Here is a 228,835-nt window from a genome sequence, read left to right on the forward strand (position 1 = left end):
TTTTTACGGTGATGTCAGCGGGAATCCCGGTTTTTTCGTAGAAGCTTCCATCTGTGAGTTCGTTGATTTTCATACACAAGGTGACCTCTAACTGACTGTTCGGAAGTCTTAAGGTGCCTGAGTTTCCGAAGTGAATCATACCATAGGTATTTTCACCCACCAGTACAGTGTTTGGATGTCTTTTCAAGTAAAGGGCTGTCCATTCGCCGCTTGAGGACGTTTCTGAATCAATTAAAACAACTATTTTCCCAGAGTATTTTGGTTGGCTGATTTTTTCCTGCGCAGGGCTACTTTCGAAAATTTCTTTTTCAGGTGGTTTGCCTTTAAGAGCTACGGCCTTATCTTTGAATGAAGCTAGTTCATTTGCCAACGCATCTGGGGGAGTCAAATTCTTCGATGTATAGCCATTCCAAATGATTTTTGAATATGTGTTGGCTTGAAGAGTGTAGGCCTCGGTTGATACGCAAACTATGTCCCTGAGCCAATCAAACTCAAGGGGTTTTCCCAGCAGTAAGGACATCATTTCAATGGACTTGGAATCGTCGCCTCCGAAATTTCCACGAAGATCAAATACGATAGTTGGAAATGAAATTAACCTTTCAATTTCTTCCAGAAATCCATTCCAATGTGCTTCGCTTGATTGAGGAAACCAGGAAATGCCCACAACGGGGATCGTTTGGGAATCGGCTTTGTGATTTTCGATTTTCCAAACCTGACCTTCAGAAATGTTTCTTCCAGTTGAAGGTTTGCGCAGATGTGTTCGGAGTTTCTCTCCAAGTGTTTCAGTGGTCAGTCTGACTTTCAAGTGACCATCGGGAATTTCCCAAAGTACATCGGCCAGAATAGTGCCAAGATCTCTACTGCTTATATTCTGCGATGGTCGCAGGTTTTCAAGTTTGGAAATAATCTGAGACCATTCCCTCGCGGGTATTTTCCAAACAGCAGGATAAGCATTTTCCAAAGCATAGATAAGCACTTTGATATCTTGCAGGACCTCTTCGCCGGAAAGCACACGATCTGAGTTGGCTGATGTTTTTGGGTCTAAAGAAAGATCGTATGACATGTATTTCCTTTTATAATCCCACGGCTTTGAGTCCAAGGGACTTTGCGGGAGCACCAACTTCTCTAGGAAAGCTGTTTCAGAATATCTTCGATACGTTCTTTGACTTCGATTTTATCGTGGGGCTCAAGGCTGAAACGGATGGTTGTCACCCAGGCTCTGCCTTCGTCGGTGTTTTTCTCGGCTTCAGACATGAAGTGAATATGGTCTACGTTCAGATGTATAACTTCGTAGCCGCGTGTGACTTTAACAAACTTCATAAATTCTCCAAAAGGTGCTCTGCATTGTGAGCCCTTCTCTTCGATATTAGGGGTGCTTTGGGTTTACTTCAACAATTACTGTTTGATGGCAGCACTCCATCTAGTATGCTTAGAACATTCATACAGTGGTCGGTATAAATGCCGAGCGAAAGGAATCCCATGAGCGCACTCAATCAAATCGAATTCAACAAAGCAGACGGCAAGAAAGCAACTTTGGCTGATTACAGCGGCAAGGTTCTATTGGTAGTTAATGTGGCTTCAGAATGCGGACTGACTCCGCAGTACGAGGGACTTGAAAAGGTTCATCAAAAATACGAATCCAAAGGCTTTCATGTGTTGGGGTTCCCAGCGAATGAATTCGGCGCTCAAGAGCCTGGCACGAATGAGCAGATTCAGGAATTCTGCCGCACGCAATTTGGCGTTAAGTTCCCGGTCTTTGCAAAAATGGTGGTGAAGGGCGAAGGGCAGCATCCACTTTACAAGCAACTGACTTCTTTGCAGCCAACAGCGCAGCAGGTCCCGGATGGAAAACTAAAAGGCGTTCTGGAGGAGCACGGTCTTCTTTCGGGCGGTCCTTCTGAGATCATGTGGAACTTCGAAAAGTTTTTGATCGGTAAAAATGGCAAAGTGGTTGCGCGTTTTGCTCCAGACATGACTCCGGAAGATGCAACAATCATCAAAGCCATCGAAGCAGAGTTGGCTCGCTAAGCATGTCCAGGGTTCTGCTTCACAATCCCAGCTGCAGCAAAAGCCGCGAGGCCGTTGAAGCTCTTCGATCCGAGAAAGATCTAGAGGTGCGCAAGTATCTGGAGAAACCATTAGATGAAGCAGAACTTCGTGAATTAATCAAAAAACTCGACACTCCGGTGTCGAGTTTGGTTCGCATCAAAGAGTCCCTATTCACCGAAGCGCCCTTCGACGTAAACAACCCTGAAGAAGTCATTGCAAACCTGGCGGAAAAACCAAAACTAATGGAACGCCCAATTCTGGTTTCCGACAGCAAAGCCACCATCGGCCGGCCCCTCGAAAAAATCCTGCCAGCTAAATAGTTCTCCTGTATCCCGTCGATTTTCTATTCTCGATTCTCGTCCCAAGCGGTACGCTTGGGATAGGGGGTTTCAGTGAAAAACATCTTTGTCGCAATACTTGTAGGCTTTCTTCCTCTTTGTTCATTTGCCCAGCCGCAGGCTGAAATTGAAATGATGCAGCCATTGTCTTTGATGGGGCAGGATCAATACTACCGCTTTGATTTCGGAGCGACGTTTGTGAACTCCCGCAAGTATGTTGATTTTACGGTGACTTCAGCCGGGGATGAGCCCTTGGAATTGAAAAAGCTTTTGATTGCGGGTTCCTGGTTCAACGCTTCCACGAACTGTCCGGATTCTCTTCCTGTGGGACAGAAGTGCACAGTTCGCACGTTCTTCTGGCCCCGTGAAAAGAAAATGTATTCCGGGCGCCTGTATATGGTTTTTGCTCACGGCCGCTCGATCGTTAACTTATACGGCCGAGGAATCTAATTCTTCCTCTGTAGGCTTCCCTGTTAGTTCCGCCCGGAATACCGGCGTGTAAACGGGGAATGCTCCTGCCAGTTTGGATTCATACAGCACAATTTCATTCACCTGCAGTTTGCCGAAGCTTTTGCGTTTAAACGGAGAAAGCATGTCTTTAACACTGCGAGGGTTGCGCAGGCGACCAATCGTTAAGTGTGGTTTAAATTCCCTTTGATCAATAAAAGTCAGAAGTCCGCGTTCTTTTAGGATTCCATCCAGCAGATCCTTGAACTCACCCAGGCATTTTTTGTTTTGAACGCCCAACCACAAAGTTCGGGCATCGTGTTCGTTTGAAAAGGCTCCCATGTCTTCGATCTTCAGTTGAAAGGGTTGCGTCTGTGCGCAAGCCTCCTGCAAAGCCAGACCTAAGGCTGGGATGTTCTCTTCTGGGCAATCGCCAAGGAAGCTGATGGTGACGTGAAAGTTGTCCAAGGGGACCCACTTGATCACCATTTCCTTTTGATCCGCATTGATTCGCAATTTTTTGTAAGTCGGCAAGAAGGTTGTCGAAAGGGGATCCGTCGCGTTCAAGGCAAAGAACAGGCGTTTATTCATAAATTCATTTTAGCAGAAAATCCCGGTTCACCAAGACGAATTCTTGTGAAGACTGATAAACTAACAAAACGGGGAGGAAATTTATGATTGTGATGACTTCCAAAATCCAAGTGAAAGCGGACCGTGAAGCCGAGTTCGTTGGTTTAGCAGCAATAATGGTCAATCCCGCCCGTGCCGACAAGGGTTGCATCAGCTATGAATTTTATGAAGATCCACTAGAGCCAGGTGTATTTATGTTTATTGAAACCTGGAAAAGCTGGGAGGATTTGAATTCTCATCTGGAAAAGCCCTACACGAAAGAATTCTTCGGGCTTCTGCCAAAATATGCGGTCATTCCGCCCACCATCACGACTTACGAATCGCGTGGCGGGCAACCAATGACCCTTTAGGATTTGGTCGAATCGTTCTCTTTTTTCTGTGGGAATAGAAGTGACAAAGCCACCGATCCACCGATGAAAAGAGCGATAATTGCCAATGAAATACCGATTGGGAAGTGACCACCGAACAACTTGTTCAACCAAGTCATTTTCAATCCCACGAAAATCAACGTGAATGCCAGGCCGTACTTCAACAAGTGGAACTTGTCGACCACTCCAGCCAACAGGAAGTACAACGAACGCAATCCCAGGATCGCAAAGATATTGGAGGTGAACACTATCAAAGGCTCTTTAGTGACGGCAAAAATCGCAGGGACGCTATCCACTGCGAAGATAACATCCGTGAACTCAAGGAAGATTAAAGCCACAAATAACGGAGTCGCATATTTAAGACCGTTCTGAGTTACGAAGAAGTGATCTTCATGCATGCGGTCTGTGATGCGGATGTGCTTGCGCATGAACTTTAGCAGCCAGTTATTTGACGGATCCACTGAACCTTCGCTTTGGAACATCATCTTGATACCAGTGATTATCAAGAAGACACCAAAAATCAGAACCACAGCTTGGTACTGCATCAGGATTGAACCCAAGGCAATAAAGATCGCGCGGAAGATCAGGGCACCGATGATACCAAAGAACAAGACACGGTGCTGGTACTTGGCTGGAATTCCAAAGAATCCGAACACAACCACAAACACGAAGATATTATCGACCGACAGGGCCTTTTCAATCACATAGCCGGTCAGGAACTCCAATCCGACTTGATTGGCTATCGCTTGGTCGCCAAACTTGAATAACGTGTAGGCATACAGAATTCCGTTAAATACCAATGCCAGCGAGATCCAAGCAATGGACCACGCTGTGGCTTCTTTAAAGCCAACCGCATGGGAATGCTTATGGAAAACTCCCAAGTCCAAGGCTAACATGCCGATAACGAAAACGAGGAATCCTAGGTAAAACCACCAATAATCTGCAAATGGAAATAATAAAGTCTGATCCAAAGTAAAATCTCTCCTTAACTAATCCTGTCAATGTACACGATATACTACCTTCTTAAAAATAGATAAACTATAACAAGTTATTCGTTTTTAACGAAGGAGTCACTTTGGCGGCCGATCTTAAAACTCAGAGTTCACAATGGCTTAACTATCACCACCTGCTGTATTTCTATACGATTGCTCAGGAAGGCAGCATTGCCAAGGCGGCAGAGAAGCTCAACGTCGGTCAGCCCACGCTTAGTACACAATTGAAGCAGCTGGAAGAGTCATTAGGGAAGCGTCTTTTTGAAAGATCCAAACAAAGACTGCATATGACAGAGGCCGGTCGGATTGCTTTTGAGTACGCGCAGCAGGTTTTCAATCTGGGCGCAGAAATGGTGGAGGTCCTTCAGGATCGTTTGCAGAATAATCGTGTGCACGTTCAGATCGGCGCGCTGGACAGCGTGCCAAAGGACATTACTCACAAGGTGATCATGCAAGCGTATAAAGCCGGAAACTGCAACGTATCGGTTGTCGAAGGCGCCGGGGATCAGCTATTGCGGGAGCTAGAGAATCATCATGTTGATCTATTGTTGTCGAACTATATTCCCAGTGTGGATTTTCAATCAGTGTATTCGAAATCCATCGCGAAGCTTCCCGTTGTCGTTTGCGCATCAGAGAAATTCAAACATCTTAAGAAAAACTTTCCACAAAGCCTTGAGGGGCAGCCCTTCGTGGTTCCAACCGTACACAGTCGATTGCGTCGGGAGATCGATCACTATTTCAAGGTGAATCGAATCAAGGTGGATCAGGTGGCGGAAATCCAGGACACGAGCCTGCAGACATTGTTAGGGGCAGAAGGAGTTGGGTTGATTCCGGTGGCAGATGCTGTTGCCAAAAAACTGACGAAGGATGGAAAGCTGATTGTACTTGGAACCTTGAAAGGTGTTTATGAGGAAATCTGGTTGATGGCCGCGAATCGAAAAATTGAAAATCCGATTGCGGCCCAGGTAATGAAAGAGTTCTCGTTGGACTAGCTACTCGCAGATGGCTTTCAAAATTCGGAAAGCCGTAAATTCAAATTCTGAAACTTTGCCGGGCAGTGAAAATTGCAGTTGATTCCAGGATTGTGTTTCTGTTTCTTCGACATTTTCAATTCCGGCATCAGTCAGAAGTCCATTCAAAGCCTTGGCGCATTCGGCTTTGGTGGCTTTTTTTATAGTGGCGCGATCCAATGCCACGATCAAATCAACCAGCTCAGATGATTCTGCATCATAAGATTTATTGTTCAGTGACGCCTCACCAATCTGATCCGCTCTTTGAATTACAAGCTGTTTGAACTCCCGGGCCAAATTCATCTGTTGGCGTTTATCTGTGGAGGCCTCAATGGAAGCCACTGACTTTTCAATCAGATTCTTGCTGTAGGAATCATTCAATGCCCAGGACAATGATGGCGCAAGCAATACGACGGATAAAAATGAAGTGATTAGTTTAAGCATGAGCCCCCCGCTGCACCATCCTCAACCAGGTCAAGCTTGGTTTGGATTTTTGCATAGTAGTTGGCAGTTTCTTTGATTCGCGCGCTGGAGCCCGCATTTCCTTTATTAGGGTAGGAACGTGCGTATTCCCGAAGTTCTGCCAAAAATGTATCAGCATTTGTGACTTTCTTTTTCGCATATTTGGTCGTCAGCAGCTTGGTTAGCGGCGTTTTCAATCCTGCGTAACCCGTGTTGTGGGACCAAACCATAGTCGCACGTTTGATTTTGGCAAGTTCATCCGCTGAAAGTGCAAACTTGGCTTTCATTTTTGAGTCGTTGAAAACGTTATTGTCGAAGTAGTCAGTGGCTTCTTTAAGAGCCGCATAAGTGTAGATCATGTTGGTAACAGGATTGCCTTCAGTGATTGAGATACGATCACAGGAGTTTTTTGCACCCATGCGTTTATCTTCAGCCAGGAACTCATTGGCAAGCTTGTGGCAGCGGGCATCTGGATGAGACTTTAGATACTCTTCTGTTTCTGAGATCATTTTATTAACGGCAGTGATTGCCGGCTGAGTAAATTGACCGATACCACCGGCACCTGTTTTGGACATGATATTAACGTGAAAGCCGGACTCAACCGTGATCATACCAAACACTGTACGGATATTTTGTTTTTGAGCCGCAACGGATTCGCCTTCACCAATGTAGTTTTTCATACATTGAGAGACGACTTCAAAGCTGTTGTTAACCAAAGTAAAGTAGTTTTCACTCACGCAAGGACGGGCTGGGGCGTTCTTGGATTTGCCACCAGAGCAGGTTTTATAGTCCACCACCGGACCCGAAGCAGCACTTTGCAGATACATGGCCGTTTCGATACAAACCGGACGGATGATGGGTTTCTTATTAATTGGAGTTCTGATCAGGGCTCCCAGGTAAGAGGCGCTTGTTTTCTTTCTTTCAAGGGCTTCTTCCATATAGTTGTTTTTTGGGGAGCATTGATTAAAGCGCATCTCTGCAAAGTCACTCGCCTTTGAACAGTTTTTACAAGAAACTGCATCTGCGGTGTCGCCTCTGCTGAATGCAAGCAGATCATTCACTTTATTCATTCTGTCAACTTTTTGAACTGCGGCTTTTGATAGAGACTCTTCGGCTGCTTTTGAAACCTTGGCTTTTTTCGCTACCGGAGTCGAAGGAGTGGATTTGGGCGCAGTTTTCTTTGGCTTTGGGGCGCTCTTATCCACAGTTTGGAGAGGATATATTTTTTCAACATACTTAGAAGACGCCAAGTCTATAAGTTCAAAAGTACCGCTATTTGAGGACGTCATTACAGTGACTCCACATGTGGCAATCAAGCTGAATTTCAATATAGTGTTAGTCCATTTCATAGGCATGATTCTCCTCACCTTTTTGGAGGAGCAAGATCATTGCCAATAAGTCATATGTGATTTCGGTATCTTAGAGCTGAATTCGCTGTCTCAAACTGAGACAGACGGAGTTGGTGACGTAAAGTGTCCTGTCCCTGACAGAATCAGAACACTTAACGTTAAGAGTGCGAATGATATTTACTTTTGAATAACGATGAAAAGATTCACGCCCAGAGGCTCTTTTTCCACCCACATTTTCGAACCGAGGCCATCGAAGACGCGAAGCAAGTCAGTCTCTGTACGGTAAATCAAATGCCAATCAAGAAACAGCTCCAGGAAGGGACCGTATTTGTAGTTTTCCGCGCAGAAGTTTCCGATGATGATTTTTCCGCCAGGTTTTACAGCATCCAGCATGCGCTCAGCAGTTCGGCGCGCAATAGGTTCTGTAAAGTAGTCAAACAAACCTGCAGTGTATATCAGATCATAGTCTTTCTGCGGGAACCCCTGGGAAATGATGTTCTTGATCGCCAGATTGGAAAACTTGAAGCCGAATCCCGACTGAACTTTGCGATCAATGGTATTAAGTTGGCGGTGAGCATGCTTCAAGGATTCTTCATCCTGATCGACACATGTAAATTCAGCATGGCGGTCCAAAAATTCAGGACAGTTTTGTAAAAAGATCTGCTGCTCTTTTGCAGGACCGCTGGCGATGGACATGATTTTCAAATTCTGTTCTGCCGAAGTGTCCTGGAAAAGTTCACGAATCTTTTTTGCCAGATATTGACTGCGGTTACGGACAGCGGTTCCGGATGCGTCTTCCACGAAGTACTTGTGAATGCATTGATCGTACAACGTTTTGCCTACGACCTCGTCGCGGTAAAGCTGATTCATCATTTCGTAGTCACCGGCATAACCACGCGGCTTGTGGTAGGCACGATGAGCGAACGGAGCGCCCCACAGTAGCGGTCCCATTTGCTCACGGGCAAAGTTCATGGCCCATTTCAGCTGGAATTTGCTCATGCCTTTCAAAAGACCGGGAATAAGCGGGTAGCTGGGGCTCAGTGCCGAGTTCATATACTTGGCAAAGGCCTCAGCCACGGCTTTACGGAATTCCATTTCCTTGTGGAAGTCGTGAAGGGGTTTGCTTTCTTCAATCCGGTCGATGCGAGGTTTTAAGTTGGCCAGGAAATCACGCAGCTCATAGATGAAAACTTTGAACTCCACCGGCAGTTGGGCCACCGCATGGGAGTAATTGTTTTGTTCTTCCATGGCCAGATGGGCCGCTTCGTGAGCTTTGATCAGCTCGACGTTCAAAGGTTCGTTCATGATGTCCAGACCGATAATGATCTCGCCGTTTTTTGAGTCAGCCAGGCGCTCTGACTGGGTCCAACGAACCTGCAGGGATTGCAGGTGAGAGTCCTTGAAGTGAACGGCTCCGGATGTGGAGAGGTTCGCTTTGATGAGCTCTTGCACCATGGGAAGTTCTTCGGGTGTCACGACAATGGAGCAGCCAAAGATGCTTACGTCGTGAAGGGGGGCTCTGAATTTTTCAAAGTTAAGGAAAAAGGATTGTGGTGTCAGAAGGCTGCGGTCCTGTCTGATGGATCGCAGTTGTGCGTTCTTATCGACGCTGAAGTTCTCTTGTTGTAATGCCGACTCGCCCATGAAAGTTCCTCTCGGTAAGACATTGATAGCTTCAATTATCTTTGAGGAATAAACGGAAAACCAATTAGTCCCGTTGTTGGGCAGCAAACTCTGGACGTAAATCTATTATTGATTTGTATGAGGGAATAAAAAAAAGCCCGCTGGATGCGGGCTTTGAGATTCTTTTTAGACTTTTTGTAGGTGGAGCTTCCACATTTTCATGCCCATTTGGAACTCGATGTGGGCAACTTCAATTTCGTGGCGCAATTCTGCAAGTTTTAGATCGTACGCCTCTTTCAGCTCTTCACGTTTACGAGCAGCATCTGCTTTGAACTGTTCGTAATCTTCACGAAGCTTTTTGATCTTGGCCTGTGCTTCGATGATTTTCTCTCTCATCATAGTCAGGTGTTCATCTGCAATACCCACTTTTTTAAGCTCTGCAGATTCAGCCTGCAAGCGGGCTTTCAGGATTTCCACATTTGAAATCTGACGAAGTTTGTAAGCCAAACCCATCACATTCAAAGTTTTGATCACCCATTTTGTCGGATCCCAGTGGTACCACTTGATACCATTGCGATAGTCGATCTGAAACTTGTGATGGAAGTTATGGTAACCTTCACCGTGAGTCAGAACCGCGACAAACCACGAGTCACGAGCAGAGATCTCTTTGGAGTAGGTTTGCTTGCCTAGTGTATGGCACAAAGAGTTCACAAAGAACGTGCTTTGTTGTGTAAGGAATATTCTTAGCCCGCCAGCGATTACCAGACCACCCAACCAAGAGCCCATAGCAGCACCAATCAAAGTTGGAACCACGAAGCCCGTAGCGATAGCCACCCAGCCGTAATATTTGTGCTGAAATTGAACCATCCAGTCTTTTTCAAGATCTGGGGCTTGGATTTTTTGATCAACAGAGTCCTTAAAGAACATCCAACCCATGTGTGCATACCAGAAGCCTTCGTTGATGTTGTAAGGATCTTTTTCGCCATCAATATGAGTGTGGTGACGGCGGTGATCAGAAGACCATTTCAAAGCCGAACCTTGGAATGCGGAAGCACCGATCAAAAGAAAGATCGCTTTCGCAATAGGATGGGCGTCATAGCTTTTATGAGAAAACAGGCGGTGATAACCAGCAGTGATGCTTAGATTTGTAGCTGCTGCGAAAATCAAAGCAAACAGAGCAATTCCCCACTCAAAACCTTGAGTGTAGAAATATACTGGCAATAGAATGAATGTAACCAGTGGATTCAGAGTCAAAAAGAGGGCTACCGGCCATTCAATTTTTTTCTTTTTCATTTATACCTCTGCCTTAAAATCTAACAGACCAGCAATATTTTCGATACATAATTCCCTTGCTGCTTGTGGTTGTAGGCGTGGGATGCCGTTATAAGATAGTTGAAAGGCTTGCTGGAAGCACCTTGTTATTTCTGAGCGTGGCTAGGAGTGATTTGAGGTGAGTATCAAAGTTTATTTTTTTTCGTAAACTAAGGGGTAAATAAGACCTTTGTCCCAAAGTCATTTCGCAAAATAGATGGTAGCGTCAATACATGTACATCGATGTGGTGCGACCAGAATCTTGGGATGAACTGAATGACTCTTTAAAAACGCAAATGGGATTGCCTGATCCATTGCGAGCTCGTGCCTATAAAGGTATCGCTCATGCGGTATTTGAAATTACCCAAGGCAGCGCCCAGTTCATGGCTCACAAAAAAGCCATTGGATATATCAAAGGACAAACGCCGGTCTTCGATCATCTTCTGCCATACTACTACAAAGAAACTTACGAAGTTAATTTGCTTTCGCACTTGCAGTTGCAGGACGTAAGATCGTGGGCGGATGGCTTGAAAAAAGACACGAATTTTGTCGTCTTTGCCGAAGATCATCCGGTGACGGGCGAGTTGTATCCCTTCGTTGATGAGCTCGATAAGATACTGAATGAAAAACGTATTTATTCATTTAGAATTTCACATGCCAATCACTTTCACGAGCAACCACAAATCCGGCCCTACTCAGTAAGACTGTGTTCTGTTTCCAAGGAGCTTGCAGTTGCCGTTCTGGGGGAGCGTTTTCGCTGTCCCCCGATGATGGTGCAAAGTATGGAGTGGAATCATGCTGAAGCTTTGCAGGAAGCACTCCTGGCTGGCGAAGGTCGAAAGTTGAATCCACCACTCATTGGCACCTTTGAGTCTGCATTGAGTGACGTGGCCCAGCCGTACTTCAATTCTGAACAATCCCGGTTGTATGATCGTGCGGTTATGGTTTTTAAAGATACCAGTGCCGAGGCGTTGGCGGAAAAGACATTTGCCAAGCTGGGAATCAGTAACGAAGAAGGCTGGTGTGAAGTTGACAGCACGAATATGTGCCACTGGTCCGGAGTTAAAATGTTTTCCACGTGGTGGGAGCCCCAGCCCTCCAGCGAAATATTGCGGGGCTTGCTGATCGCAGGCCCTGAAATCCTGCAGAATCCTCAATTTGTGAAGGCTTTGCGCGAAAGTTACCAAGAACTCCTTGAAGAGCAGACTTGGACCGTTTAGATATGGGGAATGTCCCAGCAAAAGGATAAATTCATTATTTTACGCAAAATGAAGTACGGTGAGTCCGACTTGATTTTGCACGCCATTTCTCCGCAAGGGGAAAAGCGTTCCTTTATTGCCCGTGGGGCTTTAAAAAGCAAAAAACGCTTTGGCGGCGGAATTCTGGAGCCCACTCACTTCGTGACGTTCACGTACAAAGAAAGCACCGAAGAAGGAAAACTGAATACCCTGCAGGAAGCATCATTGATCAATGACTTCGCGGGGATTCGTCAGGACTATGACCATCTGGAATTCGCGTTGCACGTTTTGGATTGCGTAGCCAAAGTTTCCCAGGAGGGTGATAAACACTCCGACTTTTTGTTTAATCTTCTGGGACACACTTTAAAATCGATTGAAAATGCCAAAGATGTTTTGGTTTTGAAAATGCATTTCTATTTGCGTTTCCTGCTTCAGCAAGGCGTGATTCAACCGGAACCCTGGATGGCGCCATTCCTTAGAACAAACCTGGCCGACACAAACTCGTTGCTGGAATATCGTCAGGTTGTCGACGAGGAATTGAACAACGTCGAAAACATGGTTCGCCATTATATCGCTCACGCCGTGATTTAGAGATAACAGAATTATAGCTCCGGTTCTGCGCCTCCTGATTTGTATTCACTTGGTGGAGTCTTTTCCGTAGATGTTGTTTTCTTTTGCGTGGCAGCTTCAGGTTTCAGTTCAATGGTTACCTTTTCTATTTTACCGGTGAATTTAAAAGGCAATTCGTAAGTGAAATCAATCGGTGAGCCAGAGTCCATTCCAACATCAAGTCCTTCAATGATGGACATCTTAAGGGGAATCGTCTTCTCAAGACGGCCTTCAACAAGTGATTCGCCGTTACAGCTCATTTTAAGTTTGCCGCCCTTTCCAAGTCCTCCGCCATCATAAGTGAATTCAACGGTTAGAACTGACTTGCCTTTTGGAAGACTCTTTTTGGAAGTGAAAGTAGGTCTCTCCAGGGACAGGAAGTTATAAACGAACGAAGGCTTCCCATTTCGGAGATAGAGTCCGTAACCACCACCGTTACCACCGTGAGTGATGATCATTCCGTTGGCGTTCTCGTCTGGTAAATCCACGGCAGCGGAAATCACCCATGATTTATTCAGAATGGATGGAGCTGAACTGTCTGGTAGGCCAACCATGCCTTCAAAATATTCAATTTTAGTGCGACCTTGAGTTAAGCTCGGGCGTCCCATAAGTTCATCGCTTAAACGTACAGTGCCTCGCCAATCCAGAGGCAAGACTTGATATTTAGCGGCCTCAACCCACCACAAATCCTGTAGTTCCCGCAGCTTTTCCGGATGCTTTTGGCTAAGATCATTCGCCTGGGAAAAATCCTCGGTAATGTTATAGAGCTCCCATTTCGCTTTGTCTGGATTGAAATCTTTCTCGTTGCGGTTTGCTTCCCAAGGTACGAAAGACGGGGAGGAAGCCATCCAACCATTGTGATACAAGCCGCGATTGACGGCCAATTCAAAGTACTGGGTTTTTCTTTTTGATTCAGCTTTTGCATCTTCGAAGGTGAATGCGAAGCTGATACCCTCGATGGGTTTTTGCTGAATTCCGTTTAGCAAGGCTGGCGGTGTGATACCGCAAGCTTCATAGATGGTTGGCGCAATATCAATGACATGCAGGAACTGATTTCTTAATCCGCCTTTATCTTTGATTTTCTCCGGCCACGAAATGACCATCGGATTTCTGGTTCCACCGAAATGACTTGCAACTTGCTTGGTCCATTGAAATGGAGTGTTCATCGCATGTGCCCAGGATGATGGGAAGTGATTGAAGTGTTTCGGACCACCTAACTCATCGATGGCTTTTAAATTGTCCTCCCACTTTTCGGAAAGGCCATTGAAAAAGACATTTTCATTGAGGGAGCCTTCAAGTCCGCCTTCGGCGCTGGAGCCATTGTCCCCCAGTATATAGATAATCATCGTGTTGTCAGCGTCTGGAAGCTGTTTTACGGCGTCGATAATTTTACCCATCTCGTGATCGCAGTGCGCTCCGTAAGCTGCGAAAACCTCCATCATGCGACTGTACAGTCGCTGTTGATCTGCATTCAGTGAATCCCAGGCCGGCAGCCCACGAGAGCGTTCAGTCAGCTTCGTATCCGCAGGAACAACACCCAGTTTTTTTTGCCGATCCAGTGTCTGCTCGCGATATTTGTCCCAACCCATATCAAATTTGCCTTTGAATTTTTCAATCCAATCTTTGGGGGTGTGATGGGGAGCATGAGTGGCTCCAGGTGCCACATACAAAAAATAGGGACGATCAGGTGCAATGGATTTAGCCTTATGCACCCATGTGATGGCCTTCTCTGCGAGATCAGAAGTCAGATGATAATCTGGATCTGGAGAGCGAGGTACCAGCTTGTGGTCTTCATAGAGAACGGGATTCCAATGGTCCATGTCTCCGCCATTAAATCCGTAAAAGTAGTCAAAGCCCAATCCATTCGCCCATCGATCAAAGGGTCCCACGGCGCTTGTTTCCCACGTGGGCGTATTGTGGTTTTTACCAATCCAGGCAGTCATGTAGCCATTTTGACGAAGGACCTCTCCGACGGTGCCGCAGCTCTTTGGAAGTATGCAGGTATACCCGTCGTATCCAGTTGCTGCTTCAGTAATACCTGCAAAAGTTGCGGAGTGATGATTGCGGCCCGTGATCAAAGCGGCACGGGTGGGACTGCAAAGGGCTGTGGTGTGAAAGGTGTTGTAGCGAAGTCCTTCGGCCGCAAGTTTATCGACTGTGGGTGAAGGTACACCGCCGCCAAAGGTGCTGAATTGACCAAACCCCGTATCATCCAAAAGAATCAAAACGATGTTGGGGGCGCCTGCCGGTGCGGCTACCGGTTGGGGGAACTCTGCAGGATCGGAATCAAATACGGTACGTCCCACACTTCCAGAAAAGTGAAAATCATCACGGGGTAAAATCTTGGGAGTTGGGGAAGATGGCTCATTATTTGACTTTGAATCTTTAGGCTTCACAAAGACCTCCAGTACGAAGCAAAGCATCTCGCAATCAAAATAAATTTAAATAGGAGGCAGATATAGCAGCAACGCAATATTCAAAGATTTGTGAGGACTCAAGCGAGGACTGACTTTCACCCAGTGAGAGGTGACAGAGACTCTAGGGCTTTCCTTTGCCGAGGGGATGAAGCGACTCCATCGTTCGTGCTAATTGATCGATGCCCAGATGGGTGTACTTTTCCGTCGCTTGCAGGCTTTCGTGACCAAGCATTTCCTGTAGTGTTCTTAAGTTTGCACCACTCGATAATAGGTGAGTGGCAAAGCTGTGTCTTAGGGCGTGGGGATGCAGCGGTTTTAAAAGACCAGCGCGTTGCCCACTCTTTCGAACCATTTCGTAAGCAGTTCTTTGCACCAGCGGTTTTTCACCGAAAATAAAATCATCAAAGCCACATTCTTTTTTCCAGCGCTGCAAAACCTGCACAGTCATCTGGGGAAGCGCGACCACACGTTCTTTGTTTCCCTTACCCAGCACGCGCAAAGTTTTTTGCGGTAGTTGCACGGAAGACCAACGCAGATTGCAGGCTTCGCTGATACGCAGACCACCACCGTAAAGAAGTAAGAACAAAACTTTCTCATTCAAGGGCACTTGATGTTCACGATCAAAGGTGTGAAGCACAGCAAGTGCTTCATCAACACTCAAAAAATGTGGCAGCTTGCGAGGCACCTTCGGGCACACCACCTGTATCGCGAGATTCCGCTCCAGCAGATTCTCTTCCGTGTAGGCCCAGTTAAAAAAACTCTTCAAAGTGGCGGCTTTTCGGTTCCGGGAAGCCAGAGAAAGGGAGGCCCAACGGTTGAAAGCAGCCCGCACCGAACCCATCAATTCGGCCTCAGACCATGAGGTTTTCTCGGATTGTGAGTTTTTGTCCAACTCGAAGGCCTGCTGCAAATCGAGGGTGTAGTGCTTGATTGTAAGGGGCGAGGCCGATTTGACAAAGGCCATGTATTTCAAATACTTATCTATATTTTTAGAGAGCTGAAAAGCCTTGCTCATAAGCACCCTGAAGTGTCGGCTCCGGGCATGACGGATAAAAAAAATATAACGCCATGCATTTTTTTTATTGAAAAAGGTACAGGACTAAGGTTATAACTCAATGCGTCGGAAGCGTATCACACTGAGTCATTCAAAGTGAGACAGCTACCAAAACTCTTTAGAAGAACGTTACCGAAAGGTGGAGCCATGAACGATAACAATTCTACGATCCTGCCCTCTTCTCAGAATGCTAACCAAATCATGTGGAATACAAACACAACTTCCAAAGTGATGGAAAACAAGACCATCGTCTACACTTCTGAAGTTATGGGCAACCTGATGAAAATGATCGATCGCGTAGCTCCATCTGGCGCGAATATCCTGGTACTTGGTGAGTCAGGTACAGGTAAAGAGTTGATCGCTCGCTCCATCCATGAGCGTTCAAACCGTAAAAACAAACCATTTATCGCTATCAACTGCGGAGCTCTTCGCGAAACATTGCTAGAGTCTGAGTTGTTCGGTCACGAAAAAGGTTCTTTCACTGGCGCTTACAACCGTAAAATCGGTTTGGCTGAAGCTGCTAACGGCGGGACATTGTTCCTGGACGAAATCGGTGAACTTGATCCAGCTATCCAGGCTAAACTTTTGCGCTTCATCCAAGAAGGCGAAATGTTCCGCGTAGGCGGCAAAGAGCCAATCAAAGTTGATATCCGTCTGATCTGTGCGACGAACCGTGAGTTGGATCAAGAAGTTGTTCGCGGTAACTTCCGTGAAGACCTTTTCTATCGTATCAACACGATCGTAGTAAGTGCTCCGCCACTTCGTCGTCGTAAGGAAGACATTCCTTCTTTGATCAACCATTTCTTGAATAACTCTCAGCATGCATACTTGAACCGTGGTCGTTCAGTTTCTGAAGACGCGATGAAAGTTTTGATGAAATACGAGTGGCCAGGAAACATCCGTGAACTTCAAAACGTATGTGAGCGCCTTCAGATCCTGTCTGACGGTCACATGATCATGTTGAACGATCTTCCAGAGAACATCAGAAACCCTGAGACTCAAAAAGACGTGATCGAGTATGATCCAAACATGACTTTGCATGATCTTGAGAAGCGTTACATCTTGAAGGCTCTTCAGCACTTCGGTGGTAACAAAACTCAAGCGGCAAACAACTTGGGTATCACGATCAAGACTCTTTATAACAAACTTCATGAGTACGGCGAGTTCGAAAAATTCGCAGTTCACACGAAGCCAGCTAAGTAGGTCTACACTCCGACTTCGTCGGAGTAGGTCTTCACTTCCCAAAATTAAATAACGTTCTATGGCTCAGTGGGGTTCCTCTCTCTTCCCTCACTGGGCCTTTTTTATTTGGATGGGCTGGGAAGTGCTTTTTAGGGCGGCGGGGATTGTCTCTGTATAAGACGTTTACAGCTGGGTGTGTGTTTATTTCAATCTGGGGCTGGTCTGGATCCTGCTTTGTAAGTTGGTGTTGAAAAACTAACTTTTAGCCCTTGATGGGCGTAACGAGGCGGAATTATGAAATCATTTAAAGTTTTTATCGCAACAGCTGTAGTCACTTTGAGTGCTTCCATCAGTGTTGCAAGCATGTCGCAAAACTCCCAACAATATTCAGCGTGTGTGAATGAACTTGCCCGTATCGGTTTTACGGATATTGCCCAGGTTCAGCGCTCTTGCTTTTCCGGTCTTCGTGAGGACGGTCTTGGGTATGCGGCTTGTATGGCAAATATGACCATTATCGGTCTTCCGTTGGGTACCAGTCAGTTGGCGCCAAAACAAAAAGGCATCACGGCTGCTGAGGTTTGCACGGCAGGTACAGATTCTCAATTCCTGAATTGTGCATTTAACCAGGTTCAACAACAGGGTAGAACTGCTGAGGAAGCGGTTCGCTCTTGCCCAAATCAATTCTACCGTCCACAGAATACGGTGACGAATGGTGCTGAGTTCTCCCGCAAGTCAGACGAAGTGATTGTTCAGGAATCTATTGACGACCTGGTCAATAACTACGGTGGCAGCAGACATTCCACTTACACTGCTCCAAGAGCACAACAGCCTTCCCAAGAGTCTCAGCCAACGTACGAATCTCAACCAGCTTCCGGCACAGTTTACTCTGACCTTCCAGAAGTTGAGTAATCAGATTTTGGCGACCGCGGCCTTGATGTCAGTTGTGTCGTGATACAGTCCAAAACCAAATCGTAAACGTGAGCCCCGGGAGTCCGTCATAAGACCCCGGGTTTTCATTTCTTTGACCAGCTGTGAAGTCGCTTCAGTCGATGGCAGATTGAAAGTTAAAAAGTGACCGTGATTTTTCAAGTTATCCTGGATTAGGTTCTGACGGTTCACCAGGGGATGATTCACTTTTGCAAGTTCCTCAAGAAACAGCTGTTGATTGTTCTGAATCAAAGTGTGAATCCTGGTGATGTCCAACCCCTGATCCTTGAAAGTTTCAAGAGTGGCAATCAATCGATACATTCCGGAAAAATCCATGGTGCTGCCGGCATACTGATAAGCATCGGTCGGATAGCCGACTTCGTTGCCGATCGCTGACAGTTTCGAGAGCTCTGCAAACCAACCGGTATACATCGGACGGTGACGGGTGCTTGGTGGGACATAAAGGAAGCAACAGCCTTCTCCACCCTGTGCATATTTATAGGATCCGGCGACATAAAATACCTTCTCCTGAATGGGCTTCAGGTTCAGGGGCGCCGCCATGAACGAATGATAGCCATCGATCACAAAAGGAACATCGGAAGGGGCATCCTTCACAAGTCTTTCAACATCGCAGACCAATCCCGAATTGAAGAATACATGGCTAAGGAAAATCATATTCCAATCTGAGGATTCCATGGCTTGTTCGAAGCGTTCGTGAAATGTGTCGAAGGGGAGAGTGGGGATTTTCACAACTTCAAAATGAGGAAGTTCTGCAAGGCGGCTGACCTGGCGGTCGAACGAGTAGAATTCAGAATCTGTGGTTAGAATCCGGACTTTCTGATTCCAATCCAGGGAACTCAATAGTCGGAAAACAAACTCGTGGGTATTCGGAGCAAATACTATTTGCTGGGAATGTGTCAGATTCAAAACGTCAGAAATAAGTCTTTGAGCTTGAGGAACCTTGACTGAAAAGATGTGGGACCATTTGTCGTCGACATATTTGGCGCAATCGTCCCAGTATTGAAGCTGGGCTTCGCGAGTCACGTCAGGCCAATAGTGATGGCTGTGGCTGGCAAAATGGAGCAGGGTGGGATTCGCTTCTGTAAATCGACGATAAAGATGTTTGTACATGCAGCGATGATAATAAAAAAGGGAGTCGTTGACTCCCTTTTTTTGATTGCGATGTGCAATTAATGACTAGAAGTAACCTTCGCCGTCTTCATCTTCATCTTCGTCGTCTTCATCGTCGTCATCAGAAGATTCTTGCATGTCGTCTTCAGACTCTTCATCTTCCATGTCTTCGAAAGATTCATCAGATTTTTCTTCAGATTCGTCATCAGACCACTCGTCGTCAGAAGAAACAGTTTCCTCTTCGATATCAACCATAGCATCCATTTCAGTTTCATCGTCGAAATCAGAAGCGATTTCAACCGGTGCTACTGCTGCTACTGGTTTAACTGCTTTTTCAGCTTTTGCTTTTGGAGCGGCAGCTTTTTTAGGAGCAGCTTTTTTCGCTGCAGGCTTTTTAGCGGCTTTCTTAGGAGCAGCTTTTTTTGCAGCAGCTTTTTTAGGAGCGGCCTTTTTAGCTGGTTTAGCAGCTTTCTTAGCTACTTTTTTCGCAGGCTTCTTGGCAGCTTTTTTCGCAGCCTTTTTCGCCGGTTTAGCAGCTTTTTTCGCTACTTTTTTAGCTGGTTTAGCAGCCTTTTTAGTTACTTTTTTAGCAGGTTTTGCTTTTGCTTTTTTCTTTGCCATGGCGTTGCTCCCTCGAGGTAGTCGTATGTATAAAACGAATGCCCTCATAGACTAACGAGGTTTATTAGGTGAGGCAATTCAAATTGAATTCTCAACATTTGGTCTGGTTTTTCAGAGGAGAAACTCATTTCAAACAGGAAATAAAAGTAGCGAACAAAAGTTTTTACTCCACAGGACACACCGGAGTTGGGGATCAGGCAGGAGGGGACGGTATGGACGCTTTGGTCGCCTAAGTATCTGATTTCATTGCTGGAATAAAAAAACCCGGCAAGTTTCCTTGCCGGGTTTAAGTTCTTTAAGTAACTTCGTTCAGTCCGTTGAGCCGAAATTAACCGATTAGTTTCAAAGCCAATTGGTTAGTTTGGTTCGCTTGAGCCAAAGTTGAAGTACCAGCTTGCAACAAGATGTTGTTACGAGTCATCTCAGAAGAAGCCTGAGCTACGTCAGTATCACGGATACGTGAGTTAGCAGCAGACATGTTCTCTTGAGCTACACCCAAGTTATCAACAGTTGAAGTCAAACGATTTTGAAGGGCACCCAAGTTAGCGCGTGTACCATTCACAGAAGTTTGAGCTTCATCAAGCATGGATAGAGCTGATTGTGCACCGTCTTTAGAAGAAAAGTCGATACCAGCTAGACCCAAAGAGTCCAAAGTAGCTACGTTTTCGCTTGCTTTGAAGGAGATACGATCTTCTTCAGCATTGTTACGGATACCTACTTGGAAATCGAAGCTTGGTGAAGAACCATCCAACAATTTCGTTGTACCCCAAGTTGTAACGTTAGCGATACGTTGCATCTCGTCTTTAAGTTGAACAACCTCTTTATTCAACATACCGCGCTCTTTGTCACCGATAGTGTCAGAAGAAGCCTGGATACCAAGCTCACGTAGACGTACGATGATGTTACCGATTTCATTCAAGCCACCCTCAGCAGTTTGAACCATGGAGATACCATCGTTCGCATTACGTTGAGCTTGTGCAGCAGAGCGGATCTGAGCTTTGAAGCTTTCAGAGATCGCCAAACCTGCAGCGTCGTCAGCAGCTTTATTGATACGGCTACCAGAAGCCAATTTTGCCATTGAATCGTTGATAGTTCTTTGTGAACCAACCAAGTTTCTTTGAGCGTTAATTGCAGCGATATTTGTTGTTACTCTCATTCCCATTTTAAAATCCTCCGTTAAAATTTATTTTTCATATTCATTACCTTCCTTGATTTGTTTTTTGGGAGAGCAGAACCTACTTCTGCTTGCCCGGCACTGACATCCGAGTCTGTGCTTTGGCCTTTAGCCTTTTAGTGGACCATGCTGTGCTAGATGTCTTCGGGTCTCTCAACCTCTTGTTCCAGCGCACAGCTTGAACAATCTGTTGTTCATTATTATTTCATCCTTGAAGGCCCTCCTTTCGGTATTAGCAAGAGAGTGACCTTCTCTCTTGACTCCTTCTGAGTGAATCTTTGATGTGATTAAGATCGGGATCTGAATGCGAGTCTTGACAGGACGAGAGGCGGGTTTTGTATTTTTTAAACAATACTGGTCAAAGGCCGGATCTGGATTTCAGGACTAAGATTTGTCCTGAATCACTAAGATACAGTACTTTCAGAGGGAAAAACGGCGTTCCCCACGACTTTGAGAGAGTCAATTTTTCGAATGGGACGTCGGTTGTGGCAATACAGGCAGGTGTTTCGACAAAGGCACTGTGCTCATTGGTAAAAAAATCTGACAATTTGTGAATGGAAATTGAAAAATACACTGAGCCACATCAGCGGTCACTTGAGGATGTGTTGAAATCGTCGCCCTCTGTAAATCAGGGCCTCACTTCGTTGGAAGCGGAGCTGCGTTTGCAGGCGAATGGTCCCAATGTTTTTCCAACCAAGAAGCCGCGGCCATTGTGGAAGATATTTCTGGGGCAATTCGCCAGTCCATTGATCTATATACTTCTCGCTGCTGGAGGTGTGGCACTTGCAATTGGTGACACACGCGATGCTCTTTTTATCGCAATCATACTTCTGATTAACTCAGTCATAGGCACCACCCAGGAAAAGGGGGCGCAGAACAGCGCCCTGGCGTTGAAACGAATGGCTGAAACCAGATCCATGGTTATGAGGGATGGGCGACAGATGGAGATCCCATCCGAAGAAATAGTACTGGGTGATGTTGTTTATCTGGAGTCGGGAAATAAAGTTCCCGCGGATTTGCGCCTTATCAATACACACTCTCTGGAAGTCGACGAGTCCCTGCTGACCGGCGAGTCCCTTACTGTGGTCAAGGACGCGTCTGGCCAGTTTGCGGAGCATGCATCTCTGGGGGATCGCAAGAACATGGCTTTCACCGGATCTTTGGTGGTTCGCGGGCGGGCCACCGGTCTGGTCACTGCTGTAGGATTGCAGTCGGAGTTGGGTCGAATCGTCAACTCATTGAACTCGGAGGAGTCAGCGGGTACGCCGTTATTGATCCGCATGAAGAAGCTAACACACAAAATCGCCATTGCACTCCTCGTGGTGACGGCTTTGATGGCGGTCTTTCTGTTTTTGAAGGGCTATGGATACTATGAGGTTCTTGTGTTCAGTGTGGCCCTGGCAGTATCCGCGATTCCTGAAGGATTGCCGGTGGCGTTGACAGTGGCATTGTCTGTTGCCAGTCGCCGGATGGCCCAGCGAAATGTCATCGTAAGAAAACTTCCTGCCGTCGAGGCCTTGGGGTCTTGCACATATATCGCCACCGATAAAACGGGAACATTGACCGTAAACCAAATGACTGTGCGAAAAATCGTGGCGCCGGATGGTGAGCAATTCGATATTGAAGGAAGCGGCTTGGATCCGGGCTCCAAGAAATTCGACAATGTACACATGGAATCACTGGTTCGATGTGGTGTGCTTTGCAACGAGGCCAAACTCTTTTTTCAGGAAGGCAAGTGGACAGGGCATGGTGATGCTGTGGATCTGGCATTTTTGGTGCTTGGAGAAAAGGCCGGAGTTAATCCATCCGATTCGGGTGGTTTGGTTTCTGATATTCCTTTCGAGCCTGAGCATCAGTTTGCGGCGACACTGCACGAAGGAAATGATCATAAACGGATTCTTTCAGTAAAGGGTGCTGTCGAGAAACTGTTGCCCATGTGTGACAGTATGCTCGTGCAGGGACATAAGCATCGCATAAATACAGACGCTATTTTAAATCAGGCCGATGAGTTGGCGGAAGCCGGTTATCGGGTTTTGGCTTTGGCCGGACACATGGTATCCCGTTCGGAGAGTGAAATTTCCAAATCCCCGACAGGACTTGTGTTCTATGGACTGGTTGGAATGATAGATCCTTTACGTCCCGAGGCTGCCAAAGCCGTCAAGCAATGCCAGCAAGCCGGAATTCGTGTGGCTATGGTCACGGGGGATCATCCAAAAACTTCTTTGGCGATCGCACGGGAATTGGGGTTGGCGCAGACCATGGATGAGGTTGTTTCCGGACCTGCGTTGAAGCAAGTTGAAAGTGAAGATCAGCTTTCGAAAATGATTCTGGAGGGGCGAGTCTTCGCTCGGGTGGAGCCCCAACAGAAGCTGCAGATTGTGCAGCATTTAACTCAGAAGGGATTTTTCGTGGCGGTCACCGGCGATGGAGCGAACGATGCTCCGGCGTTGAAAGCCGCCAACGTCGGAGTGGCAATGGGTCTTAGTGGAACAGATGTCGCAAAGGAAACAGCGGATCTGATTGTTGCTGATGACCGGTTTTCCTCGATTGTTGCGGGGGTCGAACAGGGCAGAATCGTCTATAACAATCTCCGCAAAGTCGTGTACCTGCTAATTTCAACGGCCGCGGCAGAAATTCTGATTTTTGTTCTAAGCTTTGTCTTCAACGCTCCGATGCCGCTGACCGCGGCTCAGATTCTTTGGCTTAATTTGGTCACAAACGGAATCCAGGATATTGGATTGGCATTTGAGCCGGGCGAAGGCGACGAACTGGCCCATCGTCCAAGAAAGCCCAATGAATCCATATTCGACCGATTGATGATGGAAAGAGTTCTGTTGTCGGCAATCGTAATCGGTGGAATAGGCTACTGGTACTTCCATCAATTGGTTCAAAGTGGGGTGGGTATTGAAGCAGCCCGTAACAACCTGTTGCTGTTCCTGGTGATATTCGAAAACCTGATGCTGGGGAATTGTCGTTCAGAAGAAAAGTCCATCTTCAAGCTCAATCCGTTACGCAATAAGTTCCTTCTCGGCGGGGCGATACTTGCCCAGGGCATTCATATCGTGGCTATGTATACACCGGGGTTGAATATCCTGCTTGAGGTCGGTCCAGTTCCAATCGGTGAATGGGCTCGAATGTTTGCAATGGCGCTGGCAGTTCTGGTGGTCATAGAAGTGCACAAAATGATCAAAGCGCGGGGAATCAAAGCTCAGCTTGCAAGCTCTTAGTCGATCTCGATAAAGCGGCAGAAGGCCATATTTCCAGAAAGCTCGTACTGGTGAGTTTGAGTGGCTTTTAAGTGATGTTTTGTATCATATCCCAAAGTGCATTTTACAGTTTCGCTGGCAAAGTGCGTGCAATCCTCGCAGGAAAAGCGCGTGTCGAATTTCAGAAAGTCCGTTGGATTGACCCGGTCCTTATGAATGGAGGGACGGATGCGAGGCTGGGATTTACCTTTTCCTTTAGGGTTCACTATACCTTTAGGATTAACAATACCTGGCATTTTATAAAGTCCTTGGAGTTGACATTGGCAAAATAGACCTCATTCTTATTTCAGATGGAGGAGCTATGAGCAATGATATTGAAAAAATGACGCGAAAAAGCCAAGAGGCCATGCAGGCCGCTGCAAAGCTGGCTGAACGCAAGTCAAATCCCTCTGTTGAACCCGAGCACCTTTTGCTGGAACTGGTTCAGCAAAGTGAAGGGATCATCCCTCGTCTTTTGGATAAGTTGAATGTCGCTCAGGCGGATTTCCTGGGTGAGTTGCGTAAAAAAATCGATCGTTTTCCTACAGTAAGTGGTGGTGGACAAAAGCAGTTTGCAAGTCCCCGTCTGGAAAAAATATTCCGCGGAGCGGAGGTCGAAGCCGACGAGTGGGGGGATGCCTATATCTCCACAGAGCACTTCTTTTTGGCGATGCTAAAAGGCGGTGATGCGGAAATGTCCGCGTTTTTTAAAAAGTTCAATTTGAATCAGGATAAAGCAAAGGCCGCATTGAAGGAAATGCGTGGCAGCCAAAAAGTGACGGATGATGATCCCGAGAACAAGTACGAGGTATTAGCCAAGTACGCTCGTGATCTGACGGCGTTGGCTGCGGAAGGCAAACTGGATCCTGTCGTCGGTCGTGACGAGGAAATTCGTCGTGTGGTGCAGGTTCTGTCCCGTCGTACGAAAAACAATCCAGTGCTTATCGGTGAGCCGGGTGTGGGTAAAACCGCCATTGCAGAAGGTCTGGCATTGCGAATTTTGAAACACGACGTTCCTGATAATTTGATTGGCAAGAAACTGATGTCCCTGGATATGGGCGCGTTGATTGCCGGTGCAAAATACCGTGGGGAATTTGAAGACCGTCTGAAAGCTGTGATCAAGGAAGTTACTTCCAGCGATGGACAGATTATTCTGTTTATCGATGAACTTCATACTTTGGTTGGCGCAGGTAAAACAGATGGTGCCATGGATGCGGGGCAGTTGTTAAAACCGGCTCTGGCGCGTGGTGAGCTTCGCTGTATTGGGGCAACGACTCTGGACGAGTATCGCAAATATATCGAAAAGGATGCGGCGTTGGAACGTCGTTTCCAGACAGTCATGGTTGAAGAGCCCAGCGAAGAGGACGCCATCACGATTCTGCGTGGCTTAAAGGAAAAGTACGAAGTCCATCATGGAATTCGTATTACTGATTCCGCTCTGGTCTCGGCAGTTAAATTGTCGCGACGTTATATCACCAATCGTTTCCTGCCGGACAAGGCCATCGATTTGATCGATGAAGCCGCAAGTAAATTGGGTATTGAGACCCGCTCAGTTCCTGAAGAGGTCGACAAAATCGAGCGTGAGTTGATGCAGCTGCGTATCGAAAAGGAAGCATTGAAAAAGGAAAAGGAGCAGGAAGCGAAAGATCGCATCGTCGTTATCGACAAGGAGATCGCAGAGCTCAGTGCAAAGAACCAATTGTTGCGTGAACAATGGGAATTCGAAAAAGGCGGCATCAATCAGATCAAAAAACTGAAGGCCGATATCGAGGATATCAAGGTGGCAATCGCCAAGGCTGAACGTGAAGGTGATCTGGGTAAAGCTGCAGAGCTGAAATATGGCAAACTTCCTGAGACTGAGAAAAAAATCAAAGCGATGGAAGAACGCAGTAAAGAGCAGGGCGGAAGTGAAGGCCGCATGCTTAAGGAAGAGGTCACTCCAGAGGATGTCGCTGAAGTGGTTGCGAAATGGACTGGTGTGCCAGTCAGCAAAATGCTTGAAAGCGAAACGCAAAAGCTTTTGCACATGGAAGATCAGCTTAAAAAACGCGTTGTGGGTCAGGACCATGCATTGACCGTGGTTTCCGATGCCATTCGACGGGCTCGTGCCGAGATCTCAGATCCCAACAGGCCTATCGGAACTTTCATGTTCCTGGGACCGACGGGTGTGGGAAAGACTGAAACTGTAAAAGCACTTGCAGAGTTTCTATTTGACGACGAGCAGGCCGTGGTTCGCATCGATATGAGTGAATACATGGAGAAGCACGCGGTATCCCGACTGGTCGGTGCGCCTCCTGGATATGTCGGCTACGAAGAGGGCGGTCAATTGACCGAAGCTGTTCGTCGCAGACCATACAGCGTGGTGCTTTTGGATGAAGTCGAGAAGGCGCATCCGGATGTTTTCAACATTCTGTTGCAAGTATTGGATGATGGTCGATTGACCGATGGTCAGGGCAGAACTGTGGATTTTAAAAACACGGTGCTGATCATGACCTCCAATGTTGGGTCTCATTCAATTCTCGATCCGAAGATGTCAGAGGCTGACAGACAAAAAGCGGTGACCGAAGCTCTTCGTGAGCATTTCCGTCCTGAGTTTTTGAACCGTATTGATGAAGTTGTGATTTATCGCTCACTTGGTGAGGATCAAATTTCCGGAATCGTGCAGGTTCAGTTGGATCTGGTTGCGCAGCGTTTGAAAAGCAAGAAGATTGGAATTTCATTCAGCAAAGACGCCGTCGAATTGTTGGCTCGTAAAGGTTACGATCCAATTTATGGAGCCCGTCCTTTGAAACGTGTTATCCAGAACGAACTGCTTAATCCACTGTCTAAAAAAATTATCAGTGGTGGCGTTAAGGCGGGTGACACAGTTGAAGTCAAAGCGAATGGCAACCAATTGACAATGTAAAACTTGGCATGGGTTTCGCTTACTCCTGGATAGGCAGGCAATGATGCCTGCTTATCTAACAGGAGAACCACAAATGGGTATCGACAAAAACAGACCAAACTCATCATCTACTGACAAATCTGGCAACAGAGCTGAAGACATGCGCAGAGAGTCTTCAAACTCCAGCCGTCGTGATTCCAATTCCAAAGATTCACAAAGACCTTCTCAAGGCAGAGATGAAAGAAATTCTTCTTCAGGCAGAAGATAGTTCGTCTGAAAAAGTTTTTAGAAAGGGTTTCCAGAATGGAAGCCCTTTTTTATTTGCCAAAATGCACCAGTAAACGCGCCTCACGAGGTAAATAGCCCCGGGGAGACTTTCCCTGGTGTCGGGGCATTTTTAACCGCAGAAGTTCTACCTAGGACCCTTCCTGCCAATCATATTCACGAAGAAACTGATAACTGCCAATACCAGGAACACGATCAGCAGGATTCGGCCGATCTCCATGGACATTCCTGCAATACCATTTGCTCCAAGAACAAATGCGACGATGGCTAAGATGAAAAATGCGATTGCAGCCCGTAACATGCAAACCTCCTCAGTGGGTGTTACTGAAATAGAGACAAGCAAATCAGATGCCAACCATCACAAAGACGAGTGTCTTTTGCCAAGTTTTCTGTAAAGGGTTTTTCTGTCTATTCCCAGATCGCGCGCGGTTTTTTCCTTGGCGCCTTTGTTTAATGCCAGAACATATTCGATATAGAGATCGTTCATTTCCTCGATGGACAGAACACGGCAAATATCTTCGCGCAATTGTTCTCTCAGGAACTTCAGCGTGTTTTTCTTTTGGTTTTGGATTTCATTGGCTTCCGGGTGAAGATCTTCAACTTCGATATGGGAGTTTGCTGCAAGGACAACGGCGCGCTCGATGCGATTTTCCAATTCGCGAACGTTCCCGGGCCATTTTTGTGAAACAAGATACTGAATCGCAGCAGGAGTCAGTCCCAGAATTTTTTTGGCATTCACCGTAGAGAACTTTTTCACGAAGTGATGCGCCAGGGGAGGGATGTCTTCACCGCGTTCGCGCAAGGACGGAACATTGATCGAGATAACATTCAGTCGAAAAAAAAGATCCTCACGGAACTTTTTCATTTGAACAGCCCGCTGCAGATTTTGGTGGGTGGCGGCAATCACCCGGATATTGATCTGGCGAAGTGCGTTTTCGCCAAGACGTTTTATTTTTCGTTCCTGCAGAACTCGCAGTAGCTTCGCTTGCAGACCAAAATCCATATCTGCAATTTCGTCCAGAAACAGCGTGCCGCCTTCGGCTTCTTCAAATAGCCCGGTCTTGGTGGCAACCGCGCCGGTGAATGCTCCACGGGCATAACCAAACAGTTCTGACTCCAGAAGGTGATCGGGAATGGATGCGCAATTAATGGCGACGAAGTTGCGGGTGCGGCGGGTGCTGAGTTCATGAATATGTTTTGCGATGATTTCTTTGCCGGTGCCGCTTTCGCCCGTGATAAGGATATTCGAACAGCTGTCGGCCACTCGACGGGCCAGTGTCAAAGCAGACAAGAAGGCGGGACTTTCAGCGATGATGTCTCGACCCTCTTGCATTCATTGACTCCTTATAAGCTGCCACCGCCAGAGATGATGATAAAGTATTGAACTTCTTCTTCGGGCATCTTGAATCCAAATTTGTCTCGGCGGGTGTCATAGTACTTCGTGACTTGAGCGCCGCCACCAATTCGTAGGCCCCCAATGGCAAAAATCAAACCGCCTTTGCCGAAATAACCGCTGGCGTCCTCATTGGCAAAACGCAAACCGGGGCCGATGAAACCTTCGATGCCCAATTTCCCGGCGTCATTGTAAAAGCTTGTTCCGAAGATGGCGGCTGTGTCCAAGCCATAAACATTGTCGATGCTGCTGCCAAACTGGGTGAACAGGGAGTTGCGCCAGTTCAGGTAATTGGTGAGGTACCAATTCAAACCCACATCAATTTCCGTGTAAGTGTTGCCGTTATAAGTTCCGACCCCTCCGCTGACGTCATAAGAGAGCTTTTGCGCCACGGCAGGACAAGAAAACAAACCACCAACTATCGCTAAAATGCTTATTAGTTTTTTCATATCTACATGTTCCAAAGCTCTTGGGGGCAAGGTCAATCAGAATGCGGCTTTCCGGGTATTCAACACTCTGAAAATAGGCGGCTTTTCTTGCCATTTTCCCTGCGAAAGGGTAGGTTTCACCGCATTCAAACAGGGGCCCGTATGTTTTCTGGAATTGTTGAATCTGTCATGCCGATTGAGAGCTCGGAAGAGCTGCAAAACGCCTATCGTGTAAAAATTAAAAAACCTTCTGAATTCAATGATTTAAAGCTTGGGGATAGCATCGCTTGCGATGGTGTTTGCCTGACGGTGGAAGCCTTTGACGAACAGCAAATGACGTTCGCGCTGGCAGCGGAAACAATCAAGATTCTTGATTGGAACCCTTCCAGGTGGATTGGCAAAAAGGTCAATTTAGAGAGATCTTTGCGTTTTGGGGACCGTATTCACGGTCATTTGGTAACGGGCCATGTTGATAGTTTGGGCTCTGTGACAAGAGCTGAACTGGTGGGGGAGTCTTTCTTTTTGGACGTCAAAGTTCAGGATACGATCCTTCCCTATGTTTGGAAAAAAGGCAGTATCACCCTGAATGGCGTCAGCCTTACGGTCAATGAACTTAGCAAGCACACAGTCTCTGTGTGCTTGATCCCGGAAACTCTGAAAAGAACAAATCTGGGTGACTTGAAAATCGGAAGCAAAATCAATGTTGAGCCGGACTATATGGCTCGCGCGATCCAACGTTCTTTGGAAGTTAAGAAGGACCAGTAATGGAATTCAATACAATCCCTGAAATTCTCGATGATGTAAGAGCGGGTAAAATCGTTATCCTGGTGGATGATGAGGATCGTGAAAACGAAGGTGATCTGATTCTGGCGACGGATCACGTAAATGCCCAGTCCATCAACTTCATGATTTCTGAGGCGCGTGGTTTGGTTTGTCTGTGCATGACTCCACAGCAAATGGATCGCCTGCAACTTCCTTTGATGGTGCGTGACGAGTACAACTATGCTCCGAACAAAACAGCCTTCACGGTTTCTATCGAGGCGGCAGAAGGAATCTCTACAGGTATTTCAGCGGCAGACCGCGCACACACGTGCAAAGTTGCGGCAAATCCTCACGCCAAACCTGCTGACGTTCATATGCCAGGTCATATTTTTCCGATTCGTGCTCAGCACGGTGGCGTACTAAAGCGTGCCGGTCACACGGAGGCCAGCGTGGATCTTGCGCGCATGGCGGGCTTGAATCCAGCTGCGGTTATTTGCGAGGTTATGAATGCAGACGGCAGCATGGCGCGCGTTCCTGACTTGAAGGAGTTTGCAAAAAAACACGGACTTAAAATCGGCACCATCGTGGATCTTATTGCATATCGCCTGGCCAATGAAACTCTGGTTGAAGAGCTGGCTAGCATTCCATTGCCGGCTTCTTTCGGCGAAGGCTATCAGGCTCGCGTATTCCGTTCCACAGTGGATGGACTTGAGCATCTGGTAATTCAAAAAGGCGAGATCGTAAAAGACGAGCCGGCGCTGATCCGTGTGCATGTCGACAACTTTACTCGTGACTTCATGTCCGTAGTACAAAGAGGTGCATCCTCTGTAGTTGAAAGTTTAAAAATGATTGAAGAGGCCGGCCGTGGTGCTTTTGTGCTTCTTCGTGGTAACAACCGTGTTCATGGTCTTACTCAGGAGTTGCAAGCTCTGGTTGGAATGGAGGATCTTCGTCCTTCCACTCCGCTGATGGACGAGCGTGATTACGGAATTGGCGCGCAAATTCTGCGCGAGATCGGTGCGAATAAAATCCGCCTGATCACTAACAAACCGGAGAAAAAAGTCGGTTTGAAGGCATTTGATTTGGAAATCGTTGAAATCGTAGCAATTGAAAATCTTAAAGGGGCTCAATAATGGCAAACATCAAAGTTGGTGTGGTAACAGCACGTTGGAATTCAGAAATCACTCAAAAGCTTGAAGAGGGCGCAATCTCTTATCTGGAGTCATGTGAGGGTGTTGAAATCTATGCAGCACTTGTTCCGGGTGCAGTTGAAATTCCATTGGCTTGCCAAGCGTTCCTGGATGCTGGTTGCGACGGTGTTGTGGCGTTGGGTGCTGTTATTCGTGGGGAAACTTCTCACTATGATTATGTCTGCAACTCAGTCACAGATGGTCTGACTCGCTTGATGTTGGACTATAAGAAACCAATCGGTTTCGGTGTGTTGACGACTGAAAATGAAGAGCAGGCAATGGCTCGTACGGGCAGTGCTGAACACATGAACAAGGGCGAGGAATCAGCTCAAGTTGTTATGGAAATGATCGGCCTTGTTGGTGAAATTCCAGCAACATTGAAAACTGCCAAATTGTTGGCGGCTATGCCTGCGCCAAAAGCAAAAGCGGCAAAGGCAGCAAAAGCAGCGAAAGCTCCAAAGAAAGCTCCTGCTAAGGCAAAAAAACCAGCGAAAAAAAGCAAAAAGTAATTTAGCATTGTAGTCTCAATGGCCACGGGTTCAGAGTAAAAATACGTCAGCCGTGGCCTCACAAAAGGAATTGTTGGTGAGCGAAACTTCAGGTGATGATTTTCTTCCACATGGTCCCGGGGAACACAAAAAAAGAAGACGCGAGATCTTCATCGTTCTTGTCGTCTCTTTTTTGTTCGTCCTGCTGACCTGGTTTGAAATCAGACTGTTTGCAACCAGCCAACAACTTCCGTTCGTTCATAGTATATTTTTCTTCGGTCTGGTGAACTTCAACATCATCCTGTTGTTGTTGCTTCTGTTCATGATCTTCAGAAACATTGTGAAGGTCTTCGTCGAACGGCAGGGCAAGCTGTTTGGAAGCAGTTTGAAGGCCAAACTGATCGCTGCGTTCGTGGCATTCAGTTTCGTTCCCACCGTACTAATGTTCATCATTTCGGTGTTTTACATCAATTCCAGTTTCGACAAGTGGTTCAGCGTGAAGATGGCCGGAGTATTGAAAAGCTCCATTGAAGTCACGAATGCCTATTATTTCAACGCCAAGAAAAAGAACTATCACTTTGCGCATCAGATTGCTGACGCTGTTCGTCCGTTGAATAATTCCAATGATGTCAAACGCAAGGTCGAGCAACTCCGCAAGGAGTTCAGTCTGGATGCTGTGGAATATTACCCATCGTTATTCGGCAAAAGAGTCGTCGTTGCCGCAGAGGATGACACCGTTCCAACGGTTCCTGCCGTGTCCTTGGAGTTCCTGCAAAAAGGTATCAAAGTGCAGGCGGAAGCCTCGATTATCCATCAGTTCGGGGATGGAAATCTGGTGCGCGTGATCGTGCCGGTCAAAGAGGGCGCTGATAAGGGCGCCATTGTCGTTTCCAGTTTTCTGCCGCTTTCATTGGTTAGTAAAATGGATGACATTTCCACGGCCTACGATGAGTTTCGTGATATCAATCCCCTGGAGTATCCGCTTAAATCCATTTACCTGATTATTCTGGTTCTGATGACCTTCGTGATCCTGTTGGCGGCCACCTGGTTTGGATTTTATCTGGCCAAACAGCTTTCCATACCGATTGTGCAGTTGGGGCGGGCGACCCGCCGGGTTGCTGGCGGGGACTACACCCCTTTGCAGATCAAATCAGGGTCTGAGGAAATCAACGACCTGATTTCAAGTTTCAATCAGATGACAGTGACCCTGGAAAACACACTTGAAGAGCTGGATCAGCATGCTCGTTATACGGATACGGTCTTGCGTAACGTAAATACGGGTGTGATCTCCGTGGATCAGTCGGGCCGCATTTCAACGATCAATCGCCATGCGGCTCAGCTTTTGAAGGTCGATGCCGAACGCTACATCGGGAAATCCGTGCGTGAACTTCTGACCTTGGAGTACTTCCGTACTTTTGCGGAACTCCTGAAGACCATGCAGGATCATAAAATTGAAAGTATTCAAAAAGAATTCCGCCTGAATGTTCAGGGTGAGGCTGTTCCGTTGCAAATGAGCCTTTCGATCCTTAAAGACGAAAAAGGTGAGGCTGTCGGTAAAGTTCTGGTATTTGATGACATGACACCGATCGTGAATGCGCAACGATCAGCGGCTTGGACCGAAGTGGCCCGCCGTATCGCTCATGAAATTAAAAACCCTCTGACTCCGATCAAGCTTTCCGCAGAACGCCTGCAACGAAAATTTGGTGCCACAATCACAGATCCGGCATTCAGTGAATGTACAACGATGATTGTTAAGCAGGTTGATGGCTTGAAAAATCTGGTAAATGAATTCAGTAACTTTGCACGCTTGCCGCAGGCTCGTCCGGTGGTGGCGAATTTCAACTCGGTCATTGAGGAGTCTTTGGCTTTATATCGTCAGGCCCATCCCCAGGTTCGTTTCGACTTCCTGCCCGATGCGGATCTGCCTGAATTTAAGTTTGATCCGGACCAATTCCGCCGTGTACTGGTGAATCTGGTGGAAAATGCTGTGGCGGCTGTGGCTAAAGAACCACAGCCGATTGTCCAAATAGTCACAAGATATGACAAAGACATTAAAACAATGCGCATGACGGTGGCAGACAATGGAGACGGAGTGTCACCAGAGCAAAGAAACCGAATTTTTGAACCGTACTACTCTACAAAAGAGGGCGGAACTGGTTTAGGCTTACCTATCGTGAAAAGAATCATCGAGGACCACAATGGCTTCATTCGCGCGACTGCAAATGAGCCCAAAGGTCTGAAGTTGGTAATTGAAATCCCTGTAAACGAAGTGGGCGCTTGGAAGCCCGCTGAAGAATAAGAAAGAAGGTCCGTGATGACGGCTCTATCTACAAAAATTCTGATTATTGATGACGAAGCTCCCATTCGTGATGTGCTTTCAGCTTCTTTGAAGGATGAAGGCTATCAGGTATTCCTGGCACATGATGGTGAGTCCGGATTGCAGGCGATCAAAGATGTTCAGCCCGATGTTGTATTCCAGGATATTTGGATGCCCGGAAACATTGACGGTATCGAGGTTCTGACTCGTGCTCGCAAGGAATTCCCGAACGTTGAGTTCGTGATGATTTCTGGTCATGGAACGATCGAAACAGCAGTTAAGGCGACGAAGCTGGGCGCTTGGGATTTCATCGAAAAACCACTGTCCATGGATAAAATCCTGATCGTGATTTCCAATATCCTCAGTTACCAACAGCAAAAAGAGGAAAAAGCTCTTTTGCTTAACAAACTTCGCAAGTCGATTGCCCTGGTGGGCGAGGCTCCGACAATCGTTGAAACCAAGCAGGTTATTGCCCGTGTGGCGCCTACGAACTCTTGGGTTTTGATCCAAGGGGAGGCGGGCACTGGTAAGGAGCTTGTGGCTCAAAACATTCATTATCTTAGCGCTCGTGCAAGCCGTCCATTCGTTGAAATCAACTGTGGCGGTATCCCTGAAGACCTTCTGGAATCCGAAATTTTCGGTATCGAAAAAGGTGCGATGCCGGGCGTGGATCGTACAAAAAAAGGAAAGTTGGATCTGGCTTTTGGCGGTACTTTGTACATCGCGGAAATCAGCGAAATGACCAAGGACGCTCAGGCTAAACTTCTGACGTATCTGGATGAGAAAAAATACCGCCGTGTCGGTGGTTCCGAAGTTATCCAGAACGACGTACGCATTATTGCAGCGTCCTCCAAGGATCTGGATAAAGAAGTTAAAGAAGGTCGTTTCCGCGAGGATCTGTATTACCGTCTGAACGTCATTCCATTCCGTGTGCCGGCACTTCGCGAGCACCCTGAAGATATTCCGGTCCTGGTTTCTTATTTCTCAGATAATGTTTCTCGCGAAAGCGGTTTCCCGAAAAAGGCGATCAGCGAGCAGGCGATGAACAAGATGCTGGCCTACCAATGGACCGGCAACGTTCGTGAGCTTAAGAATTTCATCGAGCGCGTTTACATCCTGACTCCAGGGGAGTTCGTCGATGTCCACGATCTGCGTTTTGCGGGATTGATCGACAAAGGTGATGAACAAGGATTTGAAATGCAGGATCTTTCCACGTTCCGTGAGGCCCGAGCTCAGTTCGAGAAAGAATACCTGCTTCGCAAGATCAACGAGAACGGTGGCAATATTTCCAAAACCGCTGAAGTCATCGGTCTTGAAAGAAGTTACCTTCACAGAAAAATTAAAGCCTACGGCATAGATACAAAAGACAATTAGTGTCCAATATAGACGCTAATATACTTAGTTTTAAGGAAATATAGAAATGTCAGATACAGCAATTAAACCAACCCGTTCCGAAAACTACCCAGAGTGGTATCAACAAGTTATCACAGCAGCTGATATGGCCGAAAACTCTCCGGTCCGTGGTTGCATGGTGATCAAACCCTGGGGCTACGCTGTATGGGAAAACATGCAGGCTGTATTGGATCGCATGTTTAAAGATACAGGTCACGTTAACGCCTACTTCCCATTGCTAATCCCACTCAGCTTCCTGGAAAAAGAAGCTGAGCACGTTGAAGGCTTTGCCAAAGAGTGCGCAGTTGTTACTCACCACCGCTTGAAAGGCGATGGCAACGGCAAACTGGTTCCAGATGGCGAACTGGAAGAGCCTCTTATCATCCGTCCAACGTCTGAAACGATCATTGGTCACCAATTCGCAAAATGGGTGAAGTCCTACCGTGACCTTCCGGTTTTGATTAATCAATGGTGTAACGTGATGAGATGGGAAATGCGCACGCGCATGTTCCTAAGAACGGCGGAGTTCTTGTGGCAAGAAGGCCATACAGTTCACGCAACGGCAAAGGAAGCCCAAGATGAAACTTTGCAGATGTTGGATTGTTATGCTGACTTCGCAGAAAATTATATGGCAATGCCAGTTATCAAAGGCATGAAGACTTCTGACGAGCGTTTCCCGGGTGCGGTTGACACGTACACGATCGAAGCTCTTATGCAGGATAAAAAAGCCCTTCAAGCGGGGACGTCTCATTTCTTGGGTCAAAACTTCGCAAAAGCTTCTGGCATCAAATACCTAAGCGCTGAGGGCAAAGAGGAAACAGCTTGGACGACATCGTGGGGTGTCTCCACTCGCCTTATCGGTGGTCTGATCATGACTCATTCAGACGATAATGGCTTCGTGGTGCCGCCAAGAATTGCTCCGTTGCACGTGGTGATCGTGCCGATTTACCGCAACGACGCTGAAAAAGCGCAAGTATTGGAGTTCGTAAATAGCCTGGCAAAAGACGTGAAAGCTCAAAGCTTCAGCGGTGGCAATATCCGTGTGAAAGTCGACGATCGCGATATCCGTGGTGGCGATAAAGCATGGCAATACATCAAGCAAGGTGTTCCAGTTCGCGTAGAAGTAGGTCCTCGTGACATGGCTAAAGGCGAAGTGTTCGTCGGTCGCCGTGACAAAGGCCCGAAAGAAAAATACGGCCAGGCACGCGATGCTTTCGTTTCAGGAATCAGTGCACTTCTTCAAGAGATGCAAGACGGCCTGTTCGAAAAAGCCAAAGCCTTCCGTGACAGCAACATCAAAAAAATCACAGACCTTAAAGAGTTCGAAACGTACTTCAAAGGCGAAGAAAATTCTGCTCCAGGTTTCGCATTGGTTCCTTGGTGTGAAGAGGGTATCGGTCATGCCTTGCTTGGAGCTTTGAAGGTCACTCCACGTTGTGCTCCTTTAAGCCAGGAGCCAGTTTCCGGGAATTGCATATTCTCCGGAAAACCAGCAACTAAATGGGTTCTTTTCGCGAAATCATACTAAGGCCAGTGAGGGAATTCGTATAATTCCCTCGCAAATCAAGGGGCCAAGGTCCCCAAAAGTTGCGAAGTTCTTATTTCAAATTACTTATAAATTTGGCGAACGGAGGGAATTTACCTCCGTTTTTTTATTCGCTTTGACCACTGCGGTTTCCGAGAGGATTCTGATATCGGAACTAGGGACTTTTCCATAAAGCCAATAACAGGAGGGATTTCTTATGAAAACCTTAGCTTTATCCTTGTTGTTGCTCGTTTCAGGTACTTCCCCAGGTTTGTTCGCATCCGATGAGTTCTCCATCAACCCACCATCGCCGGAATACTCCCAACCCCTTGATGATTTGATGACCACGGACGAAATCGCCAATGAAATAGGAGCGCCTCGCACCGAGATGCGCGCCCCGGTGATTGACCCCGAAATCATCGCCTTTCAGGACGGAATTGATGTCTATAAGGAATATGCAATCGTTCTGCGAATCAATAAGGCAGCGATCGGTCCCGCTGCTCAGCAAATGCAAGTGGTGGAAAATGGCGTGCTGATCGCCAACTGGCTGGTGTCTACGGGTCGTGAAAAATACGAAAAAGCGAAAAGTGGCCGCTGGTATTGGACGGTGACTCCGACGGGAACTTTCACTCCGTACAAATTGGTCCTAAAACACTACTCCTATACATGGAAAGCCAATATGGAGTTTGCAATGTTCTTTAATGGGGGCGTCGCAGTCCATGCCACGACTCCTGATCACTACGCAGAGTTAGGTAAGCGTGCTTCCGGAGGCTGTGTCCGCCTTCACCGGGACAATGCTTTGGTCATCTGGAATAAAGTCACAGCTCAGCCTAAAAAACTTGTGCCGCTGTTTAATGAAAACGGACGGGTGGCTCGTGACGTGAATGGAAATCCAATCCGTGTCATGGGTTGGAACACTCTGATTATTGTTGAAAACAAATGACCTGAATCCGAGTTTATGAGAGGGTGGAGCGCAGGAGTTGTTCATGAATAAAAACCTGCGCTCTCATCCCATGAAAAATCCATTAATTCTTGCGCTTGATGTGGATACCCGCGATCAGGCATTGAAAATCGCGGATCTTGTCGGCGATATCGTCGGCGGAATCAAAGTCGGCCCTCGTCTGTGCCTGCGCTACGGGTTGGATTTTGTCCAGGAGCTTGCTCAAAGAGCTCCCATCTTTATGGATAACAAACATTTTGATATTCCCTCGACGATGGAGGCGGCCGTTCGCGCGAGCTTTGATGCCGGAGCCTCTTTGGTGACAGTGCATGCTCTAAGCGGGGCGGAGGCACTTAAAAGAGTTGCAGCTGTCGAGGCGGAGCTTAATAAACAGCGTCCCTTCCGTGTTCTCGCGGTCACGATTTTGACTTCCTGGGATCAAAGCTCCGTGCCGGAAGTGATGAGATCTCAGCCGATCTCTCAACACGTGACCGAATTGGCGAGTTTGGTTCAGAACTCAGGGGTGAATGGCGTGGTCTGCTCTCCGCATGAACTGGACCTTTTACAAAATCGCGGTCTCTATCTTGTCACGCCGGGAATTCGCTTTAGTATGAACGACTCTGGCGATCAAAAGCGAATTATGGGTCCGCAGGAAGCACTTGAAAAGGGTGCTTCCGCTCTTGTGGTGGGTCGTCCGATTTTAGAGGCAAAAGATATCAAGCAAGCTGCAAATCAATTTGTGATGGCGATGTATGAAAAAGAATAATTTCCGTTCCGGCTCGAAAAACAACTCTCAACGCTCTTCCCAGCCACCTTCCCGTGGGGGATCTCGCCCTCAGGGTGGTGGTCGCCCTCAATCAAGTGGCGGTCGTTCTCCTCAAGGCGGTGGACGCTCTGAAAATCAAATTCCTCGAGAGTGGCGCATCGTTGTCGGCAATCACGCAATCAAAGAAGCTTTGGCAGTTCGTCCTCGTGCTGTGAAGGGTTTGTGGTTGAAAAATGGCTGGGAAACTTCAGGTGATTTGCGCGAGATTGAAGAGCTTGCACGCAAGAACAAAATCACAGCGGACATCAAGCAAGATACAGTGATCGATAAATTCGGTTCTTCTCATCAAGGTGCGGCTTTGTTTCTGGATAAAGCTCCAGAATTTGATATGAACGACCTGGACCAGCATGAAAATTCAATTCTTTTGATGCTGGACGGTATCGAGGATCCTCACAATCTGGGAGCAATCCTAAGAACCAGCTGGTTGGTTGGTGGTCATGGTGTGTTAATTCCAGAGGACCGCGCGGTGGGTCTAACTCCGACTGTGCATAAGGTAGCCTGTGGTGGGGCGGAGCATGTTCCGGTTGAAGCCACGACTAATTTTAGTAAGTACGCGGAAACATTAAAAGAAAAAGGCTATTGGATCTACGGTCTTAGCCCTCGCGGAAAGCGATCAATTTTCGAATTAGATTTGCCTGAGAAGGTAATTTGGGCAATCGGAGCCGAGGACAAAGGTTTGAGAGTGACAACAGAACGCCTTTGTGATGAATTGGTCTTCATTCCGCAAACGAGTGCTTCTGCATCTTATAATGCGTCTGTCGCCACGGCTATGGCCTTGACGGAGACTTTAAGGCAGCACGCGGTGCGCGGAAATCGCAAAAAATCGCCATCCGACAAATAATTATCTTTGACGAATGTAGATTTTTTCCACTATAACTCTTTCGGTTATCTCAGTGATGCTGGTTTAGCTCAATTGGTAGAGCAGCTGATTTGTAATCAGCAGGTTGCGGGTTCGAGTCCCATAACCAGCTCCAAATTTCTCTGAGTAAGTATTTAAAAAAAATGGGTAGGTGCCCGAGTGGCTAAAGGGGACGGACTGTAAATCCGTTAGCTTACGCTTACGAAGGTTCGAATCCTTCCCTGCCCACCATTTTTTTAAATATTTTCTCGGGGAAATTAGGGTTTTCTGTAATGGGCGGGAATAGCTCAATTGGCTAGAGTATCTGCCTTCCAAGCAGAGGGTTGCGGGTTCGAGACCCGTTTCCCGCTCCAATTTTCAGATGCCCATGTAGCTCAGTGGTAGAGCACACCCTTGGTAAGGGTGAGGTCGTCGGTTCGGCTCCGATCATGGGCTCCACTTAGTTTTACTTGAATTTGCAATTAAATGTATTAAGTTAGATAAAAATAAAAAATCTCTGCAGGAGGATATAATGTCTAAAGAGAAATTCACGCGTAATAAGCCGCATGTTAACATCGGTACAATCGGTCACGTTGACCACGGTAAAACAACTTTGACTGCTGCTATCACTACTACTCTTGCAGCGGCTGGTAAAGCTCAAGCGATGTCTTACGATCAAATCGATAAGTCTCCTGAAGAGAGAGAGCGTGGTATCACTATCTCTACTACTCACGTTGAGTACGAAACTGACAACCGTCACTACGCTCACGTTGATTGCCCAGGACATGCTGACTACGTAAAAAACATGATCACTGGTGCTGCTCAAATGGACGGCGCTATCCTAGTTGTTTCTTCTGCTGACGGTCCTATGCCACAAACTCGTGAACACATCCTTTTGGGTCGCCAAGTTGGTATCCCTGCAATGGTTGTTTTCATGAACAAAGTTGACATGGTTGACGATAAAGAACTTCTTGAGCTAGTTGAGCTTGAAATCCGCGAGCTTCTTTCTAAATACGAATACCCAGGTGACGAGATCCCAGTTGTAATGGGTTCTGCTTTGAAAGCATTGGAAGGTGACACTTCTGATATCGGTCGCCCTGCTATCATGAAATTGATGGCTGCTTGTGACGCTTACATCCCACAACCAGCTCGTGCTACTGACAAAACTTTCTTGATGCCAGTAGAGGACGTGTTCTCTATCTCTGGTCGTGGTACAGTTGTTACTGGCCGTGTTGAGCGTGGTATCGTTAAAGTTGGTGACGAGATCGAAATCATCGGTATCCGTCCAACTCAAAAAACTACTGTTACTGGTATCGAGATGTTCCGTAAACTTCTTGATGAAGGTCAAGCGGGCGACAACTGCGGCGTTCTTCTTCGTGGTACTAAAAAAGAAGACGTTGAGCGTGGTCAAGTTCTTGCTAAACCAGGTTCAGTTAAACCTCACAAAAAATTCAAAGCTGAAGCGTACATCCTTACTAAAGAAGAAGGTGGACGTCATACTCCATTCTTCAACGGTTACCGTCCACAGTTCTACTTCCGTACAACTGACGTAACTGGTGTTTGTACTCTTAAAGCTGGCACTGAAATGGTTATGCCAGGTGACCGCGTTGAATTGGCAGTTGAGTTGATCGCTCCAATCGCGATGGAAAAAGAATTGCGTTTCGCGATCCGCGAAGGTGGCCGTACAGTTGGCGCCGGCGTTGTTATCGAAATCCAAGAGTAGGATTTAACGCAGCATAGGCTGAAATAAAAATCACCCGGGGGACTCCTTGACAAAAGGGTCCCCCTCGGTGTTTCTTGCGGTAACGAAAATTTCTAGCAAGAATGTTGTTTTCCTTTTTGGGAAAGAAAAAGCCAAAACTATGTTTTGGGTTTTTATTGACGAGAAGTGGTCAGCACCAAGGCGCAAGGCGGAGGCCCTACGAATAGTAGGCCGACAACGAAGCAACGCAGGGGATGGCCGATTGTCGTCAATAAAAATGCAGGGGTGTAGCTCCAGTGGTAGAGCGAACGACTCCAAATCGTTAGGTCGTGGGTTCGAATCCCTCCGCCCCTGCCAATTTCTACAGAAATATTTCAACAGGAATGAGGTATCGTGGAAAAAACTAACTCTAAGATTATTACTCTTAGTTTCGCAATCGCAGGTGCTTTGGTTGGATTGACCGTGCACATGCTTATCAAGGCATTCTCTGGTGCATTTGGTATCGTTGCAAAATTGGCTGACAACGACTTGTTCAAGCACGGTCTTCCGGTTGCTTCAGGTATCTTGTTGTTCGTGGCACTTCAGTTCAACCCACGCGTACAGGCATGGGCTGAGGAAGTTGTATCTGAGATCCGTAAGGTTGTATGGCCTTCACGTAAAGATACAACGGCTATGACTATCGTTTGTATCGTAATGGTTCTTATCTCAAGCGTGATTATCAGCTCTTTTGACCTGATTTCTGGCTTCTTTATCAACTATCTAATGAAGTAAGGATCGGCCATGGACAAAAAGTGGTACATCGTCAACGTTCAGACAAGTTGTGAAAATACGGCTAAAAAGGCTATCGAAGAGAAGATCAAAACTTCCAAAATGGAAGAGTTCTTCGGCGAGATCCTTATTCCGGCTGAAAACGTAGTTGAGCTTGTAAAAGGCCAAAAACAAACTAGATCGCGTAAATTTTTCCCGGGTTATATCTTCGTTCAAATGTTTTTGAATGATGAGACTTGGCATTTGGTGAGAAATGCGTCAAAAGTAACAGGCTTCGTGGGTGGCACTAAAACGCGTCCTCCAGAAGTACCTGAAGCTGAGGTTTTCCGCGTAACACAGCAAATGGCTGGCGTTGCAGAAAAACCAAAAATGAAGGTGAAGTTCACTATTGGTGAAAATGTGACTGTTGTTGACGGTCCATTTGCTAACTTCCAGGGAACAGTAGAAGAAGTGAACGAGGACAAAGCGAAGCTTAAAGTTCTTGTGAGCATCTTCGGTAGACCAACTCCAGTTGAGTTGGACTACATTCAAGTAGATAAAGCTTAAATCCTAGGCCGCATGGGGCGGACCAAGGACTTTTAATTACACCTCTTGCAGGAGTGGGTCATGGCAAAAAAAGTTACAGGAATGATCAAGCTGCAAATACCGGCAGGGAAAGCTAATCCAGCTCCTCCCGTTGGACCGGCACTTGGACAGCACGGGGTAAACATCATGGAATTCTGTAAGCAGTTCAACGCTCGTACACAAGCGTTGGGTGATAGCATCATCCCTATCATCATCACTGTTTATCAGGACAGATCGTTTACTTTCATCACAAAAACACCACCGGTGTCTTCTTTGATTAAAAAGGCGTTGAAATTGGAATCTGGTTCCAAAATGCCTCAAAAAGACAAAGTTGGAAAAATTAATAACGATCAAATCAAGCAAATCGCTACAACGAAATTGCCTGACTTGAACTGCTTGAAAGTTGAATCTGCAATGTCACAAGTTGCTGGTACAGCTAAGAGCATGGGCATCGACATCGCGTAGGAGTGAACAATGGCAGGTAAAAAGTTCGCAGCTGCTTCTAAAAAAGTAGATTCTGCAAAAAAATACTCTGTTGAAGAAGCATTCAAACTAGTTGTTGAGTCCGCTCCAGCAAAATTTGATGAATCTATCGACGTAGCATTGCGTTTGGGTATCGACCCTAAGCAATCTGATCAACAAGTTCGTGGCGCAATCGCATTGCCTCACGGTTTGGGTAAAGAAGTAAAAGTAGTTGTTTTCGCAAAAGGTCCTAAAGAGACTGAAGCGAAAAACGCTGGCGCAGACTTTGTTGGCGCTGACGACCTTGTGGCTAAAATCCAAGGTGGCTGGTTGGATTTCGATAAATGTATCGCGACTCCAGATATGATGGCGACTGTTTCTAAAGTTGCTAAAATTCTAGGGCCTCGTGGTTTGATGCCGAATCCAAAAATCGGTACTGTAACTATGAACGTTGGCGAAGCCGTAACTGCTGAGAAAAAAGGTAAGTTGGATTTCCGCGTTGATAAAGCAGGTATCGTACATGCTGGTATCGGTAAGAAATCTATGGGCGATGCTAAACTTCGTGATAACTTCATGGTCCTTTTGGGCGCATTGGTTAAAGCGAAACCAGCATCTTCTAAAGGTATCTACCTTCGCTCTATCTCCGTAGCATCAACTATGGGTCCAGGCGTGAAGATCGAGCCAAATGCGGCAGCAGCTGCAACTGGTTCACTAGCGTAGTTTTATAAAGCTCCGGCGTTGTCGGGGCTTTTTGTTTTTTATTTTAAAGCGATCAGAGACAGTAGGTTTTCTTCAGTGAATGTAATCCCATGATTGTGTGGGGCCTGCCGAGATAAGGCTAAAAGGTTATTACCTCCAAACCGACCTGATTCGCACTCACCCCTTCGTAAGAAGGGAGTCTAATGAAAGGAGGCTCACTTATGATCACTCGCGCAGATAAAGAGCAAGAGATTAAGCTTATCACTGAGAAATTCGGTAAAGCTAAAGGAGCTTTCATCGTTGACTTCAAAGGCATCAAGGTTGAGCAAGTAACTAACTTGCGCAAAAAATTGAATGCTGCTGATTCAGAGATGAAAGTTGTCCGTAATACTCTGGCAAAAAGAGCGTTCAAAGATCACCCAGCAATTGAATCTGCATTTTCTACTTCAATGAAGGGTACTAACGCCATCGTATTCTCATACGGTGAAGTGAACGCGACTGCTAAAACATTGGCTGATTTCGCTAAGGACGTAGAAGTTCTTCAAATCAAGTCTGGTGTAATGGACGGCGAAGCTTTGAATGATGCTAAAATTAAGTTTTTGGCAACACTTCCTGGCAAAGACCAACTCCGTGCTATGTTCTTGGCTACACTTCTTGCTCCAGCAACTACACTTGCTAGATGCTTGAATGTTTACGCTGAAAAACTTGGTGGCGGCGCTGACGCTGGTACTGAAGCAGCTCCACAAGCATAATGCTTGAGCTCCGGCTATTCGGAGTTAATGGTGCTAAACAATTGAATTTTAAATAATTTTTTAAATCCCTGGAGGATTAAAATGTCTCTAACTAACGATCAACTTGTTGACGCATTGTCTGCGAAAACAGTTCTTGAAATCGCTGAACTTGTAAAAATGCTTGAAGAAAAATGGGGCGTTTCTGCTGCTGCTCCTGTAGCTGCTGCAGCTGGTCCTGCTGCTGCTGTTGAAGAAAAAACTGCATTCGACGTAATCTTGGTTGATGCTGGCGCGAACAAAATCAACGTAATCAAAGAAGTACGTGGTTTGACTGGTTTGGGTCTTGCTGAAGCTAAAGCACTAGTTGAAGCTGGTGGCAAAGCTGTTAAAGAAGGCGCGACTAAAGAAGACGCTGAAAAAATCAAAAAAGCTCTTGAAGCTGCGGGCGCGAAAGTTACTGTTAAGTAGTTTTTTGCTACCAAAATTTTTGGTTCATGCCGAAAGCCTCGTGGAAACACGGGGCTTTTTGCTTTTTAGGACCTTGAATTTGCGAAGACCGCCGGGCTTTTCGAGAATCCGCTGGCTTCCCTCTGTATTTTTCGACACGCGCATCCGGCGCTCACCCGGCTTGGGTACCGCATCCTGCGGGCCGGGAGGTCGAAAACTTCAGAGGCAATCCATCAGCTTCTCGAAAATCCCGGCTTGTTGCTAAATGTGTGGATAAAAAGCAACAAGATCCGAATTTTTTGAGATGGAGTTACCAGGCGAAGCCTATTTTTACTGCTAGGGCGTCTTGGTTTTTTATGTGGCGGGCTTTTTTCCAGTCGATGATGATTTTATTGTATTCGATGCCGTAGCGGAGACCGCTTCCTGTTGAGGTGATTCCTGTAGCGAAGTATTCGTGGGTGCCGTTGGTGTCGTAGGGGCCGAAACTGCCGTTAGGGTTTGTTACGTTTGTTGAGACATCGTGGGTTTCGCGGATATACGAGAAATAGGGGGCTATTTTTTCGTATTTGTATCCGATGCTTGCACCCAGTTGTCTTGTGCTGACTTTGGATTTTGCTTCGCTGGTGCTGCTGTTGGTTGTATTTTCTGTGGTAACATCTCTGTTGCCGGCGGCTCCGTGGATGCTGGCAACCCAATTGTTCGAGGTTGCTCCGTGATTTAAGATTTGAACTCGGGCACCTAGGAGTGAGTTATCAAAGAAAAGTTCCAGTCCTTTCCATGCGGTGATTCTGCCGTCTAAGCCTACGTTATTAAAAAGGAAAAAGTCTCCAGTGTCCACGTCTGCGTTGATCACCGTTGGGTCGGTGACGGGTGGGTTTGAGGAAGTGTCGTTCACGACAGTCACTTTGGTTACGGATCCGACAACGACCGCGAGCTGGCCGCTGCCGGCATTGTCTTCGACGATCGGGGTGGCGAAATGGGATGATCTGAAGTTAATTGTGTGGGTGCAGCCAGTGAATAAGATAGCAGCTAATAGCGGTAAAAAACTTTTCATAGTTGTCCTCATGTGAAAATCCTACGGACTGCTTTGTGATATGACAACAAATGCGGCAAACGAGGTCCCAATGCGATGCGCTAATCAATCGAGCTGATGGCTGTGGAATAGTGCCAAAAACCATCAGAATCACTTGATTTATTGGAAACTTAGAGTAGCTTGGGATACTTGCGTTTTCTTTATTTAATGTGGTTCTTGATTCTTCCGCCCGAAGTGAAGTTTCGATTTTCTTATCACGGAGAGTACATTGGAAAAAACTCCAGTTACGGCTTCTAACATTCGAGTTAGAAAGTCTTTCGCGAAAAATAAGCAAGTCATTGATATTCCAAATTTGATTGAATTGCAGAAGTCTTCTTACGAAGCTTTCATTCAAAAAGATATGGATCCAGATCGCCGTGGCGAAGCTGGTCTTAATGGCGTTTTCAAATCTGTTTTCCCAATTACAGATTTCAACAATACAGCAAGCCTTGAGTTCGTATCATACACTCTTGAGCCAGCAAAATACGACGTAGACGAGTGCCGTCAACGTGGTATGACTTTCGCTGCTCCGATCAAGGTGACTCTTCGTCTAATCGTTTTCGATGTTGATGAAGAAACTGAAGCACGTTCAATCCGTGACGTAAAAGAACAAGAAGTTTACTTGGGCGAAATCCCATTGATGACTGCTAACGGTTCTTTCATCATCAACGGTACTGAGCGCGTTGTTGTATCTCAGTTGCATCGTTCTCCGGGCGTGTTCTTCGATCACGACGGTGGTAAAAACAATGCTTCTGGTAAATTGATCTACTCTGCACGCGTGATCCCATACCGTGGTTCTTGGTTGGATGCTGAATTTGACCAAAAAGATTTGATCCACGTTCGTATCGATCGTCGTCGTAAATTCCCTGTGACAATTCTTTTGAAAGCATTGGGTTACAACGCAGAACAACTTCTTGAATACTTCTACGACCTTGACGAAGTTTACGTTAAAGGCGGCAAGTTGTTCCGTAAGTTGGATATCGAAAGAATGTCAGGTCAAAGAGCATTGACTGATATCCTTGATCCAAAAGGTGGCGAGGCACTGGTTAAAGCTGGTCGTCGTATCACTCGTGCGATCGTTAAGAAAATCAAAGATCTTAATATCACTGAGCTTGAAGTTGAGCCAAAAGACCTTGATGGTAAAGTTTTGGCGAAACCACTTATCGATGAATCCACTGGTGAGATCATCGCTGATGCAAATGCTGAGTTGAACGCTGCAATCATCAAGCGTTCAATCGAAGCTGGTATCGACAGCTTCTTCATGATCTTCTTCGACGGTTTGACTGTTGGACCTTATCTTCGCAACACATTGTTGGTGGATAAAGTTTCAAACAAAGACGAATCATTGGTTGAGATCTACAAACGCCTTCGTCCTGGTGAGCCTCCAACTTTGGAAGCTGCTACGACGTTCTTCGGTCGTTTGTTCTTTGATCCAGAGACTTATGATCTTTCTGAAGTTGGTCGTATCAAGATCAATCACAGATTCGGTATCTCTATGGAAGAGTGCCCACCGTCTCACAGAACACTGACTCACAAAGATATCTTGAGCACTATCAAAACTCTGATCGATCTTAAAAATGGTCGCGGTGTTATCGACGATATCGATCACTTGGGTAACCGTCGTGTTCGTTCAGTAGGTGAGTTGCTTGAAAACCAATACCGTATCGGTTTGGTTCGTATGGAGCGCGCTATCCGTGAGCGTATGTCTCTTCAAGACGTGGAAACTATGATGCCGCATGACCTGGTAAACGCAAAACCAGTGAATGCAGTTGTTAAAGAATTCTTCGGTTCTTCTCAATTGTCACAGTTCATGGATCAAACAAATCCGTTGTCTGAGATCACGCACAAACGTCGTTTGTCTGCTCTAGGACCCGGCGGTTTGACTCGTGACCGTGCAGGTTTCGAAGTACGTGACGTACATCCTACGCATTACGGTCGTATCTGCCCAATTGAAACTCCAGAGGGACCAAACATCGGTTTGATCGCATCTTTGGCTACTTACGCTCGTATCAACAACTATGGTTTCATCGAGACTCCATACCGTAAAGTTGATCAAGGTTCTGTATCTAAAGACATCAACTACTTGTCCGCTCTGGAAGAAGCTGGTCACTACATCGCTCCTGCGGCTCGTGACGAAGCTGGAAACAAAGCAATCCAAACTGCTACGACAATCACTCGTCGTGACGGTGAGTATGAAATCGTTGATAAAGACAAAGTTGCATTGATGGACGTTTCTCCATCTCAGCTGGTTTCTATCGCGGCATCTTTGATTCCGTTCCTAGAACATGACGATGCCAACCGTGCCCTGATGGGATCGAACATGCAACGTCAAGCGGTTCCATTGTTGCGTTCTCGCGCACCACTTGTTGGTACAGGTGTTGAGCGCTTGGTTGCTCGTGACTCTGGTACATCTGTCGTTGTTCAAAATGATGGTATCGTTGAAGAAGTAGATGCTTCTCGTATCGTTATCCGTCGTTTTGCTAAAGGCGGAGAACTTGGTGCGAACGTAGATATCTACAATCTTACTAAGTACCAACGTACGAATCAAAATACATGCTTCAATCAAAAACCAATCGTAACTGTTGGTGACAAGGTTTCCAAAGGTGACATCGTTGCCGATGGTCCTTCAACTGAGCTTGGTGAGTTGGCTCTGGGTCAAAACATCCTGGTAGCGTTCACTCCTTGGCAAGGTTACAACTTCGAGGACTCCATCCTTATTTCTGAGCGTTTGTTGAAAGACGACGTTTACACTTCTATCCACATCGAAGAGTTCGAGTGCGTAGCTCGTGATACGAAATTGGGTAAAGAAGAGATCACTCGCGATATCGCAAACGTAGGTGAAGAAGCACTTAAAGACCTTGATAGCTCTGGTATCATCCGCATTGGTGCGGAAGTTCGCCCTGGCTTCATCTTGGTTGGTAAAGTTACTCCTAAAGGTGAAACTCAACTTTCTCCTGAAGAAAAACTTTTGAGAGCGATCTTCGGTGAAAAAGCTGGTGACGTACGTGATACATCACTTCGCGCACCATCTGGCGTCTACGGTACAGTTATCGACGCTCAAGTTTACTCTCGTGAAGGCGCAGACCGCGATGAGCGTTTGTCTTCAATCATCGAAGAGAAAAAACGCAAGCTTGAAAAAGACTTGGCTGTTGAGCAAAACGTTATCAAAAATAACTCCATCACGAAACTTCGCGATATCCTGGTAGGCAAAATCACTACTGGCGTATTGTTGAATGAAGATGGATCTCAAAAACTTTTGAACAAAGGTCAAAACATCACGATCGCGGATATCGAGACAATTCCATTCGAATTGTTGAACTATATCCCTCTTGAGCAAGATCTTGAGTTCCAAGTTAACAAAATCATCGACAACGCCCGTAACCAACTTGACGCAGTTAAATTGGTATTCAACGAGAAGATCGATCGCCTTCGTAAAGGTGACGAGCTTCCTCCAGGCGTTATCAAAATGGTTAAAGTTTACGTTGCGATTAAACGTAAAATGCAAGTCGGCGATAAATTTGCCGGCCGTCACGGAAATAAAGGTGTCGTTTCTAAAGTATTGCCTGTTGAAGACATGCCATACCTAGCAGACGGTTCTCCGGTTGACATGGTCTTGAATCCACTGGGCGTACCTTCACGTATGAACATTGGTCAGGTCCTTGAGGTTCATTTGGGTTGGGCAGCGCACAACTTGGGTAAACAAATCGGTTCTCACCTTGATAAGTGGAATGCAGAAAACGCACGTAAAGAAATGAAAGATATCTTCAATGACTCTGATATCAGCGCAAAACTTGATGGCGCTGACGAAGGCTCTTTGAAATCAATGGTAACTCGTATGAAGAACGGTATCCACGTTGGAACACCGGTATTCGACGGTGCTCGTGAATCAGACGTTAAGAACTTGCTTGCGAAAGCAGAAGTTCCACTTTCTGGTAAGTCCATCCTATTCGATGGTCGTACTGGCGAGCCGTTCACGAACCCAGTTACTGTGGGTATCATGTACATGCTTAAACTTCACCATCTGGTTGAAGAGAAGATCCATGCTCGTTCTATCGGACCTTATTCTCTAGTTTCGCAACAGCCATTGGGCGGTAAAGCTCAATTCGGTGGTCAGCGTCTAGGGGAGATGGAAGTTTGGGCGATCGAAGCATACGGTGCCGCATACTCTCTACAAGAGTTCCTAACTGTTAAGTCAGATGACGTAGCTGGTAGAACTCGTATGTACGAAAGTATCGTTAAGGGTGAAAACATCCTTGAGCCGGGTCTTCCTGAATCGTTCAACGTTCTAGTGAAAGAGCTTCAGTCTCTTGCATTGAATGTTGAGTTGATGGAGTCCGACATCCTACGCGACCAAGATGAAGATCTTGATGGCGGTGGCGATGTTATTGAAGCAACTGTTGTGGCTCCTACTGAGCCAGAGCAGCACTAATTAAACTTTAACAACAGGGGTGTTCTTTGAGAGACTTGTTGAATTTTTTCGATAAACCAAAAGATCCACTTTCGTTTGACGCCGTACGAGTATCGTTGGCGTCACCTGAAATGATTCGTGATTGGTCATTTGGTGAAGTTAAGAAGCCAGAAACTATCAACTATCGTACATTCAAACCAGAGCGTGATGGTTTGTTCTGTGCGAAAATCTTCGGTCCTATTAAGGATTATGAGTGCTTGTGCGGTAAGTATAAACGTATGAAGTACCGTGGCGTCGTCTGTGAAAAGTGCGGCGTTGAAGTTACACAAACTAAAGTTCGCCGTGAACGTCTAGGTCACATTGAGCTTGCGACTCCAGTTGCACACATCTGGTTCTTGCGCTCTCTACCTTCTCGTATCGGTAACTTGCTTAACCTTTCTTTGAAAGACGTTGAGAAAGTTTTGTATTGTGAAGCACACGTGGTTATCGATCCAATGGAAACTACATTGGAAGAAGGCCAAGTATTGACTGAAGAAGCTTTGAACGCAGCTTTGAACGAATTCGGTCCTTCATTCAAATACGGCATGGGCGGCGAAGCTGTTCGTGACCTTTTGAGAAAAATCGATCCTGAATACTTGTCTCGCAAGCTTCGTATGGAAGCTAAAGACGTTAAGTCTGAAGCGGGCATGAAAAAGATCACTAAACGTCTTAAGGTTGTTGAGGCTTTCAAAGGCTCTATCAACAAACCTGAATGGATGATGTTGGAAGCACTTCCAGTGTTGCCACCAGATCTACGTCCTCTAGTTCCACTGGATGGTGGTCGTTTCGCGACTTCAGATCTAAATGATCTTTACCGTCGTGTGATCAACCGTAATAACCGTTTGAAACGTCTTCAAGAGCTGAACGCTCCAGACATCATCATCCGCAATGAAAAACGTATGTTGCAAGAAGCAGTAGACGCATTGTTGGATAACGGTCGTCGCGGTAAGACTTTCACTGGTCCAAACAAACGTCCTCTTCGCTCCCTTTCTGATATGTTGAAAGGTAAGCAAGGTCGTTTCCGTCAAAATCTACTTGGTAAACGTGTGGACTACTCTGGTCGTTCCGTTATCGTAGTTGGTCCGACGTTGAAATTGCACCAATGCGGTCTTCCTAAGAAAATGGCTCTAGAGCTATTCAAACCGTTTGTTTACAACAAATTGGAAGAAAAAGGCCTTACTGCAACTATCAAGCAATCCAAAAAAATGGTTGAGCAAGAATCAGTTGAAGTTTGGGATATCCTGGCTGACGTGGTTAAAGAACATCCAGTTCTTCTAAACCGTGCGCCAACTCTTCACAGACTTGGTATCCAAGCCTTCGAACCTGTACTTCACGAAGGTAAAGCTATCCAATTGCATCCACTAGTGTGTGGTGCCTTCAATGCCGACTTCGACGGTGACCAAATGGCGGTTCACGTTCCACTTTCTGTGGAATCCCAAGTTGAAGCTCGTGTTTTGATGATGTCCACGAACAACGTACTTTCTCCAGCGTCTGGTAAGCCGGTTATCAATCCATCACAAGATATCGTGTTGGGCTTGTACTGGTTGACTCGTAACCGTCTTGGGGCAAAAGGAACTGGCAAAATCTTCTCGAATGTTCAGGAAGCGCAATACGCTTACGAAACAGGTTTGGTTGACTTGCAAGCTACTTGTAAAGTTCGTATCAACGGTAAATTGCAAGAGACGACTGTAGGTCGCGCGATTCTTTCTGATAGCGTTCCTAAAGAAGTTCCTTTCAATGAAGTCAACGTAATCATGACTAAGAAACAAATCGCAGCTTTGATCGATAAGACTTTCCGTCTTGCTGGTACAAAAGCGACTTGTATCTTGGCTGATAAAATCATGGAACTTGGTTTCAAATATTCAACAGCTGCAGGTATGTCTATCGGTATCGATGACATGGTTATCCCGGCTGCCAAGGCTCCGATGATCGCTGACGCTGAAAAACAAGTGACTGAGATCCAAACTCAGTACGATGAAGGTTTGATCACAGATGGTGAGCGCTACAATAAGGTAGTGGATATCTGGGCACAAACAGCTGATAAAATTGCCAAAGAAGGTATGAACGCGATTGAAAAACAAACGTTCATCGTTGATGGCAAGGAAGTAGTTGGACCTTCATTCAATCCAATCTACATCATGGCTGAATCCGGAGCCCGTGGTTCCGCGACTCAGATCCGTCAGTTGGGTGGTATGCGTGGTTTGATGGCTAAGCCTTCTGGTGAGATCATCGAAACACCGATCACTGCAAACTTCCGTGAAGGTTTGACAGTTATTCAGTACTTCATTTCCACGCATGGTGCTCGTAAAGGTTTGGCCGATACAGCATTGAAAACTGCGAACTCCGGTTACTTGACTCGTCGTTTGGTTGACGTTGCTCAAGACGTAGTTGTTTCAGAGTTGGATTGCGGTATTGACGACGGTTTGGAAATCACTCCGATTTACGAAGCTGGTGAAATCATCCAAAACATCGGTGATCGTATCCTGGGTCGTACAACATTGAGAGATGTTGTTGATCCTCAAACTAACAACGTGGTTGTTAGAGCGAATCAGGAAATCACTGAAACTGACGTTAAAACTATCGAAGGTATGGGTATCGATAAAGTCGACATCCGTTCCGCTCTAGTGTGCCAATCTAAACGTGGTGTGTGTGTGAAATGTTACGGCCGCGACTTGTCTCGTGGTGCGACTGTGAACCTTGGTGAAACAGTTGGTATCATTGCTGCACAATCTATCGGTGAGCCGGGTACTCAGTTGACGATGCGTACGTTCCACTTGGGTGGTGCGGCTTCTCGTTCCGTTGAGCAATCCGTTCATACGACTCGTTATGACGGTACAATCAAACTTCAAAACGTTCATGCTGTTGCAAACCGTAACGGTAAATTGACTGTAATGAATCGTAACGGTTCTGCACTAGTTATGGACGAAGCAGGTCGTGAGCGCGAGAATTTCAAACTCGTTTACGGTGCTGTTTTGAACTTTAAAGAAGGTGACAAAGTTGCCAAAGGGCAAACAGTTGTCGAGTGGGATCCATATTCGAATCCAATCATCGCAGAGGTTTCTGCGAAGATCCAATATCAGGATATCGAAGAAGGTTCTACGATGCAGGAGCAAGTGGATGCGGTAACTGGTTTTGCGACTAAAGTTATCATGGAATCCAAATCTTCTGACATCAAACCAACTGTGTTCCTGGTTGATGGCAACGGTAAAGTATTGAATCTTCCTGGTCGTGACATCCCTGCGAGATATTTGATCCCAGTGGGTGCACAATTGTCAGTTACTGACGGCCAAGAGATCCATGCCGGTGACGTTATCGCGAAAATGCATCGTGAGACTTCGAAAACGAAGGATATCACGGGCGGTCTTCCGCGCGTTGCTGAATTGTTTGAAGCTCGTAAACCGAAAGAAGCAGCAATCATCTCTGAAATTGATGGTTATGTGACATTCGGTAAAGACGTTAAAGGTAAACAACGTGTGATCGTAACTCCTGAAGTGGGTGAGCAAAAAGAATACCTCATCCCTAAAGGTAAGCACGTTGCTGTAAGAGAGGGCGAGTACGTAAGAGCGGGTGAGGCTTTGATGGATGGTCCAACAAATCCTCATGACATTCTGGCTGTTCTGGGTGCTAAAGCGCTTTCTGCATACCTTGTTGATGAAATCCAAGAAGTTTACCGACTTCAAGGTGTTGCTATCAATGATAAGCATATCGAAGTTATCGTTCGCCAAATGCTACGTAAAGTAGAGATCAAGGACGCTGGTGACAGCCGTTTCTTGGCTGGTGAACAAGCTGAAAGATATGCTTTCGATCAAGAGAACGAACGTATCAACCGTGAGGGTGGACAACCTGCTACATGCAATCCACTTCTTCTTGGTATTACGAAAGTTTCTTTGAGCACTGATAGCTGGATCTCAGCAGCGTCATTCCAAGAAACAACAAAAGTACTTACAGAAGCGGCGATTAATTCTCGCACAGACCATTTGCGTGGTTTGAAAGAGAATATCATCATGGGTCGTTTGATCCCTGCAGGTACTGGCTTAACTTCTTACAAACGTTGGAAAGTTTCAGTTGCAGAAGACGACGATACTTCATTCGTGGCTTTGCCAGGGATGACGGCTTCTTCTCAGCCTCACCAAGGTTAATGAACCGCGGTGCCCCACGACCTCAAAGCCGCCTCACTAGCGGTTTTGAGGGCTAAGGCCCCGGATCTTGTAAGAAAATTGTAAAAAACTCAAAAAGTGGAACTCACGCCAGTTTTTGGGAAATAAAAATAACAACAATGTCTTGACCCGGACACTTGCGACAATGTAAGTTCCAGCGTCTTGAATTAGATCTAAATTGTTTAAGGGGTTATAAAAGTGCCTACAATTAACCAGCTCATCAAAAGTGAGCGTAAAGTTCAAAAAAACCAAACTAAATCACCTGCTTTGGTGTCATGCCCTCAGCGTCGTGGTGTTTGTACTCGTGTTTATACAACAACTCCAAAGAAGCCGAACTCCGCTCTTCGTAAAGTAGCAAAAGTCCGTCTTTCCAATGGTTTTGAAGTTATCTCTTACATCCCAGGTATCGGTCACAATCTTCAAGAGCATAGCGTTGTCTTGATCCGTGGCGGCCGTGTTAAGGACTTGCCGGGTGTTCGTTACCACATCGTTCGCGGTGTTCTAGATCTTCAAGGTGTGAACGGCCGTCTACGCAGCCGCTCAAAATACGGTACTAAGAGACCTAAGAAATAAGGATTAAGAGATGTCACGTCGTAAAAAGACCTTTAAAAGAGAAATCATTCCTGATCCGGTTTTCAAGGATCTAACAATTGCTAAGTTCATCAATAAAATGATGTACCAAGGTAAAAAAGCTACTGCACAGAAGCTTTTCTACGGAGCATTGAAAGAGCTTGAAGGAAAAGTTGCTGGCGAAGAACCAGTTGCAGTTTTCAAAAAAGCTCTAGAGAACGTAAAACCTTCTATCGAAGTTCGTTCTCGCCGTGTTGGTGGTGCTACATACCAAGTTCCTATCGATGTTCGTCCAACTCGTCGTCTAGCTCTAGCTATGCGTTGGTTGGTAGAATACTCTCGTGAACGTGGCGAAAAAGACCATGCTAAGCGTTTGGCTGGCGAATTCATCGATGCTTACAACAATAGAGGTAACTCTATTAAGAAGAAAGATGAAGTTCACCGTATGGCTGAAGCTAATAAGGCTTTCTCTCACTACAATTGGTAATCTGTCTACATGTCAGCTAAAGATCCAAAAGTTGTAGCTGATCTCAAGTATACTCGTAATATCGGCATCATGGCTCACATTGATGCCGGTAAAACGACGACCACCGAGCGCATTCTTTACTACACTGGAAAAAGTCATAAAATTGGTGAAGTTCACGACGGCCAGGCCACTATGGACTGGATGGTTCAGGAACAAGAGCGTGGTATTACCATTACCTCCGCTGCCACTATGGCGTTCTGGAAAGACTACCGCATTAACATTATCGATACTCCGGGACACGTTGACTTCACAATTGAAGTTGAGCGTTCTTTGCGCGTTCTTGATGGTGCAGTTGCGGTTTTTGACGGCGTAAACGGTGTTGAGCCTCAGTCTGAAACTGTTTGGAAACAAGCTGACAAGTACAAGGTACCAAGAATCTGTTTCATCAATAAAATGGATCGCGTGGGTGCTGATTTTGTGATGTCTTACGGGACTATCAAAGAGCGCCTTCAAGCGAACCCAATTCCTGTTCAAGTACCTATCGGTGTTGAAGACACGTTCCGTGGGGTTGTCGATTTGTTGGAAAATCGAGCTTACATTTGGACGACATCCGGTATGGGTGACAATTTCGAAGTTACCGATGTTCCTAACGACATGAAGGAAGAAGTTAATCGCTTCCGTACAGAGGTCGTTGAAAAGATCGTTGAGTTCGACGATGTTCTTCTTGAGAAATATCTCAACGGAGAAGAAGTGACTGTAGCAGAGCTAAAAACAGCTCTTCGCAAAGGCACTCTTGAACTAAAAGCATTCCCGGTATTCTGCGGAGCTGCTTTCAAAAACAAAGGCATTCAACCTTTGCTTGATGGTGTGATTGATTATCTTCCATCTCCTATTGAAGTTCCGGATATCGTGGGTCATGACCCTGAAAAACCGGAAAAAGAAATCATCTGTAAAACTGACTTTGATGCCCATGTGGCGGCTTTGGCTTTCAAAATTGCCAATGACCCGTTCGCAGGGACTTTGACTTATATCCGTGTTTATTCCGGTGAAGTGAAAGTGGGCGATCAGCTGTTGAATCCTCGTACTCAAAAGAAAGAGCGTATTCAAAAGCTGGTAAAAATGCATGCGAACTCCCGTGAGGAAGTGGGCAGTCTGAAAGCAGGGGATATCGGAGCCGTTATTGGTCTGAAATTCACTGGTACGGGCGACACTCTATGCGAAACCTCTCATGCTGTTGTTCTTGAATCTATTACTTTCCCAGAGCCGGTAATCGCAGTGGCGATTGAAGCTAAATCTTCTGCTGATCAGGAGAAGATGTTGGCGGGCCTGGAGAAGCTTCAAAAAGAAGACCCTTCCTGTAAGCTAAGAAATGACCCTGAAACAGGGCAGATTTTGCTATCCGGTATGGGGGAGCTTCATTTGGATATCCTGGTGGATCGTCTTCTTCGTGAGCACAAGGTGCAAGCGAATGTCGGTAAGCCACAGGTTTCCTATCGCGAAACAATCACTTCAGCGGCGTCTGCGTCTCATGTTTATGAGCGCGAAATTGCCGGTGACATGAATTTCGCATCCGTTACCTTGACGATTGAGCCGATCTCTCAAGCAGATCACATCCAATTCGTTAGCAAGGTATCAACGTCTAAAGAGTTTACACCAACGATGCTGAAAGCAGTAGAAATGGGCTTCCGTGAAGCTGCTGAAGTGGGTCCGTTGGCAAGCTATTCTATGCTCGGTATTAAGGGGACTTTAACAGCTGTTGAGGCTCGCCCGGTAATGTCTACGGAAATGGCCTTTAAGGCGGCCACTTCCCTGGCGTTCAGAGATGCCGTAAAAAATGCCCAGGTTGAGCTTATGGAGCCGATCTTTAAGCTTGAGGTGACTTGCCCTGATGATTTCGTGGGCAATATCGTGGGCGACTTGAACTCTCGTCGTGGTAAAATTCTCACGATGAACGTTAAGCCAGGGGGCGGGCAGGTTATCTTTGCCGAGGCTCCATTGGCCACTCTATTTGGTTATGCGACGGATGTGCGCAGTTTGAGCCAAGGTAGAGCAAGTTTCAGTATGGAATTCCTAGAATACGCCGTTGTCCCTCCTAAGGTGAAAACGGAAATTCTACATAAAATGGGAAGATATTAATTATTTAATTTTTTCCCTTTGACAAAGATTTTTTAAATGCGCATACTCGCGCACTCGTGACATCTAAATTTACAAAAAACCCCCCGCGTTTGGTGGACTTTCTAGGCCGCAAGGGCTAATTCGGGGCAAGTTTTCGATGGGATTGGATGTTCAGTTATTAACAAGTTTGCTAGTAATTACGCTACCTTACAAAAGAAGAGAAGTGTCCTTATGCAAAGTCAGAAGATTAGAATCAGATTGAAGGCATTCGATCATAAATTGCTTGATCAGTCGACGAAAGAAATCGTTGAGACTGCTCGTCGCACAGGCGCAAAAGTTGCGGGTCCAATTCCCTTGCCTACTCGCATCAACCGCTACACAGTGCTTCGTTCTCCACACGTAGATAAAAAATCTCGTGAGCAATTCGAAGTTAGAACTCACAAGCGCATGCTTGATATCCTTGAACCTACTCAACAAACAGTAGACCAATTGATGAAATTGGATCTTTCAGCTGGTGTTGACGTCGAAATCAAACTTTCAGCGGTTTAGGAGTAAGACGTGAGCGAAACTACAGAAAACACACAAACGTCTACAGGCCTAAAACTTGATGGCTTGTTCGCATTCAAAGAAGGTATGGCTACCATCTATAATGAGCAAGGTGAAGCTATCCCTGTTACGGTTCTTCGTTATGAGCCTTGGTTTGTTTCTCAAATCAAAACTAACGAAGCAGATGGTTACGAAGCTATTCAAGTAGCTTGCGAACCTAAAAAAGCAAAAAATTCAAACAAAGCTGAACAAGGCCACCTTAAAGGTGCTGGCTTCGAAAATGGCGCGCGTTTCGTAAAAGAAATTCGTCAAGCTATTCCAGAAGGTCTTACAGTAGGCGCCCAAGTATCTATCGACTCTTTGGCTAAAGGTGACACTGTTAAAATGACAGCGAAATCTAAAGGTAAAGGTTTTGCGGGCGTTATGAAGCGTTGGAACTTCGCCGGTGGACCTGGTTCACACGGTTCTAAATTCCACCGTCGTCCGGGTTCTTCTGGTAACAGAACATGGCCAGGTCGCGTAATGCCAGGTAAGAAATTCCCAGGTCATCTTGGTAACGAAACAGTAACTGTAAAGAACGTTGAAATCGTAGAGATCATCCACGCTGAAAACGTTGTTTTGGTTAAGGGCCCAGTTCCAGGTGCGAAAAACACTTTGGTGAAATTGGTGAGAGTGTAATATGGCAACAGTAAATGTACTTAACTGGAAAAAAGAAAAAGTAGGATCTATCGATCTTGCAGCTGATGTTTTCGAAACTCCTATTAAAAAAGAAGTTTTGCACACAGTAGTTCAATGGCAATTGGCTAGCCGTCGCCAAGGTACTCACATGACTAAAACAAAAGGTCTAGTGAGCGGTGGTGGTAAGAAGCCTTTCAAACAAAAAGGTACTGGTGGAGCTCGTCAAGGTTCTAGCCGTTCTATCTTGATGCCTGGTGGTGGTACTGCTTTCGGTCCTCAACCTCGCAGCTACGCGTTCGTACTTCCTAAAAAAGTTCGTCGCTTAGGTTTGAGCATGGCACTTTCTCACCTTCAAAAAGAAGGCAAGTTGTTCGTAGTAGACAGCATGCAATCTGAAGGTAAAACAGCTGAATTGAGCAAACGTCTTAAAGCGTTCGGCTTGAAAAAAGCAGTTTTGATCGATGCAAATGTTAACGACAAGTTCAATCAAGCTTCAAAAAATCTTCCAACATTCAAATACTTCCCAGTTGAAGGTTTGAACGTGTTTGATCTTTTGAAATACGATGCTGCAGTTATCACTAAAGAATCTGTAGCTAAAATCGTAGATCGCTGCTCAATGGAGAAAGCGTAAGATGAAACAAGTAATTAAAACTCCACTAATCACGGAGAAAAACACATACCACAACGCAGCTGGCGTTTACGTGTTCGAAGTAGATATGAAATCTACAAAAACAGAAGTAAAAGCAGCAGTAGAGAAGAACTTCAAAGTTAAAGTAGACAGCGTAAGAACTAGCGTTTGCCGCGGTCACTCTAAAAACACGAAGTTTGGTGCAACTAAGGTCCCTTACTGGAAAAAAGCTTACGTTAAGCTTGTTGAAGGTGAGAAGATCGCTCTTTTTGAGGGAGTATAGAGATGGGTATCAAGACGTTCGCCCCGCGCTCTCATGGTCGTAGAGGAATGACTGGTTTCGATTTCAAAGAAATCACAAAGACAACTCCAGAGAAGTCTTTGCTTGCTCCTCTAAAGAAACAAGCAGCTCGTAACAATCACGGTCAAATTACTATTCGTCACCAAGGTGGCGGTCATAAACGTAAATACCGTTTGGTTGATTTCAAACGTATGAAACTAGAAGTGCCAGCGAAAGTTGCTGCGATCGAGTACGATCCAAACAGAACTTGCCGTATCGCTCTTCTTAACTATGTAGACGGTCAGAAAGCATACATCATCGCGCCAGTTGGCTTGAATGTAGGCGACACTGTACTTTCTTCAGACAAAGCCGATATCAAACCAGGCAACTCTTTGTCTTTGGCAGCTATCCCTGTTGGTACAGTAATTCACAATATCGAATTGCGCCCAGGTAAAGGTGGTCAAATTTGCAGAGGTGCAGGTGCAAGCGCGACTTTGGCTGGTAAAGGTGATATGTACTGCCAAGTACGTATGCCATCTGGTGAGTTGAAGCAGGTTCTTTCAGTATGCCGCGCTTCAATCGGTCAAGTTGGTAACACTGACAACGAAAATATTAATCTTGGTAAAGCTGGTCGCTCTCGTTGGAGAGGTATCCGTCCTTCAGTTCGTGGTATGCACATGAATCCAGTAGACCATCCATTGGGTGGTGGTGAAGGTGTGGGTAAAGGTCATCATCCTGTAACTCCATGGGGTCAACCATGTAAAGGTTACAAGACAAGACATAATAAGAGAACTGACTCTTCAATCATTAAGAGACGTAAGTAGGAGTAGACTGTGGCACGCTCGATTAAAAAAGGTCCATTTGTTGATCTTCACGTACAAAAGAAGATCGACCACGCGATTGCAAAAAACGACAAGAAAGTTATCAAAACTTGGTCTCGTCGTTCAACAATTCTTCCAGAAACTATCGGACTTACGTTCGCGGTTCACAATGGTAGAAAGTTCGTTCCAGTTTACATCACTGAGAACATGATCGGTCACAAACTCGGTGAGTTTGCTCCGACAAGAACTTTCCAAGGCCACGCTGAGAAGAAAGCGGCAGCTCCGGCTGGCGCTAAGAAGTAGGTAGAGGTTTATAATGGAAGTTAAAGCTAGTCTAAAATACGCAAGAGTAGGTGCTCAAAAGGCAAGACTTGTTGCAGACCTTGTTCGCGGTAAAGACGTGAATGAAGCTGTTAAAACTCTTACTTTCTTGAACAAAAAAACTGCAGGTATGGTAAAAAAACTTATCGAATCTGCTGTTGCTAACGCTGAATACAAAAAAGTTATGGACATTGATAACTTGGTTGTTAAAGCCATCTGGGTTGATCAAGGTCCGGTTCTTAAGAGATTCCGTCCACGCGCTCAAGGCCGTGCATTCGGTGTTCGTAAGAAAACAAGCCACATCAACGTAGTACTTGAGGAGAAATAATCGTGGGACAAAAGGTTAATCCAATTGGTTTACGCGTTGGTGTTATTAGAACTTGGGACTCTCGCTGGTATGCGAAGGGTAACCAATATTTCGAAAATCTACATGAAGACATCCGCTTGAGAAAATACCTAAAAGGTAAACTTAAGCATGCTGGTGTAGCTAAAATCGAAATGGAACGTGCAGCGAAGAAGATCAAAATCATCATCTCTACTGCTCGCCCAGGTGTTGTTATTGGTAAAAAAGGTACTGGTATTGACGCTCTTAAAGCGGAAGTTCAAAAACTTACACCCAACGAAGTTTTCTTGAGCATCCAAGAAGTGCGCAAGCCAGACCTCGATGCTCAGCTCGTTGCTGAGAGCATTGCTCAACAACTTGAGAAACGTATCTCTTGGAGAAGAGCTCTTAAAAAATCTATTGCAGCTGCGATCAAAGGCGGCGTGAGAGGTATCAAGATCCGTGTTTCCGGTCGTCTTGATGGTGCAGAGATTGCTCGTTCAGAGTGGTACAATGAGAAGAGTGTTCCTCTTCATACATTGCGTGCAGATATCGACTACGGTACTGCTGAAGCTCTAACTGCATACGGTATCATCGGATTGAAAGTATGGATCTATAAAGGCGATATCTTATCTGCTCGCGAAGTTGAGGAGGCAGGTCGTGTTAAGTCCTAAAAGAGTAAAATGGCGTAAACAATTTGTAGGCCGCGCAACTGGTTTTGCGTACAGAGGTTCTAACCTTGATTTTGGAGATTTCGGTCTTCAAGCAGTTGAGGAAGGACGTCTTACAGCACGTCAGTTGGAAGCAGGTCGTATTGCTATCTCCCGTTCAGTTAAGCGTGGTGGTAAAATTTGGTGCCGTGTATTCCCGAATACACCAGTAACAAAAAAACCAGCTGAAACTCGTATGGGTAGCGGTAAAGGTAACCCGGAGCTTTGGGTAGCCCGTGTTCTTCCTGGAAAAGTTCTTTTCGAAATGAACGGTGTGACTCGTGAGCAAGCTAAAGAAGCTTTCGAACGCGCAGCTCACAAACTTCCTTTCAAAACTCGTTTCTTGGTTAGGGAGTAGTTATGAAGTTCGTAGAGATTAAAGATCTTTCTGTAACTGAATTGAAAAAGAAAAGAGCAGCTCTTTCCGAAGAGTTGTTCCAAGCTCGTATCAAGAATTCAATTGGTCAACTTTCAAATCCAATTGTTATTCGTGATCTTCGCCGCAATATCGCGAAAATCAATACAGCAATCGTAAAGAAAGTAGCGAGGTAGTTAAATGACAACTGAAACAAATACTCGTGGTCGTAAAATCGAAGTAGTTGGTGAGGTTATCAGCGACAAGATGGATAAAACTATCTCTGTCCTAATCTACCGCATGGTTAAACACGCTAAATACGGTAAGTACGTTAAGAAAACTTCTGTGTTCAAAGCTCATGACGAAAACAACCAAGCTAAAATTGGTGACATCGTTAAGATCCGTGAAACACGTCCTCTTAGCAAAACTAAACGTTGGGCTCTTTCTGAAGTCGTAGAGACGGCGAAAGCGTAGGGGTGTTGTCATGATTCAAATGCAAACTAGACTAAATGTAGCTGACAACTCTGGCGCAAAAGAAGTTATGTGCGTAAAGGTTCTTGGTGGTTCTAAACGTCGTGTAGCATCCATCGGTGATGTTATCGTTGTTTCCATCAAAGAAGCTTTGCCAAACGCTAAAGTTAAAAAAGGTGACGTTGCGAAAGCCGTTGTAGTTAGAACTGTTGCTAAGCTTCGTCGTCCAGACGGTTCTTACATCCGTTTCGATGATAACTCTGCAGTTTTGATCAACGCCAATAAAGAACCAATTGGAACACGTATCTTTGGCCCAGTTGCCAGAGAATTGAGAGCTAAGTCGTTCGTTAAGATCGTATCTTTGGCTCCGGAAGTTCTGTAAGGGGTATGAGATGAATCGCTTAAAAGCTAAATACAATAAAGAGATCGCTCCTGCTCTAAAAAAACAATTGGGAGTTGAAAACGTAATGCAAGTTCCTCGCTTGGAGAAAATCACTCTTAGCGTGTGCTTGAGCGAAGCTGTTCAAAATCCAAAAATTTTGAACACTGTTGTTGATGAGATCACTGCTATTGCTGGTCAAAAAGCAGTTATCACTAAAGCAAAAAAAGCTATCTCCAACTTTAAGTTGCGTGCTGGCATCCCATTGGGTGTTCGCGTAACTTTGAGAAAAGAGAAAATGTGGTCTTTCATGGACCGTTTGAACACTTTGGCACTTCCACGCGTACGTGACTTCCGTGGTTTGCCAAACAAAGGTTTCGACGGCCGTGGTAACTACAACATGGGTCTTAAGGAGCAAATCGTGTTCCCTGAGATCAACTTTGATAAAGTTGATAAAACTCGTGGTATGAACATCACTATCTGTACAACAGCTAAAAACGACACTGAGGGCAGAGCGCTTCTTGAAGCACTTGGTATGCCTTTCAGAAAGTAGGATGATCAAATGGCACGCAAATCAGCAATTATTAAAAATAACAAAAGAAAAGCTACTGCTAAGCGCTACACTGAATACAGAACAGAGCTTAGAAATAAAGCCGTTGACATGAAACTTTCTGATGACGAAAGAGCAGAAGCTCGTAAAAAGCTTCAAGCTCTTCCTCAAAAGACAAACATCAACCGTGTTATCACACGTTGTGAAATTTCTGGTCGCCCTCGTGGTAACTACAGAAAATTCGGTTTGTCTCGTATCGCCTTCAGAGCTCTTGCACTTGACGGTAAATTGCCTGGCGTAACGAAAGCTAGCTGGTAAGAGGAAGACTATGGATACAATTTCTCAGTTCCTTACAATCATTAGAAATGCTGGAGCAGCAAAGCACGAAAAAGTGGATTTGCCTGCTTCTAAAGTTCGCGCTGGTATCGCACAAATCCTTGTTAACGAAGGTCTTATCCGCAGCTTCAAAGTTGCGAAAGACTCTAAACAAGGCATTATGCGTGTTTACTTGAAGTACGATGAAGCTGGTCAACATGCGATCAACTCTATCGACCGTGTAAGCCGTCCAGGCAGACGTGTATATGTTAAATCAGATAAAATTCCTCAAGTTCGTTCTGGAATGGGTATGACTATCCTTTCTACGAGCAAAGGGATCATGAGCGGTAAGCAAGCGGCACAAGCAAATCTTGGCGGCGAATTGCTTGCAACACTTTGGTAGGTGAAACATGTCTCGTATTGGTAAAGCACCCGTTATTTTTGATAACACAGTAAAAGTAGATGTTACACCTGCTAACGAAGTAGTAATTAAAGGCGCGAAATCTTCTTTGAAGATTGGTATGCAACCTCAAGTTACTGCTAAAGTTGATGGCAACAAGGTAGTGTTGACTCGTAAAGACGACTCTAAAGAAGCTCGTGCATTGCACGGTCTTTACAGAGCTTTGGTTCAAAACGCAGTAACTGGCGTAACTAAAGGTTTCACTAAAGGTCTTGAGCTTCAAGGTGTAGGTTATCGTGCAAACGTTTCAGGGAAAAAGTTGGAGCTTTCTTTAGGCTTCTCTCACCCTGTAATCTTCGATATCCCTGAAGGCATCGAAATCAAAGTTGAAAAACAAACAGCACTTTCAATCACTGGCGCTAGCAGAGAACTTGTTGGTCAAGTAGCTGCTAAAATCCGTTCGTTCCGTCCACCAGAGCCATACTTGGGCAAAGGTGTTCGTTACGCTGGTGAGCATATCCGTCGTAAAGCCGGTAAGTCTGCTGGTAAATAGAGGTAATGTATGAAATTGAAAATGAGTAAACATACAAGCGATCGTAAAGTTAATCGCCTTAAAAAGAAGATCCGTATCCGTAAAACGGTTAACGGAACTGATGAAAGACCTCGTCTTTGCGTATACAGAAGCGGTAAGCATATGTATGCAAGCGTTATCAACGATGTAACTGGTCACACTCTTGTGTCAGTTTCCTCTCTTGGTAAAGAAGACAAAGCTGGCATCGATATGGCGAAGCTTGTTGGTATGGAAGTAGCGAAAGCTGCTACCGCTAAAAAAATCACGAACGTGGTATTTGACCGTAACGGTTACTTGTACCACGGCCGTGTTAAATCTCTAGCTGATGGCGCTCGTGAGGGCGGCCTCAATTTCTAAGGAGTGAATGTGGAGAAAGTTCAAGCTCAAGCAGCTGAATTAGAAGAGCGTGTAGTAGCGATCAACCGCGTAACAAAAGTTGTTAAGGGTGGTCGTCGCTTCTCTTTCGCAGCTCTAGTAGTTGTTGGTAACAAAGCTGGTGATGTTGGTTTTGGTTCTGGTAAGTCTGTGGAAGTTCCAGAGGCTATCGGCAAAGCTAGCCGCGCTGCTAAGAAATCAGCTAAATCTGTGACTCTTAAAGAAGGTCGCACAATCCCTCACGAAGTAATCGGTAAATTCGGTGCTGCAAAGGTTATTATGAAACCAGCAGCTCCAGGTACTGGTGTGATCGCGGGTGGTGCAGTTCGTGCCGTTCTTGAGTCAGTTGGCGTTAAAGACATTCTTACTAAATGTGTTGGTACTCGTAACCCGCACAATGCAGTAAGAGCAACAATCGATGGTTTGAATCAACTTAAAGAGTTGAGCAAATAATCGGAGGCGATCATGGCTAAAACATTTATCGTAAAATTGAAAAAATCGACTATCGGCTGCACTCAAGAACAAAAAGATGCAGTTCGTTGCCTTGGTTTGAAGAAAGTTAATTCTACTGCAACAGTGAATGATACTCCTGCAAACCGTGGTCAAATCATGAAAGTTCAACATCTAGTAAATGTTGAAGTTAAGGGGTAATCCATGAGCTTGCTTAATCAACTAGCTCCAAAAGCTGGATCTAAACACGCTCCAAAAAGAATCGGTCGTGGTATCGGTTCTGGTATGGGTGGCACATCTACTAAAGGTCACAAGGGTCAATTGGCTCGCACTGGTGGTACTGTGCGTCGTGGTTTCGAGGGTGGTCAAACACCTATGCACCGCCGTTTGCCAAAATTTGGTTTTAGCAACGTCGCGTTTGCTAACAACTTTGAGATTGTCAACGTAGGACAACTTGCTAAATTTTCTGGAGAAGTAACTCCTGAAACTCTTTTCAACGCTGGACTTGTTAACAAGGGCGCGGTTAAGATTTTGGGAATGGGCGAGCTTAAAACAGCTTTGACTGTAAAAGCTCACAAATTTTCAGAAAGCGCTAAGAAAGCTATTGAAGCTGCTGGCGGCAAAGTCGAGGTAATTAAGTAGTGTCTGCAATTGAAAGCATCGCAAAGAATTCGGATCTTCGTAAACGTATATTCTTCACGTTGGCCTTATTGGCCGTCTACAGAATCGGAGTTCACGTTCCAACGCCAGGCGTGGATGGAACTGCGGTGCTTTCTTTCTTCCAGGCTCAAAGCCAGGGGATTTTCGGACTCTTCAACACCTTTACGGGTGGTGCACTTTCCCAGTTCAGTATTTTTGCGCTGGGAATTATGCCTTACATCTCTGCTTCCATCATTTTCCAACTTCTGACTTCAGCGGTTCCTCTTTTGGAATCTTTGAAAAAAGAGGGCGAAGCAGGACGTCGTAAAATCAATCAATACACTCGCTATGCGACTGTGGCTTTGGCAATCGTTCAAGGTTACGGTATCTCAACTTGGTTGATGAACTCTACAAGCCCAGATGGTCGTTCCCTTGTGGTCGCTCCAACTGTGGCATTCCTTCCATTCCAGTTGATGACAATCATCACTTTGACTGCAGGTACTTGCTTTATCATGTGGTTGGGTGAACAGATCACTGAAAGAGGTATCGGTAACGGTACATCTTTGATCATCTTCACTGGTATCGCAGCAGCTATTCCTCAAGGTGCTCATCGTCTTTGGGAGCTAATGGTTTCTGGCGAAATGAAATTCGCAGTTATCTTGCTTCTATTGGTTTTGATGGTCGCTATTATCGCTGCGGTTATCTATATGGAAGTTGCACAACGTAGAATTACTGTTCAGTATTCTCAACGTGCTGGCGGCGGCGGTATGCAGTCTATGCAAACTCCGACAAGCCATCTTCCAATTAAAATCAATTTCTCTGGGGTTATCCCACCGATCTTCGCGAGTTCTTTGCTAATGTTCCCAGCAACAATGGCTCAGTTCGTTCAAACACCATGGTTGAAGGCGCTTCAGGATTCTTTGAATCCATCAGGCACAATCTTCAATATCATGTTCGTGATGTTGATCGTATTCTTCTCGTTCTTCTATACAGAGATCGTTTTCAATCCAAACGACGTTGCTGATAACTTGAAAAAGTACGGCGGTTTCATCCCTGGCGTTCGCGCTGGTAAGAGCACTGCTGATTACATTCAAAAAGTACTTGAGCGCGTTAACGTATTGGGTTGCATCTACTTGTCAGCGATCTGCGTAATGCCAGGTATTTTGGCTTCTCAAATGAGTCTTCCGTTCTACTTCGGTGGTACATCACTTTTGATCTTGGTTGGTGTTGCTTTGGATACTGCTCAGCAGGTTCAATCTCACATGATCACTCAAAAATACGAAGGTTTCATGAAGGGTGCGAAAATCCGCAGCAGAAGGGTTCAATTTTAATGAACTTGATTCTGTTTGGAGCCCCAGGGGCCGGTAAAGGTACGCAATCTGAGTTGTTGATCAAGCGATTGCAAATGACTCAAATTAGCACTGGGGATTTGTTCAGAGCAGCTATCAAAGGTCAAACTGACCTTGGTAAAAAAGCCCAAGAGTACATGGATAAAGGTCAACTTGTGCCAGATAGCATTGTTATCGGCATGGTTGAAGAAGTACTTCAAAAAGGCGTAAATAACTTTATCCTAGATGGTTTCCCAAGAACTGTGGCGCAAGCTGAAGCATTGGATAACCTTTTGAATAAGATGACACTTTCCATTGGAAAAGCCATTTTTTTGGAAGTTCCGATGGAAATCTTGATGGATCGTTTAACAGGTAGACGCGTATGTAAAAATTGCGGGGCTGTCTACCATATCGTCAGTAAGCCTACCAAGACGGAAGGCAAATGTGATAACTGCGGCGGTGAAGTAATTCAGCGCAATGATGATAAGGCAGACGTTATTGAGACGCGCCTTAAAACCTACCAGGAATTCACAAGCCCACTAAAAGAGTTTTATAAAAAATCAGGAAAATACATCGAAGTCGACGGTAATAGGGACACCGAGCAGGTCTATACAGAGATCGAAAAAATAATAGGCTAACCACTTTTATTATTTTTTTGCTCTAGACATTAATACTGCTCAGTGATAGCGTCCGACTCCTCGTGTGTAATTTTGCTGTGTATTTTTGGTCATTTTTCGACCAAAAAAATAGCAAGTATGGGAAGAAATATGAAAGTAAGACCATCAGTAAAAGCAATCTGTAACAAGTGTAAAGTTATTAAAAGAAAAGGCGTTATTCGCGTTATCTGCGAGAACCCTAAACATAAGCAAAGGCAGGGTTAATCATGGCACGTATTCTTGGTGTCGACTTACCTAGAAATAAGCGCGTTGAAATCGCGTTGACATATATCTACGGCATTGGACGTCCTCGTTCGGCTATGATTTGCAAGCAAGTTGGCATTCCTTCCACTCTAAGAACTGAAGGTTTGACAGACGAGCACATCGCTAAAATTCGTGGAATCATCGAGCAAAACTTTAAAGTAGAGGGTGATCTTCGTCGTGAAGTTGGCCAATCTATTAAGCGTTTGATGGATCTAAACTGTTATCGCGGTATCCGCCATCGTAAAGGCTTGCCAGTTCGTGGTCAGAACACTCGTTCTAATGCACGTACTCGCAAAGGTCCTAAGAAGACGGTAGCTAACAAGAAAAAAGCCGTGTAGTTAAAGGGAATTAGCGATGAACACTGAAAATAAAAACAAAACAGTTGCTAAGAAAAAAGTAAAAAGAAACGTTCCTCAAGGGAACTGCTACATCCAAGCTGGTTTCGGTAATGTTATCATTACTATGACTGACCTTACTGGTGCTACAGTTTCTTGGTCATCTGCGGGTCACCTTGGTTTCAAGGGTAGCCGTAAAGGTACACCATTCGCAGCGCAAGTTGCGGCAGAAGACGCTGCTAAGAAAGCTATGGAAGCTGGCATGAAAGCAGTGGACGTATATCTTAAAGGTCCTGGTGCTGGTCGTGAGCCTGCTATCCGTGCATTGGCTGCTACTGGTATGAGAATCTTGACTCTTAAAGATATCACTCCAGTTCCGCACAACGGTTGCCGTCCTCCTAAGCGCAGAAGAATCTAATAAACTCACTAGGCGACACCTAATAAGGTCGCCTTTTGGTTTGAAGATTTCTGGATTTCGATCGACAGCGTGAAGTGATTCACGCTGTTTGATTCAAAAACCGTGCCGCGAAGCAAGACAGCTTGTTAAAATCGTCCATTTCTAGTTGAATGGAGAGTGAATAAGTTCGCTCCTAGCGTTTTTTAACAAAAATTACTCAGTTTATTTAACCTCTCGGGGGATCCATGCAAGAGCATTATTATAAGTTTTGGAGAGAAATGATCAAACCAAAGGGATTTGAGGTTGATCGTGATACTCTTCGTGATGACTACGCAAAATTCATTATCCGTCCGCTTGAAAGAGGTTTCGGCGTTACTCTTGGTAACTCCCTAAGAAGAATTCTTCTTAGCTCTATGATGGGTTCTGCAATCACTGCGGTTAAATTCGAAGGCGTATTGCACGAGTTCACTACGATCCCAGACGTTCTTGAAGATGTTACTGACATCATCTTGAACCTTAAAGAAGTTCGTTTCAAACAATACACTTCTGACTCTTTGACTTTGAAGATCTCTAAAAAAGGTCCAGGCAAAGTTACTGCAGCAGACATCCAAGTTTCTGATAAGATCGAAGTTTTGAACCCAGATCTTCACATCGCTACTTTGGGTGCGAACGGTAACTTCGCAGCGGAAATCGTTGTAAGTTTCGGTCGTGGCTACGTACCTGTTGAAAACAGAGAAACAGATCTTCCAATTGGCTTCATCGGTGTTGACGCTCTTTACAGCCCAATCCGTAAAGTTAATTACAATGTTTCCAATGCGCGTGTTGGTCAAAGAACTGACTACGATGCATTGACTTTGGAAGTTTGGACTGATGGTTCATTGAAACCGGACGAAGCAGTTGCTCTTTCTTCTAAAATCATGAAAGAACAACTTCAAATCTTCCTTACTTTCGATGAAAGCATGGAACCAGTTGAAGAATCTCGCGAGCTAGGTTCGCCTTCATTGAACGAGAACTTGTTCCGTTCTGTTGACGATCTTGAGCTTTCTGTTCGTTCTGCGAACTGCTTGAAAAACGCTAACATCCGTTACATCGGTGAGTTGGTTGTTCGTTCTGAAGCAGAGATGCTTAAAACTAAAAACTTTGGACGCAAGTCTTTGAACGAGATCAAAGAGATCTTGGGCGAGATGGGTCTTGGCCTTGGTATGAAAATCGAAGGTTGGCCGCCTCCAGGTTGGGATCCTTCTCAACCACCAGTAAAAAGAGAAACACAACAATAGTCACAAGCTGTGATGACACCAACTCCCTGAGGGGTTGGTGAGGGCTGGAGCCCGAAAAAGAAACACCGAGCAATTCCGCTTGAGTGTTCTTCGTGAGGATACCTGATACGGTCCCCACGTTTTAACCGGAGAACATATGAGTTCACACAGAAGAAGAGTAAAGCATTTCGATCGTAAATCTGGCCCAAGAAAAGCGTTGTTGCGCGGTTTGGTTGAGTCTCTAGTAGAGCACGGCCGTATCACTACAACTGTTGACCGTGCGAAAGAAACTCGCCGTCACGTTGAGCGCGCTATCACTTTGGGTAAAAAAGGTGACTTGAACACAACTCGTTTGTTGTTGTCTCGCTACCCAAATAAAAACGTTGTAAGCATCATCATGAAGGACTTGTCTCCTCGTTTTGCTTCTCGTCCAGGTGGTTACACTCGCATCATCAAAATCGGTCGTCGCCCAGGTGACACTGCTGAGATGGCGTTCCTTGAGTTCGTAGACTACGATTTCGAAGCTAAAACAGCTGCTAAAGAAGAAAAATCTGCTAAAGCTACTGAAAAGCCAGCTAAAAAAGCAGCTTCTAAAGCGAAAAAAGCGACTACAAAAACTGTAGCTGCTAAAAAGAAAACTGTTAAAAAGACTCAAAAGAAAGCACGCGCTAAATCTCGCGCTTAATTTCGAGGATCAAAACTGATTTTCCAAAAAACCCAGGGCAACCTGGGTTTTTTTTTGGTACTTTACGATCAGGAGGAACTTCAATGAAACAACATCTAAAAGCATTGGCCTTGGTTCTGGTAATTGGCGCGTTGTCTGTTTGGGCATTCGATCGCTATTTCATGACCCGCATGGAACAAAGTCCAACTACGATTTCTTCCGTAGAAAAAATGGAAACAGAAGGGGCTCCGAATTTCACTGCAAAATCTTTGGATGGGCAGTCTTTTGAATTGCATGGTTTAAAAGGGAAAGTAGTCATTCTGAATTTTTGGGCTTCTTGGTGTGGGCCTTGCGTGGAAGAAGTGCCGTCCTTAATTAAGCTGGTGAACGAATTCAAAGGTGACGTGCAGTTGATTGCCGTTTCTGGTGATAGCAATGAACAGGATATCCACGTTTTCCTAAAGTCATTCCCTGAGTTGAAAGGCGCGAATATCAAGATCGTTTACGATCAGGATCGCAGCCTGATGAAGATGTTCGAAGTCACTCGTTTACCAGAATCATTGGTGCTGGATAAGAATTCGAAGCTGGTTAAGAAGCTGGTGGGTTCTATCGACTGGCATACCAAGGATTCTGTTGAGTATGTGAAGACCCTCTTGCAAGCCAAGTAGACGGTCTGTAGAGGCAAGCACAGTCGCCTCTAGAATGTGGAAACGTCAGAGACAAATCCTGTGTCTCTGACGCTCTCAAAATTATCTAATAATTTAAAACTTGGAATCTATTGGCAATCAAATGCCAGGTCGATTTTCGTGCCCTCAACAAGTGGCGAGTTGAATTTCAAAATATTGCCTGAAACTGAGAACTTTGTGAAAGCAGAGCCATTGATTTTGATCTGCACGGTTCCTGCGGCAGGCACACATTGAAGTGTCATGTGAGTCATTGAATTCACGATTTTGTCGCGGAAGGTATTCAAGTTATTCGCGAAGCTCGAATCACAGATGCTACCCACACCACCATCAGTCAGTACTGATAGTTTTTCGTAGTACACACCCTCATGGCTTGGGGAAGCTGAAGCTGCATCTTGCATAGCCTCACAGGATTTATCGCCTGGTTTTACAATGATACTGTTAAATGTGAAGCGGACATCGTTACCGAAGCGGTTTTTCGCCATTGCCAGAACGTTCTCTGGCTGGTCTTCAGCCTCCAGTGGAATAAGGCTCCCGACAGCGTCGTTAGCTTTGACTTTAGCAGGATCGCCACCCACTGAACGCTCGTCTTCATTTGAAATAAGGATCACGGAAAGTGCAGCGCCTGGACGATAGCATCCGTTGGAACCTGAAAGAGCAAAGTGATTGTAAGTGGCCTTCAAGCCACGTTCATCAGCCGAGCCGGATCCACCAATAGTCATTGCCGTGACGGTGTTCTCGAAAATGCTGCCAAGATTTGATGCGCCTTTTTTCAGTAAGTAAGCTGGAACACCGGAAGCCGGGGAGTATCCAACCCAATCTGACGAGTAACCCCAAACTGAATTCATGGCGCGCGTGTTGGTCATACACATTTGCCAGTCGATACCTGAGCTTTCAAGAGATGCGACGAAATCACCCATGCCGGCCGCCAGCTTCTTAAGATCTGGGAGCATGGAGTTTGAGTCGTCGAATACTATAAGGAAGTCGACCTGTTTATTCCCGTAACCTACGACTTGGGAGAAACTTACTGAAGTGCCTGGTACGGATGAAGCTAATTCCTGTGGTACTGGAGAAAACTCCATTTTGGAGCAGGCTGCTGTTGCTGCAGTCACAATACTTAGGAACAGAAGATTTGTTAGATTCATCTTTTTCATAATTTGCTACCTCACAAAAAGGCTAGCACATTGGGTGACCTCAAAAAAAGAGGAAAAGATAAATGCGAGCTAAAATACCTAATGATTTTAATAATTTACAAGTTAGCGTCGAACTCCTGTTCAGGTCCTGCAAATAACCTCTACGAATCTTTTGGAAAGAAAAGAATGAGTGTTTGAACGATGAACAGTTTTTGGAAAATAGAGAAGATGAGTTTTCTCAGATCGAAAATGGAATCTATTTTGGATTGGGTTGGCAGAAGGGGATTTGTGAATCCGATCGACGAGTTTGCGCTCAGTATGTGCAAACTCGCCTGGTGTTTTTTTCGTTATAGGCCGAAGCGTTTTTTTAGTTCATCAACAGCTTTTTGGCCTTCTTTTTCCAGCTGTTTACGACCTTGGTTTTCAGCATCTTTCTTGGCGGTATCAATGCGGGATTCAGCTTGTTTCTTTTGCGAATCCAATTGTTCCTGGGCTTTCTTTACTTCTTTGTCGAATTGCCCTTTGAATTGATTGATCTGTGCTTCGACTTCAGCTTTTTGTTTGCCGATTTCCTGCTCTACGTAAGCTTCAATTTTCTTGCGGGCTTCATCGACTTTGGCTTGGATCTGTTTTTCAAATCCTTTCGAAAGTTCAGGCCCCAGATTGGAATTAATTGATAGCGGAACGTTCGGCAAATCGCCCTGACCTTTTGCAGTCAGTGTAACCACGGGAATGCCAGCGAACACTGCTTTTAGGATTTCGTCAGCGATGTTGTTCGTCGACGAAACGTTGTAGTCAATCTTTGTGAACTTGTTGTCGAAGTCCACCGACAGATTCTTCATGCCCACAAGCTTGCCTTGAATACCCATTTCGCCATTGGCTTTGTTGAAGGCGATTTTAACATCAGGGCTTTGCACAAGATCTTTGCCGGTGATGGCATAAGAGGAAACTTTAAACTGATAGTCGATAACTGAATCATCCTGGCGATTGTCCAAGGAAAGACGAAGCAAGAAACCCAAAATCTCCATGGCTGGGAAGTCTCCAGCGACAGTTGCAATGGTCGGGCGCCCTATCAATCTTTGATTGGAAGTAATGTCCAGGATTTCTCCTTTGATATTGCCAGAGTTCGGTGTCAGGCCCGCTTGCGAGCTGATCGCTGTGCGCTTTGCCCAGAACATTGGGTAGGAATTGGGACGACCGAATTCATAGGAAATGCCTTCCTCGCGCGGATGAGGTTGAATTGCAACTTCCTCCTCTTTGTTGGCACCTTTCTTGGTGAACTTTGGTGGAAGGTACTTTTCTGCCAAAGATTTATAGCGGAAGAACTTGGCCTTGTACGGCTCCAAGTAGCGATTGAAAACGGCCATGGTCAACGCTTTCGCATCCACTTGCGGAATACGGAAGTGCTGCTCAAGGGATTTGATGTCCACCTTGATCTGTTTTTCAATGTCGCCGTACTGTGCTTGCAAAGCTTTCAGATCCTTGTCCAAATCGTTGCTGACAGCTTGCAGTTGTTTGTAGTGTCCATCGGCTTCTTTGTAAATGCCGTCCAATTGCTGAACCGAGGATGCAATTTCCTGAGGGTTCTTAAAGTCCTTGTATTGAACCTTGTTCAGGCGGTCACCCAAAGCTTTGATGTCTTTTTCCTGTGGAAGTGTTTTTAAGCGGGCATCCCAGGCTGTTTGCTTCTCTTTCAGATCCTTGTCGAATTTTTCGATCATGGCTTTGGAAGGCAGCGACTCCTGCAGCTTTTGCAACTGAACATTGGCATCTGTTCCACCCAACATGGCGATAACATCACCCAATACGTTTTCTCCGTATTGTGCATCCAGTTCTTTTTCCGCCTGAGTCTTCAGTTTATCGCCCTCAACGGCCAGGACTCCTGGCTCATTGGAAACCGGTGGGGGAGGTGCCACCTTGCCGGGGCGGGAGCGTTGATTGCCGAACTCAATTTGTTCAACAACAGCTTCGTTGATCACGAACTTCACACGCAGCAGGGCATCCCAAAGCATTCCGAAGCGGATTTCACCGATTTTCAGGGAGTTGTGGGTCGGCTTTTCGGCATCGGTAAATTCGATGCCTTTAATGCTGATATGGGCATTGAAAAAGCTTGTTTTAAGATCGGCAATATTAACTTCGGCACCCAGTGCTTTGTAGCCACTCCACTCCATAGCGCGGCGTAAATGCCCATCAAAGAAGAAATGGAAGTAGAGGCCGACAACAGTACAGAAAATGATGAATGGAATCAGAGCGCCCCAGCGGATGATGCCTTTTTTCTTTTTCATTTTTACTTCAGGAGGTGTTTGAGTGTTTGTCATGGTTCAGTCCTAGTTCCCGTAAAGATCATCATATTTAACGTACCAATTATAAAACTTGGTGGCCGTCAGGGCCTTCCAGAATTTCGTACCTTTGAAGCGAGCCACAACAGCGGCGCGGTAGGCGATGATCATGGCTTTGAAACCGTAGTAGGCAAACGGAAATAATAAAACAGAGACGATCATCGATCCCATGATGATGCTGTTGTTAAAGCGGGTCATAGGAACAAAAGGCATGTTGTACATGCTTACGAAAAGTGGACGAAGGCTTTCCATTTCCAATACGACTTTGCCAAGGTGATGTGCCGGCATGTCGAACAGAAACGCCACGAATTTATAAAAGAAAGCGGAAAGAAAAGCCGCTCCCAATTGAACTCGGAAAACGAAAACGATAAACAGCACAATGGCCGTCTGAATTGAGAAAAACGGTGCGAACCCCAGAAGCAGACCCAACGAAAGACCAAATGCCAAGGGCATCGTGTCTGTGTCGGAATTCAGAAGTTTGATAAAATTAAAAAGCTGTTTTAACAGTAACGTCATAGTTGTCCTCGTTATTAAGGTCTGATTCGAAACTCTATAAAGTTTATGACAAAAATGCGTGGCGGCAAGTGAAAAGCGAGGACAGTCCCAAGCGTTTGTCGTATGTTTTTAGGTATATGAAATCATGGGCACAACTTGTTGCAGACACAGTTCGAATGGGCGGGATGCTGGTATTTATTAATGACCAGGCTCCGCAGGATCTAACAAAGTGGCTAAGTCCACTGAGTCAGCAGTTCTCCGGGCGAATTCCATTCGCAGTTCGTAGTCATAATGACTTTTTGCGTGGCAATCATCGCACAGGCCCCCATGATCTGATTTTCTTTTTTGAGGGTCAGAAAAGTGTGCTGCAAAGTCTGGATGCAAAGCTGCAAGGGCAGCGTGTTTGGGTTTCTCCAGCGGATAGCATGCCTCATGCCGTGGATTATCTATGGCACAATGCTGATCTAAGTTCCTGGGAGATCTTCTGGCAGAGCCTGGCAACGCAATTTGATTCGTTGATGGAGAACTGGCAGGAAGAGGCCGCGGACTTTACTCCCTGCTTGTTTCTGGACCGCGATGATGTCGTGGTTAAAAATGTTCCCTACAACAAGGATCCTGAAAAGGTTGAGTTAATTCCTGAAGTGGTCTCGTTGATACGCAAAGCACATGACCTGGGGTACTGGGTCGCTGTGGTTACCAATCAATCCGGTATCGGGCGTGGGCGTATTTCTTGGTCGGAATACAAGTCCGTGCACCAGCGTATGCTAAGAATGCTGGCTCAGAATGGTGCCTGGATTGATGAGTGTGTGTGGTCTTCGTTTATTGAAAACGAAGCAGTGCCGGAAGGACGAACTTTCGCCAGTTTAAGAAAACCCCGGGCTGGTATGTTTCAAATTGTGAAAGAAAAGCTGAAAGTGGATATGCCAAAATCGTTGATGGTTGGAGACAGCGCAACGGATTTGATCGCGGCCTATTCCGCCGGGGTCGGACAGTGCTTTTTATTGAAGTCAGAGAAATTTGATCAAGAGCGCGAAACTTTGGAAAAGTTCCGCCTCGCAAATGCTGGATTTAAATATCAGGCCATATCTGAAGCTTCGGAGATATCTTTAGGGCGTTTGTAGCGCATATAAAAGAAAGCTCCCAGCAAGCTCACCACGAATGAGCAGACTTGAAATGCCGTGATTGTCGTCGGACCCACGTCTGTGGATTTGCCAGTGTAAACGTTAAACAGGAAATAGAAAGCGGCCTGACCCACGCCAACTCCTGCCGGGGAAATGGGAATAGCCGTCGCCATAAAGCCCAAAGGTGCCACCAGGAAGTATGTTTTTGCTGGGATATCTGTAAAGCCCGAAGCGACTCCTACCATGTACAAAAATAAGATAGCCGTCGTTTGTGCGATCAAACTTAATACGATCACCTGGATGATTCGCGGCATATGATTGCCATAAAGGTGCAGGCTTTCGTAGATCTTCATGAACTTTTCAGAAAGTGGAAGCTTGTTGATGACGCGTTTTAGAAGCTGGCGGTCATAGATTTTCGTTGAGAAAACCAAACCCAGTGCAACTGAAAAAACGACAAACAAAGCCACGATAAAATAAAACAAATTCAAAAGCGTCGAAACATGGCTGACATGAGCGAAGTCATAAATCATCACCACCATCGCCAGTAAGATCATGGAATAGAGGCCCAGTACACGGTCGATCAACACGCTGGTGGCTGCAACCACTTTGGTACCAGGGAATTCACGAGTAAAATAAAATGCCTTGATCACGTCGCCGCCGACACCGCCGGGCATGGCAAAATTAAAGAACTGACCAATCAAAGTAAGCTTAAACGAAGACCAGGCCTTTGCCGGAATACCCTGAGACTTTACCAGAACTCTCCAGCGTTCGCTGGCCAAGAAGAAGTTCACAAGAACGATGCCCGCGGCAAGGGCCATGATGCCTGGATTTAAAAGATTTCTTAGGGCCGAGAAGTTCAGTTTACCTGATTGGACCAACCAATAAATAATACCGGCTGCGAACAGGATTTTTATTAACTGAGCTGCAATCTTCTTGGTCTTTTTAATCATAGGTCCCATTCATACTGTAAAGATCTCTCAAACTCCACTTTAGATATAAAATAACCTATGACAAGCTGGGCCATGCGGGGTAGGAAATACCCAGTTTTTAGCTCTGGTGTTAAGATGTTCCCCCAATGTTCGGAGGTTATATGATTCCTGTAGTATTATCTGGTGGAAGCGGCACGCGTTTGTGGCCGGTATCGCGTCAGCAAATGCCTAAACAGTTTTGCACCATTTTCGAGAAACCTTTGCAGACCATGACTTTGGAAAGATGCCATAAAATGGGCACGCCATGGATTGTGACTTCAAAAGCTTTGCAGAATCTGACAGAGATCAATCTTCAAACAAATAAAATGAACGACGTACAAGTGGTGTATGAGCCTTATGGCAAGAACACGGCTCCTGCGATTGCCGTTCTTTGTAAACTTTTGGACCTGAAAGGGCTGGGACAGGAGATCGTGGGGATTTTCCCATCGGATCACCTGATCTCCAAAGAGCAGGCCTTTTTGAAGGTCGTTGATTTTGCCGCGTCTGTCGCCAGCAACAACAAAGTTGTTACCTTGGGCATTACGCCCTCCTATCCGGAAACGGGTTACGGCTATATTCAGACGAAAGCCGTCAGCCTGAAAGAAAAAGACGGCTTGAAGGCCTACTCCGTTGTGAAGTTTCATGAAAAGCCGGCGCTTGAAAAAGCCAAGGAGTTTTTGACTCAAGGAAGCTTCAGCTGGAATGCCGGGATCTTTGTATTCAAGGCTGCACATATGATTTCATTGTTTGAAAAATTGCAGCCGGAGTTGTGGGCGACAGTTTCTTCTTTGAAAGCTGACTCTTCCAATTTGGAAGAGATCTATGCGAATGTTCAAAGTATCTCCATTGACTACGCCATCATGGAAAAATTGAGTGGCGAGGAGCTGGCTTGTATTCCTTCGGAATTTGGCTGGAATGACGTGGGCTCTTGGGATGCCGTTGCGACTTTGCAAAAAGGGCAGGAAGTATTGAACGTCAAAGGGCACGGAAACTTTGTATTCGGTGATCCGGCCAAGAACTATTCGGCCATCGGCATTGATGATGTGATCGTGGTTGATACCAAGGATGCATTGATGCTGGTGAAAAAAGGCCAGTCTCAGGACGTGCGTTATGTTGTCGAGTCGTTGGCACAGCAAAAATCCAGCTTGGTTAAAGAGCATGTCTATGAATATCGTCCATGGGGATATTTTGAGATTTTGAAGGATACGGAATTCTTTAAATCAAAAGTAATTCGCGTGAATCCACACTCTCAGTTGTCTTTGCAAAGCCATGCGAAGCGTGAGGAGCATTGGACCATCACCCGTGGTACGGGCGAAGTGGTCTTGAATGATCAGGTGATTCCTGTGAAAGCTGGCTCCCACGTGCATATCCCATTGGGCGCGAAACATCGCATGCGCAACAACTCTGACGAAATGTTGGAATTCGTTGAAGTTCAGCTTGGCAGCTATTTCGGCGAGGATGATATCGTTCGCTATCAGGACGATTACCAAAGAAAGTAACATGCTGTCCGCAATTGTCTTCAAAGCCCACCTCGAGTGGGCTTTTTCATTTGTACTAACTTAATTGTAACAGATATTTCAAGATTGCCATTTGCCCATGAAGCTCCCGCCCAAGTACCTTCCCTATGCTAAAAAGCAAGGGGGCAATATGGCGCGGTACTTTGAACGGGTGAAGCTCGCAGGCATTTCCGTTTTCATAGCATTTAATTTGATGATCATAATGACGGCCTCATTCCCGGATCGCAGTGAGCTGGGGCGTTTGATATTGCGCAACTTTGGCTATTACATTGATGTGGTGGGCTTGGAGCAGCCATGGAGTATGTTTGCCCCGAATCCGATGTCATTAAACTCATACATCGAAGTCGAAATCCTTTTCAAAGATAAGAGCACTGAAAAGTGGTCTTTGCCACGACCGACGCAAATGGCGGGCGCTTCCAAAGTGATTGGTGGAGACCGTTATCGCAAGTTTACCCAGGAATACCTGATGCCCGAGAAGAATGAGGAAATCTGGTTCGATGTGGCTCGCTATGTGACCCGCAATGTGAATCAAATTGAATCTCAGGGTAGAAAAAGAGAAATCGAAAAACTGCAGTTCTATCGTTACTACAATTACGTAAAGGCTCCGACTGAGGTATTCGTTCGTCACGGCGAACTGAGTGGCGAATATAAGCGTGAGCGCGTGTTCTTCTTCCATCCGGCCAACAAGGAAAAATATGAAATCAGTCACAATAATTAAAGCAGTTTGGGATTTCTTTTTTAAACCTCAACCCGTTAATCACATTGGTCTGATGCGTGTGCTGTTTGGTCTTATTCTGATTTTTAATTGGTATATGATCTGGAGCTATCTTGATGTTTTCTGGGGAGTGGACGGTTTGGTCACGCTTAAAACTTCGATAGAGTATGGTTCTTCCTTGCGATTTAGTCTGTTTGATTTGATGCCAAATGATCCGCGTGTTCCGGCCTTGTTGGCGATTGTGAATCTAATGGCAGCTATAGGTGTGACGTTGGGTTTGTTCACCAGAACTTCAATGGTGGTGGCGTTCGTGACTTTACTGTCATTCCAGAACAGAAATGATTTTATCCTGAACAGTGGCGATATTGTTTTAAGAAACATTTTATTTTTTATGATGTTCTCTGCTGCCGGTAAGGCGTACTCATTGGACCAATGGATTAAGAGCTTGCGTCATGGTAAGTGGAAAGTTCCAGTGATGGAGCGTCCTTGGGCCGTCCGGCTTATTCAAATCCAGTTTTGCGTGATTTACGTGGCGACTGTTTTGTTTAAAATCAAAGGTAATAGTTGGGTTGATGGCACTGCTATTTACATTGCAACCCGTCTGGATGAATTTGTTCGTTATCCTGTTCCTTTGCTAAACAGCCTGGCTGTGATCAAGGTCATGACTTGGTCAACATTAGTGGTTGAGTTTGCCATGGGCACGCTGGTTTGGTTTAAGGATTTGCGTTACTGGATACTGTTAGCTGGCATAGGCCTTCATCTTGGAATTGAAGTAGTGATGAGTATTCCCATGTTCGAGTGGGTGATGATTGCGGCCATGCTGTCTTTAGTTGACCCCTATGATTTTGTAAAATTTGAGAACGCCGGTAAAGCATGGCTTATGAAATACCGTTATCGTTTCAATAAGATGCGAACCGCATAAATTAATAAATATTTATCGACTAATTAGACTTAAAGCCGTGCGCAGCAAAGCGCACGGCTTTTTTTTGGTTGAATTTCGACTCACTAACATTCAAGCAATTTATTAAATCATGGAAAATTACAATTGTTTCCATGGCATTTGCCTTTGCCTCCAAATAACTTTTTGTGAAATTTCATGGATTGCCGCGAACTGCTTCAGAATGCGTTGGAAACTTATCGTAATTTTGACAGCAATGTTTGTGGGCGTCTGTGAGGTTGCGGAGAACTACGGAGAGAAAACACAATTGGAGGAAAGATGAGATCGCGTAAGAAGATCGTTCTTGCTGCGGGTATCTCGTTACTGGCAAATCCGACTTGGGCACAAATGGCGCAGCTACAAGCTCCGCCAAGACTTGCCGACAAAGTGACGGAACAGTTGCCAAGCGAGAATGAAAAACCCAAGAGCGGCGCAGAGGCTGACGATGTTGTTGCCATCACACCGGATGGTAAGATTCGTATTGGCGTAAAACAAAAAGAGAAAATTGAAAATGGTGGATTCGTCAAAGACGGGTTGCCGAAAAAGTTTGTTGGTCCTTCGAGTGGCGGCTCAAAGGGATCAGAACGCGGTGGATTTGATTCAAAAGGAAATAACGGATCCAAGGGCTCCACATTTGGTGGTGGCGACAAAGGCTCCAACTACGGTGGTCATGATTCAAAGGGATCAGAGCGCGGTGGATTTGATTCGAAAGGGAATAACGGATCCAAAGGTTCCACTTTCGGTGGTCACGATTCAAAAGGCAACAATGGATCAAAAGGTGATCGTGGTGAGTATGGCGGCTTCGATTCCAAAGGATCAAAAGGCGAACACGGTGAACGTGGCGGATTCGATTCGAAGGGCTCCAAAGGCAGTTACGGCGACAAAGGTGAACGTGGGGAACACGGAAACTTTGGCGAAAAGGGCGAGCGTGGTCACAAGGGCGATCACGGAGATCGCGGTGAGCGTGGAGAAAAAGGTCATTATGGCGACAAAGGTGAACGTGGAGAACACGGAAACTTTGGCGATAAAGGCGAGCGTGGTCACAAGGGTGATCATGGAGAACGCGGAGAACGCGGCGAAAAAGGTGAACGTGGTCATAAAGGTGATCATGGTGAGCGTAGCGAGCGCGGAGAACGTGGTGAAAAAGGTGAATATGGCCACAAAGGTGATCGCGGAGAGCGTGGAGAACGCGGTGAGAAGGGTGAGCATGGTCACAAGGGTGATCGCGGCGAAAAAGGTGAGCATGGTCATAAAGGCGATCATGGTGAGCGTGGAACGAAAGGTAGCCACGGCACTTCTTCCTCTTACGGAACGTCGTCCTCGTATGGAACATCTTCCACGTATGGTACGACATCCACGAATGGCACAGTTTCAACATCGACTAATGGAACTGTTTCCACGTCGACTAACGGAACCGTTTCAACTTCCTCCACTGGAAATCCTGACACGACGACTGCAACTTCAACCAGCAGCAGTTCATCATCGTCATCCTCTTCCAGCTCAACTGAGAGCACTTCGACTAGCGAAAGCAGTTCAAGCTCAAGCTCCAGTTCAACGGGCGGAAAGGAAAAAAAGAACAGATTCAAAGCCAAACTTGAACCATTGTTCCACTTGGCATTCGACTTCGGTTCTTACATCGTAAACTTGACGCCTCATGAAATTCCGCAACCGGCGGCTGTGGGCGTGGTCTATGATCTTCCTTCTCAACAAACGTTGAAAACGGGCGACTATCGTGATGGTTTCCAAAAAACTGTTTACGGCAGCATCGAAGTCGGTATCGGAGCGCAGGTTAAATTCTGGTTCGATAACGCAACGGGATTGTTGGATTACTTCTGGGGATACGTGGGCGTATTGCCGATCGTTGGTAAACAAACATCGTCAACTCGCTACGCAAGCACACTGGCAAAAGCTCAATCATTGGGTGGCCGCTGGTCAGTGCCAAAAAATGCGACTGACTTGAATACCTGGGATGCCGGCGACAGCATCACTTACGTCAGCTATGGTGGAGTGATCTTCCTGGCAAACGCAGGTTTCGGTCCTGTCGGAATTGGAACAGCGAAATTGGCGCGTGGTTCCTGGGAAACTTACGTTGAAAAAGTCGGCGACAATATGGCCTACGTGAAAATGACAAGCGGTAAACTTGATAACTTGTCCATCTTTACGAGTGTGTCGATCATGTCGATCGGTAAGAACTACTTCAATGCAGCGGATGACGGATTCTCGTACTTGTTTGATTTAAGTACAGAAACCGGACGCAAAGCGTATGAAGATATGATTCGCGGTAACTCGTACGCTGCAGAACAATTTGCAACGAACAAGCCTGCAAATCTGGTTGAAATGCCGCCTGTAACGAAGGTACTGACATTCAGAACAGTTTCAACTGGAACAACTGTCAGCAAAGCTTTTGCGATCCCGATTATCTGGGACCGCGTGTTCAGCAAAGGACGAGTTCAGTCGTTCACGACTTCGGACTTGCATGTTGAGCGCAATACGGCGCGCGTTCACTATGGTATTTACAATGAATCCGATGATTCTCGTTTCTGGTTCAAACACAGAGAAGAGGACTTCATGTTCACGGGCGCGAAATACACGCTTGAGAACTGGGATAACAAAGAAACCAACACGGGAATGTTCGGTACTTACAGCTTTGCGTTCAGACATGAAGCAAGCAATGATGACCGTCTAAGAAAAGGCATTAAAGAGCTGGTTCGTAAAACGGGTCTGAAGCGTTTGATGATCAATATCCCGGACAATGCGGCTTTGGGCTACACAGGCGTGGAGTTCAATGCAAAATTGGGCGAGGAAAACACTGTTCGTCTGATGACTGCAGCACAACGTTTGACCGAAGATCAGTTCACGGCGCGAGGCTTGGCTTTGCATGAGCAATACTTCAATCGCGGGGGCGATCCTTGGGATGTTTGTAAGTTTGCTGGCTGCCAAATGAAGCAACGTAAGATGACTATTTCCGGTATGTCGAAAATGTGGCGATCGCTTCGTGCGATGAGTGCCAACATGACGGGCAATCCGAAAGCATTCGCACTGGCATACGGGCAGTTTGGTGAGGGTATGGCAACAAATCCATTCACATATCAATCTGCGATCGCGATGGCTGGTTCTGGCGTTCTACTTGAATACTTGGTTGAGGGTACAAGAATTTCAATGTACCACAAACAATGGGTCACTGATTCTGATGGTGCCTGGGTTCCATCGGACAAATTGCCGGATTCAGATATGATTCCGAAGTTTGATCCAAGAACTCGTCATTCTAAGATCCGCGGTATCGTAATTGGAAATAATCCTGGGGATGTTATGCCCGGGGATAATATTCCACTAATGCAACCGGTGGCTTACCAATAGTAGGCTCAGTTCCAAAATGCAAAAAGGCCGTTGAGTTATCAACGGCCTTTTTTATTTTATCGATTTGAATTTAAAGTTCGTGCTCCACAATCATGCATTCGCTGACTAGGTCTCCGGTTAGCAATGCCAATTGCCTTGCATGTCGCTCCCACTCATCCGGCGTTGATTTTTGCAGGCTTCCTATCAGCGACTCGAATTCATTCCATCTGCTGATAAATGCCGGTGCCGAAGTTTTGAAAGCTTTGGAAGTCTTAAAAAATTCAATCAGAACGGGTAGAGACTGTTCCTTCTCAAAGGCGCGAAGCATATCCAGCGACAATACGTTGGTAGTTCCTTCCCAGATAGTAAAAACCTGGGCATCACGTAGCAATCGGGGCAAACCTGTATCTTCCACATACCCTGCGCCACCAAACATCTCCACAACTTCGCTGGAGATCGCCAGCGCTTTTTTCGCGGTATACAGCTTCAATACTGGAGTTAGAGTGCGTAGCAGGGTGCGCTCTTTGGCGTTGATTTCACCGACTTCGTCTTTTCCCAGTAAATGCGCAATATGAAAACTGAAAGCGAAGCAGCGGCGGAAGTCTTCTTCCAGCCAGCGCAATGTTTCCTGATGCAATGGATGGTCGATCAATAGTTTGCCAAAGGCTTTTCTTTTACGCGAATAGCTCTGGGCAAGATCCAGTGCGCGACGGGCGTGCCCGATAGCGCAGATGGAATTATAAATGCGGGTGATATTCAGGACGCTGGCAATCTTTTTGATTCCATCACCTTCTCCTCCGATCATACGGGCAGGAGTTCCTTGCAGGCTTAGTTCTGCTGTTGGCAGTGCTTTGGTGCCCAGCTTGTCTTTCAGGCGATGGATCTGGATGTGATTCAACTGTTCCTGATCATTGCGAAGTTCCAGGTAAAAAAGGCTTAAGCCTTTGGATCCGGCTGCGGCTCCATCCGGGCGCGCCAGGGTCAAAGCCATTTGTGATGTGGTCGCTGATGTGAACCACTTTGTTCCGTGCAAGGAGTGGGTTGCGCCAAATTCACTTTCACCAGTGAATGGATGCGCATCCGTGGACGTGCCGCTGACATCCGAGCCACCAGTTCTTTCAGTCATCCATTGGCCGGCAGTCCAAAATGTTTTTGGATCTCTTGAGGTCAGGTGGGGAATAGCACGAGTTTTCATTTCCGGAGTACCATAGAGCTCCAGAGCTCTGGCCGCGCCGTCGGTCATCGCCAAGGGGCATGAAAAAATTGCCGAACTCGGAGAGTATAAGTAAAGCAGCGCCATTTGATAAACACGCGAGTAAGATCCGTATTTTCTTTCGTAGGCCGTGGCAACAATGCCTTCCTCTGCGGCGATCTTCTCCATGGCTTTCCAGCCTGCAGACACACGAATTTCGTCGATTCTGCGTCCCCAGGGATCAAATGGGACGTGGACGGGCGGATGAGACTCAGCATCCTCAGCAAAAGTCAGCATTTCGGTTGCCGCACGCTGCCCCAGGCGATCGAGGTGAGGCAGAGCTTGCTTCTGGCAATCTGCTGGCAGGATTTTTTTCAGGAACTTTTGAAGAAGAACATCGGACTGAAAAGTGTTCGTTAGGCTGGGCCCATCTTGATAAAAGTTTTTCATGGTTATTAGTGTAGGCTGCTCTGTGGGGCCGTACAACTGCCGTTCTGAGGAAGACCCGCTTTTTTGAGAAAATCATTGCCGTTTGTTCGATCCCTTCATATACAAAGCGCAAAGTTTTTTGGAGGGGCTATGTCGCGTATTTTGGTTGCTGTATTATCTCTTGGAGTTTTGGCGTCTTGCTCTGCCAACTTGAATAGTTCTGTTGTGTCCAACGGGAATCGCATTATGAACGGGACTGAAGTCCAGGAAACAGATGCAATTGCGGCTCACTTGGTTTCTGTTTATGACGTTGAAAATAACGGAGTCTGCACTGGAACTTTAATCGCACCAAATATCGTTTTGACGGCGGCTCATTGTATCTCCACTCACAAAAAAAATATCAAAGTCGTCTTCGGTCTGAACGTGGATGAGTACTTGGCGGCTCGCGAGCCGGATGTGCGTGAAGCCCACGTTCATAACGTAAGTGACATTATCGTCCATCCGGAATGGAACTTTGAAAAGAATCAGGATAAAGAAGACGACTGGCATGACCTTGCGGTTATTAAGTTCAAAGGCGATGCACCCGAGGGTTTTGCCCCTGCTGAGTTTTTGCATGACTTGAACGTTCTGCAAACGGGTGTGGCGGCATATGTCGCGGGTTATGGAGTCAACGAAGTTAAGCACCGGGAAATCAAAGAAGGTGAATCTTTGAAGTCCGGTGAAGAGGCTGTTTGTGACGACAAGGGTTGCATTGCGATCAAATTCGATGGTGATGGATTATTGCGTTGGACTCAGGCTCCGATTGCGACGTTCTCTGAGACAGAAATTCGTTTGGATGAACAAAACGGTGGTACATGCGGTGGTGATTCCGGTGGTCCTGCATTTGTGATGCATGAAGGAAAGTTTCTACTTTTTGGTGTCACCAGCCGTGGAAGCCTGTTCTGTAATTCTGTGGGTGTGTATACTGTAGCCCTTAAGCTTTACGACTTTTTGAAACCAGCGGTTGAACGTCTTCAGCAGTAAGACGGAACTTTGGGGAAGTTATGAAATTGATCACGCTTGCGATTCTATCCAGTCTGATGACGTTTTCTGCGACGGCGGCTGTGCCTGGCAGAATCACTTTGAAAATCGATTCCCAGAAGGCGGAAGTTCATTTGACTGGCGTCAAAGCCGGTGATCGCGTCAGCTTGATGGAAGAGATTTGTGAAGGACCTCGAGTCAAACTCTGCCGTACCAATAAAGTCGGAGAAGCCGTGGTATCAAAGGTTATCAATTCCGAGACTTCAGAGATCACCGCTGACGGAAAACAACCTTTGAAAGAAAACCTTCTGGTCGAAAAGAAGTAATTTAGAAATGTGCAATGGCGCCCAGGGTGATCATCGTTGAACGATCCGTGGGCCCGCCATCAGAGTCTTTCATAATCTCCTGGTCCGCCAGATCCTGGCGAAGTTCCAAGTATACATTCAGATTATCATTCAGCTTGAATTTGTCGCCCACAGACCAAACCTCAACCTTATCTGCACCGGGATAAAAAGTATCGACGGTGGCGTTTAAGGAATCCATTTCTCCTGCTCCCAAGATACTCTCGTAACGCAGACCCAGGGTGTGTCCTCCCAGAATATAAGAACCTTGTGCAGATAAAGACTGTGCGTAGCTTTCGCTTAAACCGTCAGGTGTCTGCGCGCGTGAATCGTAACTGACAGAGACATTAAATTCGTCGCTAACTTTATAAGTTGTCCAGATGTTCGTGGTGGCCTTGGCCACACTGGAGCCGGGAATGGTAGCTGAAGCATCCTTACCCGCATAGTAACCGGCAAACCAAAGAAACCGGCCGGCAATACCTGTTGCCGAAAGTTCGGTGGTCTTCGTCGTTGCCATTTCGTCACCGTATTGGTTGTAGGCGCTACGATTGTAGGAGCTGAGTGTGACGGCCAGCCATTCTCCAGGGTTGAATTTCAAACGCAGGCCTTCATTGTATCCCGGCACGATGCTTTGATACGCAACCGTGTTTTGGTAAAACACGTTTTCGGCCCGCATCGCAGATTCAAAACCAAGAGTTGAACAAAGTCGACCGAATCCCGCAGACCAGGCCGCATTGATGTTGTAATAGATTTCAAGCTGATCAAGGGTGCCGAAACTGTTTTTGCTGGTACCACCGGGAGTGCTGACTTCGATGGGCATGTACATCAGTCGCGCCAGGAAGGACAATTGATCGGTGTCCTTTTTTAGAATCACCTGTGCACTGTTGAAGCGATATTGTTCGTTCAACGCGCCAGCGGATGCCGGGTAGGTGTTGCCTCCCGAGGACATAAAGTTATATTCGAATGCGGCTTCACCTTGAACTGTAATACCAGAAAGGACCTCATCAGCATATGCGGTGAATGGCATACTTGCGCCTAAAGCGGCAAGAATTGTGATGAATTTTTTCATGCGTAGTCTATCGGTGAAAATAGACCTCACATTCATTCTTTTGAAGTCCAGTCGTTGTTTGGACTTTTGGTCGAGCTAAAGAGTGTCTCAGTCTAAGAATTCACGTGGCTTAGGTCCGGGGTGATAGTTGACGCATGTTCATTCCCTAAAGGTCAGGGTACAATTGAGGAATGACAGATCCTCAGCCGAAAATGATTATGGTAGGGGTAGAGCTCTTTACTGAGAACTTTCCACTTCCAGCAGACGTTTATACAAGACTCCCTTCCGGTCAGTATCTTTTGGTCGGTAAAAAAGGTGAGAAAAGTAATTTTCAAAGCTTGCACATGACTGCGCAAAAGAAAGCTGAGCTCTATGTGCGCGGAGCTGATTATGACACTGTCATTCAATTCAATTTGGCTCTGGCCAGAACTGCTGTCGGCAAAGCTCAGGTTCCAACTAATTTAAAATTGAATTTGATTTCCGGATTGGCGGATTCGGCGATCAACGACTTGGTGGATCGCAAGATTGTGTTGGGTTCTTACGAGCGTGTGAAGCAGCTATCAGGCTTCATCAAGGATACTGTCGCTCAAGTGAGTGATGTTGAAAAACTATTGGATCTGTTAAGTAAGCTGCCCGCAGACAATGCCTCGCATGGTATGGCGACTGCTGCTGTGTCTCTTTTAATCTGTGAAAAAATGGAAATTCATTCCAAGCCCACTCTGGAAAAGGTGGCTTTGGGAGCGATGTTGCATGATATCGGCATGAAAGAGATCCCCGATGCCATTTTAAAGAAAACCCGGGCTGATCGTACAATTGAGGAAACAACACACTATGAGTCTCACACGATGAGAGGTGTGGAGATGCTTCAGGAATTGAGAGAGATACCGTCAGATGTTTTGGCGATTATTCTGGAGCATCATGAAAACGCCTTGGGTATGGGATACCCCCGTCGTATTCGCGATATCAAGATGAATCCACTAGCGAGAATCGTGGCAGTGGCAAATTACTTTGTGGAGCTTCTGCACGACAAAACCGGCGAACATCAGGCTTTAACGCCAGAGGAAGCCATTCACTATATGGAAGTAACGTTAGGGCAGCCCTTCAATAAGCAGGTGTTTCTTGCCTTGAAGGATATTGTCTATGCTCATCGCAGAGCCGCCTCTTAGGTCGGCCTGAGTTAATGCCGTTCTGATCTGTCTGGATTGATATCGCTGTCCAAGCTTGTGCGACGGCGATCTTCACTAAGACGTTGATCTGATTCCGGTCTGTTTAAGCTGTCTTTAAATTCATTGAATTTTTTAGTGGCCTCTTCCTTGGACAGTCCATAGGTCTTTTCAATGTGACCTTCCAGCTTATCAAGGTTGCCTTCCATTTTATCAATGTCGTCGTCTGTCAGGCGACCCCAGGCCTCTTTGATTTTGCCTTTAAGAATCTTCCAATCACCACTCATGGTTTCTTTGTTCATAACAACCTCCTTGTGGGAAATCCTTGAACTTATACCTGCGCTACATGCGAAAGCAGATCGTGCGAAATATTTTTGTTTTGTCCTCGGGTTGCAATGTCTCCCAGGCTGAGCATGCCAACCAGTCGTTTGGATTTGTTGACGACGGGGACACGGCGGATTTTATTGCGAATCATGTGTTGGGCTGCGACGCCAAGGTCTTCGTCATCGAAACAGTATTCGATACCCTGACTCATGCATTGTTCAACCAGGGTGGTTTTGGGATCCAAACCTGCCGCCACCACGCGAATGGTGATGTCGCGATCTGTGATCATTCCAATCATTTTATCATTGCGACTGACTGGCAAGGAGCCGTAACTGTTCTTTTCCATCATCAGGGCTGCCTCTTGAACAGTTCGATCGGCACCGATTACGTCGGCGCGAGGGCGCATGACATCTTTGACTTTCATAACGTCTCCTTTTGTTGCCCCCAGAATACTCCGGGAGCTTCAATTTGAGCGTTAGAAATGATTCAGGAAACCGACCTTAGGGCTTGGCGCACTCGCCTTGTTTTTGGCAATCACGCATATCAGAACTGTATTCGTGCAATTCGCGCAAAGTGTAGCCAAGTTCTTGGTCGTATCCTTCGCGAACACTGCCCAATTGGCCGATGGTGATGAAATCGTTAATGCCTTCAAACCAAGCCTGATCATAAAGCTGACCGGTGGAAGTGGATTTAAAATAAACAGTCGCTGCAGAACGGATCACTTTGATGAAACGATTGCGTTGATCCAAAGCTTTTTGCAAACCGCCGCTGAAGCTCTTCCAGCATTTGACTTCGCCGACGCGAACAACTTTTTGAAGTTGAAGGTCGAAAACCACGATATCCAACTCACCGATGGTGCGAGAGCTGTCGCCATAGGCGATACCGACTTCAACTACGTATTGGGGAGCAGGGAATTGTTTGCGAACGTCCAAGCGGGCAATCTCTTCACAGATAGCGCCGGAGTCTTCATAACTGCGGGGAACCGATTTCAAGGCTTCAAAATCTTCAGCCCAGTTTGCAGCAAAAAGGTTTAAAGAAAAAAACAATGCGCTTAAGAAAACCGTTACCTTCATAAATCCCCTCCGAAGGCCCCCATAGATCGCTGAGCCCTGCAAATTGTTCAAGGATTTACTCCTTAAACATTAAATGTGCGCCGCACCATCGATAGGATGTTGAATTTATTACCCACAGTTTGTAAGAGCACCCCCATGACAATAAAAGTGATTCGTTTTCTAATTCCAGTTGTTGCTGCGTTTACTGGCTGTGCGGCTTTTGCCGGCATCCTTCCCAATAAGGAAGACCGCTGGAATTTCTATGTAAAACGTTTCGAACAAGTGGCGTCCCGTGAATCAGATATTCCTGAGGTCGCCATCGACAGAACCGTCGAATTCTTGCAATCCAATCGTATCAAGCTCGAAAAGCTATTGAACAACCGCAGTGTGGTGGTGATCAATGACTTCACTCAGGACAGCATTCGTGAACGCATGTTTGTGGTTTACGTTTATCTAGGCAAGGTTGAGCGTTACCAGGTGGCTCATGGGATCGGAAGCGGTGAAGGGCCTCATGTCTATAAGTGCTCAGGAGCGTCGGGATCCAAGGCGACTCCTCCAGGGTTTTTGGTTGTTCAGAATGAAAACCGGGCTTCCTCTTTCGGATCGGCGCTGTACATGGATGGGCTTGAAACCCGTAATAGCAGTTCCCGCGCCCGAGCGGTGGTGCTTCACCCGAACAAAACTGCATACGAGCGTGCTTTGATCCAACGCAAATGGGGTTTTATTGACCTGAGCGAAGGATGCACACAGCTGACTCGCGAAGACTATGCAAAGTTGAAATCCCGAATTCAGGGTGGCAGTCTGCTTTATAACTTCTGTCCTGAAGATAAGCGCTAATTCGGCGCATTCGCTTGGACTTCATTTAAAATTGATTCTATAAATGTCCTTGTACAACATCGTTGAAACAAGGACCTGTCTATGACAACTGCTTTGGCTCCCAAAAAGATTTGGTGGAAAGAATCCGTCGTTTATCAAGTTTACCCGCGATCTTTTAAAGACTCTAACGGGGATGGTATCGGGGATCTGAAAGGTCTGATTTCAAAATTGGACTATCTGAAGCATTTGGGTATCGACGTGATCTGGATTTGCCCGATGTTCAAGTCGCCGATGGATGATAACGGCTATGATATCAGTGACTATCAGGCTATCCACGAAGAGTTTGGCTCTATGGCGGATTTTGATCAGCTGCTTAAAGAATGTCATGATCGTGGCATTCGTTTGATCCTGGATTTGGTGGTCAACCATACCAGTGATGAACATCCTTGGTTCATTGAATCACGCTCCTCCAAAGACAATAAGAAGCGTGATTGGTATATCTGGCGCGACGGCAAAGACGGCCAGGAGCCGAATAACTGGGAAAGTATTTTCAGTGGTTCCGCATGGAGGTATGACGAGTTGACCAAGCAATGGTTCATGCACATTTTCTCTGCGAAACAGCCGGATTTGAACTGGGAAAACCAGGATATGCGTAAAGCAATTTACGACATGATTCGCTGGTGGTTGGATCGTGGAATTGACGGCTTCCGTATCGATGCCTTCAGTCACACGCGCAAAGAACCAGGACTGGCAGATATCCCCAATCCAAAAAATCTGGAATACGTGCCATCCTATTCCAAGCACATGAATGTGCCGGGTGTTTTGGATTATGTTCAGGATCTGGCGCAAAACACATTCAATCATTACGACATTATGACTGTGGGCGAAGCCAATGGTGTGAATGCGCAACAAGCGGAAGAATGGGTTGGCGAGTCTCGTAAACGCATGAACATGCTGATTCAATTTGAACACGTGGGCTTGTGGGACACGAATCCGGATCAGCGATTTAACATGGCTGATTTAAAGCGAGTATTTAATAACTGGCAAAAAGGTCTTGAGAATATCGGTTGGAATGCTCTATTCGTGGAAAATCACGATGTGCCTCGTATCAACTCCAAATGGGGTGAAAATACGAACTTCTGGAAAGAGTGCAGCACTTCAATTGCGACGATGTACTTCATGATGCAGGGGACTCCGTTTATTTATCAGGGTCAGGAAATCGGTATGACCAACAGTCATTTCGACGGTCCGGATGATTTCAATGATGTCTCTGCCAAAAATTATTTCGTGATGAAGCGCAAAGAGGGTCGTTCAGATGCAGATATCACGGCTGAGCTGAATCACACTTCCCGTGACAATGCACGAACGCCGATGCAATGGGATTCCTCTGCGAATGCCGGATTCACGACGGGTAAACCGTGGTTGAAAACAAATCCTAACTTCAAGCAAATCAACGTGGCTGCCCAAATGGAGGATCCAGAATCCATTTTGAACTATTATCGCCGCCTGATTCGTCTACGTCGCCAGCATGAGGGACTTATTTATGGATCTTTTGATCTGGTGGATGCTGACAATAAAGAAGTCTTTGCATACACGCGTACTTTGGGTGCGGAAAAGTTCCTGGTGATTTCAAATATGACCAAGAATGCGACTCGCTGTGCTTTGGGTCCGATTGCGGTGAAACCCGATAATTTGTTGCTGGCAAATATGCCGGTGACTGATCACGGTGTTGAGCACGGGATGAAGTTGAAACCTTTTGAGGCACGTATTTATAAAATTTAGTTATTAGAGAGTGCAGTCCTTAGGATTGCATTCAGTTCCACGGGTTTTTCCAGGGGAACGAAATGTCCCGAGCCCTCGATCAAATGCAGTGTCGATCGGGGGACAGCTTTTTGAAAAGCTTCGAGTTTTTCCTTCGGGGAGATTTTGTCCTGAACACCACCAATCAAAGTGACCGGGAACGCCAATCTGTTGAGGGTGATTTTTAGATCCAGACGATGCAAGGTCGCGTGAAGCTGGTTCAGATACATTTCTGTATTGTTACTGGCAGCCATGTCTATGATCAGTTTTCGAATCTCATCATTTTTCAGTGATTCATTGTGCAGGTAGTGTTGCAGAGCCTGGGCGCTTATTCCGGCGAACTGAACCTTTTTTAGCATGTTTGCCATTTGTACCCGGGTTTTGAACTCGCTGTCGGACAGCGGGCTTCCAGTGACTCCGATCAGGATGATTTGCTCGACCCGGTGAGGGAAGCGTGTGGCAAATACCTGTGCCACATATCCACCCATGGAAAATCCCAGAAGGGTTAGGGGGCCGCTAAAGGACTCCTCGATCAACGTCAACATGTGGTTCAGATCTTCTGAGTGGCGCAGATCCAGCACTTTATAGTCATGATCTGCCAGCAGTTCCATTTGGAATTTCCAAACCCGGTCGTCACATAAAAATCCTGGAAGGCACACGATGGATTTTGACATATGTTAAGAATAGCAGAAATTAGATGTGAGCGGCAATTCAGCTCTGAGATATTTGACAAGATCACCAAAAGAAATTTGCTAAAAAAGAGTCAAATTCAGCAATATGAGGAAATTCAAGGAGTGGTGAGATGAACATTCGTCATGATGTCTCCGGCCAAAGGTTTGCGACAACTGTTCAGGGCGGTGATGCTCATATCCTTTATCGTAGAGGCCCGAATAATGCCTATGACCTCTATGCGACTTATGTTCCTGTGGAGTCACGGGGACAAAACATCGCGGAGCAACTTGTCCGTGAAGCCATTCACATCGCCAAAGAAGAAAAGGTCCAGATCATCGCGACATGCCCTTATGTAGCCAGTTGGTTTCGCAAGCATCCTGAGGAGAACAAAATTCTTTCCACAGAATCCGGTGATTCTATCATTCAGGTGTTTTAACAAACAATTCTATGATGTACGCTTGATTCATGAGTAAAAAGTTTCATGAATTGATCGCGGAAGCATCCAAAGTCGTTTTGGATAAAGATGTTGAGGTTCGCCTGGCAATCACATGTTTGTTGGCCGGGGGGCATTTGCTGATAGAAGACATGCCGGGAGTGGGTAAGACAACACTCGTGCAGGTTCTGGGAAAGTTAACCGGACTAAAAACGCAAAGAATTCAGTTCACCATTGATCTTCTGCCGGCGGATGTTCTGGGCAGTCAGATCTTTAATCCGCAAGATCACAAATTTTCATTTCATGCGGGACCAATTTTTTCACAATTAGTGATGGCCGATGAGTTGAATCGTGCCAGCCCTCGTACACAAAGTGCTTTACTGCAGGCGATGGAAGAGGGCGAAGTTTCGGTGGATGGAATGACCTGGGAACTTCCGAAACCATTTTATGTCATAGCGACGCAGAATCCGCATCAACAAACCGGCACCTTTCCTTTGCCGGAAAGTCAGCTGGACAGATTTTTAATGAGCCTTGAGTTGAACTATGCCTCCAAGGGAACTGAGGTGCGCATTCTTCAAGGTGAAGATCCGCGTGCAGTGATCAAGCGCATGAATTCCCTTTTTGGTGAAGGCGAGTTCGAAGCGTCCATTAAAGTTATTGAAAAGGTCAAACTGTCAGAAGCCGTTGCCAACTATATTGCGAATATTCTGGAAGCCTCTCGCAAAGAAGGCTTCGATGGAGCTCCTTTGTCCACGCGATGTGGTATGTCGTTGGCTCGGGCGGCGAAGGCTTGGGCGTTTTTGGATGACCGGGATTATGTTCGTCCCGAGGATGTACAGCAAGTTCTGGTTCCGGTTCTGGGGCATCGCTTAGGAGGCAATCATGGCATCAAACGTGGTCGAGAGTGGGCGGCAGCTCTTCAAAAGGCAACGGCAGTCCCAGTCTAAGAAAGCCCGTACCTATATTTTACCGACGGGCTTTGGGTTGGCATTTGGCTTGATGGGTTTGGTTTTGTTCTTTATGGCTGTCGGCTATGCGAACAACCTAATTTACATTTTCTTTTTCTTTTTGATATCCATTGCGGTGACCGGAATGGTCGTGACCAATAGAAATGTCGAAGCGATACAGTTTCAAAGAATTCTGGCAGGAGATATCTTTTCCGGGGAAGACGGCCGAGTTCGAATTCAAATTGTGAATAAATCAAGTGCCGTCAGCTATGGCATTCAGGCGGTTTTTAATCGCAAGGCCACGGAAGCGGAAGCGGTGACGGTGGAGGCCGAGGATGAGACGGCCTTGAATGTGCATTGGACAGCTCCGCACCGAGGGCAACAGTCATTACCAGCACTGCGAATTCAGGGATCCTATCCCTTCGGCCTTTTACAAGCCTGGAAGCAGATAAAAAGTCCCGGGACTGTGGTGGTTTATCCGGCCCGCAAAGGCACCGTGGAATTTCCTATGGGATCTGGAGCCGATTCAGTCGCGCAAAGTGTTGGATTGTTTTTGAATCACAAACAATATCAATCTGGAGACCCTGTTCGACGCATCGACTGGAAAGCCAGCGCCCGACGTAATGAGGTTTTAATCAAGAAATTTGAGGAACCCGAAAAACCGGCTTTGAATTTTACCTGGGAGCAAACGGAATCTATTCGCGATCCCGAGTTGCGACTTTCGCAGTTAGCGCTGTGGATTGATCAGGCTGAAGCTCAAAACTATGTGTACTCCATGCGCTTGGGTGGCGTGCAGACGCCGTCAGCAAAAGGACGCGAGCATTGGCGCCGGTGTCTGGAAATTCTGGCACTGGCCAGAGTTGGGGAGCTGGGGTGAGGCGAGAGTTTTTCGCGCAGACATTTTTCAGTCTGGCCATTGTGATGTCCATGTTAATGGTCGCGGTCGAAGTCACTCCTTGGGTGGCGTTCCTGAGTATGGGGATGCTGATCTGGAAGTGGGGGATCGAGAAGTATCATTGGCAGGGGCTGTCGCGCAGATTCACCTCGGTGTTGAGCGTGATTTTGCTTGCGCAGGTATTGATTCAGTATCGCACTATCGTGGGGCAGGAACCGTCATATACACTGCTGTTGGGATTAAGCGGTTTAAGAATTATGGACTATTCCAATGAACGCGACCATCGCTTCGTCGCAATGTTGGGTTTTATCCTGATTTCAGTGAAGGCCTTGTTCAGTATTGATATCTACTGGATCATTCCTTCGATGTTTGCATTCTGGGGGATTTGGTATTCGTTACTGCCTCAGCAGTTGCCCAATAAAGAACGCATGCTGGGAAAAATGTTTTTGCTATCAGTGCCGTTGGCAGTGATTTTGTTTTTTGCCTTTCCCCGAGTGGTGATTCCGTGGGCGATGTCCCGTGGCAGCACCTATGGACAAATTGGTTTCACGGACGAGGTGAATCCCGGCCGGGTCGCAGAAATTGCCGGAAGTTCGCAATTGGCCTTTCGGGCCAAGATAGACCAGCTGCCTCTTGAAAGTGCCAGTGATTTGTATTGGAGGGGGTCTGTTCTGACTTCAACACGTGGACTGGTTTGGCGTCCGACTCCGTTTGGTGCCAGGCCGGCAGAGACGACCACGGGAAGTGGAAGTCTTTCGTATGAAGTGGCGATTGAACCCACCTCACAGAACTTTTTGTTTGCGTTGGAGGGAACACAGATTCTGACTTTGGAGACGGGGCGGGTGACAAACTTAAGTCACGCGGTTTTCAGAACTTCGCGTCCCATCGTTTCAACTCTGGTATATCAAGGACAGTGGACTCGGGACTATCAGGATCGCAGTCAGCCCACAGTGGTGGATTTGAAAACTCCGGAATTTAAAGGCCGCGTGCTTGAGTGGGTCACCGAGGCCAATAAGAAATCCCTTAAACCGGAAGAGCGCCTGGATTTACTGCGAAGCTTTTTCGTGGAGAATAAGTTCGTTTATACTCTGAATCCAGGAACCTATGGTGCGAACGATCTGGAAGAGTTCCTGTTTGAAAGACGTCGGGGATTCTGTGAGCATTTTGCCGGAGCCTACGCGGTCTTGGCACGTGGACTGGGTATCCCTTCACGAGTTGTGGTGGGATATCAGGGCGGAAAGTTCAACCCTATCGGGAATTTTTGGAGAATCGCGCAGCGGGATGCCCATGCGTGGGCTGAAGTCTTTGTGGGTAATTCGTGGAAGCGTGTTGATCCGACTTCATGGGTGGCACCGCTTAGACTGGTGATCGGTGCTGAGGATTTCTTTGCGATGTCGGAATCGGATCAGGAAGTCTTCGCAAGAAAGATAGATTGGCGACCGCAATCCCAGGGCACCCGTTTGTGGTGGGACCGGGCCACGTTCTTTGTCGAGGACATGAACTATCGCTGGAGTTACTTCCTGATGGAGTTCGATCGCAGCTCGCAGGATTCGTTTTTTGCCCTGCTGGGACAATATAAGCTGTTAAGCTTTGCGGGGATCAGTTTCGCATTAATACTGTTCTTCGTGCTGGTTCAAAACCTGTTCAAGACCCGGGTGAAGTTATCTGCGGAACAGGAGCTTTTAAACATCGTTCAGGAGTGGGGAAGTCATCATCACTTGGTGCGAACAGCCAGTGAGGCGCCTTTGCACTATTTTACCAGAGTGGCCGAAAAGTACCCTGCTCTTGGAAATGTCATCGGGGACATCAGCAAATACTACGATCAAAGAATCTATGCAGAACTTGCATCTACTGAATCTCCGGAGCGGCTTAAAAAAAGATGGTTTGCAGAGTCACGAAAGGTCAGTCCCTAAAAATGGAAGCGGGTCTGATTTGATTCAGACCCTGCCTCGGACGATATCTATGTTTGGCAGGACTTTTGATGCCAGATTCAGATCTATCCTTTTTCAAGATTTCACTTAGGCTGCGCATATCCTGAGATATCGTTTCACCCTTCATTATACACTTCTAAAAATGAGGAAATTGAATAAGTGTTCAAGGACATGTGTTTCCTTGAATTCTGGTCGATCATCCAACTTTTCTGGCCTTCAAAAAGCCTCATATATGGTTTCTTCTGTTAGCACACGGGCAGGAGGAAGCATATGGCTAGCATCTGGAAAGGCTCGATCAGTTTCGGACTTTTGAATATACCCGTCACTTTGCAGGGAGCGCAGTCTGAAAAGGAGATTCACTTCTCCATGTTGGATAAGAAAGACCTGTCGCGAATTCAATACAAGAAAATAAACGCCAAAACCGGCAAGGAAGTCGCGTACGAGAATATCGTCAAAGGCTACGAGTACTCGTCCGGTCGCTATGTGCTTGTCACCGAGGACGAAATACGCAAAGCAAATGTGAAGGCCTCGCAAACGATTGATATCGAGGATGTCGTTTCACTCGAGGAAATTGATCCGATGTACTTTGAGCGTCCCTATTATCTGGTGCCGCAGAAGGGAGCTGAAAAAGGGTATTACCTTTTGCGTGATGCTCTGGCCAAGTCCGGGCGGGTGGCGGTTTCAAAGATTGTGATTCGAATCAAACAACATCTGGCGATGATTATGCCCAAGGGTGAATACCTGATGCTTGAGCTTTTGCGCTTTGGTCACGAAGTGAAAACTGAAAAACAGGTTCACTATATGAAAGACGTTACAAAAACCGCCAAATACAATCCCCGGGAATTAAAAATGGCCGAAGACCTGTTGGAGGGCATGACCGGTAAGTGGAAGCCAGAACAGTACAAAGACACTTACTATCAGGAAGTCATGAAGATGATTGATCGTAAAGTAAAAACCGGCAAAGGACATCGTGTCGCGCCTGTTAAAGAGGAGCATATCGAAGCAACAGACAATGTTGTGGATTTGATGCCACTTCTGCAAAAAAGTCTGGCAGCCAGAAAGACTGCCAGAAAAAAAGCTCCAGCGAAGCGGGCGTCAAAAACCGCCTGAGTTTAAAATGGTTCAGCTCCCATTTCAGCGATGACGGCGCCACTGACGTAGCTTGAGTCTGCCTCTGAGGCCAGAAAGACATAGACCGGAGCAATTTCCTCGGGTTGGGCAGGGCGACCAATCGGCTGGTCCTTGCCAAAGTTTCGGACTTTGCTTTTTCGGGTGCCTTCATCAGATACATTCAACGGAGTCCACACTGGTCCAGGCGCGACAGCATTGACTCGTATGCCTTTGGGAACCAGCATCTGTGCCAAAGATTTTGTGAACGTATTGATGGCACCTTTTGTCGACGAGTAATCCAAAAGTTGGGCGGGTGCTCGGGATGCGGTCTCAGAACTTGTCGCAATTATACAAGAACCTGGCTTCATGTGTGGAACTGCCGCCTTGGCCAGGTGAAAATACGCATAGACATTGACCTTAAATGTTCGGTCAAACTCTTCAGTGGTGATTTCAGAGATATCCTCTTTGCGCATCTGATGAGCGGCATTGCTGACTAAAATATCAATGCCACCAAGCTTCTTGATGGTTTCCTGCACCGCCTTTATACAGAACTTCTCTTTAGAGAGATCTCCGGAAATCAGATGGCATTGACTTCCCAATTCCTCGATTTCTATTTTGGTTTCTTCAGCATCAATAACTTCTTCTGGCAAATGCGTGATGACAATGCTCGCACCTTCCCTTGCGTAGAGCAGGGCGACGGCTCGTCCGATACCGGAGTCACCACCGGTGATCAATGCTCTTTTGCCCACCAGCTTTCCGGCGGCTTTATACTGGGGAGCGCGATATAAAGGAGACACAGTCATTTTTTTCTCCAGCCCAGGCGATTTTTGTTGATGCTCTTTAAAGGGAGGCATGGGCTTGCGTTTGTGTATGCTGGTCATTTTCGTCTCCTATAGTATGTTTAACTCACTGGAATCCTCTTGCTTGCGGGATTTGCTGAGCAGATTTATTTTTTGGCTTAATTTCGAGTATCCCTGCCAAGGATCCTTTTTTCTTCGTCCCAAGTGCAACAGAGCTTTTTTTAAAGTGAAGTGATCGCCGCCTTGGATTTTTTTAAGTTCATTCCAGGTTATAGGCATCGCCACCGCGCTGACCGCTCTGGCGCGAAGAGAGTAAGGGGCCACAGCCGTAGCACCCTGCGAGTTTCTTAAATAGTCGACGAAGATTTTTCCGGTGCGAATTTTTTTGGACATTTTTGAAACAAACAGATCGGGGTCCTGTAGTTCCATTTGTTGGGCCAGGGCATGGGTGAAGCTGTTGATTTGATCAAATGAATAAATCGTGGCCACGGGGACATGGACGTGGACTCCCTTGCCGCCACTCAGTTTGACAAAACTTTTTAGCCCAAGACCTTCCAGAAGTTTTTTTAATTTAAACGCGGAAGTCACGACGGTCTTCCAGGAAACTCCGGGCCCAGGATCAAAATCCATGACGAACTGGTCCGGTGTTGCCGTGTCGGGGTGTCGTGAATTGGAGCAGTGGATTTCAAAAGCATTCATTTGCACCAATGCCGCGAGTCCCGCAGGATCGTGCAGGCTCATATAAGTGCCGTATCCGCCATGCTCCTTCATTTTGACCGGGGTTAGTGCCGCTGGCATATGCGTCTGATGTTTTTGAAAAAAGCATTGCTTGCTGGTGCCGTTTGGACAACGCACCAATGAAAGCGGGCGATCGGAGATCAAAGGAATAATCCAAGGTGCTGCTTTGGAATAAAAATCAGCGACTTGCAGCTTGGTGATCTTTTCTTTTGCAAACAGGATTTTCTCAGGAGAGGAAACCGTCCAATCCTCTGAGCTGACGGTGACGGGTTTAACGGGGGATTCCTTCTTTATTTGTCTGGTAGGTTTATCCTCACGCAGACCATGAAAGACTGGAACACGCAGGATTTCTTCGTGGGTCCAATTGGCAAAGGTGATCTCGGCACTTAAGCGGGGTTTAAGCCAATGAATGTCCTTGCCCTTGGGGGATTTCAAATCAAAGGGGGAAGAGGCCGATTCCAGCGGTTTGATTTGTTCAAAGATCTCCCGCAGTGATTGCCGTGTAAATCCCGTTCCGACTTTACCCACGTATTGTAACTTCTTATTCTTATAAACACCTAAAAGTAGCGCGCCAAAATGATCGCGGCTTCCTTTGCTTTCGGTGTAACCACCGATGACGAACTCCTGCTGTTCGGTGCATTTGGCTTTTACCCAATTGGGATTTCTTTCTGATAAGTAGGGGCTGGTTCTTTTCTTTGAAATAATTCCTTCCAGTCCATGCCTTTTTGCCAGAGCCAGAAGACTTTTTCCCGAACCATCAAATTCGGAACTGAATCGGATGCGACTGACGGACTTTTTTATATACTTCTGCATTTCATCGCGTCTTTGTCCCAGCTCCATGGAACGGAGATCCTTGCCATCAATGGCCAGAAGATCAAAAGCATAATAGTACATGTTGCGGGAGTTTTCAGATTTGATGGCATTCTGCAGAAGTTGGAAATCGCTGCGACCGTCTTTATCGAGCACAACGATTTCACCATCAATCACCGCACCATCAAGATCCAGGTCTTTGAGGGCATCGACAATCGCCGGAAACTTGGTCGACCAGTTTTGCCCCGAACGGGTGTATAGCTGAACTTGCTGGCCGTTGACGTGGGCTTGCATGCGATAGCCATCGAACTTTAATTCATGCAACCATTCGCTGCCTGTCGGAGGTGCATCCACCAACAAGGCTAGCTCCGGAGCGATGAAGGGCAGTTTTTTCTTTTTGGATTTGGATCGGGTAGAGGCCTTTATTTTTGGGACTTCCTTTGCATACAGGTCATCCTTCTTCATTAAAAGCCATTGATTGTTTCTTGCGGGAGTGCGTGTGCGCACCAGGTGAAAGACGCCTTTCAGTTTTTTCCCTTTTAGATTGATGACCAGATGGCCTTTTTTAAATCCTTTGGTGGCATCCTCCAAGGGCTCCCAGGTTCCTTTGTCCCAGATGTAAACTTCGCCTGCGCCGTATTCTCCTTCAGGAATGGTTCCGTGGAATTTTCCATAGGAGAGGGGATGGTCTTCAACCTCCACGGCCAGACGCTTTACTTGTGGATCCATGCTGGGACCTTTGGGGACAGCCCAGCTTTTAAGTACACCTTGCCACTCCAAACGGAAATCCCAGTGCAGATGACTTGCGTGGTGTTCCTGAACGACAAAAGACAGAGCCTTGGCCTTTCGGGATTTCTTAAGGCCTTTGGGCTCTGAGGTTTTTGAAAAATTGCGCTTTCGATTGTACTTCGAAAGAGTCATTTTTTACTCCGTCTAATACATGGACGGAGTATTGTGGCTGCGAGGTGACTCTATGGAATCGTCATAGGGCACATCAGCCGAAGTTTCCTGGTCCCAGCCGCGTTGTTGTTTGCGACTGTTTTCTTTGCTTGGCTTCGGAGCAGGCTTCTTGGCGGATTTGTTTTTCTTATTTTTGTGGGCCATGATGTCCTCCCTTGAAGTTACATTTTCCGTCGCTTTTCCCTTCACGTAAACGTCCTATGTTATTGATCAAGGAGCGGGTGACCTTGACTTGGATTTCAACTGTAAGAAACTATTTTTATGAATATATTCAAGTCCCATCAGGCTGCCGAAGAATACATTGTTTCAAGTTTCGGGAATGAACTGCGGTTTGCCATTCCCTTGGGGCTGGGTAAACCTAATCAGCTGGTAAATGCCGTGTACGAAAGAGTTAAAAGGGATTCGTCCCTGTCTTTGACACTTTTTACGGCATTGTCGCTGGATATTCCGCAACCCAAAACAGACCTGGAAAAGCGTTTTACAGGTGATTTCTTTTCCCGGCATTTTGGCGATGATTATCCCAGACTGGGCTACCTGAAAGATCTCAAGGATAAAAAAGTTCCTTCAAATATTCAGATTCATGAATTCTATTTTCAGGCCGGTTCAATGCTGGCAAATTCTGTTGCTCAACAAAACTATATCAGCCTGAATTATACTCACGTCGCGCAAAGTATCCTGGATATGAAACTGGACGGAGTCATGCAGCTGATCGCGAAGTCTTCTGACGGTCGCTACAGTCTTAGCTGCAATCCGGATCTGACCCTTGATGTGGTGGAGTTGTATAAAAACAAAAATAGACCATTTAAGGTCATTGGCGTGGTCCATCCCGATCTTCCTTTTCTTGGGGGAGACGCCGAAGTAGGCGCCGAATTCTTTGATGTCATTGTCGATTCAAATGAAGTGCGACACCAACTTTTTGCGACGCCTAAAAATAGCATCGACGAAACTGAACATTTGATCGGGCTCCACGCCAGTCGCTTGATTAAAGATGACGGAACTCTTCAGATTGGTATTGGTTCTTTGTCAGATTCTTTGACGGCGGCGACCTTGGTGAGACATCGGGATAATGCTGTCTATAAAAAGATTCTAAAGTCCTTGGATATGTCGTTCATCAAGTTGCCCGAGGCGGAGCTTTACGACGACTCATTTCAAACCGGAATTTATGGGACCAGTGAGATGATCATGGATGGTTTCATGCATTTGCGTACAGCGGGAATTTTAAAACGTGAAATTCATGATCACGACGAGAATGAGCGACGCTATCTGCATGGAGCGTTTTTCCTGGGCTCCAAATCATTTTATGAGTGGTTACGGGGGCTTTCAGCAGACGATTTCAAGGGATTATCCATGACCCGGGTGTCGAAGGTGAATGACCTGTATGATCCCCATGAGATGGCGCTGCGCCGGCAACGCAAAAACGCACGGTTCTTTAATTCCTGTATGCAGGTGGGATTGCTGGGCGGTGCAGCCTCGGAGACCTTGCAGAATGGGAACGTGGTGAGCGGAGTTGGGGGGCAATTCAATTTTGTGGCGATGTCACATGAATTGCCGGATTCATATTCAGTTCTGATGATGAAAAGCACGCGTGAAAAAGCGGGTAAAAGAGAATCTAACATCGTGTGGAGTCCGGAACAGTTGACGATTCCCCGGCATTTGCGTGATGTCGTGATCACGGAGTATGGGATCGCGTTTTTAAAGGGACAGAGTGATTCCGAGTGCATTAAAAGACTTCTGATGATCACAGATTCGCAGTTCCAGGATGAGTTATTGGAAACAGCCCGTAAGAATGGGAAAGTCGATCCGCAATGGAACATCCCGGAGATGGCTCGTGCAAACACACCTCACAAGATTCGCGAGTTTTTAAAAGAACAGGCACCGGAGTTTGTGTTTAAGAAATTTCCATTCGGAAGTGATTTTACAGCAGCAGAAGAAAAGCTGCAGGCGGCATTGCTAAATCTGAAGGACAAAACCCGTTTGCAACTGATCAAGACCCTTGCACTGGGATTCTTTGCGCAGAAATCAGCTTATATAAATGAACTGGAGCGTATGAAGTTATTGTCGCCCCAGTCATTCAGTGAATTTATTTATCAACGAATTCTGGTGGGCTCTCTTAAGGAGCTTGCTCATCAGAGTCTTCTTCAATAGTGCCTGAATCCTGTGTGCCGGCCTTCTTCTCAGGAGGTCGTTTCCAGGAAGCACTGGCTTCAACTTCGTTGATGGTGGTTTCGGTGCCGCATCGGGCGATTATATCATCCAGACGTTGTTCAGTTTCCTCATGGGTTAAACCCGTTTTCAAGGAAACCAAGTCCGTCAGTGAACTATAGTCGTGTTCAATTCTTTCAATATCGGACTCATTTAGATTCGCCCATTTTTTTCGGACTTCCTGGGTGACTTGATTCCAGTTTTGTTCATTCAAGCGGTGATCATTTGGTTGTTCCATAGAATCCTCCTGTGAAATAAGAATTGGGGCGGTGTTAAATCCGCCCCTTTGTTCTTATTGACGGCGTCGACGGGCAATCATTCCCGCGACAAATCCCACAGCGCATGCGCCCAAGACAGTCGCAAGTGGATGATCCTTAACGAAGTCTTCTGATGACTCGTAAGCATCCTGTGCGCGATGTTTGATGGTCTCATAACGATCAGTCCATTCGCGTTTCATCTCAGCACGTCTGTCTGACATTTGAGATTTGAGTTCAGATTTCGCTTCGCCATACAGATTTTTACCTGTATCGACGGCTTGTCTGCCTGTGGATTTAAGATCGTTCATAAGTTCTCTTGGTGTTTCAGCCATAGCACCCTCCTTGGTTTTTCATAAGGCCTTAAGCTATCTTTATCACTTTTTGGGATGTGCGCCAGAAATCCTTGCTTGAGTTGTTATCGTTCATAAACTCGACTGATTCATCGGCCAGTGTTGGTGCTCACTAGTCCAACACCGGATTCCATTTTTCGGTCTCTTTGGGAGCTTCGCCCAGTAAAATGAATGTGGTTCCGGCCTTGGCTTTGGCTCCCGCATTGGTTGGTGTTGCGAATTCAATCCCCCCTCTTAACAAGGCATCAACGGAATTCATTTTTACAAATGAGTTGAACAGTCCAAGCTTTGCTTGGAATCCGGCTTTTCTCCAAAACACCGTATTCGTTCGTACCAGTCGCGCGTATTCCCAAGGTACTCGTATTTGCACGTTGATAGTTTGTCCCGTTTTTGAAAGGGAAACCTTGGTCACGGTGCCGACGTCCATGCCGCGATAAAACAAGGTGTCGCCGTCACTGACGGAATCCAGGCGCTGAGTTTCGAGTTTGAACAGGGCAGTTTCTTCCAGGGGATTTTTTAAATCAGTGCCGATACGTCCTTGAAAGTTTTCTGCCTTGGGTCCGTCGCCGGGAACTGCAGAGATATAGCTGCCTTCGACCAGAGTATCCAATCCACGAATCTCCTCAAAGCTCACTCGGGGTGTTTCCAGCCAGTACTTGGTTCCTTCGTTCGCAAACTCGGCGGCATGTTTCTCCAGACGGGCAAAAACTTCGACGGCTTTCTTATCATCGGTTATGCGAATGTCGTTGACGATGCCAACGCGAACGCCACGAAAACGGACTTCGGTTTTTCCAGGTGTGATGCGTGAGCCCTCTTCAAATCGGATTTTTACTTCGGGACCCCGCTGTTCAAAGTAGTCATAAAGCAGATATCCTGAGATCAGGACCGCGAACAGGGGAAATACCCAAAAGTACCAGGTCGAACTAATGTTTTTCATCATAGGATTTTTTCCATATTGTGGTGGGATCAAAAGCCGCTGAAGAGAGCATTGTGAAAATCACGACAAGGGCAAAGATCCAGGCTCCTGATTCAGGTTTCGCATTAGCCCAGGGGCCGAGCTTCATGATGGCAACCAGAACAGCGAGCAGAAAAATATCCAGCATCGACCACCGTCCGATGGTTTCCACGATATTGTATAAGCGAGTTCTGAATTTCTTTTGATCCGATTTGCCAGTGGATAAACCCAGGTAAAACAATATGATCAGTTTCGCCAAGGGGATCAGAATGCTGGCCAGAAAGACGATGAGGGCAATACCCCAGGAGCCAGCGCGACTGAGCGTCACGATTCCCTCCCAAATAGTGGAGGTGGATTTGTTGCCGTAAATTTCCAGGGACATGAATGGCAGAAGATTTGCGGGAATATACAGGACCAGGGCTGCGGCAGAACAGGCCAGACTCAGCTCGCGGCCGGCGCGAAATCCCAAGTGGTTCAGAGTGCCGCAAGTTTCACAGGTGACATAGAGAGATGAGTCTTCGACGGGAAGAACTTCTCCGCAAATTTTGCATCGATCTATGGCGTCGCTTTCTGCCATGCTGAATCTCCAATCAATGCATTTGATCAGTTTCCGGCGGAATCTCGTTGTTACGTTCAGCGGCCTGCTGTCCCAATGCGGTCAGGAAAGAGCGGGATACGACTGATTCCGCATCTTTGCCTTCTAATGTCGTGCGCAGATCTTCGGTGGGATTTGGTAGCAGCCAGTTGGCCACGGATCCAAAGTCCGCGTAGATTCCCGGAAAGTGAGCATGCAAAAGTGACAGGATCCGGGAGGGTGTGGAAACGGTAGTTTCTGCTTTGCCGGTTTTTATCGCCGAGATTATTTTTCGGGCGGCTCGATCTGCATTCATTGAAATAAGGGGTGCGGATGCCATCAACGAGAACCAGGCATGCTCTTTTTTGAATTGCCCTTTTACTCTGGCGTTGCGGGCGGAACCGGTACGCATCAATCCTGGGCAAACTGTGGTGACGTAAATTCCCAGGGGCATGAGTTCCAGTCGCAGACTTTCAGAATATCCGCGCAAGGCAAATTTGCCGGTGCAGTAGGCCGCGTGGTGGGGGACGGGAACCAAGCCGCCGATAGAGGAGATGTTCACAATTCGTGAGCCTTTTTGCAGATGCGGAAGACAGGCCCTGTTCATGTAGTAGGGTGCCCAAAAATGAATGTCCAGGGAGTCCTCAAAATCCTTTTTGGTGGTATTCTGAATCGGACTGGTGGAAATGATTCCGGCATTGTTTACGACGATATCGATTTTACCGAAGTAGCGAATTATGGAGGACACCGCCTGATTTACATCATGGGGTTTGGTGCAGTCGCACTCCAGGGTCAGCACCTCGGCGCCCGGAGCGGCAAGCTCTATCATTTTTTTAGCGCGGGCCAGCTCCTCATTGTCTCGGGCCAGCAGTGCCACTGAAGCTCCCTGTCGGGCGAACTCCTTGGCCAAAACCAAACCCAGCCCCCGAGATCCTCCGGTTATTGCAGCCACTGATCTTTTGATAGGGCGATAGCGGAATTGGTCTCGCAAAACCGAGTAGGCGAATCCACCCAGTAAACTCCATGAAAGATTTTTTAAGAGTGATCTGGTGACAGAACTCATAGGCACCTCTTTGACCCTATTCTAGAAGACGCAGGCGAGGTGCACAGATCCAGTGCAGGAAAGCAAATTCCCGCTTAAAGGCGGGAATTTGCTCATCGATAAATTTCAGAAGAATGAAGTCTTAGAGTTTGGAAAGAAGGTTGCCCAACAGTGAACCGACGATTGTCGTCACCACACTGGCAGCAGGGGACGAGGCTCCCGCAATTTTAATCCCACCCATTAGAGCAGTTAGTAAAGTTTGTTTCAGTGCTGATGAACCGGAGCCACTGCCGACGATAGAACTCAAACCAGAGTTAGAGCCGGATGTGAATGCGGCAATCAGATTCTGTAGAGTCGTGGAAGCATTGTTGGAAACTCCAAGTTTAGCAATCAATTGATCCAAGCCGGGCAGGGATCCAGAACCCAAGCTGCCAAGAATGGTTTGCAAAACAGATGAGGAGTTGCCCAGGTTACCAAGACCCAGCACGGAACCTTTAGCAAGGCTTTCGACCACAGTCGCCAAGCTGCTTACATCAAAATCCTTACCACTTAGTTTACCAAGGATAGCTTGGATAATTGTGTTTGCTGCAGTGGCTTGGCTGCTGGAGCCGATGCCTGCCAATTTTAAATTAGAGAACAACGCTGAAGTCACCTTTTGAATCAAGGCCGTTGAAACCTCGTCTTCAGAAAGATTCACCAGTGAGTTCAGTGTACTGTCGCCAATCAAACCCAGAATATTGGATTTGTTAACCAGATCTGAAATATTCAAAGTGCCGACACCAGTGGTCGCGCCTTGAATAAGCACAGGAATGATTGCAGAAAGGTTGTTGCTGTTTCCAAGATTTGCTGATTCAAGTGCAGTCTGCGCACTTGCTATAATTGCTGCAATTTGTGTTGCTGACAGTTTACCAGCAGCTTGCACTTTCAGTTGTTCCTGCAGATCGCTGACCATGGATTGTGAAGCGACTTTGGGAGTTGATACAGTGGGGGTGCTTTGGGCACCTTGTGACGAACTATCGGCAGAGGAACGTTCTAAAGTTTCAAAGTTACTGCCGCAGCCAATCAAACTTGTCGTAAGAGTCAGCGCCAACAGTGAAGTGATTAATCTCATGGGTCCTCCGGTTATTTGGTCCAGAAACAGAATAGTTCGATTCATGAAAAATAAAAATGGGCAGAACCTCGACAAAAAGGTCCTGTAAAAAGCCGTGACGAAAAGCAGAATTGTTTTTGGCGGGATTGTTCACATTTGAAGTGAATCGTGGAGTTTCTGTTTTTTCCTTTTTCACTTTCTATCCACATTCCGTGCAGGGCGCGCGTGAATCCGAGAAACTGGATAGAAAATAAATTCTCAATAGGGGACGATACTGCTGATAATCACGGAGTTTTGCCTTCGTTATTTCCCCATGCTGTGGCGGAATCGATTCAACGGAGGGGATAAATGCCAAGATCTACAAGTCCACATACTGCGAAAGAAGACCGTATGGCCAAACATATTATGGATAGCGAGAAAGCGTCCGGAAAATCAGCCAAGCGCTCTGAGGAGATAGCCTGGGCCACGGTAAATAAAAAGCGAGCCGAGAGCGGCTCTGGTAAAAAGAAGTCGCGGTCGAAAACCAAGAAGCACTAAATAAAAAAGGGCTCCGATATTATCGGGGCCCTTCGATTTAAAATGAATTTTTATTATCTATTGCAGTTTTCCAGGCGTTTATTCTGAACCGTAATCGGACGTTCTTTGCGGTGGTCCCATACGTCGTAAGTGTACTGCGTGTAAGTATCATCCAATTTCACACTGCGGATGACTGATTTGGAGCAAACCGGGCGGGTGGAGTCATTGCGATTCCATTGAACGCAAATGGCTTTGTCTGCAACCATAGGCACAGCAATTTCTTGTTCTGGTGCCTGAACTTTAAGGGAGTTCGTGTCCTGTTCGATGCAAACTTTCTCGCGAACGATTTCACCCTGCTGAGGGATATAAGGGTTGGCAGATCGATTATAAATGATTTCAGTCGCAGCTGAGGCGAAAATGGGTGCCATAAGCAATATAGACAGGAACAGTTTCATCTGAGCCCCCTTAGGGTGTTATTGGAAGCCATAGTTTTGACATATATGTTCTGACCAAACAAGAGACGCTTGCTGAAAACCTTTCACAAGGTTTGTGAAAATCCCGCAAAATTGCCGAAGTCCTCGTTTTTTAAGGTATATATTAGGCCCATATGACAAAGGCTGAAATCCTTAAATACAAAGACTACAGGCAGTTTCTGGCGGACTACAACGCTTGGAAGAGCCAGAATAAAGTAGGTTGGAGTCTGACTGTGTGGACCCGTCAGTTGGGTCTTTCGCATCCGTCAGCTTTGTCGATGATCCTGAATCGCAAGCGCCATATCGGCGATAAACTTGCGGAATCCATCTCAGAATATTTTGATTTCAATGAAGGCGAGAAATCCCATTTTTCGAACCTGGTGAAGTACGAAAAGTCCATTGATAGCAATCATCTTCGCATCATGGTATTGAATCAGCTTCAAGGGGAGAAGAATCACGCCATTGCACGCTTCGTTCTGAATGAAGGCAATAAGCTGCAAAACATTGAAAGCCGTGAGGCCTTGGCGAAACTGCTTTCGCCTATCCTTGGGCTGAACAGTGATGAAGTGATTGCCCTGGAGTCCAGAACTCCAGAATCACCGGATCCCAAAGCCATGCACCAGGAAATTGTCAAAATTCTGGAGCGTTCGTACGATGTGGTGCCAAAATCCCAACGCCAATACTCGGCAACATTCATGCGTATGAAGTCTGAACGAATGCAGGAAGCTATTGATAAGCTTCGCGCATTCCAAAAAGAGTTTATTGCAGAATTCGACTGCGAAGATGCGAATACGCTGGTTTGTTTCCAGAACTCGCTCTTTTCAATGCTTAATGAACAGAGCGCGGAAACAAATCCAGAGCTTCCACACAACAAAAAAAATTAGTCGCTGCCGCAGTCATCTTCCCATGCAGCCGTCATGGTGCAGGTCGGATTGTTGGCGATTCCACCGTTGCCATTTTTATTTATCGTGCACGAGATGTCCTTGGCGGATTGATTTACATGCCCGGTCGTCGCATCTTGCATCACGTCCATTTCGTCCAGAGTTTCAAACAAAGCCATGGCCGTTACGGGTCCCACGGCCGCAGGCGGCTTACATTCGTATGCTGGCATTAAGTCTGGCTGAACGGCGCGGTTGGTTTGTGTGCATTTAAGTTCTGTGATGGTCCAAGTGGTATCACCCCCGCTAAAAGTTTTTTTAGCGATGGGTGAGTTTTTTAGTATATATGCCAAAGTAACTGCATCATCACCTTTGAAAGTTTTAGGTAACATGTCCCCACAGGCCGCGGACACAGTTTCAGTGATAAGCAATAGACCCACGCAACCCAGAACAGCTTTATTGAACATAAAATCTCCTTTGGAATAGCAGTCATCTTATAGCTCCCATTTACGACATTTCAGTCCAGTGCCGAGAAAACATATTTGGTGGATGGCGGGGTAAGTGATGTAATTGAAGGATATGAAATCAAAAATTGTGTGGGCTTTTGTCGGTTTGGTTTTTGCGTGTGAAGTTACACGTGCTCAAGACGTAATATCTGATCTGGTTGCCAAAGGGCCGCCGGATAAAATTGCAGATGATAAAATGAAAGTTGAAAGGAAAGTTTGCAAAGGAAGTAAATCCTATCCTGTGCATCTGACTTTTGATGATGGGCCGGATTTGGAACATACACCGCAAATCCTTGATGTGCTGAAACGCAATGGTATCAAAGCAACTTTCTTTATATCTGCTGACAAGTTGGTTGAAGGAAAGCCCCAGGAGATTGCCGCTCGTAAGGCTTTGATTGAAAGAGCCAGAAATGAAGGGCACACCATCGGATCCCATTCATTTGAACATATTGAACATGCCAATGCAGAAACGACGTCTCGTCAAAAAATGCTGGGGAATCTGAATAAAGCTTTCACTGAGATGGACAAGTTGAATTTGCCAAAGCCGATGCCATTTCGATTTCCATATGGAAGCTCATGGATTTTTGATTCTGTGAAGGCCAATCAGGACCTGGCAAATGGTGCGATGGTGGCCATCAAGCGTGCAGGTTATTATCCCCTGCATTGGGATGTCGATACGAATGACTGGAGTAAAATCAAACGTAAAGCGCTGCCTGTCTCAGCCCTGGAACAGATTTGTGAAAGGCATGGTGGTGTTGTTCTGATGCACGATGTGCATCAATGGACTGCTGACAATTTGCCAGCTCTAATCGAATCCATTCATCTTTCGGGTCATAAACTGGTTTCTGAGGCAGAGATTATCAAATACTCCGAAAACGACTCCACGCGGCCTCTTGCCTCAGTTGCGGAACGACTGGGTGGCGGTCAGGATTGTGTCTATAGAGGGGGCCATCTTGATAGGGCCGGTACAAAATGTCATACTGGCAGTACAGATTCACGCACAAAGAATGGGGTTCAATAATGAAAAGTCTGCTTTCGGGTCTTCTTATTTTACTTGCAGGTCTTCAGGCTCAGGCCACGGCGGTAATTCAGTCCGCTTCCAATATTCATAATGGTAAAGTCGTGGTGGCTGTTGATATCACAGATCCAGCGCGCCGGGTATTTATGGAAGTGGATGCGAAGACGGGTAAAAAAGAGAGCTTGGGTTTCCCCAATGATCTGGTCTCTGAAGATATTATGGCGGTGATCTCATTACCTGAATATGTCGTGGTTCTGTCCCAGTGGACTGCGGGTGATGGTAAAAAGCCAAAGGTTCATGAGTACGTCAGGGGTTCGAAAATCTGGATGGCGGCGGGGGAGTTAAACTGTCTGTCTTTTGATCAAATTGAAATCGAAAAATCTGAATTGCGTGTGCAGTGCGCAGACGAAAACAAAGAAGGCACCTTGGTGGGCCCAGTCAAGATGGCCCTGGATTTCAAGTCCAAGACCGCTGTAAAGGCGACGTTGCCAATTCAGGAGTCGTCAGCAGGGCCCGTCAGCTTCGCGCTTAAAGGTGGCTCTATGTTCAAATGGGCGGCTTTGGATTTAAAGTCAGGAAAGGCGAAAAAGACATATACGGCTGAGGATCTGTCACTATCCTCGGATGCCAAAATCAAAAAGACGATCAAAATCAAAGAAACGATCGGCCCCGTAGAGTAGTTCAATAAAAGAATGTAGAAATAAAAAAAGCCATCCTCATCGGATGGCTTTTTTTATTTAGAAGAATCTGTAACCCAGGTGTATCGCCAGATTTCTATCTGAAAAGAAAGCTCGTCTATAAACCGGAACTTTGTAAGAGTCCTCCGGGAAGTAAAGCATCTTGGTTTCGATATCACCCACAAAATTTGTTCCCGTAAAATTGCGGGAATCCATACGGAAATCATAAGGGGCAGAGACATTCGAATAGCGTGGGCCAAACAGACCTCTTTGGTTTTCAACTGCATACTGGCTGGCGCTGCTATAGGCGGCGATCAGGCCCTTATCAAACGGATAGATAAAGTACAGGTATCCCCAGCCTTCTTTTAGAATCTCCAGATTGATCTCGACGTTATTGTAAAAGACCCGGCCCAAGATGCGGTTGTGCTTGTCATGGCCGTTATCGTCGTAAACCACAGTGATCTGACTGCCTGGAGGCACAAGCCCCGCAACGAAGTCACGCGCCACGTAGGCGGACTCACCCTGAGTGTTTCCAAAGTAATCCACTTCCGGAGTATCAACCCCCAGGAAGCGAACTTTGTACTTCTGTGAACCGGATTGCACGTTGAGTGTGTCACCGTCGTGAACATTAGTGACAGTGCCTTGAATAGTGTAGGCATGACCTAAAAGGGGCAGGGAAAGCAGGAGCGATAAAAGCAGATTAAATGACTTCATGGGGTCCTTTTATCAATTCCCGGCAGAGGAGCCTATGTGAACTCCTCCCTTGGAAAAAATTGCTGGACCGTATGATTAATGGACAGCTCTATTCGACGATATCGAGGTAGACCGAGCGATCCAGGAACGGGAAGACAGGCACTGTATTAAAGACTTCATCATATGAGAATTTGAACTTGTTCAAACTCATGATGGAGACCTCGGCAATAACAGTTCCAGAAACATTGCCTTCGTAGCGACTGTGAATCAAAGGCGCATTCAGAAGGATTCTTTCGAAGGAGACGTTGCGACCTTCCGTGCGGCAGGCAGCATCGTACAAGGCGCCCTTTTTAGCTTCGATCAAAGCCGCTTCCGCAAGGACTGTGTCACCGAAAGCCTTGGGATTTGCAGAGGCTCTGATAAAGTTACCCGGCACCGTCCAGAACGAAGAGTAACGGTTCACCAGTGAAGAAGTGCCGTAACCCGCAGTGTTCGTCGCATAGTTGTCAGTCGTATTACAGAAGTTGCCGTTCTTTTTAACGGTACCCAAGCCCAAGCTGATGGACTTGCTGCTGGTGATTTGCAGATTGCGGGAGGAATCAGTGTTGGCGTAATTGATTGCGCCATAGATGAACACTGAGCCCATCACATACAGTCGGCAGCCAGTTTTAGAGTTCAAAGTCAGATTTTCCAATAGCAGAGGACCACGAACTGCAACGTCGCCCTCACAATTAAGTGTGCCGCTGTTTTGAAAGAAGTCTCCTTCGTCTTTAAGACCCGACAAAGCCACGGATGTGTCAGCATCCTTAAAATATTTAAAGCGTTCAGTGGCCGTTAGCTGAAATGCACTGGAAATGTTCGCATCGGTCGGCGCACCGATGTACACGCTTTTCTTTTCAAGAACCTGTGCGCCCTTGGAGGTTGCATAGGCGGAGTTCGCAAGTTGTGACTTTAAGTAAGCTGCCAAGGTGCCGGCGCCAGCTTGAGTTGCGATCGCGGAAGGCAGAGGTGCCTGTGGAACGATAATGGATTTATCCGCTGGCATGGCCACGGTATAAAAGTTTTTGCCGTGGTCGCCGTAAACGGAGCCACTGGTCCAAGTGATATTAGAAGGTGAGCCCTGAGCCATGAAGTAGCTGGAGCCGTAACCAAAATCAGTGATGATGTTTGAAGCCACCTGTGCATGACATTGGATGCAGCCCATTCCGCGAATTGCCAGGGCCGGCTTGAATGTCTGGAATGCATTACCGACACTCGCTTTGATTTTGAATTGAATTGCCACACCCTCTTTGTCGGTGACCGTCACCAGGATGTTGTCAGTTCCGCGGAAGCCATAGTTGGGCGTGTATTTGAAATTATAAGTGGCGGCGTCAATGATCTCGATCTTGCCGTTTAGGGCCGCCCCGGAGTTGATGGTCAAAAAGGTGATTTTATCGGCCACTGGTGCCGAGGTTTTATCCGCCTGAAACTCGATGGCGGTATTCATTTTGGTTTCGATCAACAAGTCAGGAATGGATTTGGGTTCTCCACCTGCAGAGATCGTTTTACTTGCCAGGCTTGCAAAGTGAGCTTGAGGCGCGCAGTTTTGAAACGTAACGATCAGGGCACTACCAGCCAAGATGAATCCAAGCAGTCTCATTTTCATACGATGTATTCCCCCAACCCCACGTACTACAACGGAGTCACTGAATCTAAATGCAATTTTGTTACCATGTTAAATCGATCAGGCAGGTGCTGGCGTTCAGAATTTTAGACAGTGTCTGTCAGGTGATCATTTCTAGGCTTAGGGCGAGAGCGGGGAAACTGTGAGGTTTACAATAGTCTGGTCCTTCCAACAGTTTTGTGTGTCTGAACATTTTCAAAGCTATTAATATTAAGGAACACAATGAAAAATGAGTCCATGGGGGAAAAACATGCGTTTTAGTCTGGTATCACTGTGTCTCGTGCCATTGGCATTTGCAGCTTGTAAGTCTCAACAGGAAGTAACGGAGAGGGTGCCAGCAGCGGCAAGCTATGTGGATCCTCAATATTATGACTATCAAGCTTTGTTCGCAGAGGCTCTGACTTTCCGGGCAAAAGCTTTGCAGTTTGCTCAAGAGAAAAAAATGAATGAACGCAGTGATGTGAGCTTTAGCCGCTCCGAAGGGGAGTGGGTGCGCCAAATGGGTGCGGACTACCTTGTGACTCGCAAAAAGCTTTTGGATTATACTCTTCCAGTGGCTTCTAATTTCGCCAGCCCAAATCAAGTCAAACTGACTCCTTACCTGGGCACGAAGAACGAAGTAAAAGAACGTGTTCGTCCAAAGGATGTTTGGGAGAAATACCAAATTCTGAGCATTGACCCTAAAGACCCTCAAGGTGAAAAAGAAATCTTCAAAACTCAAATGGCATTGGCATCTGCGCTGATCCTGATGGACAACTTCCTGGTCGCAATCCAGCCATACAATAATATTGATTCCATTCGCTATGTGTTGAATTACGACGTCCAGCAGAAGAAAGCCCTGCAGCAGGTTGCTGACAGTTATACAAATCGTGAGCGTCGTGATCAGATCCGTACTGCAATTGAGTTCGTTGATGGCGTGATGGCGTGGCGTCGTGCTCAAGGCGTTGCAACCAGTCCTGAAGAAGCCAACCTTTACGGCATGATTCAATCCAGTATCTGGTATGTGGCAGTGAAGAATAATAAAGAGGGCTCCACCTTTGAAGATGCGGTTGCAAATTTGTGGAATCGACTGACTTCCCGAGGCAAGCGCGGAGCGCGAGTTGTGTCCTATGGTGTGAGTATGGGTTTTGGTAACATGGTGGGTCTGGTTGAGACTCGTAAAGGTTATCTGTACAACATGTCCTTGAATGAAAAGAACAAGCTTATCGCAGAAATGAAACCATTGGACATTTTGATGGAAAAAACGCCATTCCGCCTGACCGACAAAATGATTCCAGGTCACTACGGGCACGTTGCGATTTGGCTGGGTACTGAGCAACAACTGAAGGACCTGAGAGTTTGGGACCAAATTCCAAGCAAAGTGCAGGCTAAGATTCGTTCGGGCCACAGAATTGTCGAGGCCTTGCGCCCGGGAGTTGAGATCAATTCGTTGGATCATTTCCTGAACATCGACGATTTCCTGGTTGTTCGTGATAACCGTTCAAATATTACTGACGAGTATCGCAGAAAAGCGATCCTTCAGGCGGTTGCGCAAATCGGTAAAGAATACGACTTTAACTTTGACGTGCATACACACACTCGCATTGTTTGCTCGGAGATCGCTTACGTGGTTTTCGACGATGTGAAGTGGCCACTTGCGAACACTTTGATGCGTTATACGATCAGTCCTGACAACGTTGCGCAGTTGGCAGTAGGCAATCAAAGAATGTTTGATCCCGTGATCATGTATTACGGCGGTCGCCGTGTTTATAAGGATCTGCCACATTCACTTGAGTTGTTGTTGAAGGCAGATGATGCATCCTACGCTGAGTTTTCAAGATTCCAGGGAATCTAGGGGTTCACTTTGAAAAAGCCGTTGATCTTAAGTTTGTGCGCTGCCGTTCTGGCAGTGCACTGTTCGCATAAAGAGGTTCGTAAGCCAAGCAGTTTACCCAATATCTTCACCGAGAGGGAAACCCAGGCACTGGGGCAGATCCTTGGAGGTGACTCACCGACGGAGAAATTCCGTCGTGTCATGGCGGTCGACTTTAATACCAACGGCGATGCTAAGTATCTTTCTGAAAATGCACGCAAATCCATTCAGACTGCGATTGCTGAAACACTGGGGGAGGAAAATCCCCAGCAGGGACTGGCCAAGCTGGCTCTGGGAAATGTCAAAACAGAAGTTGTTGAAAACTTCATCAAGACTTTAAAAGTCTACAAGCTGGTCAACCTGGGGTTGCAGTTTGATCTGAACTTCGCTCCAAAACCGTATTCCGCAACGTTTGCGCCCGAGCTGTCCAGCAATCAACTGGTTCGCTTGGACGATTTGGGACAGCTAAGTAAGAAATGGGAATTGGATGAGTCGCAGGGATTCACCAATCAGATTTATGCGAATTCCTCATTGGTGGGCAAAGCTGAGGATGCAGACTACATAGGCGGTCAGGTCAGCATCTTTGTGGAAATTTTGGATACCAAGCCTAAGCTGGGTCTTCCGAAAATCACTAAGAATGGTGTGAAGGGCTACATCCGATATCGTCGATACTTCCGTTTAAATTCGACAGTGAGTGCTGGAAATTGTAACGGCTTTTCCAGTGCAGTTACATCCGGTGCCGGTGTGCCGGTGTTTTATACTGTCGATCTTTACAAGAACTTCAATCTTAAGAATTTGATTCCAACAGAGGAAACTCTTGAGATCTATCCAGGAATTGTCGCGGCCACTCAAGAGGGGCGTCCGGAGTTGCAACCGGAATCGAGCGAAAAGTATCAGTCTATTTCAACCATGCGCTATCACGTGAGCCAAAAGAAAATGGTGGCTCATACCGACTTCGTGGTGAAGAAAATGGTTTACGATTTGAAAAATCGCAAGTTCGACGTCGAACGCAGCGAAATTGAAGTGAGTTCTTTCCGGTCTCTGGCCAAGAATCCCAGACCGAGTGAAGAGTCCGAAGCCAAATCGGCGGCTCGCCGCGAATTTTTTGGCAAGTGTCAGGGAGTATTGGAAAAGCAACTGATGCTGAATCAAGTGATCCCAGGGGGCATACTATGATGAAGGCGGGCGTACTTGGTGTCGCATTGTTAATGGCCTCTCCGGTCTTCGCACAGGCGACGCAAGTCTCTTTGAAAGAACGCATCGATGTCATGGACTACTATAAGCAGAATCACGACGTGATGTTTTCGGCAGAAGCATGTCGTCGTCCTGAAACGCTGTTAAGCGAGATACGAAAACTTACAGCGAAGGATCAGGAACAGGCCATCTCGTTCGTAAAGAAGGTTGAAGGTCAGGTCCCGGAGAAGATTCTGTTGCCACTGGTGTATTGGAAATTCATCAAGCCGCAACCCGCGAATGAACAGAAGGTATTGAAATATTGGTTGCAAACCCGCATTCAGGCGCTTCGCGATTATGCGGATCATCCACTCAAAAAGAACCGCCAGTCTCAAGAGCAGGCCCGTGGTTTGGCCCTCAGCTATTCCCGTACGGGGAGCCTGAGCATCGCTTCAACACAGTTGCTGGAAAATTTGAAAACGCGATTCCCCGAGATGGACATGTACAGCCTGGTCGCAGGTGGATTTGTCGCAGGGAATGTGGTGGAGCTGGTCAGTCATAACACGGTTTCCCCCGAGCACATTGACTGGTTCAATGAACGCTCCATTTTTAACGGCGGCAAACTGGATTTCACGAAACCTTATATGAAAATGCCAATGTCTGAAAAGGACGAGGGTCATCCCGCCTTTAAAGACCCGATGTTTGCGCGCATTCGTGACATGATTGCCAGCAGTCAGCAGAGTATCTTCATTGATATCTTTCTGTTTGGTGGAACGATGGGTGGAACATTAAGCAAGTTCTTATTGGATCAGACGTCCCTGAAGTTGAAAGCAAACCCGAATTTCAAGGTCCTTTTGCTTCATGACTTTGCCACAAACTACAATATGAAAGACGAAATGATGCCGATCTTTCAATATTTGAAGGATCGTGTTGCCGCGGATCCGGCATTGCGCCCGGCTGTTGTCCTGTTGCAGGCAAATATTCAGCGTCACCCACCGGGGATTCCATTTGGTATAACGAATCTGGTTCCTAAAACGGATGAAACCTTCAAGGCCCTGGAAAAACGCAATACCTATTATGAATCCAAAATCGATCACAGTAAGGTGATTGTAGTCGATGCCGAAGGCGATGCGCCTCAGGCTTACTTTGGCTCCAAGAACTGGTCCGATCACAGTGGTGGCTACTACTATGACAATGCCTTGTATGTGAAGGGACCGGCAGCGGCCTTGGTGCAGGCAGCTTATTACGATGACGTGGATGCGGCACTGACGACAAATCAGCAGGAAAGAAAATGGTTCTATTATAAAGAACAAGGTTTCTCCAATGAGGCCTATCTGTCCCAGCGTGAAAAGATTTTGAGTTGGTTCAAAGTTAAGAGAACAAGTTACCCGATAGTGGGGAACCAAGTGGTGCGATTGGCGGAAGCCAATGTTGATGGAAAGATCAAAGACGTTCGCAACATGCTGGTTGATATGATTTCCAAAGCGGAAAAAAATATCTACATGGAGCAATTGTTCATTTACGACCCTTACATCAACGATGCCCTGATGAAAAGAAAGTCCCAGGTGCCATCACTGAAAATCAGAATCCTGGCAGATCACAACGGAAACTTCGACATGGGTGGATTGCCTAATACGCTTTACCTTGAGCAGTTGATGGAGCACGGGGTGGAAGTGAAGGCTCGTAAAACTCTGGGATCTGAGGCGCGCTTTCCGAATGGGAAAACCCAGGTTTACCATCAGGAGAACCATCGCAAGATCACATCGATTGACGGCAAAACGATGATGATTGGATCGTCCAATCTGAATCCGGATACTTTGCAGGGCAGCTTCCGTGAATTTGGTGCGCAAATTTTCGATACGAAAGAGATTTCGCGCTTTGAACAGGAATTCCTGGCGGCATGGAATGACAAATCGCAAACCGGGCCTTTCTTTGAAGGGCAGTTGCAGTTGAAAGTTCTGGGGCAGGGGCTGACAGTGGAGCAGTCGAAGTTATTAAATGACCTGGGTGCGGCGATTTTCAGAGCCAAAGACGATATCGAAAAACGATAATTCTAAAAGACGTCCCCGGTTATTTGCCGGGGATGGACAAGACTTCTATTTTTACCTGATCCACACCTTTTTGAATCATGCCCAATTCCTTGGCGGCAGCTTCTGATACATCAACAATGCGACCTTTTTTGAACGGTCCGCGATCATTAACTCTGACTGTGGTTGATTTGCCCGAAGTCAGGCTTGTTACTTTGATCATGGAGCCCATGGGCAGGGTGCGGTGTGCCGCCGTTAGCTCTTTCATATTAAAAGTCTCACCACTGGCCGTGCGGTTGCCGTTGTGACTCTCGCCATACCATGAGGCTTTACCCTGGGCTGTGCTGCCAACACGCAGAGGGTGGGCGCAGCTGGGAAGGCTGAATCCCACAGTTAAAAGTATAATGAAAATACGTCGGGCCATTTGCATAATATCTTATCGGTACCATGGCTAAGTTGCTTGAAGATACTGGACGATAGCTCGGAATTTGATGGCAAGTGTTGTCTATAAGCACCACTCGTGTGAAGAAAGCTACAGTTCCGAAGCCCCACAACGCGCAGCCCTTGATTGCACAAATTAATTTCTTGGAGGAAAATCATAGGGGTACAGGAGATTTCATATGAGCATTCAACAAGTTCCATTTATTACTTTGAACCGTTTTGAACCTGGTTTCCGCGATGAATTTTTGGCAGGCGTTGCCAACCTTTTTGATAAAACTCAATTCGTTGGTGGTCCGATCGTTGGCGAGATGGAAGCCAATTTGGCAACTTACACTAAATCCAAACACGCTATCGGTTGTGCGAACGGCACTGATGCGATTCAAATCGCACTTCGCGCTGTGGGTGTTGAAAAGAACGATAAAGTTCTGGTTCCGGATATGACTTTCTGGGCGACATTCGAAGCTGTTGTGAATGTTGGGGCAAATCCTGTGACTGTGGACGTGAACAAACAATTCTGTCACTGGGACCTTGCAACTTTCAAACAAGCGGTCACACAATTCAAACCTAAAGCGGCTATCATGGTTCACCTTTACGGTTGGGTGACTCCTGAAACAATGGAGATCAGAAAGTTTGCGAAAGAAAACGGCGTAGTGCTGATCGAAGACGGTGCTCAGTGTTTTGGTACTGAGATCGACGGTCAATCTGTTGTGGGTACGGCTGAAATCGCGACTACCAGCTTTTATCCAGCGAAAGTTTTGGGCGCTTCCGGTGACGCCGGCGCTATCTTTACTGGCAACGATACTTACGCAAAGAATTGCCGTACATTGATCAATCATGGTCGTACGGATCACTACTCTCACGGTATGATCGGTTGGAATTCCCGTATCGGTGCCTATGAGTCCTTGTTCCTGAACATGTCTTTGAAACACATTGATGCACGTATCAAATCCCGTATGAACGCGGTTAAGTTTTACGAGGAGTCATTGCAAGGCTTGCCGCTAAAACCAGTTCGCGCGGCTGCGAATGTAAAAGAGAATGGTTACTGTGCAGTGGCGATGATTGAGCCATCTTTGCGTTCGGCTTTGATTGAAAACTTGAAAAAAGCCAACGTGGGTTACGGCACAATCTATCCAGGCGCGATGAGCCTGCAATCCGGTGCTCAAGGTCACTTGGCGGGCAAAATTGATAATGGCAATGCTCACTACATCTCTCAAGCTGTATTGAACCTTCCATGCTTTGCTTATATCACGCCAGAAGAACTTCAGTACGTAGTGGACGTTGTTAAAAAGAGCTTCTAGTTCTGATTTTAACATCAATGCAAAACAAGAAAGCCGGGCAAAAACCCGGCTTTTTGTTATTGATTCGTGACACAGCACTTCATAAAAACATCCCCGAATGCGCTGCATTCTTCAGGGTTTCCGTTGTGACTTCAAGGGCTTATGGTTAGGCTTTTGGGCGAGGGGGACTCATGAGATTTTTACTTTCTTTAATTACTGTAATGACGGTTTCTTCACTTGCGCAAGCATTGCCATTGCCGTTTCCAAAAGGACAACAGCAGTTGCTTTCATTGCCAGCGAACTTTACAGCTGAATACAACTTCGAAGCGATTGTTGGTTTGGATAACTGTTCTGGTTCATTGATTCGTTTCGAAAACTCTCGCGACACTGACAACGCGATGGTTATGACAAACGGTCACTGCCTGGAAGTCGGCTTTCCGAAACCAGGAACTTTCGTTTATGGCAAACCAAGCCGTCGTACTTTCAAATTGTTCAACGCAGGAATGCAGGTTGTGGGTCGTTTGACTGCGAACACAATCATTTACGGAACTATGACTAAAACAGACATGGCGATCTATAAGTTGAATGAAACTTATGGTGAGATCGTTTCCAAGTACGCGGTGAACGCGATGACTTTGGCTTCTCAACGTCCGACTGAAAGAACTCAGATCGAAGTGATCTCTGGTTACTGGAAGCGTGGCTACGCTTGTGAGATCGAAGCTTTCATCCCACAATTGAAGGAAGCTGGCTACACTTGGGAAGATTCTATTCGCTATTCTCGTCCGGGCTGCCAAGTGATCGGTGGAACTTCAGGTTCTCCAATCGTTCAAAAAGGCACTCGCACAGTTATCGGTATCAACAACACTGGCAACGAATCCGGTTATATGTGTGAGATGAACAATCCATGCGAAGTGGATAAAGACGGTAACCAAAAAGCATATCGTGGTTACTCTTACGGTGAGCAAACTTATTGGGTTTACTCTTGCTTGAACCAAAACAACGAGATCGACGTTAACGTTCCAGGCTGCCAACTATTCCACTAGTCGGCTGCTTGTTTCTTCGGATACAGGTCTTCGGTATTTACGTTATTTTTTCTGGGAGCACGTTTGTGCTCCTTTTTTTTTGCCGGTCGATCCCATTCGTCTTCGCCGCGCAAACGGCTGATCGTCAGCTCATCCATCTCTTTGATATATTCATAAGACTTAACAACGGCATCTTTGATTTGACGTAAAATCCGCATGGGGCTTGGTTCTCCCGTAAGTGGTGGAATCACTATTGTAGAATAGCAATTCCACCCTGCGGGATTTTTAATGTTCAACCGGACCTAGATCAGGCTTTCAAAGTGAGAAATTTTTGATTTAACCACGTCGATGGACTTTTGCCAGAAGGCAGGCTTGGTGATGTCCTCGCCCAAGTGTTTCATAATCAGGTCTTCGGCTGTCATACGGCCCGTGTCGCGCAAGATAGCCTTGTACTTGTCCATAAAGCCTGCGCCCAATTCCTGACGGCGGGCATAGATGCTTAAAGAGAACAAATAACCAAATGTGTAAGGGAAATTATAGAAGCTTAATCCCGCAATATGGAAGTGCAGCTTATGCGCCCAGAAAAGCTCGTCGGCGCCTTCAGTGCTATCACCATACCACTCGGTCCAAACTGTTTTCATCAGCTCACGCAGTTCCTTGGCGCTCAGTGTGCGCTCTTTGCGTGCTTCATAAAAGCGACTTTCAAATTCATAGCGAACCGGGATGTTGATCAGGAAAGCCATCGCGCCCTCCAAATCACCCCAGGCGTTCTCGATTTTTTCTTCGCGTGATTTGGCTTGAGTCATCAAAGCATCACCCAATACGGTTTCAGCAAAGACGCTCGCCGTTTCGGCCAAGGTCATCGGATAGTTTTGTTCACCCAAGGACATGTCGCGCATGACCCAGGAATGGAAGCCATGGCCCAGCTCGTGCGCGAGTGTGCCAATGTCGCTGTTGGAGCCCATATACGTCATGTAAACCCGAGGCTCCTGGTTTTTCAAAAAGCCAGTGCAGTAAGCTCCCGTGCGCTTGTTGGGAAGAATTCTTCCCTCAATCCATTTCTTATCAACCATCATCTGAACGAAATCAGCCATTTCACTGGAGACGTGGGCAAAAGCATCACGGACGATCTTCGCACCTTGCTCAAAGGGAATAGCAGCAGGTGACGCCGCAATAGGGCTTGGTGCCATCTGGTCCCATAGTTCCAAGCGGTCTTTCTTCATGAGTTTAGCCATCAGGTGGCCGGCTTTGCGAATGTCCTGCGTGTTGCTTTTGCAGGCGGAGATCATCGCATCCAATGTTTGTTGCGAAATACGGTTGTTGGAAAGGGGATCGTTCATGAATGTCATGGGCTGAAAGTGAGAGCGCTTCTCCGCCATTTCCAAACGCCAACCCGCCAGCGCATTAACGATGGCGGCAGCACTGTGCTGGTGCTCGTTCCACGCCTCCTGAATGCCCAGCCACGCGACTTTGCGATCCAACTCGCTGGCCGTTTTGGTCAGGGCACTGGCTTTGGCCAGACCCACGGTTTCAGTGCGATCCGGATATTTCAGTTGCACCCGAATATTGCCGCTAAGTTCGTCGTAAAGCTCGCCCCATGCAGAATGACCTGAGACCTCAAGTCCTTTCAGCAGGGTTTCCTCTGATTCAGGAAGGCTGAATTGAACTTTTTTGCGCTCTTGTTCAAAGGAAAAACGAAATGGCGCGATCTGCTCATGATTCAATAATTTATTAAATACATCCTCTTGGCAGTGTTGAACGAAAAGTTGCACCGGAACCATCGCCTGAGAATACTTGGAAAAGAAAATCTCAATTTCAGAACTTTTGGTTTTTGCTTCCTGGTTGGTGGAGTCCACAGACATACTGCAGGAAAGCCAGCTGTTGATAGTGCTGGCCAAAACTGCAATCTTGAGGTCCAGCATTAGAATGTTTTGGAGCTGAGAGATGGTTTTGTCCGTCGGGTTTGCGAACTGCGATTTGATCTCTACAATATTTTTTTGCAGGGATTCAAGATCCGAATGGATCGAATTCCAGTCTGCTTGAAACTCTTTGGAAGTGATCGAAGGGTAAACTGATTCAATATCCCAGGTAGGTCCGTTCATTAGTTGTTCTCTTTCTTCATGAGGTCGACATAAGAGTTTACGAGTTTTTCAAAGGAATGAAGTCTGATGACTTGCAACAGGTCGTCGCTGGCATCCTGCTGACCATGCCATAGTCCAATTCGATTGGCGATATACAAGGACATTTCCTGACCGTCGCGGATGTTGTCGGCGTTTTCGAAATCCAAAAATGGATTCAAGCGGGCGCGCATCAGGAACTGGCCGGCCGGGCCAGCCACGATTTTGTAGGGGCCGTACGCAGTGTTTGCCGGACGATAGATCTGTGCCACGTGCGGAAAACGCTCCACCGGTGTACCTTGATACCGGTAATAGGAAGTTGCCGCTTCCTTCTCGAGTTTGAATTCGATGATGTGTCGTTTTTGATTTCTTTCGATCAAATACCAAAAGCGTGGAAGTCCACTGCTGCCACCACCGTGTTTGGTTTTATAGCCAATATCCAAAATCTGATAACCCGCCATGGAGGCTTCAAAGTATCCACGGGCTTGGTTGAACAGTTGTTGGACTTCTGACGGTGCGTGGGAAAGGGCCGTCAAGTTTGCCTTTTCAGAAAAGCGATTCTGTGAGGTCATTTTATCAAGGTACTTCTCTTGGCGGGCGTGATAGTCCGCCTCGCTGTGCTCGAGGGCGTCCTGCAACACTGCGGGCTCGCTCATTTGCATGCCCTTCAGACCCTGCACGTAAGCATCAAAGATTTTATTCAGGGAGATTTTAAATGGGGAGACCTGGTTGCCAGCTGCATAGCGGATCAGATCCCCTGCGAGCGGGGCATTCGGGCCGCCGTCATCAATGTCAATCAATGCGAATTCCCGGCCGCCGTTGGCCAATTGCACGTCGCCAAAATTCAGGATGTGGGCGTCACCGACGACCACCCCGGAGGGGTTTAGCATTTCAGAGTGTTGGGTCTTAAGCCAATACCAAAAGTGCGGAGCATTGGCGCGGAAAGCACCGAACAGGTCATCTTCCTGATGCCAGTCCGCACTTCGAGCAGGGTCAAAGTTATCAGAGGCTAATGCTGGGGCTCCAGCAAACAATGATAGTGCAAGTGTCAGTAGAAGGGATTTCATGGGGCCAAATTTAACAAAGCGGCTATTCGAACACAATAGGGGGGCGTGGATTAAATCTATGATGGAAATCATTTCTTACAGGAACGTCAATTGTGAGTGGGGACGGAGTCGGTGATAGTGGCTGTTTAAACAAAGGAGACAGTATGAGGCAGCAGATTTTGGCTCTGGGATTGGTTTTATATGCCTGTGTGGCAGGGGCTGGCGTAAAGGATTTGGAAGTCTTAAATACCAAGGATTTTTTGAAAAAAATACTGCCGACGGGCTGTCAACCCAAGGGCGCGAAAGTGGCGCCAGACGGACGTTACCTTTACCTGGCTGAAATGTGCGGGAAGATCGATCCAAAAACCAAGAAGCGGGTTCCGACGGCCTCGATTTATGATCTGGAAAAGCTGACCTTGGAAAAAACCCTGATCACGCCGGTCGGGATGCGCAAAGGTATTCTTGCCAACACGGAAGTCGATTTTTCGTTCGACGGAAAATGGGCTTTGATTGCGCGCGCCGAAGGGGACGAGGGTTCAGAGATCTACAAGGATCAAGGCATGGTGACCGTCGTAAATACCCGAACTCAAAAGATTGCGAAGTACATTCCAACTTACGGTCAGGGAGCGAAAATTATCGCCACACGACCTGCGTTGACTCGCGTTCGCAATCCTCAGCAAATCGTTTATGTCGCCAACTATTTTTCGGATGACATCAGCGTGATCGATATCACCAGCTTGGCGGACGATGGAAAACTAAAAGGCGACAAGCACTATATAAAGAAAATCGATTTAAAAACGCACTTCACTCCACCAGTGAACCATGGATATAAAATTGCGCCCAGAGGAGTTGCCTTCACTCCTGATGGTGGGCGCGCCTTGGTGTTGAACACAGAATCAGGAAGTATCTTTGTGGTGGACTCCATCAATCACAGACAACTTGCAGAGCTGGCTCCCATTAGCAAGGAGCTTGCAGGGCGCGAGTTGAATGTGCGCCACATTGTGACCACAAAAGACGGCGAGTGGGCTTATCTAAGTCACATGCGCGGTAATGCGGTTTCCAGAATCAGTATGAAAAAGCTAAACCAGATTGTCGATGCTTTGCCAGAGCCAGGGCCCCAGGTGGTTTTGCCGGAATCAACTTGGAATGAGTTGTTGGTTCCATTTGAAACAACGTCTGGCCCGCAAAAGATTCTGGTTATCGAAGACTATCCTAAGGATCATCCGAATTTCCCGAATAAGAAGTGGCCACTGACTCATCCGAACACCATCGTTCTTGATCCGATTTCAAATCGCTATCTGTATGTTTCGTCACGAACCACGTCAACGGTAGGGGATGCAACAGTGGATTCAAGGATTATGGGTAAGATTGATATTATCGACACCGTGAACGGTTCTATTGTCTTCTCGTTGGTGGGGGGATCACAGCCGACGGCCTTAGAGGTCTCGCCCGATGGGAAAACTCTGATTTCGAGCGCACTCATTGGCGCGAAATTGTACTTCTATGATATCGGCAAGCTGCTACGCCTTTACGAGCGATAACGAAAAAGGTCCCGGAAGGGACCTTTTTTTATTGAGCACATTCAATATTTTCAGTGGGCAATGACGGCTTTAGCTGCGTGATCTTTGCAGTTCTGCCTTTGCTTGGATCAAAGGGCTTGGTCACCAAGACTTGGTATTGCCAGCTTTTGAACTCCAGGTTCTCGGAAGTCGCGTTCAGATAAGCGCGAACAGGTTCTTTGGACAAAATCAAATTATCGATCATCACAAGCCACGTGGTGGCTTGAAACTCTCGCCCGTCCTTCAGTGTGCAATTGACGAAATTGCCATCGGCATCGGTCGAAAGGTCGTCGGGGCTGATGTCGGTTTCGCCAGGTGCCGCAAAACTGAGCGAGGCTGCGAAGGTTAGGGTAATAAGGGCAATTATGAATTTCATTCACGCACTCCCGTTGGTGGGTATGTTTCTTTATAATTCAGATGGTTTTTCTAAGCTAGAAATTAATAACAACATGCGTTAATGGGCAAAATTTTCGGGGCATAGGCTTGGATTTTAGAAATCAATTTGCTAGTTTGTGCCCCTTCGGCGATATTATCGCCAAGTGGTTCCGTAGCTCAGCTGGATAGAGCATCTCCCTTCTAAGGAGAGGGTCGTACGTTCGAGTCGTACCGGAATCACCATTTTAAAAAGCCCCATTGCAGGGGCTTTTTGTTTTTCTAGCGCATTAAACCGGTAGTCTTAGTGGAGTTTGCGGGTCAATTTATTCTGACAGAATAAATTTACTTAATGGGTCTGTTTTAAGTTCTAAATATTTTGGAAGCATGGATTTTATAATTTGATCCACCTTTTGATAGGCGCTGTGTTCGCCGATTCCCAAATCTGAGTTTTGAATGTGCCATAAAATCGAATTCCATTGAGTGAAATAATATAAAGAGCAATCGTCTTGAATGTCGGACTGATGAAACTGTTCAATAGTTCTTCCGATTTCATCCAAAAGGATCTTAGCCTCTGTTGATACGTCTCTTTTCTTATTTAATGAAATGGCCTGCAGCTGTTTCTGAATGGATTTGATACCTTCGTATAGTGCACCCATTTCGCATTTTTTGTTCAGACTTTTAAAATTGGTATCGCAACTATAGTACTTGATATTGCGATCTTCCCTGAAGATGTCACCGGCATAATGCGAATTTTGAATGTTGCTGATAGAGTAGTAAGTATATGGCAAAAATGTCTTACGATATTCCTGGCTAAACTTTTCGACTGCATAGAGGGCAGTTGGGGATCCTTTTTCAAAAATATTTTCATTTTCGAGCATGACCACTGCATGCGCCATGGACTTTTCAAAAATCGAATTAGGAACGGCGACGATTAGAATGTCACCAGGCGCGGGCTTCTTTTGGTTTTCATGACAGGAATAAGCCAGATAATATTTTAGTTCCATTGTGCTAGATTGATAAAGATAGTCAGTGAATCCGCTGATATATGAAGCAGCATTGTAGCAGTTGGGACCGTTGTGATAGGTTTGCTGGTCGACTAGATTTTGGATTCTTTGGCTTTGAATTTCACTTAGCGTTGCCAGCGAGCTTTCGGAAAAAATGAAAAAGGACATGGCTACGCCAATAGCTGTGATGAGCTTTTTAGCTGCTAATAGTCTATTTATGCAGAGCTTCGGCATGACTTCCTCTGTAGTCTTAAAGCTAGCAGGAAGAATGCCAGCTCTACGAGGACGACGAAGCTTTGAGGGCGCCTCGAGCAGGAATTGTCATCAGGGTGGATAAATCATTCGCGTATCAAAATGAGACACCAAATAGGGATCAAAAAATGACTGCTTACGGCTCGTCAGGGGTCGTAGATGTGCTCGCGCAAACGAGGCTTTCTTGATGAGCGTGACAGGAGAAAAGCTCCGTCTGGTTTTCATCATAACTTGAGATACGCCCATAGACATCAGCGCCCAACTGCCAGAATTTCAATTCATCGACAGGGCCTTTGCTGTAGTTCTCAAGCTGGTTGAATGCGGCATCATAGATCGCCAGAGCAGAGTGCTTTCCACCAGGCGTATAGTAAAAGCAGCGGGGCTCCTGGAATTTTAGGGCGCACCCTGAAGAGTCACAAATATAACCATTCATAACGATGTCGATGGTTGAGTCTGCGTGATAGATGGTGATCAGGTTTTCAGTCGGTTCGGATTTAATCGAAAATCCCACGAAGTTATTGGAAGGCTTGTTAAGTCCCTGATTGTTTTCCTTTGCATAGATCTGCAAGGCATTCAGAAGATCAGCACGGAATGATGACTCGGCGGCCACCGCATTTAATGTCAGAAAAAGCCCGCACAACAAAAGACAAAAAGAGTTTTTCATTTATGTTAGATCGGCTGTGAAAGGTCGAACTTAACTGGACGACTGTACTGTTGCAGAATGGGATTGTCAGAGCAGGTGTTATAAAGCATTCGAGTGAGACTGGTGAACTTATTGGGCCGGTACTATGCTGAGGTATGGCGACAATTCATCTGCTGGATAAGGAAAAAAACTTTTCGTTGGTTCTTGGCGGCCCCTTGTATCAGCTGCTAATCAAGTCCCGGCTTGCGAGTGCCGCTTCACAATTGCTCCGCAGGCGAGTATTGTTTTTCGTAATCATAACATGGCTGCCACTGGCTTTGCTTTCGCTGATTGAAGGCAATGCCTGGGGAAGTCAGGTCCGGGTGCCTTTTATCTATGATATCGAAATGCACATTCGACTGTTGCTGGCGCTGCCACTGCTGATTATATCTGAAATAGTTGTCCACAAGCGTATGGCTCCCGTGGTCAGTCAATTTGTTGAGCGTGGAATCATTCAGAAAAAAGATCGGGCCAAGTTCGATGCTGCCATTGATTCAGCCATGCGCTGGCGGAATTCGATTGCGGCGGAAGTGGTGTTGATTGCTTTCGTATACATCGTCGGAGTGGGTATAGTTTGGAGATCGCAATTGGCTTTGGATGTTTCCAGCTGGCATGGCATCGCCGATGGCGGGCAAATGCAGTTGTCCCTTGCTGGATGGTGGTTGGGGTTGATCAGTTTGCCATTCTTTCAGTTTCTTCTATTACGCTGGTACTACCGCCTTTTTATTTGGGCCCGGTTTTTGTGGCAGGTTTCACGACTTCATCTGAACCTCACGGCCCTCCATCCGGATCGTTGTGGTGGCTTGGGTTTCCTATCTGCGATGGGCTACGCATTTTCACCGGTCTTGTTCGCGCAGGGCACAATGCTGGCGGGATTGATTGCCAGTCGTGTGTTCTTTGCAGGAGCAAAGCTGCCGGAGTTCAAATTGGAATTGGCTGGTTTGGTGGGGCTGATGGTATTCGTCGTACTTGGACCGTTATTGGTGTTTGCTCCGAAGCTCGAAGAGGAAAGGCGCAAAGGCGCCCGCGCCTATGGAACTCTTGCTAGCAATTACATACGGGAATTTCAGCAGAAATGGATGATGGGTCAATCGCCAGATAAGGAAACGCTGGTGGGGAGTGCTGACATCCAGTCTTTGGCGGATTTGGGTGGCAGCTTTGATGTCATCAAAGAGATGAAAGTCTTTCCATTTAATCTGCGCACAGTGATTCAGTTAAGCATTGCAACATTGCTCCCGGTGGCCCCATTGCTATTAACAATGTTTTCACTCGAGGAGCTGTTGCAAAGACTGCTGAGCATGGTGCTTTAATTACTCCACCGTGCCCAGGCGAATTTCCGAATCCAGAACAATCGGCAGTTGTGCTTCGGCTGAAAGGCTTTTTTGCAAATCATAAAGCTCTTTCTGGCGAGGATACCTGGCAATCAAAGTTGCCAAGGTCTCTTGGGCGCGCAATCTGAAGTTACCCTGGGCCACGCGTGATTGCAGGGCTTGGGGCTTTAGTGTTTCTGCTCGGAACTGCCACATGTCCAACTGGAAGTTTTCATAAGGATGTAAGCCAGATCCCAAGTTCACCGCAAGGTCCGTCAAGCGTCTTTGCGATTCGATCAGGTCTGTGTAAGCCAGCTCGCGCTGACCATTTTGAATGTTAAGCGCTGCTCGTTGAATTTTGATACGAGCCCACATGAATTCGTAGGGAAACTCCTGGATGCCGTTCTGGGAAGACATTGATGAAGCTGTCTCCAGCAAACGCAATGTGCGATCAATACCGGCAACAGTCGCGTGATCGTGTTCGTTGGTCAGATATGCCTGAACATAATATTTCATCGAGTCGTACCAAGCGGATTTTGTTGAATCCTCCCAAGCCTTGGTGACGCCGATAATTTCAACCGGAGATCTTTGACCAGGACCCAGTAGGCGGAAGCCGACAAAGTGGGAGCGGTTGGTTGGATACGTTTCGCCCACACTCATCCACCATTCTTGACGGGCCGGGGCCATCACATGAGTGGCGGCAGTGTAAAGCTTTGTGGTGGTGCGCCCAAAGGCTCTTGGTCCCACAAGCTCGTCACTGTGACCGCTGAGGCGATTGATCACCCATTGCGCATCAACTCTGCCAAAATCCTGATTCAAGGTGCGCTCCACATGCGCCAGACGAGCACGTGTTTCAAGAGTTTTATTCAGACTGTACTCGTAACCTTCCTGGCTGGTTCTTAAACCCAGGAAGTGATTGCTTTGACCCAGAAATCTGTTTTTGGTTCTGCGCGCTACCACGACTGTGTCGCCACTAAGCTCAATAGACGCGGATTCATCCGTCTTTGCATCAGAGATAAAGAATGTCCAGGCGCCAAATCCTTTGCGAGATTGGATGATGGCGATGGCTTGATCCAAAGTGCGAGCCTTCAATAGTACTGAGTGTAATAGAAAGGGCGCGATATCGGATTGGCCGGGAGCATAGTGAATCTGAGTCCCTTCCGTTTGCAGCTCATGCAGGCTGACTGAAAGACCGTGATTATTGAAACCACTGATGCCGCCGGCATAGTGCAGGCCCGCCGATGCGATACCGACAGAAGTGGTGCCGTTTGGTTGGCGGTTGATAACAATAACCTGATCCTGTTCAAAGAATCCCAAAAGACCCGTGTCGAAGTTACGACCATGAAGAAGGGCCCCATCCATGGAGCTGCTCGCAGAAGCACTGATCCCTGTGCAGCCCATTTTGATTGCTCTTAAACCTTTTGCGAGGATTTTGAAGGGCTTTACCAGTGCACTCCCGATAAAATAGGGGGCGCAGGAAGCAAAAAGCTGCTTCTTCATTTTTCCCGGATCGTCCTCCAGCTGCCTTTGCATGGAGTCTGCAAAAATTGAAAACTCCACCATGTAGTTGCTTTCCTCAAAGTCTTTCCAGTCGACTTTGCTGCCCGCAGCTTTGAGTCCGCGATGCAGATTTCTAAGACCATCTTTGAACTCGTTAGAAACGCTGGCGCGATAGTTGTCGATCACGCAGTTTTTAATAAGCTTCAATTGATCTTTGGACTTTTTATCCAAAGAGGAGAAAGCACGTTCCGTGCGAATTTGAACGCCTTTCAGGACGCCGGCTTCGATTTCTTTGCGCAGGAAGTAACCATGAAAATAGGCCGTTTCCTTATAGCCGCCGGTCAAATCCAGTACGTGTACTTTTTTTGCTGTGCCGGGCGCCTGGCAGACGAAATGGCGCTGGTTTTGTTGTTGATTTTGCAAAATGCAATTGGCAAAAGCAGCTCCGGGAGCCAGTAACAGAATCATGATTAGCAGTTTCATAGAATCTCCATGGAAAGATAAACGGAAAAGCAGAAGAATCCGCAAGCTGCGACGACTTCAATTTTTCTTAAGATTTTTTTAATGGGACCGTGCAATCTGTTTAAGCTCCATAATAGAGCCATAAAGCTTGCCACAAAGGTCAGCACGTAGGTGGAAACACCCAGTAAAAGGGTGTTTGTTTCCAGCGCATGTGAAAACAGACCGGCATAGATAAACACCAGATGAAAATTAGAAAGCGTCAGAGCCAGGCTCTTTCTAAATCCCGTATCGGGGGTTTGGATCGAGGACGTCGGTGATTTGGAAAAGATCACGTGTACTGAAAAGATCAACAAAGCCAAAGCTGTTAGAAGTGTGAGCAGGTTTTTAAACCAATGCAGGTGCAACAAGGGACTGCGTAACAGGGCTGCTGCTAAAAGAATGTAAATAAGATCCCCCAGCAGGAAGCCTGCTATCGAGGACCACGGCCATGATCTGCGGGAGACCAGGCTGCGAATGATACTGAAACTTGCCGGGCCCAACGCAAAGGCGGAGAGGATCCCGGTGACAAACATCGCAAGAATCATTGTAAAGTCCCTGCTTGATCCAGATTTTGACGAATAAAGGACAGGTACTCCTCGGCCGTTTCAAAAGTCGTTTTCATTTTGAATTGACCACGGCTGCGATTTTTTTCGAAATACCCCTGAAGGTAGTCCGCATTCATGATTTGCACTTGAGCGGGACCCAGAACTCCGACTTCTCTGCAGTCGCTGTAGTCGCCGTTTATTCTTTGCATTTCTTTTTCCAAATTCTCGGCCAGAGTATTGGCGTCAACATTCGCATTACCAGCCACAAACAGAGTCCACATGTAAGTGGCTTTTCCATCTTCAGTGCCCGGAGACAGGAAGTAGTGACGTAGGTCCACGTTCAAGGACTTTTTGGTATTAAGGTAACAGTTCAGAATGTCATCATCGCTGACTTTTTCAGCAGCAAGGTTCATTCCTGTAGATTTTCTGCCGACGAACTCAAAAACCAAGTCGCCATTCACCAGATCAAAGCTGACCACGTCCTTCATGCAGTAGTGAATCATGCCGTTGGGTGTTCCTACATTCAGGAAGTAGGGCACACCCATTTCGATTTGGTGCAGTCCTAAATTTTGAGTTTTTCCTTCAAGCGGGGTGAAGGAGTAAAGCAAATCGGGATTCAGGAAGTAGCGTTGACGGCCATTCTCGTATTTCGCATAAGGCAGACCAATTGCAGCTTCTGTTGCGGCATAAACGCCGTAGTAGTTCAACTCGTGGCCGACCAGGCGGTCGATGCGGTCTTTGTACTGTTTGATGGGAGTTGCTGCATAAACGAAGACCTTTAGGTTCGGCCAAATTTCGTTGATGTGCTTTCTTCCGGTTTTTTGTAAAACTGCTTCGAAGATCGAGATAATGTACGTGGGAATACCACTTACAACTTGAATGTCTTGCTCGATGGATTCATTTATTAGCAATTCAATTTTCTTATCCCAGTTTGAAATCGCCAAAACCTCACGGCTGGGAAATGTGTTCTTTGCCAGAACTTTAGGGACTCTTGTGGAAAGAATTCCGGATATGTAGCCGAACTTGAACCCGTTTTGGGAATACAAATACGGATCAGAACCAAATGCCAGGCGACCGGCTTTCAGAAGGTTGAGATCGGGTTCCAAGGTGGAAATCTTACTGGCGATTCTTTTTTGAGATTTGATGAACATGCGGATCATGCGTTCGTTATAGGGCACACGTTTGGAGTCTTTACCGGAAGTGCCGGAAGAAAGACCAAAATAGTCGGCTTTGTCTTTAAAGAGAATGTCCTTATGACCAGCGGCAATCATATCCACGTAGGGCGCATATTCATCATAACCATAAACGGGCACATGATTGACGAATTCTTCATAGGAATTGATGTAGGCCAGGCGCAGATCCTTATAGAGGCGAGTGCCGGTCAGCGCACGTTTCATGCTTAGGAAATTGCTTTCCTGTCTTTCCAGAAGATCCTGATGATTTGTTGTCATTCTGGAACCGTAGGTTTTCAGGTAAGTTTGCCCCAGGGAATGGACGACATGATTTACTGCGAACATTAGGATCTCCTTTGTTTGAATAAAAGCAATCTATTCAGAAACAAAGTGTTTGTCCCGTGTTCGCGTTGACAGTATTGGGCACTTTCTGTCGAAATCGGGAGCTTTCATTGACAGAATTCGGGGAGAGTTGTCAAAATTGCTGTATGGCAACTCAATCCAAAGAAGAAATCTATTTTGCGGTCTGCAACGCTATCTTAAAGATGGAAGTGGCCAAGGGTCATTTGCAGTGGACTCTGTCTGATGTTTCTCGTGAATCCAATGTCACGCGTTCATTGATTTACTATTACTTTGGTAAAGAGAAGGACAGGGTGTTGGAGGAAGCCTATAAATTCGTTATCTCTCAGGTTTTCAATATCGAACGCGCCAAGAGCGTGGGCATTCGTGAGAGACTTCGGGATGTTTTGCGAGATGTGCAAAATATGCCGTTCCTGTTTGTTCTTTATTATTTGGAAAAAAATGCAGGAACCCAATTTGGCAAAATGATTCAGGAGGCAGAGGCCTTATTGCTGAAAGCCATGAAAATCGAATTCCCGGATCTTTCAGAAGTTCAGATTCTTGAAATTTACTTGAAGGAACTGGGCGCGATTGCCTATCAGTTGCCGCCGGATAAGGTCGAGAACCTTTTTGAAAATTATATTCCGGGACAGGCGAAGTAGGCCGGTCCCGGAATCCCATCATTTTAGTAAGACTTCACTTGCAGGTCGCCGGATCCTGACATGGCTTTCACACTGAATTTGGATTTAGTGTCGGTGCCAAATTCATTTTCCATTTTTCCAGCCATGGCCATGATATCCGCTCTGAACTTGGAGCCTTTCGGCAAAAGCAGAGTAGAGTTACCACTGCCATTCTTGAGTTCGGCTTGACCTTTTTCAGGCAGGCTTAAATATGTCACAGAAATATTTCCGCTTCCGGTGCCGACTTGGGAACTGCCCGTAGCACCTTTGATTTCGATGTTGCCTGAACCGGCTTTGCCATCGATCTCGTTGAACTTGCCATCAGCAACGAGGCTGCCGTTCCCGACTTTGAAATCAAGTTTGCCCTCGGTGCCTTTGGTGTGAACATTGCCATTGCCGTTCTTGATATCCAGATTCACCATTTTTGGCACTTGCACTTCCAGATCCACAACACAATTAGTGGAGCCTTGGCGTTTTACTTTTACATCAAGTTTGTCACCACTTCGTTCCGCATTGACCTTACAGGCTTCCGGGGAGGTATTTTTGGTGATAGTGACTGTTGATTTGGGTGAATCAACGGTATTGATTTTAATGTCGCCAATGTGATTCTCAATCACCACTCGGCTTAGTCCCTGTGATTTGAACTCGCGGGAATCAGCATAAGCATGGCTCGCCAATGCGCAACCCGCAAATAGGATTAGTTTTTTCATTGAGCACTCCTTGTTATGCAATAAATCTGGCATCCAAGGTGGGAATAGTGAAACTAAATGTCTTTCAAATGTCGAATCACGGTATGTGGTTTAGCAATAAAAAAGGCAGGGAGGGCCTGCCTTTTTTTATATTCAAATTAGAATCTTTCGATAGCAAAGACGCCACGGCATCCATGGTCTACCCAGATGGAGCTTCCCACTAGGCCGAAGGAGCGATTTTCTTCGCAGCGAGCTTTGGATTGTTGTCGTGCTAAATAAACGCGACGGATTCCGCGAGGGTCGATGTAGCAAGTGTTGTAACGGTTGCCTTGGGATTCGCAAGTTACATACTCGATGGTAGGTTCGTGACGAGGTGGAGGTGGTTGTGGACGAGGATTCGGGCCACCATGACCAGGGCCGTTACCTGGACGGCCATAGCCAGGGCCATGCCCAGGACGACGATCGTCTTCTCTTCGGTCATCGCGACGATCACCGCCCCGGCGATCGTCGCCGCGACGGTCATCCCGACCAGGGCCACGAAAGGAATACACCTCTTCAGACTCAGAATAATTAAAATCATAGGCGTGAGCACTTTGTGCGATGCTACCAAGAACGATAAGTGCCATTAATACATTTTTCATTTAATCCCCCAAACTTAGTGGTGTTCTTTTGACGTAACCGTCAGTTGCTTGGGGACTATTGCGAAGCTTGTGCCACAAGTTTCGGAGCCATATCGCACCGTAAACTTCGTGTCGCTAAATGCTTAGGTGCGCTGAATTATTGTCGTATGTAATCAAAATTTCCCCAGGTGGCTTCGGGACGCTTCGCTGGAGTGGTGCCATCATGTGTGGAGTCAAAATAACCGAAATTTAAAGTGCCCTGAACGACGTTCAATTGGGGAATACTGTATGGGGCAATATAGTAAATGTCATATTGAACAGTCCCGACGGGCGCCATTGTGGAGGTATCACATGTTCTGCCGGCAACGCTCTTTGCGACTCCCAGTGACCAGTCGCTATAACCGCAATATGTAGCAGCATTGTAGTTTGTGACCAGCGTGGCGTCCAGGGGCGTGAGGTTCATTGATCCAAGGGTCATATCTAACTCTATAGAGTCGGAAGTCGCGAGTTTGTCGCCGACTAAGTATGTGCCGGTATTGTCAATTTTTATCAGTGAAGATGCGCAGGACGAGGAGCCGTAAACCGTCATGCTTTGGGTGAAGTTTCCGCCACTGAAGCTCGCGGTATTGATTTGGTAGGTTGAGTTGGATCCCGAATAAGAGCAGCCGGTTTTCCAGGTTCCACCTTCAAGCGCACTGGAAGGAAGCAACTCCTCTTTCATGCAGCCCATTAATAGCAGGGAAGTGCTTAATAAAAAAATAGTAGTTTTCATTGAAAACTAATCGGAGTTTATAGTTATAAACTTAAAACAATTTATTTTGACTGAAGCAAGATGAAGCGGCTAAGTGATATGACGCTTTTGCAAGCTTGCGCACAGGGCGACGCCGCCCAGGATGACGTACCAGAGGGACAGGATCCACAATGTCAGGATTGGTATCGCAGCGAAGGACCCGTAGATTTTATTGTAGTTAAAGACTCCCACAGCAACGAAGGCGAAGCCTTTGTGCACTCCGAACATACCCGCAGCCGCAAGTAGTGAACTGACGAAAGCGGAGCGCCAATGAACCGGAAGATCAGGCACCAGTTTGTAAATCAGGAACAAACTGCCAACCAAAACAAAGCCGTTGGTAAAACCACCCGGCAAAAGTTTGCGGACCACCTGGAATTGATCCAGGGTATTGAAGCCCACATAGATCGCCAGAAACACCGGAATCAAAAGAATAAGGACCCATTGATAAATCAAACGCTTGTAGAAGGGGCGGGTGTTCTTGTGATTCCAAACACGGTGAATGCCGACTTCCATGTCATGCAATAGACGCAAAGAAGTCAGAAACAAGAAAATCGCACCCGTCGTACCGACTTTGCCGGCATTGATGTTTTTAAGAAAAATGCGCAGCCATTTGGTCAGATCACTGCCGGCGGCTTCCCGCAGGTTCATCAGCAGGAAGAACTCCACCTTCGGATACAAGGCTTCGAAGCCGCCAATGGACTGAAAGGTGGCGGTCACTACCGCCAGAAACGGAACCATCCCGACAATCGTCGAAAAGGAAAGGGAGCTCGCCACCAATGCCAATTCACCATCCTGCATCTGCTGGACGGTGTCCTTGATAACACCCCATAGGTTTCTGAAATTTCTGGATACTCTTGCGATCATGGTTGTCCCGTTTCTTTTTTAACCATAGCGGTTAAATTGGGAAAAGGGCATAAAAAAAGGGATACCGAGCTGGCATCCCTTCAGGAAATTACTTTGTTAAGCGTCGTATTTACTATTTGCTAGCAACACGGTTTTTGGATTTTTTCTTTTTCTCGTCTTTGCAGAAAGCGATGTCAGGCTTTTTCGCTTTTTTGCCCATCTTAGCTACCTTTTTGCAATCCACTTTGGCTTTTTTGCCAGCAACTGCTTTGCCTTTTCCTTTGTCTTTTGCCTTGGCTTTCGCCAGGGCTTTTTTCTCGGCTTTGCAATATGCTACTTCAGGCTTTTTGGCTTTCTTGCCTTGTTTCGCTACCTTTTTGCAGTCGATTTTAGGCTTCTTGGCTGCGACCTTGTCTTTGCCTTTTTTGGCAGGCAGGGACTTGGCCATCTTTTTCGATTTCTTCGGAGAATCGTAGGAAGAAGACGTGTTGTAAACCTGTGGCTCATCTGGAGCTACATTGGCAATTGCCGGTGTCGGCTCACCCTGCCAGGAAGGAGCGGAGCGATCCATCTCTTCGTTCACTGCTGCTTGCGGCAGGTTTTCAGAATCACCGGCATGGTTTGCAGCAGGACCCTGGGTCTGTGCTGCCAGATCGCCAGCTGCTTCTGCCACGTAGGGATCAGCGTGATTTGAAAGCTCGGCACCATCTTCTGCTGCCGCCGCGGATGCTGTTTCTTCAGCAGCCGGTGGTGTCACCAGATTTGCTGATTCAGAATCCTGCAGTTCCAATGGATCTGTCGGTTTTGCTTGTTCTTGTGTGGCTGGAGCCTCTTCGGACCCCATCATGGATTTCACTGTCGCGCAGGAAATCATGAATGAACTGAGTGTTGCTAGTACCAGTAAATTTCTCATCGCTGTCCCTCTCGTAAATGTTATCAGCATAACAACACTATCGGCGGGATTTTTGATAAACAAAACGCTGTTCTCAAAATAGAGCGTTTCCAATTGGGGCGTTCTGGAACCTCATGGAAAACAGAATAAAAGTTCGTCAGTTACAGCCAGAATCGTTTTTGAACCGCAAAGTCATGGCCGTTTCTTTCGATGATAGCGGCGTCACAATAGGGATCGTGCTCAAAGAATAGATACCACTTGCCGTCGGCAGCTTCGCCTAGGTGTTTGGTTTTTTCTTCCATCAAAACCAGGGGCTGCAGATCATATCCCATCAACCACGGGATTTTCACGTGAGTGCTGGTGGGGACCATGTCCGCGCAATACATCAATGTATTGGATCCATCGGTGACTTTGATAATCTGTTGGGACTGTGTGTGACCATTGGAGATCACACAGGATATGCCCGGAATAAAGTTTTCTGTCGGACCATCCAACAGCTTCAAGACTCCGGAGTCAATCAATGGCTGAAAGTTGGCAGCGTAGTAGCTGGCTCTTTCACGCAGGTTGGGGTGGCTGGCAGTGTCCAGGTTTCCTTTTTGCGCCCAGTAGGTTGCATTGGGAAAAGTAGGAACCAGTTTGCCGTTGCTTTCAGTCACTCCGCCGCCGGCGTGATCAAAATGGAAATGGGTGATGATCACGTGGTGAATATCCTCAGGATTGACTCCATGGAACTTTAGCGATTTCAAAAGTGACGGACCATTTTGATCCATGCCGTACATCTCGGCAAATTTGTTACCAAGTTTGTCGCCGTACTTGGCTACAAAGTCAGCGCCATTGCCAGTGTCGATCAGAACGTTGCAACCTGGGGATTTTAAAAGTAAACCGCGGGCTTCCATCTGAATGCGATTTTTGTCGTCAGTGGGATTGGTTTTTTCCCATAAAACTTTAGGTACGGTGCCAAACATCGCACCACCATCAAGGCCGAACAAACCTGTAGGAACCGGGCAGACTTCAAAAGGACCGATTTTTAGATTTTGTTTTTCAACTACAAAACTACTCTGCGGAGTTGTCATCACCTGGCTCCTTGGTGTCGATGTCGCTTTCAACGGGGAAAGCTTCAGGGTAAAAGCTCATCACCCAGCTCTTATAAGCAGCATACACCTCTTCGATAGGGCCTGGGGGATGAACGGGACCTACGTGCAACGTCAGGCGGCCTGGTTTGGCAAAAAATTGCCCCTTAGGCCAGAGATCCGCATTTCCTTCAAGATATGTGAACAGAATCGGAGTCTGAGTTTTCTCTGAAAAAATAGAGACGCCTCGTTTGAATTCCTGAACTTTTCCGGTTTTAGATCGTGTGCCTTCAGGAAAAATGATCAACCACATGCGGGGAAGTTCCGTCAGAAGTTTCAAGATCAAATTCACCGCTTCACCCTTGCGATCTTTGCGATCGATCGGGATGGCGCCCAGGCAGTGCTGAGAGAAAAACATAAACAGGGGATTTGAAAAGAAGTAGTCCTTGGCCGCGGCGATGTAAACACTCAGCCAATAGCGGCGGGGAATCGAAGCGGTCAATGATACCGCATCCAAGTGGCTGGCGTGATTGCTGATGATGATCAGCTTGGGATGTTTTTCATAAATGGTTTTAAACGGCACGCCTGTGACTTTAAGGCGGATATAAAATTTAAAGATGATATTTTTCAGGATCAGGGACCACAAAAAACGCATGCACACACTGAAGAAATCCAGGTGGCGGGTAAAAAGCGGCAGATGTTTCAGATAAGATGGCAGTTTGGTCCACTGCTCGTTTTCGTAATCCCAATCCCTCATAGCAAAACCGTCATCACGTAATAATAAATCGGTGCAACAAAGATCAGACGATCCACGCGGTGAAGGAAATCACCACGGCCAATGATGAAAGGTCCCATGGTCTTCATGCCGGCGTCACGACGAACAACTGTCATCACCAGGTCTCCGACAAAACCACCCAACGCCGCGATCAGACCCGATGCCAGCCAGTATTTTTCAGATCCATCCGGCAACAGGAAGCGCATGCAGCCTGCAAGGAACAGAGTCAATGCGATAGAGACCGCGGTACTGCCCACAGTACGGCGAGGATTGATGGACGGGAACATTCTCCAGCCACCGATATAACGTCCCACTGCCAGATTGGTGTTGTCGCAGAATTCGGTCAAAATGATCAAATACATCAGCTGGTAAATCCCATTCGGGAATTTCATGATCAGCCCCAGATGCATGAAGGACCATCCAAGGAAGATGAAGGCCAGCAAAGTCAGGGACATGTATTGAATCATGCGCTTGTAAGAGTTGCGAAACAGGGGAACCAGGCAGGCCGCCATCAGCACGATCATCGGCATGACGTTGTAGATGTCGACCCGGTCAAAGTAGATACAGGCAGCCAGGCCCACAATGCCGGCATAACAAATCAAGACAAAGTTGCTGCGATGGAACATCCCCATGATCTGAAAAAAGATCTTGGCGCCCAGGATAGCCAGCAAGGTCAGACACACCAATGGCCATGGAGTTGGCAGACCCATGACGATAAACATTAACGGAGCCGCAATCAGCCAGCTTTTGATGCTGGCCCAGGATTGAACGAAATAGTAGTTCTTGTTACGGAAAAAGAAAACGATCGTACCAGAGGCAAAGATGATTGAAAGAACAATCAAAACCGTTTGACGGTAAATGTGCGATTCCCATGCGGCTGGAATATTCAGAGTGATGGGAAGTTGAAAGTCCATGGAGCTATCCTTCCTGGATGTTATAATCGCTGATCTTTTTATAAAGATTCGATCTTGAAACCTGAAGAAGCTGTGCGGCCTCTTCGATGTTAGTTGTTTGTTTCATCGCTGTGCGTATCACATGGGCCTCAAAGTCATCAACCAATGTATTCAGGCCTTTTGTGAAATCAATCACAGTATACGAGGGGGCTTTTGCAGGAGTGGCGGCAGGCGTTAACCACTTGTTGACATCTTCTGCACGAATAAAAGGCAAAGGAGATGTCAGACTCAATTGTTCGCACACGCGCTTTAGTTCACGCACATTTCCGGGCCAGTTGTATTTCTTCAAAGCTTCCAGTCCATCTTCCGTGAACTGTTTGTTGCGACGAGGTCTTTCCATGGACAGAAAATGCTGAGCCAGCTCATCAATGTCATCCAGGCGATCGCGCAAAGGTGGCAAGTTAACCCTTTGTGAAGCCAGACGGAACAAAAGGTCTTCACGGAATTCACCGGCCGCCACCATTTTGTCCAACGGTTTGTTGGAGGCAACCAGGATGCGGGTCTTCACGATGATGGATTCTTTCGCACCCACTTTGCGTACTTCGCCACTTTCCAGAAATCTTAAAAGCTTTGCTTGTTGAGTCAGTGGCAGCGCTTCGATTTCATCCAGAAACAAGTCTCCGCCGTTGGCGGCTTCAGCCAGACCGATTTTATTTTGGTCAGCACCGGTGAAGGCCCCTTTAACATGGCCGAAGATTTCAGATTCAAATAAATGTTCAGGGATGGATGCCAGATTGACGGCAATAAAAGGGCGCTCGCCCTCTTGCTCATGCAGCAGGCGGGCGACGACTTCTTTACCGCAACCTGTTTCACCTTCGATCAGAACGGGTTTGCTTTCGCCACGCAACTCGGCCAGGCGTTTTTTGATCGTCTGGGATTCATTGGACTGACCGACCCAGCGGGTGCTGCCCCGGTCTGAGTTCGGATCAAAGGTGCGCAAATCCCACAACGCCTCAATTTTTTCGATCACCATGGTGATCTCTTCCGGCATCAAGGGTTTCGCAAGAAAGCGCTGGGCACCGGCCTTTAGGCAAGACTCCATAAGTTCGCGGCTCAGATCCCCGGACATGGCAACAACCTCAAGCTGAGGGTTGTGTTTCATAAGTTTTTCAATGACCTTGGGACCGATGGCAGGTTTTCCTGTTTCCAAATGCATATCCACGAAAGCGGCATGATAGAAACGCTCAAACTGAACGGCTTCCAGTTTTTGCGCCGAGAACACCTTCCAGTAAGAAGGCAGGCTCATCTTCAAGGACTGATGAATCAGGTTGTCGTCGTCAACGATGAGTAGAGAAAAAGCTCGAGTTTTTGCCATATAGATAAGCATGGCTCGGCGAAAGTCCTTTGACCACCCTTAATGCCCTTGGTCAGTAGTGACGAGTGTCAAGTTTTGCCTCTAAAATAAGGGGATGCATCCACGACTGTGTCGTGATGCTATTAGGGGGCATTCAATGAGTGAGCTGAAGATACTTTTGACTGAAAACATCCACGCTGTTGCCAAGGAAAAACTTGCTGAAGAAGGCTTCAAGGTGGATTTGCTGGCTCACTCTCCCTCAGAAGAGGAACTGCTTCAGATTTTGCCCAATTATCAGATTCTGGGCATTCGCTCAAAAACCGAAATCACCCGAAAAGTTTTAGAAGCCAACAAACATCTTTTGACGATCGGTTGCTTTTGCATCGGTACGAATCAGGTTGATTTGAAAAATGCGCGCAAGTGGGGCGTGCCGGTATTCAATGCTCCTCACTCCAATACACGTTCAGTCGCTGAGCTGGTGATTGCTGAAATGATTTCCTTGTCCCGTCAGCTGGGCGATCGCAATACTCAGGCGCATCAGGGTGGTTGGGTTAAATCCGCAGAAGGGGCCCACGAGGTCCGCGGCAAAACTTTGGGAATCGTCGGATATGGCCATATCGGCAGCCAGGTCAGTGTGCTGGCGGAGTCCATGGGTTTGAAGGTGATTTTCTATGATATCGTGAAAAAATTGCCATTGGGGAATGCCGTCGGCAAGGGCACGCTAAAGGAGCTATTGGCGGAAGCTGATTTTGTGACTCTGCATGTTCCTGAAACCGCAGAAACCAAGGATATGATGTCAAAGAATGAACTGATGGCGATGAAAAAAGGGGCCCACCTTATTAACGCCAGTCGCGGGACAGTAGTGGTTATTGAAGATCTGGTGGAGGCGTTAAAATCCAAGCATATCGCTGGGTGTGCCATCGACGTTTTCCCTGAAGAGCCTGCGTCCAACAAGGTTAAGTTTATTTCTCCTTTGCAGGGAATCGCGAACGTGATTCTGACCCCGCATATCGGGGGCAGCACTGAGGAGGCGCAATATGCCATCGGTTTGGAGGTTGCTGAAAGCTTCCGTCGCTACTTGCGAATTGGTTCCTCATCAGGGGCGGTGAATTTTCCAAACGTGGACTTGCCGGTTAAGCAGGGCACGTCGCGCCTATTGAATGTCCATCGCAATGAGCCCGGGGTTTTGGGCGAGATCAATGGAATTATTTCCAAAGCCGGCGCCAATATCGAAGGGCAATATCTGTCGACGGACCCGGAGATCGGCTACCTGGTCATGGACGTCCATGCGACCCAAGTGCAGACTTTAGCTGAACAAATAGGCAAGCTGGAGCGCTCAATCCGAACTCGAGTCGTTTACTAAAGTTTTCGATGCTTACAACTCTAACATTTTTGCATGTGGGGTTGTGGATTTCGGGCAACTCGTGGTACACCCGGACCCTCTTTAATAACTTCCGGGGGTTTCAGTGAAATCTGTTTTGATCGCTTTGTCATTTGCCGCTGCAGTTCCAGCGTTTGCTTTTAATGTTCCTGCTTATGAAGGCTATGGCCAAGACGAAGCTACTACTGATTACGTTTCTTGGTGCGACAAAAACAACGTGATGATGGTTCAAAACGATCAAATCATTCCGATTGCAAACTGCACAGAGCAAAACCTTACATGCCGCACTGTTAGACTTTTCCGCGGCAACAGCTACTTGGTAACTGCAAGCTGCAGATAGTTTCAAATTTCAAAATTGAAAATAGATTAAAGGCTCTGAGAATCAGGGCCTTTTTTTTATCTATAGTACTTCCAATCCAATAAGTTGTATTTGCGAAGAATTCGGTCCAATTGACCGCTGGATCGGGCCGTCTCCATCCACGCGTTAAGCAGGTCTTGAAGCTCAACAGGATTCTTGTTCTCGGGCGCTACTACCAGACTGAGGCTGTTGAAGCCGGTCAAAGAGGTGGGTTGCAATTCCAGATTCAGATGTTGCCGACGAAGCAGTGTGTAGCGCAAAACATTGTAATCACCCAATGCCAGGTCCACACGTCGTTCAATAATGGTTTTTATCATTCTGTCAGCCACATCGTGCCCTTCTATTTTCGTGGATTTTTTAAACTCGGCAGGGTTCAGCTTCAATTCGGTTTCCTGTCCAAGTCTGGCAAAGGCAATCCGCATGTCCGTCAATGAATCCTTATCGACCACTCTCATGCGTACACCAGGGGTGAAGAGTGCCCCGGTGAATGAGATTCCCAGCTTCGGACCGACAGCTTGAAAATCTGGCTCATATCGCACAAGGTAGCTGGGCAATATGATGTAGTCGACGGACTTTGCCAATAAAGCTTTGGGAAGTTCGGCGTCGGTTAAACTGACAATTTGAATTTTGATATCACTTTCCTTTGCGACACTGGTCAAAATATCGTGCAGATATCCGGTCCAGCTTTTTGGACCTTTTTCGCAAAGATAAGGACAATTGGGGGAGATCCCAATTTTTATTGCCGGAAGTCTTTCCCGCTCCTTGGTGTTCAGGGGCTTTGCTTCGCTGGAGGGCATTCTGAAGTCTGAGGAATGAGGTGATACGGTAGGAGTGCCGAGCCAGCCATTAAAGCCGCTGAGACTTTTGACCGTGACTGGATAGGTTGGAATCAGGACGCGGGCATTGACGGGCTTTTCCTCGAAGTGGTTTATCACCTGACGAGCGGTTTCGCGGCCGATTTCAGCGCAGTATTGTGAAGAGTCGATCACGGTAAGCCGTTTGCGACGAATGTTTTCAATGGCCTTGGGATCTCCGTCAACGGACGCGTGCAAAATTTCTTTGCGACCCTTGCTCCAAAGAGTGTCTGCTATCGTAATTCCCGCGCCATCGTTCACTGTGAAAATCACATCGACGCTGTTTTTTTTGGGAAAGTCCCGCAAAATTTCCTGGGCCGCAACTTTGCCGGAATCAGGAGTGATCGCTTCATAGCGTTTAAGCACTGTGAACTTACGCCTTTTTGAGCGAAGAGCATCAAAGAAACCATCAACACGATTTATGACAGCGGACACTCGCAGGTACTCCACCAGAACAATTCTAATTTCCTCCTCTTTGGGGATCAGGGAGGCGATGTAGATTCCATTGTCCCAGCCCGCTTGATAATTATCACTTGTGATATAGGAGGTCAGATTTCCCAAGAGTATGTATTGATCAAAACTGAAGACGGGAATCTTTGCGGCGTTCGCCTCCTGCAATGCTTTGCTGGCCGTCGCGAGATCGGGAGGCTGAATAATCATGGCATCGGGTTTTTTGGGGAAAGCTTCTTCCAGTTGGTTGATTTGATTTAGAATTCCTTCTCGTCCATCGCCGGCGACATAAGGGACGAGTTCAATTTTTAATTCCGAAGCTGAGGTGTTGTGCTTGTCAATCTCCTGCTCGAGCCCTGCTCTCATTGCAACTTGGGCTTCGATTTTGTCACTCCAATAGAAGACATGGACCTTGACGGTTCTTCCCCAGGCTGGGGAAGCGATCAGAATGAGAGTTGCGCAAAAGCTGATGAACTTCATAGATGAAATTATATAGTTCTTAACATTTTTGGTAACGGTCCAATCGAATAGATCACGAATTCCTGTTGATTTGCATATGAGTTTGGGAATGTGAGACCACTTTGATTTTTGTAAAAAAATTGTTAAACATCGCTGTTTCATTTTGAGAAAATCAATTAAGGCCCGCTCGTTATTCACCGATAAAATATCATCATTTTTGGGGTCGTATCGGTGATGAAGTTACTTCGAGCAGCTATTTTAAATACTGTGTTAATTGCCAGTACCAGCGGATGTACGTTGGAGCTGGCTGTTCAGGATTTGAGTTCGGGTTCGATGGGTGAGCTCGAAAGCATTTCCATCGATAGCACCGTCACTATTTCCGGTGTTAAGTACACTGATAATATCGCACCTTCTTTAACTTTTTCCGTGGCAACTCTGACTCCCGCACAAATGAAAATCAGCGACAATGCCAACTGTACGGGAGGATCTTGGGTGGCTTATGCGTCAACGCTGGGCTCTCACTCACTGACGGCAGGGGATGGAACAAAGGATTTGTCGGTGCAATTCAAAAGCTCCGCAGGGGATGTCACCTCCTGCGTGAATACCCAGGTTGTGTTGGACACCTCTGTACCGACGGGTGCCTCCATCGCCATCGCTGCGGATTACGTGGATGGTTCGTCTGTTAACTTTGTCAAAAACTCAAGTCCGACATTTACTCTGAGTGCCAGCGATCCGACTCTTTATCAGATGCAGTTTTCAAATACGGCAAACTGTTCGACAGGTTCATACGAGGACTTTTCGTCCAGCAAATCCTGGGCACTTTCTGCGGGTGAAGGTGCAAAAAGCATTTCAGTGAAGTTTCGTGATCGGTTCAATCATGATTCCAGCTGTGTGTCAGTGGATGCTGTTTTGGATTCAACTTCAAGCGTGACACCTGTTGTGGAGTTGGCTTTTGGCGCAGACGGCGTGGGCTCGATGACCTACACTCCGAAAGTGTATGTTAAAAATTTGGCGGCGAACGAGGCTGCGGATGCGACGCACGCCGGTTTTTTGGATTACCAGGGCCGCATTGTAAGAGTCAGTGACGGTCAGGCGGCTCAAGCCTGGAGTACTTTGGGAAGCGGTGGAACCCTACAAGCGACAGGACTGACACTTGTTGACGGTGTCAACTATCGCTGGGAAATCCAGTCACGAGATAGAGCCGGTAATACTTCGGCGTCCGTGTCGGTCACTTGGACCGCAACGGTGACTCCTGCTTATTTACTTTCCCTTCAAAACAGAACTCCCTCCACGGAGTTTGAAAGTTCCGCGTTCACGGTCAGCGGTATTCATGGAACTTTGAATGTGACTGTTGATAATGGCGCCAAAGTTTGTGCAACACCTTGTGCTGATTGGAGTGCTGCCGGCACCTCGCTATCAGTATCTTCCGGTGCATCGTTCACTTTGAAAATGAATTCACCGGCAGCGGGTGCGCGCACCTCAAATCTGATCGTGGGTTCCTTTGCAACCACCTGGAAAATTTCAACTGGTGAATTGTGTCCGGCAAACTACGTTTTGATCCCTGGTGAAAACGGCACTCTACAGAATGAATTCTGTGTAGCCAAGTACGAGATGAAGATCGCAGGTGATGATGATGGCTATCAAACGTACAATCCAGCTTTTATAGCTGATTCCCGACCTACAGGCACTTCCTGGCGCGATATCAACCTGACTCAAATGACCACCCACTGTCAGGCTTTGGGTGCAGGTTTTGATTTGCCGACAAATTCCCAATGGAATGTCATTGCCCGAAACATCGCTGGCGTTGCCGGCAATTGGAGCACTGGCGCCGTGGGCTCAGGTCAATTGAATCAGGGGAATCGCAGCAGCAGTGATCAGGAGCCCGCAGATGCGAACGATAACTATGCCTGCGCCAATCTTCCGGGGTTTTCTTATCCGGCAGACACCGCGACATGTTCCGATTCCGTCTGGCATAACTTTAAACGAACGCACAAGCTGTCGAATGGCTCTGTGTTGTGGGATTTTTCAGGCGGTTCCTGGGAGGGCGTTAAATACTCTTATCCCGATACATTTACGGGGACCAATGACCTTGTCGCCAACTACACTGACAGTAACTATTTTAAAATCCTGGCGGGAGCGTTGGGCTTCACTTGTCTAGGTCCTGCAGGTGGTAATGAGTTCTGTGGATTTGGTAAAGCATGGGTGAATGATTCCCGACCAGCAAGTGCATTGTTTCGTGGTGGCAGTGCCAGCAACGGGCAACAGGCGGGTGTCTTTGCCATTGACCTCGACTATGATTCAACACACTCCGACGGGGGACATGGTTTTAGATGCATTTCTCCGTTAGTTAACTAGCCCTGCTGCAAAACATGCATCGCACGCGGTTCCCCAAGTTTATAATGTGTCCATGCAGGCATGGATCATTCTGTGTATACTATTTTTTGCTTCTGTAAGCGCAGACGCGACTGCTGTGGAAGAACCGTGTGCCCGGAATTTTGAAGTGGGTGTTGCTGACTATGCTCCGGTTTTCATGCGCGAAAAAGGCAAACGTTTGGGTATTGGGCTTGATATTTCCAAGGAGCTGAGTCGTCGGACAGGTTGCAACTATTCGGTGACCGAATACACTCGTCCAGCGGCATTATCCCGGATGCGCCAGGGACGGATGGATTTGTTTCTGTTGGCAGGTTCACAGCATGAATTTGAAGGCATCGGAACTTTTGTAGTGTTGTCAGATGCGGAACGCTCGCTCACTTACTTAAATTCACTCAACAAAAGTTATTTAAATATCGAGAGCTTTCTTGCCGACAAAAAAATGCGAGTGGGTGTGATGATTGGATCTCATTCGACTTGGACGCCGGAAGAATTGGCTGTCTTAAATGCAGAAGGCCGTGCTGTCGGGGCTCCAAATCCAGAGGGTCTGTTTAAAATGTTAAAGGCGGGACGCGTTCAGGCGGTTCTGTTTCCCACGGCGACAACACTATACTATCTCAACAGATTAAAAATGACTTCGCTCGTAACAAGATTGCCTGATACCAAAACCAACAGTCCGGTGGGCTATGTTTATTCCCAAAGACGTTTGACGCCCAAAGAAGTTGAAATGCTCACGAAGCATTTGGAAGCGATGAGGGTGGATGGAACTCTTAAGAGAATATTTGATCATTACTACGAATCAAACTCTCCAGTTCTGCGGATTAAGTGAAATAATTTCCATTTAACCGAAGTACCACTGAGCGTGTCCCATCCATAGGAGGGGCCAATGCTCACAGCGAAATGGATTTCGCTCATTGTCGTGTTCAACCTATTCAGCTTACAAGGATGGGCAGCTGGATACGGCAGCCTAAACCAATCGGAGAAATTAGTAACGCGAAAGAATCCTTTGAAAGGCCTCAGCCTGGTGATGCCTTCTTTTGTGGTGCATGGGGTTTCTCCGGGGCCCAACGCTTCGACTTACATGCCTCGCAAAGTCGATGGGAAAGGGGCCACTGTGATCACGCCTGGGGTGGGATTGGAATATGTGGCGGAAAGCGGGCTGACCCTGCTCGCGGCCTTTGTGAAGGATTGTTATGACAATCCAGCAGGAGCCTTGCAGATCGGGGAGACATTCAAGGTTTCGGACCGCACGCAATGGGGGCTGACGTTTGGGGTGTACGCAAGGCAGACGCCGAAGACCTGTGACACGTACTTTGACGGAAGACGCGAGGTAACTGAGTGTTATGAGATCGACGGGTATCGAATGAAGTTTATGACCAGTCTTGGTGGTCATTCAGTTGATATCTTACCGATGCCGTTTTTGCACTTTACGACGGCTTTGTATAAATCCCGGGATTTTAGAGTGGATTTTAAAGTGATGAGCAATTTCGTTCTGAACGAGTTTGGCCTGGCGATACCGTTTTAATAAAAAAGCCACTCATTTTAGGAGTGGCTTTTTGCTTTAGAGCACTTTTCCTGGATTCATGATGTTGTCAGGATCAAATACTTTTTTGATTCCCTTCATCAGATCAATTTCCGCATTGGAGCGGGTGTAGTTCAGGAAGGACTTCTTAGTCAACCCGACACCATGCTCGGCACTGATCGAACCTTGATACTTTTTAACCGCATCAAAAACCATCACATCGACTTTGCGGCATTCCTGAACAAATTCCTCTTTGCTCATACCTTGAGGTCGCAAAATGTTGATATGCAGATTTCCGTCGCCGATATGGCCAAACCAAACAACTTCCCAGTTGGGATATGCACCGGACAGCACTTTTTCAAGGTCTGCCATAAATGGCGGAACTCTGGAAATAGCCACAGAGATATCATTTTTGTACGGGGAGTATTTCGCCAGGGATTCAGAGATGTCCTCGCGGTATCTCCAGAATGTCGTCGCTTGCGTGTCTGATTGGGAAATAACACCATCAACCACCCAGCCGTCTTCAGCACATTGGCCAAAGACTTCCAGTGCCTTTTCTTCGTCGGCCTCAGAGCGAATTTCCACTTCTGCCAGAACATAGAACGAAGCTTGAGTTTCAAGCGGCATTGGCAAGCCTGTGTTTTCCAAAACTTTTGCCAGTGCCTTATCTGAAAACATCTCAAAAGCCACCAGGGACGTTTGAGTTTTGAATTTTCCAAAGATTTTCATCACAGCTTCAAGGCCGCTAACCGCCATTACCAGAACCTTCATAGGCGGGGGAGCTGGTGCCAGACGAATTGTCGCTTCCGTGATAAATCCCAAAGTCCCTTCGGCGCCGATGAACAGATGGCGCAGATCATAGCCTGTCGCATTTTTTACCAGTCCGTTGTTAAGCTCCAGAATTTCCCCGGTGCCGGTGACGACTTTCAAGCCTGCCACCCAGTCACGAGTCAGCCCGTAGCGAACGACTTTGATACCGCCGGCATTGGTGGAGATGTTTCCGCCCATCTGGGAGGAACCGGTCGCTGCGAAATCCACCGGATAGAAAAGATTTTTCGAGTGCGCGAACTCCTGCAGAGTTTCCGTCACCACTCCGGCTTCAATGATCACGGTCTGATCAATCGAGCTGAAGTCTTTGATTTTGTTCATCTGATCAAAAGAAACAACGACTTCACCCTGAGTCGCAACAGCCGCCCCGGAAAGTCCGGTGCGACCTCCTGATGGAACCAGAGCGATTTTGTTTTTACGTGCCCATTTTACCAGGGCGGAGACTTGTTCAGTCGTGTGTGGGAAAACAATAGCCGAAGCTTTGATGTCGAAATAGGTTGTCCAGTCTTTGCCCCAGTACTTTAAGCTTTCCTCGTCGGTTTTGATCTGGTCTTTTTTTAGAAAACTATCAAGCTCGAGGAGAGTCGCTGGTGCCATGGTGATATCCTATTCCTGGTCGTGAACGGGCCGGTAAAAATCTTTCAGTGTTCTTATTCTAAAGAAAGCATAGATGGGACACAAGCCCCAAGCAGCGGTGAACAGACCGTAAATACCGATGTAAGTCCAGAAGGGACCCCCAGCGATGGCGTAAGCGGTCAGTCCTACGCCAAGGATGAATCTAAGAGTGCGGTCCCAAGTGGCGACATTGCATCTCATTTTACTTTAGAAGTTCCTGTAGCTCACCAGATTGGTACATTTCCATCATGATGTCAGAACCGCCAACAAGTTGGTGATTCACGTACAACTGAGGGATCGTCGGCCAGTTGCCGTATTCTTTGATACCAGAACGGATCTCTTCGTCATCAAGCACATTCACGTCTTGAAACTGAACGCCGATGTCCTGAAGAATTGCGCAGGCACGTGCAGAGAAACCGCACATTGGAAATTGTTGAGTGCCTTTCATGAAAAGCACCACTTTGTTCGATTTAACGATACCGTCGATTTTTTGTAGAGTTGGAGACATAAAATTCCTCGTTTTAAATACTTATCTTAAACTATTTTGGTTTTAATGGAGAGTGCGTGGACTTCACCGGTTTTAAGTTCTGGTCCAAAGCAAGCCATCACTTGTTGATGTTGCTGGATTCGAGTCAGGCCCGCGAATTTGGAGCTTTCCACGTATACTTCCCAATGATCCTGAGTTCCTGTTAGATCGAAAATTTCGATTTTACAGTTTGGGTAAGTTTCTTCTAGGCGTTGTTTCATTTGCTCTTGAGTCATGGGGGCAACCTACCAGAGTGCCCACTTTATGTCCAGAGGCGGCAGTGGGCGGGCGGAACCTTGTTTTAACGTGTCGCGACAGTGTAGGATGTGCCTATGTTTGGACACTCTTTACGACTGATTAAGATCTTTGCTCTGATTCTGCTTTTGATGGTGTTTTACGCCCTGGCGCGGGCGGAGTTTTTGATCTGGAATTGGAACTTATTTCACTCCAAATCGGGAGCCGACATCCTATGGGCGTTCTTTGTGGGGATGCGTTTTGACCTCTCGGCAGCATTTTGTGGGGTGGCTCCGATCCTTTTACTTAGCTTTTTCCCTTGGCCTGGCAAATGGAACTCTGTTTGGGAGAAGGTCACTTGGGGCTTGTTCTGCCTGGTAAACGTACCCTTTTTGATCCTGAATCTGGTGGATACCGAGTTTATCAATTTCGTGGGCCGCCGCTTCACCTACGACACTATTTTTATTTTGAATGAGGCCCAGGGCAAAATGCTGAACTTTGTCGGCAGCTACTGGCTGTTGTTTTTGATCAACACGGTGATTGTCGCAGCGTTGATGGTTTCATCCTGGTTCCTGCTGCGCAGACCTTTTGGAAAAACTCACTGGCAGGGCAGTTTCAAAGCCTGGGGAGCGCATGGCCTTATGTGTTTTCTGGCTTTGGCTTTGGCGGTATTTGGTATTCGCGGGGGCTTTCAAAGAAAGCCTATTAACTTTGTAAATGCCAATGTTTTCACAGCGCCGCTCTTGAACAATCTGGTGCTGAATTCGACTTTCACGTTTATCAAAAGCTACGGGGCCAACGACATTAAGCATGAAAAGTATTTCGCGGATAAGAACGAGATGCTGGCGTTGCTGAATGGTTCCTTTGTCGGCAGCAGTCTGAAAGGGCAGCGCCCGTCGGCACCGCAAAATGTGATGATCATCATGTTGGAAAGCTTTGGCTCTGAATACTTTGGTACGGTCGATGGTGTGACTCGCACTCCGTTCCTGGATTCGTTGATGAAAAAGTCATTGGTGTTTGAAAATGCCTACGCCAATGGACGCCGCTCCATTGAGGGGATTGCGGCGATCATGGGAGGAATTCCCGCGCTGATGAGTGAACCTTTTATTTCGTCGCACTTTACCGCGAATTACTTTCTGGGACTGGGAACACTGCTGGCGGATAAAAAGTACTCCACCAGCTTTTTTCATGGCGGGCATAACGGAACGATGTACTTTGATTCCTTCATGCAGAGTGCTGGTATCGAGAAATATTACGGAGCCAGCGAATACGGGAACTCCAAGGACGATGACGGCGTCTGGGGAATTTGGGATGAACCTTTCCTGCAGTGGATGCTGAAAGAGGTTAATGGCTTTAAGCAGCCGTTTTTGACGTCGGTTTTTACCCTTAGCTCCCATCAGCCGTTCAAAGTTCCAGCCCAGTATCAGGACGTGTTTAAAGAAGGATCATTGCCGATTTTAAAAACTATCGCTTATACGGATATGTCCTTGGAAAAGTTTTTTGCCGAGGCTGCAAAGCAACCATGGTTTAAGAATACTTTGTTTGTTATCACGGCAGATCATACTTCAATCCACTACCGTCCGGAGTATACGAATGAAGTCGGGGACTATATGGTTCCGATTTTCTTCTATCATCCAGAGTTTAAATTTCCGAAAGTGGATTCCAAGATGGTGGTGCAACACATAGATATTCTGCCGACCATTTTGGACTTTTTGGAAATTCCGCAGAAGGAAGAGAATTACATGGGGAGCTCTATCTTCGTGGATGGCGATAAGGTGGCTGTGGTGTTTAACGACGGAATCTATCAGTTGTTTGCCAAGGATTATCGTATTCGTTGGGCCCTGGGACAAGCGGAGCCTGTGATGTTTGCGATTGAGGATCGGGCAGGGGAAACCCCGTTGACTGAGCCCGCGGCACGCAAAGCTGTCTTGTTAAATAAAATGAAGGCACAGATTCAGTATTTTAACGAAGGTATGTGGGATAATAAACTCTACTATCCTAACCCAGGTCGATAAAAAAAAGCCGGTTTTAACCGGCTTTTTTGTAGGCAGAGCGCTGCATTTCCACAATGGCGCTCATGATGGCAAATTCGCTGGAATTTGCCAGGTGATTGAACTCAAGTCCGATCACCATGTCATCTCCGTGAACGCGCAGATTCTTGACGAATCCCTGAACCGGAATCGGTTCGCGCTCCTCCAAAAAGATAACAGCTTCCACACGGTCATCCAGACGCAATGTCGGCATTTCCGCTGTCAGCAAAATCGCGCAGCCTTCTGTGGAGACGTCAATCAGACGGCAAGTTGTGTTTGATTGTTGTAAATTCAAAGTTGCGATCAAACAGTCCGCTTGAAATCCTGAAGGCAGGGTGTAGCGGAAGTTCTTTCTTCTTTGCAGGTGAAACAGATCCTTCAGGGACAGGTTCAGTCCGCCTTCGAAAGGCAGGGCCGTGGCTTCGAACATGTACTTCTCGTTGTTCACACGGAAATAGCAAGTCAGGACACTTTTCAGGCCAAACTTCAGTTTGGATCCATCGGTCATCACGCATTGAATCTGATTCTTGTCATTGATGGAAACCGCATTCACATGCTCTTTTTCATCATCATCACCTTTGATCAGGATTTCGCCTTCAATAGCCACAAGAGTTTCCAGAAGGAATCTTTTGTGAACTTCATTGTTGATGGTTTTGAATATAGTCAATGGTCCCATGATTAAGCCGCGCTGACCAGTTTATGGCCACACTCTCCGCAGAATTTGGCGCCAGCCACGACTTCAGAGTTACACTGAGGGCATTGTGGGCCATTGGTTTTCTTTTTCGGTTTCTCTTCTTTTTCGTTGATGTCGACGTAACCGCGCTCATTCCATTTATCGATCTCGCGAAGCATCTTCCAGCTTTGCAACATCGAACGGAACTCTTTGATTTCAAATTGCAGTAACACGCCCGTACCAACTGTACGACGCTTCATAAAGATCCCTTTGCCCTCTAGACGGGTGAAGTGATCGTTGTTCAAGGCAAAGCCAAGTTCATTGGTGCAGTACTCGGAAAACTTTGCGAATTCGATACTGGTGATACCAAAACGGTCGACTTCAGGAGTATCGCCTGTGACTTTCAAAAGACCGTCCAAAAGATTCAGACAGACTTCGTCCACGCGTAAAAGCTCGGACTTTCCGGCACCTTTAAAATAGTAGTATTGGAAGAACTCAAAGAAAGCTTCAACCAGATTCAAATCCAGGAAGTGGACTTTTTGAATCTCGTCAGCGCCCTCTGGATTGTCGACGGGTTTGCCCATCTCGTACAAAGCCAGTTTTTGTTTCACCAGAATGTTGATAATCTGCTCGACACGCTTTGGACTCTCGCCCATCACACGTTGAGAGTATTGCTTCATCATCTGCCATTCGATTACCACGCGACCAGGCAAAGTCGTTTTATCGCCTTTGTGATTTGCTGTGTGGAAGACCGCGCCGAAAGCTTTCGCGACCTGATCCTCAGGACATGGGGAGGAGTCTTTTTCAAGTTTCGAGGAGCGAACTTCATTCACGCCCATGCGCAGACGCTCTGCCAGTGACTTGATGATCACTTTCAGCATTTGTGGAGCGCCTTCGTAAGTTTGTTTCAATGTATCAACAGGAATTTCAAGTACCTTGGTTTCAGCTGTGGCGACAGCTGCTGTCGGGTGAGTTTGCGCTCCCAGAATGACCTGATCTCCCAGGAAATGAGACGGTCCCAACTGAAAGAATTCAACGTTCTTTTTACCACGAATCAGACACTGAGAAGCGCCACCTGACTGAATCAGGTAAACAGAGGTGATTTTATCGCCATCCTTGAAGATGACTTCGCCTTTTTTAAAGGTTTTTACGGACATAACTCACTCCTCAAAATAAGAATTCTCAGAAAAGTTATCGGCTAAAAAGCTCGTAAAATTGAGGTTTTAAGGGGTGTCCAAGGTCCAGATTCTAAACCTGGAAGCTGGACCATAAGGCTGAAAACCGGGGGTGAAAGAGCGTAAAAACCCACTAAAAAGGCAGAAATTTTATAGGATCCACCCCTAAAAACGCCCTAAAAAATGGAGGTGAGTTGCTGGAATTCAGGGTTTCGGCTATAAAAGCTCCCATGGAATACTACTTTAGCGCAGCCCCTGAGGCTCACCAAAAAAAGGAAAAAGCGAAAGCTCGCGAGCTTCGTCAAAGCCAATGGTGGCGCCAGGAACTGGGCAAGGGAGTTTGCTATCACTGCGGAGTGAAGTTTAAGTCTGCAGAGCTAACCATGGATCATTTGATTCCCATCGCTCGCGGCGGTAAATCCACCAAGAACAACTGCGTTCCATCCTGCAAAGACTGCAACAGCAAAAAGGGTCATAAGACCCGTGCAGAGATGGCATTGGAAGAGCTGAAAATCACTAAGGATGAAAATACTGAGGAATAGGATTCTTATTCCGATTCACAACAATAGTTAATACCGCCTCGTACGAATCTGCTTTAAACACCGGAATGAACCACTTTGTTTCCGCATTATAAATCAGGCGTTCCAAGCTGTCTTTTTCTATGATTCTGATAGGGTTAAGGCCGGTTTCTTTGCGAACTGGATTCTGCGATTGGAAAAATTCTGCCGCGGCGAGAATGATTTTCTCCTGTTCGTCACCTGGGCGCTCATAAAGATGGTGCCATTGACGGCAACACAGGTCTTCAAATGTATAGCTGCTGATTTCCAGAATATTCAAAGAACGGAAGAGATGCATCCCTGTGCGATTGTAGATCTCAATGAAATGGTCATTTTCGATGAGATCCAGATCTTCAGGGCGAGCGTTATAACCGGCCGAATTCAGGAATGTTTCAACCTGAGCGCGGGTGTCGGTCATGGGCAGATGTTTTTCCTTCATATGAACACAAGCCAAGACATAGGTTTTCACACGGGAGATCACATCCACTTGTTCGTCCTGACTAAGACGATTGAAGTGAATGAGGTTGGGGTCAGCGTAAGGGCGAATAATAATCCCCTCACCCTCAACCAATTGGGCGAATGATTCAGCGAGTTCTTTGAACGTCGCTGTTAAAGTTTCTTGGTGTTTCATACCGTCCTGAAATCATAAAACGTACTGCGCAGGAAGACTAACTAATGTTCTTAAGGCCGGTTATGTATTCAAGCAAGGAAAGTAAAGGTGGATTACCTCACATTAAAAATTGTGCCGCGCGACGTTGAGCCTTTGGTCTTGATTTAACCAACTGCGTTAGGAATAAGCTATCAAAGTCATTGTATTAAAATTCGTTAACATCGTTATAAGGACTAAGCGACTGTGAGCAAAATTACCAAAAGTAGTACAGCTGAATATTTTGCTAAGAACCTTCAGCAAGTCGGGTTCTCGTCTCCATTGAAAGCCGTTTTGACGACTTTGAAAGAAGCCGTAGATAACTCATTAGATGCCTGTGAATCATCGGGCATTTTGCCGGATCTGTTAGTAGAAATTTCCAAAGTGGGCAGTGGTTCCACTAAAAATACTGATTTAATTCGCATCGTTGTTGAAGACAACGGTCCCGGAATCGAAGGCGAGGATCTTGCCAAGGTTTACGGGGAATATCTGGCATCTTCCAAGTTCGGCCGCGGGCAATGTTCCCGTGGACAACAAGGTATTGGTATCTCTGCAGCCACCACATGGGCGCAGATGACTAACGCTCGCGGTGTGAGTGTTGTTTCCAAGACCAAAAAGATGCGTAAAGCGATTTCGGCGCAAGTCGATGTCGACATCAAATCCAATACAGGTGTAGTGAAAAACAAAGAAACGATCGATTGGGATCGTGATCACGGAACTCGTGTTGAATTCATCCTTGATGGACGTATTCAATTGAACGGTGACGGTGGTATTTTGACTTATATCGAGGGCACAATCCTTGTGAATCCTCATATGACAATTACTTACAAACTGAACGAAGGCGACTTCGTTACTGTGACTCGTGTAAGTTCCGAAGTTCCGCAAGTTCCAGAGGCCTCTTTACCGCATCCTCATACGTTCAAATTGGGTGAGTTTATCACTCATGCGACGTTGTTCGGTAAAGTGACGCTATCCAAGTTCTTGAAAACTGGTTTCTCACGTATTAGCGATCAATCGATCAAAGACTTCACTAAGAATGGTCTTCCAAAGAACCTTTTGGAAAAGCCAATCACGTCTTTGACTGAAGAAGACTTTAAAAAGGTCTTCCAGGCGGTTCAAAATACAGATTTGATGGCGCCTTCAACGAAGTCTGTTTTGACTGTCGGTGAGGAAGCACTTTCCAAATCCATCACTCGCTTGGGTGAGATCGACTTTTTTGCAGTTGTGACTCGTAAACCAACAATTTGTGACTTTAAACCTGTGGTGGTTGAAGTTGCGTTGGCACGTTTCAAAGACCGCAATCAACAAAACGATTCTCCGGTAACACTTCTTCGTTTCGCCAACCGCGTTCCACTTCAGTTCGACAAATCTGGATGTGCGATCACTTGGGCGATCGAATCTGTAAACTGGAAAACTTATGGCTTGGGTCAACCTAAAGACTCTTTGCCACTAGGTCCTTATATCTTCGCGATTTCTATCGTTTCTCCGTTCATCAAATTTAAAAATGCCTCGAAAGAAACTATCGATGCATCTGAAGAGTTGGTGGCAGAGATTCGCCTGGCATTGATCCAGGCAGGTCAAAAACTATCCCGTCACATCAAAAAAGAAGTGAAGGAAGCTGATCTAGAGAGAAAATTGGCTCACATCGAGCAATTTGGTCCGATCCTTGTTGAAGGATTGGCGCGAATCATTAATGCACCTGAATCTCGTAAGAAAAAAGCTGAAGAAGGTTTGAAAAAACTTTTGGGCCGCGATTCTGAAGAGGCGATTGCAGACTTGGAAGCAGCAGAATCCAAACTTTTGGCGCAAAAACAGCGTGAAAAGAAAAAAGGTATCGATCATGGTGACGAAGAGGAAATCGATGTGATTTCTGCTGAAGACATTCATGAAGAAGCTGAGGCACAAGGTACTAAAAAATCTACGACGAAAAAAGCCGTTGGCACTCAAAAAGCCGTAGGTACGACTAAGAAAACGACTGGGAAAAAAGCGTAATGGCAAAATTACTTAGCGTTCGCGAATTAAAAATTGATATTCCAAAAGAGGCCCGCATCTTGGCTGACAAGATGTTGAAGGACCTTGAACAGTCTAAACGCCCGGTTTTAGAGGCGGTTAAGACATCACTGGACAACTCGTTGTACAACGCCAAGGTGGGTTACCTAACTCCCGGGGATAAAGTTGTTCGTACTGAGTTGAACGTTTCTTCCGTGCAAAAACTGGCGCGTGTGGTTTTCGTTTTGGAAATTCTTTTGAACAACTTGGAAATTGGCTCTGTAAATACAAAGCGTGAGCTTTATTACATGTGCAAAGGTTTGATCAAAGGGAACTCTCGTTTGAAGCCGTTGGATTTCGATGACCAATCTGAATCAGATTCTATCATCGATTTCATCGGCGACATGCTTGAAGTGTACCGTGAAGAATTGAACTGCTTCGCCAATGACCGTGGTGGACAAACTTATTCTCAACAATTGGTTGTGACTGAAACTTTGAACGATGGTGATAAAGCCGTTGTCGATCTTTCAACTTTGGGTACATCTCCATTCCAACCGAAAAATAAACCGCAATCTTTGAAGTTGAAGGCGAAAAAGAAAATCGACTTCTGCTTGATCGTTGAGTCCGAAGGTACGGCGAATACGCTTGTATCCATGGGTTTCACGAAACGTAACAACTGTATCGTCATGGGTGCCCAAGGGGTTCCATCGAATGGTGTTCGTGGTTGGTCAAAATTGATTCAAGACGAACTTGATGTTCCGATGTACTTCTTCGGAGATCTCGATGCGTACACAATGCAAAATATCTTCCGTACTTTGAAAGCGGGTTCTGCGGCATCTTTGATCCGTAACTCTAATTTCTCTGCACCGAATGTTAGATTCCTGGGTGTATTGCCTGAAGACGTGAAAAAATATGATCTTCCTCACTACAAAGTGAAGGAATCTGATCCAGCGGAAGCCCGCGCTTTGAAAAAAGCCAAGGATGCGTTGGAAAACGATCCGTTCTTCTTGGATAAAAAGAACAAAAACTTGGCAGACATCCTGCGCTGGTTGATCAAAGAAAAGATTCGTTGCGAGCAACAATCTTACTTCTCGGTCGACCCGAAGGATCCGATCAAGACAGAGAAATTGATCCTCGAAAAAATCAAACGCGGTTCTTACGTTTAATCGCGAAAAGGCAACCCCCAGGGTTGCCTTTTTTATTGTCCAAAATCAGTCCTTGGAGTTGGTTGTATATGAAAAAGATTTTGATCGTAGCGATGTTGTTGCTTGGCGCATGTGCCGGCAAACAAGAGAAAAAGGAACTTAAAAGTCCTTTGGAAGTTTTAAATGGCAAAGTCTATGGTGTGCGTGAAGACTCCACCATGCCGACGATTCCTGCGACTGGAACTAAAAATCAAATCACGCGGGTTCGGGGAGCACTGATGTTGGGCGAAGGCGTTTCAGCAACTCCATTGAAGCACACCAAGGTTAGAATGTTGGATGATGATGGGGTCACCGTTGGCGAAGCCACTTCGGACCTCCAGGGGAAGTTCAGGTTCTCTGATATCTATTTCAACGGGCACTATACTGTCGAAATTACCTCGCCTAAATACAAAGGTGCCACGCGAATTTACATCAACAGCTATGATCAGGAAGTCGTCGTCGTCGCCACACCTTTGTGACGCGCTATTGCTACCAAAAGTATGTCCGTACCTTAAGATGGGATCCATGAAGAAGTTGGGTATTGTACTTACGGGTTTGGTTTTAGCAGCGCTTTTTATCGGGGCTTGTGCCCACGATGACAATGACAAACCTAAGGATCTTGCTTCGGATCAATTTGAAGTTTCCGCGCAAGGCGGGGATGATCGCATGATCCGCAACGGTGGGCCGGTCGTTGAAGTCATCAATATCTCGGGCACGTTGAAAGTAAAAGGCGTGCATCAAAAATATATGAGTGGTTTGACAGTTCATCTGATTGATCGTGATGCGACGATCTTTGCGCGCGCACGCACGAACTCTGAAGGCGGATTTCAGTTGGTGGGTCAAATCCCGTATGGATTTTATTTGGTCAAAGTAGTCGACAAACGATTCAAAGGCCAACTGCCGATTCAATACCACGGGGTGGATCTGCGTAACCTTGTCGTTCCCGTTCAGCCAATTATTAGATAGCTTCACGCGTTTTTGATTTTTAGAGTGCTGCGTTCGTAGTGTGAACATAATGTGTCTGGAGACTCGTTTTAGGGATTAGAAGCTTTGGCTTCTGACTATGACCGATGTGGACTAAAGGGCAGATTGCTTTGAGTGCGCTTTATATCGCCTAGTTTGAATGGCATCATAAGATATGAAAAAATTTGTTTAGTTTCGTTCATTGTTTTATCGTTTGCTATTGAGCCAAGAAACTAAGCTTAGAAAGCTCATCCAGGCAGATATGCCACTTGCACTTTTAGCAAAACATAAAGAGTTGTGCCAAGACGGAAGAGTTAAAACATCTTCCGACTATATGAATAAATTAGATTCCACTTGCCATAAAGCTTGTAAAAACTATGCAGACTGTCTTAATCAGTGTGCGAAAATATCTGACGACCAACTTCTATTTTTAGATGGCGTTTCTGCAGGTAAACAAAACTGCTACGCTAAATCATCGACGAAGGCAGCTCCCAAAGCGGGTGGAGTACAATAACTGGTTTCCCATCCAAAACCTGATTGGAAAGGCGCAGACTAATTGATCTGTGCCTTTTTTTTTGGATTAACGACGCGCTGACGGCGGTTGTTCGTTCGGGCCGTAAGTGATGCCCTGGAAGTTTTTGCACAGGTACAGCCAGAATGTGCGCGCATGAACGCCATGACGGAACGTCATCAGCTTGTCGCGGGTACATCCGTCGAACTTCGCATACTCCATTGGATCCTTGTCGTACTTTTCAGTCGTCACAATCAAGGCATCCTGACCTTCCATGTTTTTCATTTCTTCCACGGACTGCATGACAGTGTAGTTGCTGACTGTGGAGTTCAGCATATAGATCTTCGCCTTAGTGCCCCAGGTTGTCTGTGCTGTGGTTTCATAGCGAAGGGCTGCCAGGAACGGACGGTGTCCTGTCTCGGCGTGGATTTCACGTTGACGACGATTTGCAAACTCGCCCAGTTCTTCCCAGCCGGTAAACTCATTGGAAGGATCGTAGGTGGTTTCCCATTTTGCATTCGGTGCGAAAAACTTAAAGGCCTTCGGAATCCATGGGTATGCAAACGGAGTGTAAGTGATCAAAGCCAACGGAATAAAGAATCCCAAAATCCCGTAAGTGAAAACCTTGCTTCGGGCTTTCACGATTTGCTTTTGCCCCCACTTCAAACCTTGGGACCAGATGTAGCCGGCACCCATAAGTAGCAGAGTGTAAGCGGCTCCTGACCAATGCGGTTTGTAATCAGCAAAGAATGGCTGCGGATAAAACACCGCAATAGATGGCACCGTCAAACAGAATAGAAATCTCCAGCGGGCTTCCTTGCGTTTAAGCAGCGAAGTGATAAACGCCAAAGCAATCATCACGTACAAGAACGGCGTGCAGAACAAAAGTTGCGCTGCAAACCAGCCGCCCCAGCGTCCTGGTTTGAAAGTTTCTCCACTGTGACGATCATGGAATTGATAACGGAATCCCGGCCAGTCGTGAATATGGTTCCACCAGAAAATCGGTGTGCACAAGACTGTAGCAATCAGGAAGCCCACCCACGGCCACGGCGTCAGCAAATCTTTGCGACGGTTTGGAGTCGCCAATAGGTAAAGACCAAATCCCGGAGCCAAGAGTGCGATGATGAATTTCGAATTTAAGCCCAAGCCCATCAAAACGCCCAGCCATAGCCAGGTTTTTTTAACGGACCATTGGTGTTTGTCTTCGCGAACGCCTTGCCAGAACACGTAAGCCGCTGCCACCCAGCACAATGCGAAGACAGGCTCAGGGGAGGCCACGTATCCGCCAAAACCCCAGAAGGGTGACCACAACATCACAAAGCCGACAAAGATCGCAGCCCATTGGTCAAAAAGTTGTTTCGTTAGTTTATACAAAAGTACAATCATCGCCGTGAAGCAAAGGAAGCCCGGCAGTCGAACGCCCAGTTGATTGTCGCCAAAAATCGAGGTCGTAATCGCCTCCAGCCATGCAATCATGCCCGGGTGATCAAAGTAAGAAAGTTGCAGATCTTTGGCCCATGACCAATGGTAAGCCTCATCATCGATCAGCCCGATATTCAAACTGAAAAAGGCGCGAAATAAAAGAGTCAGGATGAAAAGAATCAGGACTTTTTGATCAAGGGATCTTTGCTTCCAATATTCAGCAATCACAGGGGTTTCTCCAGTTTTACGGAAGTCATTTTTGGTATGTCTCTGTCGTAGCCCTTAGGTCCCGGTGTGGCAATAATTCCTCTCGATGGAGCTGCGTGTAAAGTGCTATGTTGGTAAAATGATTACAAAGCTATCGTTGCTCCTGATTTGCATAGGAGTCCTTGTGGGTTGCGCAGGGCCATTTAAATATCACGATCCGAAAATTCCTCATCGCGGAAAAGATGGGTTCCTGAACAACTATGATAACTCACCCAAGGAAAGCGTGCTGAAGTGGTACTGGGAACGATGGACCACCAGTTTCCCCGAGGATGATCCAGCGGGGGCCCCCACAGTTACTGCGGACATGAATGCGATAAACCATCCTGCGGGCCTGACCATCACTTGGTTGGGACATTCCGCTATGCTGGTACAATTGGATGGTATGAATATTCTGACGGATCCCTCCCTGTCTGAGCGGGTTTCGCCATTTAGTTTCATTGGACCCAAACGTTATGGAAAACTGCCGATCGAAATAGAACATCTGCCGGCCATTGATGTTGTGGTGATTTCTCATAACCACTATGACCATTTGGATCTGCCCAGTTTGCGAAAGCTGAATATGCTTAATCAGGGCAAAACGCGCTTTCTGGTGCCCTTGGGCAACAAAGAGTTATTGGCCAAAGAGGGAATCATTAACGTTGCAGAGTATGACTGGTGGACCGGGGAAAAGGTGGGGGCGGTGCAGTTCACCTTTGCGCCGGCTCAGCATTGGACCACGCGCACGCGCTTTGATCTGAATCAGACCCTGTGGGGTGGCTGGATGATCAAAGGTGCAACCCGCCAGGTTTATTTTGTCGGGGATACCGGTTATTCGCCGGATTTTCGTGACATCCGTCAGCGCCTAGGTGCGGTGGACGTTGCTCTTATACCAATTGGTGCCTATGCTCCTCGCTGGTTCATGCAAAAGCAACATAATGATCCGGCCGAGGCTGTGCTGATTCACCAGGATCTGGGAGCACAGTTTTCATTGCCGATACACTGGGGCACTTTCAAACTCAGTGACGAGCCGATGTCTGAACCACCGGTTAAACTGAAGGAGGCTTTGCAAAGTGCAAAGCTGCCATCGACAGTTTTTCCAGTGCTCAACAGGGGCGAGACTTTTTCATTTGAAAAAGCCAGCAAACAAGGGAAGTAGACAATGAGTCAGTTCAGAATTGAAAACGATCTATTAGGCGACAAGCAGGTTCCGGCGGAGGCCTACTACGGTATCCACACACTGCGCGCGATGGAGAACTTTGAAATTTCTGGTTTCAAAATCGGGCAGGATGAGTTGTTCGTTCGTGCCTTGGCGCTGGTAAAAAAAGCCACAGCTATGGCGAATGGGGAATTGGGTACAATTCCTAAAGATGTTTCCAAAACAATTGTCGAAGCCTGTGAAGTGATTTTAAAAGATCCCCGCAAATGGGGCGCTCAGTTTCCTTCAGATATTTTTCAAGGTGGCGCCGGTACGTCGGTGAACATGAATGCCAATGAAGTTATTGCCAATATCGCACTGGAACTTCGCGGTCTGAAAAAAGGCGAATACAAAGTCATTCATCCGAATGATCACGTCAATAAATGCCAATCCACAAACGATGCCTATCCTACCGCCTTCCGTGTGGCGCTCTATGAGCACTTGAGCGTGGTCGTGAAAGCCGTGGATGTGCTGGCAGAGTCCTTTGATAAAAAAGGCAAAGAGTTTTCGAAGGTTCTGAAGATGGGACGAACTCAGCTGCAGGACGCGGTTCCCATGTCCCTGGGACAGGAATTCAACGCCTTTGCAACATTGTTGAAAGAAGACAGCCGTCTGCTTAAGACCGTGCAAAAACTTATTTTGGAAGTGAACCTGGGTGCGACTGCGATCGGTACCGGTGTCAATGCTCCAGAGGGTTACTCCGCATTGGCAGTAAAAAAACTGGCGGAGGTGACGGGCTATCCATTTGTGATTTCCGAAGACCTGATCGAAGCGACGAGTGATTGTGGTGCCTATGTCATTATTTCGGCGGCGTTGAAACGCACAGCCGTAAAGCTTTCCAAAATCTGCAATGACCTGCGTTTGCTAAGTTCCGGTCCGCGCGCAGGATTGAAAGAAATCAATCTGCCAGAGCTTCAGGCGGGCTCTTCAATCATGCCGGCAAAAGTGAATCCGGTGATTCCTGAAGTGGTGAATCAAGTGGCTTTCAAAGTTATCGGCAATGATTTGACGGTGACCTTGGCGGCAGAGGCGGGACAACTGCAGTTGAACGTGATGGAACCGGTTATCGCCTCCAGCCTGTTTGAGTCCATCAATCTGATGACTCAGGCTTGTTACACTCTGAAAAACAAATGTGTCGACGGAATCACAGCCAATGTGGATCGCTGTCGCGACTACGTGATGAACTCCATCGGCATTGTGACTTATCTGGATCCTATCATCGGTCATGCAGAAGGTGACTTGATTGGGAAGATCTGCGCTCAGACGGGCAAGAGTGTTGCGGAAGTTGCCTTGGAACGTGGCGTGGTCACTCAGGCACAGTTGGATGAAATCTTTTCGAATGAGAATCTGCTAAACCCAAAATATCTGGGTAAGAAGCATTAAAAAAAGGCCCATCCTAGGCCCTTAACTTCAGAGTAATGTTAAGGCTTCAAGATGGGCACATGTCTTTTGGCTATGGTCTAATTGCGTTTTTTGCGCGCTTGAGTGCGGTGCTCTTCGTGCCAATTTTTTCTTTTGGCGTGGTGGTGCTCTTTATCCTTGTCAGTCTTCGGCAGATTTTGCAGAGCTGCTTTAAGTTGGGAGTGCAAAGGCAGTAAAGCTGTGCCGGACATCAGGAGTCCACGGTAGCGTTTGCCAAAAACCTCATTTTCCGGTGACTCATCAAAAAGTAGATTTTCGACGATAGCGCGGGCTGTTTCGCTATGCTCTTCAGAGACCATCTCAAGTTCAGTCATGATGTCGATGTCAGCCATCAAGGATGTCAGTTCACGTAACCACTTATAGCGCTCAGCCGTCATCAATACCTGAAACCATTCGTTCGGAGTCGCTTCATAGCCGACTTCGCGGTCGAATTCCTCCTTCAGGGAGTTCAGAACTTCTTTTTGCAAAGCCCAAAGAGCTTGGCGAACTTGCATGGCATGGGAGTGGTGGGAGTTTTTAGTCATGGGTTCAACTTACCGTATTGGACCGGTTCTGTCACATTGGCGCCCCTTTTTTTGGCAGCGTGTAATGGCTAAAAGCCAACAGAACCAGTGCTTTACCTTCCTTTTTTTGCAAAAGCAGACAATAGGCTTGGCAAAAGGCCGGGCTTTCTTCTAAATCGGCATACAAACTTGATATGTGGTTTGCGGGTGCTAAAATTTACATTGTGAACTTACACGCAAACTTTGAAAGTGAACGTCTTTGAAGGCCGCCTTAATCAAACTTAGAACATTCATCGTTAAAGCATGTTTGCTTTTCCTAGTGACAAGCCTTGGGGCCGTTCTTTTCTATCGTTTTATCCCGGTTTACGTGACTCCGCTAATGGTGATCCGCTCGGCCCAGTCCATTTTCTCAGAAAAGTTTGTTGGCATTAAACACGACTGGGTTCCGTTGGAAGAGATTTCCCCTTCAGTTCAGAAGGCCGTGTTGAAAGCCGAGGACTACCGGTTTTTTGAGCACAGTGGTTTTGACTTTGTCGCGATCGAAAAGGCGATGAAATATAATAAAACTCACAAACGCATCAAAGGTGCCAGCACGATTTCCCAACAAACTGCCAAGAATGTTTTCTTGTGGCCGAACCGTGATTGGGTTCGCAAAGGTTTGGAAGCCTACTTCACAGTTTTGATCGAGTTCACTTGGCCCAAAGAACGCATCATGGAAGTTTATTTGAATGTGATCGAAATGGGTCCTGGTGTGTATGGAGTGGAAGCGGCTTCGCAAAAGTACTTTAAAAAAAGCGCCAGGAATCTTTCTTCATCACAAGCCAGTTTGATTGCGGCGGTCCTTCCGAACCCGCGTCGTTTTCGTATCGATCGACCTTCCAACTATGTGGTTCGCCGTCAGCAAAAAATCCTGTATCGCGTAAGCCCGCCATTCCCACGTGAAGAGCGCGCTTCATTTTTGGATTTTTTGGATTTCAAATTCGACTCCGACGAATCCCAAGATTAACAATTACGTAATTCACTCGTCGCGTAAATTCATTTCCATTTCTTAATTTCTAAGAAGAACTATTCAAATTCTTATTTATATTATCATTTTTTCTCGAATGAAAAATGCCTTTTAGTGCGTTCTCGTGTTCTGTTTCGGGGAACATCCGGAACATTCCAGCAGTATTCATTACAAAGAAATTCATATTCTCTTAATTTTCCTAGGGATACGAATTGACTCCAACACAAACACGCATCTTCGAAGTCGGCTCGCACGTAGATTGAATGACTGCAAGATGCTCAAGTAACGGAGAAATGTATATGGACGTAAAACGCGTACTAATCGTACTGGCGGCTCTATTTGTCGGTATGTCATCCCAAGCAAATGAATTCGATGAAGGATCGGGTGAATTCGATTCTCCTGCAAGACCTGGTTATAGCGAAGCCGACATTCAAAAAAAGATTGAGAATGAAATGGCGATCGCGTGCTCAGGAAATCTTTGTAAGGTTGTCGGGCAGGATAATCAGGGTTCTGGTTGGACTGTGCAGTTTCAAGTAGGGTATGGGGATTCCAACAATGGTAACGGCGGTGACAACATTTACATCGGCGGCAATGGCAACGAAAGCAATAGCGACGGCTATGCCAGCGTTACCGTCACTTACCGAAATTTCAAATGTCGCTCCAATCTTCTGGTTACACCAGCTGTGTACAGATTCGTGAATACTTACCTTTACAACATGGTGAACTCTGATGGTTCCGTTAAACGTAACTTCTCGCCAGCAGATCAAACGGTGGTTTTGTTCTACACCACTATGCTTAACAAGGTCAGCGCTTGTGGCATGGGTGGCGTGGTTAATTAGGAGTAGTTATGCGTATCCAGGAGTCTTGCACGTACTTGCTTATGTCGACGATACTTCTTTGCTCCTTGAGCACCCGCGCTCAAGTGCCCGCAGGTTCGTCGGACATCCAGTTAAACAATCTGAGAGTCACAAACAGAGCTCAGTGTGCGCTGGACTCCGAAATCCCGACAGATTCCGTGTTTTTGGTGGTTGATGGCTATAACGCCGGAAAGCTTTCATATTCACTTGCGAAAAATATTGGGGCAGATACCACAGTAATGAGTACTGCAGGCATGCAGGATTTCAGAATTGCTGTCGCAACATTGACCAAAACGATTATCAATCGAATTATGGATGGCAGCCTGCCGCTGCTTCCATTAAATCTTAAGACTTCCAAACTTCAGGTTTATAATACACTGGCAGTTAAGTGTGATAAGAAATCTTATTGTCCTGAATTGAATTCGTATCTTTCACGTATCTGGGAAAACTCTCAAGGGGCTGGTGTCTCCTGGAGTAAAATCGATAACTTCACGGGCGCAAATTTTGTTAAGTCCAAGTCGCGGGATCGCGTCGCCTGTTCCTACCTGAAAAAGTTTTCGGGTCTACAGGGACATCTTCATACTTCGTTGTTGGATGCCGCCTCTTTGCAGGACATGGCTCAGTCCTACATCAACTCACAAAAGAACATCACTTCCTGTGAGGATCGTGATTCCAGTTTGGATTCACGCAATGCAATTATTCAACTGGATCTGAAAACAGACGGAGCCGGGGAATTTGCACAATATGGTTTTGATTTTTGGAATAGCGTAAAAGTGTATCTGTCCTTTGCCTGGAGATATTCGCTTATTCCGTCGCAAGTCAGCCCGCAAATGGGCGAGATATTTAAATCCATTGCTTTGGAAGAGTCTGTGATGATGGTTCCAAATGGATGTAAAAGTGTTGAGAAACCCTCCTGCGATGCGGAGACATTGTCTTTAAATAGTATTCGCGAGCTGGCCAAATCTGGTAACAATCCAATTGATTCATTTAAAGAAAACCCTGAAGGTCCGGAAAAGGGCGCGGTCAATAACGGTGCTCGTTCGGTGAACGAGGATTTCCTGGGCACACGCAGCTATCAGGAAGCCGCTGACTGGGTTGAAAACTTTCGAAAAAACTTCGTTCAAAATCGTGGTTCCATGAAAAATCGTCTGCAAAGCTCCATTCAGTTTTTGAATGTGATGTCAGGGGCGATGACGGCACCGGAGCTGGCGGAATTTGTTAAGCCTTTGGCTTTCGTCGGCAACTACAGCAAAACCCATCGTGATGAGCTTTATTATCTATGTACTGAGACTCGTCTGGCGGCTGACCAACGCTTGGACTTTATGAAGTCCGGCATCGACAAAGTTAAAAATCTTTCCGTCATGAAAAAAGCATTCGAAGTCTCGCCAAAGTCGCTGGATCAAATGTCTGAATATTTTGACAGTGCTGGCCGCCAGATTGTGGGATTTTGTGATTCTTTGGAAACTCAAAACATCTGGAATGTCGCTGGCTATCAGGTGAACAAAGATGGTTTCAAACCCTGGGTTAAAGAGCTTTTAAATATTCCTCAGACGGAAGTGCCAGCAGTCGTTGATACCGCACCATCGTTGTATGGACAAGCGGCTCTATTGCTGTGGGATAAAAGCAAGCCGGCGGAAGGTGGCAATATCATTTGTGCTTCCGGTATCGACTGCGCCCGCAAGATGACGAAAGCGATGGTGGATCTGTATGCCATTTCCAAGTATGCCGATGCCTTTCTTCCGGTATCCTCCACAGTGTCATCGCCGGATGTTTTCAATCCATATGCGGAGTTAAAGGCATGCAAAATCTATGATCCTTGGTACCAAACCCGCAGAGCGAACAAACGCCTCTTTGCGGATCTTACCAGCACGGCGCTATTTGGTTGGAATGCATTGCCTCTTTATGTTGACGTGGACTTTTCGGCTCCTAAGGTCACCAGTCTAAAGCAGATGATAGACAATGGGACCGTCAAGTTTGATCCGGTTCTGCAAAAATCAAAAATGCAGTACTCAATCCTGGCAGATTTCGGTCCCTTGGTGGGCGCACCTTGTGCAGTTTCCATTGCGCCGAACAGTGCCAAGGCCTTCAACTTTTATGCTTTCAATGGCATCACTATGAACTACTGTGATTCCCGTTCCAATGGAACCTCGATCGGCGAGGTGAGTGGAAATGTAAATAACAATCAGCCCAAGTCGCGGGCCTACTGCGGTGGTTGTTCAATCAACTTTGTGGGTGTGACTTCAAGTGCGGCGATGACCTCTGGTGGGTGGCTGCCGGTAAATCCAATCAAGCTGGGAATTTACTTTTTCAGATCCATCCATCGTTTCGTTCAGGCAAAAAAGGATAAAGTTAATATCCCGCTAGCTCAGGAAGTTAACCTGAAAAAAGCTGCTGAAACATATCAGAAATACGGATTCATTCCAGAACATTGCGTAGAGCAGTTAGGTGCGGGCGTTGGTTGCTATCACAGTATCTGTGCTGCCAAAGCCGCTGACTTTTTTGAAAAAACCACGGGCCGGAAGGTTGAAGAGTTGGTGCCGGATACATCGGCACCTACCACCTCCTCAATCACCAAGGCAGTCATTATCAAATCATCTCTATGTTCAGGTGAGGTTCGCTTGAAGTTCAACTGCAGTGATGATGGCAAAAAGTTTTCTACCTACGATCGATTCGGCGGAATGTACGGTCGTACGAAGGAATGCCGCGATGCTATCGGGCAGAATTTCTGGGGGCGCTAATGAAAGTCTTCTTATTCGCGGCATTCTTTCTTTTTCAAATATCCTCGGCATCAGCTTTCGTCGTTGAAAGTGGATACGTGCAAAAGTTAAGTGGGCAATATGCCAAAGCAACCAAAATCAGTTGTGATGACAGCAGTACAGATTATTGCCGGCAGATTTGCGGCGATTTGAAGCAATGTCAAAGACTGGAGCCGTTTTGCAGAAACTGCGCCGGGACAACGTCGCCACTTTTGCGTCAACTATTCACAGAGCTGTCCAGAGTGTTTTCGATCCAGACTAAACTTTCAGATATTCGACCCTTGGTGAATTTCCTGTCGGGGGGGCGCTATGTCCTGTTGGATCTGAACAGCGTATTTAACTACTACACACCTGTGGGCGGAGAAGCATTTCAAGCGGAGCTGGCTCAGTTCTGTGGTGCCAGTGCAAATCAGGCACTACTGGCTGTTTCACTGGATGAGGTGAATCAACCCCAGAAGCTTAATTACGTTCTTTGCCGGGATGAATCCGGAAGAACAGCAGCATTTGATGTGGCACCAAGAATTCCTGAATTAGGAATGCCACTTTTGAAAACTCAAATTTATTTCAATTTAAACTGAAAATATCAGTTTAATTAAACAGCCCTTGAATGGGAAGGAGAACAACATGAAACGTTTTGTGAAAGGTTTGGCTGCAACGGCTATAACCTTCATGGCGATCCAAGCGAACGCCGTACAGGTAACTTACACATTCCGAGTGAACAGCTCGGGACCAAGCATCTATCCGTGTAATGCGGGTCTATTGACAGAAAACCCTTATAAAGGTGACAAAGCAATTTGCTACACTTCAGACACTCATGAAGCGTGTGATCCTGATTGCGTTGGCGTGGATTGTAAAGGTAATGGCAATGGTAAAGACGGTCCAAACTTGCCAGATCCAAAACCGTACTTTGCAAACCTATTTAATGGCGGTGGACACCATGGGCCTCCGGGCGGACATAACCCTCCTGGTCATCAAGGTCCTCCAAGAAAGAACGTCTGCGAATGTACAACTGAAGCGGGTCGTGAAAACGGAAACTACATCCACGCGACTTACGTTCCATGGGGTCAAGGCGCAGATCCACACAAAGACGTGATTTCTGGTCAAAGCCCGTACTTTGCACACGTATTCCCGGGTGAAGTGGATGCATACAAAAATGTATTGCAAACATTGTCTTTCAACTTGGGTTCCGAGCTGTATACAGCGAAATACTTCGTTGATATCTGCTACCGTGGTTCACAAATTGATTACGGCACTATCAACACTGGTTGGAACATCCTTGCAGAAACTGCTGTGACAGATTTCGGTTATGCACCATCAGGCGAAGGTTACAGCAAACTTGCTGACCTTGAGATGAAAGCTTACGTGATCTGCACAACGCAAAATAAAACTTGCGAACACGGCAACTGTAATGACTACGACACACAAATCAACTCGTCTGAAGTGGCTCAATACAACACTTCATTCTTGCAGTACTTGAACCAAGGTAAATTCAATTACTATGACAAGTCTGACTGGGAAGATGCAAAAGGCAGCTTTACTCAATTGATCGACAACAAGAATGTCGACTTGGGTAACCACGCAGCCGCTAAATTCTGCAAAATCCGTTACGTTTACTCTGAGACAAATGGCTTGGATAAAAACAAAGCGAAACACAGAAAATGGCAAAAACATGGCGCTAACATCTGCACGCACACGAAAGTCGAAATGGCTTCCATGGGCAACTGCACAAACTGCGATCATGGTCACAAAAATCACTAGTTAATTTGATTCTCAGAAGGAGAGCGCACTATGTCCCTTGTTAAACTCAAAGCACATTCTGAAGGCGGCGGCGGCCGCTGGTCTCTTCTTCTGGGGGTTTTATTAGCCCTTTGCAGTCAGCATGTAAATGCTGGCTGTGTGGTGGATAATGACGACCGTATTGAGATCAATATCTCCCCCGAGAGTCGCTCTTGGGGGGATTTTAAAGGACAACAGCTGATCCCTGCGTCGCGAGTCTACAAGTGTCAGGAGGATGCAGGACGATATCTGATGATTACATTGGGCGCGACCCAATGGACTCATTCCACAGAAGTTAAAGACACGTATATCTTTGACAACTATGAACCGGAACAATGTTCCATTCAGAATTCCAAATCATTCAGCTCGTATTCGGCACAAAGAACCAAGGCGAACTTCAGCCGTCAGTTCAAATTTATCCGAAACTGTTTCGATATGCGCGTGATCGATATCGCCGGAGCCCCCATCGTCGCCAAAGAAGATCAGGAATACTGCCAGATCGAAAGACGACCGGATGGAGCTCTTATTCTGCGCGGTGATATGTGCTTCCTAAAAATCCGAGGGCAAAATCAATTTGCTATTCAACCTATTTTAAGAAACGAATGCCTGGAGTCGGACTATCTTGAATCGATGGGCATTCAGGCCCAGGACATCTATGGCAACATGAATATTTTGACGACGGGGGACGACACTGGCTATAGCACCGACGTCGAAAATATCGGAAGCCGTTCAGTGCATGTGAATATAACCCCTAACGCGAAACTTTTGAATTTGTCAGAGGATTTCGGCACTGGAGTTCCGCGTTTTACCACTCACTACAATATCAACGCGGATTGGGGCGATTTGAAAATTAAAACTGACTTTGAAAACAAAACTGAAATCGACCTGTCATTTTTCGTGTCAAATCTTGCGCAGGAAAAATGCGAGGGTAACGCTTGCACCAGTTCATCGAATTTCACGCAGCCATTTGTAGGCCAGGTGGAATTGTATAAAATTAGTGGTGTGAAAACACCGAAATTGGTTGAAGAGTGGTGGGATGGCGGTTTGGTGCCACCGAACTGGCAGGGTTTCGTAAAAGGAATTCGCTACCGAGTGGACGATGCGGTTGTCGCAGCAGATGGCCGGTACCGCCTGGTTGCCACCTTTCAGGATCCGACGGATGATTATGCGATATTCCTGAGTGGTCTTCGCCAAATGGTGTTGCGCATGTATGATGTGACGGGCTCCACGGTGGGGATCGATAATCTTCCGGCCATTTCGACTTTACAAACATTGGGTGCAATTCCTGAATTCACAGGGTTGGTGCCTCTGAATCAAAACAATCAAGCAGTGGATTTGGCCGAGACCCTAAAAGGACTTGAAGCGATTATCAGCTCCACAGTGTGGCCGCCATATTACGATTCTGTTTGTGATGGGGCAAAGTGCGTGAAGCTGGGAAAAAGAAAGTTTCATCAGCGCCTGGTCATGGAGTTTACGGTCCGTCGCCCGCGTTACGAGGGTGAAGACGTCGGTATCGAGGACGTGCGCATGCAAAAAATATCGCCGATCTTTAATAGTTATCCGATGCAAAAAGCTGAATTCGCAAAACTTCGCTGTGGAGAATAGGCAATGAAGAATCTGGTTGGCGTATTGATTCTATTGTTCTCGTTCGCGACTCGTGCCGAGGTTAATATCCAGACGGCCGTGGATAACACGACAGGGGAGGAGCTTTTCCTTTGCAACGCAAGTCTGCGCCATTCGATTTTGCAGAATGAGCAGGAGTGTTTAAATCTGGAAAATGGCGAATACTGCAGTCCCCAGACGGCCGACCCCAAAAAAGGACCATGTGTTTGTCGCTCCAAAACCAACTATGGAGATCAAATACTGGCCTGGGACAATCAGGGTGACTACAAAAGCATCATCGGTGCAAATGACTGGAACAATCTGGTCGAATCGTCGTTGATGTTTAAAAATAAGGTCAATCGCCTGGAAATACTTCTGGGAAGCGAAAACCTGGGGGCCGAGTATGCGGTTCGCTTTTGCTATCTGGGGTCCCAAGAGGTTCTGCAAAAGCAGGGAACGGTGACGACTGACATTTCACAAGGGAAGTATCTGGTGGACGTGTCGTTGGCGGGTGGTAACTACAGTCAGGCATTGGATAAGGTCTCATTTGCCTACCAATGCGACTATCGCCAGCGGGGTGGGCAATCAGCACCTCGGCGTAAGAACGAGCTGCCGTCGGGCGGAGTTTTCGAGAAGGATGACAGCGCGGAATCCACTATCTTCGGAAATGGTTCAGGTGCTCGGCCTGGTGCAATTAATTTTTTACAGAAAGCCATCTCCCTGAACTCCATTACAGCACAGGTGCCGCGCTTCTGTGTGTTTGAGTTCAAATTCAAAGAGTTGTCAGGCAAAAGCCTGGGCAGAAATATCAATGCCAGTCAGGTGAATTTCACCGGGAAACTTAGAATCTGTAAGCAGGGTACGTGCCCTTCTGGATTTTAGAGACGGCAGAATAAAAAAATCCCGCTTCATCAGCGGGATTTTTTCAGATTCTAAATTTAAAAGCTATTTGCCCTGAGCTTTAGCGGCCATGTCGATCATGATTTTATCGCAGGCTTCCAAGTCAGCTTCAGTGATTTCGTAGACTTCTTTGTCACCAAGATATTTCCAAAGCGCTTCCATAGTTTCTTTCGGAAGGAAGGAAAGTACGTTGCCAGATTGGTACTCGCGCTCTTTTTCGTCGTAAAGACCCAAGAACGTTTCGTCACGGAACCAGCTTTGTTTGTTGGCTTTTTGAATTGTTGCCAATTCATCGTCTGATGGATCACGTTGCAGGAATTCAAAGAAGAAACCAGATGGCTTGGCGCCTGGTAAGTACCACTCACCAGAGAACACTTGGATCAGGTTTTCATGATCGTCTTTTAGGATTGGTGTTACGAACTGAACACCGCGTTCAACCATGTGTTTATGGAAAGCGATCAAATCCGGAGTGCGCAATGCCACGTGCTGAAGATGAGCCGTGTTTTCGTGGCCATCCAACATTTGACGAACGTGAGAAGGTTGATCTTTAGGCTCAGAAGGTTGAACCAATGCAAAGATCGTGTTTAGAGGATCGCCAGCTTTTGGTTCCCAAGTTCCCACGCGAGTCGCGTAAGTCATGGAAACGTCTTTTGCGCCGTTTTGGCCTTTACGTTTTTTTTCGTACAAAAGGTCGTCAGGAGTTGTTCCGAAAATGTTACGGAAAACTACGTAGGAAAGTTTGTAGAGTTTTGGGTGGAACAACATTGTCATGTGATCCACAGCAAAATTCATAAATGGTTTTTTAGTCATGAATAAGCCTCCTGGAATGGCTCCGATAGTAGGAATGCTTATTCACTGGGTCAAGGTGAAAGGCTCTTTTCGTCCTCTGAAGCAGCATGACATAGGGTATTAACCAACCCCGGTGGACCGACGCGGTTTTTTCTTAAGCCCGTGGGAGGCCAGATACTCGTCTGTTTTGGCACTGACTTCTTCAATACCGCCCGGTGTGTTTTGAAAAGAAGAGCCCAATTCGCCGCGAGGACTGTCTTCGGATCCACGATCAGGGAGGCCACGCAGGGAGGAATCCAACGCATCCGCTGCCAGGTTCATCTGATCAAGGACGTCCCGTTCACCGCGAATAAAGTCTGAAGGTAAATCCTCCAAAGACTCAAAGGAGCGGTCGGTATTCTTCATGGCTTTTTTTAAATCTTTGACGTCGACTTTGGAGGTTTGATCCTTGTCGCTCAGGATGTTGCTTTCATCCATGTGATTATTGGTCGCCTCACCTTGGTGAAGACCTGAAAAAGAGGGGTTCGGATTGGGAGCAGTCATAACGACCTCCAGGATATTGCTTACGCCCTCATTATAATGCAATTTTACTTTTCGCTAATTTGATTAACGACAGAAGTCCATCAGACATCACGCAGGATGTGAGAGGCCTCTACGTTTGCATCCCAATCCACCGTCAGACCAATTAACGGCTTTTCCTGCATCACGGAGCTGCCTTTCAGGATATCCGCAAAGTAGATTGATTCCTCCTGAATGATGGTCACCAATTGACTGTAATAGAGGGGAGCGAGCTCGTTTCCGCATTCGCATACAAAAAGTGACTGGTCGTGTTTGGTATGAACCGTGCCACAGTGCTGGCAACGGCGAAAGTGCCTTTTGTTTTCCATATACGTACCTCATTAGTAGATAGGTCTAGGATAGGCGTCCTTGGTCCGGTCCACAATACGTTGTCTCAATAAAACTGGAGATCTTTTAAACAACTGTTCCGTTCATGAGACTCCATAGGAAAAATACGGGGTCCAGTTCGTCCCTGAGACACTTCATTTCCCGAATTGAAACACCGATTAGAACTACATGAATTCTGTGTCTTTATTTAAAACTTTGATATCCCGTTTCGGGGTTGAACTCTGTCTCCTGGTTTTGGTGGCGGTGGGTTCTTCGATGTTTCAGGAACATCATTCATTGCAAAAGGCGCTGCTGCCGGAAGGATCCGTGAATTCATTGCAGAATATGTCGGGAATTTTGCATGATGTGGATCGCGCCAAGAAAGATTACTTCAAAGATAGCACGCCTGAAAAGCTTGCGGTATTTAACTCCCAAGTAACCAAAATCAATAACGAGTTGTCGAACTTATACAAGTCCGTAAACGGTCGCTATGATCTGCAAATGCAGGTCTATGAGCTGAATCAGAACCTGCACCGACAATTCGAAACAGCCACTTTGGAAATCAAGCAAAAGCACACAGCGCGAACTCCCTCCAATATCGAGGATTTCAATCAGCGAAAAATTCTGGAACTTTTGCAGGCGCACCGCAAAGCCCAGCAGGATTTTGTACAAATCGGTGGATATAATTTTTTAAGAAGTGAACTGATGTTTGCGATTCTGGGATTGTTCGGCGTGGTGATTCTGCTAAGCCGTTACTGGCAGCATAAAGATCTGAAGGCGCAAAGGGACATCGCAGAAAATCTGCAACGTCGTTCGTTGCTTCTGGATACCATTCTGGGAAGCATGAGTGAAGGTATGATCGTGGTGAATAATCAGGGTCACTTCACTCAGTACAATGCGGCTGCTCAACGCACCGTCGGTACAAAGGTCAAAGAGATCGGGACGGAAGCGGGCGCCGGTGCGCTGGGTTTTCACGACGAAAATGGCAAACCGTATTCATCCAAAGATCTGCCTTTGCATCGTGCGCTTTATGGCGTTGAGGTGGATGATCTTGAGATCTTTGTTCAGAATGAAACCCATCCCGAGGGAACTTATATCCTTTTAAGCAGTCGTGCGATCAAGGACATCGATGGGGGTATTGCCGGTGCGCTGGTGGTATTCCGTGATATCAGTCGTCGTAAGCAAGTCGAGAAGGAGTGGGCCAAAGCCCGTGAGGCTGCGGTGGAAGCGTCCCTTAAAAAGTCAGACTTCCTGGCGGCCATGAGCCATGAAATTCGCACACCGATGAATGGTGTGATTGGCATGAGTACTCTATTGGCAGAGACAGCCCTGGAGCAGGAACAAAAGGAATACGTCGGTACAATAAAGCGCTCGGCCGAATCACTATTGATGTTAATCAATGATATTCTGGATTATTCAAAAATCGAAGCCGGCAAAATCAGCCTGGATCCGCAACCCTTTGATTTGAATTTCCTGGTTAGGGATGTGGTCGAGATGTTCCGCCCGGCCCTTGAGGAAAAGAATGTAGAGCTGGAGTTCAGCATCTCGCAAAGAAGTAATTTATATTTTAACGGAGACCAAGGGCGGATTCGGCAGATACTTGTAAACCTGATGGGGAACGCTGTTAAGTTCACCAGTGCAGGAACCGTGGGTCTTGAGGTTTCAATTCTTGATTCTGCGACGGGGCCTTCTCTTTTGAAGTTTCAGGTGCGGGATACCGGAATGGGTTTGCAAGAGGACGAGCGCACAGCATTGTTTCAGAAATATTTCCAGGCCACCGCGGGCAAGAAGTTTGGTGGTACGGGACTGGGTCTTTCCATTTGTAAACAGCTGGTGGATCTGATGAATGGACAGATGGGTGTTGAAAGTACATTTGGTATTGGCTCGACATTCTGGTTCAGCTTGCAGCTTCCGGTTTGCGCGGCAGAGGATGTTCCTAAGTTGTCGACCGAGACTCAATTCGATTCTTTGTTTAAAGGCAGAATTCTGGTGGCGGAAGATCAGGTTATCAATCAGCGTGTGGCGCAAAATTATCTGCACAAATTCGGATTGCAGGTGGATATCGCGCAGAATGGTCGTGTCGCGGTTGAGATGGCCCGCACTGGGAAATATGATCTTATCTTTATGGATTGTCAGATGCCGATTATGAATGGTTTTGATGCCACCAAGCGCATTCGCGAGGAAGAGCAGCTTAGAAACTCCATACGTCGTATTCCCATCGTGGCTTTAACCGCCGAAGGAACGATTGCGGATAAAGCACCTTACACAAATGCGGGCATGGACGACTATCTGTCCAAGCCTATTGAATTGCCAAGGATGATCGAGACATTGCAGCGTTATCTGAAGCCCGGTGATCCGCAGGTGATTGATATGGCAGCTCTGCAGAAACTGCAGAAGTACGCATCCAAAGATGGCAGTCTGCTAAAGGCGCTGGTTGAGGAGTTTGAAACATCCACACCGGACCTAATATTGTCCATGCGAGGTCCTGACTTCAGTTCGGCCGCACATGCTTTGAAGTCATCAGCAGCAACTCTTGGAGCAAAAATCTTGGCAGATCTTTGTCAAAAACTTGAAGACGAATCAAAACCGGAGCACATTAATAAATGGGTGATACAGATCGAGGCTGAATTTGCCAGAAGTCTGCAGGACCTGAAGAACTACATCAGCGAAAAAGGGGCAGCCTAAGGAAGGTAACTATGGCCAATATACTTATCGTAGATGATCAAAAAAGTATCCTTATGACTCTCGAAGCGCTGTTGACCTCGGATGGTCACGCGGTTGTTCAGGCGACGAATGCGATCGATGCAGTTCATCACCTGACTCAGGAGAAGTTTGATTTGGTTATTACCGATGCGATCATGCCAGGTGGCAGTGATGGTTATGCCCTGACTCGCACAATTCGCAAGCAACCTCACCTGGGCAAGTTGCCAGTGATTTTGCTGACAGGCAAACGCGAGAAAAGCGACGTCGAAAAAGGCCTCGAGGCCGGCGTGAATGACTATATTATCAAACCTATTGATCCGGATATGCTGCTGGCCAAAGTTCGTACGATCGTGGCGAGCAGCTCTCAGTCGGCGACGGCGTTTAGTGAAGTCGCTGTGGCCATTAAGGCGGAGTGGGAAATCAAGAATGAGATCGTGGCGGTTTCCGAGATGGGCTTTACCATGCACTCCTCAGTGCCAATGCCATTGGGAAAAATTCTGCGTATTAAAAGTTCAATCTTCAATGAGATCGGTATTGAACCCGTGGCAATTCGGATTGATTCCTGCGAAGATCTGAACCCGATTGAAAATGCATGGAAGATCCATGGACACTTTGTTGGCATCGCCGAGAAAGAACTGACGCCATTGCGTCTGTTCATTCGTTCAAAGCAAAGTAAAGCCAGTTAAAGAACGGAAGTCTGAGACAGAAATAGTGCGGGGCTTTCGAACTCATAAGTCATCGAAAGCCCCGTCGCCCAAACGTTCAATTTTAAATTCAAATCTATAGCCACCAGGCTCGATTACGAACCAGTGGCACCTTTGTCAAAAACACTGTAGATCAGTGATCCGCCTTTAAGAGCGTCAATAACCTGAGTGCGAACTTTCATGGAAAGAGCCGGACAGCCCCATGACCGACCTTGAACCACGCTGGCCTCGGACACATAGTTGGCACCATGAATAACAATCGCACGGGCGCGGGCATTGGAGTTTGTCGTAGATAAACCATCCAGACGCAAAGAGTATCCGTGACCGCCATAGTAAGTTTCAGCTGTGCGGAAGAAACCAAGTGAAGTCTTGTTGGAGCCTGAAGCATTGCTGAACGAGTCTGCGATTCCGTCGTGATTCGGGTCCGAGTTTTTACCGTGTGCTACGTGCAACGGCCAAACTCCACCTGAGTTCAGATCAACAATATAGAAACGCGCTTGTCTAGAGCTTTGAGCGTAATTGATGATAGTGATGTAGTTCTGGTTCGGGAAAGAAGATCTATTTTGTTCAAAGTAGATCAAAGCTTGAATCAAAGGCTGAGTCGGAACGATGTTTGTGGGATCCACATGATCGTACTTCTTCAGAATGGATTCCTGGTCATAGGCGGAGAGAGTGGTGGCAGGCGTCGCCATGGCGCGAACTGCAGGGGTTGCAACTGTTTGCTCCTCTGCGGGATCGTCGGGAAGTGTTTGGGCATTGGCATTAGCACAAAGGCCCAGTGTAATAAAAGTAGCGGCAATCAACAGCGTGGCTCTGGAACGTACAGAAGAATTCATTTGCTTAACTAGCATCGAGATTTCCTCCTGTGCGGATTTGCACATTCATGTGCGCTAACAAAGACTATCGAAGAAAATTACGATGCGGAAAATTAGATTACCAAAGGTGAAAAATTCAGACCAAGATCCTCGAAAAACCTGAACGAAGGGCATGTGTTTTTATGACCTGAGTCTGTGTAAATAGAAGGCTTTCTCGTAAGATGAAGTTATGAAAAAAACTCTGACTGGTATGATGTTTCTGTTTCTTACGGCGTGTTCCTCGTCCTCAAATCCCGTCCTGGATGCGGTTATAGGTGGGATGTCGGTTACTCAGGTTGAAGGATATTTTGATCTTGATCAGAAGCAGGAGAAAGAGTTCGAAAAGGAGATCAATAAGGACTTACAGCGGATACAACAGCAGCAATTGCAGGAGTTTGCTCAGGCGATCCGGAAATTTGATGTACGTGTGCCAGTGGAAAAAACAGATTCAGAAATTCTAAGCGAAGTATTCGACAAACTTGAAGTTGAATACAAGAAGGCCTCCGGTGCATTTCAGAATTCCGCGGTTCACTTGGTGGGAATGCTGCGCGATGAGCAGTTCGTTCATTTTGAGCAGCAGGTGCGAACAGAAATTCAAAAGGCCCGGGCCGAAGGGGTCAATCCAAAAAACGATGAGCTATTGGCTCGCTATAAAAAGCAAATCAAGTATTGGGTGGGGCCCACAACAGTTCACCAAAATCATTTGCTGCAGCAATTCGTCATCAAGGAGCCATTTCCCTGGAAAGAGCGTATGGATAATCGCGAAAAAATGCTCAATCAGTTTTTGTCCAACCGACGGGATCCCAAAAAAATGCGCCAGTTCATAGAGCAATTTATGACTGATTATGACTCCCTTCGCACTACGGAGTATGCCGAGGCCATGAATGGCTATGAAGACAGGTTTAAAGTTTTTTTGAATAAGTTTTGGACGACCTTGGACTATGGTCAGAAGCAACAGCTGCGTGTCAGTCTTAATAAGCAGGCCCAGGAAGTGGAACGTTACGTAATGAACTCCCACGGAGTGAAATAGACTGGCCTCGTGGTTTACCGGGTTGCAAGGCCTCCCAGTGATTCCTTATAATAGGACACGGAGGATTCATGAATTTTTTAATATTAGCAGCCTTGCTGGCGACGCTTACCGCTTGTACAACACAACAGCCAGCTCCACCACCATCCACGACTCCTCCGATGTCGACGCAAGTCGGGGAGGAAAGTTCCTCGATAGACGCCGTCGCAATTCAAAGAGCTCTGCACCTGGAAAGAAATGTTGAGCAGCTGGGTATCCAGGAGAAAAGTTTCAACACCTGTGAGATGGGTTATGGATATTCGCGAAATAAAAACTGCAAAACTGCTTACATGACCGTTCTGAATGTGCGACTGTTATGCCGTGATTCTGAAGGAACAATTTCCACGGTGTTGACCGAAGCCGATGTCACTCCAATTGCTGCGCAAACCATTCGTTGGAGCTTAAAAAACGTGAGTGGGGAGTTCGTCACAGATGGCCTGGGCTATGGCCAAATCGTCGCTCTTTCCTATCGCCCTCAAAAACGGGAGCGAGTGCGCCTTGCCTTGGGAAATGAGTTTTTGTACATGCGGGCCCATGAAATAACGAAGGTTATTACACCCCGGCCATGGTGTTCCATGTGATGCAGTGTGTCGTTTTGCAAAAAATAGAGAATTTTAGATGATTTTTCGGTTTAGTGCTTCGGTTTTTGCGAAATATGGTTTAGCTATATTGAGAATAACAAGTCTCTCTTTGAGTTCGAGGCAATCAAGCCATCTCCTCACAGTGGGCTCCCAAATGCCATTTTAGGAGGTATTAAAATGGGTAAAAAAATCTACGTAGGAAATCTTTCTTACCAACTAGACGAACAATCTCTTGCAGACGCTTTTGCTGAATTCGGTAACGTTGAATCTGCACGTATCGTAACTGATCGTGAAACAGGTCGCAGCAAAGGTTTCGCATTCGTAGAAATGTCTACTGATGATGAAGCTGCTACAGCAATCGCTAAATTGAACGGTGCTGAGCTTGCTGGTCGCGCATTGAACGTTTCTGAAGCAAAACCAATGGCTCCTCGTGAGAACCGTGGTGGTGGCTTCGGTGGCGGCCGTGGCGGCGGCGGCGGTGGTCGTGGTGGTTTCGGCGGTGGTAACCGCGGTCCTCGCTAGTTAGACCCTGACTTAATTAAAGTCTTCAAACCCTTGGTCGCAAGACCAAGGGTTTTTTTATGCCCAAAATCAGCGCCCTCCTTCTTGAGTTCATCAGGATATAGGCACACCCTGAAGTGGACGGGCCACCGCCCGCTAAGCGAGGTGTTTATGATGGATATCGAGCCGGAGATCCGCAAGGAACAAAGACGTATCCGTGAACAGCGGTTCTCGAAAGACGAGCCTCATGACGAAGTCGAGGGCATGACCGAACGGCCTCATAAGACCCATGAATTGGAATCCAGTCCACTGAAAGTGTTTTCAAGTTTCGTCATGATCTGTGTCTTGGCGGGAACTGTAGTGGGCGGAATTGCTCTGTACGTTTGGTTTAACTATGCGAACTGAAACGTGTCATTTGCAGCAACATAGAGTTGCACTTTCAAGAATCATATTCTCTTTGATGTGATCGGGGTCCATATTGCGCTTAAATCAGATGTGTTGTCTGGTTTAAGGAGCTGATATGGACGATCTGGTAGCCGCGCGTTCGACGATGGCTTTTTCGTTGGGATTTCATATTATTTTCGCAGCCATTGGCATGGTCATGCCGTTCTTTATGGCCGTCGCACACTTTCTTTATTTGAAAAAAAATCGCCAGGATGATCTTGAGCTCACAAAGTTGTGGATGAAAGGTGTCGCCATTCTTTTTGCCGTCGGCGCGGTCTCGGGAACTGTTTTGTCCTTTGAGTTGGGGTTATTGTGGCCGGGCTTCATGAAGCACGCCGGTCCTATTATTGGAATGCCGTTTTCCTGGGAAGGGAGTGCTTTCTTTTTAGAAGCCGTTGCCATTGGACTTTATCTTTATGGTTGGAAACGAATGAACCGCTGGGTTCATTGGTGTGCAGGTCTTGTGGTGGGTATTTCCGGATTTGCCTCAGGGGTTTTTGTGGTCGCAGCCAATGCCTGGATGAATTCCCCGGCGGGCTTTGAATGGGTCAATGGCGAGGCCATTAATATAGATCCGGTTGCGGCGATGTTCAATCGGGCCTGGCTTCATCAAACGATGCACATGCAGGTGGCAGCAATACAGGCGGTGGGTTTTGCGGTGGCAGGCTTGCATGCGTTGTTGTTATTAAAAAGACCGGGTTCAGTATTGCATATAAGAGCTCTTAAGATTGCGATGGTCTTTGCGGTGGTGTCTTCGTTGATCCAACCCTTGGTGGGCCACTATGCCGCTCAAAAAGTGGCAGAGTATCAACCTGCAAAACTTGCTGCCATGGAGGCGCACTTTCATACCGAGCCGCGGGCTTCTTTGATCATTGGTGGCATTCCTGACGTTGAAACAGGTGAAGTTCATGGCGCGATTAAGATTCCCGGCATGCTAAGCTTTCTGGCTTTCAATGATATGAATGCCACGGTTAAAGGCTTGAATGATTTTCCCCGCGATGAGTGGCCGCCAGTGCTGATCACCCACATTGCCTTTCAGGTGATGGTGGGACTGGGGACGTTGATGATTTTAGTGGGTTTGCTTTATGTCTATCTTGTGCGCAAGAACCAGCTGCCGACATGGTTTTTGAAAACTCTCTTTGTGATGACACCGGTTGGGTTTATTGCAATTGAAGCCGGCTGGATTGTCACCGAGGTGGGGCGACAACCGTGGATTGTCTATGGAATTATGAAAACCAAAGACGCTGTCACGCCGATGCCGGGTATTCAATTTCACTTCTATCTTTTTCTGGTTTTGTATTTCTTCCTGGCATTCGTCACGGCTTGGCTGTTCCGTCGTCAGCTTCAAGTTGCGGAAAGAAACATGATTAAAGGAGTGCAGCGATGATTGAGATCATTCTTTTTTTTATCGCGGCATCTTTGCTGCTATATGTGGTCTTGGGTGGGGCGGACTACGGTGCGGGAATTCTTGAGCTGGCAACACCAAGTCACCTTCAGGGGCGTCAACGTCAGTTGATCAATGAAGCCATGGGGCCGGTCTGGGAAGCCAATCACATGTGGTTGATTATTATCGTCGTGATATTATTCGTCGGATTCCCCGGGTTATTCACGCTGGTGATGATTCATTTGCATATTCCGGTTGTGGCTTTGCTGGTGGGGATTGTGGCTCGCGGCACTGCCTTCACTTTCCGCCATTATGACGCCATTCATGATTCGAAGTCTCAGAATGCCTATTCCTGGATTTTCAGTCTTTCCAGTTTGTGGACGACGTTCTGGCTGGGAATCATCGCCGGCAGCCTGTGGCAGGGTGGCATTGATCCGACAGCCACGGGCTTCATGGAGGCGTATGTGCATCCTTGGATTGGTTGGGTTCCGGTTGCGATGGGTGTTTTCATGGTCTGTATTTTTTCATTTCTGGCGGCGATCTTTTTGGTTGGCGAAACCCAGGATGTGGAACTAAAAGCTTACTATCGACGCCGCGGATTTATTTTCAATATGGCTGTCGTCTTAAGTGGAGGCCTTGTTTTTGTCGCGGCCTATCTGGAGCAAAGCACATTGCTTTTGCGCTTTTTAAGAAATCCGTTCTCAATTGCCTGCGTGGTTGTGGCGACAATGTTTTTCATAATCCTCTGGAATCTTTTACGCTTTAATCGGTCGTTGTGGGTGCGCCTGGCTGCTGGTGCCCAGGTGTCTTTGATTCTGTTTGGTTGGTATTTTGCCAGTGCTCCAACGGCGGTACTGACTTCTCAAGGGGATGTTTCGTTTTTCGACTCGGCGGCACCAGAGCCCGCATTGAGACAGCTGACTTATGCACTTTGCGTGGGCAGTCTTTTGATCTTTCCCAGCCTCTTTTACCTTTTGAAAGTGTTTAAACTTTCAGGCAAGAGTTTGCAGCATGACGCCGCAAAGAATGATGGCATAAAGTAGAACGACGGTCTTCATTACATGCCTCCCTTTTTCTAGCCCCAGAGTACGCCGTTGGTTTTTGAAGACAAATAGAGTTATGATGTTTGATAACATGAAATCATACCGCGCAACATACATGAGAGGCGGCACCAGTCGTGCCTTGATATTCAATGAATCAGATCTTCCCGCTGATAAAAAAAGCTGGGATGAGATCTTTTTAAGAGCTTTGGGAAGCCCGGATCCCTATGGGCGCCAGCTTAATGGAATGGGTGGTGGAATTTCATCCTTAAGCAAAGTGGCTGTGGTGCGTGCCTCCGGCAATCCTGCGGCGGATGTGGATTACACATTTGCCCAAGTGTCAGTTACTGAAAGCAAAGTAGATTACAAAGGCAATTGTGGCAATATCAGCTCGGCCATCGGTCCCTTTGCTGTTTTGCAGGGATTGTGCAAAGTCACAGGCGGGGAGGCCCGCGTTCGAATTTTTAATACCAATACTCAAAAAATCATTCATTCAATTTTCCCTGTGAAAGATTCCCTGCCAGAGTTTTCGGGCGATTTGGAAATCCCGGGAGTTGCGGGCAGCGGTGCTCCCATCCGGCTGGAATTCCAGGAACCAGGGGGCGCTTCGACGGGAAGTCTGTTGCCCACTGGGAAAATTTGCGAGTCACTGCACGTGGACGGAGTGGGGACGATCGAAGTCTCTATGGTTGATGCTGCCAATGCCTGCGTGATGGTACGAGCGCGGGATTTGGGACTGGCCGGCACTGAGACTCCTGCGGAGCTGGAACGTTCCGGGGAGTTGTTAAAAAAGCTGGATCTGATTCGCCGGCATGCTTCTGTTGCCATGGGAATTTCCAAGAACTTGGAGGATGCTGCCAACTATATCGCAATTCCCTACCTGGGAATTATCAGTCCGGCGACAGGACCCGACCGGGATTTTGAAATGCGTGTGATTGCCAGTGGGCAGCCACACAAAGCACTGCCTTTGACGGTGTCTTTATGTGCTGCGGTCACTGCCAAACTTCCGGGCAGTGTTATTCATGAGGCGGTCCAGGGGAGAGCATTGTCGATGGTTCGAATTGGCATGCCTTCCGGGGTCCTGCAGCTTAGTGCCGATGTGGAAAAAGAAGGTGGAAACTGGATTGCACGCAGTGGCAGCTTCTATCGAACGGCACGTTTGCTTTTTGTTGGAGAAGTTTTTGTCTGAATTCCATGACTATGGAGTCCAGTTGTCTCATTTTTAGATTCGTCCAGTCCCAATATTCGTGGTCCAATTTTTAATGTTAATATCAAACTGGGCCACGGAGATACCCCAAAAAATCCGATAAGGTAGTATGCGCAAACTTATATTTATCTCAATAGCATTCATCTCTGCATGTGCTTCCAAGCCACGTCAGCCGGCTTCCGAGCCACTGGTTCTGACGCCGCCACCTGCAGGTGCCTTAACCCTGGATCAGGCTCTTACTCAAGGGCAGGAGGCAACGGTTGAATACTTGCAGTCGCAAGTAAAGGCAGAGCCTTACAAGAATCTTCATTCAAAAGACCCTGCCGTGGATTTGCCGACTTCGCTGCGAGCCGAGCGCAGCAAAACCGATAATTCAGACAAAAAGCAGCAGTCCGTATTTTTGCGCAAGTTCCGTGGTTGGAGTGCTCCGAAAAGACTTGGTCATGGCGAACAGCTTGTAGCGGACTTTAATTGCGACAAGGCTTTGGAAAGCCAGGCTATGGGGTACATGCTGGAGCTGGATTTTCCAGAACAGGGTGCCCGCGATGTTTCCAAGCAGCTTCATGAAAAAGTATTGAGCTGCGATAACATTTCGAAAATTGAAAGTGTTTTTCGTTTGTCCGTATTCGCGATTCAGCAAAACGAATGCCCGCGTGCCATGGAATATCTGGATAAGTATCCAGCACCGGCAGAGCGCGGTATGCGTGATCGCCAGGCTTACCTGAAAAGTTTCTGTTCAGCAGCTGTGAAAATTGAAAATGCCAACCCATTGGGGGGGTATGGAATCTTGTTGGGTTCTTACCAGGCTAATCCTGCGGCGCAGTGGTACCTGGGCGTCAGCAGCGGTGATGAAGAGTGGGATCGCCTGTTGGCATCCTTGCTAAAACTAACTGCGGAAGAGCGTGCTTCCACAGTGCAATACATCGCTGGGAAAATGAATCTTGAGAAATTCAGAAGCTTGCCTTTGCCATTTCAAACCTCAGTGCTGGTGCTGATGAGTGCCAATGGCGCAGACCTTTCCGTATTCCAAGCTTTGCACAAGTATCTTTCTGATCATCCTGAAGCCATTTCCGAACCGGTGGCAAATTTGTTATTCCCGATTCGCTATTGGAAAGAAATCGTTGAAAACAGCAAAAGTGCAGATCCGATTCTGGTGAAAGCTCTGATTCGTCAGGAAAGTGCCTTTAACAGAACCGCACGCAGCCGTGCTCGTGCTTCCGGCCTGATGCAGTTGATCTATCCAACAGCCAAGCACTTCGGCGTTAAGAAGCCATTGCAGCTATTGATCCCGGAAACTAATATCCATGCTGGCTCGGAGTTTTTGGCGCAATTGATTTCTGAATTTGGTTCTGTGGAACTTGCTCTGGCTGCCTACAATGCGGGCCCAGGAATGGTTCGTCAGTGGCAAAAACGTTATCCCACTGAGAACATCGACTTGTTTGTCGAGATGATCCCTTATACTGAGACTCGCGAGTATGTTCGATTGGTGAAAAGAAACTATAAGATCTACCAATCGATTCTTGTGAAACCTCAAGTACTCGGTTCAAATCCTTAAATAAATTCCAATTACAGACAATTTTTCTTAACCGCTGGATTCATACCCCAGCGGTTTTGTCTTTTTATGATCTGCCCAGATTACAAATTAAACGAAACAATTGTGATCCTATCTTATAAAGTTACTCATGTTTATAGTGAAATTCAATGCGCGAAGCAATTGTTTGAAGATGGCAAACGAATTCAGAATAAAATCAGATCAAAAAGTGATTAATTTCGAGATCTCGTATCAAGCTTGTTTCATTGCAATAATGTACTAAACATTTTTTACTACGGATGTATAGAAGTCAATGTGAGCATCCGAATAGTAAGTATCACATTAATAGGAGAGGCCCATGTCAATTGCACGTCGTTTCGATGAAGCCGGTCCGGAAGTAGACGATGTAAGTGTACTTCAGGACGAAATTAAAGCATTGCACCGAGTTCAGGCAGTCATAGAATTCAATCTTGACGGCACGGTTCGAACGGCTAATGAAAACTTTCTGAATGCAGTGGGATATTCTCTTGGGGACATCCAGAGCAAGCATCATTCAATGTTCTGCGATCCCGCTTATGCAGCAAGCCTGGAATATCGAAATTTCTGGCAGACCCTGGCAAAGGGTGAATTTGTTGCCGGTGAGTTTAAGCGCTTTAATAAAAATGGCGGCGAAATCTGGATTAATGCTTCTTACAATCCGGTTTTTGATAAAGATGGAAATCCTTATAAAGTTATTAAGTTTGCGACAGACATCACGGCATTGAAACTTCGCACGGCGGAGTATGAAAGCAAAGTGAATGCAATTGGTCGTGTTCAGGCAGTGATTGAGTTTAATCTTGAGGGCACAATCTTGAATGCCAATGAAAACTTCCTGGCGACCACTGGTTACGGTTTGAGTGAAATTCAAGGTAAACATCATAAGATGTTCTGTGACCCTGCCTATGTGTCTTCCTTCGAATATAAAGAGTTCTGGGAGAAGCTTGCCAAAGGCGAGTTCGTTGCCGGTGAATTTAAGAGATTTGGCAAGGGCGGTGGCGAGGTTTGGATCAATGCCTCGTACAATCCAATTTTCAATGCTGAGGGCAAGCCTTTTAAGGTGGTGAAGTTTGCAACGGATATCACCAAGGCGAAAATGACTTCTGCAGAGAACGAAGGTAAGATTTCGGCAATTTCCAAGGCTCAGGCCGTCATCGAATTTAATCTGGATGGCACTATCATTACTGCCAATGAAAACTTCCTGGCGACTGTGGGTTACAGTCTTGGGGAGATCAAAGAAAAGCATCACAGAATGTTCTGTGATGCGGACTACACGCGGGGCTCTGACTATGCAGCATTCTGGCAGAAGTTGAATCGCGGTGAGTTCGATTCGGGACGCTATCAGCGCATTGGCGCAGGTGGCAAGAAGATCTGGATCCAGGCCACTTACAATCCAATTATGGATGCCAGTGGCAAACCATACAAAGTCGTGAAATTTGCCTCTGATATCACAGCGCAAGTGGAGATGGAGCAATCCATTAAACTGAAGGCGGAAGAAGATCAACAAAAGGTGGATCAATTATTGGCAGTTGTGAATCGCGCGGCAGCGGGTGATTTGAGTACGGCTATTTCTGTGAGTGGCACAGATGCCCTGGGCCAGCTTGCCAGTGGTATTGCGACCATGATGCGCGACCTGCGTATCGTGATCGGTAAAGTGGTTGATTCAGCAGGTAATTTTGGCGAAAGTTCAAAATCGATTGCCAGCCAATCCAACAATGTGGCGTCTGGTGCTCACTCGCTAGGTGCGACAGTTGAGGAAATGAATGCTTCTATCGAGGAATTCACGGCCTCCATTGCGTCGATTGCCGATAACACCAAAAAAGCAAATGAGCTTGCGAAAGTAACGCAATCCGAAGCTGAAGTGGGAAGCCAATCCATCGCGAAGTCCATTGAGGCGATGGAGTTGATCAACAAGTCATCAGAAGATATCAGTGAGATTATTAAAGTTATCAGTGAAATCGCCAGCCAGACCAATTTATTGGCCTTCAATGCGGCGATCGAAGCTGCTCGTGCTGGTGAGCACGGTCTAGGGTTCTCGGTGGTCGCTGATGAGGTTCGCAAACTTGCAGAGCGTTCGTCTCAGGCAACCAAAGAGATCTCCAAGTTGATTAACGAGTCAGTGAAACGTGTTGAACAAGGCAGTGCTATTTCGAAGCAGGCCGGAGAAGCTTTCAGCAAAATCGTCACGGGAATCGAAAAGACAACTCAATCCATTGCGGAAGTCAATTTGGCAGCGGAAGAGCAATCTGAATCTGCCAAAGGCATCAGCACGGCTGTTCAGTATATTGCGGACGAGGCGACGAAATCAGCGCAAGCATCAGAGAACATTGCGACAGCAACCAAATCTCTGGTGACGGGAGCCGAGGATCTGAATAACACAGTTTCAAGATTCGTGGTTTAATTTATGTCAGAGGCAGAGAGACTGATCAGCGGTCCGACCCTGCGTCGGCTGCTCAGTCTGGTGAAAAAGCATACGGGCATTTATATGGAAGAACGCAAACGCGAGCTTCTGCTGGGACGAATTCGCCCCCGTATGAAGGAGCTGGGCCTGTCCTCTGCCGAGGCTTACATTGATTACCTGGAAAATCATAAAGACGAAATCCAAAAGTTTGTAAACTCAGTTACAACCAATGAAACGATATTTTTCAGAACTCCGGCGATCTGGGATTTTTTTGGTGGGGATTTTTTAAAGTCCTGGTTCCAAAAGAATGCCGGCGAAACTTTGCGAATCTGGTCTGCAGCGGCCTCTACCGGCGAGGAATCGGCGAGTATTGGTATCATGTGCGAGGAGTTCAAGAGATTGAATCCCAGATTTCATTACCGCATCTATGCCTCTGATATTGATACCGACGTGCTCGAAGGTGCGCGCAAAGGTGTCTATAAGGAGCGAAGTATGGAGGACCTGCGTAAGCGGTCTCCGGATATTTTCAATCGTTACTTCAAGGGACGGGATTCAGCGGAATTGCAGCTCCATCCGTCGGTTATGGCGAACATTGAGTTCTTTCAGCATAATCTTCATTCTCGCGGAACTCGGACTGCATTTTTTGATGTGGTGTTTCTGCGCAATGTTTTGATTTATTTCAATGAGCCGGATCAGGAGCTGGTGCTTAAGAACATGCACGCAAGCTTAAAGCCACAGGGTGTTTTGATAATTGGTGAAGCGGAATCCCTGGCGCGATTAAATACATCCTTCGAATACACCAAACCACTAATTTACAAGAGAGCGGTCTAATGGGAGCGACAGTAGGTAAGGCAGTTGGTAATTTGCAGATGTTTGCCTCTTTTAAGCTGGGGGACTCCGAGCTGGCGATTTCTGTGGCTTTGTTGCAGGAAGTTGTCAATGTTCCGGAAGCCATCAGCCCGGTGCCACTTGCACCTGCTTACTTGAAAGGAATATTCAATCTTCGCGGAATCGTGATTCCGGTGGTTGATATGGGCGTGCTTTTAGGTTTGCCGCGCGATGAGAAAGCCCTTGGTAAAATTGCCGTGGTTATCACTGAAGGAGTGCGAATCGGACTCTTTTTTGATTCCACCTCTGAAATTTTAAATGTGCCGGCCGCGGATGTCTGTGCCTTTAATGATGCGCCCGAAGGCGTGCGCGCCGTCGTACGCTCTGCTTTGAAATTGAACAATGGCGCCCGCCTGGTTGAAGTGATCGATCCGGCATCGCTTTTAAAAATCGAAAATATCGCAAGCCTATTAAGTTCCACAGAACAAAAAGACGAGACACTTAAGAAAAAGCTGACTCGTCGTCAGTGTATTACATTTCATTCCGGTGACCGTGAGTTTGGTCTGAATATTTCAGCCATTCGTGAAATCATCCGCGTGCCCGAGATCAAAAGAAGTTCGGTGCAGGTCGAGTACAGCCTTGGAGTTGTCAGTCTGCGTGGAGTGGTGATTCCAGTGTTGGACTTCGGCAAAATTCTGCAGGTTCAGCCTTCTTCTGAAGTGGATGTGGAAGCCAAGCGCATTATTATCATGAAAATAGAGGCCCTCTATGTGGGTTTCATGGTGGATGCCGTTGATAGCATCAAGACATACTTCGAGGAAAATCTCCTGCCAATTCCTATGTTTGATCAAAAGAAAATGTCCATGATGCGTGGGGTTCTGCCGGTCGCTGAGGATCGCAACGTTTTGCTATTGGCAGAAGATCATATTCTGTCTGATGAGGAAGTTGATGAGTTCACGCGAGGCCATAGCTTGCTGTACTCCAAGGAAAATGCAAAGGCCCTTGAAAAAGAGGCAGCTGGTGAGCGCCACGCTTATATCTCCTTTAAACTGGAATACATGCTTTCGACACGTCTAAGCTCAGTCCATGAGATTGCGAATCTGACGGAGGATATGGTGAAGCCACCAGGATTCCCGGATTATGTGGTGGGTGTTCAGCATATGCGGGGTGAGGTTGTTACCCTGGTGGATCTGCGCATGTACTATGGAATGAAGTTCACCGGGGACTACAGCAGCTCACGCATTCTGATCGTTAAGGGTGCGCAGGGCAAGATTGGGTTGTTGGTGGACTCGGTGGAGTCCATTGACACCGTTGATGAATCCAAAAAAATAAAAATTCCAAGTTTGTTCGCCAAAGATGCCCTGACGGCTTTGCGCGGAGACATACAGGATGTCGTTGAACTGCCAGATCCCACAGGAAAGAAAAAGATCTTTATGGTATTGGATATGCCGGAGGTCCTTCGTAAATTGCTGAATCCCCAAGGCAGCGCTGCCTAATTTAGTCTTTTGACACATTTCAGTTCGTAATTCGTTTTAACCAGATCACCTCGCTATCCTAGGCATAAATTTTTAGCTCTGGGAGCGGGGTCTTTTTATGAATGTCAGTCTACGAGGCGCAAGCCGAGTTTCTTGTGTTTTGCTTGCAGCAGGTAAATCTTCGCGAATGAGCGGAAAAAATAAGCTTCTTTTGCCCTTTGGGGGGCAAACACTTGTACGTCGTACAGCGATGGAAGTCCTGAATATCAATTTCGAGGAAATGATAGCAGTGACCGGGCACGAAGCGGACTCCATTTCCGCGCAACTTAAGGATTTGCCATTAAAAGTGGTATTAAATCAGGAGTTTGATGCCGGTATGCACAGTTCGATCAGAACCGGATTGGCTCACCTGCGCAAATACCATGATGGTTTTTTTATTTGTCATTCCGATCAGCCCGAGCTCGATTCGGTCATGTTGAAAGATATGATTCGTGTTTTTGAAGAACACGAGGGAAAAAATATTGTTTATCTGTCTTGTCAGGGAAAAACCTCGCAGCCCATTTTGATTCCGCGCGAATTTGCACCCGAGATCCTGCAGTATCCAGACGGGGACTATGGATGTTCTTATCTGCTGAATAGATATTCGCAGCGTCTGGCCCCTTTGGAAGTAAAAGAGGAAATGTACCTTCGCGATTTGGATACGCCAGAGGATTTGTCGATTATTTCGCTCGCACAACATGGTTAAGCAACCAGTAAAAAGGAGTATACGATGAAAGTGAAAGTTTTTGGTTTGTTAATGGCAGCAGCTCTATTGGCTCCTCAAACAGGTTTGGGACAGGACGATCCTAAAATCTATGAGAAAATGGAAAAAACGGGTCCCCATAGCATGGAAGGAACCCAGGCAATAGAAGTTGAGGCAAAAGTGGTTGAGGTCAATCGAAAGACCCGTGAAATCACCTTAAAGCCGAAAGACGGTGAAAGCATGACCGTGAAGGTTGGCGATGAGGTCAGAAACTTCGATAAAATCAATAGAGGTGACATGCTAAGAATCCGTTACCTGGAATCTTTGGCCTTGGAGCTGAAAAAACAAGGCACCGCAGAGAATATGAGAGACAGATCAGCAGAAGTCATTCGCTCCAAGCCGGGTCAGAAGCCGGGGGGGATGGTGGTGGAGAAAGTTTCAGCCATCGGTACTATCACAAATGTGGATAAGAAAAAGAAGAATGTGACTATCAAAGGACCAGAGCGTTCGGTCACGGTTCAAGTGCAGGATAAGAGTATTCTGGATCAACTGAAAAAAGGTGATCAGATAGAGATTGAGTATACACAAGCGATGGCAGTTTCAGTAGAGACCATCAAACGATAGAAACTTAAAAGGTGGGGCAAGCCCCACCTTTTCTTTTTTAGTGATTTTTGTTTTCTCTTCTTCGCTCTCCAGTGTTCGATTCGTCGATGTCTGAGTTGGAACCCATTTCACTTTGAGTGGACCAGTCATGAGTTGATTCGCGTTGCACGCGGATATTGTTAATAATATCCCGAACGGACGAAGTTCTTTCTGTCAGATCCTCCGCCAGATGTTTCATGCGTCTTTCCGGGACCGTACCTGAAAGAGTCACTTCGGCATCCTTGACTTTAACCTCTATGTCACGAGCGTCGATCTGGGAGTCCCGAGTGAGCATGTCGCAAATGTCTTCGCGGATTCGGTCATCGGAGCGTACGTAGGATTTCGGTCCGTGACCAGCAAAGGACTTGCGCTCGCTTCTTTCGTGGCCATAGTCCTCTTCTTGATAGTGACCTCTGCGTCCCCCGTATGCTTGAGAGCCGCGATGGTCCCGGTCAGAGTAATTTTGTGAACTGTAGTCCCTGGAGGAGTTTTCCATGTTAAAGTCCCGGGCTCTTTCATCTTCATTGGAACTGGAAAAATTGCTTTGGCCATTGTCATTCTGTGACCAGCGGGAATCGTTGCGAGAGGAGTGAGAGCCACGAGAAGAGTAAGGTCTTCGGTCCTGGCTGCGATTGAATCTGTTTTGCATAGAATGCTCCTTTTGTGCAGCCTTTACGATCACTCAGGTTGATTCGGCTGCCAATCTAGGGCGGAGCATTTGGTCATTAATCATATTGTCAGAGCGCAGTTATTTCGCGGATCCAAGGGTGATTTAGTTTTCCCTTACCGATGTCCAGTCTGACTCTGTTGTAGAGATTCACCTTTTCGTAGAGTTGTGAAGAGACCCGAATATCCTGTGGGAGAATCAGCGAGGATTTGGTATTCGAAACCTGAATGTGGTAGGTGATGTAGTGTCTTCCTGAACGAACACGGTGCATTTGGGTGTAGTGCCCCTCCACAATTCCTTCAACTATAATTGAAGGTGAGCGATCCAGCTTGATGTTAATTTCAGAAAAAAGCGCGGTGCCGCCAAACGGAATGGCGAATGCAAGAACCAGAATACTTTCAACGATAATGCGATGACCCCGCGATGACTTTCTGAAGATGTAACCTATGATAGCGACCAGAATAACAGCGGCAAGAGTACTGGCTATAAGAGCCGATCGTGCAAGTTCAACAGAGTTCACATACACATCTTCGCGCAAACGCATCCATTGAAGAACGCTTGCAAAGGCATAACCTGCAAATCCCCAAATCAATGATTCAGAGACAAGTGCTTTCCATGCAAAGGTGTCTGATTCGCGCGGTTGCTTTTCAATCTGTTCAATTTGCTTGGAGAGTTTTGCGAAAAGAACGGCAATGGTGTTGTCGCTGCGCTGGTCGCCGGGAAATCGGGCTTGAATAAAACCGCCGCTGCCGGCGATCCAGAGACAGCCGTGTGAGAATAGTTCTGTGATCAAGCCTCGGCATTCTGAGTCGCTTTGAATCTTGCGCATAAAGCCCGTATTGTCGGATGCGATATAGATCAATTCATCAAACTGAAGATCCCGTGTCTGGATTTCATCAGCAAAGCCCCATTTTTTAAACCAGCGATCCAGTTTGGACTCTTTTGTCAGTTTAAAAGTGATATCGCGGGAATAACTTCTGTTCCAAGTGGTGAGCTGCTGCTTGGCACGGCCTTTTGCTATGTAGGAGAAAAGTTCAATACCTTCGTGCTGACTGGTGGTGCCTATCATTTTTTGTAAAGCAATGTGGCGATTTCCCAATCGGAATAGGAATGCACCGACAGTGATGATGAGCTTCAATAGTATCCACATAAATAAATTATTGTCTTTTGAAAGATTCATGTCCAGACATTCCGACCTGGTGGGACTTCTTTTATAATTGTTCAGTCGAAAGGGGATTTATGCGTTCAATCTTGATAATGCTGACGACACTGTTGTTTTTGGGTTCCTGTGCTCATAAGAAAAATGTCGGTCAGGAAAGTAATGGCGAAGGTTGGTTGATATTAAAGGGTGCACGCCTTATTGATGGCATGGGCGGAATTCCCCGGGATAACGTAAATATTGTTTTGAAGGATGACCGCATTCAGTCGATTCTGGATCCCAAAGAAGCACTGCCTCCGCGAGCGAAAGTTCTGGAGCTAGAGGGTAAAACGGTGATTCCTGCCTTGATGTCGTCGCACATTCATTTGGGCATGACCAAAGGGGTCGATGTTGGGTCCCGGAATATTTCTGCTGAAAATGATCTAAGTCAGCTCTACAAGTTTTCCAAATACGGTGTGGGTGCAGTTTTGTCTCTGGGTACGGATGGTGATGAGATCTACAAAATCCGCGCAGACAGTCAAAGAAGTGACAGTTCCCTGCCGCGGGTTTTGACAGCGGGAAGGGGATTTGGCGTACCTAATGGAGCACCTCCGATGGATATGGGAATTGATCATGTGTATCGGCCTCGAACTGTGGCGGAGGCACGTAAGCAGCTTAAAGATCTTTTAGCAAAGCAGCCCGATGTTATTAAAATTTGGGTGGATGATTTTCATGGAAAGATGAAAAAGAAAATGGACCCGGCAATCTACAAGGCACTGATTAAGGATGCCCACGCCAATAAGGTGCCCGTGGCAGCCCACGTTTACTATTTGCAAGATGCCAAACTTTTGGTGCAGGCAGGTGTGGACATATTGGCGCACAGTGTGCGGGATCAGGATGTCGATTTGGAACTGGCGTCCTTGATGAAAACCAAAAACGTCGCCTACATACCGACTCTGTCAGTGGATGAATCACAGTTTATTTACGAAAAGAAACATACCTGGATGGATGAGCCATTTTTTCAAGGAGCCCTGGATGCAGGTGTGATGTCGTGGTTGCAAACATCTTACAAAGCCAATCCCGCAGCTCGTGAATCATTGAGTCAGGCCCAGAAGAATGTCATGACATTATATAAAGCAGGAATCGTAATAGGACTGGGGACTGATTCGGGTGCGAACCAGGCACGAATTCAAGGTTTTAGCGAACACCGTGAAATGGAACTTTTGGTGGATGCCGGCATTGAGCCGCTGGAGGTCCTGCGTATGGCCACGGTCAATAATGCCAATATCCTCGGGTTGACAAAAGACTATGCGGGAATTCAACCGAAAATGAAGGCGAATTTGATCGTGTTGGATGCCGACCCCTCAGAGGACATCCGTAACACGCAGAAGATAAACACTGTCTTTATTAACGGCCGAATTATCGAAAGACATTAAGACAGAAGGTAATGACGGCGGCATTGAAAAAATCAATAAAGCACGAGCCTACCAAGGGCACGACTAAGAATGCTTTTGGTGCAGGACCGTATTTTTGGCTTAAGGACTGCATGTTAGCCATAGCATTGGCCGTGGTTCCCATCATAAAGCCTGTGTAACCCGCGCCAATCACGGCTCCTTCGTAGTCCTTGCCGGTGGCCCAAAAAGCCGGTCCGACAGCTGTGACTGCGACAAGGATTGTTTGCACAGTCAGGAAAACTAAAATTGGTAAGGCTGCATTTTTTAGCTCCTCCAAGCGCAAACTCATGATGGCCATGGCGATGAACAAGGTCAGGGCCACTCCGCCGATCTCCTCCATCCATTCTGGTTGGATATGGAAAAGGTTTGTGAAGTCCTCGATGTTTCTAAATATCGCAGCGACAACCATTGAGCCGATATAGATGGGCAAAGTGATTCCCAAAGCAACAATCCAAGTTGAAACATAAGAACCCAGGCCCATGATCAGAATCAAAGCCAGAAAGTGCAGCAGCAGATCGCGACCCGGAAATGCTTTCAAGAAGTGGGAGTCATCCACTCTGGCATGGCCTCGGGAAGCGTGACCTTTTAAATTGTGTTTATGAATCAAATAAGTCGCCAGAGGTGCACCGATCAAACCACCCAGCAGGATACCGCCCATCGCGGATGTGATTCCGATGATGGAGGCGTTTTCAACTCCGGCGGCTTCAAAAGCTGGTGCAAATGCCAATGCTGTACCGGGACCACCAGTTAACGAAACTGCGCCGGTCAAGACACCCATCAAGGGATGTACGCCCATGACTTTGGCGGCACCGATTCCCGCTAGCACCTGAAGTAACAATCCAACGATTGAAAGCAACAGAAAATAGACCACCATCTTTCCGCCTTGCTTCAACAGGCGAAACGAAGCTGCATATCCGACCGAGGCGAAAAAGGCGATCATCAGGGGAGTTTCAAAGGACTTGTCGAATTGGAACTCGATCCAGCCTTGGGATTTCAAAACAGAAATAACAATGGCGACGAGAACACCACCAATGACAGGGGATGGCAGATTGTATCTATCGATAAAAGTAATTTTTGATTTTAGAAAGCGGCCCAAATAGACCACAAGGACTGCGAACGCGACGGTTTGAATGGATGATAAACTCATGTCTCAAGATTAAACGGCTCAAAGGGGGGCTGTCTAGGGTGCGTCGCGATATTGGGTTTACAAGACGGGGTAAAGCTCATAGATTGATCCTATGATTCGCGCTGTTGTCGTTCATATTATGATTGTGTTCAGCCTGCTCAATATTTGGAGCGTGGGCTTTGCATCACAATTTGACGACTGTTGTGAATCCCAGGTCGAGCTGACTTCGGGTGCCTTTCATGATGAATCTTCTCAACAAGTTAAATTAGTTAGTGAAAGTCATCAGGACGAGGATTGCGCAACTCAATGTGTTGATTGCGTGATTTGCCATAGTCAGTGCAATCAGCACGGTTTGATGAGTTTTTCTTCTCAACTATTGGGAATTGAATTACAGCAAGTATACAGAGCAGCTGCACTGGCGGATTACTCAGAAGCTCCTCTGCGCTCACAGAAAGAACCTCCTCGGGTTTAAGCACCCGTCATCTCTAATTAAAAAATGAAACAGATTTTTTGTCAGACCCCGTATTAGGTTTGGCTTTCATCAGGATATTTATAATGAAAATTATTTTTCTGTCGTCGCTGCTGTTAGTTGCAGTGGCCTCTAAGGCGAATCAAGAGGGTTTAACTCATCAACATGGGTTTCATAGTGAGTGTCCTTTGCCCAAAAACCCGCAAGAGGTGATCTCGTGCGTGATCACTCATCATCCTAATGCTAAAAGAGCATCCTTGGAATTGGATCAATCCAAAGCCCTGCAAGGCAAGGCTGAGCAAATTCCAAATCCTGAAATTGATGTCGAGGCGGTCTTTGGAAAAAATAGCGCTTCCAGCACCGATGTCGGCATTCTGCAGCCCATCGAGTGGGGAGGCAAAAGATCCTCGCGCAAGAAGATGGCAGAGTCGGAATACCTTCGTTCGGATTCAGAATTGAAGACCATTCAGGCGGACCTTATTTTGGAAACAGTTTCGAACCTGTATCGCTTGGCGCAACTTGAAAGAGAGAAAAACATAAACTCTCAGTCAATAACGACCTTTCAAAAGTTGGTGCGCCAGCAACAAGGACGCCCTGGATTGGGGCCCGAGCAGCGGGTCAGTCTGTCTGTTTACAGAATGGCGCTGGCTGAAGCTAAAATGAAGCAGTCAGAAATCCTGGAGGAGGAAAAGTCGCTAGAACATTTCTTTCATGTGGGGACCGGGCACGACATTCAGGAATTGCTTCCGGCTCTTCCTTCTTTGCCAAAGACCTGGCCTGAAGTGACCGACACGAAAAATGGAACGGAGGCTTCTCCTGCGATGTTGAAGTCCTTGGCAGAGATCTCGTATTTCAATGCTGAGTTATCTTCCGCCCAGGCCGAAGCCTGGCCTTCTTTGAAGTTGGGTCCGATGGCCAAGCTTGAAAAAGGACCTATGGAATCTGAAAACTTGTATGGCTTCAGACTGATGATGGATTTGCCGGTGCTGAATTGGAATTCAGGTGGCAAAGCCTATTCTCAGGCAGGGTTGAAAAAATCCGAAATGTTTGTCGAGCTGACACAAACGGAAGAGGCCCACGAAAGAGTGGAGCAGGTGCGGATTTATCGCTCGGCCGTTCAGGCTTTAAACGAAGCGCCGACCTCAGATGAAATCGACAAGGAATTTTCCTCCAACCAAAAGCTGGCAAGTCAGGGGTTGATCCCGAGTTCCCTGGTGGTGGAGTTTCATCGTCAAAGTGCGGATCTTATTCGCAGTCGCCATGGGCGTGAACTCCGGGCGATTCAGTCCTTGTGGCGAGTTTATAAATTTGATGGTCGTATCTTTAAGGAGTCGCCATGAAAACTTCGAATGCATTTCTATTTCTAATTTTAGGTTTGTTTTCTTCTGTTTCTGTGACTCACGAAGCTCCAGCCGAGTCGAATCGAGTCGGCCCCGGAAAAGCCATCGAGCAATTTGATGCAGAACAGGGATTTAAGATGTCTGAAAAGGCGATGAAGTCCTTGGGTGTTTCTTTTCAAAGTCTGGCAGGTAAAGGGCCGTGGCAGATTTCGAAAAGTGCGTTGATTCAAATTAAGCAGTCCAAAGCCGTTTATCGTCGCTATGATGGATGGATTTCAATGGTTTTGGTGAATGTGGTTTCTGAAAGCAAAGATGCTTTGGTAATTAAGGCCATCGATTTGGAACCCGGTGATGAAATCGCGGTCCAAGGTGTTTCGTTTTTGCGAATGACAGATTCTGATCTTAATGCGGGCACAGTGGACTCCTGCGCCCACTAGAGGATGTTTTAAATGATTTCAAAATTAGTTCGCTTTTCAATTTCATATCGCTGGTTGGTTATTTTCTTTACATTTCTGGCCGCCTTGGGTGGCTGGTTTGCATTTCAAAATCTGCCGATCGATGCGGTTCCTGATATTACCAATGTGCAGGTTCAAGTAAATACGGCAGTTGAAGCACTGAGTCCCGAAGAGATCGAGCGCACCGTCACCGTTCCTGTGGAGATTGCCTTGAATGGAATTCCCGGTGTGACTCAAGTTCGATCCATAACGCGGTTTGGAGTTTCTCAGGTGACCGTGACCTTCGAGGATAAGACAGATATTTACCGGGCCCGCCAACTGGTCTCTGAAAGAATTCAGGATATTTCCGATTCCTTGCCGGGTGGAGCCCAGCCCAAGCTTGGACCTGTGACATCAGGACTGGGCGAAATATTTCACTACGTGGTCGAAGCAGAAAAGCCAGCCGAGGGTGTAAAGCGCCTAGAGCAGCTTTCTGAAATCAGGGCACTTCAGGATTGGTATATAAAACCTCGACTGCTGACGGTAAAAGGGGTTGCTGAAGTGAACACCATCGGTGGTCATGAAAAGCAGTACTTGATTCATCCGGATCCCAAAAAGCTGTCTGCAAATGGCGTGCACTTCAGTGATATCGAGGAATCGATCGAGCTTGCAAATAAAAATGCGGGTGGTGGTTACGTTGAGCAGACGGCGGATCAATTTCTGGTTCAAGCCTTCGGACTGTTTGAAACCCTAGAAGATATAAAAAGCGTTCCGGTGCGGGTTCTTGAAAATGGTCGTGTGATCACGATTGGCGATATTGCTGAAGTCAGCATAGGCCGGGAGCTGCGTACTGGTGCCGCCCTTCACAACGGTAAAGAAGCAGTCTTGGGTACAGTGTTGATGCTACTTGGAGAGAATTCCAGAACAGTGGCTTTAAAAGTCGCGGCCCAAGTCGAAGAAATTAAAAAAGGACTGCCAGAAGGTTATGTCATCAAGACAGTTTATGATCGCTCGTATTTGGTTAACGCGACCTTAAGCACGATTGAACATAATCTATTAATCGGCGCAATTCTTGTGATTGTCGTACTATTCCTGCTGGTGGGAAATATCCGGGCAGCGCTTATCACCGCTGTTGTAATTCCTTTGTCGTTGTTACTGACATTTATTTTGATGCGACGTTTTGGGATTTCCGGGAATCTGGTCAGCTTAGGAGCGCTTGATTTTGGTATCATCGTCGATGGCGCGGTTATTGTCCTGGACAATTGCGTGCGGCATATTCACGAGCGCGCGAAGCTTCTGGGACGATCACTTCATGCGGATGAGTTGAAGGACACCATCCATGATGCGACTCTGGAAATCAGGAAGTCAGCGGGCTTTGGTGAATTGATTATTATCGTGGTGTTCCTTCCGATCTTTGCCTTTGTTGGGATCGAAGGGAAGATGTTCGTACCGATGGCTGCGACATTTATTTTTGCCATCTTTGCAGCCTTAGTGTTGTCATTCACTCTGGTTCCGGCACTGGCCAGCCTGATTTTGCGTGGCAGAGTCGAGGACACAGAGCCATGGATCATGCGCCAGGTGTATAGGATCTATAAACCAGCTTTGGAGTGGGGTTTGAATGCTCGCAAAGCTGTGATCTCTATCGCTGTGGTTTCAGTGGCAGTGGGTGTGTTTTTATTCTCGCGCTTGGGCGGGGAGTTTCTGCCTCAGTTGGATGAAGGCGCAATCGCGGTTCAATTTATCCGTCCGGTGACAGTGGGTATTTCTCACTCGGTTGCCCTGGAAGAACGCTCCCAGCAAATCATCAAGACTTTTCCGGAAGTCAAAGACGTCTTTGGCAGAATCGGTACTGCCGAGATTTCCATGGATCCGATGGGGCCGAATATTTCTGACACCTACTTGATGTTACATCCTGAAAGTGAGTGGCCAAAGATCGATGGTAAAAGACGTACGAAGGAACAGCTTATTGCCAGTATCGTCGAGGAACTTGAAGCCTCAGCTCCTGGACAAAGAATTCTGGTCAGTCAGCCCATTCAGTTGCGTTTTAACGAACTGATGGAAGGGACCCGTGCCGATGTCTCGTTGAAGATTTTTGGTGAGGATCAGGCGAAGATCACAGAAATCGCTGAAGAGGCCGTGAAAGTGATTCAGACAGTGCCGGGCGCAGGTGACGTGGAAGTCGAAGCCAAGGGTACAGTCACTGTTCTGGATGTTATTCCAAGCAAAGATATGCTGCGAAGAATGGGCGTTTCCTCCCGCGAAGTTCTGGAGGCCGTGGAAATCGGCCTTGGCGGACACGAAGTGGGTACTTTCTATGAGGGCATGAAAAAGTTCCCGATCGTTGTGCGTCTCAAGGACGAAGACCGCAGCAACGTCGAATCCATTAAGAACTTGCCGGTCGGCGTGACTACTTCGTCGACGATGGCTCTTAAAGATGTCGCGCAGCTGAAGTTTGTGGAGGCCTATAGCTCCTTCAGTCGTGAGCAAACCAAACGCCGCATCGCCGTCCTGGTAAATCCTCGGGGCCGCGATACGGAGTCCTTCGTCAGTGAAGCGCAAGTGAAGGTTGCGGAATCAGTGAAGCTTCCTCCGGGATATTACATGGAGTGGGGTGGTAACTTTAAAAACCTGAGTGAGGCTAAGTCGCGGTTGTTTGTACTGGGACCTTTGGCGTTGGCTTTGGTGTTACTGATGATCTATGCCGCCTTCCGAAATGTTTTTGAGACGGCCTTGATTTTCTTGTGTGTGCCGTTCGCTTTAATCGGAGGGGTTGTGGCCCTGATGATTGGGGGAATGCCGTTCAGTGTTTCCGCAGGTGTGGGCTTTATTGCCTTGTCAGGTATTGCGGTTCTGAATGGGGTGGTGCTGGTCAACTATTTCAATGAACTTCGTGGCCGAGGCATGAGCGGCAATCAATTGGTTCGTCAGGGCACACTGCTTAGAATTCGACCGGTGCTGATGACGGCCTTAGTGGATGTCTTTGGTTTCCTGCCGATGGCATTGTCATCAGGAATGGGCGCCGAAGTTCAAAGGCCACTGGCGACAGTGATTATGGGCGGGATTCTGTCTTCGACTGTTTTGACTTTATTTGTGTTGCCGATTTTGTATTCCGTATTTGAAAAACAGATTTTGGCGTTTTCCCATGAAAGAAATGTTAAATAAAATTGATTAACAAATCCTTAAGGAGGATCGAAATGAAAACATTGTTGAGTTCTGTAGTGATCGTATTGTTGTCGGGTTCTTTTGCTTTTGCTGAAGACGTGAAAACTCCTGCAACGGCTACACCGGCTTCCCCAATCGAGAAGGTGCAAAGAAAAAAGAAAGTTCATATGTGTGGTGAGTGCGGAAAGCCAGAAGTGGAATGCGAGTGTCCGGGTCACAAAAATGATCTGGAAAAGAAAAAGAAGGTAGAACAATCTGGTAAATAAAAAAAGGGGACTGAAAAGTCCCCTTTTTTATTAATACTAAAGCTAAATCTCAGACGTATCGTTACCGAAGATTCGGTGATAGCCCTTCATGAACCAGATCGAGAATCTTTCAACATATAGATGCAATGCCGGAATCACGTACAACGTCAGCAACGTGGAGCTGATCGTACCGCCGATAACGACGATACCCAAGCTCGTACGGCCCTTGGAAGCCTCGTTCAGACCGATCGCTACCGGAACCATCCCGGCAATCAATGCTAGGCTTGTCATGATGATAGGGCGCAGACGGGTGAAGCCCGCGTGGATCAAAGCTTCTTTAAGCTCTTTGCCTTCTTTTTGTTGTTCCATCGTGGAGTCGATCAACAGGATCGAGTTCTTCGTCGCCAGACCCATCAACATCACGCAACCGATCATCGAGAACAAGTCAAAGCTCGAACGCATGATGAACAAAGCATAGAACGCTCCGCAGGCTGCCAGCGGAATTACTGACATGATCGTAACCGGAACAATGAATGATCCGTACAAGCTTGCCAGAACCAGATAGATAAACATCACACCCAAGCCCATGGAAACCAGGATGTTTTGCATAAGTTCGGCAAAACGCTCGGCCTCACCCACGAAGCTGAAGGTCACGCCCGGAGGCGGTTTCAATTCAGTTTTGGTCAAAGCATTCAGTTCCGCCATCACGCCACCCAGGCCTTTTCCGCCCGGAGTGATATCGGCAGAGATCTGGATATAACGATTGCGGTTTTCACGCAAAATCACTGAAGGACCTTGCGCCGGTTTTAGTTCTGCCACGTTTGAAAGCGGAACCAGACGGTTGTTCAAGTTTGGAACTTTCAAATTGTCGTACTCTTTACGCAAGTCACGTTGATCCGGTTTCAAACGAACACGAACGTCATAGCTGACGCCGTTTTCACGGTAAATCGCCGGAGTCATACCCTCGATCAATGAACGAAGCTCCATACCGATACCAGTCAAAGTTACGCCGGACGCTTTTGCGATGTCCGATTTCATTTTAACCTGGTACTCCGGTTTCCCTGCGCGGTAAGACGTATCCGGTTGGGACAAGCTTGGATTTTTCTTCAAAACCTCCAAAACCTTGTTCGAGTACTCGATCAAAGCATTCATATCCTGACCGACGATGTTCAAGTTGAACTGACGGCTGTTTTGCTGACCGGGATTGTCGGTCACGATGATGTTGTATTTTTGCTGAATGTCTTTGAATTCTGCACGAAGGACATCCTTCATCGCCGTCGTATTTTTCTTACGCTGTTTTGAAGGCACCAGACGGATATATAGATTCCCTTTGTGCGCTTCCGAGTTGGATGAACCGATCAAGGCCAGAACGTTCTCGATTTCCGGGAACTTCTTGGCTTTCTCTTCAAGGATTTTTGCCACTTCGTCCGTACCATCCAAGCTTGCACCTGGAGGAAGTTCGAACATCACGAAGAATTCACCATTGTCCTGTGCTGGCAGGAACGTGAATGGAACCATGCGCGCCACACCCAATGACAGGAAGAAAATCAATACGCCAGCTCCGATGGTTTTCAGCGGATTCGCCAAAGACCATTTAAGGGTCACAACGTATTTTTCCTCCATGCGGGATTGGAAGCGGTCAAAAGCCTTCAAAGCAGCTTTGTTCCATTTACCAAATTTGGAAGTGGGTTCCTTGTGGGAGTGCTCGCCCGCAACGTAAGCGGATAACGCTGGTGCCACGAAAAGACCGTCAAACAAGGATACGATCATCGCAAAACAGATCGTTAAACCGAACTGTTTGAAGAACTGACCGACGATACCTTCAAGATTACCGATCGGACCGAAAACGGCAAGGATCGTCAATGTGGTTGCGATAACGGCAAGAGTCACCTCTTGGGTACCCACCACGGCGGCTTTTTTAGGGGACATGCCGGCTTCAAGTTTACGGAAGATATTTTCCCGCACAACGATGGCGTCATCCACCAGAAGACCCACGACCAGGGACATCGCAAGCAAGCTCATGATGTTGATCGAGAAGCCAAAGATACCCATCATGATACACGCACCCAACAGGGAGTTCGGCAGGGCAAAGCCCGTGATCAATGTGGATTTCATGCTTCCTAAGAAGAAGTAAACCACTATAACCGTCAACAAAACCCCAAAGAAGATCGACTCGTAAACGTCAAAGACGTTGTCGCGGATTTTCTTGGAAGTGTCCTGAGTGATGATCATTTTGCCATCAATGTTTTGCTCTTGAAGTTGCTTGTTCACTTTTTCAACTTTGCCACGAATATCATCGGCAACTTGAACAGAGTTCGCGCCGGATTGACGGTAGATTGCAAAGTTGATGGCTTTCTTACCATTCAAGCGGCTGCGCGTGGTTTCGTCTTGAAGAGTGTCTTCAACTTTCGCCAACGTGCCGATGGTCACCGGATGATAAACATCTGCCAAGCGCAGAACAGTATTTCCGATGTCATTCAGGGATTGATACTGGGAAATTGTACGGAAGGAATACTGAGTATTGCCTTCGTCAATTTTACCAGCAGGGACGTTACGTCCACCGGATTGCAGGGCATTGGATACGCTGGTCGCAGAAACGTCAGCAGAGTTCAGACGGTTGTAGTCCATGCTCACGTGGATTTCACGCTTGCGACCACCCAGGATGTCCACTTGACCTACTTGGTAAACTTGCTCGAACTGAGGCGAGATCACCTCTTTGGCCAAGTCATACAGTTTGCCCGGTTCCATATCCGACAACAACGTGATGTACATGATCGGTGCATCAGAAGGGGAGACCTTACGAATCACCGGTTGGTCGACGTCGTCGGGAAGATCGCGCATCACGTTTTGAACTTTGGCGCGCACTTCCTGCTCGGCAAAGTTCAGATTGGTTTTTAAGTTGAACTCAACCATTACCACGGAAACGGATTCCATGTTTTGCGAAGAAACTTTTTGCACACCGGAGATGGTGGCTAGTTCATCTTCCAAAATTTTGGAAACTTCCATTTCGATCTCTTGAGGGCCGGCACCGGCATAAGTGGTTTGCACCACAACGGTTGGCAAAGAGACATCCGGATACAAATCGATAGGAAGTTTCTTTAAAGAAATCATCCCCAATGTAAGCATCAGGATAACAATTGATAGGATAAATACGGGCTGACGAACGGATAATAATGCTGGTGACATAGTGGGCGGAAACTATCAGTTCGCCCGGAAAAGACAACAGAATCTAATTACAGGTCCCGAAGTAGTCAGTAATTACTTACATACTTATTTACAAAGTGAGGCCTTCTTAGGAGAGAAGTTGTAAATCATAACTCCACCATTCTTAAGGAGGCCTGATTTAAGCTCATCCAAATAAAGCGGACGACCACCCAGCTGCTCAACTCCAGCTTTGTCAGTATCAATCGTCCCGGCAATTCCCAGGCAGCCCCATGTTTCAACGTAAGGGCTTGATCCGTGTAGTAGCACGCCACGACTGTGAATATCTTTATTGCCGCTTTCCAGGCCTAGAAGTTCAATGCCGTCGTTGATGTTTCCAGCACGGGGAGGATTATAAGAGCGAGTCACGATAGCGCCATTGGGTGTGGTTTTTGAGCCGTCCCCGGAGCCAAAGCCATTTACTCCGCGAGCTACTGGAATTGGGTTTCTATCCAATGTCTGAGTCAGTTGACCCTCTGAGTTAAAGAAGTACATTTTTCCAGTGAGTTCGTTGTTTTTAAAATCGTTAAATATAAAGGTGTCTGAAGTAACTTTGCCTGTGGCCTTGTTAATTCGATGTGCTTCCAACGCTTGCTGAAGTCCGCACTGAAACAGGCGATCGTATCTAAGTTCAGGAGGAAGGTCTGTGCAGCTGTTATTCTGGCCAGAAAGTGAACGGTTGGTGCCTGCAACTTTTTCACTTAAAACTGCCGCAGATGCCGCCTTGGGGTCCGTCTTATCAATGCCAGATGTTACCAGGGATTTCGTTTCACCCATACCGAACAAATCACGAAGCCAATCAAAAAAGTTAAACTTACTGGATTGGTAAACCGCCGTATCTTCGGTCAATGTACAAGTACCCTTGGTGATACAGCTTTGATCGTTTGCGGAGAACGCGGATTTTGCAGCAACCAGCTGATTATCCTTCGCAAGACTTTGCAGCGTCGTCAGGTCCGCCGATTTGGTTTTGTTATTTACGGAATTCACATACACGACAGAATCGTTGGGAACAGTTTGCATCCCGGTCGGAGAGGAACTATCCAGTTTGCTGGGATTGAAAAAACCGTTTTTAGGTTTGGTCGCCGTCGTTGTGATCTGGGAACCTTTAGGTATTGCACCCACTGTTTGCAGGGCGCGATATTCTTCGGCAAGTGCATTTGCGCTTAACAAAAAAATGAAGCTGAAGATGACGGATTTCATAGTTTTTGTTTCCTTTAACTATATGAATCCATCGGTCTTTTCTGAGTATTTCTTAAGAATTTACGGGACTATTGGACGTTCAGTCAGTAGAGTCTGCCAGACCTAGGTAATAAGGATTCCCTGAATCTTATGCAGAAGCTCCTTGCGTCGCGCTGGCTTAGTCAGCACATAATCACAACCCGCATCAACGCACATCTGACAGTCTTCCTTCAACGAATGGGCAGTCAGGGCGATGATGGGCTTTTTAAAGCCGGCAGCGCGAATACGCCGAACTGATTCATAGCCGTCCATGATCGGCATTTGTATGTCCATTAGAATAAGGTCCGGATTGTTCTTTTCGGTCATCTCGATGGCTTCAAGACCGTTGGTCGCCTGTAGAATCTGCGAGTGGGTTTTGCGCATGTACATATCAATCAACATGCGGTTGTCACTGACATCGTCCACGACCAGAATTTTCGCTCCATGCAAATCGATTTCCTGATTCAGCAAACTGCTATTATCCATATGCCCCTCGGAAATGAATTGTCCTACTATTATCTAAGGGCGGTTTTGCAATTCGCGCAACTCTTTTGGTTTGAAGGTTTCGCAAAATCATTCCGTGATATGGCAAAGACGACGAGGAGTTTTTTGTCGCCGCCTTTGTGCGATTCACACATCAGTAGTTGTATCCGGTCCCGCGCAGGTAAACCCAGATATCAGAGCGTCCTATCAGATCAAAATGCAAGGCGCCGCTGAACGAACCCACCTGTTTTGGTGCGAACTTCACCGTGGCTCTGCAGGATTGTCCCGGCCATAAAGTGCCGCCACAGTTTTCGGTGTGGCTGAAGTATCTGCCGTTAGTGTCAATGTCGTTAATATAAAATGGATAGCTGCCATTGTTGCGCAGGCGAAACCGTGCGGTCTCACTTTTGCCTTTGCGCACGAATCCAAAATTGTAGTTATAGGATTCCTGCACCGAGATCGAATCATCGGTGATCGTAATCACCCCGTCATCAGTGGCGGCAGTTAAGGCTTCCATGTCCTCGGCAAAAACGGGCGGAACAAGGAACAGAGAAGCAGCCAGTAACAATATTGCTTTCACAAATACCCCCTTTTTCTTCATGATCACGAAGGGAAGATTTGGTGGCAAAATGTTATTTTCGCTCTGGCCGGGATCCAGTGTGGGCTGAAAATAAAAAAAGCCGCTGAGTTGAAGCAGCGACTCTTTTGACCAGTCTAATTTTCGTAAGAAAACTATTGTTGGATTTTACCAGTTACTTGGAAGTGCAAACCTACAGTAGTTGCACCAGCGCCGCATTGAAGAGCAGCGTCAGAAGCTGGAACGTAGATCGCTGCGCGACCGTGAAGGTATTTGTAGTTGTTGAATTTCAAAGAAGCATCAAGGAATGCTTTACCGTTAGCGCAAGCAGAAGTGCCTTCGATTGCGTAAGCGCGAGAGTCAACAAGTTGAGCTGTTTTGTTAACGTTGTCAGCAAGTACCAATGCAGAGTATTTGCATACAGAACCTTCTTCAGAGAACGTGCCTTTGATCAAAAGGTTATCCAAAGAGTAGTCAGTCGTCGCAGTTGCCAATTGAACATTGTAAGCCGCGAAGTCAGCTGGGATAGTTTGTGTTTGAGTGTTGCCATCGTCACAAACGAAAGCTGTGAATTTAGACATCCAACGCTCACCTGGAAGAGTCAAATCTTCGTTTGGTGCTGCAAAAGCAGAAGAAAGAGACAAAGTAGCTAGCAATACTAGAACTGATTTCATGTAGATCCTCCTAAAGGATTAGTTAATAAGGTGGAGTTGTTTTACCAAGAAGATTAAAAAGGGCAAGAAAACCACCAAAATTAAACTTTTGGTTTTCAATGCCTTTTCAACTCGCTTGCTTTAGGGGGATTAAGTGTATTTTAACGATGAACAAATGTTAATTAAGGATTCTAACAGAGGTTACGTACATAAGCTCGCAGGCGCCGGCGCCGCGGTCCTCACGCGTTAATGAACTTTTCCATTCGCCGCCATTTTTTCCGCTGAATAAAACCAGCTCACCATTCAGTTCAATCAGATTTCCTTCGCGAAGTGAAAGCAGTAAGTCCTTTATCACTTTGTTCGCGGGGATCATGTGAACATTGGCACTGTGGTGAAGCATCTCATTTTTCGGAAGGGGTGGGGTGCGCCATTTGATGTGATAATAACGTAGTGATTGCCCGATACTGAGTTCATTTAAAACTTTGGAATCCGACATCGGTCCCCAACCCAAGGCAAGGTCGATGGGTGAAATCGCAGCACCGGGGTCGAACCAAAAACGATTTGTGGAAAGGACTCGGGCCCGAATCTTATAGCGCGCCAAAGGCTCGGCCACGCCGGAGTCAAGGATGATGGCTTTGCGCTCGGCCTCGGGAATAGCTTCTTGCTGAGGATCCTCTTTGACCAAAACACCATCGGGAACGGCCACCGGGCGGCTATTCCAGTGCAGAAAGGTCGCTAATAAAACGGCCCCCAGAATGATGTTCTTTCGATTTAATTCCAGCATCCGATTATTTTGAGAGCAAAAGACGAGCTTAGCAAGTTTTTGTCATGGGATTGGACCAAGCTGTGGCCTGATACGTCAGTTTGAGATATTATATCTGTATGAATTTGAACACCGCTTTATTACTGATCGACGTCCAATCAAAAATGTTTGCTCCCTTTAAGCCGGTCCATGCATCCGAAGACCTTCTGGAAAACCTTCAGAAACTGCTGCGCTTGACGCGGGCTTCGGGGACGCCGGTGATTTTCGTTCAGAATAACGGGCAAGCCGGGGATCTTGATGAAACCCGAACAGAAGGTTGGATGTTGCATCCGGAAATGGAAATCCAAGGCGGGGACTTGATTGTGCAAAAGGCCTTGCATGACCCGTTTACCGGAACGGAGCTGCATAATGTTTTGCAAAAAAAAGGTATCAAAAAGTTGATTATCGCCGGAATGCAGTCGGAAACCTGTATCGCCGCCACTTGTCGCAAAGCTCACGAATTGGGTTACGGTGTGACGTTGGTCAGTGACTCGCACAGTACCTACGCAACGGGCGGCAATACCGCTGAGGAAATCATTCAGGGCATCAACGCCGAAATGAAGGAGCTTGTCAGCCTGTGGCGGGTCTCCGACGTGGAATTCTAAAACTGGCCCCTCAAAGTGTGGCGGCCAGCCGCCTGTTATGCTCCAAAGCATACAACGCAATATGCCCAGCCAGCTCGCTGGGCTTTTTCGTTGTACACCAAGTTTTTCTGATCAATCGATTGATATTCGCCCGCAACATTGCACAAGTGTGATTCAACGAAAAGATCGGATCCCATTTCAGCTTTTTAAGTTCACCCTGTCCTACGACGGCTCCGCGCCCACCCAAAACCGTAACGTGCTTTGCCTGCGGAAAGTACCTTTTCACATCAGATGGATAGGTTGGGTTTGAATCAGATCTGATAAGCGCATTCGGATGAACCAGTTCGGTCATATTTGAGAACAATTTTTTCCTAGCTTGACCACGGTGGTCCGGTCGATATCCGTATTTCTTTCTAGCGGGAACTGCCAGTTTCCCTTTGGCTGGCATCTGTGCAACTTCAAACCCCAATATCCTTCTCGTCTTGAACTCCACCATCAAAGTTACTGAGAGCGGTTTGTATTTGGTGTGTTCAAATGTTTCCAAGTCATCGAATTCAACCTCAACTGCCGGAGGAAGTTGTTTATTTTCTTCATGCAGTTCGGACTTTGCCGTCTCTGCCAGGAAACGAAATTTCCGTACCACTGTTTTTCGATTTATTCCCAGTATCCTGGCAGCCTCACGCTGACTTACAAGTCCGGTCATAAGTTTACGAACATCTTTATTTAAGTGACGTTTCTTTTGGGATTTTAAGCGACTTGTCGTCGCTGCGGAAAAGCTCATTTTGCATCTAAAACACCAGAGTCTGGTGAGCCGTTGGCCATCGGATCTTCTATAGTACGTTCCAAGTTTACGAATTGTCCGAGATGCGTCAGTTTGATCTCTTTGTAGGTGGCAATATGGGCATTTTGTCTTCATGCCAAGGGGCAATCGCAACTATTGTGCCCCTCGAGTTGGCTGGAGGTTGCCACATCATGAGGGGCCAGTTTTTGGAATTCTAATATTCAAATTCGATCAGATTTTTAAAGTAAGCCGGCACTCGGGCTTTGAAGCTTATTCTTTTACCGCTGTGCGGGTGATTGAATTCAAGTTCTGCAGAGTGCAGGAATAGATTTTTAAACGGGGATTGGGGTTTGCCGTACTTGGTGTCGCCCACAACTGCATGACCCAGTCCTGCCATGTGCACGCGAATTTGATTCTTTTTTCCGGTCAGAAGATTGATTTTTAAAAGGCTGAATTTGTCGGCCTCTTTCAGAACCGTATATTCCGTGATGGCAAGTTTGCCGTCATCAGAATTCTGGCTGGAGTGAACGACGTAGTCTTCGTCCTCACTCAAATAACTTTGAATGGTGCCGGATTTTTTATCCAGTTTGCCATGCACAATCGTGTAGTAGGTTTTGTTAAAAGATTTCCAGTTGTCTTTAAGTTTGTTCATGACCTCTTCGGTCTTTGCAAAAATCAAAACACCGGATGTCGCCTGATCCAGGCGATGAACCACGTGAACCACTTTGGTGGAGCGGGGATTACCCTTGCGCACATACTGGTTCAGCAGGCCGTGGACTGTGTTTTCGCGCTCCCATTTTGCGGCAACCGTCAAAATACCGGGTGATTTGTTGCCCACGATAATATCCAAATCATCGTGGAGAATTTCAAAACCTTTGGGTTGGTATTTCTTAGGGATCTTTTTTGATGTCGACATGAACTCATTGTTAACAGGTCTGCGCCCTGAAGTGTAGATCCTTTGGGCAAATAGTTGTGGCCCTTGTAAAAAGGGATGATCAAACTTTGGACAGGGGCTGGTTTTTTTGAGTTTTTCGAGGGGATCCTCTAATATGCGCCCATAAAGCTTGGAGGCTCCATGAAGCGTTTATTGGCTCTGTCTTTTGCAGTACTTTCCTTCAATTCAGCATTCGCGCAAACTAATGACGAAGTGACGGCTCTATTGGGCCCGGTTCCTTCAGACCAGGAATTGATCCAGCTTCAGGAAAAGGAATCCGTACAAAGACGCATTGAAATGGGTATGTGGGATAACTTTAATGCCTGCAAATACGGTATCAGAGTTCCTGATAAAGTCACCAGAGGCACCATCGCTTTGACTTTTGATGATGGTCCAAATCCTAAAACCACTCCGATTATTTTGGATACTCTGAAAAAGCACGGTGCGAAAGCCACGTTCTTCGTGTTGGGTGGTAAAATCGCGGGCAACGAGACCTTGATTCGTCGTATTTTGAACGAAGGTCATCACATTGCAAATCACTCCTGGAATCATCCTAACTTTCATACATTGTCAGTGGTTGATGCGAAAAACCAAATCTATCAAACTGACAAAGCACTTCGCCAGTTCGTTACGCCAAACTATCTTCGTTACCCGTATGGGAACTCCACGTGTTCTGCGAACGAATATGCAAACTCAATTGGTTATAATATCGTAGGCTGGAACATAGATACGTGTGACTGGGCTTTTGCGAACACAGGCCGTGTCTCTGATTCCTCCAACAAAACGTGCCAGGCGCCAGCAAGCTTGCGTGCGGATTACGCGGGTTATGTGAACCACGTGGTGGCCCAAACTAACGGTGGCGTGTTGTTGATGCATGATATTCATGCGAATACGGCAAACAGCCTGGACCGCATGATGACAATGCTTGAAAAACAGGGCTATCGTTTTGTGGATCTTGCTGATACAAATTTATTTCCGAAATTGAACGAATACTAATTCGCTTCAATAAGACGGTGGGAAACTTAAAGGAGGACCAAAAGTCCTCCTTTTTTTATGCCCGAATTCTATGGCGGGGTGGCCAACAGGGGAGTTGCAAGGATGCGGCGCTTGTAAGCGTCTTGCATCAACAGTCCCAGTGGCGTGATTTTCAAATAGAAAGCCTTGCCGCGATTCCCGGGTTTCACCCCTGGTAAATCCAACCCTGAGGTGGAGATCGGTAAAAAGATCTTTTGTACATCGTGAGCGGCATACACTTCAGTGACTTCATTCGTGGCATCGTTCGCCAGGAAGTAACTCCAGCCCGTGGCATTGTCATGAACCGCATCAATCCAGGTTTTGCCAGTCGGATAATTCGTAAATGTGGTCAGGTCATGCACCAGATGAATCTTCGGGGAGGCCGGGCTCGTTTTGGCAGTCACTTGCAGCACGCGGCCCTCATCAAACACCAGAAGCTCACCAGTGGAGTCTTCCTGCATACCAAAAATTCGGGCAAATCCCACACCCAAAGCATCGGCGCCATTGGTGAATGATGTGGCACCCACGGCTCCCGTTTTGCCAGCAATGGCCACGATAGAGTTTGTTGAGGTTGAAGCCAGTGAGCGGTAGATCGCCAAATTTGAAGTGTACGTGTTATTGCTATAGCCCACGAAATAGAAATTTGTGTCAGCCATGTAGGTGGCCGTGGAGCCCCAGTCCCAAATAAGATTTGATCCGCGATTAAAGGATGTTCCCAGAGTTGGCACAGTGCCAGACAACCCGGTGTGCATGTTGATCGTGCTGTTAAGATCTGCATCTGTGGCATCTGGCCACAACGCAGGCGACAGATTCACGCCCTCCCATTTGTAACCACCAGTCGAGCCGGTGTTCATCAGGATTTTACTGCCATCGTTACTTAGCTCCAAAGAACCATAGGTGTTCAATAATGAACTAAGAATGGACGGATAGGACGTGTCGATTTGTGAAATGAACGGAGTGCCAGGAGTTGTGGTGGTGTCCACTTTCATACGGCGCAAATGGCGAATACCGCGAGTGTATAGGTACTTGTTGGTGGAATCATAGGCAATACCAGCGATAGAGGTGAATGCCACCATGGATGGATCCGAGCCATTACCGTAAGTCAGGAATGGTGTTCCGCCAATCTTATTGGCTGACCATGCCGTATTGTATTTAATCTCAAAAAGTTCATTCGTATCGCGGGAAACAACGTAGACCGAGTTTTCAGAGCCTCCCATGGTGGCTTGAAATTCTGTGATTTTAAATGCGGGCAATTCCACATAAGAACCGCCATAGTTTCCTGTTGCCGTATCAACAAACGCCACGCGATTACCGCTGCGCACGTTAAGCATACAGAAATACTTGGAAGTGTCGCTGCCAAGGTACACCACACGCGAGCAGGGATTTGAAACGGCTGCCGAGGCAGAGGAAACCACCCATTTGCCAGTGCCGGAATTGTAGTCCATGCTGAAGCGATCAGTCGCGGATACTGAAGTACGATGATAGATGTAAACGCGGCTGCGATCCGGAAGTACGGAAATCCAACCGTTGTATTCCATCAAGCACTTAAGCCCGATAGCGTCGCCGACATCGCCGATGCTTGGTGTGGTGGACACGCAATCAGGCGTGTTACCGATAATCAGTTTTGGAACGCTGGATACGTTGTTCAGATCGATCTCGTAGTACGCTTTTACACGCACTGTCGTCGAGTAATAGGAAGGGAAGTAATAGTACCCGGATTTCAAATAGGCATCGTAAACCGGATTGGAGATCTGACCACTGTCATTTCCGTTGAGCTCGGGCACGACGCGATTCCAGACAATACTTTTATCGCTGATTTTAACCCGGGTGATGGTGCTGCAAGGACCGGATACGATCGTCATTTCGCCGTTGGTTATATCAATAATTCTGGGAAGATTGAATTGGGCCACGGTGCTGGTTGGACAACCTTCCATACTTCTGTCGCCCAGCCATTCGCTGACGATACCGGTCTGGCGATCCATTTTCATGATAGCGTGGCGCAGACGGGAACCATAATACAAGTTCGAATTCCCATCGGCAAAGACACCGTTGGAGCTGGAAATATCAGCGGCACTGATGTGAACCCCGTATTCCAGATTACCCGGGTCCCCCACTAAGATTTGCCAGCTTGAGTTTTGAATTGCAGACAGGGCCGTCGTGATAACGCCGCCTTCAGTTTTGCAGGCGACCAGAACGCGAATCGGAGTGGTGCCTGAAATTGTCTGACCACGCGGCGTGGTCGCAGGAATTGTCCAGTTGTAAGTTCCTGAAGCCGCCAACGCAGTCTGTGTACTGTCGGTGATTTTGAAATAGCTAAGACCGTCATCGATTGTATATTGGATACTGGAAATAGGACTGCTGGCCAGATCAATTTGCGCGTCTGTACTTGTGCAATTCCAGGTGATCGGCATGATTTGGGCTGGAAGATAAATACCCGAACCCGAAGGCGAAGTGACTCTGATAGTGGGAGGCGTACCCAGCTCCAGGCTGATGTTATCAGAGACACTTATCGACATGATACCTGCATTGTTTTTAATCTGGCTCCAAACCACCTGATTACCCGGAGAGGAACTAAGAACGTAACTCATGCCGGTTGCAGAGTATGGCACCCAGCCAACTCCGTTATCGACGTCTGGATCGAATTGCGTGGTTCCAAAGCGCATCCATGACGTGACTGAGGTTGAAGGCGTGACTGTCAGCATGGCATTTACGGAAGTAATACTGACGATAGCGGCCCCATCAGCCAAAGAGAAAGACGTGATGAGCGGTCTTTGCGACTCGATAATCAGATCCTTGATAATACTTGTTTGGTTGCCCGCTGAATCGGTGGTCGTTGCGCGCAGTTTGGCCGTGGTTAAAACCAAAGGCGTCGACCAAGAGTAGTTAAAATTATAATTGCTGGCACTGGTTGCAGGCATGGCCTGCGTGGAAAGTGCTGACCAGGTCACGCCAGCATCGGAGCTGAATTCCAACAGTGTATTCTGGGAGGCGGAGGTGTGAATATCACTGACTCTCCAAGTAACGGTCTCAGTTCTGTTGACTCGTAAATCCGTGGTCGGCGCAATCCACGCCATGACCGGTGGGGTGACATCCAGAATGACCGAAGTGGTTCCTGCGGTTGCGGAAATATTTCCAGCAGAGTCTTTGGCCCAGACGCGAAGGGTGTGTGTGCCTTCACCAGTGATCGTAAAGTTATAAACCAGTGGCGTGGCGCAGGCCACCCAGTCCGAACTGCCAACAGCAGGAGAACCCACGGCTTCGGTGACAAGTATCATTGCCGTATCGGTGCAGTTCGCGACAGAAAAACCAACAACAGGATTGTTGGTGATAGCAGCAGTGGTCAATGTCACTGATGGTGCAGCTGGGGGAGTGTTGTCGTAGGTGAAGGCTGCTGGTGTGGTCGTTGCAAAATTTCCAGCGGCGTCCTCTCCGTAAAGGCGCAAATATCCGGAAGCTGATGGCGTGTACCCGGTATAAGGGGATGCGGCCGCGGTCAGTGTCGCAACATCAGTGTAAGTGACATTGTCAGCTGAGTACTGAAGAGTTAATTCGGCAACTCCTGAAGTTGCATCGGATGCGGAGAACGTCAAACTCATGGCGCCGCCTGAAATCGCCGGGACCCCGGATAGACTCAACGTTGGAGGTGTCATATCCAAAGTGACATTCACGGAAGTCGCAAGTGAAGAAATATTTCCTGCCGCATCCTTGGTCCAAAGATAAACAGTTTTACTGCCGTCACCCAATGACAATGTATAGTTGGCACTTTGAGAAGTGTTGGTGCTGCAAGTTCCAGAGAAAGCCGCGGAGGACACTCCAGCTGAAGTGGCACTTTCTGAAATCGCGAAGGTCGAAAAAGTATCACAGTTGACGAGGGCCGCGCCGGTGTTAAGAACCAAAGTGACTGCGGTCGAGTTTGTCACGGCAGGCGTGGATAAAGTCACGGCTGGTGAAAGGGCTGGGAATGAATTGAGTATACTAATATAGATAGGGTGCTCAAGAACTGCGTAACCCGCATCAATGGCGCCACCACCATCATCCGTTCCGACTTTTAAAACCAGTGTGTTTGCGCCTTGAGTATTTTTTCCCGGAGTAAAAGAGTAAGAAGCCAGGGTGCCATCAGAGTTGCCATTTAGAATCCACTCGTAGGCGGGTGTATAGCTGCCATACCAGTGCGACACCGTAACGGAGTGAGTTGCGGCACTCATTTCGTTGTAGTTGGCCGGTGCTGTCAGTGTATTTATTGAAGGTGGTACCAACGCCACAAAGTCTGAGATGTCATTCAAATTTAGAATTGCCACCAATTGATTTCGCTGTGTCGTTCCGCCGACGGCAATCAGGTTGTCGTACACTTCGGACAAGGATTCGGAAGTATCCACAGCAGGAACTGCGGTCACGGTGGAAATCAACGCTTCAATTTGTTCGTTACTTAAGGACTGCAGGGATCTGATGCCCGGTAGTTGAACGTAGGGAATAAGGCCCACCAAACTTGAAGCATAGGTGATGTCCTGATCACCGAGCCCTGTCACGGGTCGCGAAAGTTTCTTGCCGCAGGTGTCGGCTTTCAGGATGTATTTGTCACTCACTGAAGGTGGCGCAATACCCGGGAAGCTAAAGGCAAAAGAATAATCCATAGTGGTCGTAGCCAGTGCGGTTTCATTCACTGAGCCATCTGAATTCAAACTATGCAGGCTGATTATACGATCGCCAGCCGGGCAAGGTGCCGCCGAAGTGATACCTGGCATGAAGACCTTTCCGGATAGGACGGAAGTTGAGTCTTGCCAGATGTTAAGTTCGATACTGCAGGCAGTAAGCATCAGATATATGAGTACGCTCAGATATTTCAATATCTGTAGTACCGAATTCCTGAATAAAACTACCAGATTCCAAACGTGCATACTTAGACTTATCGGCCGAACCTGAGCAAAGGACAGAGAGAATCGTTAAGAAACTTTGATAAGTGACTTCAAATCATAATTTGGAAATTTGTTTTGAGACACCGTACGATTTCAAATTGCGATTTTTAATTTATATTTCTAATCAGATCGGAGGAGTTGAATATGAGTGTGAGAAATGTCGTATTGGTATCACTGCTAGCTGTAACTGCGGCTGTGGTAACACGAAAATTCCTGTTTGAGGAAAAGAAGAAAGTGACTCCAAATTCTGACCGATCGACCCCATATGATTTGGATGCGATGGATGATGATTCTTTTCCCGCAAGCGATCCTCCATCATGGAGTGGTGGTCACTACCACTAACTACCATAATCATAATGAGGAATAACTACTCCGCTTTACGTGAGCAAAGATATTGGGCGTCGGGTTCGTCTTTGCGGCAGGTGTTTTCAACCTCGTCCCAGCAACCCCGGCGTTCCTGACAACGGTCTTTGGCGACTATGTCCTTCATGAAAAAGATAAAGCCTACGGCGCAGATTAATATGAGTACGACGATGATGTCGTTAGTTCGTCTCTTTTTGATACATCAACTCCTGAAAAAACGTACAGTTAGAGCCTTTGCGCCTATACTATCGGCTGGTTCCACGAAAAAGTTAATGTTCAGAACCAAATTAAATGCAAATGGAGTCCTCCCGTGAAGTTGATCGTTTCTGTGGCAGTTGTGCTATTGTTTGCCGCTTGCAGTACCAAGGCCCCTTCCGACCGATACATTATCAATTCCATTAAGACCGCCGACCTAGATAGCTCCAAGTCTATCTCTCGCAATGAGTTCAAAATGTATTTCCAAGGGCGTTTCAGTCAAATCGATGCCGGAGATACGGGGAAGCTGTCAGCCAAAAAATTGTGCCCGGCGATCCTCGCCGAACGAATTTGTGAAGGAGCGGACGTGAATCAGGATAAGTACATCACGATTGATGAGCTCTATAACCGCCTGGATGGAGAGTTTGACCGGGTCAATAAAGACGGAAAAGGTGACATTTCTTATAAGGAATTTCACGAGGCGCTGCTACCGTAGTGCCAATTTGAAACCGCTCTTTGAGGTGCTTTCGCTCCCTAATTATCAAAGTCTTGCTTATTTAATCATTCTTTTCTAAGACAGAGCTGGCTTCGGGCCCTGTTTAGGAAATGTTATGTCTTTAGTTTCGTTCGTTTTGGTTTCGTTGATTTCTGTTGGTTCTTTCGCTGCTCAGATCCCTGACTTTTTGAAAAATCCATTTGCTGCAACTATCACTTCAACTTTGGTGACTGCCGAAAGCGCTTCGTCCTTTCAGCGTGGTCAGGTGACGTTGCTTCCATCCCGTAAGTCAGTTCCATTGATGGAGCGAGCTGTTGATTTCAACTATAGCTTCAGATTGCGCGCAGACGAAAAAGCTCCGTTGGTCTTCCTGATCCCAGGAACGGGCGGAACTTCTGAATCTGCGGGTGTATTGTTAATTGCAGAGCAACTATTTAAACAAGGTTACCACGTGGTGACCGTCGACAATCCATTTTCATGGAGATTCGCTGTTGCGGGCAGTAAAAGCGGTTTGCCCGGCTATACTCCCCGGGACGCAGCTGACCTTTACGTGGCTTTTAAGAAGGTTGCCAAGACTTTGAAAGCGGACCATGGAATTCAACCACAAAGTTATTCTTTGCTGGGCTACTCTTTGGGTGGTTTGCAAAGTTTGTTCATCGGTGAAATCGATCAAAAGGTGCGCGCTTTTGATTTCCAAAGAATTCTGATTATTAATCCACCGGCGAATTTGTTGTATGCAGTGGAAAGACTGGATGCACTGGCTGATGTGAAAAAGCAGATGACTCCGCAACAAAGACAAAACGTGAACTTCAAAGTGCAACGTGTGACCGGCGCGGTCACCAGTGGCAAGGTTAGTTTGCGTGATCCCATGCAGATGGATCAGATCTTTAAACAAGAGCGCTTCACTGATCTTGAGTTGTCCTATTTGATTGGAAACGAATTTCATGACAGCCTGGGTGGGATTATTTTCTCGACTCAGCAGGTTTCTGATTTGGGTATTTTGAAAGTTCCAGCGACCAAATACAAACGTAATGCCCGCAATGCGGAAATTTCGAAGTATTCGTTTGCCCAATACATGAATCTTTTCCTGCTGCCGACCTTGAAGCGCACGCATGGTGCTGACTACACGGTGGAGCAACTGAACCACGAGGCCAGCATCTTTGGCATGGCCGATGTTATTCGCTCCAACGAGCGTATCTACATGGTGACCACAGTGGATGACCTTTTCTCAAAGCCGGCAGATATTGCTTGGATGCAAAAGCAATTTGGCAAGCGTGCGCTGGTGTTACCATTTGGTGGACATTGCGGTTTCTATTCGTTGCCGGTCTTCAAGGAACACCTGAAATCGATCTTTTGATTTTTGTCAGATAGATTGATTCCACACAGTCACAGCCCAGGGGATTGGCTACAATCAACCCCAGTGAGGTAAGGCTGTGTATGAGATGAACTTGTGGGTTACGATTGCCTGGGTGGTCGGTTTGCTTTTGGTGGCGGCATTTGTCGGCTATAAATTCGGCAAACGATTTGGGGTTCCAGATTCAAACTCATCAATGATTCCCACTTCGATTTTGGGCTTGTTGGCTTTGATTCTTGGATTCACGTTTTCCATGTCAGTAAATCGATTTGAAAATCGCCAAAAACTGGTTTTGGCGGAAGCCAATGCCATTGGCACGACATATTTGCGGGCTGATTTTTTGCGAGACCCCCACTCAAAGAACATTAAGAAATATCTCAAAGAATATGTCGATGTACGGCTTAGGATTCTGCAGAAGTTTCCTGATGAGGCGGAGAAAAACGCAGTCGCACAGGAGACCGAACGCATTCAAGGTTTGATTTGGGGGGAAACGGTGGCGGCTTCTCGTTTGGAAACAAATGTTCTGACGGGTTCTTTTGTGACGTCTCTGAATGAAACCATCGACCTGAGCGCAAGCTGGGATTTCATTTTAAGAAACACCGTTCCCGGATTGATTTACTTTATGATCATTTGTGTTGCGATCACAGGCACCTTTTTTCTGGGATATATGAATGGCGCCAATGGTGGAGGTTCTCATGTCGGCATTCTGGCGCTGGCGGTTTTGTTTGCGTTGGTTATTGCGCTTATCGAAGATCTGGATCGTCCCCGCCGTGGAGTTGTGCATGTCAACCAATCCAGCTTGTTGCAATTGAAGCAGCAGATATCCAAATAGAACCAGTTATAGAGTGATGTCACCATGTGCCAATTGTCAAAGCTGATGCAAATCAAATAGAAATCCATTTAAAATTCCTTGTCATTTAAAAGGGGATTTTAATGAAGAGTTTTTTAGCATTGGCTGTATTGGGTCTGGGGCTTTCTGCTCAGGCGCAAAGCTTGGATTTGCAGCAGGACGCGCCGTCGTTAAAATGGCGGACGATTTCAAACGATGTGGTTCAGGTTATTTATCCTGATATCTTTCAAGCAGAGTCTGTTTATGTGGCAAACTTGGTTGAGCACTATTCCAAAGTTGTAGGTCAAACCTATGGCATTCAAAAGCCGAAGCAGTTTTCGTTGATCATTCGTGCCGAATCAGACCAGGCCAATGGCTTCGTGACCCTGGGGCCGCGTCGCAGTGAGTGGTTTGCTTCCAATTTGTATTTCCCGGCTATCGGTGCTTCCGAATGGTTTCAAACTTTGTCTATCCACGAGTATCGCCACGTAAACCAGTTTGATTATTTCAACCAAAGAACCGTCAAAGGGTTGTACTACATCATGGGTGATGGTGGTGAGCAGCTGGCTGCTTTCTTATCTCTGCCATCTTGGTATTTCGAGGGTGATGCGGTATGGACCGAGACAAAGTACACTGATTCCGGCCGGGGACGTTCCCCGCGTTTTATCGCGCGCATGAAGGCTTTGGTCTTAAGCGATAATATTCCAACTTACGATCAGTTTCTGAATGGGACTTATACAACCAAGGTTCCTAATCAGTATGTTTATGGTTATGCATTGATTTCCTATGCGACTCAAAAGTTTGGCGAGAACGTTTGGCGTGACGTGATCTACGACGTTGCCAAGTTTCCAAATCCGTTCCGTCTGTATTCCAGCTTTGAACGTGTGACCGGCCAGGATTTTGAATCCTTCTATAATGAAACTATAGCCGATCTTAGAAAAAAATGGGCTAAAGATGCGCCGGCACAGTTTGCACATGAAGAGTATCGTGATCGTATTAATCCGGTAAAATCCGGCGACCATCTTTACTATGTCCGCCAGACTTTGGACACTCATACAGAGATCATCAAGGAATCCAAAGGTCAGACAGAAGTTGTGGCGAAGATTCCTTTTTCCAAGGAAGTAAGTTCAATCTACTTCGGAAAAAGCAAAGCAGTCTATGCAGAGTTTATTCCGGATGTCCGTTATGGTCATAAAGGCACGACGGATGTGGCTATGATTGATTTGCAATCGGGGGATAAGGAGATTCTGGCAAAAGGTCATCGAATCTATAATCCAAAGCTAAATGCTGATGAAAGCAAAGTTATCGCAATTGAATTTAACCTGGATCAATCCTGGAGAATTTCAGAGTTCGATTTAAGCGGTAAGAAGCTGCAAAGTTTCACGTTGCCTGAAGGCAAGGTCACTGAAGCGCAATACCTGGATAATGACACTGCAGTATTGATCATGACTTCGAAAACGGGCGAAAAATCAATTGCCACATTGGATCTAAAGTCCCACAAAGTGAGCAAGGTATTGATGCCGCCTTCACGCAATTTGGTGAATGGTCTGTACGTTGATAACAAAATGAATATTCTGTTCGAAGCACAGTATAAAGGCGCGACAGATATTTTCCTGATGAATAGTTCCGGAGTCAGCCGTTGTACGGAGTCCAAGCTCGGAGCTTATACTCCCTCGTCCGATGGTGAAAGTCTGTACTACAGCGAGATGGATACTTACGGCTCAACGGTAAAAAAAGAATCGCTGACAGCTTGTAAATCCTTTGCAGCTGCAGAACTGATTGATTTTAAATACCTTGGCGACAATGCCTCTGATAACTACAACAAGTTTCCAATTCAGAAATTCCCGGAGCTGACTCAGCTTCACACTCAGAATGCAGAAAAGTATCAGTCTGAGGAATATGGTGACTTCGACAAGCGTCTGCTGATCCCGAATTCCTGGGGTTTTATGTATGACAAAGGTTTCAACCTTGGTTTTAGTTCAGACAACTACCTAAGAACATTGAGTCTGGGTGCTAATATCGGATCTGATGCGCAGGAAGGCCAAAGCTACGCCGGTCTGGGCTTTGCGATTAAAAAGTTCTACCCTTTATTCGTGCTGAATGCAGAGGATCGCAATCGTAAAATTACTGATATCGATTCAAATGACATCAGCGAATGGGAAGAGGGTAATGCCGGGATCACGATGTATGTTCCTTACACAAAAAGAAAAGGGATCTATACATTTAATGTCATGTTGTCTGGTGACGGGCAGTATACTGATGCGCAAAATTATAAATTTGACGAGGTGGAAGTCGCAGGAAGCAATTACTTCTATAAATCCGGCGCGCAGCTGGCGATGAGCTGGGGCCAGGATCAAAAACCAAGATCCCTGATTGCACCGTGGTTGTTAAGTTACTCTATCAGATATGACAATGCGGAACAGCCATCAGATTCCCGCTATTCCGGTTATCGTTCGTTCGATGAAGCTGTGGTTCAAACGCCAGGTGTGTTTACAAACGATGGATTGCAATTCACATACAGTCATCAAAATCAAAACGACTCACAGTCCGCTTATCGTTTCCTGCCGGGCGCAAGCACACTGGGTTATGCGTTCTCCAGAGGTTACAGCTATAAAGACGTGGCCGAATATAAAAAGATTTCTGCGAACTATGTCTTCCCAATTGCTTATCCCGATTGGAATGTGCCGAACTGGATTTACGTAAATCGCGTTTACGCTAATTTGTTCTTTGACTCGACGGAGACCAGTTCTCAGGTTTATTACACTCCTTTGAACAGTTACGGTGGGGAATTGCATTTTGAAACCA

At 46.8% G+C, this 228,835-nt stretch carries 225 protein-coding genes and 6 tRNA genes (2 of these 231 running past the window's edge); 144 read left to right on the top strand and 87 right to left on the bottom strand.

Annotation, left to right across the window (positions count from 1 at the left end):
- Positions 1-1,063, bottom strand: the 5' portion of a protein-coding gene (locus AAAA73_RS13495; protein ID WP_340598993.1) for a S41 family peptidase. It extends 47 nt beyond the left edge of the window; the window shows 1,063 of its 1,110 coding nt (coding positions 1-1,063); the start codon lies at positions 1,061-1,063; the stop codon falls past the left edge of the window.
- A 62-nt stretch (positions 1,064-1,125) separates the two neighbouring features.
- Positions 1,126-1,320: a hypothetical protein gene (locus AAAA73_RS13500; RefSeq protein WP_340598994.1), complete on the bottom strand. Its 195-nt coding sequence runs from the start codon at positions 1,318-1,320 to the stop codon at positions 1,126-1,128.
- A gap of 159 nt (positions 1,321-1,479) precedes the next feature.
- On the opposite strand from AAAA73_RS13500, the gene AAAA73_RS13505 reads away from it, so the two are divergent.
- From AAAA73_RS13505 to AAAA73_RS13515, 3 genes are all read left to right on the top strand, one after another.
- A complete protein-coding gene (locus AAAA73_RS13505) occupies positions 1,480-2,028 on the top strand; it encodes a glutathione peroxidase (RefSeq protein ID WP_340598995.1) in 549 nt (182 codons plus the stop codon).
- Between the two features lie 2 nt (positions 2,029-2,030).
- A complete protein-coding gene (locus AAAA73_RS13510) occupies positions 2,031-2,369 on the top strand; it encodes an ArsC/Spx/MgsR family protein (RefSeq protein WP_340598996.1) in 339 nt (112 codons plus the stop codon).
- Between the two features lie 72 nt (positions 2,370-2,441).
- Positions 2,442-2,837 carry a hypothetical protein gene (locus AAAA73_RS13515; RefSeq protein ID WP_340598997.1) on the top strand — a complete coding sequence of 132 codons (396 nt, stop codon included), beginning with the start codon at positions 2,442-2,444 and terminating at the stop codon, positions 2,835-2,837.
- Here the strand turns inward: AAAA73_RS13515 and thpR are convergent.
- Positions 2,817-3,425, bottom strand: a complete 609-nt coding sequence (gene thpR, locus AAAA73_RS13520; protein ID WP_340598998.1) for an RNA 2',3'-cyclic phosphodiesterase — start codon at positions 3,423-3,425, stop codon at positions 2,817-2,819. The two genes, AAAA73_RS13515 and thpR, sit on opposite strands and share 21 nt — an antisense overlap.
- An 83-nt stretch (positions 3,426-3,508) precedes the next feature.
- Between thpR and AAAA73_RS13525 the strand changes: the two genes are divergently transcribed.
- Positions 3,509-3,814 carry a putative quinol monooxygenase gene (locus AAAA73_RS13525; RefSeq protein WP_340598999.1) on the top strand — a complete coding sequence of 102 codons (306 nt, stop codon included), beginning with the start codon at positions 3,509-3,511 and terminating at the stop codon, positions 3,812-3,814.
- Here the strand turns inward: AAAA73_RS13525 and AAAA73_RS13530 are convergent.
- Positions 3,811-4,803 (bottom strand): TerC family protein, encoded by a 993-nt coding sequence (locus tag AAAA73_RS13530; protein WP_340599000.1) that lies wholly within the window; start codon positions 4,801-4,803, stop codon positions 3,811-3,813. The two genes, AAAA73_RS13525 and AAAA73_RS13530, sit on opposite strands and share 4 nt — an antisense overlap.
- A gap of 104 nt (positions 4,804-4,907) precedes the next feature.
- Between AAAA73_RS13530 and AAAA73_RS13535 the strand changes: the two genes are divergently transcribed.
- The gene (locus tag AAAA73_RS13535) at positions 4,908-5,816 is read left to right on the top strand and encodes a LysR family transcriptional regulator (protein ID WP_340599001.1); all 909 of its coding nucleotides are present in this window, start codon (positions 4,908-4,910) and stop codon (positions 5,814-5,816) included.
- Here AAAA73_RS13535 and AAAA73_RS13540 read toward each other — a convergent pair whose 3' ends face one another.
- From AAAA73_RS13540 to AAAA73_RS13555, 4 genes are all read right to left on the bottom strand, one after another.
- Entirely contained in the window at positions 5,817-6,278 is a 462-nt protein-coding gene (locus AAAA73_RS13540) for a hypothetical protein (protein ID WP_340599003.1), read from the bottom strand. It lies immediately after the preceding gene.
- Complete coding sequence (locus AAAA73_RS13545; RefSeq protein WP_340599005.1) at positions 6,266-7,645, bottom strand: hypothetical protein; 1,380 nt, start codon at positions 7,643-7,645, stop codon at positions 6,266-6,268. Before AAAA73_RS13545 ends, AAAA73_RS13540 begins: the two co-directional genes overlap by 13 nt.
- A gap of 177 nt (positions 7,646-7,822) precedes the next feature.
- A complete protein-coding gene (locus AAAA73_RS13550) occupies positions 7,823-9,289 on the bottom strand; it encodes a class I SAM-dependent methyltransferase (protein ID WP_340599006.1) in 1,467 nt (488 codons plus the stop codon).
- A 165-nt stretch (positions 9,290-9,454) separates the two neighbouring features.
- Entirely contained in the window at positions 9,455-10,561 is a 1,107-nt protein-coding gene (locus AAAA73_RS13555) for a fatty acid desaturase (RefSeq protein WP_340599008.1), read from the bottom strand.
- A 251-nt stretch (positions 10,562-10,812) separates the two neighbouring features.
- Between AAAA73_RS13555 and AAAA73_RS13560 the strand changes: the two genes are divergently transcribed.
- Together AAAA73_RS13560 and recO are read left to right on the top strand one after the other, a co-directional pair.
- Complete coding sequence (locus AAAA73_RS13560; RefSeq protein WP_340599010.1) at positions 10,813-11,799, top strand: hypothetical protein; 987 nt, start codon at positions 10,813-10,815, stop codon at positions 11,797-11,799.
- Between the two features lie 9 nt (positions 11,800-11,808).
- A complete protein-coding gene (gene recO / locus AAAA73_RS13565) occupies positions 11,809-12,408 on the top strand; it encodes a DNA repair protein RecO (protein WP_340599011.1) in 600 nt (199 codons plus the stop codon).
- An 11-nt stretch (positions 12,409-12,419) separates the two neighbouring features.
- Here recO and AAAA73_RS13570 read toward each other — a convergent pair whose 3' ends face one another.
- Positions 12,420-14,822: an arylsulfatase gene (locus tag AAAA73_RS13570; protein WP_340599013.1), complete on the bottom strand. Its 2,403-nt coding sequence runs from the start codon at positions 14,820-14,822 to the stop codon at positions 12,420-12,422.
- Positions 14,823-14,964: 142 nt separating this feature from the next.
- On the bottom strand, positions 14,965-15,858 hold the full coding sequence (locus tag AAAA73_RS13575) for a tyrosine-type recombinase/integrase (RefSeq protein WP_340599015.1): 894 nt from the start codon (positions 15,856-15,858) through the stop codon (positions 14,965-14,967).
- A gap of 186 nt (positions 15,859-16,044) precedes the next feature.
- On the opposite strand from AAAA73_RS13575, the gene AAAA73_RS13580 reads away from it, so the two are divergent.
- Both AAAA73_RS13580 and AAAA73_RS13585 read left to right on the top strand, forming a co-directional pair.
- The gene (locus AAAA73_RS13580; protein ID WP_340599017.1) at positions 16,045-17,100 is read left to right on the top strand and encodes a sigma-54 interaction domain-containing protein; all 1,056 of its coding nucleotides are present in this window, start codon (positions 16,045-16,047) and stop codon (positions 17,098-17,100) included.
- A gap of 273 nt (positions 17,101-17,373) precedes the next feature.
- Positions 17,374-17,988 (top strand): hypothetical protein, encoded by a 615-nt coding sequence (locus AAAA73_RS13585; protein ID WP_340599019.1) that lies wholly within the window; start codon positions 17,374-17,376, stop codon positions 17,986-17,988.
- Here AAAA73_RS13585 and AAAA73_RS13590 read toward each other — a convergent pair whose 3' ends face one another.
- From AAAA73_RS13590 to AAAA73_RS13600, 3 genes are all read right to left on the bottom strand, one after another.
- Positions 17,989-19,137 carry an aminotransferase class V-fold PLP-dependent enzyme gene (locus AAAA73_RS13590; RefSeq protein WP_340599021.1) on the bottom strand — a complete coding sequence of 383 codons (1,149 nt, stop codon included), beginning with the start codon at positions 19,135-19,137 and terminating at the stop codon, positions 17,989-17,991.
- A 66-nt stretch (positions 19,138-19,203) separates the two neighbouring features.
- On the bottom strand, positions 19,204-19,758 hold the full coding sequence (locus AAAA73_RS13595; RefSeq protein WP_340599022.1) for a hypothetical protein: 555 nt from the start codon (positions 19,756-19,758) through the stop codon (positions 19,204-19,206).
- Positions 19,759-20,086: 328 nt separating this feature from the next.
- Positions 20,087-20,920 carry a flagellin N-terminal helical domain-containing protein gene (locus tag AAAA73_RS13600; protein WP_340599023.1) on the bottom strand — a complete coding sequence of 278 codons (834 nt, stop codon included), beginning with the start codon at positions 20,918-20,920 and terminating at the stop codon, positions 20,087-20,089.
- Positions 20,921-21,486: 566 nt separating this feature from the next.
- Between AAAA73_RS13600 and AAAA73_RS13605 the strand changes: the two genes are divergently transcribed.
- On the top strand, positions 21,487-24,159 hold the full coding sequence (locus tag AAAA73_RS13605; RefSeq protein ID WP_340599024.1) for a cation-translocating P-type ATPase: 2,673 nt from the start codon (positions 21,487-21,489) through the stop codon (positions 24,157-24,159).
- On the opposite strand, the gene AAAA73_RS13610 is transcribed toward AAAA73_RS13605, so the two are convergent.
- A complete protein-coding gene (locus AAAA73_RS13610; RefSeq protein ID WP_340599025.1) occupies positions 24,156-24,434 on the bottom strand; it encodes a hypothetical protein in 279 nt (92 codons plus the stop codon). The two genes, AAAA73_RS13605 and AAAA73_RS13610, sit on opposite strands and share 4 nt — an antisense overlap.
- A 65-nt stretch (positions 24,435-24,499) precedes the next feature.
- Between AAAA73_RS13610 and clpB the strand changes: the two genes are divergently transcribed.
- On the top strand, positions 24,500-27,082 hold the full coding sequence (gene clpB, locus AAAA73_RS13615) for an ATP-dependent chaperone ClpB (protein ID WP_340599026.1): 2,583 nt from the start codon (positions 24,500-24,502) through the stop codon (positions 27,080-27,082).
- 73 nt (positions 27,083-27,155) lie between these two features.
- Positions 27,156-27,329, top strand: coding sequence for a hypothetical protein (locus tag AAAA73_RS13620; protein WP_340599027.1), 174 nt, complete (start codon positions 27,156-27,158; stop codon positions 27,327-27,329).
- Between the two features lie 144 nt (positions 27,330-27,473).
- On the opposite strand, the gene AAAA73_RS13625 is transcribed toward AAAA73_RS13620, so the two are convergent.
- The 3 genes from AAAA73_RS13625 to AAAA73_RS13635 are packed head-to-tail and all read right to left on the bottom strand — an operon-like array spanning position 27,474 to position 29,188.
- Positions 27,474-27,647 (bottom strand): DUF1328 domain-containing protein, encoded by a 174-nt coding sequence (locus AAAA73_RS13625; RefSeq protein ID WP_340599028.1) that lies wholly within the window; start codon positions 27,645-27,647, stop codon positions 27,474-27,476.
- A 57-nt stretch (positions 27,648-27,704) separates the two neighbouring features.
- A complete protein-coding gene (locus AAAA73_RS13630) occupies positions 27,705-28,679 on the bottom strand; it encodes a sigma-54 interaction domain-containing protein (protein WP_340599029.1) in 975 nt (324 codons plus the stop codon).
- 11 nt (positions 28,680-28,690) lie between these two features.
- Positions 28,691-29,188, bottom strand: coding sequence for a hypothetical protein (locus AAAA73_RS13635; RefSeq protein ID WP_340599030.1), 498 nt, complete (start codon positions 29,186-29,188; stop codon positions 28,691-28,693).
- Between the two features lie 141 nt (positions 29,189-29,329).
- Here AAAA73_RS13635 and AAAA73_RS13640 point away from each other — a divergent pair, with 141 nt between their 5' ends.
- From AAAA73_RS13640 to rplL, 21 genes are all read left to right on the top strand, one after another.
- Positions 29,330-29,932 carry a riboflavin synthase gene (locus tag AAAA73_RS13640; protein ID WP_340599031.1) on the top strand — a complete coding sequence of 201 codons (603 nt, stop codon included), beginning with the start codon at positions 29,330-29,332 and terminating at the stop codon, positions 29,930-29,932.
- On the top strand, positions 29,932-31,062 hold the full coding sequence (gene ribB, locus AAAA73_RS13645) for a 3,4-dihydroxy-2-butanone-4-phosphate synthase (RefSeq protein ID WP_340599032.1): 1,131 nt from the start codon (positions 29,932-29,934) through the stop codon (positions 31,060-31,062). Before AAAA73_RS13640 ends, ribB begins: the two co-directional genes overlap by 1 nt.
- Positions 31,062-31,628: a 6,7-dimethyl-8-ribityllumazine synthase gene (gene ribH, locus AAAA73_RS13650; protein WP_340599033.1), complete on the top strand. Its 567-nt coding sequence runs from the start codon at positions 31,062-31,064 to the stop codon at positions 31,626-31,628. Before ribB ends, ribH begins: the two co-directional genes overlap by 1 nt.
- A gap of 76 nt (positions 31,629-31,704) precedes the next feature.
- Positions 31,705-33,906, top strand: a complete 2,202-nt coding sequence (locus tag AAAA73_RS13655) for a sensor histidine kinase (protein ID WP_340599034.1) — start codon at positions 31,705-31,707, stop codon at positions 33,904-33,906.
- 15 nt (positions 33,907-33,921) lie between these two features.
- On the top strand, positions 33,922-35,298 hold the full coding sequence (locus tag AAAA73_RS13660) for a sigma-54-dependent transcriptional regulator (RefSeq protein ID WP_340599035.1): 1,377 nt from the start codon (positions 33,922-33,924) through the stop codon (positions 35,296-35,298).
- Between the two features lie 46 nt (positions 35,299-35,344).
- The gene (proS, locus tag AAAA73_RS13665; RefSeq protein ID WP_340599036.1) at positions 35,345-36,844 is read left to right on the top strand and encodes a proline--tRNA ligase; all 1,500 of its coding nucleotides are present in this window, start codon (positions 35,345-35,347) and stop codon (positions 36,842-36,844) included.
- A 214-nt stretch (positions 36,845-37,058) separates the two neighbouring features.
- A complete protein-coding gene (locus AAAA73_RS13670) occupies positions 37,059-37,784 on the top strand; it encodes a L,D-transpeptidase (protein WP_340599037.1) in 726 nt (241 codons plus the stop codon).
- Between the two features lie 43 nt (positions 37,785-37,827).
- On the top strand, positions 37,828-38,547 hold the full coding sequence (gene pyrF, locus AAAA73_RS13675) for an orotidine-5'-phosphate decarboxylase (protein ID WP_340599038.1): 720 nt from the start codon (positions 37,828-37,830) through the stop codon (positions 38,545-38,547).
- Positions 38,534-39,448, top strand: coding sequence for a 23S rRNA (guanosine(2251)-2'-O)-methyltransferase RlmB (rlmB, locus tag AAAA73_RS13680; RefSeq protein WP_340599039.1), 915 nt, complete (start codon positions 38,534-38,536; stop codon positions 39,446-39,448). The genes pyrF and rlmB overlap by 14 nt, the downstream gene beginning before the upstream one ends.
- Positions 39,449-39,505: 57 nt before the next feature.
- A tRNA-Thr gene (locus tag AAAA73_RS13685) sits at positions 39,506-39,581 on the top strand.
- Between the two features lie 30 nt (positions 39,582-39,611).
- Positions 39,612-39,697, top strand: a tRNA-Tyr gene (locus tag AAAA73_RS13690).
- Between the two features lie 45 nt (positions 39,698-39,742).
- Positions 39,743-39,819: transfer RNA gene (locus AAAA73_RS13695), tRNA-Gly, on the top strand.
- Positions 39,820-39,829: 10 nt separating this feature from the next.
- A tRNA-Thr gene (locus AAAA73_RS13700) sits at positions 39,830-39,904 on the top strand.
- A gap of 73 nt (positions 39,905-39,977) precedes the next feature.
- Complete coding sequence (gene tuf / locus AAAA73_RS13705) at positions 39,978-41,168, top strand: elongation factor Tu (protein WP_340599040.1); 1,191 nt, start codon at positions 39,978-39,980, stop codon at positions 41,166-41,168.
- A 260-nt stretch (positions 41,169-41,428) separates the two neighbouring features.
- Positions 41,429-41,504, top strand: a tRNA-Trp gene (locus AAAA73_RS13710).
- Between the two features lie 36 nt (positions 41,505-41,540).
- A complete protein-coding gene (gene secE, locus AAAA73_RS13715) occupies positions 41,541-41,918 on the top strand; it encodes a preprotein translocase subunit SecE (protein WP_340599041.1) in 378 nt (125 codons plus the stop codon).
- A 9-nt stretch (positions 41,919-41,927) separates the two neighbouring features.
- Positions 41,928-42,461: a transcription termination/antitermination protein NusG gene (gene nusG, locus AAAA73_RS13720; protein ID WP_340599042.1), complete on the top strand. Its 534-nt coding sequence runs from the start codon at positions 41,928-41,930 to the stop codon at positions 42,459-42,461.
- A gap of 60 nt (positions 42,462-42,521) precedes the next feature.
- Positions 42,522-42,944, top strand: a complete 423-nt coding sequence (gene rplK, locus AAAA73_RS13725) for a 50S ribosomal protein L11 (protein WP_340599043.1) — start codon at positions 42,522-42,524, stop codon at positions 42,942-42,944.
- Positions 42,945-42,953: 9 nt separating this feature from the next.
- Entirely contained in the window at positions 42,954-43,661 is a 708-nt protein-coding gene (rplA, locus tag AAAA73_RS13730; RefSeq protein WP_340599044.1) for a 50S ribosomal protein L1, read from the top strand.
- Between the two features lie 200 nt (positions 43,662-43,861).
- Positions 43,862-44,392, top strand: a complete 531-nt coding sequence (gene rplJ, locus AAAA73_RS13735; protein WP_340599045.1) for a 50S ribosomal protein L10 — start codon at positions 43,862-43,864, stop codon at positions 44,390-44,392.
- Positions 44,393-44,473: 81 nt separating this feature from the next.
- On the top strand, positions 44,474-44,839 hold the full coding sequence (gene rplL, locus AAAA73_RS13740; protein WP_088615314.1) for a 50S ribosomal protein L7/L12: 366 nt from the start codon (positions 44,474-44,476) through the stop codon (positions 44,837-44,839).
- A gap of 289 nt (positions 44,840-45,128) precedes the next feature.
- Here rplL and AAAA73_RS13745 read toward each other — a convergent pair whose 3' ends face one another.
- On the bottom strand, positions 45,129-45,872 hold the full coding sequence (locus AAAA73_RS13745; protein ID WP_340599046.1) for a hypothetical protein: 744 nt from the start codon (positions 45,870-45,872) through the stop codon (positions 45,129-45,131).
- Positions 45,873-46,119: 247 nt separating this feature from the next.
- Between AAAA73_RS13745 and rpoB the strand changes: the two genes are divergently transcribed.
- From rpoB to AAAA73_RS13910, 33 genes are all read left to right on the top strand, one after another.
- Positions 46,120-50,319, top strand: a complete 4,200-nt coding sequence (rpoB, locus tag AAAA73_RS13750) for a DNA-directed RNA polymerase subunit beta (protein ID WP_340599047.1) — start codon at positions 46,120-46,122, stop codon at positions 50,317-50,319.
- A 26-nt stretch (positions 50,320-50,345) separates the two neighbouring features.
- Complete coding sequence (rpoC, locus tag AAAA73_RS13755) at positions 50,346-54,476, top strand: DNA-directed RNA polymerase subunit beta' (protein ID WP_340599048.1); 4,131 nt, start codon at positions 50,346-50,348, stop codon at positions 54,474-54,476.
- Between the two features lie 216 nt (positions 54,477-54,692).
- Positions 54,693-55,067 (top strand): 30S ribosomal protein S12, encoded by a 375-nt coding sequence (gene rpsL, locus AAAA73_RS13760; RefSeq protein ID WP_041876514.1) that lies wholly within the window; start codon positions 54,693-54,695, stop codon positions 55,065-55,067.
- A 10-nt stretch (positions 55,068-55,077) separates the two neighbouring features.
- Positions 55,078-55,551 (top strand): 30S ribosomal protein S7, encoded by a 474-nt coding sequence (gene rpsG / locus AAAA73_RS13765; protein WP_340599049.1) that lies wholly within the window; start codon positions 55,078-55,080, stop codon positions 55,549-55,551.
- A gap of 9 nt (positions 55,552-55,560) precedes the next feature.
- Positions 55,561-57,666, top strand: coding sequence for an elongation factor G (gene fusA / locus AAAA73_RS13770; RefSeq protein WP_340599050.1), 2,106 nt, complete (start codon positions 55,561-55,563; stop codon positions 57,664-57,666).
- Between the two features lie 210 nt (positions 57,667-57,876).
- Positions 57,877-58,194 carry a 30S ribosomal protein S10 gene (gene rpsJ, locus AAAA73_RS13775; protein ID WP_011165353.1) on the top strand — a complete coding sequence of 106 codons (318 nt, stop codon included), beginning with the start codon at positions 57,877-57,879 and terminating at the stop codon, positions 58,192-58,194.
- Positions 58,195-58,203: 9 nt separating this feature from the next.
- Positions 58,204-58,869 (top strand): 50S ribosomal protein L3, encoded by a 666-nt coding sequence (gene rplC / locus AAAA73_RS13780; RefSeq protein ID WP_340599051.1) that lies wholly within the window; start codon positions 58,204-58,206, stop codon positions 58,867-58,869.
- Position 58,870: 1 nt separating this feature from the next.
- Complete coding sequence (gene rplD, locus AAAA73_RS13785; protein WP_088615308.1) at positions 58,871-59,500, top strand: 50S ribosomal protein L4; 630 nt, start codon at positions 58,871-58,873, stop codon at positions 59,498-59,500.
- Position 59,501: 1 nt separating this feature from the next.
- On the top strand, positions 59,502-59,780 hold the full coding sequence (gene rplW, locus AAAA73_RS13790) for a 50S ribosomal protein L23 (protein WP_088615307.1): 279 nt from the start codon (positions 59,502-59,504) through the stop codon (positions 59,778-59,780).
- A gap of 2 nt (positions 59,781-59,782) precedes the next feature.
- Positions 59,783-60,601 carry a 50S ribosomal protein L2 gene (rplB, locus tag AAAA73_RS13795; RefSeq protein WP_340599052.1) on the top strand — a complete coding sequence of 273 codons (819 nt, stop codon included), beginning with the start codon at positions 59,783-59,785 and terminating at the stop codon, positions 60,599-60,601.
- Between the two features lie 9 nt (positions 60,602-60,610).
- Positions 60,611-60,901 (top strand): 30S ribosomal protein S19, encoded by a 291-nt coding sequence (gene rpsS / locus AAAA73_RS13800; RefSeq protein WP_340599053.1) that lies wholly within the window; start codon positions 60,611-60,613, stop codon positions 60,899-60,901.
- 13 nt (positions 60,902-60,914) lie between these two features.
- On the top strand, positions 60,915-61,247 hold the full coding sequence (rplV, locus tag AAAA73_RS13805; protein WP_088615304.1) for a 50S ribosomal protein L22: 333 nt from the start codon (positions 60,915-60,917) through the stop codon (positions 61,245-61,247).
- Between the two features lie 2 nt (positions 61,248-61,249).
- Positions 61,250-61,915, top strand: coding sequence for a 30S ribosomal protein S3 (gene rpsC / locus AAAA73_RS13810; RefSeq protein ID WP_340599054.1), 666 nt, complete (start codon positions 61,250-61,252; stop codon positions 61,913-61,915).
- Positions 61,902-62,309 (top strand): 50S ribosomal protein L16, encoded by a 408-nt coding sequence (rplP, locus tag AAAA73_RS13815; protein ID WP_088615302.1) that lies wholly within the window; start codon positions 61,902-61,904, stop codon positions 62,307-62,309. The genes rpsC and rplP overlap by 14 nt, the downstream gene beginning before the upstream one ends.
- Before the next feature lie 2 nt (positions 62,310-62,311).
- Complete coding sequence (gene rpmC, locus AAAA73_RS13820; protein ID WP_340599055.1) at positions 62,312-62,503, top strand: 50S ribosomal protein L29; 192 nt, start codon at positions 62,312-62,314, stop codon at positions 62,501-62,503.
- A gap of 4 nt (positions 62,504-62,507) precedes the next feature.
- Complete coding sequence (gene rpsQ / locus AAAA73_RS13825; protein ID WP_340599056.1) at positions 62,508-62,780, top strand: 30S ribosomal protein S17; 273 nt, start codon at positions 62,508-62,510, stop codon at positions 62,778-62,780.
- Positions 62,781-62,790: 10 nt separating this feature from the next.
- A complete protein-coding gene (gene rplN / locus AAAA73_RS13830; RefSeq protein ID WP_340599057.1) occupies positions 62,791-63,159 on the top strand; it encodes a 50S ribosomal protein L14 in 369 nt (122 codons plus the stop codon).
- A gap of 10 nt (positions 63,160-63,169) precedes the next feature.
- Positions 63,170-63,709, top strand: a complete 540-nt coding sequence (rplE, locus tag AAAA73_RS13835) for a 50S ribosomal protein L5 (protein ID WP_340599058.1) — start codon at positions 63,170-63,172, stop codon at positions 63,707-63,709.
- Between the two features lie 9 nt (positions 63,710-63,718).
- Positions 63,719-64,024: a 30S ribosomal protein S14 gene (gene rpsN / locus AAAA73_RS13840; RefSeq protein ID WP_340599059.1), complete on the top strand. Its 306-nt coding sequence runs from the start codon at positions 63,719-63,721 to the stop codon at positions 64,022-64,024.
- A gap of 10 nt (positions 64,025-64,034) precedes the next feature.
- On the top strand, positions 64,035-64,424 hold the full coding sequence (gene rpsH, locus AAAA73_RS13845; protein ID WP_340599060.1) for a 30S ribosomal protein S8: 390 nt from the start codon (positions 64,035-64,037) through the stop codon (positions 64,422-64,424).
- A gap of 7 nt (positions 64,425-64,431) precedes the next feature.
- The gene (rplF, locus tag AAAA73_RS13850) at positions 64,432-64,974 is read left to right on the top strand and encodes a 50S ribosomal protein L6 (RefSeq protein WP_340599061.1); all 543 of its coding nucleotides are present in this window, start codon (positions 64,432-64,434) and stop codon (positions 64,972-64,974) included.
- Positions 64,975-64,983: 9 nt separating this feature from the next.
- Positions 64,984-65,349, top strand: a complete 366-nt coding sequence (rplR, locus tag AAAA73_RS13855) for a 50S ribosomal protein L18 (RefSeq protein WP_340599062.1) — start codon at positions 64,984-64,986, stop codon at positions 65,347-65,349.
- 9 nt (positions 65,350-65,358) lie between these two features.
- Positions 65,359-65,820, top strand: a complete 462-nt coding sequence (rpsE, locus tag AAAA73_RS13860; RefSeq protein WP_340599063.1) for a 30S ribosomal protein S5 — start codon at positions 65,359-65,361, stop codon at positions 65,818-65,820.
- Between the two features lie 12 nt (positions 65,821-65,832).
- The gene (gene rpmD / locus AAAA73_RS13865; protein WP_340599064.1) at positions 65,833-66,018 is read left to right on the top strand and encodes a 50S ribosomal protein L30; all 186 of its coding nucleotides are present in this window, start codon (positions 65,833-65,835) and stop codon (positions 66,016-66,018) included.
- A 3-nt stretch (positions 66,019-66,021) separates the two neighbouring features.
- Positions 66,022-66,459, top strand: a complete 438-nt coding sequence (rplO, locus tag AAAA73_RS13870; RefSeq protein WP_340599065.1) for a 50S ribosomal protein L15 — start codon at positions 66,022-66,024, stop codon at positions 66,457-66,459.
- Positions 66,459-67,787, top strand: a complete 1,329-nt coding sequence (gene secY, locus AAAA73_RS13875) for a preprotein translocase subunit SecY (RefSeq protein ID WP_340599066.1) — start codon at positions 66,459-66,461, stop codon at positions 67,785-67,787. Before rplO ends, secY begins: the two co-directional genes overlap by 1 nt.
- Positions 67,787-68,422 (top strand): adenylate kinase, encoded by a 636-nt coding sequence (locus tag AAAA73_RS13880; protein ID WP_340599067.1) that lies wholly within the window; start codon positions 67,787-67,789, stop codon positions 68,420-68,422. Before secY ends, AAAA73_RS13880 begins: the two co-directional genes overlap by 1 nt.
- Positions 68,423-68,551: 129 nt before the next feature.
- The gene (gene rpmJ / locus AAAA73_RS13885; protein WP_011165332.1) at positions 68,552-68,665 is read left to right on the top strand and encodes a 50S ribosomal protein L36; all 114 of its coding nucleotides are present in this window, start codon (positions 68,552-68,554) and stop codon (positions 68,663-68,665) included.
- Between the two features lie 2 nt (positions 68,666-68,667).
- Positions 68,668-69,042 (top strand): 30S ribosomal protein S13, encoded by a 375-nt coding sequence (rpsM, locus tag AAAA73_RS13890; RefSeq protein WP_340599068.1) that lies wholly within the window; start codon positions 68,668-68,670, stop codon positions 69,040-69,042.
- A 16-nt stretch (positions 69,043-69,058) separates the two neighbouring features.
- On the top strand, positions 69,059-69,457 hold the full coding sequence (gene rpsK, locus AAAA73_RS13895) for a 30S ribosomal protein S11 (RefSeq protein ID WP_340599069.1): 399 nt from the start codon (positions 69,059-69,061) through the stop codon (positions 69,455-69,457).
- A gap of 224 nt (positions 69,458-69,681) precedes the next feature.
- Complete coding sequence (locus tag AAAA73_RS13900; RefSeq protein WP_340599070.1) at positions 69,682-70,713, top strand: DNA-directed RNA polymerase subunit alpha; 1,032 nt, start codon at positions 69,682-69,684, stop codon at positions 70,711-70,713.
- A gap of 136 nt (positions 70,714-70,849) precedes the next feature.
- Positions 70,850-71,377, top strand: a complete 528-nt coding sequence (gene rplQ, locus AAAA73_RS13905; RefSeq protein WP_340599071.1) for a 50S ribosomal protein L17 — start codon at positions 70,850-70,852, stop codon at positions 71,375-71,377.
- An 83-nt stretch (positions 71,378-71,460) separates the two neighbouring features.
- The gene (locus AAAA73_RS13910; protein ID WP_340599072.1) at positions 71,461-72,024 is read left to right on the top strand and encodes a TlpA family protein disulfide reductase; all 564 of its coding nucleotides are present in this window, start codon (positions 71,461-71,463) and stop codon (positions 72,022-72,024) included.
- A gap of 107 nt (positions 72,025-72,131) precedes the next feature.
- Here AAAA73_RS13910 and AAAA73_RS13915 read toward each other — a convergent pair whose 3' ends face one another.
- The 3 genes from AAAA73_RS13915 to AAAA73_RS13925 all read right to left on the bottom strand — a co-directional run bounded on the left by AAAA73_RS13915 (position 72,132) and on the right by AAAA73_RS13925 (position 76,027).
- Positions 72,132-73,193: a hypothetical protein gene (locus AAAA73_RS13915; protein WP_340599073.1), complete on the bottom strand. Its 1,062-nt coding sequence runs from the start codon at positions 73,191-73,193 to the stop codon at positions 72,132-72,134.
- Positions 73,194-73,519: 326 nt separating this feature from the next.
- Positions 73,520-75,490, bottom strand: a complete 1,971-nt coding sequence (locus AAAA73_RS13920; RefSeq protein ID WP_340599074.1) for a TIGR03545 family protein — start codon at positions 75,488-75,490, stop codon at positions 73,520-73,522.
- A 9-nt stretch (positions 75,491-75,499) separates the two neighbouring features.
- The gene (locus AAAA73_RS13925; protein ID WP_340599075.1) at positions 75,500-76,027 is read right to left on the bottom strand and encodes a TIGR03546 family protein; all 528 of its coding nucleotides are present in this window, start codon (positions 76,025-76,027) and stop codon (positions 75,500-75,502) included.
- A gap of 116 nt (positions 76,028-76,143) precedes the next feature.
- On the opposite strand from AAAA73_RS13925, the gene AAAA73_RS13930 reads away from it, so the two are divergent.
- The gene (locus AAAA73_RS13930; RefSeq protein ID WP_340599076.1) at positions 76,144-77,127 is read left to right on the top strand and encodes a D-glycero-alpha-D-manno-heptose-1,7-bisphosphate 7-phosphatase; all 984 of its coding nucleotides are present in this window, start codon (positions 76,144-76,146) and stop codon (positions 77,125-77,127) included.
- Here the strand turns inward: AAAA73_RS13930 and AAAA73_RS13935 are convergent.
- On the bottom strand, positions 77,082-78,077 hold the full coding sequence (locus tag AAAA73_RS13935; protein ID WP_340599077.1) for a lysylphosphatidylglycerol synthase transmembrane domain-containing protein: 996 nt from the start codon (positions 78,075-78,077) through the stop codon (positions 77,082-77,084). The two genes, AAAA73_RS13930 and AAAA73_RS13935, sit on opposite strands and share 46 nt — an antisense overlap.
- Positions 78,078-78,217: 140 nt before the next feature.
- Here AAAA73_RS13935 and AAAA73_RS13940 point away from each other — a divergent pair, with 140 nt between their 5' ends.
- The 4 genes from AAAA73_RS13940 to AAAA73_RS13955 all read left to right on the top strand — a co-directional run bounded on the left by AAAA73_RS13940 (position 78,218) and on the right by AAAA73_RS13955 (position 84,621).
- Positions 78,218-79,594, top strand: a complete 1,377-nt coding sequence (locus AAAA73_RS13940; RefSeq protein WP_340599078.1) for a mannose-1-phosphate guanylyltransferase/mannose-6-phosphate isomerase — start codon at positions 78,218-78,220, stop codon at positions 79,592-79,594.
- 148 nt (positions 79,595-79,742) lie between these two features.
- Positions 79,743-80,330, top strand: a complete 588-nt coding sequence (locus AAAA73_RS13945) for a hypothetical protein (RefSeq protein WP_340599079.1) — start codon at positions 79,743-79,745, stop codon at positions 80,328-80,330.
- Positions 80,308-81,249: an HTTM domain-containing protein gene (locus tag AAAA73_RS13950; RefSeq protein ID WP_340599080.1), complete on the top strand. Its 942-nt coding sequence runs from the start codon at positions 80,308-80,310 to the stop codon at positions 81,247-81,249. Before AAAA73_RS13945 ends, AAAA73_RS13950 begins: the two co-directional genes overlap by 23 nt.
- A 294-nt stretch (positions 81,250-81,543) precedes the next feature.
- Positions 81,544-84,621 carry a hypothetical protein gene (locus AAAA73_RS13955; RefSeq protein WP_340599081.1) on the top strand — a complete coding sequence of 1,026 codons (3,078 nt, stop codon included), beginning with the start codon at positions 81,544-81,546 and terminating at the stop codon, positions 84,619-84,621.
- A 70-nt stretch (positions 84,622-84,691) separates the two neighbouring features.
- Here AAAA73_RS13955 and AAAA73_RS13960 read toward each other — a convergent pair whose 3' ends face one another.
- Positions 84,692-86,242 (bottom strand): acyl-CoA dehydrogenase family protein, encoded by a 1,551-nt coding sequence (locus tag AAAA73_RS13960; RefSeq protein WP_340599082.1) that lies wholly within the window; start codon positions 86,240-86,242, stop codon positions 84,692-84,694.
- 129 nt (positions 86,243-86,371) lie between these two features.
- On the opposite strand from AAAA73_RS13960, the gene AAAA73_RS13965 reads away from it, so the two are divergent.
- A complete protein-coding gene (locus AAAA73_RS13965) occupies positions 86,372-87,244 on the top strand; it encodes a S1 family peptidase (protein ID WP_340599083.1) in 873 nt (290 codons plus the stop codon).
- A 20-nt stretch (positions 87,245-87,264) separates the two neighbouring features.
- On the top strand, positions 87,265-87,567 hold the full coding sequence (locus AAAA73_RS13970; RefSeq protein WP_340599084.1) for a hypothetical protein: 303 nt from the start codon (positions 87,265-87,267) through the stop codon (positions 87,565-87,567).
- A 1-nt stretch (position 87,568) separates the two neighbouring features.
- Here the strand turns inward: AAAA73_RS13970 and AAAA73_RS13975 are convergent, their stop codons facing one another.
- Positions 87,569-88,651, bottom strand: coding sequence for an outer membrane beta-barrel protein (locus tag AAAA73_RS13975; RefSeq protein WP_340599085.1), 1,083 nt, complete (start codon positions 88,649-88,651; stop codon positions 87,569-87,571).
- Positions 88,652-88,821: 170 nt separating this feature from the next.
- Here AAAA73_RS13975 and AAAA73_RS13980 point away from each other — a divergent pair, with 170 nt between their 5' ends.
- A complete protein-coding gene (locus AAAA73_RS13980) occupies positions 88,822-89,796 on the top strand; it encodes an HD-GYP domain-containing protein (protein WP_340599086.1) in 975 nt (324 codons plus the stop codon).
- Positions 89,797-89,807: 11 nt separating this feature from the next.
- On the opposite strand, the gene AAAA73_RS13985 is transcribed toward AAAA73_RS13980, so the two are convergent.
- From AAAA73_RS13985 to AAAA73_RS13995, 3 genes are all read right to left on the bottom strand, one after another.
- Positions 89,808-90,095, bottom strand: a complete 288-nt coding sequence (locus tag AAAA73_RS13985) for a CsbD family protein (protein ID WP_340599087.1) — start codon at positions 90,093-90,095, stop codon at positions 89,808-89,810.
- Between the two features lie 29 nt (positions 90,096-90,124).
- Positions 90,125-90,541 carry a CBS domain-containing protein gene (locus AAAA73_RS13990; RefSeq protein ID WP_340599088.1) on the bottom strand — a complete coding sequence of 139 codons (417 nt, stop codon included), beginning with the start codon at positions 90,539-90,541 and terminating at the stop codon, positions 90,125-90,127.
- 76 nt (positions 90,542-90,617) lie between these two features.
- On the bottom strand, positions 90,618-91,190 hold the full coding sequence (locus AAAA73_RS13995; protein ID WP_340599089.1) for a hypothetical protein: 573 nt from the start codon (positions 91,188-91,190) through the stop codon (positions 90,618-90,620).
- 135 nt (positions 91,191-91,325) lie between these two features.
- Between AAAA73_RS13995 and AAAA73_RS14000 the strand changes: the two genes are divergently transcribed.
- Both AAAA73_RS14000 and AAAA73_RS14005 read left to right on the top strand, forming a co-directional pair.
- Positions 91,326-92,006 (top strand): murein L,D-transpeptidase catalytic domain-containing protein, encoded by a 681-nt coding sequence (locus AAAA73_RS14000; RefSeq protein ID WP_340599090.1) that lies wholly within the window; start codon positions 91,326-91,328, stop codon positions 92,004-92,006.
- Positions 92,007-92,087: 81 nt separating this feature from the next.
- On the top strand, positions 92,088-93,767 hold the full coding sequence (locus AAAA73_RS14005) for a glycoside hydrolase family 13 protein (protein ID WP_340599091.1): 1,680 nt from the start codon (positions 92,088-92,090) through the stop codon (positions 93,765-93,767).
- On the opposite strand, the gene AAAA73_RS14010 is transcribed toward AAAA73_RS14005, so the two are convergent.
- Complete coding sequence (locus tag AAAA73_RS14010) at positions 93,764-94,459, bottom strand: alpha/beta fold hydrolase (protein WP_340599092.1); 696 nt, start codon at positions 94,457-94,459, stop codon at positions 93,764-93,766. The genes AAAA73_RS14005 and AAAA73_RS14010 overlap by 4 nt on opposite strands.
- 128 nt (positions 94,460-94,587) lie before the next feature.
- Here AAAA73_RS14010 and AAAA73_RS14015 point away from each other — a divergent pair, with 128 nt between their 5' ends.
- The 5 genes from AAAA73_RS14015 to ku all read left to right on the top strand — a co-directional run bounded on the left by AAAA73_RS14015 (position 94,588) and on the right by ku (position 99,773).
- On the top strand, positions 94,588-94,893 hold the full coding sequence (locus AAAA73_RS14015) for a GNAT family N-acetyltransferase (RefSeq protein WP_340599093.1): 306 nt from the start codon (positions 94,588-94,590) through the stop codon (positions 94,891-94,893).
- 29 nt (positions 94,894-94,922) lie between these two features.
- Complete coding sequence (locus AAAA73_RS14020; protein ID WP_340599094.1) at positions 94,923-95,837, top strand: AAA family ATPase; 915 nt, start codon at positions 94,923-94,925, stop codon at positions 95,835-95,837.
- Positions 95,773-96,714: a DUF58 domain-containing protein gene (locus AAAA73_RS14025; protein WP_340599095.1), complete on the top strand. Its 942-nt coding sequence runs from the start codon at positions 95,773-95,775 to the stop codon at positions 96,712-96,714. Before AAAA73_RS14020 ends, AAAA73_RS14025 begins: the two co-directional genes overlap by 65 nt.
- Positions 96,711-98,645 carry a transglutaminase family protein gene (locus AAAA73_RS14030; RefSeq protein ID WP_340599096.1) on the top strand — a complete coding sequence of 645 codons (1,935 nt, stop codon included), beginning with the start codon at positions 96,711-96,713 and terminating at the stop codon, positions 98,643-98,645. The genes AAAA73_RS14025 and AAAA73_RS14030 overlap by 4 nt, the downstream gene beginning before the upstream one ends.
- Positions 98,646-98,933: 288 nt before the next feature.
- Positions 98,934-99,773, top strand: coding sequence for a non-homologous end joining protein Ku (ku, locus tag AAAA73_RS14035; protein WP_340599097.1), 840 nt, complete (start codon positions 98,934-98,936; stop codon positions 99,771-99,773).
- A 2-nt stretch (positions 99,774-99,775) separates the two neighbouring features.
- On the opposite strand, the gene AAAA73_RS14040 is transcribed toward ku, so the two are convergent.
- The 3 genes from AAAA73_RS14040 to AAAA73_RS14050 all read right to left on the bottom strand — a co-directional run bounded on the left by AAAA73_RS14040 (position 99,776) and on the right by AAAA73_RS14050 (position 103,225).
- On the bottom strand, positions 99,776-100,576 hold the full coding sequence (locus AAAA73_RS14040) for an SDR family oxidoreductase (RefSeq protein ID WP_340599098.1): 801 nt from the start codon (positions 100,574-100,576) through the stop codon (positions 99,776-99,778).
- 87 nt (positions 100,577-100,663) lie between these two features.
- Positions 100,664-103,042, bottom strand: a complete 2,379-nt coding sequence (gene ligD, locus AAAA73_RS14045) for a DNA ligase D (RefSeq protein ID WP_340599099.1) — start codon at positions 103,040-103,042, stop codon at positions 100,664-100,666.
- A gap of 12 nt (positions 103,043-103,054) precedes the next feature.
- A complete protein-coding gene (locus AAAA73_RS14050; RefSeq protein ID WP_340599100.1) occupies positions 103,055-103,225 on the bottom strand; it encodes a hypothetical protein in 171 nt (56 codons plus the stop codon).
- A 117-nt stretch (positions 103,226-103,342) separates the two neighbouring features.
- On the opposite strand from AAAA73_RS14050, the gene AAAA73_RS14055 reads away from it, so the two are divergent.
- Positions 103,343-105,226 (top strand): acetyl-CoA hydrolase/transferase C-terminal domain-containing protein, encoded by a 1,884-nt coding sequence (locus tag AAAA73_RS14055; RefSeq protein WP_340599101.1) that lies wholly within the window; start codon positions 103,343-103,345, stop codon positions 105,224-105,226.
- Here the strand turns inward: AAAA73_RS14055 and AAAA73_RS14060 are convergent.
- From AAAA73_RS14060 to AAAA73_RS14085, 6 genes are all read right to left on the bottom strand, one after another.
- On the bottom strand, positions 105,192-105,521 hold the full coding sequence (locus AAAA73_RS14060) for a hypothetical protein (protein WP_340599102.1): 330 nt from the start codon (positions 105,519-105,521) through the stop codon (positions 105,192-105,194). The genes AAAA73_RS14055 and AAAA73_RS14060 overlap by 35 nt on opposite strands.
- 54 nt (positions 105,522-105,575) lie before the next feature.
- Positions 105,576-105,872, bottom strand: a complete 297-nt coding sequence (locus AAAA73_RS14065; protein WP_340599103.1) for a DUF883 family protein — start codon at positions 105,870-105,872, stop codon at positions 105,576-105,578.
- Between the two features lie 130 nt (positions 105,873-106,002).
- The gene (locus tag AAAA73_RS14070) at positions 106,003-106,830 is read right to left on the bottom strand and encodes an MlaD family protein (protein ID WP_340599104.1); all 828 of its coding nucleotides are present in this window, start codon (positions 106,828-106,830) and stop codon (positions 106,003-106,005) included.
- On the bottom strand, positions 106,814-107,422 hold the full coding sequence (locus tag AAAA73_RS14075) for a paraquat-inducible protein A (protein WP_340599105.1): 609 nt from the start codon (positions 107,420-107,422) through the stop codon (positions 106,814-106,816). Before AAAA73_RS14075 ends, AAAA73_RS14070 begins: the two co-directional genes overlap by 17 nt.
- 13 nt (positions 107,423-107,435) lie before the next feature.
- Positions 107,436-108,482, bottom strand: a complete 1,047-nt coding sequence (locus AAAA73_RS14080; RefSeq protein WP_340599106.1) for an SDR family NAD(P)-dependent oxidoreductase — start codon at positions 108,480-108,482, stop codon at positions 107,436-107,438.
- A 121-nt stretch (positions 108,483-108,603) separates the two neighbouring features.
- The gene (locus tag AAAA73_RS14085) at positions 108,604-109,572 is read right to left on the bottom strand and encodes a hypothetical protein (RefSeq protein ID WP_340599107.1); all 969 of its coding nucleotides are present in this window, start codon (positions 109,570-109,572) and stop codon (positions 108,604-108,606) included.
- Between the two features lie 327 nt (positions 109,573-109,899).
- Between AAAA73_RS14085 and AAAA73_RS14090 the strand changes: the two genes are divergently transcribed.
- Complete coding sequence (locus tag AAAA73_RS14090; protein WP_340599108.1) at positions 109,900-110,088, top strand: hypothetical protein; 189 nt, start codon at positions 109,900-109,902, stop codon at positions 110,086-110,088.
- Positions 110,089-110,141: 53 nt separating this feature from the next.
- On the opposite strand, the gene AAAA73_RS14095 is transcribed toward AAAA73_RS14090, so the two are convergent.
- Positions 110,142-110,522, bottom strand: coding sequence for a hypothetical protein (locus tag AAAA73_RS14095; RefSeq protein ID WP_340599109.1), 381 nt, complete (start codon positions 110,520-110,522; stop codon positions 110,142-110,144).
- 152 nt (positions 110,523-110,674) lie between these two features.
- Between AAAA73_RS14095 and AAAA73_RS14100 the strand changes: the two genes are divergently transcribed.
- The gene (locus AAAA73_RS14100) at positions 110,675-111,424 is read left to right on the top strand and encodes a TIGR02147 family protein (protein WP_340599110.1); all 750 of its coding nucleotides are present in this window, start codon (positions 110,675-110,677) and stop codon (positions 111,422-111,424) included.
- On the opposite strand, the gene AAAA73_RS14105 is transcribed toward AAAA73_RS14100, so the two are convergent.
- Entirely contained in the window at positions 111,421-111,885 is a 465-nt protein-coding gene (locus AAAA73_RS14105) for a hypothetical protein (RefSeq protein WP_340599111.1), read from the bottom strand. The two genes, AAAA73_RS14100 and AAAA73_RS14105, sit on opposite strands and share 4 nt — an antisense overlap.
- A 112-nt stretch (positions 111,886-111,997) precedes the next feature.
- On the opposite strand from AAAA73_RS14105, the gene AAAA73_RS14110 reads away from it, so the two are divergent.
- Both AAAA73_RS14110 and AAAA73_RS14115 read left to right on the top strand, forming a co-directional pair.
- A complete protein-coding gene (locus tag AAAA73_RS14110; protein WP_340599112.1) occupies positions 111,998-112,945 on the top strand; it encodes a polysaccharide deacetylase family protein in 948 nt (315 codons plus the stop codon).
- Complete coding sequence (locus AAAA73_RS14115) at positions 112,945-113,622, top strand: hypothetical protein (RefSeq protein ID WP_340599113.1); 678 nt, start codon at positions 112,945-112,947, stop codon at positions 113,620-113,622. The genes AAAA73_RS14110 and AAAA73_RS14115 overlap by 1 nt, the downstream gene beginning before the upstream one ends.
- A gap of 57 nt (positions 113,623-113,679) precedes the next feature.
- Here the strand turns inward: AAAA73_RS14115 and AAAA73_RS14120 are convergent, their stop codons facing one another.
- Positions 113,680-114,333, bottom strand: coding sequence for a thermonuclease family protein (locus tag AAAA73_RS14120; protein ID WP_340599114.1), 654 nt, complete (start codon positions 114,331-114,333; stop codon positions 113,680-113,682).
- Between the two features lie 88 nt (positions 114,334-114,421).
- Positions 114,422-115,957 carry an Ig-like domain-containing protein gene (locus tag AAAA73_RS14125; protein ID WP_340599115.1) on the bottom strand — a complete coding sequence of 512 codons (1,536 nt, stop codon included), beginning with the start codon at positions 115,955-115,957 and terminating at the stop codon, positions 114,422-114,424.
- A gap of 268 nt (positions 115,958-116,225) precedes the next feature.
- On the opposite strand from AAAA73_RS14125, the gene AAAA73_RS14130 reads away from it, so the two are divergent.
- From AAAA73_RS14130 to AAAA73_RS14140, 3 genes are read left to right on the top strand one after another with little or no spacing between them, the layout of a single operon-like run.
- Positions 116,226-117,809, top strand: a complete 1,584-nt coding sequence (locus tag AAAA73_RS14130; protein WP_340599116.1) for a YiiX/YebB-like N1pC/P60 family cysteine hydrolase — start codon at positions 116,226-116,228, stop codon at positions 117,807-117,809.
- 9 nt (positions 117,810-117,818) lie between these two features.
- Complete coding sequence (locus AAAA73_RS14135; protein ID WP_340599117.1) at positions 117,819-119,003, top strand: hypothetical protein; 1,185 nt, start codon at positions 117,819-117,821, stop codon at positions 119,001-119,003.
- A complete protein-coding gene (locus tag AAAA73_RS14140; protein ID WP_340599118.1) occupies positions 119,000-121,051 on the top strand; it encodes a phospholipase D-like domain-containing protein in 2,052 nt (683 codons plus the stop codon). Before AAAA73_RS14135 ends, AAAA73_RS14140 begins: the two co-directional genes overlap by 4 nt.
- Positions 121,052-121,070: 19 nt before the next feature.
- Here AAAA73_RS14140 and AAAA73_RS14145 read toward each other — a convergent pair whose 3' ends face one another.
- Positions 121,071-121,451, bottom strand: a complete 381-nt coding sequence (locus tag AAAA73_RS14145) for a septal ring lytic transglycosylase RlpA family protein (RefSeq protein ID WP_340599119.1) — start codon at positions 121,449-121,451, stop codon at positions 121,071-121,073.
- A 196-nt stretch (positions 121,452-121,647) separates the two neighbouring features.
- Between AAAA73_RS14145 and AAAA73_RS14150 the strand changes: the two genes are divergently transcribed.
- Together AAAA73_RS14150 and AAAA73_RS14155 are read left to right on the top strand one after the other, a co-directional pair.
- Entirely contained in the window at positions 121,648-122,766 is a 1,119-nt protein-coding gene (locus AAAA73_RS14150; protein ID WP_340599120.1) for a DegT/DnrJ/EryC1/StrS family aminotransferase, read from the top strand.
- 170 nt (positions 122,767-122,936) lie between these two features.
- On the top strand, positions 122,937-123,788 hold the full coding sequence (locus AAAA73_RS14155; RefSeq protein ID WP_340599121.1) for a trypsin-like serine peptidase: 852 nt from the start codon (positions 122,937-122,939) through the stop codon (positions 123,786-123,788).
- On the opposite strand, the gene AAAA73_RS14160 is transcribed toward AAAA73_RS14155, so the two are convergent.
- The 3 genes from AAAA73_RS14160 to AAAA73_RS14170 form a co-directional block, all read right to left on the bottom strand.
- Entirely contained in the window at positions 123,785-123,985 is a 201-nt protein-coding gene (locus AAAA73_RS14160; RefSeq protein ID WP_340599122.1) for a hypothetical protein, read from the bottom strand. The two genes, AAAA73_RS14155 and AAAA73_RS14160, sit on opposite strands and share 4 nt — an antisense overlap.
- An 84-nt stretch (positions 123,986-124,069) precedes the next feature.
- On the bottom strand, positions 124,070-125,869 hold the full coding sequence (locus AAAA73_RS14165; protein ID WP_340599123.1) for a M3 family oligoendopeptidase: 1,800 nt from the start codon (positions 125,867-125,869) through the stop codon (positions 124,070-124,072).
- A complete protein-coding gene (locus tag AAAA73_RS14170) occupies positions 125,869-126,951 on the bottom strand; it encodes a DUF2252 family protein (protein ID WP_340599124.1) in 1,083 nt (360 codons plus the stop codon). Before AAAA73_RS14170 ends, AAAA73_RS14165 begins: the two co-directional genes overlap by 1 nt.
- Positions 126,952-127,094: 143 nt before the next feature.
- On the opposite strand from AAAA73_RS14170, the gene AAAA73_RS14175 reads away from it, so the two are divergent.
- Positions 127,095-128,471: a YncE family protein gene (locus tag AAAA73_RS14175; RefSeq protein ID WP_340599125.1), complete on the top strand. Its 1,377-nt coding sequence runs from the start codon at positions 127,095-127,097 to the stop codon at positions 128,469-128,471.
- 28 nt (positions 128,472-128,499) lie between these two features.
- On the opposite strand, the gene AAAA73_RS14180 is transcribed toward AAAA73_RS14175, so the two are convergent.
- On the bottom strand, positions 128,500-128,865 hold the full coding sequence (locus AAAA73_RS14180) for a hypothetical protein (RefSeq protein ID WP_340599126.1): 366 nt from the start codon (positions 128,863-128,865) through the stop codon (positions 128,500-128,502).
- Positions 128,866-129,030: 165 nt separating this feature from the next.
- Here AAAA73_RS14180 and AAAA73_RS14185 point away from each other — a divergent pair.
- A tRNA-Arg gene (locus tag AAAA73_RS14185) sits at positions 129,031-129,107 on the top strand.
- A gap of 80 nt (positions 129,108-129,187) precedes the next feature.
- On the opposite strand, the gene AAAA73_RS14190 is transcribed toward AAAA73_RS14185, so the two are convergent.
- Together AAAA73_RS14190 and AAAA73_RS14195 are read right to left on the bottom strand one after the other, a co-directional pair.
- Positions 129,188-130,102: a hypothetical protein gene (locus AAAA73_RS14190; protein ID WP_340599127.1), complete on the bottom strand. Its 915-nt coding sequence runs from the start codon at positions 130,100-130,102 to the stop codon at positions 129,188-129,190.
- Between the two features lie 154 nt (positions 130,103-130,256).
- Positions 130,257-130,784, bottom strand: a complete 528-nt coding sequence (locus tag AAAA73_RS14195; RefSeq protein ID WP_340599128.1) for a hypothetical protein — start codon at positions 130,782-130,784, stop codon at positions 130,257-130,259.
- A 134-nt stretch (positions 130,785-130,918) separates the two neighbouring features.
- Between AAAA73_RS14195 and AAAA73_RS14200 the strand changes: the two genes are divergently transcribed.
- Complete coding sequence (locus AAAA73_RS14200) at positions 130,919-132,112, top strand: hypothetical protein (protein WP_340599129.1); 1,194 nt, start codon at positions 130,919-130,921, stop codon at positions 132,110-132,112.
- Here AAAA73_RS14200 and AAAA73_RS14205 read toward each other — a convergent pair whose 3' ends face one another.
- From AAAA73_RS14205 to AAAA73_RS14215, 3 genes are read right to left on the bottom strand one after another with little or no spacing between them, the layout of a single operon-like run.
- Positions 132,113-134,095, bottom strand: coding sequence for a C45 family peptidase (locus tag AAAA73_RS14205; protein WP_340599130.1), 1,983 nt, complete (start codon positions 134,093-134,095; stop codon positions 132,113-132,115). It abuts the gene before it with no gap.
- Positions 134,092-134,658 carry a LysE family transporter gene (locus AAAA73_RS14210; RefSeq protein WP_340599131.1) on the bottom strand — a complete coding sequence of 189 codons (567 nt, stop codon included), beginning with the start codon at positions 134,656-134,658 and terminating at the stop codon, positions 134,092-134,094. Before AAAA73_RS14210 ends, AAAA73_RS14205 begins: the two co-directional genes overlap by 4 nt.
- Positions 134,655-136,175 carry a GH3 family domain-containing protein gene (locus AAAA73_RS14215; protein WP_340599132.1) on the bottom strand — a complete coding sequence of 507 codons (1,521 nt, stop codon included), beginning with the start codon at positions 136,173-136,175 and terminating at the stop codon, positions 134,655-134,657. Before AAAA73_RS14215 ends, AAAA73_RS14210 begins: the two co-directional genes overlap by 4 nt.
- Before the next feature lie 143 nt (positions 136,176-136,318).
- Here AAAA73_RS14215 and AAAA73_RS14220 point away from each other — a divergent pair, with 143 nt between their 5' ends.
- Complete coding sequence (locus AAAA73_RS14220; protein ID WP_340599133.1) at positions 136,319-136,831, top strand: TetR/AcrR family transcriptional regulator; 513 nt, start codon at positions 136,319-136,321, stop codon at positions 136,829-136,831.
- Between the two features lie 23 nt (positions 136,832-136,854).
- Here AAAA73_RS14220 and AAAA73_RS14225 read toward each other — a convergent pair whose 3' ends face one another.
- The 9 genes from AAAA73_RS14225 to AAAA73_RS14265 all read right to left on the bottom strand — a co-directional run bounded on the left by AAAA73_RS14225 (position 136,855) and on the right by AAAA73_RS14265 (position 144,796).
- On the bottom strand, positions 136,855-137,559 hold the full coding sequence (locus AAAA73_RS14225; RefSeq protein WP_340599134.1) for a hypothetical protein: 705 nt from the start codon (positions 137,557-137,559) through the stop codon (positions 136,855-136,857).
- Positions 137,560-137,696: 137 nt separating this feature from the next.
- Positions 137,697-138,179: a DUF3011 domain-containing protein gene (locus tag AAAA73_RS14230; protein ID WP_340599135.1), complete on the bottom strand. Its 483-nt coding sequence runs from the start codon at positions 138,177-138,179 to the stop codon at positions 137,697-137,699.
- Positions 138,180-138,315: 136 nt separating this feature from the next.
- Positions 138,316-138,930, bottom strand: coding sequence for a hypothetical protein (locus tag AAAA73_RS14235; RefSeq protein ID WP_340599136.1), 615 nt, complete (start codon positions 138,928-138,930; stop codon positions 138,316-138,318).
- 69 nt (positions 138,931-138,999) lie between these two features.
- Positions 139,000-139,812 (bottom strand): YihY/virulence factor BrkB family protein, encoded by an 813-nt coding sequence (locus tag AAAA73_RS14240; protein WP_340599137.1) that lies wholly within the window; start codon positions 139,810-139,812, stop codon positions 139,000-139,002.
- A gap of 112 nt (positions 139,813-139,924) precedes the next feature.
- Positions 139,925-140,704 carry a hypothetical protein gene (locus tag AAAA73_RS14245; protein ID WP_340599138.1) on the bottom strand — a complete coding sequence of 260 codons (780 nt, stop codon included), beginning with the start codon at positions 140,702-140,704 and terminating at the stop codon, positions 139,925-139,927.
- A 140-nt stretch (positions 140,705-140,844) separates the two neighbouring features.
- A complete protein-coding gene (locus tag AAAA73_RS14250; protein WP_340599139.1) occupies positions 140,845-141,756 on the bottom strand; it encodes an MBL fold metallo-hydrolase in 912 nt (303 codons plus the stop codon).
- Entirely contained in the window at positions 141,737-142,510 is a 774-nt protein-coding gene (locus AAAA73_RS14255) for a lysophospholipid acyltransferase family protein (protein ID WP_340599140.1), read from the bottom strand. Before AAAA73_RS14255 ends, AAAA73_RS14250 begins: the two co-directional genes overlap by 20 nt.
- Entirely contained in the window at positions 142,507-143,442 is a 936-nt protein-coding gene (locus AAAA73_RS14260) for a phosphatidate cytidylyltransferase (RefSeq protein WP_340599141.1), read from the bottom strand. Before AAAA73_RS14260 ends, AAAA73_RS14255 begins: the two co-directional genes overlap by 4 nt.
- Positions 143,443-143,446: 4 nt before the next feature.
- Positions 143,447-144,796, bottom strand: a complete 1,350-nt coding sequence (locus tag AAAA73_RS14265) for a sigma-54-dependent transcriptional regulator (protein WP_340599142.1) — start codon at positions 144,794-144,796, stop codon at positions 143,447-143,449.
- A gap of 136 nt (positions 144,797-144,932) precedes the next feature.
- Between AAAA73_RS14265 and serA the strand changes: the two genes are divergently transcribed.
- Together serA and AAAA73_RS14275 are read left to right on the top strand one after the other, a co-directional pair.
- On the top strand, positions 144,933-146,138 hold the full coding sequence (gene serA, locus AAAA73_RS14270) for a phosphoglycerate dehydrogenase (protein ID WP_340599143.1): 1,206 nt from the start codon (positions 144,933-144,935) through the stop codon (positions 146,136-146,138).
- A 103-nt stretch (positions 146,139-146,241) separates the two neighbouring features.
- Positions 146,242-146,496 (top strand): hypothetical protein, encoded by a 255-nt coding sequence (locus tag AAAA73_RS14275; RefSeq protein WP_340599144.1) that lies wholly within the window; start codon positions 146,242-146,244, stop codon positions 146,494-146,496.
- Positions 146,497-146,552: 56 nt separating this feature from the next.
- Here AAAA73_RS14275 and AAAA73_RS14280 read toward each other — a convergent pair whose 3' ends face one another.
- The gene (locus tag AAAA73_RS14280) at positions 146,553-148,298 is read right to left on the bottom strand and encodes a substrate-binding domain-containing protein (protein ID WP_340599145.1); all 1,746 of its coding nucleotides are present in this window, start codon (positions 148,296-148,298) and stop codon (positions 146,553-146,555) included.
- 210 nt (positions 148,299-148,508) lie between these two features.
- Between AAAA73_RS14280 and AAAA73_RS14285 the strand changes: the two genes are divergently transcribed.
- From AAAA73_RS14285 to AAAA73_RS14295, 3 genes are read left to right on the top strand one after another with little or no spacing between them, the layout of a single operon-like run.
- Positions 148,509-150,632 (top strand): hypothetical protein, encoded by a 2,124-nt coding sequence (locus AAAA73_RS14285; RefSeq protein WP_340599146.1) that lies wholly within the window; start codon positions 148,509-148,511, stop codon positions 150,630-150,632.
- Between the two features lie 52 nt (positions 150,633-150,684).
- The gene (locus AAAA73_RS14290; RefSeq protein ID WP_340599147.1) at positions 150,685-151,476 is read left to right on the top strand and encodes a substrate-binding periplasmic protein; all 792 of its coding nucleotides are present in this window, start codon (positions 150,685-150,687) and stop codon (positions 151,474-151,476) included.
- Between the two features lie 57 nt (positions 151,477-151,533).
- Positions 151,534-152,172 carry a hypothetical protein gene (locus AAAA73_RS14295; protein WP_340599148.1) on the top strand — a complete coding sequence of 213 codons (639 nt, stop codon included), beginning with the start codon at positions 151,534-151,536 and terminating at the stop codon, positions 152,170-152,172.
- 36 nt (positions 152,173-152,208) lie between these two features.
- Here the strand turns inward: AAAA73_RS14295 and AAAA73_RS14300 are convergent, their stop codons facing one another.
- From AAAA73_RS14300 to AAAA73_RS14315, 4 genes are read right to left on the bottom strand one after another with little or no spacing between them, the layout of a single operon-like run.
- On the bottom strand, positions 152,209-153,594 hold the full coding sequence (locus tag AAAA73_RS14300; protein ID WP_340599149.1) for an FAD-binding oxidoreductase: 1,386 nt from the start codon (positions 153,592-153,594) through the stop codon (positions 152,209-152,211).
- Positions 153,595-153,603: 9 nt separating this feature from the next.
- Positions 153,604-153,813 carry a YgaP family membrane protein gene (locus AAAA73_RS14305; RefSeq protein ID WP_340599150.1) on the bottom strand — a complete coding sequence of 70 codons (210 nt, stop codon included), beginning with the start codon at positions 153,811-153,813 and terminating at the stop codon, positions 153,604-153,606.
- Position 153,814: 1 nt separating this feature from the next.
- Complete coding sequence (gene grxD, locus AAAA73_RS14310) at positions 153,815-154,120, bottom strand: Grx4 family monothiol glutaredoxin (protein WP_340599151.1); 306 nt, start codon at positions 154,118-154,120, stop codon at positions 153,815-153,817.
- Positions 154,121-154,146: 26 nt separating this feature from the next.
- A complete protein-coding gene (locus tag AAAA73_RS14315) occupies positions 154,147-154,359 on the bottom strand; it encodes a BolA/IbaG family iron-sulfur metabolism protein (RefSeq protein WP_340599152.1) in 213 nt (70 codons plus the stop codon).
- Between the two features lie 111 nt (positions 154,360-154,470).
- On the opposite strand from AAAA73_RS14315, the gene AAAA73_RS14320 reads away from it, so the two are divergent.
- A complete protein-coding gene (locus AAAA73_RS14320; RefSeq protein WP_340599153.1) occupies positions 154,471-156,387 on the top strand; it encodes an LTA synthase family protein in 1,917 nt (638 codons plus the stop codon).
- 13 nt (positions 156,388-156,400) lie between these two features.
- Here AAAA73_RS14320 and AAAA73_RS14325 read toward each other — a convergent pair whose 3' ends face one another.
- Together AAAA73_RS14325 and AAAA73_RS14330 are read right to left on the bottom strand one after the other, a co-directional pair.
- Positions 156,401-157,078: a PilZ domain-containing protein gene (locus AAAA73_RS14325; protein WP_340599154.1), complete on the bottom strand. Its 678-nt coding sequence runs from the start codon at positions 157,076-157,078 to the stop codon at positions 156,401-156,403.
- Positions 157,079-157,080: 2 nt separating this feature from the next.
- Positions 157,081-158,232 carry a cyclic nucleotide-binding domain-containing protein gene (locus AAAA73_RS14330; protein ID WP_340599155.1) on the bottom strand — a complete coding sequence of 384 codons (1,152 nt, stop codon included), beginning with the start codon at positions 158,230-158,232 and terminating at the stop codon, positions 157,081-157,083.
- 248 nt (positions 158,233-158,480) lie between these two features.
- Here AAAA73_RS14330 and AAAA73_RS14335 point away from each other — a divergent pair, with 248 nt between their 5' ends.
- Positions 158,481-158,792: an HNH endonuclease gene (locus AAAA73_RS14335; RefSeq protein WP_340599156.1), complete on the top strand. Its 312-nt coding sequence runs from the start codon at positions 158,481-158,483 to the stop codon at positions 158,790-158,792.
- Here the strand turns inward: AAAA73_RS14335 and AAAA73_RS14340 are convergent.
- A complete protein-coding gene (locus tag AAAA73_RS14340; RefSeq protein WP_340599157.1) occupies positions 158,767-159,438 on the bottom strand; it encodes a hypothetical protein in 672 nt (223 codons plus the stop codon). The two genes, AAAA73_RS14335 and AAAA73_RS14340, sit on opposite strands and share 26 nt — an antisense overlap.
- 222 nt (positions 159,439-159,660) lie before the next feature.
- On the opposite strand from AAAA73_RS14340, the gene AAAA73_RS14345 reads away from it, so the two are divergent.
- From AAAA73_RS14345 to AAAA73_RS14365, 5 genes are all read left to right on the top strand, one after another.
- Positions 159,661-161,445, top strand: coding sequence for a DNA topoisomerase VI subunit B (locus AAAA73_RS14345; protein ID WP_340599158.1), 1,785 nt, complete (start codon positions 159,661-159,663; stop codon positions 161,443-161,445).
- Positions 161,445-162,608 (top strand): DNA topoisomerase VI, encoded by a 1,164-nt coding sequence (locus tag AAAA73_RS14350; RefSeq protein WP_340599159.1) that lies wholly within the window; start codon positions 161,445-161,447, stop codon positions 162,606-162,608. The genes AAAA73_RS14345 and AAAA73_RS14350 overlap by 1 nt, the downstream gene beginning before the upstream one ends.
- Before the next feature lie 68 nt (positions 162,609-162,676).
- On the top strand, positions 162,677-163,105 hold the full coding sequence (locus tag AAAA73_RS14355; protein ID WP_340599160.1) for a carboxypeptidase-like regulatory domain-containing protein: 429 nt from the start codon (positions 162,677-162,679) through the stop codon (positions 163,103-163,105).
- Positions 163,106-163,151: 46 nt separating this feature from the next.
- Positions 163,152-163,592, top strand: coding sequence for a hypothetical protein (locus AAAA73_RS14360; protein ID WP_340599161.1), 441 nt, complete (start codon positions 163,152-163,154; stop codon positions 163,590-163,592).
- A 217-nt stretch (positions 163,593-163,809) separates the two neighbouring features.
- The gene (locus AAAA73_RS14365; protein ID WP_340599162.1) at positions 163,810-164,103 is read left to right on the top strand and encodes a hypothetical protein; all 294 of its coding nucleotides are present in this window, start codon (positions 163,810-163,812) and stop codon (positions 164,101-164,103) included.
- A 66-nt stretch (positions 164,104-164,169) separates the two neighbouring features.
- Here AAAA73_RS14365 and AAAA73_RS14370 read toward each other — a convergent pair whose 3' ends face one another.
- Positions 164,170-165,750: an ArnT family glycosyltransferase gene (locus tag AAAA73_RS14370; RefSeq protein WP_340599163.1), complete on the bottom strand. Its 1,581-nt coding sequence runs from the start codon at positions 165,748-165,750 to the stop codon at positions 164,170-164,172.
- A 118-nt stretch (positions 165,751-165,868) separates the two neighbouring features.
- On the opposite strand from AAAA73_RS14370, the gene AAAA73_RS14375 reads away from it, so the two are divergent.
- A complete protein-coding gene (locus AAAA73_RS14375) occupies positions 165,869-166,924 on the top strand; it encodes an MBL fold metallo-hydrolase (protein ID WP_340599164.1) in 1,056 nt (351 codons plus the stop codon).
- 3 nt (positions 166,925-166,927) lie between these two features.
- Entirely contained in the window at positions 166,928-168,346 is a 1,419-nt protein-coding gene (gene aspA, locus AAAA73_RS14380) for an aspartate ammonia-lyase (protein ID WP_340599165.1), read from the top strand.
- Between the two features lie 77 nt (positions 168,347-168,423).
- On the opposite strand, the gene AAAA73_RS14385 is transcribed toward aspA, so the two are convergent.
- Positions 168,424-168,909, bottom strand: a complete 486-nt coding sequence (locus AAAA73_RS14385; RefSeq protein ID WP_340599166.1) for a hypothetical protein — start codon at positions 168,907-168,909, stop codon at positions 168,424-168,426.
- A gap of 238 nt (positions 168,910-169,147) precedes the next feature.
- Between AAAA73_RS14385 and mtgA the strand changes: the two genes are divergently transcribed.
- The 7 genes from mtgA to AAAA73_RS14420 all read left to right on the top strand — a co-directional run bounded on the left by mtgA (position 169,148) and on the right by AAAA73_RS14420 (position 177,767).
- Positions 169,148-169,894 carry a monofunctional biosynthetic peptidoglycan transglycosylase gene (gene mtgA, locus AAAA73_RS14390; RefSeq protein WP_340599167.1) on the top strand — a complete coding sequence of 249 codons (747 nt, stop codon included), beginning with the start codon at positions 169,148-169,150 and terminating at the stop codon, positions 169,892-169,894.
- A 299-nt stretch (positions 169,895-170,193) separates the two neighbouring features.
- Positions 170,194-170,733 (top strand): protease, encoded by a 540-nt coding sequence (locus AAAA73_RS14395; RefSeq protein ID WP_340599168.1) that lies wholly within the window; start codon positions 170,194-170,196, stop codon positions 170,731-170,733.
- A gap of 8 nt (positions 170,734-170,741) precedes the next feature.
- On the top strand, positions 170,742-173,489 hold the full coding sequence (locus AAAA73_RS14400) for a hypothetical protein (RefSeq protein WP_340599169.1): 2,748 nt from the start codon (positions 170,742-170,744) through the stop codon (positions 173,487-173,489).
- Positions 173,489-174,085, top strand: a complete 597-nt coding sequence (locus AAAA73_RS14405; protein ID WP_340599170.1) for a hypothetical protein — start codon at positions 173,489-173,491, stop codon at positions 174,083-174,085. Before AAAA73_RS14400 ends, AAAA73_RS14405 begins: the two co-directional genes overlap by 1 nt.
- A 46-nt stretch (positions 174,086-174,131) precedes the next feature.
- Positions 174,132-175,265, top strand: a complete 1,134-nt coding sequence (locus AAAA73_RS14410) for a hypothetical protein (protein ID WP_340599171.1) — start codon at positions 174,132-174,134, stop codon at positions 175,263-175,265.
- Positions 175,266-175,295: 30 nt separating this feature from the next.
- A complete protein-coding gene (locus AAAA73_RS14415; RefSeq protein WP_340599172.1) occupies positions 175,296-176,888 on the top strand; it encodes a hypothetical protein in 1,593 nt (530 codons plus the stop codon).
- A gap of 3 nt (positions 176,889-176,891) precedes the next feature.
- Entirely contained in the window at positions 176,892-177,767 is an 876-nt protein-coding gene (locus AAAA73_RS14420; protein ID WP_340599173.1) for a hypothetical protein, read from the top strand.
- Positions 177,768-177,830: 63 nt separating this feature from the next.
- On the opposite strand, the gene AAAA73_RS14425 is transcribed toward AAAA73_RS14420, so the two are convergent.
- The 3 genes from AAAA73_RS14425 to AAAA73_RS14435 all read right to left on the bottom strand — a co-directional run bounded on the left by AAAA73_RS14425 (position 177,831) and on the right by AAAA73_RS14435 (position 179,338).
- Positions 177,831-178,595 (bottom strand): hypothetical protein, encoded by a 765-nt coding sequence (locus tag AAAA73_RS14425; RefSeq protein ID WP_340599174.1) that lies wholly within the window; start codon positions 178,593-178,595, stop codon positions 177,831-177,833.
- A 99-nt stretch (positions 178,596-178,694) separates the two neighbouring features.
- Positions 178,695-179,117, bottom strand: coding sequence for a hypothetical protein (locus AAAA73_RS14430; protein WP_340599175.1), 423 nt, complete (start codon positions 179,115-179,117; stop codon positions 178,695-178,697).
- A gap of 80 nt (positions 179,118-179,197) precedes the next feature.
- Positions 179,198-179,338 (bottom strand): hypothetical protein, encoded by a 141-nt coding sequence (locus AAAA73_RS14435; RefSeq protein ID WP_340599176.1) that lies wholly within the window; start codon positions 179,336-179,338, stop codon positions 179,198-179,200.
- Positions 179,339-179,648: 310 nt separating this feature from the next.
- On the opposite strand from AAAA73_RS14435, the gene AAAA73_RS14440 reads away from it, so the two are divergent.
- Together AAAA73_RS14440 and AAAA73_RS14445 are read left to right on the top strand one after the other, a co-directional pair.
- Positions 179,649-182,144, top strand: coding sequence for a response regulator (locus AAAA73_RS14440; protein WP_340599177.1), 2,496 nt, complete (start codon positions 179,649-179,651; stop codon positions 182,142-182,144).
- Positions 182,145-182,155: 11 nt separating this feature from the next.
- A complete protein-coding gene (locus tag AAAA73_RS14445) occupies positions 182,156-182,848 on the top strand; it encodes a response regulator (protein ID WP_340599178.1) in 693 nt (230 codons plus the stop codon).
- 113 nt (positions 182,849-182,961) lie between these two features.
- Here the strand turns inward: AAAA73_RS14445 and AAAA73_RS14450 are convergent, their stop codons facing one another.
- Positions 182,962-183,717, bottom strand: a complete 756-nt coding sequence (locus tag AAAA73_RS14450) for a murein L,D-transpeptidase catalytic domain family protein (protein ID WP_340599179.1) — start codon at positions 183,715-183,717, stop codon at positions 182,962-182,964.
- Positions 183,718-183,910: 193 nt separating this feature from the next.
- Here AAAA73_RS14450 and AAAA73_RS14455 point away from each other — a divergent pair, with 193 nt between their 5' ends.
- The 13 genes from AAAA73_RS14455 (at position 183,911) to AAAA73_RS14515 (ending at position 197,580) form a co-directional block, all read left to right on the top strand.
- Positions 183,911-184,750, top strand: a complete 840-nt coding sequence (locus AAAA73_RS14455) for a DUF6279 family lipoprotein (RefSeq protein WP_340599180.1) — start codon at positions 183,911-183,913, stop codon at positions 184,748-184,750.
- A gap of 68 nt (positions 184,751-184,818) precedes the next feature.
- Positions 184,819-185,367: a hypothetical protein gene (locus AAAA73_RS14460; protein WP_340599181.1), complete on the top strand. Its 549-nt coding sequence runs from the start codon at positions 184,819-184,821 to the stop codon at positions 185,365-185,367.
- 177 nt (positions 185,368-185,544) lie between these two features.
- Positions 185,545-185,889, top strand: a complete 345-nt coding sequence (locus AAAA73_RS14465) for an RNA recognition motif domain-containing protein (protein WP_340599182.1) — start codon at positions 185,545-185,547, stop codon at positions 185,887-185,889.
- A 150-nt stretch (positions 185,890-186,039) separates the two neighbouring features.
- Positions 186,040-186,273: a hypothetical protein gene (locus AAAA73_RS14470; protein ID WP_340599183.1), complete on the top strand. Its 234-nt coding sequence runs from the start codon at positions 186,040-186,042 to the stop codon at positions 186,271-186,273.
- 115 nt (positions 186,274-186,388) lie between these two features.
- Positions 186,389-187,699, top strand: a complete 1,311-nt coding sequence (locus AAAA73_RS14475) for a cytochrome ubiquinol oxidase subunit I (protein ID WP_340599184.1) — start codon at positions 186,389-186,391, stop codon at positions 187,697-187,699.
- Positions 187,696-188,739, top strand: coding sequence for a cytochrome d ubiquinol oxidase subunit II (locus AAAA73_RS14480; protein ID WP_340599185.1), 1,044 nt, complete (start codon positions 187,696-187,698; stop codon positions 188,737-188,739). Before AAAA73_RS14475 ends, AAAA73_RS14480 begins: the two co-directional genes overlap by 4 nt.
- A 91-nt stretch (positions 188,740-188,830) precedes the next feature.
- The gene (locus AAAA73_RS14485) at positions 188,831-189,925 is read left to right on the top strand and encodes a 2-methylaconitate cis-trans isomerase PrpF family protein (RefSeq protein ID WP_340599186.1); all 1,095 of its coding nucleotides are present in this window, start codon (positions 188,831-188,833) and stop codon (positions 189,923-189,925) included.
- 127 nt (positions 189,926-190,052) lie between these two features.
- Positions 190,053-191,498: a lytic transglycosylase domain-containing protein gene (locus AAAA73_RS14490; protein ID WP_340599187.1), complete on the top strand. Its 1,446-nt coding sequence runs from the start codon at positions 190,053-190,055 to the stop codon at positions 191,496-191,498.
- 334 nt (positions 191,499-191,832) lie between these two features.
- Positions 191,833-193,911, top strand: a complete 2,079-nt coding sequence (locus AAAA73_RS14495; protein ID WP_340599188.1) for a methyl-accepting chemotaxis protein — start codon at positions 191,833-191,835, stop codon at positions 193,909-193,911.
- Between the two features lie 3 nt (positions 193,912-193,914).
- Positions 193,915-194,742, top strand: coding sequence for a CheR family methyltransferase (locus AAAA73_RS14500; protein WP_340599189.1), 828 nt, complete (start codon positions 193,915-193,917; stop codon positions 194,740-194,742).
- Positions 194,742-196,235 carry a chemotaxis protein CheW gene (locus tag AAAA73_RS14505; RefSeq protein WP_340599190.1) on the top strand — a complete coding sequence of 498 codons (1,494 nt, stop codon included), beginning with the start codon at positions 194,742-194,744 and terminating at the stop codon, positions 196,233-196,235. Before AAAA73_RS14500 ends, AAAA73_RS14505 begins: the two co-directional genes overlap by 1 nt.
- Positions 196,236-196,332: 97 nt before the next feature.
- On the top strand, positions 196,333-196,959 hold the full coding sequence (locus tag AAAA73_RS14510) for a nucleotidyltransferase family protein (RefSeq protein WP_340599191.1): 627 nt from the start codon (positions 196,333-196,335) through the stop codon (positions 196,957-196,959).
- Between the two features lie 24 nt (positions 196,960-196,983).
- Positions 196,984-197,580 carry a hypothetical protein gene (locus tag AAAA73_RS14515; RefSeq protein WP_340599192.1) on the top strand — a complete coding sequence of 199 codons (597 nt, stop codon included), beginning with the start codon at positions 196,984-196,986 and terminating at the stop codon, positions 197,578-197,580.
- A 37-nt stretch (positions 197,581-197,617) separates the two neighbouring features.
- Here the strand turns inward: AAAA73_RS14515 and AAAA73_RS14520 are convergent, their stop codons facing one another.
- Together AAAA73_RS14520 and AAAA73_RS14525 are read right to left on the bottom strand one after the other, a co-directional pair.
- Positions 197,618-198,247 (bottom strand): BON domain-containing protein, encoded by a 630-nt coding sequence (locus AAAA73_RS14520; protein WP_340599193.1) that lies wholly within the window; start codon positions 198,245-198,247, stop codon positions 197,618-197,620.
- 88 nt (positions 198,248-198,335) lie between these two features.
- Positions 198,336-199,415 (bottom strand): hypothetical protein, encoded by a 1,080-nt coding sequence (locus AAAA73_RS14525; protein ID WP_340599194.1) that lies wholly within the window; start codon positions 199,413-199,415, stop codon positions 198,336-198,338.
- 89 nt (positions 199,416-199,504) lie between these two features.
- Between AAAA73_RS14525 and AAAA73_RS14530 the strand changes: the two genes are divergently transcribed.
- Positions 199,505-200,839 (top strand): amidohydrolase family protein, encoded by a 1,335-nt coding sequence (locus AAAA73_RS14530; RefSeq protein WP_340599195.1) that lies wholly within the window; start codon positions 199,505-199,507, stop codon positions 200,837-200,839.
- Here AAAA73_RS14530 and gltS read toward each other — a convergent pair.
- Positions 200,823-202,004 (bottom strand): sodium/glutamate symporter, encoded by a 1,182-nt coding sequence (gene gltS, locus AAAA73_RS14535; RefSeq protein ID WP_340599196.1) that lies wholly within the window; start codon positions 202,002-202,004, stop codon positions 200,823-200,825. The two genes, AAAA73_RS14530 and gltS, sit on opposite strands and share 17 nt — an antisense overlap.
- Positions 202,005-202,095: 91 nt before the next feature.
- Between gltS and AAAA73_RS14540 the strand changes: the two genes are divergently transcribed.
- From AAAA73_RS14540 to AAAA73_RS14560, 5 genes are all read left to right on the top strand, one after another.
- Positions 202,096-202,455: a hypothetical protein gene (locus tag AAAA73_RS14540; protein WP_340599197.1), complete on the top strand. Its 360-nt coding sequence runs from the start codon at positions 202,096-202,098 to the stop codon at positions 202,453-202,455.
- Between the two features lie 83 nt (positions 202,456-202,538).
- Positions 202,539-203,792: a TolC family protein gene (locus AAAA73_RS14545; protein WP_340599198.1), complete on the top strand. Its 1,254-nt coding sequence runs from the start codon at positions 202,539-202,541 to the stop codon at positions 203,790-203,792.
- A complete protein-coding gene (locus AAAA73_RS14550; protein WP_340599199.1) occupies positions 203,789-204,229 on the top strand; it encodes a hypothetical protein in 441 nt (146 codons plus the stop codon). The genes AAAA73_RS14545 and AAAA73_RS14550 overlap by 4 nt, the downstream gene beginning before the upstream one ends.
- 12 nt (positions 204,230-204,241) lie before the next feature.
- On the top strand, positions 204,242-207,388 hold the full coding sequence (locus AAAA73_RS14555) for an efflux RND transporter permease subunit (protein WP_340599200.1): 3,147 nt from the start codon (positions 204,242-204,244) through the stop codon (positions 207,386-207,388).
- A gap of 32 nt (positions 207,389-207,420) precedes the next feature.
- Entirely contained in the window at positions 207,421-207,654 is a 234-nt protein-coding gene (locus AAAA73_RS14560; protein ID WP_340599201.1) for a hypothetical protein, read from the top strand.
- A gap of 42 nt (positions 207,655-207,696) precedes the next feature.
- On the opposite strand, the gene AAAA73_RS14565 is transcribed toward AAAA73_RS14560, so the two are convergent.
- The 6 genes from AAAA73_RS14565 to AAAA73_RS14590 all read right to left on the bottom strand — a co-directional run bounded on the left by AAAA73_RS14565 (position 207,697) and on the right by AAAA73_RS14590 (position 214,549).
- Positions 207,697-210,819: an efflux RND transporter permease subunit gene (locus tag AAAA73_RS14565; RefSeq protein WP_340599202.1), complete on the bottom strand. Its 3,123-nt coding sequence runs from the start codon at positions 210,817-210,819 to the stop codon at positions 207,697-207,699.
- Between the two features lie 84 nt (positions 210,820-210,903).
- Positions 210,904-212,034 (bottom strand): hypothetical protein, encoded by a 1,131-nt coding sequence (locus AAAA73_RS14570; RefSeq protein WP_340599203.1) that lies wholly within the window; start codon positions 212,032-212,034, stop codon positions 210,904-210,906.
- Between the two features lie 102 nt (positions 212,035-212,136).
- Complete coding sequence (locus AAAA73_RS14575) at positions 212,137-212,538, bottom strand: response regulator (protein WP_340599204.1); 402 nt, start codon at positions 212,536-212,538, stop codon at positions 212,137-212,139.
- Between the two features lie 151 nt (positions 212,539-212,689).
- Complete coding sequence (locus AAAA73_RS14580; protein WP_340599205.1) at positions 212,690-213,115, bottom strand: choice-of-anchor D domain-containing protein; 426 nt, start codon at positions 213,113-213,115, stop codon at positions 212,690-212,692.
- Between the two features lie 152 nt (positions 213,116-213,267).
- On the bottom strand, positions 213,268-213,786 hold the full coding sequence (locus AAAA73_RS14585) for a hypothetical protein (RefSeq protein WP_340599206.1): 519 nt from the start codon (positions 213,784-213,786) through the stop codon (positions 213,268-213,270).
- 157 nt (positions 213,787-213,943) lie between these two features.
- Positions 213,944-214,549 (bottom strand): hypothetical protein, encoded by a 606-nt coding sequence (locus tag AAAA73_RS14590; protein ID WP_340599207.1) that lies wholly within the window; start codon positions 214,547-214,549, stop codon positions 213,944-213,946.
- Between the two features lie 98 nt (positions 214,550-214,647).
- Here AAAA73_RS14590 and AAAA73_RS14595 point away from each other — a divergent pair, with 98 nt between their 5' ends.
- On the top strand, positions 214,648-215,172 hold the full coding sequence (locus tag AAAA73_RS14595; RefSeq protein WP_340599208.1) for a cysteine hydrolase family protein: 525 nt from the start codon (positions 214,648-214,650) through the stop codon (positions 215,170-215,172).
- A gap of 10 nt (positions 215,173-215,182) precedes the next feature.
- Here AAAA73_RS14595 and AAAA73_RS14600 read toward each other — a convergent pair whose 3' ends face one another.
- Positions 215,183-215,932 carry a transposase gene (locus tag AAAA73_RS14600; protein ID WP_340599209.1) on the bottom strand — a complete coding sequence of 250 codons (750 nt, stop codon included), beginning with the start codon at positions 215,930-215,932 and terminating at the stop codon, positions 215,183-215,185.
- A gap of 214 nt (positions 215,933-216,146) precedes the next feature.
- The gene (locus AAAA73_RS14605; RefSeq protein ID WP_340599210.1) at positions 216,147-216,848 is read right to left on the bottom strand and encodes an RluA family pseudouridine synthase; all 702 of its coding nucleotides are present in this window, start codon (positions 216,846-216,848) and stop codon (positions 216,147-216,149) included.
- 159 nt (positions 216,849-217,007) lie between these two features.
- On the opposite strand from AAAA73_RS14605, the gene AAAA73_RS14610 reads away from it, so the two are divergent.
- A complete protein-coding gene (locus tag AAAA73_RS14610) occupies positions 217,008-217,862 on the top strand; it encodes a polysaccharide deacetylase family protein (RefSeq protein WP_340599211.1) in 855 nt (284 codons plus the stop codon).
- A gap of 68 nt (positions 217,863-217,930) precedes the next feature.
- On the opposite strand, the gene AAAA73_RS14615 is transcribed toward AAAA73_RS14610, so the two are convergent.
- Entirely contained in the window at positions 217,931-222,724 is a 4,794-nt protein-coding gene (locus AAAA73_RS14615; RefSeq protein WP_340599212.1) for a hypothetical protein, read from the bottom strand.
- A gap of 213 nt (positions 222,725-222,937) precedes the next feature.
- Between AAAA73_RS14615 and AAAA73_RS14620 the strand changes: the two genes are divergently transcribed.
- Positions 222,938-223,135, top strand: coding sequence for a hypothetical protein (locus AAAA73_RS14620; protein ID WP_340599213.1), 198 nt, complete (start codon positions 222,938-222,940; stop codon positions 223,133-223,135).
- 25 nt (positions 223,136-223,160) lie between these two features.
- On the opposite strand, the gene AAAA73_RS14625 is transcribed toward AAAA73_RS14620, so the two are convergent.
- On the bottom strand, positions 223,161-223,283 hold the full coding sequence (locus tag AAAA73_RS14625) for a hypothetical protein (protein WP_340599214.1): 123 nt from the start codon (positions 223,281-223,283) through the stop codon (positions 223,161-223,163).
- A gap of 183 nt (positions 223,284-223,466) precedes the next feature.
- Here AAAA73_RS14625 and AAAA73_RS14630 point away from each other — a divergent pair, with 183 nt between their 5' ends.
- From AAAA73_RS14630 to AAAA73_RS14645, 4 genes are all read left to right on the top strand, one after another.
- Positions 223,467-223,847 (top strand): EF-hand domain-containing protein, encoded by a 381-nt coding sequence (locus AAAA73_RS14630; protein ID WP_340599215.1) that lies wholly within the window; start codon positions 223,467-223,469, stop codon positions 223,845-223,847.
- Positions 223,848-223,962: 115 nt separating this feature from the next.
- On the top strand, positions 223,963-225,204 hold the full coding sequence (locus AAAA73_RS14635; RefSeq protein WP_340599216.1) for a hypothetical protein: 1,242 nt from the start codon (positions 223,963-223,965) through the stop codon (positions 225,202-225,204).
- 85 nt (positions 225,205-225,289) lie between these two features.
- Positions 225,290-226,033: a bestrophin-like domain gene (locus AAAA73_RS14640; protein WP_340599217.1), complete on the top strand. Its 744-nt coding sequence runs from the start codon at positions 225,290-225,292 to the stop codon at positions 226,031-226,033.
- Between the two features lie 101 nt (positions 226,034-226,134).
- On the top strand, positions 226,135-228,835 hold the 5' portion of the coding sequence (locus AAAA73_RS14645; RefSeq protein WP_340599218.1) for a hypothetical protein. The gene runs 131 nt beyond the window's last position; 2,701 of the gene's 2,832 nt are visible here — the first part of the coding sequence; its start codon is at positions 226,135-226,137; its stop codon lies beyond the right edge, outside the window.

The organism is Bdellovibrio sp. GT3, assembly GCF_037996765.1.
Classification (GTDB): domain Bacteria; phylum Bdellovibrionota; class Bdellovibrionia; order Bdellovibrionales; family Bdellovibrionaceae; genus Bdellovibrio.

Coding starts and splice junctions, on each gene's coding strand:
- AAAA73_RS13500 (WP_340598994.1), bottom strand. CDS start 1,320: ATGAAGTTTGTTAAAGTCACACGCGGCTACGAAGTTATACATCTGAAC.
- AAAA73_RS13505 (WP_340598995.1), top strand. CDS start 1,480: ATGAGCGCACTCAATCAAATCGAATTCAACAAAGCAGACGGCAAGAAA.
- AAAA73_RS13510 (WP_340598996.1), top strand. CDS start 2,031: ATGTCCAGGGTTCTGCTTCACAATCCCAGCTGCAGCAAAAGCCGCGAG.
- thpR (WP_340598998.1), bottom strand. CDS start 3,425: ATGAATAAACGCCTGTTCTTTGCCTTGAACGCGACGGATCCCCTTTCG.
- AAAA73_RS13525 (WP_340598999.1), top strand. CDS start 3,509: ATGATTGTGATGACTTCCAAAATCCAAGTGAAAGCGGACCGTGAAGCC.
- AAAA73_RS13540 (WP_340599003.1), bottom strand. CDS start 6,278: ATGCTTAAACTAATCACTTCATTTTTATCCGTCGTATTGCTTGCGCCA.
- AAAA73_RS13545 (WP_340599005.1), bottom strand. CDS start 7,645: ATGAAATGGACTAACACTATATTGAAATTCAGCTTGATTGCCACATGT.
- AAAA73_RS13550 (WP_340599006.1), bottom strand. CDS start 9,289: ATGGGCGAGTCGGCATTACAACAAGAGAACTTCAGCGTCGATAAGAAC.
- AAAA73_RS13555 (WP_340599008.1), bottom strand. CDS start 10,561: ATGAAAAAGAAAAAAATTGAATGGCCGGTAGCCCTCTTTTTGACTCTG.
- AAAA73_RS13560 (WP_340599010.1), top strand. CDS start 10,813: ATGTACATCGATGTGGTGCGACCAGAATCTTGGGATGAACTGAATGAC.
- recO (WP_340599011.1), top strand. CDS start 11,809: ATGTCCCAGCAAAAGGATAAATTCATTATTTTACGCAAAATGAAGTAC.
- AAAA73_RS13575 (WP_340599015.1), bottom strand. CDS start 15,858: ATGAGCAAGGCTTTTCAGCTCTCTAAAAATATAGATAAGTATTTGAAA.
- AAAA73_RS13580 (WP_340599017.1), top strand. CDS start 16,045: ATGAACGATAACAATTCTACGATCCTGCCCTCTTCTCAGAATGCTAAC.
- AAAA73_RS13585 (WP_340599019.1), top strand. CDS start 17,374: ATGAAATCATTTAAAGTTTTTATCGCAACAGCTGTAGTCACTTTGAGT.
- AAAA73_RS13590 (WP_340599021.1), bottom strand. CDS start 19,137: ATGTACAAACATCTTTATCGTCGATTTACAGAAGCGAATCCCACCCTG.
- AAAA73_RS13595 (WP_340599022.1), bottom strand. CDS start 19,758: ATGGCAAAGAAAAAAGCAAAAGCAAAACCTGCTAAAAAAGTAACTAAA.
- AAAA73_RS13600 (WP_340599023.1), bottom strand. CDS start 20,920: ATGGGAATGAGAGTAACAACAAATATCGCTGCAATTAACGCTCAAAGA.
- AAAA73_RS13605 (WP_340599024.1), top strand. CDS start 21,487: ATGGAAATTGAAAAATACACTGAGCCACATCAGCGGTCACTTGAGGAT.
- AAAA73_RS13610 (WP_340599025.1), bottom strand. CDS start 24,434: ATGCCAGGTATTGTTAATCCTAAAGGTATAGTGAACCCTAAAGGAAAA.
- clpB (WP_340599026.1), top strand. CDS start 24,500: ATGAGCAATGATATTGAAAAAATGACGCGAAAAAGCCAAGAGGCCATG.
- AAAA73_RS13620 (WP_340599027.1), top strand. CDS start 27,156: ATGGGTATCGACAAAAACAGACCAAACTCATCATCTACTGACAAATCT.
- AAAA73_RS13625 (WP_340599028.1), bottom strand. CDS start 27,647: ATGTTACGGGCTGCAATCGCATTTTTCATCTTAGCCATCGTCGCATTT.
- AAAA73_RS13630 (WP_340599029.1), bottom strand. CDS start 28,679: ATGCAAGAGGGTCGAGACATCATCGCTGAAAGTCCCGCCTTCTTGTCT.
- AAAA73_RS13635 (WP_340599030.1), bottom strand. CDS start 29,188: ATGAAAAAACTAATAAGCATTTTAGCGATAGTTGGTGGTTTGTTTTCT.
- AAAA73_RS13640 (WP_340599031.1), top strand. CDS start 29,330: ATGTTTTCTGGAATTGTTGAATCTGTCATGCCGATTGAGAGCTCGGAA.
- ribB (WP_340599032.1), top strand. CDS start 29,932: ATGGAATTCAATACAATCCCTGAAATTCTCGATGATGTAAGAGCGGGT.
- ribH (WP_340599033.1), top strand. CDS start 31,062: ATGGCAAACATCAAAGTTGGTGTGGTAACAGCACGTTGGAATTCAGAA.
- AAAA73_RS13660 (WP_340599035.1), top strand. CDS start 33,922: ATGACGGCTCTATCTACAAAAATTCTGATTATTGATGACGAAGCTCCC.
- proS (WP_340599036.1), top strand. CDS start 35,345: ATGTCAGATACAGCAATTAAACCAACCCGTTCCGAAAACTACCCAGAG.
- AAAA73_RS13670 (WP_340599037.1), top strand. CDS start 37,059: ATGAAAACCTTAGCTTTATCCTTGTTGTTGCTCGTTTCAGGTACTTCC.
- pyrF (WP_340599038.1), top strand. CDS start 37,828: ATGAATAAAAACCTGCGCTCTCATCCCATGAAAAATCCATTAATTCTT.
- rlmB (WP_340599039.1), top strand. CDS start 38,534: ATGAAAAAGAATAATTTCCGTTCCGGCTCGAAAAACAACTCTCAACGC.
- tuf (WP_340599040.1), top strand. CDS start 39,978: ATGTCTAAAGAGAAATTCACGCGTAATAAGCCGCATGTTAACATCGGT.
- nusG (WP_340599042.1), top strand. CDS start 41,928: ATGGACAAAAAGTGGTACATCGTCAACGTTCAGACAAGTTGTGAAAAT.
- rplK (WP_340599043.1), top strand. CDS start 42,522: ATGGCAAAAAAAGTTACAGGAATGATCAAGCTGCAAATACCGGCAGGG.
- rplA (WP_340599044.1), top strand. CDS start 42,954: ATGGCAGGTAAAAAGTTCGCAGCTGCTTCTAAAAAAGTAGATTCTGCA.
- rplJ (WP_340599045.1), top strand. CDS start 43,862: ATGATCACTCGCGCAGATAAAGAGCAAGAGATTAAGCTTATCACTGAG.
- rplL (WP_088615314.1), top strand. CDS start 44,474: ATGTCTCTAACTAACGATCAACTTGTTGACGCATTGTCTGCGAAAACA.
- AAAA73_RS13745 (WP_340599046.1), bottom strand. CDS start 45,872: ATGAAAAGTTTTTTACCGCTATTAGCTGCTATCTTATTCACTGGCTGC.
- rpsG (WP_340599049.1), top strand. CDS start 55,078: ATGTCACGTCGTAAAAAGACCTTTAAAAGAGAAATCATTCCTGATCCG.
- fusA (WP_340599050.1), top strand. CDS start 55,561: ATGTCAGCTAAAGATCCAAAAGTTGTAGCTGATCTCAAGTATACTCGT.
- rpsJ (WP_011165353.1), top strand. CDS start 57,877: ATGCAAAGTCAGAAGATTAGAATCAGATTGAAGGCATTCGATCATAAA.
- rplD (WP_088615308.1), top strand. CDS start 58,871: ATGGCAACAGTAAATGTACTTAACTGGAAAAAAGAAAAAGTAGGATCT.
- rplW (WP_088615307.1), top strand. CDS start 59,502: ATGAAACAAGTAATTAAAACTCCACTAATCACGGAGAAAAACACATAC.
- rplB (WP_340599052.1), top strand. CDS start 59,783: ATGGGTATCAAGACGTTCGCCCCGCGCTCTCATGGTCGTAGAGGAATG.
- rplV (WP_088615304.1), top strand. CDS start 60,915: ATGGAAGTTAAAGCTAGTCTAAAATACGCAAGAGTAGGTGCTCAAAAG.
- rpmC (WP_340599055.1), top strand. CDS start 62,312: ATGAAGTTCGTAGAGATTAAAGATCTTTCTGTAACTGAATTGAAAAAG.
- rpsQ (WP_340599056.1), top strand. CDS start 62,508: ATGACAACTGAAACAAATACTCGTGGTCGTAAAATCGAAGTAGTTGGT.
- rplN (WP_340599057.1), top strand. CDS start 62,791: ATGATTCAAATGCAAACTAGACTAAATGTAGCTGACAACTCTGGCGCA.
- rplE (WP_340599058.1), top strand. CDS start 63,170: ATGAATCGCTTAAAAGCTAAATACAATAAAGAGATCGCTCCTGCTCTA.
- rpsN (WP_340599059.1), top strand. CDS start 63,719: ATGGCACGCAAATCAGCAATTATTAAAAATAACAAAAGAAAAGCTACT.
- rpsH (WP_340599060.1), top strand. CDS start 64,035: ATGGATACAATTTCTCAGTTCCTTACAATCATTAGAAATGCTGGAGCA.
- rplF (WP_340599061.1), top strand. CDS start 64,432: ATGTCTCGTATTGGTAAAGCACCCGTTATTTTTGATAACACAGTAAAA.
- rplR (WP_340599062.1), top strand. CDS start 64,984: ATGAAATTGAAAATGAGTAAACATACAAGCGATCGTAAAGTTAATCGC.
- rpmD (WP_340599064.1), top strand. CDS start 65,833: ATGGCTAAAACATTTATCGTAAAATTGAAAAAATCGACTATCGGCTGC.
- rplO (WP_340599065.1), top strand. CDS start 66,022: ATGAGCTTGCTTAATCAACTAGCTCCAAAAGCTGGATCTAAACACGCT.
- AAAA73_RS13880 (WP_340599067.1), top strand. CDS start 67,787: ATGAACTTGATTCTGTTTGGAGCCCCAGGGGCCGGTAAAGGTACGCAA.
- rpmJ (WP_011165332.1), top strand. CDS start 68,552: ATGAAAGTAAGACCATCAGTAAAAGCAATCTGTAACAAGTGTAAAGTT.
- rpsM (WP_340599068.1), top strand. CDS start 68,668: ATGGCACGTATTCTTGGTGTCGACTTACCTAGAAATAAGCGCGTTGAA.
- rpsK (WP_340599069.1), top strand. CDS start 69,059: ATGAACACTGAAAATAAAAACAAAACAGTTGCTAAGAAAAAAGTAAAA.
- AAAA73_RS13900 (WP_340599070.1), top strand. CDS start 69,682: ATGCAAGAGCATTATTATAAGTTTTGGAGAGAAATGATCAAACCAAAG.
- rplQ (WP_340599071.1), top strand. CDS start 70,850: ATGAGTTCACACAGAAGAAGAGTAAAGCATTTCGATCGTAAATCTGGC.
- AAAA73_RS13910 (WP_340599072.1), top strand. CDS start 71,461: ATGAAACAACATCTAAAAGCATTGGCCTTGGTTCTGGTAATTGGCGCG.
- AAAA73_RS13915 (WP_340599073.1), bottom strand. CDS start 73,193: ATGAAAAAGATGAATCTAACAAATCTTCTGTTCCTAAGTATTGTGACT.
- AAAA73_RS13920 (WP_340599074.1), bottom strand. CDS start 75,490: ATGACAAACACTCAAACACCTCCTGAAGTAAAAATGAAAAAGAAAAAA.
- AAAA73_RS13925 (WP_340599075.1), bottom strand. CDS start 76,027: ATGACGTTACTGTTAAAACAGCTTTTTAATTTTATCAAACTTCTGAAT.
- AAAA73_RS13930 (WP_340599076.1), top strand. CDS start 76,144: ATGAAATCATGGGCACAACTTGTTGCAGACACAGTTCGAATGGGCGGG.
- AAAA73_RS13935 (WP_340599077.1), bottom strand. CDS start 78,077: ATGATTAAAAAGACCAAGAAGATTGCAGCTCAGTTAATAAAAATCCTG.
- AAAA73_RS13940 (WP_340599078.1), top strand. CDS start 78,218: ATGATTCCTGTAGTATTATCTGGTGGAAGCGGCACGCGTTTGTGGCCG.
- AAAA73_RS13945 (WP_340599079.1), top strand. CDS start 79,743: ATGGCGCGGTACTTTGAACGGGTGAAGCTCGCAGGCATTTCCGTTTTC.
- AAAA73_RS13950 (WP_340599080.1), top strand. CDS start 80,308: ATGAAATCAGTCACAATAATTAAAGCAGTTTGGGATTTCTTTTTTAAA.
- AAAA73_RS13955 (WP_340599081.1), top strand. CDS start 81,544: ATGAGATCGCGTAAGAAGATCGTTCTTGCTGCGGGTATCTCGTTACTG.
- AAAA73_RS13960 (WP_340599082.1), bottom strand. CDS start 86,242: ATGAAAAACTTTTATCAAGATGGGCCCAGCCTAACGAACACTTTTCAG.
- AAAA73_RS13965 (WP_340599083.1), top strand. CDS start 86,372: ATGTCGCGTATTTTGGTTGCTGTATTATCTCTTGGAGTTTTGGCGTCT.
- AAAA73_RS13970 (WP_340599084.1), top strand. CDS start 87,265: ATGAAATTGATCACGCTTGCGATTCTATCCAGTCTGATGACGTTTTCT.
- AAAA73_RS13975 (WP_340599085.1), bottom strand. CDS start 88,651: ATGAAAAAATTCATCACAATTCTTGCCGCTTTAGGCGCAAGTATGCCA.
- AAAA73_RS13980 (WP_340599086.1), top strand. CDS start 88,822: ATGACAGATCCTCAGCCGAAAATGATTATGGTAGGGGTAGAGCTCTTT.
- AAAA73_RS13985 (WP_340599087.1), bottom strand. CDS start 90,095: ATGAACAAAGAAACCATGAGTGGTGATTGGAAGATTCTTAAAGGCAAA.
- AAAA73_RS13990 (WP_340599088.1), bottom strand. CDS start 90,541: ATGAAAGTCAAAGATGTCATGCGCCCTCGCGCCGACGTAATCGGTGCC.
- AAAA73_RS13995 (WP_340599089.1), bottom strand. CDS start 91,190: ATGAAGGTAACGGTTTTCTTAAGCGCATTGTTTTTTTCTTTAAACCTT.
- AAAA73_RS14000 (WP_340599090.1), top strand. CDS start 91,326: ATGACAATAAAAGTGATTCGTTTTCTAATTCCAGTTGTTGCTGCGTTT.
- AAAA73_RS14005 (WP_340599091.1), top strand. CDS start 92,088: ATGACAACTGCTTTGGCTCCCAAAAAGATTTGGTGGAAAGAATCCGTC.
- AAAA73_RS14010 (WP_340599092.1), bottom strand. CDS start 94,459: ATGTCAAAATCCATCGTGTGCCTTCCAGGATTTTTATGTGACGACCGG.
- AAAA73_RS14015 (WP_340599093.1), top strand. CDS start 94,588: ATGAACATTCGTCATGATGTCTCCGGCCAAAGGTTTGCGACAACTGTT.
- AAAA73_RS14020 (WP_340599094.1), top strand. CDS start 94,923: ATGAGTAAAAAGTTTCATGAATTGATCGCGGAAGCATCCAAAGTCGTT.
- AAAA73_RS14025 (WP_340599095.1), top strand. CDS start 95,773: ATGGCATCAAACGTGGTCGAGAGTGGGCGGCAGCTCTTCAAAAGGCAA.
- ku (WP_340599097.1), top strand. CDS start 98,934: ATGGCTAGCATCTGGAAAGGCTCGATCAGTTTCGGACTTTTGAATATA.
- AAAA73_RS14040 (WP_340599098.1), bottom strand. CDS start 100,576: ATGACTGTGTCTCCTTTATATCGCGCTCCCCAGTATAAAGCCGCCGGA.
- ligD (WP_340599099.1), bottom strand. CDS start 103,042: ATGACTCTTTCGAAGTACAATCGAAAGCGCAATTTTTCAAAAACCTCA.
- AAAA73_RS14050 (WP_340599100.1), bottom strand. CDS start 103,225: ATGGCCCACAAAAATAAGAAAAACAAATCCGCCAAGAAGCCTGCTCCG.
- AAAA73_RS14055 (WP_340599101.1), top strand. CDS start 103,343: ATGAATATATTCAAGTCCCATCAGGCTGCCGAAGAATACATTGTTTCA.
- AAAA73_RS14060 (WP_340599102.1), bottom strand. CDS start 105,521: ATGGAACAACCAAATGATCACCGCTTGAATGAACAAAACTGGAATCAA.
- AAAA73_RS14065 (WP_340599103.1), bottom strand. CDS start 105,872: ATGGCTGAAACACCAAGAGAACTTATGAACGATCTTAAATCCACAGGC.
- AAAA73_RS14070 (WP_340599104.1), bottom strand. CDS start 106,830: ATGATGAAAAACATTAGTTCGACCTGGTACTTTTGGGTATTTCCCCTG.
- AAAA73_RS14075 (WP_340599105.1), bottom strand. CDS start 107,422: ATGGCAGAAAGCGACGCCATAGATCGATGCAAAATTTGCGGAGAAGTT.
- AAAA73_RS14080 (WP_340599106.1), bottom strand. CDS start 108,482: ATGAGTTCTGTCACCAGATCACTCTTAAAAAATCTTTCATGGAGTTTA.
- AAAA73_RS14085 (WP_340599107.1), bottom strand. CDS start 109,572: ATGAGATTAATCACTTCACTGTTGGCGCTGACTCTTACGACAAGTTTG.
- AAAA73_RS14090 (WP_340599108.1), top strand. CDS start 109,900: ATGCCAAGATCTACAAGTCCACATACTGCGAAAGAAGACCGTATGGCC.
- AAAA73_RS14095 (WP_340599109.1), bottom strand. CDS start 110,522: ATGAAACTGTTCCTGTCTATATTGCTTATGGCACCCATTTTCGCCTCA.
- AAAA73_RS14100 (WP_340599110.1), top strand. CDS start 110,675: ATGACAAAGGCTGAAATCCTTAAATACAAAGACTACAGGCAGTTTCTG.
- AAAA73_RS14105 (WP_340599111.1), bottom strand. CDS start 111,885: ATGTTCAATAAAGCTGTTCTGGGTTGCGTGGGTCTATTGCTTATCACT.
- AAAA73_RS14110 (WP_340599112.1), top strand. CDS start 111,998: ATGAAATCAAAAATTGTGTGGGCTTTTGTCGGTTTGGTTTTTGCGTGT.
- AAAA73_RS14115 (WP_340599113.1), top strand. CDS start 112,945: ATGAAAAGTCTGCTTTCGGGTCTTCTTATTTTACTTGCAGGTCTTCAG.
- AAAA73_RS14120 (WP_340599114.1), bottom strand. CDS start 114,333: ATGAAGTCATTTAATCTGCTTTTATCGCTCCTGCTTTCCCTGCCCCTT.
- AAAA73_RS14125 (WP_340599115.1), bottom strand. CDS start 115,957: ATGAAAATGAGACTGCTTGGATTCATCTTGGCTGGTAGTGCCCTGATC.
- AAAA73_RS14130 (WP_340599116.1), top strand. CDS start 116,226: ATGCGTTTTAGTCTGGTATCACTGTGTCTCGTGCCATTGGCATTTGCA.
- AAAA73_RS14140 (WP_340599118.1), top strand. CDS start 119,000: ATGATGAAGGCGGGCGTACTTGGTGTCGCATTGTTAATGGCCTCTCCG.
- AAAA73_RS14145 (WP_340599119.1), bottom strand. CDS start 121,451: ATGGCCCGACGTATTTTCATTATACTTTTAACTGTGGGATTCAGCCTT.
- AAAA73_RS14150 (WP_340599120.1), top strand. CDS start 121,648: ATGAGCATTCAACAAGTTCCATTTATTACTTTGAACCGTTTTGAACCT.
- AAAA73_RS14155 (WP_340599121.1), top strand. CDS start 122,937: ATGAGATTTTTACTTTCTTTAATTACTGTAATGACGGTTTCTTCACTT.
- AAAA73_RS14160 (WP_340599122.1), bottom strand. CDS start 123,985: ATGCGGATTTTACGTCAAATCAAAGATGCCGTTGTTAAGTCTTATGAA.
- AAAA73_RS14165 (WP_340599123.1), bottom strand. CDS start 125,869: ATGAACGGACCTACCTGGGATATTGAATCAGTTTACCCTTCGATCACT.
- AAAA73_RS14170 (WP_340599124.1), bottom strand. CDS start 126,951: ATGAAATCCCTTCTACTGACACTTGCACTATCATTGTTTGCTGGAGCC.
- AAAA73_RS14175 (WP_340599125.1), top strand. CDS start 127,095: ATGAGGCAGCAGATTTTGGCTCTGGGATTGGTTTTATATGCCTGTGTG.
- AAAA73_RS14180 (WP_340599126.1), bottom strand. CDS start 128,865: ATGAAATTCATAATTGCCCTTATTACCCTAACCTTCGCAGCCTCGCTC.
- AAAA73_RS14190 (WP_340599127.1), bottom strand. CDS start 130,102: ATGCCGAAGCTCTGCATAAATAGACTATTAGCAGCTAAAAAGCTCATC.
- AAAA73_RS14195 (WP_340599128.1), bottom strand. CDS start 130,784: ATGAAAAACTCTTTTTGTCTTTTGTTGTGCGGGCTTTTTCTGACATTA.
- AAAA73_RS14200 (WP_340599129.1), top strand. CDS start 130,919: ATGGCGACAATTCATCTGCTGGATAAGGAAAAAAACTTTTCGTTGGTT.
- AAAA73_RS14205 (WP_340599130.1), bottom strand. CDS start 134,095: ATGAAACTGCTAATCATGATTCTGTTACTGGCTCCCGGAGCTGCTTTT.
- AAAA73_RS14210 (WP_340599131.1), bottom strand. CDS start 134,658: ATGATTCTTGCGATGTTTGTCACCGGGATCCTCTCCGCCTTTGCGTTG.
- AAAA73_RS14215 (WP_340599132.1), bottom strand. CDS start 136,175: ATGTTCGCAGTAAATCATGTCGTCCATTCCCTGGGGCAAACTTACCTG.
- AAAA73_RS14220 (WP_340599133.1), top strand. CDS start 136,319: ATGGCAACTCAATCCAAAGAAGAAATCTATTTTGCGGTCTGCAACGCT.
- AAAA73_RS14225 (WP_340599134.1), bottom strand. CDS start 137,559: ATGAAAAAACTAATCCTATTTGCGGGTTGCGCATTGGCGAGCCATGCT.
- AAAA73_RS14230 (WP_340599135.1), bottom strand. CDS start 138,179: ATGAAAAATGTATTAATGGCACTTATCGTTCTTGGTAGCATCGCACAA.
- AAAA73_RS14235 (WP_340599136.1), bottom strand. CDS start 138,930: ATGAAAACTACTATTTTTTTATTAAGCACTTCCCTGCTATTAATGGGC.
- AAAA73_RS14240 (WP_340599137.1), bottom strand. CDS start 139,812: ATGATCGCAAGAGTATCCAGAAATTTCAGAAACCTATGGGGTGTTATC.
- AAAA73_RS14245 (WP_340599138.1), bottom strand. CDS start 140,704: ATGAGAAATTTACTGGTACTAGCAACACTCAGTTCATTCATGATTTCC.
- AAAA73_RS14250 (WP_340599139.1), bottom strand. CDS start 141,756: ATGACAACTCCGCAGAGTAGTTTTGTAGTTGAAAAACAAAATCTAAAA.
- AAAA73_RS14255 (WP_340599140.1), bottom strand. CDS start 142,510: ATGAGGGATTGGGATTACGAAAACGAGCAGTGGACCAAACTGCCATCT.
- AAAA73_RS14260 (WP_340599141.1), bottom strand. CDS start 143,442: ATGGACTTTCAACTTCCCATCACTCTGAATATTCCAGCCGCATGGGAA.
- AAAA73_RS14265 (WP_340599142.1), bottom strand. CDS start 144,796: ATGGCAAAAACTCGAGCTTTTTCTCTACTCATCGTTGACGACGACAAC.
- serA (WP_340599143.1), top strand. CDS start 144,933: ATGAGTGAGCTGAAGATACTTTTGACTGAAAACATCCACGCTGTTGCC.
- AAAA73_RS14280 (WP_340599145.1), bottom strand. CDS start 148,298: ATGAAGTTCATCAGCTTTTGCGCAACTCTCATTCTGATCGCTTCCCCA.
- AAAA73_RS14290 (WP_340599147.1), top strand. CDS start 150,685: ATGCAGGCATGGATCATTCTGTGTATACTATTTTTTGCTTCTGTAAGC.
- AAAA73_RS14295 (WP_340599148.1), top strand. CDS start 151,534: ATGCTCACAGCGAAATGGATTTCGCTCATTGTCGTGTTCAACCTATTC.
- AAAA73_RS14300 (WP_340599149.1), bottom strand. CDS start 153,594: ATGGCACCAGCGACTCTCCTCGAGCTTGATAGTTTTCTAAAAAAAGAC.
- AAAA73_RS14305 (WP_340599150.1), bottom strand. CDS start 153,813: ATGAGATGCAATGTCGCCACTTGGGACCGCACTCTTAGATTCATCCTT.
- grxD (WP_340599151.1), bottom strand. CDS start 154,120: ATGTCTCCAACTCTACAAAAAATCGACGGTATCGTTAAATCGAACAAA.
- AAAA73_RS14315 (WP_340599152.1), bottom strand. CDS start 154,359: ATGAAACAACGCCTAGAAGAAACTTACCCAAACTGTAAAATCGAAATT.
- AAAA73_RS14320 (WP_340599153.1), top strand. CDS start 154,471: ATGTTTGGACACTCTTTACGACTGATTAAGATCTTTGCTCTGATTCTG.
- AAAA73_RS14325 (WP_340599154.1), bottom strand. CDS start 157,078: ATGGGACCATTGACTATATTCAAAACCATCAACAATGAAGTTCACAAA.
- AAAA73_RS14330 (WP_340599155.1), bottom strand. CDS start 158,232: ATGTCCGTAAAAACCTTTAAAAAAGGCGAAGTCATCTTCAAGGATGGC.
- AAAA73_RS14335 (WP_340599156.1), top strand. CDS start 158,481: ATGGAATACTACTTTAGCGCAGCCCCTGAGGCTCACCAAAAAAAGGAA.
- AAAA73_RS14340 (WP_340599157.1), bottom strand. CDS start 159,438: ATGAAACACCAAGAAACTTTAACAGCGACGTTCAAAGAACTCGCTGAA.
- AAAA73_RS14350 (WP_340599159.1), top strand. CDS start 161,445: ATGGCAAAATTACTTAGCGTTCGCGAATTAAAAATTGATATTCCAAAA.
- AAAA73_RS14355 (WP_340599160.1), top strand. CDS start 162,677: ATGAAAAAGATTTTGATCGTAGCGATGTTGTTGCTTGGCGCATGTGCC.
- AAAA73_RS14360 (WP_340599161.1), top strand. CDS start 163,152: ATGAAGAAGTTGGGTATTGTACTTACGGGTTTGGTTTTAGCAGCGCTT.
- AAAA73_RS14375 (WP_340599164.1), top strand. CDS start 165,869: ATGATTACAAAGCTATCGTTGCTCCTGATTTGCATAGGAGTCCTTGTG.
- aspA (WP_340599165.1), top strand. CDS start 166,928: ATGAGTCAGTTCAGAATTGAAAACGATCTATTAGGCGACAAGCAGGTT.
- AAAA73_RS14385 (WP_340599166.1), bottom strand. CDS start 168,909: ATGACTAAAAACTCCCACCACTCCCATGCCATGCAAGTTCGCCAAGCT.
- AAAA73_RS14395 (WP_340599168.1), top strand. CDS start 170,194: ATGGACGTAAAACGCGTACTAATCGTACTGGCGGCTCTATTTGTCGGT.
- AAAA73_RS14400 (WP_340599169.1), top strand. CDS start 170,742: ATGCGTATCCAGGAGTCTTGCACGTACTTGCTTATGTCGACGATACTT.
- AAAA73_RS14405 (WP_340599170.1), top strand. CDS start 173,489: ATGAAAGTCTTCTTATTCGCGGCATTCTTTCTTTTTCAAATATCCTCG.
- AAAA73_RS14410 (WP_340599171.1), top strand. CDS start 174,132: ATGAAACGTTTTGTGAAAGGTTTGGCTGCAACGGCTATAACCTTCATG.
- AAAA73_RS14415 (WP_340599172.1), top strand. CDS start 175,296: ATGTCCCTTGTTAAACTCAAAGCACATTCTGAAGGCGGCGGCGGCCGC.
- AAAA73_RS14420 (WP_340599173.1), top strand. CDS start 176,892: ATGAAGAATCTGGTTGGCGTATTGATTCTATTGTTCTCGTTCGCGACT.
- AAAA73_RS14425 (WP_340599174.1), bottom strand. CDS start 178,595: ATGACTAAAAAACCATTTATGAATTTTGCTGTGGATCACATGACAATG.
- AAAA73_RS14430 (WP_340599175.1), bottom strand. CDS start 179,117: ATGACTGCTCCCAATCCGAACCCCTCTTTTTCAGGTCTTCACCAAGGT.
- AAAA73_RS14440 (WP_340599177.1), top strand. CDS start 179,649: ATGAATTCTGTGTCTTTATTTAAAACTTTGATATCCCGTTTCGGGGTT.
- AAAA73_RS14445 (WP_340599178.1), top strand. CDS start 182,156: ATGGCCAATATACTTATCGTAGATGATCAAAAAAGTATCCTTATGACT.
- AAAA73_RS14450 (WP_340599179.1), bottom strand. CDS start 183,717: ATGCTAGTTAAGCAAATGAATTCTTCTGTACGTTCCAGAGCCACGCTG.
- AAAA73_RS14455 (WP_340599180.1), top strand. CDS start 183,911: ATGAAAAAAACTCTGACTGGTATGATGTTTCTGTTTCTTACGGCGTGT.
- AAAA73_RS14460 (WP_340599181.1), top strand. CDS start 184,819: ATGAATTTTTTAATATTAGCAGCCTTGCTGGCGACGCTTACCGCTTGT.
- AAAA73_RS14465 (WP_340599182.1), top strand. CDS start 185,545: ATGGGTAAAAAAATCTACGTAGGAAATCTTTCTTACCAACTAGACGAA.
- AAAA73_RS14470 (WP_340599183.1), top strand. CDS start 186,040: ATGATGGATATCGAGCCGGAGATCCGCAAGGAACAAAGACGTATCCGT.
- AAAA73_RS14475 (WP_340599184.1), top strand. CDS start 186,389: ATGGACGATCTGGTAGCCGCGCGTTCGACGATGGCTTTTTCGTTGGGA.
- AAAA73_RS14480 (WP_340599185.1), top strand. CDS start 187,696: ATGATTGAGATCATTCTTTTTTTTATCGCGGCATCTTTGCTGCTATAT.
- AAAA73_RS14485 (WP_340599186.1), top strand. CDS start 188,831: ATGAAATCATACCGCGCAACATACATGAGAGGCGGCACCAGTCGTGCC.
- AAAA73_RS14490 (WP_340599187.1), top strand. CDS start 190,053: ATGCGCAAACTTATATTTATCTCAATAGCATTCATCTCTGCATGTGCT.
- AAAA73_RS14495 (WP_340599188.1), top strand. CDS start 191,833: ATGTCAATTGCACGTCGTTTCGATGAAGCCGGTCCGGAAGTAGACGAT.
- AAAA73_RS14500 (WP_340599189.1), top strand. CDS start 193,915: ATGTCAGAGGCAGAGAGACTGATCAGCGGTCCGACCCTGCGTCGGCTG.
- AAAA73_RS14505 (WP_340599190.1), top strand. CDS start 194,742: ATGGGAGCGACAGTAGGTAAGGCAGTTGGTAATTTGCAGATGTTTGCC.
- AAAA73_RS14510 (WP_340599191.1), top strand. CDS start 196,333: ATGAATGTCAGTCTACGAGGCGCAAGCCGAGTTTCTTGTGTTTTGCTT.
- AAAA73_RS14515 (WP_340599192.1), top strand. CDS start 196,984: ATGAAAGTGAAAGTTTTTGGTTTGTTAATGGCAGCAGCTCTATTGGCT.
- AAAA73_RS14520 (WP_340599193.1), bottom strand. CDS start 198,247: ATGCAAAACAGATTCAATCGCAGCCAGGACCGAAGACCTTACTCTTCT.
- AAAA73_RS14525 (WP_340599194.1), bottom strand. CDS start 199,415: ATGTGGATACTATTGAAGCTCATCATCACTGTCGGTGCATTCCTATTC.
- AAAA73_RS14530 (WP_340599195.1), top strand. CDS start 199,505: ATGCGTTCAATCTTGATAATGCTGACGACACTGTTGTTTTTGGGTTCC.
- gltS (WP_340599196.1), bottom strand. CDS start 202,004: ATGAGTTTATCATCCATTCAAACCGTCGCGTTCGCAGTCCTTGTGGTC.
- AAAA73_RS14540 (WP_340599197.1), top strand. CDS start 202,096: ATGATTCGCGCTGTTGTCGTTCATATTATGATTGTGTTCAGCCTGCTC.
- AAAA73_RS14545 (WP_340599198.1), top strand. CDS start 202,539: ATGAAAATTATTTTTCTGTCGTCGCTGCTGTTAGTTGCAGTGGCCTCT.
- AAAA73_RS14550 (WP_340599199.1), top strand. CDS start 203,789: ATGAAAACTTCGAATGCATTTCTATTTCTAATTTTAGGTTTGTTTTCT.
- AAAA73_RS14555 (WP_340599200.1), top strand. CDS start 204,242: ATGATTTCAAAATTAGTTCGCTTTTCAATTTCATATCGCTGGTTGGTT.
- AAAA73_RS14560 (WP_340599201.1), top strand. CDS start 207,421: ATGAAAACATTGTTGAGTTCTGTAGTGATCGTATTGTTGTCGGGTTCT.
- AAAA73_RS14565 (WP_340599202.1), bottom strand. CDS start 210,819: ATGTCACCAGCATTATTATCCGTTCGTCAGCCCGTATTTATCCTATCA.
- AAAA73_RS14570 (WP_340599203.1), bottom strand. CDS start 212,034: ATGAAATCCGTCATCTTCAGCTTCATTTTTTTGTTAAGCGCAAATGCA.
- AAAA73_RS14575 (WP_340599204.1), bottom strand. CDS start 212,538: ATGGATAATAGCAGTTTGCTGAATCAGGAAATCGATTTGCATGGAGCG.
- AAAA73_RS14585 (WP_340599206.1), bottom strand. CDS start 213,786: ATGAAATCAGTTCTAGTATTGCTAGCTACTTTGTCTCTTTCTTCTGCT.
- AAAA73_RS14590 (WP_340599207.1), bottom strand. CDS start 214,549: ATGCTGGAATTAAATCGAAAGAACATCATTCTGGGGGCCGTTTTATTA.
- AAAA73_RS14595 (WP_340599208.1), top strand. CDS start 214,648: ATGAATTTGAACACCGCTTTATTACTGATCGACGTCCAATCAAAAATG.
- AAAA73_RS14600 (WP_340599209.1), bottom strand. CDS start 215,932: ATGAGCTTTTCCGCAGCGACGACAAGTCGCTTAAAATCCCAAAAGAAA.
- AAAA73_RS14605 (WP_340599210.1), bottom strand. CDS start 216,848: ATGTCGACATCAAAAAAGATCCCTAAGAAATACCAACCCAAAGGTTTT.
- AAAA73_RS14610 (WP_340599211.1), top strand. CDS start 217,008: ATGAAGCGTTTATTGGCTCTGTCTTTTGCAGTACTTTCCTTCAATTCA.
- AAAA73_RS14620 (WP_340599213.1), top strand. CDS start 222,938: ATGAGTGTGAGAAATGTCGTATTGGTATCACTGCTAGCTGTAACTGCG.
- AAAA73_RS14625 (WP_340599214.1), bottom strand. CDS start 223,283: ATGAAGGACATAGTCGCCAAAGACCGTTGTCAGGAACGCCGGGGTTGC.
- AAAA73_RS14635 (WP_340599216.1), top strand. CDS start 223,963: ATGTCTTTAGTTTCGTTCGTTTTGGTTTCGTTGATTTCTGTTGGTTCT.
- AAAA73_RS14640 (WP_340599217.1), top strand. CDS start 225,290: ATGAACTTGTGGGTTACGATTGCCTGGGTGGTCGGTTTGCTTTTGGTG.